The sequence below is a fragment of the Herbaspirillum sp. alder98 genome (assembly GCF_020179755.1).
GTDB lineage: Bacteria > Pseudomonadota > Gammaproteobacteria > Burkholderiales > Burkholderiaceae_D > Herbaspirillum.
On record NZ_JAIUCY010000002.1, the window covers coordinates 287,122 to 517,807 of the forward strand.

Here is a 230,686-nt window from a genome sequence, read left to right on the forward strand (position 1 = left end):
TGATCGTCTCCAAGGTCAGCGCGCTGGTGATCGCCCCGGCCGATTCCAAGGCCCTGGTGCCAGTGGTCAAGAAGGCCATCGACGCCGGCATCATCGTGGTCAACATCGACAACAAGCTGGATGACGCCGCGCTCAAGGAAAAGGGCATCGCCGTGCCCTTCGTCGGCCCCGATAATCGCAAGGGCGCCAAGCTGGCCGGCGACTACCTGGGCAAGCAATTGAAGAAGGGCGACAAGGTCGCCATCATCGAAGGCGTGTCGACCACCGTCAATGCGCAGCAGCGCACGCTGGGCTTCCAGGATGCGATGAAGGAAGCCGGCGCCAACGTGGTCAGCGTGCAGTCGGGCCAATGGGAAATCGACCAGGGCAACAAGGTGGCCGCGGCCATCCTGAACGCCCATCCTGATGTCAAGGCGCTGCTGGCCGGCAACGACAACATGGCGCTGGGCGCGGTGGCGGCGATTCGCGCCTCGGGCAAGGCGGGCAAGGTGCTGCTGGTCGGCTATGACAACATCAATGCCATCAAGCCGATGCTCAAGGATGGCCGCGTCTTGGCCACGGTCGACCAGTTTGCGTCGCAGCAGGCGGTGTTCGGCATCGAGACCGCACTCAAGGCCGTGACCGAGAAGAAGCCGCAGAGCGCCCTGGGCGGCACGGTCGAAACCAAGGTGTCGCTGATCACCAAGTAATTGACGCAGGCGGCCCGGTGATCTGTCCGGGCCCGCTCCGCCTTCGGCCGTTCTCAGTCCCTGATTCCATGTCTGCTCAACTCGAAACCCCACCATTGCTGACCCTGTCGGGCATAGGCAAGCGCTATGCCGGACCGGTGCTCGACAGCATCGACCTGCAATTGCGCGCCGGCCAGGTGCTGGCGCTGACCGGCGAAAACGGCGCCGGCAAGAGCACGTTGTCGAAGATCGTCTGCGGCCTGGTCGAGGCCAGCGCCGGCCAGATGCTGCTCGACGGCCAGCCTTACCAGCCCGGTACGCGCCAGCAGGCCGAAGCGCTCGGCATCCGCATGGTGATGCAGGAACTCAACCTGATTCCGACGTTGAGCATCGCCGAAAACCTGTTCCTCGAAAAACTCCCGCAGCGCTTCGGCTGGATCGATCGCAACAAGCTGTTTGCCGCCGCCCAGGCGCAGATGGCGGTGGTCGGCCTGGACGAACTCGACCCCTGGACGCCGGTCGGCGAACTGGGGCTGGGCCACCAGCAGATGGTGGAGATCGCGCGCAACCTGATCGGCAGCTGCCGCTGCCTGGTGCTGGACGAGCCGACCGCCATGCTGACCAGCCGCGAGGTGGAGTTGCTGTTCTCGCGCATCGAAAAGCTGCGCGCCGAGGGCGTATCAATCATCTACATCTCGCACCGGCTGGAAGAACTCAAGCGCATCGCTGACCGCATTGTGGTCCTGCGCGACGGCAAGCTGGTCTGCGACGAAGACATCCGCCGTCACAGCACCGAACAACTGGTGCAACTGATGGCGGGCGAACTGACCCAGGTCGATCTGGACGGCGAGCATCGCCGCATCGGTGCGCCGCTGCTCAGGGTGCGTGAGCTGGGTCGTGCCGGTGTGGTGCAACCGACCAGTTTCGACTTGCACGCCGGCGAGATCCTGGGCGTGGCCGGGCTGATCGGTTCCGGTCGCACCGAATTGCTGCGGCTGGTGTTTGGCGCCGACCGCGCCGACAGCGGTGAAGTCTTCATCGGCGACGCCACGCGCGCTGCCAACCTGCGCAGCCCGTCGCATGCGGTCAAGGCCGGTATCGCCATGGTCACCGAAGATCGCAAGGGGCAGGGCCTGTTGCTGCCGCAGGCCATCAGCATCAATACCTCGCTGGCCAATCTGGGGCAGGTCAGCCGCGCCGGCGTGCTCGATCACGGGGCCGAAGAGGAGGTTGCCCGCAGCTTCGTCGACAAGCTCAAGATTCGCTCCAGTCACGTCGGCCAGGCCGCCGGCGAGCTATCCGGCGGCAACCAGCAAAAGGTGGTGATTGCGCGCTGGTTGTATCGCGATTGCCCGGTGATGCTGTTCGACGAACCGACCCGTGGCATCGACATCGGCGCCAAGGCCGATATCTATAAGTTGTTTGCCGAACTGGCCGCGCAAGGCCGGGGCCTGCTGGTGGTCTCGAGCGACCTGCGCGAACTGATGCAGGTGTGCGACCGCATCGCGGTCATGAGCGCCGGGCGCATCGTCGACACCTTCGCCCGCGCCGACTGGTCGCAGGAACGTATTCTCGCGGCCGCCTTCAGCGGTTATGTCGGCGCCGCCCAACAGACTAATGATGAAACCCATGCTTAATTCGTCTTCCTCCCGCCAGTCCGCGCTGGCCGGCTTCAAGAACTACACCGGGCTGGTCGCCGCGTTGCTGGCCATGTGCGTCATGTTCGCCTTCCTGAGCGAGAATTTTCTCTCGACCGCGACCTTCATCACGCTCTCCAACGACATCCCGCCGCTGGTGGTGATGGCGGTCGGCATGACCTTCATCCTGATCATCGGCGGCATCGACCTGTCGGTCGGCTCGGTGATGGCGCTGGCGGCCTCGATGCTATCGATGGCCATGGTGCGCTGGGGCTGGCCGCTGTATGCCGCCGCCCTGCTGGGCATGGTGGTGGCGGCCGCCTGCGGCACCCTGACCGGAATGATCTCGGTGCACTGGCGCATCCCGTCCTTCATCGTCTCGCTGGGGGTGCTTGAGATCGCCCGCGGGCTGGCCTACCAGGTCACCAATTCGCGCACCGAATACATCGGCAGCGCCGTCGACGTGGTCAGCTCTCCCATCCTGTTGGGCATGTCGCCGGCATTCCTGGCGGCCATCGCCATCGTGGTGGTGGCGCATCTGGTGCTCACCCGCACCGTGCTGGGGCGTTACTGGATCGGCATCGGCACTAACCAGGAGGCGGTGCGGCTGTCGGGCGTGAACCCCAATCCCCCCAAGGTGCTGGCCTTTGCATTGATGGGCGCGTTTGCCGGCATCGCGGCGCTGTTTCAGGTGTCGCGCCTGGAGGCGGCGGACCCCAACGGCGGCGTCGGCATGGAATTGCAGGTGATTGCGGCCGTGGTGATCGGCGGCACCAGCCTGATGGGCGGGCGCGGCTCGATCATCAGCACCTTCATTGGTGTGTTGATCATCTCGGTGCTGGAGGCCGGGCTGGCGCAGATCGGCGTGAGCGAACCGATGAAGCGGATCATCACCGGCGCCGTGATCGTGGCGGCCGTGATCCTGGACACCTATCGTCGTCGCGGCGAGCGGCGCGCCGGCTGAGTCAGACTGCATGGCCACCATCAAGGATGTCGCCAAGCTGGCCGGGGTGTCTTTCACCACCGTGTCGCATGTGCTCAACGACACCCGTCCGGTCAGCCCCGAGGCCCGGCAGCGGGTGCTGGACGCGGTCGGCGAGCTGGCCTACGTGCCCAGTGCGCTGGCGCGTTCGCTCAAGAGCAAGGCCACCGGCAGTATCGGGCTGATCATCCCCAACAACACCAATCCGTATTTCTCGGAGCTGGCGCGCGGCATCGAGGATTTCTGCTACGGCGCCGGCTACAGCGTCATCCTGTGCAACTCCGACGACGACCCTGACAAGCAGAACGATTACCTGCAAGTGCTGCTGACCAAGCGCTGCGACGGCCTGATCATCGCCACCCTGACCCAGACCGACCATGCGTTGCTGGGGCGCTTGAAGGTACCGACGGTGCTGCTGGACCGCGCGCCGACCCAGCTCGGGATCGACCTCGTCAGCACCGACAATGCGCTCGGCGGCGAACTGGCGGCGCGTCATCTGCTGTCGCTCGGCCATCGTCGCCTGGCCTGCATCGCCGGGCCTGCGGGGCTGGCCCTGTCCGAGCAGCGGGTCGGCGCTTTTCGCCACGCCCTGCAACAGGACGGCATAGCGTTGCCATCGGCTGCCGTGTTGCATGCCGATTTCACCAGCGGCGGCGGCTATCGGGCAGCGCTGCAACTGCTGCAGGCTGACACCCGGCCCGACGCCATCTTCTGTTGCAACGACCTGATGGCCATCGGCGTGCTGCGCGCGGCCGGCGAACTGGGCATTGCCGTGCCCGGCACGTTATCGGTGGTCGGCTTCGACGATATCGAACTGGCCCAGTTCATGCATCCGCCGTTGACCACGGTGGCGCAGAATACCCGCCAGCTGGGCGAACTGACCGCGCAATGCCTGCTGGAACGCATTGCCGAACCAAAACGGGCGATACGGCACGAGACCGTCGCGCCGCAATTACAGATTCGGGGCTCGACCGCCCCCATTTTGAAGACTTAGGAACACATGATCGTCATCATCGGCAGCATCAACATGGATCTGGTCTTGCGCGTGCCGCGCATGCCCATGCCCGGCGAAACCCTGGCCGGCGGCAAGTTCATGACCATCCCCGGCGGCAAGGGCGCCAACCAGGCCGTGGCCTGCGCCCGCCTTTCGCAACCCGGCACCCGGGTCGCCATGGTGGCCTGCCTGGGCGACGACGCCTTTGGCGCCCAGATGCGCGCCTCCATCGTGGCCAACGGTATCGATGACAGCCACATTGCCGACATCGCCAACGAGGCCACCGGGATTGCTTCGATCCTGGTCGACGACCAGGCCCAGAACAGCATCGTGCTGGCGGCCGGCGCCAATGGCCGGCTGGCCATCGAACACCTGGAGCAGGCGCGCGAACTGATCGGCCGGGCGTCGATCGTGCTGTTGCAGCTTGAAGTGCCGATGCCGGTGGTCATCCACGCCATCGAGCTGGCCCACGCGCTGGGCAAGACGGTCGTGCTCAACCCGGCGCCGGCGCAGCCCTTGCCGCCGAGCGTGCTGGCCAAGATCGATTACCTGATCCTCAACGAGATCGAGGCGGCGATGCTGGCCGACAAGGAGTCGGACGACATTGCCCTGCTGGCGACCGAATTGCGTACGCGCGGCGCGCGCAACGTGGTGGTGACGCTGGGCGAGAAGGGCGTCTACGGCGACTTCGCGCAGGCCGGCACGCGCCACCTGCCGGCGCAGAAGGTCAAGGCGGTCGATACCACCGCCGCCGGCGACACCTTCATCGGCGGTTTCATCGCCGCGCTCGATGCCGGTCGCGACGAATTTGCCGCCATCGCCTACGGCCAGGCGGCAGCGGCCATCAGCGTCACGCGCGAGGGCGCGCAGACCTCCATTCCACAGCGCGACGAAGTAGACGTGTCGAATTGACCGACGGAGCCAGACCATGAAGAAGACCACCTTGCTCAATGCCGCCATCTCCCAGGTCATCGCCTCGATGGGGCATGGCGATACCCTTGTCATCGGCGACGTCGGGCTGCCGGTGCCGCCCGGGGTGCCGGTGATCGACCTGGCGCTGACGCGCGGCGTGCCCGGTTTCATGCAGGTGCTCAACGCGGTGTTGAGCGAGTTGCAGGTCGAGCATCATGTGCTGGCCTTTGAGCTGGAGCAGCGCAGCCCGGCGCTGGCAGCGCAGATCGCGCACCTGGCGCTGCCGGGTGTGCGGCAGGTATCGCATGCCGATTTCAAGGACCTGACCCGTCAGGCGCGCGCCGTGATCCGTACCGGCGAGTGCACGCCCTATGCCAATATCATCCTCGGTTCAGGGGTCGTGTTCTGAGCTTGTGACGGGCGGTAAACTGAAAAGAGCAAGCTGCAAGGCTTGCTCTTTTTCGTTGCGGGTCGCCCCCTCAACTAACTGGCGGGCGACAGGCAGGCGCGCAGTTGATCGAATTGCGCGCTCCACTCGGTGCGCCAGCGCTGGCGCAGGTCGTCCTCGATCCAGGCGGCATCGAGGCCATTGAGCATGCAATCGCGCAGGGCATCCACATCGAGCCCGAACTGCATCATCATCAGCCAGGCCGCCGTGGGCGTGACCAGGTGCAAGGTCGGATCGTCGGTGTTGGGATGCACCCGCAGTCCGGCCGCCACCATCTGGCGGATCGGATGGTCCAGCGCCCAGCGTTGCGGCGCCAGCGTGCGCAGGTAATAGGAATTGGTCGGGACCACGGTAAAGATCATGTCGCGCTCGATGCAGCGCTGCAGCAGTGCCGGGTTGTCGACGATGGTGTAGCCGTGATCGACCCGATCCACCTGCAACTGTTCGATGGCGGTGTCGACGTTGTTCCAGGGCATGCCGAATTCGCCGGCATGCGCGGTCAGCTTGAAGCCCGCTTCCCGCGCGAGGCGATAGGCTTGCTCGAACAGCTCGGGCGGACGGTCGTTCTCGCGATAGTCCATGCCGATACCGATGACTTCCGGCAGGCGGTGGTCACACATCCACTGCACCATCGCCAATGCCTCTTCCGGACTGGCTTCGCGGTCGATGCTGGGAATCAGGCGTCCGATCACGTCGAAGTCACGCCCGGCGTCGCGGATAGCGGCCACGATGGCGTCCTGCGCGCGGTCGTAGGCGATGCCCGACACGCGCACGGTGCCGGTCGGGTTCCAGAAGAACTCGGCATACAACACGCCGTGGGCGCGCACATCTTCCAGGTATTCGTAGGTGATGCGATAGAGGTCCTGCGGATTGCGGATCAACTGTGCATCGAGTGCGCGCAGCACGCGCAGCACGCCCACCGGTTTCTCGCCACGGGTATAGAAAGCCTCGATCTCATCGCGTGCGATGGGGTTGCCCGCCGCCTGGCACAGATCGATGAAGGTCTGCTTGCGCACCGTGCCGAACAGATGGCAATGCAGCTCCATCTTGGGCAGGGCATGGACGAACTGTTCCAGCGTCAGGCCTGCAGCCGGCGCCTCTTGAGGTTGGGTCATAAGTTCTTTAGCGGTGATGGGCGGCGGCTCACGAGAGCGTGCCGAGCAGTTCCTGCATCATGCATTGCATGGCGCGCGGGCCGTCGACCGTCATGGCCACCTGCGCATTGGCAACGGCGCGGCGCGGCACGCGGAATTCGCAGACCGTCATGCCGCGCGTGAGGCGGCCCGCCAGTTCGATATCCACGCGCGCCGGCTGGAAGCTGAACAGTTCCGGGCGCTTGAGCCAGATCGCCACGGCCGGGTCATACATCGGCATCGGCACCGAGCCGTCCGGGCTGCGAATGCGCAGATAGGCCTCGAAATAACCGGCCAGCCATTTGGCGCGCAGCGTACCGAGCGCGCGCACCTGCTGCACCTCGGCGGTGGTCACCAGCAACTGCCGGCACAGGTTGAGGCCGAACATGCGCAGGGCAATGCCGGCGTTGAACACGACGTCGGCCGCTTCCGGGTCGGCGTAGATGTTGAATTCGGCGGCGGCGGTGTGATTGCCCTGGTCGGCCGACCCGCCCATGAGGATGATCTCCTTGATCATCGGCGCGATCGCCGGATCGCGTTGCAGCGCCACGGCAATGTTGGTCAGCGGCGCGATGCACATGAGCGTGATCTCGCCGGGATTGGCGCGGATCGCCTCGATCAGCGCATCGACCGCATGCGGCAGCGGATTGCGCTGCTGGCGCGCCTGCTGCTCGGCCTCGATCTGAGCGATATCGACGCCGGGCAAGGCCTCACCGGTGGTGCTCATGCCGCTGGTGCCCAGGATCTCCTGGGCGGTCTCGATCTTGGCCACCAGCGGCTTGTCGCAACCGGCATAGACCGGCACGTCCAGGTGGTAGTGCTTCTTGATGCGCAAGGCATTTTCGTAGGTAGTGGCCAGCGGCGCATTGCCCGCCACCACCGACACGCCCAGCCAGGTGACGTCGAGATTGGCCGACAGCAGCAGCATGGCCAGCCAGTCGTCGAAGCCGGGATCGGTATCAAGCCAGATCTTGTGCATGAGAGTTTTCCTGTTATTTTTGTTAGAGATTCAAGCCGGCAGCAGCAGCGCGCGTTCGAGCGGCAGGCTGAAGGCCGTGGTGTCGCCTTCGCGGGCCACGGCCGCGGCGGCCGCAGCGGTGCCCTTGACCTGGCCGATAGCGGTGTCGAGCAGGTATTCGACCTTGTCGCCCAGGAAACCGCGCGACAGCACCGTGCCGCTGTAGGGACCCTGGCCCACCTCGACCTGTTCCGGACGCCAGGCGGCGCAGGCGGTACCGGCCGGCAGGGCGGCGCAAGGCAAACCATTGTCATTGCCCCGCAGTTGGCCGTCACGGTAGTCGAACAGATTCTCGAAGCCCATGAAATTGGCCACGAAACGCGTGCGCGGCGCGTTGTAGAGCGTCTCGGGCGTATCGAGCTGCTCGATCTTGCCGCCGTTCATGACCACGATCCGGTCCGACATCGCCAGCGCTTCTTCCTGGTCGTGCGTCACATACAGCATGGTGATGCCCAGCTCGCGCTGGATGCGGCGCAACTCGGCCCGCATCTGCACCCGCAGCTTGGCGTCGAGGTTGGACAGCGGTTCGTCCAGCAACAGCAGCTTGGGTTCGATCACGATGGCGCGCGCCAGCGCCACGCGCTGCTGCTGGCCGCCCGACATCTGTGCCGGCAACCGGTCTTCGAAGCCGGTCAGGCCGACCGCGTCGATCACCTTGGCCACGCGGGTCCGCAGTTCGGGCGTTGGCACCCGGCGCAGGCGCAGGCCGAAGGCGACGTTATCGAATACGTTCAAGTGCGGAAACAGCGCATACGACTGGAACACCAGGCCGATATTGCGCTTGTTGGGCGGCACCCGGCTGATGTCGCGACCGTCCAGCGTGATGCTGCCGGCGCGCAGATCGATCAGGCCGGCGATGGCGCGCATGGTGGTGGTCTTGCCGCAGCCGCTCGGGCCCAGCAGCGAGATCAGTTCGCCCTGGCGTACGTCCAGGTCCAGGCCTTCGACGGCGGTCTTGCTGTTGCCGTAGCCCAGCGCCAGTTGCTGCAAAGTCAAATAGTTCATTGGCCGCTCTTGTTACATGTATTTGGAAATGCCCAGCACCTTCTCGGTCAACAGCACGAATGCCATCGTAAAGAGCACCAGCAGCGTCGACAGCGCCGCAATCGATGGGTCGAAGCTGTTTTCCATATGGCCGAGCATCTCGATGGGCAACGTGCTGATGCCAGGCCCGGTCAGGAACAGCGACACCGGCACCTGGTTGAACGAGGTCACGAAGGCCAGGAAGAAGGCCGCGATGACGGCGCTGCGAATATTGGGCAGCACCACCATGAAGAAGGTCTGCGCGCGCGACGCGCCCAGCGTGATGGCGGCTTCTTCGATGTCGACCCGCAGGTTGACCAGGCTCGAATACACCACCCGCACCGCATAGGGCGTGAGCAGCCCGACGTGGCCGACCAGCAAGCCCACGAACACCGGCGCGTCGACCAGCAGCACGAAGTGGCGCAACAGGCCCAGGCCGACCAGCATGGCGGGGATGATCAACGGCGAAGTCAGCACCTGCTTGATCACCGGCATGCCCGGCGGCGGCATGCGCGACATGGCATACGCCACCGGCACGCCCAGCAGCAAGGCGATGACGGTGGCCAGCAGGCCGATTTCCAGGCTGGTCGAGAACGCGCGCTGGAATTCTTCAGTGGCCAGCACCTCGATGATCCAGCGCATCGAATACGACGGCGGCGGGAAGACCAGCGTTTCGCCACCGCTGAAACCGGCCAGGAAGACGATCAGAAAAGGTCCCAGCAGGAACAGCATGACCAGCCACAGCATGGCACGTGAAAACACACCTTGTTTCATTTAGAGCTCCGGGGCGCGGCAATACGTTTCAGTCCGGCATTGACCGCCAGGGTCATCGCCACCAGGATCACGGCAATCACGTTGGCGCTGCCGAAGTCGCTCTCGACACTGACCTTCTGGTAGAGCAGCGTTTCGAGCATCAGCACCTTGGGGCCGCCCAGCAGCGCCGGCGTGACATAGGCGGTGACGCACCCGGTAAAGACCAGCGTGCCGCCGACGATCAGGCCTTCCTGCGTCAACGGCAGCGTGACCCGGCTGAATACCTGCCAGGCATTGGCGCCCAGCGTGGAGGCGGCCAGCGTGATATCGCGCGAGATGTTTTCCATCGAACTGACCAGCGACATCAGCATCAATGGCAGCAGCAGTTGCAGCAGGCCGACGAACACCGCCATCTCGGAAAACAGCAGGCGCTGCGGCTCATCGGCCAGGCCCAGGTGCAGCAGCACCGCATTGACTGCGCCATTGCGCCCGAACAGCACGATCCAGGCATAGGTGCGCGCGATCGGCGACACCATCAGCGGCAGGATCATCATGCCCAGCACCAGTCCGCGCCAGCGCGGCGAGACCTGCACGATGGCTTGCGCCGCCGGATAGGACAGCAGCGCCGCAAACAGCGTCACCAGTATCGCAATGCGCAGGGTGCGCATGAAGACCTGGCGGTTCAGCGGATCGGCAAAGAAGTGATAGAAGCGTTCCAGGCTCCAGTGCAGCGCGGCGCCGTCCAGGCTATCCGGGCCACCGACGCGAAACGCTTCCAGCAACAAGGCCGCCACCGGCAGCAGGAAGCAGACGATGGTAAAGATCAGGGCTGGCGCCACCAGCATGACGCCCAGCCTTTGTTTATGGTTTGCAATCATCTTGATCTAGGCTCTTGCCGGTCAGCCTACTTGCTGATGCCTTTGTTCCATTGTTGCAGCCAGTCCGAGCGGTGCTTGAGCAGGGTCTCGGGCTTGACGAACTTGAGCGAGGCAATGTGTTCGCCGCCGTAGGTGTTGAATTCAGCCTTGTCCTTGGGCAGCACTACCAGGGTGTTGACGGGCGAATCGACCAGTTCCATGGCCAGTGCGGTCTGCACGTCCTTGGACAGCCAGAAATCCATCAACTGGTAGGCCAGGTCGGCATTCTTCGACTTGGCCACGATACCCATCACGTTCATGCCGGCAGCCTGGCCTTCGGCCGGGATGCTCCACTTCAACGGCATGCCGGTCTTCATCAGCTGCGCCCAGGTAAAGCGCGCCACCGGCGCCGCCCAGATCTCGTCCTGGGCAAACAGCGACGACAATTGCGCGCTGTTCTTGGAGAAGGTCACCACATTGTTCTTGATCGCCAGGATCTTCTGCATGCCGGTGGCGAAGTCTTCACCCTTGCCGCCCCAGGCGATATCGGCCATCTGCAACGCCAGCGGACCCTGCGTGGTGCTCACGTCGGGCAGCGCGATGCGGCCCTTCATGTCGGCGCTCCACAGGTCTTTCCAGGAGGTCAGCGACTTGATCTTGTCGGTGCGATAGACCATGCCCACCGAATAGATGGTGTAGCCGACCGCGTAGTTGCCGCCGATAGGGTTGCGCGCAAATGGATATATCTGGCCGTAGTTCTGCAACTTGGCGTAGTCCAGCGGCTGCACCAGGCCCTTGCGGGCGGCTTCCAGCATGCCGAAGTCCGACAGCAGCACCAGGTCGACCACCGGATTGGCGCGACGCGCCTCGAGCTTGGCGATGCGGTCGGCGTTGTTGCCGGTCTCGACCACGATCTCGCAGCCGCACTTTTCCTTGAACGGCGCGTAGACCAGCTTGTTGAACAGCGGCTGGGCAATCGGATAGGCCGACAGCACCAGGGTGCGCTTTTCGGCATGGGCGGGCGCGGCCGACAACGACATCAGGCCAACGCCAAACACGGCGGCCAGGGTGGACAGGGTTGCTTTCTTGAACATGGTGATCCTTGATACGGTCTGAGACGATGGTACAAAACCGTCTATTTTAGGCCTGCTTATCAAAGCAGGCCCGGTCCGGCAATGTCTTAGAACACGTGACGCATGCCCAGCATCAGCACCGCCTGCTTCTTGTCGCTCGACGACGGGAAGCCGAAGATGGTCGCGTTCTGGGCGTCGCCGGCGGCCAGCTGGTAGCTGTAGGTGATGGCCACGTCGGTACGCTTGGACAGGAAGTAATCCGCCTGCAGGTTGATCTGGTGCCACTTCGGCTTGTTGTTGATGGTGTCGTATTTACCGGTGGTATAGAAATACGACGCGCCCAGGTTCAGGGCAGGCGTGAAGTGGTTCACCAGATTGATGTCGAAGTTCTGCAGCGTCAGCTTGGTGTTGTCCAGATACTCATACCGGGTGTTGCTGTACATCGCGCCGAAGTCGGTATTGCCCACGGTGTAGAAGCCACCGGTGCCTGCAATGCGCTGGCGGCGCACGCCGGCCGAGCTGACCTTGCTCTTGTTGAAGATCAGCAGCGAGCTGGCGTAGTCGTTGCCCATGGCGCCGTCGGGGCTGCGGGTGCTGTTGGGCGTATCCATCTGGGTGAAGGCGACGGCCCAGCGGAAGTTGCCGCCCTTGTAGCCCGAACCGATACTCATGACGCGGTTGATGCTGGCGTCGCCGGCGGCTTCGCCAAAACCATACAGCGCGGTCACGTTGAAGTTGTTGAAGGTCGGGCTGATGTACTTGACCGAGTTCTGCGCGCGCAGGTTGTTGTAGCCGTTATCGTTGTCGCCGATGTGCACGCCGTTGCTGGCGATGACGACCGGGCCCAGGTAATCCTTGACGGCTTCGTACTGGCGACCCAGGGTCAGGGTACCCATCGAATTGTTCGACAGGCCGACATAGGACAGGCGACCGAACAGGCGGCCGCTCTGCGATGCCGCGCCGGTCATCATGTTGAAACCGTTTTCCAGGTTCATGATGGCGCGGGTGCCGCCGCCCAGGTCTTCCTGGCCGCGGAAACCGATGCGCGGGTTCTGGTTGGTGCCGGACAGCGCCTCGAAGTTATGCGGACCACCCTGGTTGGTCAGGTAACCGATACCGCCCGAAATCAGGCCATAGATCTCGAACTTGCTTTGCGCATGTGCCTGCGCGCCTGCCAGCATTGCCGGGATCGCCACGGCGCCAATCATCCACTGTTTCATTCCATCCCCCACGATTGCGGCCTTGCGGCCGGCTCAGATTGTTGAAAACTGCTATCGGAGGGGAGAATAGGGCAAGTGTTTAAATAATATAATTTGTTTATATTTATAATTTCATAAATATAATTTATAAACGACGGCCCCGCAAAGCGCCGTGACGCTGCCTCATCATGATCAAGCTCAATCAAAAAGTCACCTTGCGCCACCTGCAGGCGCTGGCCACGCTGGCCGCGACCAACAGTTTCAGTCGCGCCGCCGATGAACTGGCGGTGACCCAGCCGGCGCTGAGTGCCTCCATCAAACAGCTCGAAAACCAGCTTGGCATCAGGCTTTTCGACCGTACCACGCACCAGATCAGCCTCACGACGCAGGGCGCCGTGGTGCTGGAATACGCCCGTCACCTGCTCAATACGGCGGCCAATACCTTTGGCGATATCGAGCACGCCATCGGCACCGGGCGGCATCGCATCCGCATCGGCGCCATCCCGTCGGCGGTGACGCTGACGGCGGCCGTGATCGCCCGTTACAACCGGGAACATGCCGAACATGTGGAGATTTTGCTACAGGACATGCCCAACGACGCGCTGCTGGCCGCGTTGCATTCGGGCAAGCTCGACTTCTGCGTGGGGATCAAGCCGACCGATGTGACCTCACTCGACACGGTGGCCCTGTTCGAGGACGAACTGGTATTGATCGTGCCCAGGAATCATCCCTTATCGGGCGCCAAGGAGGTGCAATGGCGCCAGATGACGGGCGAAGAGATCGTCATGTTCACCCAGGGCAGTATCTGGGAATTTGCCTCGGCGGCGATGATGCAACATGGCCTGGCGGCGTCCCGGCGCTATCAGGTGGTGCATAGCGAGTCGCTGTATGGCGTGGTGCGCGCCGGCATCGCCATCGGCGTCATGCCCAGCCTGTACACCAGCTACCTGCGCGACGACAGCCTGCACGTGGCGCCGTTGCGCCAGCCGACCCTGAAGCGCAAGGTCGTCCTGATGCGGCGCAACGAAGTCAGCCGCAGCCACTGGACCGATCACTGCTTCAAGGAAATGCGCAATGACCTGAAGGAAGCCAATCACTGGTTCTGAACGGTGCAGGCAGTACGTCGACACCTTCATCCTCAATGTCATTTGCTTATAACAATTGGACCTTACTATTGATAACGATTCTTGTTATTATCGTTGTCTGAGAAAATAATAAAACCTCACAGCAAGCCCTTCAGTGGCTTGCGATGCAATACGGCAATCAGTTAGAAGAATAGCAAGATAGCCACGGACCAGGCACGACGTTACCGTCTCCCCAGCCGTCCGCCAGCCAACTCATTAAATCCAGAAGATATCCGCCTTGGGCGGTGTCGCGCTACGCCCATTCGTTACCGGGGGCGTTGGCGGCTTATTGTTAGCTTAACCAGATATCAACAAAAAAAGTAACTGATCCGATGTCGCTCATTGTTCGGGCGATGCCTGCCAGAACAACAAGGTTCAGTACTGTTTGGTGATGTCGACAAGGAGAAAGTGTTGTCAGATCAGCATCCACGGGTTGATTTGTGCAGCGAATTCATCGCCAGCCGAGTTCAGTTGAGAGACGCTGCCACCCGCATACTGGGGTGTCGCCAGCGGGCCGAAGACGTGATCCAGGACGCCTGGTTCAAGATCGCCGAGGTCGCGCCCACATTCGAGATTCGCCAGCCTCTGGCGTTCCTGTTCCAGGTAGTGCGCAACCTGGCCATCGATCGGCATCGACGGCTGGCGATGGAGTCGATCGTCTTTGGCGACGAAGAGGAGGGCGCGCATGTGGTGTCGGGACCGGCCACGCCGGAGAGCGACGTCATCTCGCGCCAGACCCTGTCGTTGATCGCCTCCGATCTGTTGAGCTTGCCGGCGCGCACCCGGCGCGCGTTCGAATTGCATCGCCTCGATGGTTGCACCCAGCGTGAGGTGGCCGAGGAACTTGGCGTATCCACCACGCTGGTCAACTTCATGATTCGCGACGCCATGGATTGTTGTCGCAAACACATGACTTGAAAAAAAGCTGCCGAAAACACTAAATTTGCACCTCCTCGAATCGTCAGGTTAACAAGAGTGATTCGCATTTAAATGCGTTATCTACCGCAACCTGGCGTCCGGCAATTCCATGCCAGTGACGTCCTGAAAACGAAGAGGCAAGGTGATGAGTTTCGATCGCGACGACACTAACTTTCGGGTGCTGGTCAATCACGAGGAGCAGTATTCGCTGTGGCCCGACTACAAGGCCGTGCCGGGTGGATGGCGTGATACCGGCGTGGCCGGCAGTCGCGCCGAATGCCTGCAGCATATCGAAAGCGTGTGGGTCGACATGCGTCCGCGCAGCCTGCGCGATTTCATGCAGGAGCAAGCGGCCAACGCCACCCGCCATTAAGCATTAAGTGCCCGATCCATTCATGGTCACGCTGTTCTGCATCCCTTGCGCCGGTGGCAGCGCCAGCCTGTATTTTTCATGGGCGGCAGCCCTCGGGCCGACGGTCGATGTGCGGCTGCTGGAGTTGCCGGGGCGCGGGCGCCGTATCGGTGAGCCGTTGCTGGAAGACTACGCCGCACTGGCTGACGTGTTGACCCGTGACCTGGCCAGCGCGGTCGCCGCTACCGATATTGCCTATGCCGTCTTCGGTCACAGCATGGGCGGCCTGCTGGCGCAGGGGATAGCACGACGCCTGGCGACGCTGCAAGTGCGGGCGCCCTGCGCATTGCTGGTCTCGGCCTGCGCGGCGCCTTCGGCGCGGCAATGGTCGCCGCCGGACGACTCGGATCAGGCATTGATCGCTTCATTGCGCCGCCAGGGCGGCACCGCCGACGAGGTATTCGATTGTCCTGAATTGCTGGAGTTGGTGCTGCCGGTGTTGCGCGCGGACTATCGCGTGTGTACCTCGTTCCAGGCCCAGCCCGGGTTGCTGGACATGCCGTTGCACGTGTTCGGCGGCATCGACGATGCGATGGCGCCGGCCGGTCTGACTGCCTGGCGGCACGAAAGCACGGCGCCGGTCACGGTCGACTGGTTCGCCGGCGGACATTTCTACCTGCAGCCGCAGCAGGATGCGCTCATGGCCCGCATCGCCGGCTATCTCAAGCACTACCGCCATGGCGACATCAAGGAGCTGATCCCGCATGAGGCGCTTGACAACTCCTGAGTCGGTGCCGCCGCAGATCGCGTTGTGGCAGGTCGATTTCGACTTTGCCCGGTCCGCCGCCACGCTCGATTGGAGCTGCCTCAGCGCGGACGAACTGGCCCATGCCGCACGCTATCGCCAGTGGCCGGATCGCGTGCGCTACGGCGCCATGCGGGTGGCCCTGCGCCAGCTGCTGGCAAGTCGCATGGATTGTCGGCCGGAGACGTTGCGCTTCGCCATCAATGCCTTCGGCAAGCCGCGCCTGGCAACCCCTGGCGGGCCCGCATTCAACCAGTCGCATGCGGCCCGAGCGGGCTTGGTCGCGCTGGCCGATGGTCTTGACGTCGGCGTCGATATCGAATGCGACGAGTTGTCCATCGCGCCCGACGAACTCGACGGCATGACGCAACTGATGCTGGGCCCGCGCGAGCGAGAACGGGCGGGCCGGCTTGATATGGATGGCTTCCTGCGGCGCTGGGTCGGCAAGGAAGCCGCGCTCAAGGCGCTCGGCGTAGGCATTGCAGAGCATCTGCACACGCTGGAAGTCTGTCCGCACGACGATGGCCGCTACACCGTGTCGCATGGCCGGCCTGACTGGCCGCAAGTGCATGCACGCCGGCTTGAACACCTTCCGGGTTACGCCGCAGCGCTGGCCTGGAGTCAACCGTGATCACGGAGATGTCGAATTGACGACCGATACTTTATTGCAGCATCCCGCAACGCCCGCGCGCATCCCTGGCGCCGGCGCCGCCTCGCCGGCGCTCCCGGTGCTGCTGCACGCGCCGCACGACGGTCTGTCGCTGGCCGAGGCCAGGGCCGCATTGGCGCCCCGGATAGAGCAACACCTGAGCACCACCGGCGGCGTCTTGCTGCGCGGTTACGTGGTGCCGACGGTGGCCGACTTCCAGCAGTTCGCGGCGTCATTCGGCGACCCGCTGTTGCGCTACGAATTCGCCTCCACGCCGCGCTCGGCGGTGGCCGGCGGCGTCTATACCTCGACCGAATACCCGGCGCACCAGCATATCCCGCTGCATAACGAGCAGGCCTACACGCGCGAATGGCCGATGCGGATCTGGTTTCACTGCGTGACCGCCTCGCCGGTGGGCGGCGAGACCCCGATTGCCGACAGCCGGGCCATCTACCGGCGCATGCCGGCAGCCATTCGTGATCGCTTCGCGCAAGGGCTGCAATACGTGCGCAACTACAGCGCCGATTTCGACCTGCCATGGCAGGAGGTGTTTGGCGTCGACAGCCGTGACGAGGTCGAAGCTTTCTGCCGCCGCAACCATATCGAATGGCAATGGCTGGACGACGACGGCTTGCGCACCCGCCAGCGCTGCCAGGGCGTGGAGCGGCATCCGGTGAGCGGCGAGATGGTGTGGTTCAACCAGGCGCATCTGTTTCATGCGTCCAACCTGGCGCCCGAAGTCAGGGCTTCGCTGATCGAACTGGTGGGCGAAGAGAACCTGCCGCGCAATGTCTGCTGGGCCGACGGCAGTGTCATCGACGACGCCACGCTGGATCAGGTGCGCGCCGTGCTGGCGCAGGAGACGGTGATCTTCCCCTGGCAGGCGGGCGATGTGCTGATGCTCGACAACATGCTGGTGGCGCACGCCCGCACGCCTTTCTCGGGCGCGCGCAAGGTGGTGGTGGCGATGGCCCGCTCGCACACCAACCTGTCATGAATTTCCAACCTGATCGGACCCCAATGACGACTTTCGCCGCATTCGACAATGATGCAGACAACATCGTGCTGCGCCTTCATCAGCTGGCGCAGTCGCGCCCGCACGACAAGGCGCTCGTCACGGTCGACGCCAGCGGCGAGCAGCATTTCAGCTATGCAGAACTGGCCGCCCGCGTGGCCGCGCTGGCGGCGCACCTGCAGCAGCGCCATGCGCCGGGCGAGCGGGTGTTGCTGCTGCTGGACAATGACATCCACTACGTGGTCGGCTTCTTCGCCTGCCTGTCGGTGGGCCTGATCGCGGTGCCGCTGCATCGGCCCGAGTCGGTTCGTGGCCAGCACCTGCAGCGCCTGACCGGCATCGCCGAGGACGCCGGCGCCGCTTGCTGGCTGGTCACGCAAGCCACGCTGGCCGCGCTGCAGGCCGACAATACGCCGCTGGCCGGCAATGCGGCGCTGGTGGCGGTCGATGCCGCCTATCCGGTAGCCACGCCGGTGCCACATCACATTGCGACAGCCGACGTGGCGTTCCTGCAATACACCTCGGGCTCGACCTCGGCGCCCAAGGGCGTGATGGTTACGCATGCCAACCTGATGGCCAACGAGGCCGCCATCGCCGAGCGCCTGGGCGTGCGCAGCGACGACACCTTCGTCAGCTGGCTGCCGCTGTATCACGACATGGGCCTGATCGGCGGCCTGTTGCAGCCGCTCTATCGGGGCATTCCGGTGGTGTTGATGTCGCCGGCGTTCTTCCTCGAACGCCCGGTGCGCTGGCTGGAAGCCTTGTCGCGTCATCGCGGCACCATCAGCGGCGGACCGGACTTCGCCTACCGCCTGTGCGTCGACCGCATTCGCGGCGAGCGTAGCGCCGGGCTCGACCTGTCGCACTGGCGGGTGGCATTTTCCGGCGCCGAACCGGTGCGCTACGATACCCTCAATGACTTCATCGACCGCTTCGGCGAAGTCGGTTTTTCGCGCGACGCCGTCTATCCCTGCTACGGCCTGGCCGAATCGACACTACTGGTGACGGGCGGCCAACGGGGCGCCGGCATGCATGTGGCAGCCTTCGACGGCGACGGCTTGCGACGCGGCGAAGCGGCGTGTGCCAGCGACCAGTACAGCGATCCGGTGAAGCTGGTGGCCTGCGGTGTATCTCCCGGCCAGCACGCGCTGCGGATTGCCGACCCGGCAACCGGCGCTGCGCTGCCAGCGGGGAGGGTGGGCGAGATCTGGGCTGCCGGCCCCAGCATTGCGGCCGGCTACTGGCGTCGCGAACAAGAGAGCGCGGCTACCTTTGTCGAGCGTGACGGCCAGCGCTGGCTGCGCACCGGCGACCTCGGTTTCATCGACGGCGGCCAGCTGTTCGTCACCGGCCGCAGCAAGGACATGATCATCGTGCGCGGGCAGAATCTCTATCCGCAAGACATCGAACGCGCCATCGAAAGTGAAGTCGAGCTGGTCCGCAAGGGACGGGTGGCGGCCTTTTCGGTGCCGCGCGAGCACCATCCGCAGGGGATCGAAGGCATCGGCGTGGCACTGGAGATCTCGCGCAGCGTGCAGAAGATGGTGTCGCCGCAGGTGCTGATCGAGAGCCTGCAGGAAAGCATCGCCCAAAGCTGCGCCGAAGCGGCCAGTGTGATCATCCTGCTGAACCCGGGCGCGCTGCCCAAGACCTCCAGCGGCAAGCTGCAGCGCAGCGCCTGCCGCAGCGGCTGGCTGGCGGCCACGCTGGACGCCTATGCCATCCATGCTTTCGGCGCCTTGACCACCAGCGCCGCCGCGCCCGCGACAGCCGCGGCCACGCCAGCCGTCGATGCAGTGGAGACCGAATTGCGAGCCATCTGGCAAGGTGTCATGCAGATTGCGCCCGCCAATGGCGACGCGCATTTCTTTCGCCACGGCGGCAATTCGCTGAAGGCGGTGCAGTTGGCGGCGGCCATCGGCGCGCATTGGCGCATCGACTTTCCGGTGCGCCAGTTGTTCGAGCAGCCGCAGTTGTGGCAAGTGGCGCAAACGGTACGTGATGCGCTGGCAGGAAGCGCCTTGCCTGCGACGGACCGGCACGACATACCCGCACTCAGCCCCGTGCAGCGCCAGACCCCGTTGCCGCTGTCGCCGGCGCAACATTCCCTCTGGACCACCTGGCAGCTCGATCCGGACAGCCCAGCCTACAACATGCCGGGCGTGCTGCATCTGGACGGCGCGCTCGATGTCGCCGCGCTGGCACAGGCGATCGATGACCTGGTGGCGCGCCATGCGATCCTGCGCACAATCTATCTGCAGCAGCCCGATGGCGAACCGCGCCAGCTGGCGCTGGGGATGGCGACCGGCGTGCTGGGCGAATTGATCGACGTGGCCGGCGACGAAGCGCAGGCGAGGCAGTTGCTGCAGCGCTTCTCCCGGGCGCCGTTTGCGCTGGCGCGCGAGATCCCGTTGCGGGCCATGCTGGTGCGCTGCTCGGCGCAGCGCCATCTGCTGGGATTGTCGCTGCACCACATCGCCGGCGACGGCTGGTCCCTGCCGATCCTGATGGATGAATTGACGGTGCTCTACACCGCGCGCAGCCAGGGCGCCGAGCCGACCCTGGCCGCGCCGGCCCTGCAGTTTGCCGACTATGCGGTATGGCAACGCGCGCGCCTGAGCCAGGACCAACAACAACGCCAGCTCGACTTCTGGCGCGCCCGCCTGGGCGACGAACATGCGCCGTTGCCACTGCCGCATGGCCGTCGCCAGGCCGCCGCCGACGATGCCATGCCGGAAGCCCGGCATGGTTTCAGCTTGCCGGCGCCTATCGCCCAGGCTTTCAAGGACCTGTGCGCCGCGCACGGGGTGTCGCTCTACATGGGCATGCTGGCCTTGCTCAACGTGCTGCTCTATCGCAGCACCGGCAGCGCCGACCTGCGGATCGGCTCGCCCATGGCCGATCGGGGCCAGCCGCAGACGCAAGCGATGATCGGCTACCTGATCAACCTGCAGGTGCTTCGTACCCGCCTGGACAGCCGCGCCGGCTTCGACGCCCTGTTGCTGCAGGTGCGCGACACGGTGCTGGCGGCGCAGCAGCACCAGGATGTGTCGTTCGACATGGTGGTCAAGGCCTTACAACCGGAACGCATGCCGCACGTGCACCCGCTGTGCCAGGTCAAATGCACCGAGCGCGCGCCGCTGCCGCAATGGCAGGGCGGCGGGATCGCCATGCGATTGGAAGAGCTGTCCGGCGGCCACGCCCACTTCGATCTGAGCCTGGATTTCACGGCCACCGCCGACGGCATCGACTGCCTGCTGGTCTATGCCGCCACACGCTTTCATGAGGATGAGGTCCAGGCCCTGGCGACGGCCTTGGTAACGCTGGCGCAGCAAGCCGCGGCCCGGCCGCAGCAGCCGCTGGCGCAATGGCAGTGGCCGGCAGCGCTGGCGCCGGTGCAGGCCGAGGCGCTGGCGTGGGCGCACGGCGACGTGATATCGGCCTGGCGCCAGCAGGTGGCCGCCAATCCGCAGGCGCTGGCCGTGGTCGACGAACACCATGCCTTGAGTGCGGCCGAGTTGCAGGCGCAGGTCGAGCACCTGGCTGGGCAACTGCGCCAACAGGGCGTTGGTGTCGAATCGCGGGTCGGTATCGCCAGCAGTCGGCAGGTCGAATTCGTGATCGGGGTGCTGGCCACGCTGCGCGCCGGCGGCTGCTATGTGCCGCTCGACCCGCAGTTGCCGGATGAGAGACTGGCCTACCAGATGGGCGACAGCGGCATCGATTTGCTGCTGGCCACGCCCGAGGGCGAACGCCTGCGCAGTCTGCCGGGCGCGCCGGCGGCGTGGTTGCCGCTGGCACTGGCGCGGCAGCCGCTGCCTGCCGACGGCGCGGATTTCAGCGCGCCGCATCCGCAGCAGGCGGCCTACCTGATCTATACCTCGGGCTCGACCGGTCGTCCCAAGGGCGTGGTGGTGACCCATGGCGGTCTGGCCAATTACATGCAAGGCGTGCTGAGCCGGCTGGACCTGCCGCCGACCGTGCGCAGCATGGGCATGGTGTCGACCGTGGCGGCCGACCTGGGCCACACCAGTTTCTTCGGTGCCTTGTGTTCGGGGCGCAGCCTGCATCTGCTGTCGGCCCAGGCCGCTTTCGATCCGGCGCTGTTTGCCGCCACCATGCAGGCCCATGCCATCGATGTGCTCAAGATCGTGCCCAGCCACCTGCAGGCATTGCTGCAAGGACCGGAGGCAGCGCAGGTGCTGCCACGACATACCCTGATCGTGGGCGGCGAAAGCACCAGCGCCAGCTTGCTGCAGCAGATCCACGCATTGCGCCCGGCTTGCCGTGTGCTCAATCACTACGGCCCCACGGAAACCACCGTCGGCGTGCTCACGCAGCCGCTGGCGGCAGACCAGGCGGTAGCGTTGGGGCTGCCGCTGCCCAACCTGCGCATGCTGGTGCTGGACGCCGATCTGAACCCGGTGCCGCCGGGTGCGGCCGGCGAACTCTACATGGGGGGCGTGGCGCTGGCGCGCGGTTACCAGGGCCGCCCGGCGGCCACCGCCGAGCGCTTCATCGCCGACCCCTCGGGGTCCGGCGAGCGGCTGTATCGCAGCGGCGACAGGGTCCGGATCGATACGCAAGGCCGGCTGGTATTTTTGGGACGTCAGGATGACCAGGTCAAGATTCGCGGCTATCGGGTCGAGCCGCAGGAAGTCGCCAGCGTGCTGTGTGCGCAACCCGGCGTGGCGGCAGCCGAAGTGCTGGCCAGCCAGGCCGAGGATGGACGCCTGCAGCTATGCGCCTATGTAGTGGGCCAGGCCGATGCCGGCAGCCTGCGCGCGCAACTGGCCGCGTTGCTGCCCGACTACATGGTGCCGGCGTATTTCGTGATGCTGGCCAGCTTGCCGCTCAACGCCAACGGCAAGATCGATCGCCGGGCCTTGCCATTGCCGGCCTCGCAGTCCGAGGCCGAGGTGACGCCACTGGCGTCGCAAGCGGTGCCGCAGGGGGCGGCCGAGACGGCAATTGCCCAGGTCTGGCAGGAAGTGCTGGGTGTGGCGCAGGTCAGTCGCCACGACAACTTCTTCGCGCTGGGAGGCGATTCCATTCTGACCCTCAAGATCGTCGCCCGCCTGAAAAAGGCTGGCTGGCGCATCACGCCGCGCCAGCTGATGCAATCGCAAGACCTGGCGTCGCTGGCGACGGTGGCCGTGGCCATCGACGGCCAGGGCGCAGCGCCAGTGGCCGTAGTGGCCCCGGCGCAGCAGGCCTTGCCGCTGACGCCGGTGCAGCAATGGTTCTTCTCGCACCATGCTGTCGCGCCCGCGCACTGGAACCAGAGCGTCTTGCTGGAAGGCCCGGCGAATACGCCGGTGGCCGCGTTGCGTGCCGCCGTGATGGCGTTGTCGGCGCAGCATGAAGCACTGCGCCTGCGCTTTTCGCCAGGCGCGGACGGGGTCTGGCATCAAACCGTCAAGGCCCACGCCGAGGACTGTTTCGAGGCCATCGAGGTACACACCGCTGCAGATCGCCAGGCCGCCATCGACCGCGCGCAGCGCAGCCTGGACCTGACGAACGGGCCGCTGTGGCGGGTGCTGTGGCTGACCGCAGCGCAGCGCTCGTCGAGCACCGCCACGCTGGTGCTGGTGGCGCATCACCTGGTGATCGACGGCGTCTCGTGGCGCATCCTGCTGGAAGACCTGCAGAGCTTGCTGGCCGGTGGCGCGCCGCCGATGCCGGGCGCCGGCTTCAGCCAGTGGGCGTTGGCGGTGGCAAAGGCAACGCCACAGTTGCCGGCGGCCGAACGCAGTTACTGGCAGCGCATTGCCGCCATCGACGAGCCCGACTTGCCCTGCACGCCAGCCACTACGGTGGGGCGGCGCGACGACAACACGGTGGGCAACGCCGCGCGCGAGCAGATCGAATTCGATAGCGTCACGACCGGCTTCCTGCTGGGCGATGCGCATGGCGCCTATCGCACCCGCATCAACGACCTGCTGCTGAGTGCGACCGCGCAGACGCTGTGCGAATGGGCATCGCGCGAACGTATCCTGATCGAAGTCGAAGGCCACGGTCGCGAAGAGCTGCCCGGCGATGCCCAGGAGCCGCTTGACCTGAGCCGCACGGTGGGCTGGTTCACCGCGCTGTATCCGGTGCAACTGGTGGTGACCAGCGGCGCCCCGGGCGACCTGATCAAGAGCATCAAGGAACAATTGCGCCAGGTGCCGCGCAACGGCCTGGGCTACGGCCTGTGGCGCAGCTTGCAGCCGGGCCAGCCGGTCGCGCAGCCGCAGGTGACCTTCAATTACCTGGGGCGCTTCGAGGCGCTGTCGGCCGATGCGCAATGGCGGCTGCTGCCACGCGACAACGCCCTGGCCGATCTGGAGCGCGACCCTGCCAGCCCGCGCCGCAGCCTGCTGGAACTGAATGCGATGGTGGTCGATGGCCGGCTGCAGGTGCAATGCGTGTATTGCCGCACCCTGCACCAAAGCGCCAGCATTGCCGCGCTGCTGCAGGACTTCGCGCGCAACCTGCGCTCGCTCCTGGCGCATTGCGCCGATGTTTCCGGCGGTGCCACGCCATCGGACTTCCCGTTGGCAGGCCTGACGCAAGGCCAGCTTGACGCAGTGCTCGATAGCTTGCCGGCGGCCCGGGTCATGGACCTCTACCCGCTGTCGCCGATGCAGTCGGGCATGTTCTTCCATGCCTTGATGGCGCCCCAGGCAAGCGCCTATCTGAACCAGTTGCGGGTCAACCTGCATCGGCTGGATGCGGCGCGCTTCCAGGCCGCCTGGCAGCAGGTGGCCGCGCGCCACGATATCCTGCGCAGCGGTTTTATCGAACATGCCGAGCGCCCGCTGCAATGGGTGGCCAAGGAGTGCGCGCTGTCGCTGCACCAGCTCGACTGGCGCGGTCGCAGCGATCTCGATTCGGCGCTGGAGGCGCTGGCCGCGACCGAACATGCACGCGGCGTGGAGTTGATGTATCCGCCATTGATGCGCCTGACGCTGGTGCGCGTGAGCGAGCAGCAGCATCACCTGATCTGGACCCGCCACCACCTGCTGCTCGACGGCTGGAGCACGCAGCAGCTGATCGGCGAAGTGTTGCGGGTCTATCGCGGCGCGGCGCTGGCCACCCCCGGCTTGCGCTATCGCGACTATATCGGCTGGCTGCAGCAGCAGGACCGGGGCGCCGCCGAGGCATTCTGGCGGGCCCAGCTGCAGCCGCTGGCCGAGCCGGTGAGCCTGGTCAACAGCCTGCCGCCGGTACGCCGGCCAGCGACTGGCCAGCAGTGCTGCGCGGCCACGCTGGATTTGCTGGCGACGGCGCAGTTGCAGGCCTTTGCGCGCGATCGCCATTGCACCGTCAATACGCTGGTGCAAGCCGCATGGAGCCTGGTGCTGCAACGCTATAGCCGACAATCGACGGTGGTGTTCGGCGCCACCGTGGCCGGCCGCTCGAGCGAGCTGGAGGGGGCCGACGAATTGCTGGGCCTGTTCATCAACACCGTGCCCATCGTGGCGCAACTGCACCCGGCCATGACGGTGCAGCAGTTGCTGGATGCATTGCAGGCGACCAACCTGGCCGTGCGCGAATTCGACGCCACGCCGCTCTACGAGATCCAGTCCTGGGGCGGGCAGGGCGGCCAGGCGCTGTTCGATAGCATCCTGGTATTCGAAAACTATCCGCTCGATCTGGCGGTGCAGGCCGAGCAGGACCGGGGCCTGCGCATGGAGGTGGTCAACAATCGGGAAGAGACGCACTACCCGATGACGGTCGTGGCCACGCTCACGGAAACACTGCGCCTGGAGTGGCGGGTCGATACATTGGTGATCGAGCCGGCCAGCGCCGAGGCCATCCTGCAGCACATGCAGATGGTGCTCCAGCAATTGGTCGGCAACCCGGACACCAGCCTGGGCAAGCTCATGTTGCTGCCGCCGGAGCAGCAGGCGCGCATGACCGCCCTGAGCATCAACGCCGAGACCCATGGCACCGGCAATGTGCTGGCGCTGATCGAGGCGCAGGCAAGCCATTTGCCGGCGCTGCGGGTGCCGCATACCGGGCAGGCGCTCAGCTACGGCCAGCTCAACGAAGCGGCCAATGCGCTGGCGCACTGGCTGATCGCGCAGGGTGCGGGTCCCGACCAGCGCGTCGGCGTCTGCATGGAGCGCTCGCAAGAGATGGTGGTGGCATTGCTGGCGATCATGAAGGCCGGCGCGGCCTATGTGCCGATGGACCCCGACCATCCGCCGCAGCGGCTGCAGTATTTCATCGAAGACAGCCGCACCAGTTTATTGCTCACCCATGCGCCGGTGTTGCCGCATCTGCAAGCCTTGCCGGCAAGCTGCACGCTGGTCGATGTCGGCACGCTGGCGCTGGATGCACAAGCACGCCATAACCCGGGCCTGACGCTGCACCCCGAGCAATTGGCTTATGTCATTTATACCTCGGGTTCTACCGGGCAACCGAAGGGCGCGGCCAATCGTCACGTCAGCCTGTACAACCGACTGGCGTGGATGCAGCAGGCTTACCAGCTGGGTACGAACGATCGTGTGCTGCAAAAGACCCCGTTCGGCTTCGACGTCTCGGTGTGGGAATTCTTCTGGCCGTTGATGACCGGCGCCGAGCTGGTGATGGCGGCCCCGGGTGAACATCGCGATCCGGCGCGTCTGGCCGAATTGATCGACCGCGAAGGCATCACCACGCTGCATTTCGTGCCATCGATGCTGCAAGCCTTCGTCAATGATGGCGACGGCGTGCGCTGCGCCAGCCTGCGGCGGGTGATCTGCAGCGGCGAAGCGTTGCCGATGGAATTGCAGCAGCAGGCGCAGCGCCAGTTGCCACATGCGCAATTGATTAACCTGTACGGCCCGACCGAAGCCGCCATCGATGTCACGCACTGGACTTGTTTGGTCAATGATACGAGCGGCAGTGTGCCGATCGGACGCCCCATCAGCGCCACCCAGGCCTTCGTGCTGGACGAATCGATGCAACTGGTGCCGCCGGGCGTGGCCGGCGAGCTGTATCTGGGCGGCATCAACCTGGCGCGCGGTTACCTGGGCAAGCCCGAACTGACCGCGCAGCGTTTCGTGGCGAATCCGTTTGCCGATGATGGACAGCGTCTGTACCGCACCGGCGATCTGGTGCGTTGGCGCGACGACGGCCAGATCATGTACCTGGGCCGGCTGGACCATCAGGTCAAGATTCGCGGCCTGCGCATCGAACTGGGCGAGATCGAAGCGGCCTTGCTGGCCCAGCCTGGGGTGCGCGAGGCGGTAGTAGTGGCGGCCGACGGCCAGACGCTGGTCGCGTATGTGTCTGGCGCAGGCATCGATGAAGCGACCGTGCGCGAGGCGCTGGGCCAGCGCCTGCCGGATTACATGGTGCCATCGGTGATCATGCAGTTGCCGAACCTGCCCTTGAGCACCAACGGCAAGATCGACCGCAAGGCCTTGCCGGCGGTGGAACGGACTAACGAACAAACCTATGCCGAGCCGCAGGGCGAGATCGAGCAGCAACTGGCCGCGATCTGGCAGGAAGTGCTGGGCATTGCCCGGGTCGGACGGGATGATAATTTCTTTGCGTTGGGCGGTCACTCGCTCCTGGCCACCAGCGTGCTGGCGCGCTGGCGCGCGCTGCATGGCCAATCCGCGTTGAGCCTGCGCATGCTGTTTGCCACCCCCGTATTGCGGACGCTGGCCGCCGAACTGGCCGCTGCGTCGTCGCACGGTGCGCCAGTGCTGGAACTGCAGGCCGCCAGGCGCCAGCCACGCATGCCGCTGTCGCCGATGCAGCAGCGGCTGTGGCTGGTCAACCGGCTGCAGGGTGGTTCAGCGGCGTACAACATGACTACCGCCCTGCAACTGGATGGCCAGTTGTCGGAAGCGGCGCTGCGCCACACCTTGCAGGCCTTGATCGCGCGCCACGAGATCCTGCGCACCGGCTACCACGAAGATGACGAGGGTGAACCGTTTGCCAGCATCGCGGCGGCGGGCGCAGGCGAGCTGCAGGTCATCGACCTGCGGCATCACGACGCGGCGACCCAGCAGGCCGAGCTGGAGCGCGAAAGCCAGCGCCAGGCCAGCCTGCCATTCGATCTGGGCGCGCCGCCGCTGCTGCGCGCGGTGCTGCTGCAACTGGCGCCTGGCGTGAGTGGCCAGCCGCGTCATGTGCTGCTGCTGGCCTTGCATCACATCGTCGCCGATGGCTGGTCGATCGGGCTGCTGGTCAGCGATTTCTCGACCCTCTACCGCGATATCGCCGCTGGCGCCGCCTCGACGCTGCCGCCGCCCGGCCTGCAATACATCGACTATGCCGCCTGGCAGCAGCACGGCCGACAAGCCGCACGCGAGACCGACGAACAGTTCTGGCGCCAGACCCTGGCCGGTGCATCAGGCCAGCCGGCGCTGCCGGCCGATGTGCCACGCGAGGGAGCCTGGTCGAGCGCCGGCGCACGCCTGTCGATGCAGATACCTGCCGAACTCTCTACGCAGCTCAATGCGCTGGCGCAACGTAGTGACAGCACCCTGTTCATGCTGCTGCTGAGCAGCTTCCAGTTGCTGGTGCACCGCCTCAGCGGCCAGGACGACCTGCTGATCGGCACCGACGTGGCCGGACGCGAACACCGGGCGCTGGAACAGATGGTCGGCTTCTTCGTCAACGTGCTGCCGCTGCGCTCGCGGGTAACGCCGGCGGCGGGCTTTGCCGATCTGCTCAAGGCCACCCGCGAATCGGTGCTGGACGCCTTTGCCCATCAGGCGCTGCCGTTCGAGCGCATCGCCGACGTCGCAGGCAGCAAGCGCGACCGCCGCTGGAATCCGCTGGTGCAGTTGCTCTTCGTGCTGCAGAACATGCCCACCCATCAGTTCGACCTGCCGCAACTGCAGGTACAGCGACTGCCGGCCAGGCATGCCCACGCCAAGTTCGACATCGCCCTGTTCGTCACGCCTGAGCAGGGCGCGCTGCAGGTCGAATGGGTCTATGCCTCGGCGTTGTTCCGGCCGGCCACCATGCAGCGCATCGCCCACGCCTGGGCCAGTCTGCTGGCGCAGATCGTGGCGCATCCGGACTGGCCGTTATCGCGATTTGACATCGCTTCCCTGAAAGAACCCCTTGCCATGCAACCTACCGCTACTGTGCCTGCCGCGCCCGCCGTTCAGCCGGGCAAGTTCGACAAACTCAGCAAGCTCAAGGGCTTGTCCGCCGGCGCACCCAAGACGCCGGCGCCGCCGGTGCGCATGTCGCCGTTGCGACCAGGCTCGGCGTTTCCGCTGTTGATCGAAGCCACCAGCGCCGACATCGACACCGCCGCCTGGGCGCGCGACAACCAGCCGCTCATCGCCGAACTGCTGGGGCGTCATGGCGGCGTGCTGTTCCGCCGTTTCGGGCTCAAGACGCCGCAGGACTTCGAACGCTTCGCCGAGGCCATCGAGCCCGAACTCTATGGCAGCTACGGCGACCTGCCCAAGAAGGAGGGCGGCAACAAGACCTACCGCTCCACGCCTTATCCCGAAAAGCAGATGATCCTGTACCACAACGAAAGCGCGCACATCGAACGCTGGCCGCGCAAGCAGTGGTTCTTCTGCGAGCTGCCGTCGCCGGTGGGCGGCGCCACCCCGATCGTCGATTGCCGCGAGATGCTGCAGCGCCTGCCCATCGCGCTGCGCCGGGAGTTCGAGCAGAAGCAACTGCTTTATGTCCGCACCTTCACGCCGCGCCTCGACGTCAGCTGGCAATCGTTCTTCCAGACCGATGACCGCGCCGTGGTCGAGGCGCGCCTGGAAGCGGCCGGCACCGGCTATCGCTGGCTCGACGACGATACCCTGCAGACCAGCACCCGCTGCCCGGCCGTGATCGTCCATCCGCTCACCGGCGCCGAGGTGTTCTTCAACCAGGTGCAGTTGCACCATCCCTATTGCCTGGAGCCGGAAGTCCGGCGTGACCTGCTGTCGATGGTCGGCCCCGAGCGGCTGCCGCGCAATGTGCTGTTCGGCGATGGCAGCGTCATTCCCGACGCCACGATGGAACTGATCGGCCAGCTCTACGAACAATGCGCGGTGCGCTTCGACTGGCAGCAAGGCGACGTGGTGATGCTGGACAACATGCTGGCGGCCCATGCGCGCGACCCCTACGAGGGCCCGCGCAAGATCGTGGTGGCCATGGGGGCGATGGTCGAACGGGCCGAGGTATCGGTGCCGGCGACCGCAATGACTGACACTTCCACCGGAGCGGCATCATGATCCAGAGCAAGCACCTGACAGGCGACACCAGCTTCGCGCTCAGTTCCGAGCAACGCCAGCTATCGGCCGAGGCGTCGGCCCCGGTGCTGCGCCTGATATTGCGTGGCGCGCCGGACCTGCCGCGCCTGCAGCAGGCGTGGCGCGCCGTGGTGCAGCGGCATGCCATCCTGCGTCATGCCTTCGGGCCCGTCAGCGGCTATCGCGGCCTGCGCCAGCAAGTGCAGGCCGAGCCGTCATCGCTGGCGTTGCAATTGCCCCTGCATGACTGGCAGGCCGAGCCCTCGGCGCAGGAAGCCGCCTGGCAGCAGTGGCAGTCGCAATCCCCGGCCCAGGTGCAAGCCTGCCTGGGGCGCAGCGCTGAACACGAATGGCAGATGTGGCTGGCTGCACCCAAGCTGGTGGCCGACGCCCGCAGCCTGCTGCAACTGGCCGCGGATGTCCGGAGCCATTACCTGGGACTCGAACCGGAAGCCGCTTTCGATTATGCCGACTACGTGCAGTGGCGCCAGTCGCTGGATGAAGACGAAGAAGCCATCGCCGGACAAGCCTATTGGGCCAACCAGGCCGAGCATGTGCGGCAGGCATCCGGCGTGCGCTTGAGCTATCGCCGTGAAGCCGTGGAGGAGGGCCGCCAGCGCGGCGTGCAGGCAAGCGTGCTGGGCGCGGCGCTGGCCGAGCGCTTGCAGGCCTGGTGCGGCCAGGCGCAACTGGCGCCGGCCACGGTATTGCACGCGGCCTGGCTGACATTGCTGGGCAAGCTGGGTCAGCAGGGGCAGGTGCGCAGCGCCTGGCAGCACGATTGCCGGGATGATTACGCGCCGATGGCGCAGGCGGTCGGCCTGTACGGCAAGCTGTTTCCGCTGGCGCTGGCGCCGCAGGAAAGTTTCGAGCAGGCGGTGCGCCAGTTGGCCCTGCTCGAAGAGCGCCACATCAGCGCCCAGGAATACATGAACGACGATGTCGCCGCCGCTGCCGTGGCCGAGGCCGCTACCGTCTTCGCGGTCAATACGCTGGCCCGCGCCTGGAACGATCCGGCACTGCAATGGCAGGCGTGGCCGCAGGTGAGCGCGGACCAGCGCTTCGAGCTGGGGCTGCAGGTCGACCTGGCCGACCTGGCGATCCAGCTGCATTACGATGCCCGTCGCTATGACGAGGCGGCCATGGCCGGCCTGTTGCGCCAGTACCAGGCGTGGCTGGAGCAGGTCTTGCAGCAGGCTTCGGCGCCAATGTCGTCGCTGCATTGGGATGACCAGGCCCTGTGGCCGCAACGCCTGCCGGTGCAGGCCGGCCAGGTCGATATCGGCCAGCTCGATCTGCTGTCGCGGATTGCCCGCCACGCCGAGGCTGATCCGCAGGCGATTGCCTTGTCCAGCGCCAGCGAGCGGCTCGATTACGGCACGCTGATGGCCCGTGTGAACCAGCTGGCGCACTGGATGATGGAGCAGGGAGTGGGGCCGCAATCGCTGGTCGGGCTGGCGCTGCGCCGCTCGCCGGACCTGGTGGTGGCGTTGCTGGCGACCTGGCGCGCGGGGGCGGCCTACGTGCCGATCGACGCCAACTGGCCGCGCGCCCGGCGTGACAACCTGCTGGCTGACGCCCGGCCGCGGCTGGTGCTGCACGATGAAGCCGGTAGCGACACCACAGGGCCGGTGCGCCATGTCGGGCTCGACGCATTGCGCTCGACCCTCGGCCAATACCCAAGCCACGCGCCGGCCGCTGCAATCGCCCTGGACGACGTCGCCTACGTGCTCTACACCTCGGGCTCGACCGGCGTGCCCAAGGGGGTGGTCATTGAACACCGGCAACTGCTCAATTACGTGGTGGCTGCCGATCTCGGCCTGCAACTGGCGCAATGCCGCCGCTGGGGGCTGACTAGCACGGTCGCCGCCGACCTGGGCAATACGGCCCTGTTCAGTGCACTGTTGCATGGCGCCGAACTGGCCATCGCCGATGAGACCGACATGCAGGACGGCGTGCATTTTGCGGCCTTCATCGAACGGCACCGGGTCGATGCGCTCAAGATCGTGCCGTCGCACCTGGAGGCGCTGCTCGATGTCGATGAACTGACGCTGCCGCAGACCATCGTGCTGGGCGGGGAGGCGGCTGCGCCTGCCCTGATCCGCAGAATCCGCCAGCGCCGTCCGGATGGCCGGGTATTCAACCACTACGGTCCGACCGAGACGACCGTGGGCGTGATGTGGCACGCCATCGCCGGCGACGAACCCGATGCCGGCGTGCCATTGACCGGGATCATGGCCAACTGCCGGGTGGCGATCCTCGATGCGGCCTTGCAAGCGACGCCGGTGGGCAGCATCGGGCAACTGTATATCGGCGGCGCACAGCGCTGCCGGGGCTACCTCAACCAGAACGGCAACGCAGCCTCGGCCTTCGTCACCGATCCTGCCGTTGCGGGGCGCGACTGGTATCGCAGCGGCGACCTGGCGTGCTATCTGCCGCAGGGCGGATTGCGCATCCTGGGGCGCGCCGACGACCAGGTCAAGATTCGCGGTTTCCGCATCGAGCCGGCCGAGATCGAGGCCGCCTTGCTGCAACAGCCAGGCATACGGCAGGCAGCCGTATTGGCCTCTGGCGAGGCCGCCAGCCTGACGGCCTGGGTGGTGACTGCCGATGGCGCCACGCCGGACCTGCGCGCCGCCTTGCTGGCCAGCTTGCCGGAGCCGATGGTGCCGCAGCGTTTCGTGACCCTGCCGGCCTTGCCACGCCTGGCCAACGGCAAGGTCGATCGCCGCGCGCTGTTGCTGTCGCTGCTCGAGTGGCAAGAGACCGGCGCAGGCCAGGCCCCGGTCGACGACCTGGAGTTCGTGGTGCTCGACGCCATGACGCAATTGCTGCCGGCCAGCACCCAGCCGCTGCGGCGTGATACCGACTTCATCGCCGCCGGCGGCCATTCGCTGCTGGCCATCAAGCTGGTGGCCCGGCTGCGCAAGCTGTTCAGTGTCGACATCGCCCCGGCGCTGGTCTTCGACCACGCCACGCCGGCCGCACTGGCGGCGGCCTTGCGGGCGCAGGCCGCCGAGCCGGCCCAACTCGATGAACTGGCCGCGCTGCGTCGATCCCTGCTCGAGATGCCTGCCGCCGAACGCGAAGCCTTGCTGGAAAAAGCATAGGCCTGGCCACTCGTCCTTTCCCCGAACAAAAGCAACCATGAACGAAAAAAATCATCAACTGCTGGCCCTGTTGCAACGTGACGAACAAGAGCAGGGCGGCGGGGGAGGCGAGTTGTCCGGCTACGCCCTGGATGGCCCCGCGCCCTTGTCGTTTTCCCAGCAGCAGCTCTGGACCCTGCAGCAGATGGAGCCGGCCCAGACCGCCTACAACCTGACCCGCGCCTTCCGCCTGAAGGGGCCGCTGGTGCATGCCGCGTTGCAAGCCGCCTTTGCCGCGCTGGTTGCACGCCACGCCAGCCTGCGTACCCGTTTCATCGAGCAGGACGCCAGCGCCGTGCAGGAAGTGGCGCCCGCCGCGCCCCTGACGCTGGAGGTCATCGATTGCCGCCACCAGCCTGCCGCCGGGCATGAACAGCTGATCGCTGCGCAGATCGACGCGGCCGCAGCGCACGTGTTCGACCTGCAACAAGCGCCGCTGCTGTTCGTGCGGCTGCTGCAACTGGCCGACAACGACCACTTGCTGCTCATCGGCATGCATCACATCGTCTCCGATGCCTGGTCCAACCCGATCGTAGCCAACGACCTCAGGCAGGCCTACCGGCAGGCGCTGGCGGGCCAGGCACCGGTGCTGCCGGCGCTGCCGGTCCAGTACGCCGACTACGCCCGCTGGCAGCGCGCGCGCCTGCAAGGCGCGTGGTTGCAGCAGGAACTGGATCACTGGCAAGACAAGCTGGGGGCCGAGGTGCCGCCGCTGAACCTGCCACTGGACCGGCCCCGCAGCAACACCGGCGGCTTTGCCGGCGCGGCGCATGCATTCGTGCTGGACGCGGCGCTGGCAAACGAGGTACGGCAGTTCTGTCGCGACGAGCGCTGCACGCCGTTCGTGGTGTTGCTGGCCGGCTGGCAGGCGTTGTTGCGTCACTATTGCGGCCAGGACGATTTCACCGTGGGCATCCCCCACGCCGGGCGCCATCGGCCCGAGTTGCAGGAGCTGGTCGGTTTCTTCGTGACGACCCAGGTCATGCGGGCCCGGCTCAAGCCACGCATGAGCGTGCGCGAGTTGTGCCGGCAGGTGCGCGCCGATACCCTCGACGCGCTGTCGCACGGTGAGTTGCCGTTCGAGTTGCTGCTCGAACGTTATCCGGCCGAGCGCGGCCTGGCGCGCCATCCGCTGTTCCAGACCATGTTCGGCTTGCAGGTGATCGACGGCGCGGCCACGCTGGAGCTCGACGGCGTCAGCGCCGCCACGCTCGAGATCGCCACCCGCACCGCCAAGTTCGACCTGGCGCTGGATATCAAGATCATCAACGGCCGCGTCGTGGCCCGTCTGGAATACAGCACCGACGTCTTCGAGCCCGCCACCATCGCGCGCATCGCCCGTCACTACCAGGCGCTGCTGCAGCAGATGGTGGCCGATCCGCAGCAAGCCATCGCCGACCTGCACCCATTGGCGGCGGACGAACGCGATGCCTTGCTGCAATGGAGCGTCAACACTGACACCCATGGCACCGGCAATGTATTGGCGCTGATCGAGGCGCAGGCAAGCCATTTGCCGGCGCTGCGGGTGCCGCATACCGGGCAGGTGCTCAGCTACGGCCAGCTCAACGAAGCGGCCAATGCGCTGGCGCACTGGCTGATCGCGCAGGGTGCGGGTCCCGACCAGCGCGTCGGCGTCTGCATGGAGCGCTCGCAAGAGATGGTGGTGGCGTTGCTGGCGATCATGAAGGCCGGTGCGGCCTATGTGCCGATGGACCCCGACCATCCGCCGCAGCGGCTGCAGTATTTCATCGAAGACAGCCGCACCAGTTTATTGCTCACCCATGCGCCGGTGTTGCCGCATCTGCAAGCCTTGCCGGCCAGCTGCACGCTGGTCGATGTCGGCACGCTGGCGCTGGGCTCGCAGCCACGCCACAACCCCGGCCTGACGCTACACCCCGAGCAATTGGCTTATGTCATCTATACCTCGGGTTCTACCGGGCAACCGAAGGGTGCGGCCAATCGCCACGTCAGCCTGTACAACCGACTGGCGTGGATGCAGCAGGCCTACCAGTTGGGTAGGAACGATCGTGTGCTGCAAAAGACGCCGTTCGGCTTCGACGTCTCGGTGTGGGAATTCTTCTGGCCGCTGATGACCGGCGCCGAGCTGGTGATGGCGGCCCCGGGCGAACACCGCGATCCGGCGCGTCTGGCCGAATTGATCGACCGCGAAGGCATCACCACGCTGCATTTCGTGCCATCGATGCTGCAAGCCTTCGTCAATGATGGCGACGGCGTGCGCTGCGACAGCCTGCGGCGGGTGATCTGCAGCGGCGAAGCGTTGCCGATGGAATTGCAGCAACAGGCGCAGCGCCAGTTGCCGCACGCGCAATTGATTAATCTGTACGGCCCGACCGAAGCGGCCATCGATGTCACGCACTGGACTTGTTTGGTCAATGACACCGGCAGCAGCGTGCCGATCGGTCGTCCCATCAGCGCCACCCAGGCCTTCGTGCTGGACGACTCGATGCAACTGGTGCCGCCGGGCGTGGCCGGCGAGCTGTACCTGGGCGGCATCAACCTGGCGCGCGGTTACCTGGGCAAGCCCGAACTGACCGCGCAGCGTTTCGTGGCGAATCCGTTTGCCGATGACGGGCAGCGTCTGTACCGCACCGGCGATCTGGTGCGCTGGCGCGACGACGGCCAGATCATGTACCTGGGCCGGCTGGACCATCAGGTCAAGATTCGCGGCCTGCGCATCGAACTGGGCGAGATCGAAGCGGCCTTGCTGGCCCAGCCCGGGGTGCGCGAGGCGGTAGTAGTGGCGGCCGACGGCCAGACGCTGGTGGCGTATGTGTCTGGCGCAGGCTTCGACGAAGCGGCCGTGCGCGAGGCGCTGGGCCAGCGCCTGCCGGATTACATGGTGCCATCGGTGATCATGCAGTTGCCGAACCTGCCCTTGAGCACCAATGGCAAGATCGACCGCAAGGCCTTGCCGGCGGTGGAACGGACTAACGAACAAACCTATGCCGAGCCGCAGGGCGAGATCGAGCAGCAACTGGCTGCGATCTGGCAAGAGGTGCTGGGTATTGCCCGGGTCGGACGGGATGACAATTTCTTTGCGCTGGGCGGCGACTCTATCCTCAGCTTGCAGATCATTGCCCGCATGCGGCGTGCCGGCTGGAAGATCACGCCCAGGCAGGTATTCGACAAGCAGACGGTGGCCCAACTGGCGACCGTCGCCAGCGTGATCGAAGTGCCGGCCCCGGCAGTGGCGAGCGTTCAGCAGGCCGAAGGGCCGGACCTGTCGCTGCTGGCGCAGCCGTTGACGCCACAACAACTGGCGCTGTTGCCGGTCGGGCTGGAGCAGGTCGAGGCGATCTATCCGCTCTCGCCGATGCAGACCGGCATGCTGTTCCATAGTGTCTATGAAGCCGGCAGTGCGGCCTATGTGAACCAGTTGCGCATCGAGATCGATGGCGAACTCGACCCGCAGCGGTTCCGCGCGGCGTGGCAGGCGATGCAGCAGCGGCATGGCGTGTTGCGCACCGGTTTCCTGGCCGACAGCACGCCACCTTTGCAGTGGGTAGCGCCCGCTGTGGCGTTGCCGCTGCAGCAACTTGACGTGCGTGCAGTGGACGATAGCGTCGCAGCGCTGGACGGTATCGCCGAAGCCGAGCTGGCGCGGGGCTTCGACCTGCGCCAGCCATCGTTGCAACGGCTGGTGCTGGTGCGTTCGGGCGAGCGCCGGCATCATTTCATCTGGACCATCCACCACCTGCTGCTGGACGGCTGGAGCACGTCGCAATTGCTGGGCGAGGTAGTGCGCCACTATCACGGCGCCGAGACTGCGGCGCCCACCGGAAATTACCGCGACTACATCGGCTGGTTGCAGCAGCAGGACGGCGAGCAGTCGCGCCTTTACTGGCAGCAATGCCTGGCGCCGCTGACCGCGCCGACCTATCTGCACCAGGCGTTCACTACGCCGCATGGGCATGAAGGCGGATTCGGCGAGCACAAGCTCAACCTCCCGGTGAGTCAATCCGAAGCCCTGAACCTGTTCGCCCGCGAGCACCGGGTCACGCTCAATACGCTGGTCCAGGCCGCCTGGGGCTTGCTGCTGCAACGCTATACCGGACAGCCGGCGGTGTGCTTTGGCGCTACCGTCGCCGGTCGTCCTGACGAGATGGAAGGGGCCCAGCAGTTGCTGGGCCTGTTCATCAATACCTTGCCGGTGATCGTGCCGGCCAGCCACGCGCAGCCGGTGGCCGCCTGGCTGCAGGCGCTGCAGGAACACAACCTGGCCGCGCGCGCGGTGCAGCATACGCCGCTGTACGACATCCAGCGCTGGCATGCGCACCTGGGGCAGGGCCTGTTCGACAGCATCCTGGTGTTCGAGAACTACCCGATCGATTCGGCCTTGCGCCATGGCAGCGCCGCCGACATCAGTTTCAGGCGCACCCACACCCGCGAGCAGACCAATTATCCGATGACGCTCGGCGTGGCGCCGGGCGACGGCGTGAGCGGCGGGCTGCAACTCGGCTGGCGCTATGACCGCAGCCGCTTCAGCGACGCCGCCGTGCTGCAGATTACGCAGCACCTGCTGCATTGCCTGGCGCAGATTATCGAGTCCGGCACGCGCCCGGTAGGCGAATTGTCGATGCTCGATGCGGTGCAACAGCGGGACTTGCTGGCGCTGGGTCGGGTTGACGACATCGAATTCGTCCGCGACCCGGTCCATGTGCTGTTCGCCCGCCAGGCGCAACACGATCCGGCGGCGCAGGCGGTGGTCATGGGCGAGCGCAGCCTGAGCTATGGCGAGGTCGAAGCACGTGCCAACCGGCTCGCCCGGCAATTGCGCGCGCAGGGCGTCGGCAGCGCCCCGGGCGAAACCCGCATCGCTGTCGCATTGCCACGCGCACCGGAAATGATCGTGGTCCTGCTGGGCATTCTCAAGGCCGGCGCGGCTTATGTGCCGATCGATCTCGAGACGCCGCCCGAACGCCTGGCCGTCATGCTGGAGGACGCCGGCGTGAAGCTGATGATCAGCCAGCACGAGCAACTCGCTGCCTGGCCGGCGCTGGCGAGCATGCCCGGGCTGACCCTGCTGGCGCTGAATGCGCTCGATCTGGAGCAGGGCCTGGCCGCGGCGCCGCTGGTCGACATCATCCCCGAGCACCTGGCCTATGTGATCTATACCTCCGGCTCGACTGGCCGGGCCAAGGGCGTGGAGGTCGCGCATGGTCCGCTCTCCATGCATATCCAGGCCACGGCCGAGTTGTACGAGATGGGGCCGCAGTCGCGCGAACTGCATTTCCTGTCGTTTGCCTTCGATGGCGCCCATGAGCGCTGGATGACGGTATTGAGCGTGGGCGGGGCGCTGGTCCTGCGCGACCCCGAGCTGTGGACGCCCGAGCAGACCGCCGCCGCCTTGCACCGCCATCGCATCACCCATGCCGGCTTCCCGCCTGTGTACCTCAAGCAACTGGCCGACTGGGTCGAGCGCACCGGCAATGCGCCGCCGGTGTTCCTGTATTCGTTCGGCGGCGAAGCCATGCCGCAGGACACCTTCGAGCAGGTGCGCCGGGTATTGCGCCCGCAACGGCTGATCAATGGTTATGGCCCGACCGAAACGGTGGTCACGCCCCTGGTCTGGAAGGTCGACGCCGGGCATCCCTGCGATGTGCCCTATGCGCCCATCGGGCGCCCGGTCGGTCAGCGTACCGCGCTGATCCTGGACGACCGCCTGCAATTGCTGCCACATGGCGTGGCAGGCGAACTGTATATCGGCGGCAGCGGCCTGGCGCGCGGTTATCTGGATCGCCCCGGCCTGACCGCCGCCGGTTTCGTGGCCGATCCGTTCGGCGCGCCCGGCGCGCGCATGTACCGCACCGGCGACCTGGCGCGCTGGCGCGACGATGGTCAGATCGCCTACCTGGGCCGCATCGATCACCAGGTCAAGATCAAGGGCTTCCGCATCGAGCTGGGCGAGGTCGAAGCGGCGCTGCTGGCGCAACCGGGCATCCGCCAGGCGGTCGCCGTGGTGCGCAGGATCGCGGGCGTGGATCGCCTGCTGGCCTACATCTCGGCGCAACACGATAGTGCGCCCGACCTGGTCGCGGTGCAGCGGGCGCTGGCGGCCAGCCTGCCGGGTTATATGGTGCCGGGCAAGATCCGCCTGTTGCCGGCGCTGCCACTCAATGCCAACGGCAAGATCGACCGCCGTGCCTTGCCCGACGAAGCGCAGTTCGAGCAGGACGGCGTCGCCCCCGGCGAGCCGCCCGAAGGCGCGCTGGAGACGCTGATTGCACAGGCATGGCAGGCGGTGCTGGGGGGGCAGGCCATCGGCCGCCATGACAATTTCTTCGAACTGGGCGGCGACTCGATCCTGAGCCTGCAGATCATCGCCCGCCTGCGCCAGGACGGCTGGAAACTGACCCCCAAGCAGATCTTCGAGCAGCAGACCATCGCCGCGCTGGCGCAGGTGGCAGAAGCGGCCGAGGCGCTGGTGGCGCGCCAGGCGCGGCAGATCGACGACGCCATCGATGGCGCGGTGCCGCTGCTGCCGATCCAGGCGCAGTTCCTGGCCACCGACATCCCCCAGCGCCAGCACTGGAACCAGGCCATCATGCTGCACAGCCAGGGCGCCATCGTGGTGCCGGCGATGCAGCAGGCGCTGGCCGCCATCGTCGACCAGCACGATGCGCTGCGCATGCAGTATGTGCAGCAGGATGACGGCCAGTGGGTACAGTCGTATGGTCCGCGACCGGCAACGGCTGCGCAGTCATTGCTGTGGCATGAAGCCATCGACTCGCCGCAGCAACTCGACGCCTTCTGCGCCCGGGCGCAACGCAGCCTGGACCTGGAACACGGCCCCTTGCTGCGCGCCGCCACCATGGCGCTGACCGATGGCAGCTGGCGCTTGCTGCTGGTGGTGCACCATCTGGTGGTCGACGGGGTTTCGTGGCGGGTGCTGCTGGAAGACCTGCAGACGGCCTATGCCCAATGCGTGGCCGGGCAGCAGGTGGCCTTGCCGGCCAAGACCGCGTCCTACCGCGAATGGGGCCAGGCCTTGCAGGCCTTTGCTGCCACCGCCGCCGACGAATTGCCGTACTGGCGCACGCTGGCGCAAGTCCCGGCCACACTGCCATGCGACTACCCCGACGCACCGCTACTGGCGGCCGACCAGGCGCGCCAGGCCTGCCGGCTGGATGCCACCACCACCCAGGCCCTGCTCAAGCAGGCGCCAGCGGCCTACCGCACGCAGATCAACGACCTGCTGCTGGCTGCGCTGGGCCGGGCCCTGGGCCAGTGGACCGGACAAGCGCAAATGTTGATCACGCTCGAAGGCCATGGCCGCGAACAACTGGCCGACGATCATGAGGGGCTGGACGTGTCGCGCACGGTGGGCTGGTTCACCGGCATGCTGCCGGTGGCGTTGCCCACGGTGGGCGATTGGCGGGAACAGATCGGCGCGGTCAAGGAAAGCCTGCGCGCGATTCCCCGCAAGGGCATCGGGCATGGATTGCTGCGACAGTGGGGGTCAGCCGAACAGCGCGAAGTGCTGGCGCGCATCGCCGCGCCGTCGCTGGCCTTCAACTACCTGGGGCAGTTCGACAGCAACTTCCGCGAGGGCAGTCAATGGCAGCCGGCGCAGGAATCCCCCGGCGCGTCGCGCGACGCCGCCGCGCCAATGGCCTGCGACCTGTCGATCAACGGCCAGGTGGTCGGCGGCGAGTTGCGCATGGAAGTCACCTATAGTCGCCGGCGCTACCAGGCTAGCACCATCGAAACCCTGGTGCGGCAGCTGGAACTGGCCCTGCAGGAAATGATTGCCCATTGCTGCGCCGGCAACAGCGGCGTGACGCCATCGGATTTCCCGCTGGCGCAACTGACCCAGCCCCAACTGGATGGCCTGGTCGAGCAGATGAGCGGCGGGGCGGCACTGATCGAGGATGTCTATCCGACCACGCCGATGCAGCAGCTTATGTTGCGCCACCTGTCGGATGCGCCCTGGAGCGCTGCCAACGTGGTGCAGCTCGACACCAGCAGCAAGACCATCGACGTCACCCGCTTCGCCCAGGCCTGGCGCACCGTGCTGCAGCGACACCCGATCCTGCGCACCGGCTTTGTCTGGCAGGGGCAAGAGCGTTCGCTGCAGGTGGTGCTGCGCGAGGCCAGCCTGCCGATGACGGTACTGGACTGGCGCGGCAAGTCCGACGCCAATGCCGAAGCCGAATGGCAGGCGCTGTGCCGTTATGAACACCAGCGTGGTTTCGATGCCCGGCGTGCGCCGCTGATGCGCTTCGTGATGGTCCAGCGCGACGACAGCTATCAATTGCTCTGGACCTGGCATCACATCCTGCTCGATGGCTGGAGCATGTCGCAGTTGCTGGGCGAGGTGTTCTCGCTGGTCGAAGATCAACCAGTGGCCGGCCAGGCGCTTGATTTCCGCCATTACATGGCGTGGCTGGGGCAACAGTCCAGCGCCGCAGATGAAGCATTCTGGCGCGCCCAGTTTGCCCAATGCGGCCCGGATGGCCCGGCCGGCCTGCTATGCCGCAGCGCGGCGGTGCATGCCATGGCGGGCGAGATTGCGCCATCCGCCGGCAGTGGCGCGCCTTCGGCCTATGACACCGAGTACCTGCAACTGGACCCGGCGGCGAGTCGCGCCTTGCAAGGCTTTGGCGCGGCCCGCAAGGTGACCTTGAATACGCTGGTTCAGGCTGCCTGGAGCCTGGTGCTGCACGAGATCACCGGCACCCGCGATGTAGTGTTCGGCGTCACCGTCTCGGGGCGCAGCGTCGACTTTCCGGGCGTGGAGCGGGTCATGGGCATGTGCATCAATGCGCTGCCGCTGATCCAGCATCTGGACGGCCAGCAGGAGGTGGCCGCGTGGCTGGCCCAGTTGCAGTCGCATAACCTGGCCCTGCGCCAGCGCGAACACGTGGCGCTGGACGATATCCAGCGCTGGTCAGCAAGCCCGGCGCAGCCCCTGTTCGACACCCTGGTCATCTTCGAGAACTTCCCGATCGACGAATCGCTCAAGAAGGGCGTTGGCCGCTCGCTGGCGTTCGAGACCATCCGCAGCCGCGGCGCCACCGAGCATCCACTGACGCTGGTGGTGTTGCCCGGGGCCGTCTTGCGCTTCCAGTTCGAATATGACGGTGCGCGCCTGCCGCTGCGGCTGGTGCAGCAGTTGTCGCGGCGTTTGGCCGAAGTGCTGGGCACACTGCCTACGCAGACCAGGTTGCAAGGGCTGCTGCAGGGTGCTGGCCAGGTCACGCAGGCGTCACTGCCGGTCGCGCCGGAGTCATCGGTGCTGGTGCACCATGCGGCCAGCCGCCCGCTGACCGGGGATGCGCCGGTGCTGGTCTGCTTCCCGGCGCGCATGTCGAACCAGCACGAATACAGCGCCCTGGCCACTGCCTTGGGGGCACAGCACAGCGTATTGCAACTGCTGTGTCCGGCGCATGAGCAATGGCGCTGGGCCAGCATGGATGTGCCGGCCATGGCGGCCCGATATGCCGCCGCCATCGGCCGCGACCTCCGGGGGCGGCGATGCCGCTTCATCGGGTGGTCGGTAGGGGGCTTGCTGGCGATCGAAACGGCACGGCAGTTGCAGGCGGATAGTGCGGTAGTGATCGACTGGATCGGGCTGGCCGACAGTTCCGACTTCTCGCTGCTGCGGGGCCAGCTGGAACAGATGCCGATCCCGCCGGCGGCCATGCTGGCGCCGCACGAGCAAACGCTGGCGCAATGGTTGCAGCGCTCGTCCTCGGCCCAACTGTGGCATGCCTTGCTGGCGCAGATGACGCCCCGCCAACGCGCTTATTTCCTGCTGGAGATCGTGGCGCGCATGGGCCAGCATCTGCCCATCGATCCGCCCGGCCAGCCAGGCGCCGAGGCGGCATTGTCGGAACGCATCCGTTGCCTGCGGCTGGGTCTGGAAGCACAGGTAACGGTGTCGACGCCATTGCATGTCTGGCAGGCCGGACAGCGCGAAGCGGGCCAGGTGGCGACCGACTGGACGCGCCATGCGACGACGCTGGCTACATTTACCGAGATTGCCGGCGCCGACCACCTGTCGATCCTGGCTGCGCCGCAATGGCATGCTGCCGTGCAGGATTTGCTGGGCAGTGAAGGGGGGTAAAGAAGTCGCTGGGCACCGGCGTTGGCCGGTGCGACGGGAAACTTATCAATCCGTTTCCGTCGCGCTGACGAACGTCAGGGCCCAGCGTCGTTGAAGGGATCAGTGCTTGCGGGGTTGCCGGGCGCGGCGCTTCTTCCACCAGACCACGATCCCGGTGACCGACAGCATGGTAATGACCAGGCCCATGCAGGTGATGAAGATGCGCCAGGGCAGGCCGAACACATGGCCCATGTGCAGGGCGCCGATCCAGTTGCTGAAGCTGTTGCCAGAGAGATCGCCGGTGGGCAGCCAATGCCCCCGCAATTGACCGCTGCGGGCATCGATCAGGATGCCGGTATTGCCGACATTGCTGCGCAGGTCGGCTGAACTGTGCACCATGTAACCGTACAGGCCGCGCCTGCGGTCGAAGCTCAACCGTTCTTCGAAGTCGATGCGAAGACCGCGTTCGGCGGCAAAGGCCTGCATCGCACGGCGCGCGGCGGCGTGGGCCTCGGGCCAGCTCATGGGGGGAGCGGCCAGCGGCTCGCGCAGCGGCGGTTGGGCGCGCCAGCTGTTGTCGAACGGCAGCAGGCGCGTCATCACCGGCTGGTAGATCTGGTCGCGCAGGTTGAACATCACGCTGGACCACGCAAACAGCAGCAGGATCAACCAGCACCACAGGCCGAAGGCCCGATGCAGGTCGAGGTTGACGCGGTACACGCCGGCCTGCCATTTGACCATCCAGGCCGGTTTCCACTTGCTCCAGAACGGTCGTCCGCGCGGCCAGGTCAGGTAGGCCCCGACGAAGCAATCGAGGGTCCACAGGACCGAGACAATGCCCATCAGCAAGGCGCCCGGCACGCGTGGCAAGGCCATCGAATGATGCACGTTGAACATGAACGGCATGAAGTCTTCGGGTCGCAGGCTGATCTTTTCGCGGTCGCGCACGCCTTGCACCGCTCCGGTGTACGGATTGACCAGGATCTCGTTGTAACCCAGCTTGAACGGACGCCCGGTGGCCGGATCGGTGGCCGGGTCGGCCATGAACGACAGCGTGCGTCCCGGTTGCGGATGCAGCATCAACTGGCTGATGCGCACCTTGGGGCCCAGCGCCTGCTCGACCCGTTCCCGCATCGTATAGGGATCGAGCATGGCGTCGGCCGCCTGTCCGGGGGCCGGCTGGGCCACGTGCAGGTGCGGCGCCAGCCAGACCTCGATCTCATCCTCGAAGGCCAGCAGGGTGCCGGTCAGGCTGGCCACGATCAGGAAGAACGCGATCGCCAGACCGGTCCAGCGATGCAGCAGGACAAAGGTCTGGCGGGTCGGGTGCCACAGTTTCCAGGCGCGCCGGGGGCGCGCCTCGGTGGTCGTTACCATCGTGTCGTCAGCGTCACCAGGCCGGTACGGCGCGTGCCGTATTCACACAACTCGGCGCAGTACGCATAGACGCGGTCGGTCACGTTGTTGAGCTTCAGTGCCAGTTCGAAATTACGCCAGTCGTTGGAGAAACGGCCGAGGTCGAAACGGGCGCCGAAGTCGAGCAATGTCACGCTCGGCGTCTCGAAGGTATTGAGCGCATTGCCATAGGCACGACCGATATAGCGCACCCCGGTCGACACCCGGGTGCCGGCCAGTGAGCCTTGCTGGAAGGCATATTCGGCCAGCACGCCGGCGTTATGCTTGGACGCGCCTGGCAGCGCCTTGCCCAGCGTGCTGGAGGCGGCGGTGGTGCCAGACGAGGTGTTGCTGGTGACCTTGGCGTTGGTGTAGCTGTAGCTCGAAGTCAGGTTGATGCCATTGTCCAGCGAGAACTTGCCTTCCAGTTCCACGCCCTTCGAGCGTGCTGCACCGGTTTGCTGGACGAAGTTGGCGCGGGCCAGGTCGGCGGTGGTGACGTTCTGGCGACGCAGGTCGAACACGGCCAGCGTGAAGAGCGCATTGGTGCCCACCGGTACGTACTTGATCCCGGCTTCATATTGCTTGGCGCGCTCGGGCTTGGCCATGCCGGCGCCGAAGACATTGCCGGTGGTCGGCGTAAATGATTCCGAATAGCTGGCGTAGGGCGAGAAGCCGCCGTCGAGTTCATGCACCAGGCCCAGATTGCGGCTGTTGGCGGTGTCGCTGCGCTTGGAGAAGGTATTGGCCGCGTAGTTGGTCACCTTCTGCTGCGACGAATCGCGGCGGATGCCGGCCGATACGATCCAGCGCTGGCCGATCTTGACCTGATCCTGCAGGTAGAAGCCGAGCTGGTCATCCACCGTCTTGGTGTTGTAGTTGTCGGCCACCGCCGGCAGATTGCCGTAGCTGGTGGTGTAGATGTTGGACAACACGTAACCCGCCAGCGTGTTCGGGCTCAGGTAGCCGCTGACGGTGCCGGCGGTATGGTGGTAATCCACGCCGAAGAGCACCTTGTGCTTCAGCAGGCCGGTGTTGAAATCGGCCTGGAACTGGTTGTCGGTGGTGAAGGTATCCGACAGGGTATGCAGCCGCCAGCGTTGCAATGCCGCAGTGGCGGTCTGGGTCGCCGGGAAGAAGGCGGCGAAGCGCAGGTTATTGCGCGAGGCATTGTATTTGGTGTAGCGCAGGTTCTGGCGGAAGGTCAGTACATCGTTGAACTGGTGCGAGAACGCCGAGCTGATCGCCGAGTTTTCGTAGATTTCATTATTGTCCTGGGCGCGGCCCAGCACGGTGCCGGTGGGGAGCTGGCCGTTGGCGTTGGCCGTGACCGTGCCGTTGGGCGGCAACAGGTTGTTGGCCAGGCCTTCGCTGCGCTGGTATTCGAGGCGACCGGTCCACTCGGTGCGGTCCGACGGCCGCCAGGTGATCGACGGCGCGAAGAAGCTCCGATTGTCGACCGTGTCATCAACCTGAGTCTGGGCGTCACGCACCAGACCGGTGACGCGGTAGGACCAGACGCCGGCATCATCGATGGCGCCGCCGAAGTCACCGGCGATCTGCTTGCGGCTGAAGCCGCCGACCTGCACCTGGATTTCTCGCACCGGGGTGGTGGTAGGGCGCTTGGAGACTACGTTGATCAGGCCGCCTGGCGAATTCTGCCCGAACAGCACCGATGCCGGGCCGTGCAGCAGTTCGATGCGTTCCAGGCCATAGGGCTCCGGCGCATAGCGGCTGTAGCTGGCGTTGGACGAGGTCAGCATGCCGTCGCGATAGAACGAACCGCCGTTGTTGAGCGCGAAGCCGCGCAGCAGCGCGCCGGTATCGACGATCGAGAAGGCGCCGGTCGACACCTGCACGCCGCTGGTATAGGCCAATGCTTCGGATACGGTACGGGCCTGCTGGGTCGCGATCTGGTCCGCCGTCACCACCGAGATCGAATTGGGGGTCTCGGTGATCGGGGTATCGGTCTTGGTGGCGGTGGCGCTGCGCTTGGCCACGAAGCCGTGCACCGGACCGTTGGCTTTTTCCTCGCCGGTGGCGGTGACCGTCACTTCAGGCAGGTTCTGGCCCGCGGCGCTGGTTTGCGCATGGCTGCTGGCCGAGATCGACATGCCCAGCAGCGCGCACTGGAGCGAACTGACCAGGATGCGTTGCCGTGAAGGAAAGGGAACATTGATCGCTGTTTTTCTCGTCATGATGTTAAAAGTGCTCTTCGGATTAGTGTTGTTGTTGATTAATTCCGGAAGGCAGCCTGACGCTGCATCTCCCCCGTTTGGTGCTGATGTAAAGCTGAAAAAGCCTGGGTCGGCGCCATGCTTCTGGCCAGCGCGTCCCGGATCTCGTTGGTACGAATGGCGGTGATCGACAGCAAGGTGTCGCTCAGGCCGTGCGAGGCCTCGCAACTGCCCTGCAGGAAGATGGCCGGCCTGAACTGGGGCGTGCTGACCAGGCGGTAATGGCGATCGACCCGCATGTCGGGCAGATAAGGCTTGAGTTCCTTGAGCAGCTCGTGGTGCTGTTGCCGCTGGTAGCCGGTAGCCAGCACCACGGCGTCGTAGGTCAGGTGCTTGACCTGCCCGTTCTCGAGGTCGTTCAGGGCCAGGTGGACACCGGACTGGTCGGCGTGCGCCTCGACCGTATCGTGGCGACGCAGGAAACGATGGCGCTCCACGCCACTGACCTTCTGCCGGTACAGCACCTCGAACATGCGTTCGATCAGCGCCATGTCGGGCGCCGCATAGTTGGTCTGCATGAATTCGTCGAGCAGCGCTGCACGGCTGTCTTCGGCGGTGTTGAACACGTAATCGGTGTAGTCCGGATTGAAGATCTCGTTGACGAAGGGGCTGTCGTCGGAGGGCTTGATGGTGCGCGCGCGGGTAATGAAATCGACCGCGATCCCAGGGTGCCCGTCCAGTTCCAGGAAGATCTCGGTGGCACTCTGGCCGGCGCCGATGATGGCGATGCGGCGCGGCGCCTGCTGTCGGGCGAACGCCGTGCGGAACGTGCTGGAGTGAAATACCCGGGGATCGCCCCGCAGGTGCTTCAGGCCATCGGGGATGTTGGGCACGCCGCCGATGCCGAGCACCAGGTTGCGGGTGAGGCTTTCACGGATGTCGTTATTGCCGTCGCGCGAGCGCACGCGCAGCAGCGACACTTCGCTGCCGCGCTTCTCCGGCAGCACCTCGATCACCTCTTCGGCGTAGTGGCACTGCGCCGCAAAGTGGCTGGCCGCCCAGGCCAGGTAGTCGTTGAATTCGAGCCGGCTCGGATAGAAGGTCTTGAGGTTGATGAAATCGGAAAGGCGCCGTTTCTGGTGCAGGTAATTGATGAAGGTGTAGGGGCTGGCCGGGTTGCGCAGCGTCGCCAGATCCTTCAGGAACGAGATCTGCATGTGCGTGCCGTCGAGCATCATGTCGCCGTGCCAGGCAAAGCCGGGTTGTTTTTCCAGGAACAGGGCGTTGAGCGGTTCGTTGCGAGCGGGTTGCTCCTGCAAGGCGATGGCGAGCGCCAGATTGGACGGGCCGAAGCCGACGCCGATAAGGTCATGGATCTTCAAGACGATCTCCTTTCAGAGGGGAGAAGAGGAAAACGGATTGGCGTAAGCGCCCAGCTCGGTCTGGGGCTGCCACAGGCCCTGGCCGAAATAGCGTTCACGCGAGAGCATCACGAGCATGGCCCGCTTGTGCGGGAAGTCGAACTCCTTGAGCTTGGCGTAGCCGCTCTTGTCGAGATTGCGAATCTGCTTTTCGTGGTCGGCGCGGGGTTCGCCCACCACCACCTGGGTGCGGCAGTCATCGAGCAGCAGGTAGTGCGAAATCGTGGTCAGCCAGGCCACCGCGAACTGCTTGCCGCGGAATGCCTCTTCCCCCACCAGCACATGCCAGCCACGATCGAAGTCGCCACAATCGTAGAACGGCGCGATGCGGTTTTCCTTGGCCCAGTACACCTCGAAATAGGCAAAGGGCTGGTCATCGAAACTGGCGATGAGCGACGTCATGTGCGGGTCGGCGGCGATCGTCTCGAGATACTGGCGGTGCCTGGCGAGGTCGCCGGTCTCGTCCCAGAAGTGAGCCACCACCGGATCGTTCATCCAGCGGTTGAACATCGGCAGGTCTTCTTCCAGGCGCAGGCTGCGCAGCGTCAGGCGCTGCCCCAGCCATGGAATGTAGCGGGTGTAGACCAGGCCTTGCGGCTTGGGTGGACGCAGTGGATGGCGGCGCCCATCGCTCATCACCTGCTGCACCGGAAAAGCCTGTGCGCTGGCCTGCGGCAGCCAGCCGCCAGCGTGCTGCCACACCAGTTCGGCCAGCGCCACGAAGCGCGCGCCTTGCGGCACCAGCAAGCCGTTGCGGGCCATTGCCAAGGCATCCGCTGGCGCCAGATCGACCACGATGCGGCGAACCTGCGGCGCATGCATCAGGATGCTTTGCAGCACCGCCAGCAGGTCTTCATAACTGATATGGTCGCCGGCACGGGGCGCGATGACCCAATCACCGTCGCGTCGCCATTGCCAGCGCGAGCGCTCCTGCCCCTGGGCATCGCTGATGGAAACCTGTTCTGCATGACAGCTTGCAAATAATGCCTCGCCGCGAACGCATAGCGGGATGGCATTGCCAACGGGTAATGGGTGATTCAAGACGACTCCCGCAAATGCATGAAGGATGGACAACATTGCGCCATGCCGGCCTGCAGCTATCGGCGCTCATTCTCTTTAGACGAATGAGAAGTATTTTTATTTAAGTGGGATCGGTAAAATCGCTCGCAAAGTCATACCCAGCAAGGCATTGAGGCGAATCGAACGGTTGTCCGCTATGCGAAGAGGGTTAAATGGCAGGGCCGCTGGATCGTCTGTAAAGAGAACACCTCCTTCGCTTGAACGGGCCACTGCATGCTTAATTATTTGATAAGACAATCCTGGCGCCTGCTGTTGCTGGCGGCCACCGCCAGCGTCACGCGTGGCATTTGCAGCGTGTTGACGGTGATCCAGATCAACGCCGCGTTGACCGCCGATAGCGCCAGCCGGGCGCACGCTGCCTGGTGGTTCGGTGGCACGGTCTTGCTGTTGATGGCCAGTCACATGCTGTCCAATATCTCGTTCGAGCGCCTGAACCAGCGCGCCCAGGCGGATATGCGGCGCTATATTTCGGCCAGGGTGATCGGCGCCGACTATCGGCATATCGAAAAGATCGGCACCGCCCGGATCCAGTCGGCGCTGACCGAACACAGCGCCAAGGTGGCCGAGTTCTTTGTCGGCATGCCGGCCATCCTGACCAATTCGGTCGTGGTGATCGGTTGCCTGATCTATATGGTGCTGCTGTCGTGGCAAGTGTTTCTGGTGGCCATCGCGGTGCTGGCGCTGGGCTCGCTGGGGTATCACCTGGCCCACCTGAAGGCGATTCGCTATCTTGAAAAGGCGGCCAGGGAGCAAGACGTGATGTTCGGCCACTTCCAGGCGATGACGGGCGGCGCCAAGGAATTGCGCCTGCATGCCCGGAAGCGCCAGTTGTTCGAACGCGATCTGCTGCATGTGGCCATCGAGAACGTGCGTCGCCTGCGTACCACGGGCATGTCGATCTTCACCGCCTCGGCCGGCTGGGGCAATTTCCTTATTTTTGCCTTCATCGGCCTGGTGCTGTTCTTCCTGGTCAGCGACGCTCCGGCGCAGCGTCCGGTGATGAGTGGCTTCGCGCTGGTGTTCGTCTATATCGTCACCCCGCTCGAGGTGTTGCTGATGAACATCCCGCGCGCCAACCTGGCGCGGGTAGCCGCCGCACGCATCGATGCCGTGACGCAGGACATGGCCAGCAGCGAGCCAGCCGCGCCGGCCGACCAGCGCAGCCGGCTCGACAGCCTGTCGCTGCAGGGCGTGACGCACCGCTATTACCACGAGCGCAGCGATGGCCTGTTTCTGTTAGGCCCGATCCAGCTCGACTTCAAACCGGGCGAAGTGACTTTCCTGGTGGGCGGCAACGGCAGCGGCAAGACCACGCTGGCCAAATTGCTGGTCGGACTGTATGTGCCGCAGGAGGGCGCAATCGTCTGGAATGGACAGCCGGTGGCGGACGAATCGCGCGATGCCTATCGGCAACTGTTCTCGACCGTCTTCTCGGACTTCCACCTGTTCGACCGCCTGCTCGAAAACGACCGGCCCGACCTCGATGAGCAAGCCAACCGTCTGCTGGAGCGGCTGCAATTGCAGCATGTGGTGCAGGTCAAGGATGGCGCATTCACCACGCGTTCGCTGTCGCAAGGCCAGCGCAAGCGCCTGGCGCTGGTGGTGGCGGCGCTCGAGGATCGGCCTTTCATGGTGTTTGACGAATGGGCGGCCGACCAGGATCCCCTGTTCAAGGATGTGTTCTACCGCGCGATCCTGCCGGAGCTCAAGGCGCAGGGCAAGACGGTGCTGGTGATCTCGCACGATGACCGCTATTTCGATGTGGCCGACGTCCTGCTGTCGCTGGAGAACGGGCAATTGACGACGCGGCGCTCGGGCCTGCCGGCCAACAACGACCAGCGCTACACCAGCGCCGCCGACGAAGTGCCGCTGGCAGCGCAAGTGGTGCATTGACAGCTTCGGTGGTGGGTCCGCACCGGCGATGGATGAGAACGAACGGCATGCGCCGCGCTTCATGAACGGCTGCGCGTGCTCGCCTGGTCGGGTAGGGGGGTGGGGGAATAGATTGTCTGTGTTGCGAATGCGGATGGCGGCTTCCCGGTAGGGAAGCGCCCCAAAGCGGGCCTGGCATTGCCAGGCCCGTTTTACTTTAGCAGCAGGGCAAGGCCCCGCTCAGAAGTCCACCTTGGCGCTCAGGCTGAAGGTGCGCGGGTCGCCCGGCTTGATGTAGTTCTCGTACTGGTATTGCCAATAACGCCTGTCCAGCAGGTTGTTGATCCCCGCCCGGAAGGTGGTGTCGTACTTGCCGATGCGCGTGGCGTAGCTGGCGCCCAGGTTGAACAAGGTAAAGCTCGGCAGCTCGATATTGTTGGCCGCGCCCAGCATCGTGTTGCCGGTGTACTTGGCGTCGGCCATCAGCTTCAGGCCCGACACCTGTGGCACCAGATAGGATACCTGCGCGGTGGCCATGTTCTTGGGGGCGCCAGCCACGCGGTTCCCATTGTAGGCGCCGCCCTTGTCGTACTTGGTGTCCAGCAGCATCAGGCTGGCGCCCAACTGCCACTGCGGGGTCGGCTTGAAGGCCCCGCCCAGTTCCAGGCCTTGGTAGGTCGACTGGCCATCCTGCACCAACGTATTGTTGGCGGTGTACTCGGCAGCACGCTCGATGCGGAACAGCGCTGCGGTGGCACTCCAGCGCTCGCGATCTGTCTTGGCGCCGAATTCATATTGCTTACTCTTGAGTGGTTTCAACTGCTGCCCGTAGTTGGATGTGCCCAGCGCAGGCGTGCCGCCTTGCTCCAGCGACTCCACGTAGCTGCCGTAGATGGTGGTGTTCTGCCACGGCTTGAACATCAGGGCCACCGTCGGGGTCACGGCTGACTTGTCGTAGCGCGACGTCAGGGCGCCGGCGGTGCTGAAGCTGTCTTGCTGGAATGTGTTGTAACGCGCGCCTGCCAACAGCGACCACTGCTCGGTGAACTTCAGCGTATCGCTGGCAAATACCGCCTGCTGGGTGATGATGCCCGAATGATAGGTCTGCAGGTCGGTCGAGCTGTCATGCGAATTGGTGTTTTGCGTGTACAGGTTGCCAGTGCCGATCTGCTGGTAATACTGTGACTTCGAGTAGTCGTTGACCTGCTTCTGCCACGATGCGCCCACCACCAGCTGGTGCTCGACCGGGCCGGTCTTCACGTTGCCTTCCAGCATTGCCTGCCACTGGTCGAATACGTGGCCCTCGCGCGAATCCGAACGCCAGTCGGTATAGTTGCCCAGCGTATCGGTCAGGGTAGCGATACCCTCGTTGCGGAAGCGCTTGGAGGTGCTGTGACTGTAGCTGACGTTGGCCTTCCAGTCCGGGTTGATGCGATAGGTCAGGCCGGTCTGGTAGAGCTGGAAATTGGTGTCCAGGTGCTGGCCGCGGCCGACCAGGTTCTGGTTGCCGCCGCTGATGACCGAGGGCAACCGGTTGCCGGTAAGGCCGCTGGTGACGATGGAAGGCGTCTGGTCCTCGGAATTGCTGTTTTGCCAGAGGGCATTGAAGTCCCACGTCAGGTCGCGCGTCAGGCGCGCGTCCAGCGCCAGCGACACGGCATTGCGGCGGATCTCGCCTTCATTGAAGGTTTCGCCCTGGTCGTGCGTGACGTTGAGGCGATAGCCAAACATCTGGTCGTTGCCGAAGCGCCCGCCCAGGTCGACATGCTCGCTCCAGATGTTATTGCTGGTGTAACCGACGCTGACGCTGCGTACCGGCGTGTCGCTCGGCTTCTTGGTGACGTAGTTGATCAGGCCGCCCGGCGTGCCGAATCCATACATGAATCCCGACGATCCCTTGAGCAGGTCAATGCGTTCGAAATGGTCGTACGGCAGCGTGAGACCATAGCTGAGGAAAGGCTTGCCATCGATGCGAAAGGAATTCTGCCAGTCCGCCGGCAGGCCACGGATGGTGATATACGATGCCCAGGCGCTGTAGCCGCCGCTGTTGTCGCTGACGGAGGCGTCGCCATAGAAGACATCGCCCAGTTTGAGGATCTGTCTGTCGGCCAGTTCATCGGCGCTTACGCTGGTGGCCGAAAACGGCGTGTCCAGCAACGAGCGCGAACCGAGCGCGCCGCTGCTGGACTCGGTCTGCAGATGCTGCTTGCCGTCGGCGGCGCCCGACACCGTGACGGTGGGCAATGCCGAGTCGGCCGACTCTGCATTACCGGCCCTTGTCATATCGGCGGCTTGCGCCATGGCGGCCGTGCTGGCGAGCGCCGGGGTGCCGGCCAGGGTCATGTAGACGAGCGTTTTGCGAATCGCAAGGAACATGGCGCTTGGTCGCGTCAGAAACTGGTTTGCCTTACTCAAGTTCGATCCTCTTTATCAAAATATAAATGTAAATAAATGCAAATGAAAACTATTCGTATTTATATTTTAATGGGTATGCCGAGAAAATAAAATCAGACTTACAAAGACTGTCGAGTGGCAGTGCAAACGATGATGTATCGGCGAGCCTTTCGGTAAGGCGATGGCGGCGACGGCGTTGTCGGCGTCACGCCTGATCCTGCATCTGCCACCAGGCCGGTAGCAGCGCCTGTATCTCGGGCCGGGCAAAGCGATCATCGATCAACCACACGGTGCCGCGATCCTGTTCGGTGCGAATCACCCGACCGGCCGCCTGCACCACCTTCTGCATACCGGGATAAAGATAGGTGTAGTCATAGCCGGCACCGAACATGTCATCCATGCGCTGGCGCAACTGCTCGTTGACGGGATTGAGCTGCGGCAAGCCGAGCGTGGCGACAAAGGCGCCGATGAGGCGCTCGCCCGGCAGGTCGACGCCTTCGCCGAACGAGCCGCCCAGCACGGCAAACCCCACGCCGCGGCCACCGATGCTGAAACGGGCCAGGAAGTCCGCCCGCTCGGATTCGCTCATGCGGCGCGACTGACGCCAGGTAGGGATGTCGGGATGATCGCGCTCGAACTGTTGCAGCGCCTGCTGCAGGTAATCGAAGCTCGAAAAGAACGCCAGGTAGTTGCCGGGCCGCTCACCGAACTGACGCGCCATCAGTGACGAAATCGGGGCCAGCGACGCAGCCCGGCCTTGCCACCGGGTCGAGATGCCGTGCGCCACATGGACCTCGAGCTGGCTGGCGGTGAAGGGTGAGGCGACATCGACCCAGGCGGTCGTCGCCGGCAGCCCCAGCAGGTCGGCGAAGTAATGCCAGGGGCTGAGCGTGGCCGAGAACAGCGTGCTGGAATGGGCAAATTCGAAGCGTGGTCCGAGAAACGGCGCCGGCGCTACATTGCGTATGCACAGCACGGTGTTGCGCAAATCTTCCCGCGTCAGGTCGAACAGCGAATGGGGGCCGAACGACTCGGCCAGACGAGCGAAGGTCATCGCGTCGAAATAGAAATCGCGCAGCGCCGGCTCAAGCGGGACGGCGCTGTCAGTCAGGTGCTCGGTGATGCTGCTGACTGCCGTGGCGAGCGCATCGGTGAATTTTGGCGGCGGCTTTTCCAGCACCTGATAGGGCAGCGGTGCGTCCTTGCCTGCTGCGGTCCAGGCCCGGCCCAGTTTTTCCAGCGCCTTTTTCACCAGCGGCGGCGCCATCGCCTGGGCGGCGCGCAGGTCGGCCCGATCCAGCTCGGCGCTATACATGCTGCGCGCCCGCGACACCAGGTTATGAGCCTCATCGGCCAGCACGCTGACGCGCCAGTCATTGGCCTGGGCCAGGCCGTACAACATGGCGCCGCTGTCGAACCAATAGTTGTAGTCGCCCACTACCACGTCGCTCCAGCGGGTCATCTCGATGCCCAGGTAATAAGGGCAGACGCTGTGCGCCAGTCCGATCGCGCGCAGGGTGGGACGGTCGAGCAACGCTGCATCCAGGCAGGCCGCACGGGCCCCGGGCAAACGGTCGTAGAAACCCTGCGCCAATGGACAGGAGTCGCCTCGGCACATCCGGTCAGGATATTCGCAGGCCTTGTCGCGGGCAGACAATTCCAGCACCCGCAATGCCATGCCGTCATCGGCCTTCAGGGTGGCGGCGGCATCGAGCGCCAGTTGCCGCCCCGGGGTCTTGGCCGCCAGGAAAAACACCTTGTCGATGCCATGCCGGGGCGCCGCCTTGAGCGCCGGGAACAGCGTGCCCAGGGTCTTGCCGATGCCGGTCGGCGCCTGCGCCAGCAAACCGCGCCCGCTGGCATTGGCCCGGAATACCGCTTCGGCCAGTTCCCTTTGTCCGGGTCGAAAGTCGCCATGCGGAAACCGCATCGCATCCAGCGCGGCGTCGCGCGCAGCGCGGTGCGCCAGTTCCTGCTCGGCCCAGGCGTGGAAGCGATCACATTGCTCGGCGAAGAGGGTCGCCAGCTCGGCGCGCGTGCGCAGTTCGGTGAAGGCGGTTTCCTGCTGGTTGCCGATGTTGAAGTAGATCAGGGACAGGTTGACCTGCTCCAGGCCCAGCGCCTGGCACAGCAGATGGCCATACACCCGCAACTGGGCCCAGTGCAGATGGCGGTGGTTGTCAGGGATGCTGGAAAGTTGACCCCGGTAGGTCTTGACCTCTTCGAGCACATTGCCGTCGGGATCATAGCCATCGGCGCGTCCGCGCACGTGCAGCGAACCATGATCGCCTGCCAGCGGCAGCTCGCTGCGGTAGCTTTCGCCGCGCCGGGCCGCCACCACGGCGTGGCCCTGGATGCCTTGCTGGGCAGTAGGCGAAGGGGTGAAGCGCAGGTCGAGGTCGCCCTGGCGGGCGGTGAAATCACATAAGGCACGTACCGCCACCGTGAAGCGACGAGCGGGGGCCAGCGGCGGTTCGATCATGCTGCGGCCCGTTGCCATTGCAGGTAGCACACCGTGACCGGCATGTTGTGCCGGGCGCAATAGTCTATCCAGCGCAACTGGTTGTCCTGCAGGCGGTCGCCCGGGCCCTTGACCTCGATCATGCGGTAGCGTTTTTCCTGCGGCCAGAACTGGATCAGGTCGGGAAAGCCGGAACGGTTCTCGCGCACGTCCTGCAGTATCCGCTGGCACCACAGTTTCAGGTGCGCGGCGGGAATGCAATCAAGCGCCAGTTCGATGAGCTCGTGGCCGACATGGTCCCAGGCCACGAAGGGCGATTGCAGGCCGCTCTTCTGGTGGAAGGTCTGCAGGATGGCTTCACGGTAGCCGTCGTGGTCCAGCAGCGCCAGGCAATCGTCGAATTCGTCGCGGCGGCGGGCGTGGAAGTCTGCGCGGTAGAGATCGGCCGGCCCGCGATGGAATGGATGAAAGAAGGCGCCAGGGATGGCGGCGAACACGGCGCGCCAGCACAGCAGGCCGAACAAGGCATTGGCGAGCGTATTTTCGACGTAGAAGACCGGCGCCTCGTCGCGCCACAGGTGCTCCAGCACCGCGCCTTCGACGCGCAGGCCGGGGCGATCGGGCAAGGCCAGGTCGATCCGCTCGACGGGTGTGGCGCGCCTGCCTGCGATGGCGGGATGCCCCAGCTTGCGCGCCAGGCGCGGGGCGATGCGCAGCAGTTGCTGGCGCTCGGCTTCGCTTTCGGGGGCGGCACGGGCGGTTTCCAGCAGGGTGAAGGCTTGCTCGAACTTCTGGTCTTTTTCCAGCACGCGGATGGCGCGGCCACGCGCGCCCGGATGGCCGCAGGCGGCATAGACGGCGTGGGCCTGATGCCAGTCCTGCTCCTTTTCGAACGCCTGCCCGAGCTGGAACATCAGCCGTTCGCGCCGGCTATCCAGCCACGGATTACCGACGCCGCCGACCGGCATGGCCGTGGCCAGGTCCGGCAGGATAGCGGCGGCGGCCTCGCCGGCGTGGTAACGCTCCTTGCAGGCATGCAGGCGCAGGTAGTGATCGATGTCGGCCCGATGGCGAAACCCCCGTGAATCGGGTGAAAACTCGACCCGCTCATAGCGGAAGGTGCCGAGGTCGGCCAGCACGAATTCGGACCAGTCCTGGTTCAGGTTGCCGAAGAAGATCAGGCGCAGACGGTCACACAGGGGTTGTGCCAGCAGTCGCAGCGCGGTGTCGTTGGTCGCGGGCGCCCATTGCGAGAAAGCACGCGCCTCGGCGTGGGCCGGGTCCAGCCGCAGCGCATCCAGCTGTGCCGACTTGCGGGCCGATTTCAGTGGCGCTGGCAGCTGGAACGCCTGCACCAGCTCCGGTTTGAGCAGCAACGCGGCCAGTTCGTCCAGGCAGAGGGCCGGATCGTGTCCGACCCAGTGCGCGGGCAGGGCGCCGGCCGCCGCCAGCGGACAGCCTATCTCGGGATAGTCGAGCTTGCTGGCACGAAACAGGGTGCCGCGCCGCATCATCATGCGCACGAACAAGGCGCGCGCCGCTTGCGGCAAGGCGGGGAACGTGGCGATGAAGTCGGTTTCTTCGGCAATCAGGAGGTCTGCGTAGCGCTGGCTGATCCAGTCCAGCGCGCGCTGGAAGTTGGTCAGGTAATAAAAAGCGTGGGGTGGTGGTGCGAGCATCGCCAAAGCATCGATAACTGTGTTTTTGTACAGTATATCGATGTTTTACGATTGCCGCCCAAAACGGTTTGGTGGTTACGCCGTCATCACGAATTCAACCGTGACCTGCGGCGCTGGTGTAACGAACAACTGCAGCTCCGACTGCGGCCCCAACGGGCTCACGCGGCACGGCATCTGGTGCTGGCGCAGTCGGTGCAGCAACTGCTGCCACTCGGCGGCGTTGCCGACCCGTAGCGCCAGGTGGTCGATACGGGGCGATGGCCGGTCGCCGGAGCGTTCACTATCGCCTGGCGTATCGGGGCGCTCGATCAGGTGCAGCACCGGACGTTGCTCCAGATACAACCAATGCCCACGCACACCGAAGGCTGGCCGTTCGCCTTCCTGCAGGCCGGAGATGTCGACGAAGAAATTGCGCAGCGACGTGCAGTCGGGGGCCACGATGGTGACGTGATCGAGTCGCATGATGTCCTTATAACAAGCCGCCGCCATCGACATCGACCACGCTGCCGGTCATGAAGCCGTTCTGCATCAGCATCAGGTAGGCCTGCGCCAGGTCGCTGCCCTGGCCGACGCGTCCTACCGGCAGGCCGGGACCGACACGTGCGGCCATGGCGCGCCGATCGGCCTCGCTCATGTCGCCCCACATGCCGCTCTCCACCATGCCCGGACTGATGACGTTCACGCGCAGTGGTGCCAGTTCCTTGGCGAGCGTCTTGGCCATGATTTCGGTGGCGGCATTCATGCTTGCCTTGATCAGGCCGCCCGGCACCGCCTTGCGGGCCAGAAGGCCCGAGGTGAGCGTGATCGATCCGGCACGGTTGATGCTGCCGAGGGCACGCTGGGCCACGCGCATCTGGCCAAAGAACTTGATATTGAAGGCGGCGATGGCGTCGTCGATGTTCAGGTCCGACAGCCTGGCCGATGCAATCACCGGGCCGGCCGTGACCACCAGATGGTCGAACGGGCCGATGCTGTCGAACAGGGCCGCGACCGAGGCATCGTTGCCGATATCGACTTGTGTCGTGGTGATCGATGCCGGGAAGTTGGCCGATGCCTGGCGGCGTCCTGCCGCAATCACCCGCGCACCCGCCGCTGCGGCCTGTTCGGCCACTGCGCGGCCGATGCCGGACAAACCACCGATGACGACGACTGTACTGTTTTTCATGATTGCTCTCCTGTGTGATGGGTTCAGGCTGCCGCTGCTGCCGGCAGCGCGGGATAGTCGGTATAACCGCGTGCGGTGCCGCCGAACAGCGTGCTGCCGTCGAACTCGGCCAGTGGCAGGCCTGCGGTCAGGCGGCGCACGAAGTCGGGATTGGCGACAAAGGGGCGACCGAACGCCACCAGATCGGCATAACCATGTTCGAGCACCCACTCGGCGCGGGCCTTGTTGTAATTTCCGGCGACGATGATGGGGCCGGCGAAACGGGCGCGCAGTTGCTGGCGGAAGGTCTCGGTAATTTCTGGGGCGTCATCCCAGTCGGCTTCCACCAGATGCAGGTAGGCAACACCTCGTTCGTGCAGGAAAGCAGCCGCATCCAGGATGGTCGGCAGGATGTCGGGGCAATCCATGCCGCGTGCCGTCAGGAACGGCGCCAGCCGGATCGCAGTGCGCTGCGCGCCGATTTCACCGGCAACGGCATCGACCACTTCTTTCAGAAAACGTAGCCGGTTCTCGCGGCTGCCGCCGTATTCGTCATCGCGCACATTGGAGGTGGTGCGCAGGAACTGATCGATCAGGTAGCCGTTGGCGCCATGGATCTCGACCCCGTCGAATCCGGCATCCATGGCATTGCGGGCGGCATGTCGGAAGTCATTGACGATGGCGGCAATCTCGCTGCGTTCCAGTGCGCGCGGCGTCGGGCTGTCGACCATCGCGCCGATGCCGGTGGCGGCGTCGACCTTCCAGATCTGACCCTCGAACGGCACCGCGGAGGGGGCCACAGGCAATGCACCGTCGTGGAAGTCGGGATGCGACATGCGGCCTACGTGCCACAGTTGCAGGAAGATGCGGCCATCGGCCTGGTGGACTGCATCGGTGACCAGGCGCCAGCCTTGCACCTGCGCCTGGCTGTAGATGCCGGGCGTAAATGAATAGCCCTTGCCCTGCGGCGAGATCTGCGCGGCTTCGGTGACGATCAGCGCCGCTGATGCGCGCTGGGCGTAGTAGGTGGCGTTAAGAGCATTGGGCACGTCGCCCGGTTGGGTGCTGCGGGCGCGTGTCATCGGCGCCATGACGATCCGGTGTGGCAGCGGGGTGCCGCCGAGGGTCAAGGGGGCCAGCAGGGGTGAGGTCGGTTGCATGGAAGACTCCTTAAATGTGGTTGACTGGAGCCATTATGCGAATGACGCTCTGATTTGATAATTGAGCTAGTATTTGAATCATTATCAAAATAAACAAAATAATGATGATTCAAAATCTTGGAGATATCCGCTTGTTCGTCGAAGCCGCCAGCCTGGGCAGCCTCTCGGCGGCCGGGCGCAAGATGGGGCTGTCACCCGCCGCTGCGAGCGCGCGCCTGGTCAAGCTGGAAGCGCTGCTCAATACGCGGCTGTTCGAGCGCACCACGCGTCGTCTGAGGCTGACCGCCGAAGGCGCCTTGTACCTGGCGCACTGCCAGCAGGCGCTGGACGCGCTGGACGACGCCCACGCCGCTTTACAGGCGGGACGCAGTGCCGTTGGCGGCAAGCTGCGCATCGCCGCCACCTCGGATTTCGGACGCCATGTGTTGCAGGGCTGGCTGGAGGAATTCAACCGCATGCATCCGCAGATCACGCTGGCATTGATCCTGGGCGATGCGGTATCGAACCTGTTGCTGGACGATCTTGATCTGGCGATCCGCTTCGGCGTGCCGCAGAACAGTTCGATGGTGGCGCGACCGCTGGCGTCCAACCGTCGCGTGCTGTGCGCCGCGCCAGCCTACATCGCGGCGCACGGTATGCCGACGCATCCGGCCGAGCTGCCGCGTTTCGCCTGTATCGTGCTATCTAGCGCGTCGGGCATGGCCAATGAATGGCGCTTCGAGAAAGATGGCCAGCGCGAATCGTTCATCGTGCCCCCGGCCGGCGCACGCGAAACCAACGACGGCGCGGTGGCGCGCGAGTGGGCCATCAACGGCCACGGTATTGTCATGAAATCGATATGGGATATCGGCGCCGACTTGCAGGCGGGCCGGCTGCGGGTGCTCATGCCGGATTGGCGCACGCCGGATGCGCCAGTGCACGCGCTCTACCAGCGCACCCGCTACATGGCGCCACGGGTGCGCGCGTTGCTGGATTTCCTGATCGCGCGCTTCGAGCAGGCCGGCGTCGAACTGGAAGCGATCCTGCGCCAGGGTGACGGCGCTTGAATTATCAGTAGCCTGTTGCGGCGGCGAGTGCCGCGCGTGGATCAGGACCCCGTGCCTGCATTGGTCGCCACAAAGGCCAATCCTTCCTCGAACGACGACAGCACCATGTCGACCTGGGCGCTGACAGTGGCCTGGTCCATGATCTCGGCGTCGAACGGGGGGCGGATGGCGACGATCAGCGCTTGCGGCAAGCCGGCGCGCAGCTCGGCCATGACGCTCAGCCAGCGGTCGTAGGCTGTTTTCAGCGGATACACGATGAACACGATCGACACCAGTTCTGACTTGCTGGTGTCGGGCCGGTTGGCGTGATCTTCCAGGTTGATGCTGCGGGCGTCGACGCCAGTGACGCGCAGCGCATGCACCAGCAACTCGCTCAGCAGTTCGTCGCGTTCGTGCGCCAGTCCGGCGCATAGCGCCACCGACCGGCTGGGCACATCTAACGAGCCTTGCCAGCGCCCCAGCCGCGCCGTGCGCAACTGGCGCAGGTGTGCGCCGACGCTGCTGGTGAGCAGTGGCACCGACTGCCGGCGACCGAAGCGACGCGGCGTGCCCGGATCTTGCACCAGCGTTTCGATCAGGTGCAGGATCGTCAGTCGCAGGCGCGCTTCCTGCGCGGCGTCGATTTGCTGGTTGCGCAGGTCAAGCGCGGCCAGCGCCAGGCCGGGCAGCAGGATCTGGTCGCAATACTTGGCAAAATTGCTCTTGCTCAGGGTGACCCGCGCATCGCGGATGATGGCGTCGGATTCGCCTGCCAGCGCACGCTGGTAGAAGCGTTCTGCATGGCTCATGTCGGGCGCCTCGCCGAGCAGGATCGTGATCGGTTCCAGCGCCGCCACGTGACGTCCGGCCACCACCAGGCACAGCGTCAGCGGCGTCGAGAGCAGCAGGCCTACCGGCCCCCACAGGCTGCCCCAGAACAGCGCCGAGACGATCACGGCCAACGGCGACAGGCCGGAACTGTGGCCATACACCCGGGGCTCGATGAAATTGGCCAGCACCACTTCGAGTGCGGCATACACGGCCAGGAACGACAGCGGCAGCCACCAGCCGGAATCGATGGCAGCGATGAACAGGGTGACCGCCAGCCCCGAGGCCAGCGCGCCGAGATAAGGGACGAAACGCATCACCCCGCACAGCGCGCCCCACAGCACCGCATGCGGCACGCCGGCCAGCCACAGGCCGATGCCCATGGTCAGGCCGAACACGGCATTGACCACGAACTGCGAAAAGAAGAAGCGCGACACACCCTCGGCGGCGTCGCCCAGCGCCTTCATGGTGCGGCTCATTTCGGCGCGGCCCGCCAGGCGCACCACGCGCTCGCGCAGCGATTCCTGTTCGAGCAGGATGAACACCAGCAGCACCAGCACGATACCGGCTTGACCGATCGGCCCCCAGGCCAGCGAGAACAGGCGCGCCACCGCAGTGCGCACCGACATCTGCGGCGAAGAAGCCTGGACCGGTACCGGCGCGGCCTGGGCTGCCGCCACATTCTTGGCGATACGTCCCTTCGGCGTCGCCGCCACGGCCGGCGCCGGCGGTGGCGGGATGACTGCGCTCAATTGCTCTTCCAGCCTGGCAAAGGGGCGTTCCGTGAGGGTCCGCACCTGTTCCACTTTTTCCTGGATGGCGGCGCGGTACTGCGGCAGGTCGCTGGTGACGCTGGCCAGCTGGAACGCCAGCACCACCGCCAGCGACACCAGGGCTGCTGCCACCAGCAGCACCGAGACGATGGCGGCCGCCACCCGGTTCAAGCCCAGGCTGGCCAGCTTGCGCACCAGCGGCAGGATCACCAGGCTGAGAATGGTCGCCACCGCCAGCGGCGCGAGCACTTCGCGGCCGAAGTAGAGCATGGCGAGGACGCAACTGGCGCCGACCAGGGTTGCAGGCGTGAGGCGGGTGAGGACAGGATGGGTCGTGTTCATGTGCAGCGGATGAGGTTGGCGCGGCGGCGACGGCGCAGCCGTGCAGTATAACAACGGCCGTGGTCGCAGAAGCGCCTGTCAGTGGCTGCAGGCATGAAAGGTTTAGGGCATTTACACCTTGATATGCGGGAACTCGGTCGCGCCGGCCCGGATCAGTGATGACAAGCCGCCTGCCATGGCGGCCTCTGCAGAGGAGGAATTCAGATGAGTCGAACGAAAGTAAAGAGGGATTTTCCGGTTGAAGAGGTCAGGCGGTTCCTGGAGCCGGGGCCGATCGTGCTGGTCTCGTCACGCTGGCGGGGCCAGACCGACATCATGACGATGGGCTGGCATACCATGATGGAGTTCTCGCCGTCATTGGTGGGCTGCGTGATCTCATCGATCAACCATAGCTTCGATCTGATTCGAGGTAGTGGTGAATGTGTAATCAATCTGCCAACTACCGCATTGACCGATACGGTCGTGCGCATTGGCAATACGACGGGGGCCGAGATCGACAAGTTTGACCGCTTCGGGCTCACCCAACAGCCTGCCGAGCAGGTCGAGGCGCCTCTGATCGCAGAGTGTCACGCCAGTTTCGAATGCCGGATCCACGACGACGCCCTGGTCGAGCGCTATAACTTTTTCATCTTCGAAGTCGTCAAGGCCCATGTTGCGCCGTCGCCGAAGTTTCCGGTGACATTGCACTACACCGGCAATGGCGTCTTCACCACCGCCGGCAAGGCGATCAGCCGCCGCTCGCTATTCACCAAGGTTATTTGAAACCGGATCGCGTTTCCAGATACCCAGGACGACTTTGGTGAAGGAGGGCGCGAGAACCCGGTTGCCATGACCGCTCAAGTGATTTGAATCGAAATAGAGGGGTTTCCCGGAAGCGTCATAGGCAGAACAGGTCGCACCGGGGCACAGCAGTGGAAACGGGTCCCATACGGTCAGATCGGGGTAGTCGCCCTGCAACCCATTCAGCAACCGCATCTGAGGCGCCCGAAGACGCTCTAGCTGGGCGCGCTCCATCGTCAGTCCCGGGGTACAGACCGGGTTCATCTTGTTGAACCAGTCCGAGCAGCGATTCGCCGGCGCCATCAGCAGCGGCTTGGGCGCGTCGATCAGCACGTGCAACTTGGCAGCCTCCAGTCGCGTCAGCATGGCGTCGGCGGACGTTCGGGCCTTTGCCATCTGCGCCGGTGTCAGTTCGGACAACGCCTCGTTAATAACAAAATTCCTGCCCCGACGCCACTCGCTGCCGTCGAGTTCGGGCATCCGAAGAGAGGCCAGGAAGACGATGTCGCCTGGTTTGGCGCGCTGCGCGATATCGTTCAGGTCAGCCTCACGGCGCACGGCGCATCGCTGCGGATCGGGACCGATCAGGCTGACCACGCCGCACCCGCCTTTTTCGTATTCCACGACCTTGATGCCCAGCTTCAGCGATGCCAGATGGAGCATGGTGCGATAGGCGGCCGTATGGGAGTCGCCCATCACGAATATCTGTCGCCCTGCCAATAACGGCTCGTCGAGTTTGGTGATTTCTTCCTTCGGATAATGTTTGTAGGCATACCAGTCATAAGTATTGCTGGTCTGGCTCAGCGACAGGCGCTCGGCATTGTCGGACACCCAAAGCGCACCCCACCAGAGTGCGCCGACGGCGGTAAAGGCCGCAGCGGCATTGATCCAGGCGCTGCGCTGGAAAATTGACCTGCCGTTGCGGATCGGCGTTTCGATCCAATGGTAGGAGCCCGCAGCCAGCGCCACGACAATGATGGGATAAAGGAGTTGAACGCCAAGCAGCTCCAGCCCGGTGGTCCAGCGAAAAAATACGGCAACTGGCCAATGCCAGAGATAAAGAGAAAACGACAGTCTGCCGATATAAGTCGCCAAGGGCGATTGCAGGCAACGTTGCAGCAGGGATGGTGCGATATCACGCGGTATCGCAACCGCGGCAATCATCATCATCGTGCCCAGCACCGTTACCAGCGCCCACGGGAAGGGAAAATGATTACGCTCGGCGAGAAGAAATCCTGCAGCAACAAGTGCAATGCCGCACGGGAGCAACCAGCGCGCAAGCCACGGTGGTAGTGCTGACAAGCGTCCCGCATCAATCAGCTGAAAGAGCAGGGCGCCTGCCGCCAATTCCCAAAACCGGCCTGGCAGCAGGTAGAAGGCCAGGAGTGGATCGGTATGCGTCTGGACCGCGCTGATCACCAGCGACGTCAATGCCAGAACCGGTATGACGGCCCAGACCATCGGCGCTTTTTTCTTCCAGCGAAGCCAGAAAAAGTAAATCGCGGGAAAGATGACGTAAAACTGCTCTTCTACGCCCAGCGACCATGTATGCAGGTAGGGATTGAGGTCAGCCGTCGGCGAAAAGTAGGTGTCCGTGTTCCCGGCCAGCACAAAATTGCTGAGGCCGAAGAAGGCCGCCAGTCCCGTGCGATTGATCAGTTCGCTGAGCCAGAATTGCGGCATGACCATCGCCGACACGACGAAGCTGGTACTGAGCACGACCAGCAGCGCCGGCAGGATGCGCAGGAAACGTCGGCGATAGAAATCCCTCAGGTACTCGAAGAAGACGACATCGCCCCGGTGGGAAAGGGACTGGCTGATGACGTATCCGGAGACCACGAAGAACATGTCGACGCCGGTGAAGCCACCCGGGAGAACCTTCAGAAAGTCGACATGAAAGACAATCACGGCGATAACGGCAATGGCGCGCAGGCCGTCGATCGCTGGGATGTAGGCAGGAAAAGGTTGACGCACTGTTTGTTTTTACCCTGGGTTCGGTTCAGTTGCTGACGGCAGTCACGAGGCAATGCCGAAGAATCTGATGATTGACAGGTGGCATCTGATCCGTCTTGTCGGAACGATGTCATCGGGATTGACGAGCGTTGCTGGTGTTGTCGAAGCGTTGATGCGTTCTGACTGAGAGACTTTCCAGCACAGGGCGAACGCGGCTCTTCGAGATCCGATCTTACCTATCAGCAGAAAAATAGCTTTAGGAATTTTCTGATTTCTTTATTGCTCAATGAAATACTGGCTTTTCCTTGGTGAGTCACGGAGTGCCTGGGGGCCTGGCCGAGAGCAAGGGCGGTGATGTCATCCCCGGGGATAGTTTTCCTTCAAGGCCTGGATTGCATTAATATTTCCATCTCGCCTGTCGGGCGGGGTGCCGATTCTCTTATTCGATGACACAATCCACGCCATGAAATTACTTACGGTTTTGCTGGCCGTCCTGCTGGCCGCCTGTGCCACGGCAAACGCGCAGGTGGTCCTGAACGACCTTTCTTCGCAGCCGGAAGGTCGTATTTACTTCAATAGCCTCAGTCCCAAGAACAAGTTCCAGCTGGTGCACCGCAAGTACGACACAAGACCGACGATGGTCTCGGGCGTGTTGACGATGCCGCCTGGCGCCAAGGGGCGGGTGCCGGCGATGATCATCGCGCACGGCTCTTCCGGCATCACGCCCAAGTTGTTCGAACGCTGGACCAAGCTGTTCAACGACATGGGGATGGCGGCCTTCGTGGTGGACTCCTTTAGCGGTCGTGGCATCGTCAGCACCATGAACGACCAGAACCAGGTCGGTGTATCGGTCCACGAGGCGGATGCCTTGATGGCGTTGCGCCTGCTCGCCACTGACCCGCGCATCGACGCCAGCCGCATCGGGCTGATCGGTTTTTCCCGTGGCGGCAAGGTCGCCATGGAGATGGTGATGGAATCCTTTCGCAAGGGAATCATCGACGACGACCTGAAATTCGCAGCGCTGGTCAGTTTCTACCCCGGCTGCACCCAGGTCTGGTGGGAAAAACCGGCGCCAGCGCTGACCGGCACGCCGCTGATGATGGCCTTGGGCGCCAAGGATGACTACACGCCGGCCAGGCAATGCCAGGATTTCGTGCCCATCATGGAGCGGGATGGGCAATCGGTGGAGTTGCATGTCTACCCGGACTCTTACCATAACTTCGACGACAGCCAGACCCATTTCGGCTACCACGCCGCCGCGACTACCCCGCGCCATTGCACGCCGTCCATGCTGGACATGAAAAACGATGCCTATTACCGTCTCGACACCGGCGAGCGTTATCCGGATTCACGTGTCATCCAGGCAGAGTTCAAGCATTGCCTGGAACGCGGCGTGTCCACCGGCGCCAATCCGTCGCAGGGAAGGCGTGCGGTGGAGGATGTCCGGCGTTTCCTGGCGGCGGCCTTTCATCTGGGTTGATGTTAGGAATTAATCAGGCAAGGTCATGACAGGTTGCGACCAACCGGTGCTATGGGCGTGACCGCATATCGCGATAAACTGTCGAGCTATTCCCGAATTGAAAGCTTTTCCTATGAAATTGCGGTCGCGCCTGGCATTCATGGCTTTGCTCGCCCTGGTTCCGCTCTTGATATTTGCGGCCTTCGCTGCAAAGCGGCTGAGCGACGGCACACGGGAGAATGCGATAAGGGCGATGAAGGAGACCGCCAACGTCACGGCGTCGATCGTTGATCGCGAACTGCAAGGGGCATTGTCGGCGGTCCTCGTCTTGTCGCGCTCGCCGCTGCTCCTCGACGAGAAATTCGAGCAGTTCTACGATCAGGCGCTATCCAGCGCATCCGGCGCCAACGGATGGGTGATCCTGTATTCGCCGGATGGCCGGCAGTGGCTCAACACCCGCTTGCCCTATGGCGCGCCACTGCTGGTGCGCCCCTCGCCGGAGGAGTTGCAGCACATCATCTCTGCCAGCGAAATCCATATCTCCGGGATGGTCTGGTCGCCGGCGCTCAAGAAACATGTCATCTTCATCGATGTCCCGGTCAAGACCCGCAGCGGAAAGAGTTATGTCCTGTCGCAAGCCGTCTATTCGGACCATTTCGGCCTGGCCTTCAAGGAAAGGGATATTCCGGCATCATGGGTAGTCGGGATTTTCGACAAGAACGGGATCACGATCGGGCGCAGCGTCAATGGCGACGAATTTGTCGGGAAGAGGGCGAACCCCGACACGCTGGCGGCGATCAGGTCGCCCTCCGACAGCATGCTCAAGCATACGATTCGCGGCAATATCCACGTCTATGATGTGATTACTCATTCGGATTTATCCGGCTGGGGTGTGGCCGTAGGCGTCCCGGTGGATGAGATCGACCGTCAGGTGAGGGAAGCCGGTTACATCGCCACCGGGGGCCTGTTGCTGGCGGTAATTGCCGCATTGATCGGCGCCGGCGTGGTAGGGCGGCGGCTGGCAAGCTCGATAGAAAACGCTGCGACCGCGGCCGAGATGCTGGGCAAAAGCGAAGCCTTGCCGACGATGCGCCCATCGGGCACCCACGAAATCGATAATTTGCAAGAGGCCATCGTGAGCGCGGCCAGGAAGTTGAAAGACGCAGAGGCAAGAAACATCGAGTTGCTCGAATCGGAGCGGACGGCACGACAGGTGGCAGAGATCGAGAACAAGCGCAAGGACGAATTCCTTGCCATGCTCGGGCATGAGTTGAGAAACCCGTTGTCCGCGATCACCAGCGCGATCTCGTTATTACGATTGCGGGTAGGCGATGATCCAGCCGTGCGGCGTCCGGCCGATGTCATTCACCGCCAGAGCGAACACCTGCGTTCGCTGTTGAACGATCTGCTCGAACTCAGCCGCGTCATCTACGGCAAGGTGCAGCTTGAACTGCAGCCGACCGACCTGGGTGCGCTGGTCACCGCTTCCATCCAGAACATGATGGATACGGCACGGCTCTCCAGGCATACATTTTCGTTTAGTACCGAGTCGGTCTTCGTCAATATCGATCGCACCCGGATGGAGCAGATATTCAGCAACCTGATCGACAATGCCGTCAAATACACGGACGAAGGCGGTTCGATCCGGGTATCGGTAACGATCCAGGATGACCTGGCCGTGTTGCGCGTCGCGGATAAGGGCGTCGGGATCGGTCCTGATCTGTTGCCCTATGTCTTCGATATTTTTGTTCAGGGTGATAACACGCTGGCCCGCACCAAGGGCGGAATGGGCATCGGATTGAGCCTGATCCACAAGCTCGTCTCGCTGCACGGCGGAACAGTCAGCGTTCAGTCCGAGGGCGCTGGCAAGGGAAGCGTGTTCGAGGTGCGGTTGCCTTTGTTAGTCAGCGACGCATTCGCGCCGGCCAGGAATGTGCTCGAACCAGAGTCGCCCCTGCAAGGTTGTAAGGTGCTGCTGGTAGAGGATCAGGACGATCTGCGCGAGATGGGCCACATTCTGCTAACGGAACTGGGCCTGGATATGCGGTCGGCCGCTAATGGCAGGGAGGCGCTCGCGCTGGCAGCGGCGCACCAGCCAGCGGTGGCGATCATCGATATCGGTTTGCCCGACATGAGCGGCTATGAGCTGGCGGCGGCATTAAGAAGTGCGCCACAAACTGCTTCCATGCGCCTGATTGCGTTATCGGGATACGGCCTTGCCGAAGATAAGGCGCGGGCTGCCGCCGCAGGTTTCGATCTTCATCTGACCAAACCATTATCGTTGGACGACCTGACGCAATACCTGGCTTCGTTAAGCGCATAAGTTCCGGCGCGGCGGGCAGAAGTTATTCGTTAGATGGCGTCAGAGCTCGATGCGATGCGCCGGCTGCGCCCAGAAAGCAGGGGGCGGGATGTCGCCCATGCCGGCGCCGACGTTGTCGATCATGTATTGCACCTTGGCGGTGCCGGGAATGGCACACGTCAGCGCAGGGTTGGCCAACACGAACTTCAGCAGGATCTGCGCCCAGCTGGCGGCGCCAATCTCGTTGGCCCAGGGTGGCAGCGGCTGCTTTCGCAATCCGCTGAATAGGCTGCCGCCGCCAAAGGGGCGATTGGCGATGACGGCAATACCGCGGTCGGCGGCAATCGGCAGGATGGCTTTTTCTGCCTCCCGTTCACCCAGCGAATAATTGATCTGCACGAAATCGATGGCTTCGCTCTTCATCACGCGCGCCACTTCGTCATAGGCCGACGAGGTGTAATGCGTAATGCCGATGTAGCGGATCACGCCCCGTTGCTTCAAGTCGCGCAGTGTCGCCAGTTGCGTACGCCAATCCTGCAAGTTATGGATTTGCAGCAGATCGATGGTGGATGACTGCAGCAATGACAAGGACCGGTTGATCTGGGCAATCCCGGCCTGTTTGCCGGTGGTCCAGACCTTGGTGGCGAGGAAGGCCTTGTTGCGCTCGCCGGCGGCGGCTAGCAGTTCGCCTGTCGTCTGTTCGGCCCGGCCGTACATGGGCGAACTGTCGAGCACCGAGCCACCCGCTTCGAACAAGGGCGTCAACACCCCGCCCAGCTCTTGATAGGCAGGGCTGCCGGGCGCCACATCAAATCCGATGTAGGTGCCGCAGCCGATGACCGGCAGCAGTTCTCCGGTCGATGGAATACTGCGTTTTTGCATGGTGGTAGACATGGTTTTGGTTTGTGCGAGGACAGTCGGCGCCATCGTTGGCAACGCCAGGGCCAGGCCGGCCCGAAGAAGCCTTGAGCGCATGGTGTTTGCGGGCAATCCAGACTCTGTCATTTCGAGCTCTTTCGATCACGGGTCAATGGCAGGGATACTACACAGATTTTCCCACCTGGCGTCGCGCCAGCGACCAGCCCGTCCATGCCTGTAAATCTGCCTGGTCGCTTCAGGAATTGCGATGCCAGCAAATGGAAGAGCTGGTGAATCCATATCTGAATCACAGGACCTTGCATTCCATTAGTGCTCGGCTATAGTAAATTTGCCGGTCCTTAACGTAACCGGCACCCTGCACCAAGACTCCCTTGGCGCACCCAAGCCCTCGGTCCTTCCCCCAATGCAGTGGGGGACCGAGGGCGCTCCATTTACAGGTCCGATGATTATCGCAGGGCCCTGATTGGGGGCGACTGGAACAGTGAAAGTGTGAGAAGGTAGGGCGTGCAACACGCCCTTTCAGATTATTGCGACAGCTACTGCCTCTTTGCATCAGGGTCTGATTGCATAGCAGGTCGAGAAGAATCAGGTTCGTCCCGTCTCATTTGACTGGCTACATCACTTCTTTCAACTATCGGAGTTTCCCATGTTGCCTGCAGACACTTCCCCCACGGTTTTTAGCAGCGAAGAGAATGAAAGCCTTTCTGCGCGTTCTGCCGAATATTCGCGGGGCCTTAACGGTGCTGGCGAAGTCAACAGGTTTCATCACGCCAAAGGTCGTGACTTGAACTGGACGCAGTCAGGCTTGCGTGATTTCTTCCTGTACGCCGATCCGGGAATCAGGGAAGCGACGGGCAATCGCCTTGATGTCCATCTGGTTCGTGCCAACGAGGCACCGGAACACGGTACGGGCTGGCATCGCCACCGACTTGGCTTTCATGCCATCTACATGGTGAGCGGTTTTGCCCGGTTCATGTATGAAGGCAAGCAGACGCTGGTCGAAACAGGCGACTTCGTCAACATGCCGCCCGGCATTTCGCACTATCTGTATGACTACAGTCCGGATATGTGTTTTCTGGAGATCGCCATGGCGGGGACGGAGGACGGGATGATTCCGGAAGAAGATGTCGAGCCATTTTGCGACACGCCTGCGCCGGCACCGTGGACGAATGGTGCCAAGCGCCCGGAATGAAGACTCGGCCCTGGTTACTTGATTTCTACCAGCGTGCCTTTGCGTCGCGATGACTTTCCATCGGGCAAAAAGATGTTGGTATAAGCCACGCCGTTTCGGAAATCATCAACGTGCACCACATATTGGCCTGGTCGACGCGACCAGTAGATCATGTAGACATCATTGCCGATGGGTGTAACGTCGATGTCGACGGTCGCCGTGTTCTTGCCATCGGGGGAGGTGAAGACCATTTGCCGCGCCGACTTGAAATCGAGACGGAATTTCTGGTCGCCGAAATCGACGTTATAGGATTTGCCAACCGCTGAAAACTCAGCATCTGTCGCCTGGACGACTGCGTGGGGGTCATTGTCCTGAGCAACTGCTGACAGACTGGTCAAGCCGAGTGTTGCGCCTAACAGTATTGTGGCGAAGCTGGCGGTAAGTGCTTTTTTTCTGTTCATTGATTTGACGGGTGGTAGTGATAGAGGAGTTGACGCCCAGGCAGCGGATATCGGGGTGCTTTTCGTTGATTTCGCCGCTGGATCACCTAGGTTTCCAAAGGAAACTGAGGTAGATTTATACGCCCGTTGGTCCATCAGCAAAAGAACGCACTTTTAGGGAACCAGGTATCCACGACGATACTGACTAGCGACAATGAACACACCGCTTTTTGCCTACAACATCTATGACAGTCGTTGCCCGACGCGCGATCTGCTGGCGCGGCTTGCCGACAAGTGGGTACTACTGGTAATGGATAAACTGGAAAATGGCCCGATGCGTTTCAATACGCTGCGTCGGGAGATCATGGGGATCACACAGAAGATGCTGACCCAGACATTACGCAAGCTGGAGCGCGATGGTTTGATCGAACGTACGGTCTTCCAGACCATGCCGGTGACGGTCGAATACCGGCTGACGGCGCTGGCCACCACGTTGATCGAGACAGTAACTGTTTTGGCCCATTGGGCAGAGTCGAATATGGACGCTGTTGCTGCTGCCCAGACGGCCTATGATAGTGCGAATCCAAGTCTGAATCTGCAGTCGCTCCCATGAAGTGGGGCGCTGCAAACGAATTGGTTCAATTGATGTATTTCCGGACATCGCTGGTGCTGCTGGCGTTGGTGCTGTCTGGCCTGGCACACGCCGACCAGGTTTATGCAGACCTGTCGTCCCAGCCGACTGGCGTGATCCATTTTAATAGTGCCAACCCGAAGAGCAAGTGGGACCTTGTTCACCGGCGATATGGTGCCGAGCGCACCGCCATCTGGGGCACCTTGTCCATGCCGGCCAACGCGCAGGGAAGGGTGCCTGCGATGGTGATTTCTCACGGTTCCAATGGTGTCAGCAAGAAGCTGTTCGAGCGCTGGGCCAAGGTATTCAACGACATGGGAATTGCGGCCTTCGTGGTGGATTCGTTTGCGCCACGGGGCGTCAACGGCACCATGGAAGACCAGACCTCGCTGAGCCCGGCGGTCAACGACGTCGATGCCCTGTTCGCGTTGAAGCTGCTGGCCACCGACCCGCGCATCGATGCCCGGCGCATCGGCATGATCGGTTTTTCACGCGGCGGCACGGTGGCATTGGAAATGGCCATGGAGTCGTTCCGCAGGGGCGTTATCGACGACGACCTCAGGTTTGCGGCATTGATCGCCTTCTATCCCGGATGCTCGCAGATCTGGTGGGAGGTCCCGGCACCGGCGCTGACCGGTGCGCCGCTGATGCTGGCCTTAGGCGAGAAGGACGATTACACGCCGGCCCGGTTATGCCTCAATTTCGTACCGCGCATGCAGCATGCGGGCCAGGCGGTGGAGGTCCATGTCTATCCGGATTCGTATCACGACTTCGACAATACGGAAGCCTATTTCAAGTACCACGCCGGCGCTACGTCGGCCAACAGATGCCCGCAGGTCTTGTTCGACAGCCAGCACGGAACCTATTATCGATTGGCTGGCGGCGAACAGTATCCGTCGCTCAAGTCAGTCCAGGATGAACTCAAGACCTGCCTGATCCGGGGTGTTTCCAGCGGCGCCAACCTGCAACAGGGCGCACGATCGGTCGAGGACGTCAAGGTTTTCCTGGGAAAGGCGTTCCAGCTTCAGTAGCCTGTGCACGGATAGCTCCGGGGGTTCAGGCGTTTGGGGATTTCCTTAGCCGGGCGTCCTTGCATCCAGTATCCGAGTTCTTGGTGATAGCCATAACGTCTGTTGGGATAAAGCATTTGTGTTCTCATTTTGCGCTAACAACGATAAGGGTCGGGAGGCATGAAATTTTTTCCTGACGGGAAATGTGTAATGCCATTTGATTTAGTGGGATTACGTAATCTTGGTAGTTTTTGGAATTCTTGCGCCGCCGTTTTTGCTTTCTTCCAAGTTGGATCAGCGTTTCATGCTTTATGCGCTCCTATGGTATTGCATCAATAAAGAAGAACGTTGCTGCGTAGTTTTTAGGTCGAAGAGCAACGCAGGTATGTGCCGTACTTTCCCCGAACAGCCCAGGAAGATTAACAATTATGTAAGCGCATTTTTTAATTAAAGTTATACTTTTCCCGACCGTCCCATCACCATCAGATCAACAAACTTACTCGAATGGAAGCGATACACAATGCTCGATGACTATCTGAACGATCACGCCCGTATTCTGTTTGACCGTCTTTCGGAAGCGGATCGTCAATGGGCTCAATTAGTCATTGAAGTGCTTCGGCTGCATTATCCGATGGCCGATCATTGGACCACTGGTGGGCCTGAGTTAAATTACATCGATATCAGGGTTGGACAGAAACTGCATGGGAAGAGCAAGGGACGTCCTGTTATGTACCTCAAAGGCGAGGGGCTGGTTTCGCTGATCGTGAATCACCGCTTACTGCCGGCAGGTGCTGACAACAGCCTGGCAAGCGCAGCAGCACCGGAGGCGGAGCAGATTGGAGCATGGCTCGACACCCTCAAGTTGAGTGATGCGGGTCGTAAGCGCCTGGACGGCACAGGTTCGAATCCCATCGACTATAACGAAGCCGATAACGTTCCTGATGAAGATGAGATTGACGACAGGGCAAGCTATCGAAAACAAGCCCCACAGCCTTTGAACCTGATTCTGTACGGGCCGCCCGGAACCGGAAAAACCTACAGGACCATACTCGAGGCCCTGAGGGTCATAGAAGGCAACCCGGATCCGCAAGGTGATTTCATTGCCCAAAAAGCCAGATTCGATGCTTTTCGCAACGAAGGGCGGATTGCCTTCGTCACGTTTCACCAAAGTTTCAGCTATGAAGACTTCATCGAAGGCATCCGGGCCGATACAACCGATGGGCAACTGAGTTACATGCTGCGTGACGGCATTTTCAAACGAATGGCCATCACTGCAATGTACAGGCCAGGTCAGGCTGGAGCAGGAAAAGCTGAACTCGGCTTTGATGAACTTTACGATGCATTCCTGGAAGAGGTCAGGGCCGGCTTGCCGTACGCGTTCAAAGGTATACAGGGTGGCGACATGAAAATTCATTCGGTCAATCCACGCGGCACTTTTGCAGTCGTTCATCCGGGGCGAGCGAAGAAGCACAGCATATCTCGCAAGCGCCTGAAGGCCTTAGTCCAACGCTATCCAGATCTTGCCGAGCTCGAGCGGCAACCTTCATCCAGCGCCGCCATTGTCGATGTCATCGGTGGAGCCAATGTCACCGCTTACTGGGGCGTACTCAAGAGCCTATTGAAATTCAAAGAGAAATCAGGGGCAGAGTTACTTGACGAAGGCGAAGTATTGGCCCCCGACGAAGAGACCGATTACGAACAGATCAAACAACGCGTACTTGGGGGCGACAAGTTGGCCCCCAATGGCAAGCCCTATGTGATCATCATTGACGAGATCAACAGAGCAAACATGTCTCGCGTTTTTGGAGAGCTCATCACATTGATCGAACCCAGCAAGAGGGCGGGACGTGTGGAAACAACGGAGGTTATGCTTCCCTATTCTAATGACAGGTTCAGTGTGCCTTCGAATCTGTACATCATTGGCACCATGAATACGGCTGATCGTTCCCTGGCCGTGGTCGATACCGCCTTGCGGCGCCGCTTCGATTTTATCGAGATGATGCCTGAGCCGGAACTGATAAAAAGGAAGAGCATCGGCGATATCGATCTCGTCAAAATGCTGCGGGTGATCAACCAGCGCATCGAATATCTATACGATCGAGAGCACACGATCGGGCACTCCTTCTTCATGGAGTTGAACGAGGAATCTTCGCTCGATGATCTGGCGCGCATCTTCAGGAACAATGTGCTTCCTCTCCTTGAAGAATACTTTTTCGAAGACTGGGAGAAAATCAGCAAAGTGCTCGGCAATGCCAGGATATATGAGCCGCAGTCATCGAGCGATCTCGGATTTTCTCATGGCGGAAAAGTATATCGGCGCAACCTCGACAAGTTACGCCATACGGCAACTTACCGGGCTATCTATGGCAGCGCCGAAGAGACGTTGACGAAAGCAGCGGACGACCCTGATGCGTGATCTGTATCTGCGCGAATTCGGCCTGCTTGTTCAAGGAAGCATCGAAGGAAACAGCGTCGATGTATGCGGCATTTCCAGTGATGAGGCCTGGTCCTTTCTGGAGGCGCTCGCCTATTCGGATGAAAAGAATGATCGTTTCATCGAAGTAGCCCGATATGGTGGGAGAAAAGCCCTCCGCGTCAAGAACTTCATCGGTGTAATTGCCGCGCCCGATGGTACGCAAATCGAAATTCTCCCCAAGACTTCGGAAGATGCCCAGGATATCGGTGACACCCGCGAGCTGCTGTGGAAGATGCTTGATGCGGTAGAGGACCTCAAGTTGCTGGAAACAACGGATGCCAACCTGATGTTGCGTACCATGCCCCTGACCGAGGCACTTGCGTCGATCTTTCTGAAGCAAGTAGGTGCCTTGGTGCGCAAAGGTATCCGCAGGGACTATGAGCGAGTGCAGGACGAGGAGCAATTTTTGCGGGGACGTCTGCAGGTTATGCGGCAGATCATGCAATCCCCGGGGCGTCAACATTTGTTTCGGATCGAATACGATTTATTTTCGGACAACCGCGCGGAAAACAGGTTGATTCACGCTGCGCTGGTGAAAGTGGCCGCCAGTTGCAACGCGCCGCAGAACCAGAGATGGGCGCGCGAACTGCGTCACGGGTTCGAAAGCGTGCCATTGTCATATGATTATCCATCGGACTTCGCTCAATGGAAAACCGATCGGGCAATGATTCACTATCAAGCCTTGTTGCCTTGGCTGCGTCTGATTCTCAACCAGCAATGCCCTTTCTCGCTCAAGGATTCTCATCGCGGAATATCGTTCCTGTTTCCGATGGAGACCTTATTCGAAAAGTACGTGACAGAGATGCTTGGACGCCAGTTGGCGTCTGGTGATGTCCGGCTCCATAAGCAGGTACGCAGCCGCTACCTGTCAGACGCGCCTCAGGCTTTCCAGCTCAAGCCCGATCTCGCGCTGAAAAAGGATCAACAATGGTTGCGGGTCATGGACACCAAATGGAAACTCATCGACAGCGCCGCTGTGTACGCAGATGGCAAGGAGGACCTCAAGGCCGGCATTTCTCAGGCGGATGTCTACCAGCTATTTGCCTACGGCCACAAGTACATGAACGGCAAGGGAAGGCTGGTGCTGATTTACCCCAGATGGTCCGGATTTTCTGAACCGCTCAAGGAATTCCGGCTTGGCGAGGGATTGTTCCTTGACGTCATTCCATTCGATCTGAAGTCGGACGGCAGTCGCTTTGTCGATCTGCTTCTTACGCCGTCCCTCGATGGCCGGGGTCTTATTGCAGCGGCACCCTTATCTCCAACAGGATCGACGAATACCGCCCCTGGCTGACATTGAGTATCGTCCGATATGCCCGACAGGTACGTTCTCCCTTTTCATCTCCATCGGAACGGTATGAACATTTCCATGGCTCACTCCCTGACCTGCGTCGGCAATTTGTAGCCAGTTAGGCAGTGAGTCGGTTGTCGATCATATTCGATTCCAGCCAGGCTCGACGGGCCATAGCTGGAGGTTGGTACTGATGTGCGCTATGCGGCCTGCGCTCGTTGTAGAACTGACGCCATCTTTCAATCAGCACTTTGGCCTCTGCCCGGCTGCGGAACCACTCCCGGTTAAGCAGTTCGTCACGCAGCTTGCCATTGAAGCTTTCCACGAATCCGTTCTGCCATGGACTGCCTGGCGCAATGAAGGCCGGACCAACTGAGGCATCCCGCAGCCATCGCATGACCTTGGCCGCTGTGAATTCGGCTCCGTTGTCCGACCGAACGTAGGCCGGCTTTCCATGTAACCGCATCAATCGCGATAGCGTCAGGATGACATCCTGGGAGCGCAAACTGGCGGCAACTTCGATGGCCAGGCATTCCCGGGTGTATTCATCGATCACGCACAGCATCTTCAACGAGCGCCCGTCTACCATCTGCTCATGAACAAAGTCGTAGCTCCAGACCGAATTAGGCTTGGTTGCTCCAGGTAGCCGAATATCATTGCCGCATCGACGCCTCCGAGGCCGCTTTCGTGGAATGCCCAGTTTGAGCGCACTCCAGAGCCGTCGCACTCGGGACTCGCCCAAGGCCAGCCAGGCAGGCATACGCCGATAGCCGAATCGAGGGACCTCTTGCGATGCCGCGATGAGCTGCTGCGTCAGGCTCCGATCCTTTTCAGGTTGTAGCAACTGATAACCCGCTACCCGCCGGCTTAGTTCAAGATAACGACATGCCTTGCGTTGCGACAGCCCCCGACGAGTAAGGACTTCCAGCGCTTCGCGCCGGCCCGCGGAGGTCATCATTTTTTCGGCTTAACTCCTTCAAGCCATCAATCACCAGCAGCTGTTCCGCCACCATGCGTTTGAGCTTGTCGTTCTCGGATTCAAGCTCTCTGAGCCGCCGGGCATCCGAGACATCCTTACCGCCCTTTCATGTCGCAAGAATGACAGCGGTGAGAATGTAACGAAGCTTGGTAACGACGATCTGATACAGAAATTTTTAGGTTAGACTTTGCAAGTGTAAAGGGGAACTAACTAAAATTTACTATGAAGAAATCGAATAGGGTGCGGGGGCAACAGCGTCGCGGCAAGCGCGTTGAATTTTCAAACAGCGGCGCGCCTATTGTCTGGCACCGCAGCATGGGGTCTGCGGCGTTGGTCGCATCGATCGGTGCAATGGCCATAGCGGGGCCGGCGTCCGCCGATCAAGGTGTCGTGCAGGTGCAGCGTGGCGCCAACGGGCGCGATGGCGAGTCCGCGTTCTTCTGGTCCAATGCGACCGCGGGTCAGGATGCGGCGGCCTCTATGTGGGTACAAACGTCACCGATTAGCGGCGTCGCGCCAGCCCTTGAAATCGGGTCTGTCGGCGGTGCGGGCGGTTCTGCCTACTCCAAGGGCGTCATTCATAATGTGCCTGGCAAGCCCGGTGGCAGCGGTGGTCTTGTATCGCTCGACATCTTCGGCGGTGCGGACATTTTTGGAACGCTAGGTATCTTTACACAAGCCAAACCACTGATCAGTGTCTATTCATTCGGTGGCACAGGCGGGCTTGGCTATACCTCGTGGACCGACGCAGACGGGGGGATCGCGCGCGGCGGCGACGGTGGGCAGGTAAACCTGAACATCGGATCGATTATCATTGCCGGCAGTGACGCCGGAACGCGCACCGTTGCGCTGCCCGCTATCAAGGCGTTGTCGCAGGGCGGGGCGGCCGGCATCGGTCAGAACGGCAGCCGGTCTCAGGACGGGACATATGCATCCCGTACCGATACGGATCGCGGCGGCTCTGGCGGCATGGTGACGGTCGGCCTCGACCAGTATGCAAGCGTCAGTGTCACTGGAGACCTCGCGCCCGCGGTGTACGCAGGCTCGCTGGGTGGCAACGGCGGCAATGCCAGCAACAGCGGCGGCTATCCGTCCAACGGCGGCGGCGGCGGCAGCGTCAACTTCATCAATCAGGGCACCATCACCACCGACGGCAACAATTCTGCTGCGGTCATCCTGCAAAGTGCAGGCGGCGCCGGCGGCACCGGTGCGGCCGGCGCGTTCACGTCCGGCACTCCGGGCGGCACGGGCGGTGCCGGTGGTGTCGTCACCGGGAACAATGCAGGCATGATCGCCACGCAAGGCGACTACAGCTTCGGCATCATGGCGCAATCCGTGGGCGGTGTCGGCGGCAATGGCGGCGGGGCTGCATTCACTTCCGGCGGTAACGGCGGCGGAGCGGGCCTGGGCGGTGTGGTCTCGGTGACCAACGAAGGCGCTATTTCGACCACCGGCATCGGGGCAACCGCCATCATGGCCCAAAGTATCGGCGGCGGTAGCGCACTGGACGCTTTCTATGCCACGACGCCGGTCATCAGCAGCGGCGGCGGCGGCAGCGGCGGCGGTAGCGGTATCCTGCCGTTTGCCAGCGGCGGCACAGGCGGCCTCGGTGGCGTGGGCGGTAACGTGGCCATCGATCATCTCGGCAGCATCAGCACTGCGGGCGATGCAGCCTACGGCGTGTTGGCACAAAGCATCGGCGGCGGTGGCGGTACCGGTGGTAAAGGATCCAGCTCCCTGGCGTTTCTGGCGGTGGCCCTGGGCGGCACCGGCGGCGGTGGCGGCGACGGTGGCCAGGTCTCCTTCGACAGCGTTGCAGGAAGCAGCATCCAGACCTTGGGCCAGGGCGCTACCGGGGTATTGGCGCAGTCCATCGGCGGCGGCGGCGGCACCGGCGGCTATGCCACCTCGAAATCGGTCAGCCCCGGCCTGTCGGTTTCTTCTGCCACCGGCGGTTCTGGCGGCAAAGGCGGAGCGGGCGGGTTGGTCAGCATCACCAATAACTCCACGATACAGACCGCCGGCGAAACTGCCTTCGGCCTGCAGGCTTCCAGCATTGGCGGCGGCGGTGGTACGGGCGGTGGCGCCAATGCGTTCGCCGTGGCCTTTCCTGTCATCACGCCCTCAGGGCAGACGCTGCCCTCCTTCACGGTGACCAATGCCGTCGGCGGTTCCGGTGGCGATGGCGGTGCGGGCGCGCTGGCGATGGTCAACAACAATGCCGGGATCGAAACCTTCGGCGTGGGGGCAACCGGCATCCTCGCGCAGAGTATCGGCGGTGGCGGCGGCAACGCAGGAAACGCATACGCCTACGGCCTGGCCGTTGCAGCGCCCGGCTCTTCCGCATTCAACGTGACGAACTCGATCGGCGGCAGCGGCGGTGGCGGCGGAACCAGCGTAGGTGCTCGCGTCGTCAACAGCGCCAGCGTCCTCACCAGCGGCGACGGTGCTTTCGGCATCCAGGTGCAGAGCATCGGCGGCGGTGGTGGCAATTCCGGATCGGCTTCTGCGTCGGCAGACGCGCTGAGCTTGTATCGGACGGTGACGTTCGGACAAACCATCGGGGGCACCAACAACGTCGGCGGCGGCTCGGGTGGCCTCGCAACGGTCGACAACGATGGCCTGGTGCAAACACGCGGCACCGGTGCAACAGGCATTCTGTTGCAAAGTATCGGCGGCGGTGGCGGCAACGGCGGCGCGGTCAATGCGGCGTCAGCGTCCGGTCTTTCCTTCGACAAGACGCTCGATAGCCTGGTCAAGCAACTCCCGCTGGCCGATTCGATTTCCATCGTCAACGCCATCGGCGGTAACGGCGGAAACGGTGGCAATGGCGGCATCGTGAATGCGACCCTGACGTCGAACAGCGTCATCCGCACCCTCGGCGCGCAGTCTGACGGCATCCTTGCACAAAGCATCGGCGGTGGTGGCGGCACAGGCGGTGGCGGCTCGGCTGCGGCCAGCGGCAAGCTCTCGTTCAATCTGTCATTCGGAGGCAAGGGCGGTGCAGGCGGCAGCGGTGGGACGGTCGCGGTCAACAACGCCGGCAACATCCAGACCTATGGCGACGCTTCGCACGGTGTCTTTGCGCAATCGATCGGCGGTGGCGGTGGTAACGGCGGCAATCTGGCAGCGGCCGAGGCCGCGCCGGATACCGTCGGCGAACTTTTCGCTGCATTGAAAAAGGCGGTTGGTGTAGAGGCCTACCAGAATTGGGCAAAGGATCAAAACAACGCCGACAAGAAAGCCGAGCTCGACGCGCTGATCAAGGACATCCAGGATTCGAGCACTTACAAGGATCTGTCCGCCGCCTTCAAGAACTCCGACATGTACAAGGAGATGCAGGCGGCCGGGAAGAGCGTTAGCACTTATCTGAAGGCACAGGCCGATGGTTCGGTGAAGCGGCCTGATCTGTCCCTGACACTGTCCTTGGGCGGCAACGGCGGTACCGGCAACGCAGGCGGCCTGATCAACCTGACCAATTCGGGCGGCATCCTGACCACCGGCGACGTGTCCTACGGCATGCTGGGCCAATCAATCGGCGGCGGCGGCGGCCAGGGCGGCGTAGCCTATGCGTCGGGCACCAACAAGACCAACCTGAGCGGCACGCTGGGCGGCACTGGCGGCTTGGGCAACGTCGGCGGCAACGTCAATCTGACCAACCAAGGCGGAATCCAGACCTGGGGTAGCTCCTCGTATGGCTTGTATGCCGAATCGGTGGGCGGCGGCGGCGGTATCGGCGTGGGTGCACTCAGCAGCGGCAACAAGAATCTGGTACTCAATTTCACGATGGGGGGCAGCGGCGGCACTGGCGCCAACGGCGGTGCCATCACGGTGACAAACACCGGTACCATCGACACCCATGGCGACGAAGCTCACGGCATCGTTGCGCAAAGTGTAGGCGGCGGTGGCGGCGCCTTCATGATGAGCACCGTGGGCAAAGCCTCTTCAACTGCACCCACAGCCACGGATGACAACGTCGCCTCGGCCGCTTCCATCAGCGAATTGCTGAAGGCTGTCGGTATCGAGCAGGTCCCGGCGGTTTCACCCGAGGCGAATGGCAAGGAGCCATCTTCCAAGTCAGGCAGCGTTACCCTGGGCGGCGCCGGCGGTGCTTCCGGAGCGGGTGGTGCAGTCAACGTGACGCACAGTGGTGTCGTCACGACTTCCGGTCTGGCGGCGTTTGGCATCTTCGCGCAGTCGATCGGCGGCGGGGGCGGCATCTCCAACGCGGCTGGCAGTCCGGGCGGCGTCAAATATGCCGCCTCGTACGGAGGCAAAGGCGGCTCCTCCGGCAACGGCGGTGCCATCAACGTCAACTTTGCCGATGGCGCCTACATCGGCACCACCGGCGATTATTCCACCGCGGTGTACGCGCAATCCGTTGGCGGCGGAGGCGGCTACGGCGGCGCTTCGGTTCTGCAAGGCTATACGCTGCCGATATTCAGCGGCACCGGTGGCACCAGCGGCACAGGTGGCAACATCTCTATCAGTACCAGCAGCGGCAGCACGATCATCCGGACTGGCGGCGCCCAGGCACATGGAGTGTTCGCCCAGTCGCTGGGCGGCGGTGGCGGCACCGTCAGCCAGGCGCTGAAGACTGACCAGACGGCGCGCGCTGCACTGAAGCAGTCGGCTGATGTGCTGACCGCCATTGTCAGTCAGGTGGGCGGTACGGGGACGATTCTGAACAATATCGACAAGGTGCCGGAGAGTCTGCAGGGTGTTGTTCGCCTGTTCGGCAATGACACGGATACGGTCAACAACGTCCTGACGGCGCTCACCACCGCGTTGAACCAGCGTAGCGCTTCTCTGGGAACAGGTGGCGATATTTCGATGAACCTGAATGGTGATATCAGGACCAGCGGTGCAGGTTCTTACGGCTTGTTCGCGCAGAGTGGCTTCCAGCAAAGCGACGGCTCGCTGGACCCGACACGTCCGGGCGGGAAAATCACGATCTCGTATTCGGGCGTGCTGCAGGGCGGAAGCGGCGCTGGCGCGGCCATCGTCGTCGACGGCGGCAGTAATGAAAACACGATCACCATCAACAAAGGCGCTTACGTCAGCGCGCTATCCGGCCATGCCGTCATCTCCACGTTTGGCCGGGAACTGCTGAGCAACTTTGGCACCTTGGTCGGCGATATCGACCTCGCCAGCGGCGGCACGCAAGAGGGGAACAACGTTCGCAACGAAGCAGGCGGCACCTACGTCTCCGGCGGCAGCGGGATCGTCAACCTTGGCGATGGTCCGGGCCGGTTCTACAACGTCGGCACTTTCGATGTGGGCGGCGTGGGTACTATCGCAACGGCGACGATCAAGGGCGGCGAGTACACTCACCTGGGTGGCACATTGCGCGTAGACGTCAATAGCATCGCCGCCGCAGGCAAGCAGAACGCCGACCTGTTCAAGGCTTCGTACCTCCGTGTAGATGGTGTGGCGATCAAACCGCACGCCGTTCAGGGCCTGCTGCCAGGCACCAGCTTCACGGTGGTATCTGCAGATACATTGGACGTGCGAACGCCAGCAGTCTCAGGCGCCAGCAGTGCCAGCCCGATTTCGTGGGCTGTCACGCGCAACGCCAACGGCCTGATGATTGCGCCTGCCGGCGCAGATTTTGCAGGTAAGGCGCAAGGCAACGCCACCGATACCGAACGTTCGCTGCTAAGCAGCCTGCAGCGTGCCTGGGATGCAGGCGTTAACATTGCGGGCATTTTCGCCGGCATGGCGAACGTCGACTCTGCTCAGAGCTATGAAAATGCACTCAACAGCCTGGCCGTCTCTGAAGACCTCGGCCAGTCGGCCGCGCGCCAGACGCTGGCCGGTCGCAAATCCCTGAACGCCGCGCTGAGCTGCCCCGTGTTTGATGGCGATACGACCATGCTGCGTGAAACGCAGTGCACCTGGGCGCGTATCACGGGCTCACGCCTCACGCAAAGCGACACTTCAGTGGCCGATGGCTCCAAACAGGAAGGCTTAAGCTACCGGGTGGGCGGACAGTGGGAAATCCGCCCGGATTGGTTCTTTGGCGCCACCGCCGCCTATAACACTTCGACCATGCACACTAACGATGGCCTGGTGGCAGTGCGCGGGCAGGGCGGCGACGTATCGTTCTCGCTGAAGCATCAGGCCGGACCATGGCTGCTGGCAGGCGCGGTGCACGCGGGATACGGCAACTACGATTCCGATGCCCTGTTCATAGTCGGTGACGAACAGTGGCGTGCCGAAAATCGCAACGATGTCTGGACGGCCGGCCTGAGAACCCGTGCCGCCTATGAAGTCGCAGGCAATGACTGGTATGTACGCCCTTATGTCGACCTGGATTTTCTGCGCAGCTACATGCCGGGTTACACCCTGAGCGGCGAAGGCGCGACGCTGAGGGCGGCCGCATTGAAGCAATGGACGGTCGTTCTTACGCCGACCATCGAAGCAGGCAGCCGGATTGCCGCTGGTCGTTTCGGCTGGCTGCGCCCGTACCTGTCGGTAGGTGCCTCGTTCCTGAAATCCGGCGGATCCAGTAACAAGGTGTCGCTCTCCGACAGCGGTGGCGGTGAGATCTCGTTCACATCGAAATCGGCGCTGCCGGATCGACTCATCAACCTCGGCGCCGGCGTGCAGCTCTATGCGAAGGACAAGTACGAAGTGCGTGCGGAATACCAGGCACGGAGAGGGCAGAGCATGACGGACCAAGAACTGAGCGTGCGGATGGCGATTGCCTTCTGATTGTGGAAGGCAAATGAAAATGCCGCCTCGAATTGAACTGCCCCCCGTGGCAGCGTGATACGAACGAGAACACCAATGGACTGCTTCGTCAATACGTCCCTAAAGGTACCAGTCTGGCGAGCTACTCGCAAAGCGATCTGAACAAGATCGCCTTACAACTGGATCAACGACCCAGAAAGACGTTGGGTTTCATGACGCCTGCAGATAAACTAAATGCCAGCATAGATGTTGCCGTCACCAGTTGAACTCATCGCCACCTTTTTAAGATATCGCGCTCCTCGGTTGCGCTTGATCTGTGCCTTCAGATGCCGAACTTAGACGTTTGGATTCATTCGCACAGCCCCGGCCCCGGCAGGTCAGACCCCGGTCGACGCTAGCCTGAGTACACGCACGGCCTTTTGATTGAGCTCCGTCATATCATCCGGCGCACAGATTCCAAGATTGTTACTGACCACCCCTGTACATTCGGTCGAATATCGCAGTTCTGGTGTCATCTTTGACCTGGCACCAGTGGTCCGCGATTCCGTGGTCGACCTGACGGTAGGCCAGCAGCTATCGAACTTCGTCACGACACAAACCGGCGTCAACAATTCGCCGACGCTGACTAAGCGCGAAGTCCGAACGTCGCTATCGGTCGCTGACGGCGATATCGTCATCATCGGCGGCCTGGCCGAGAACCGAGAAAGCTCGGGGCGCATTGGCTTCTCTTTCCTGCCTGAGTGGATGCGTTCTGATACCGGCCAGACCAGCAAAAGCGAGATTCTGCTTGTCCTCCAGGTGTCGCGGCTGTGACGGGCCTCGGTCCCTGCCAAACCTGGGACAGTGGCGCTCCAGGTACGGTCCTAACGTCGCATGTAGCGCTCGGGCAAAGCCCGATGGTTTCCGTAGCAGCCGGGTCGGTAGACCTGCGCGTAGCCGGAAAACAAGCATGCGTCGATGTGGAGGAGACTGTGAAGGATGCGTTACGGGGAGCGCGCTTGCTTGGTCGCGCCGCCCGCAGCTTGCGAGGACGGCGCGAGCGAAGCGAGCGCTAGACTTGTATTAAGCATACTTAACGTACAGCACCAGTTCCGCAGGGCCGAAGTAGAGGAAAGAACGAAGCAGGGAAGGGTAGTCCAGAAAAGAAAATGCCCCGACAGGAGTCGCAATCCGGTCGGGGCGTTCATCCAACTAGTTGAAATAGGTGAATGAATGTCTGAAAATTATACGGTCGATGACGACCTGTCAAATGTTTCGTTTGAATCTTGCAACGAGTTGCATCAAGAATTCTTTGGCTGGAATAATGACGGCCATAAAAATACCTGGAACGACCGTTATATGGCCCGTAGAACGGTTTATCCGGATGGACAGATGGAAGTAGTTGTCTGCCGGGAAAAACATTTCATAGGCCCGGCATACACAGGCAAACGCACGAAGCGTGGCGAGTCAGCGAATCGTGAGCGTAATGAGGAAGTCGCCGGTCGTGCTGCCAAAAAGAATGTGCGTGATCGCTGCAAGTCGATTGGCGCTGATCGGATGATTACACTGACCTACCGGGATAACATGACGGACCGTGAAGTCGCGCTCAAACACTGGGATAAATTCCGCCGTCGTGTCGGAAAACATAAGAAATTTCACTATGTTGCGGTCATTGAGGAACAGAAGCGGGGTGCGCTACATTTCCATGTCGCGGTCAATGGTCGCCAGTCCTATCACTTGTTGCGCTCGATCTGGTCCAGCATTGTGGGCGTAGATGAATTTGGTAATTCGATGTCGAATATCGATGTTCGCAATCCCACTAAGTTTGGCTTTGGCAAGAATGGCATCCACAAATTAGCAGAGTACATTGCCAAGTATTGCGGCAAGCAAATGGATGCTCGCGAACTAGATCAGAAACGTTATTTTTCTTCCAGGGGGATTCCGAAGCCGGACGTGCAGAGCTGGCCTATCGCCAGTGTCAATTCGCTGGGGGCCGTTCAAACAGCATTTGCGATAGCCAGCGCTGGATTGCTTGACGGAGCACATTTTTGGTATAGCAAGGCCCTTGACGTGATATGGATTGCTACGGCACCGTCGGCGGGAAGACAAGAATTATGCCCTTTTTGATGTGGTAAATTCTTGTAACCATATTATTCAATTTTTTCCTTCCAGATATGCTGAAAAAAATCTCAATAATTACAATTTCATTGTCTGGATTTGGGCTGTTAATTTCTCAGTCGTCTCAAGCGCAGATGCTCATGCAGGCTGATAGTTCTTCTTACCAGGCACAGATTTCTCGCGATGAAAGTGGCTTTAACGCGTGCGGTATTCGTGCGGTTTCAATAGTTGGCGATCCGAAGACTAATACCGTTTATGACTTTTCCTTGAATGTTCGGCTTCCCGGATTCGGGCTTGTGAAAGTCGGCAAGTCAACTATCAAAACTAGCGATATGCTTGCAAAGAATGGCAAGCAGAAAATTTCGTTGCCTGCGCCCATTCGTTTTTGGATATCTAAGTCAGACAGTGGGAAGGCAGCGACTCCGACTAAATACGTCCCTGCGGAAACTGCCGGATTTGTGCTCGGCGGCATGGATTTCGTCGAGTCGGCTGAGATCATTTATGCCATGGCGTACGGGGAGCAGGTGCAGTTCTCGGTTTCTTACAAAGGAGATAATTTGCAGTCGATTGTAGGGATCTCATCCCAGCTTTCCGATATAGACAAGAAATCACTGAATGCCTGTTTTAAAGGCTTGGCTGATCGCATTCAAGCTGAAGGCGTTGAAGAAAAGAAATAAAAAAGCCCCGATGATTAGGGGCTTTACTTTTTGAAGGCAGGGCGCTTGTTAGTGAAAAAGCTTGAACAGTATTCCAACCACGCCAGCCAGGGTGAAGCCCATCATCCATTTAAGCAGTTCGAATTGACCGCGAGCCTCAGCGAATCGCGTGTTCATTTCAGCGCGTAGCTCGCTAAGTTCAGTGTTCATCGCTTGGGCTAGGGCTGATGCGTGGGCTTCGGCTTGTTCGGTCGAAACGCCTGATGCTTCCAGTTGCTTCACATATGCGTGGGTGTCAAAAAACGTTGTTGCCATGTTGCGTCCTTGAGGAAAGTATAGCACCGGCTTAGCTGGTGGCGGTTTTTGTGTCTGAATGGATGGCAGGTGCCGGTACGGTGACCGGTTCTGGTGTTGTGACCGATCTGGCGGGCGGAAACTCGATAACATCGCCGGCGACGATGCCGAACTTTCGCTTTGGGACCTTGACGCCCATTTGCTGCATCCGGTCGTACCATTCCATATGTTGGAGCCGAAGAATCTCTGGCGCCCACCAAGGGACTTTGCGTTTGCCGGACATCCAGTCATGCACAGACCGTTCAGACCGTTTGAGGCGTTTAGCGATTTCTTTGACCGTACGTCCTTGCATCCAGTATTCAAACTCCTGGTGATATCCATAACGCGTATTGGGATAGCGCATTTTCTGTTCTCATTTTGCGGTAACAAGGATGAGTGTCGGGAGTCCTTAAATTGTTTCCCGACAGGAATTTTGTAATGCTGTTTGATTTGCTTGGATTTCGCATAATTTGTACTTAGGTCATCAGGCAAATTAGTTACTGCGCCACTCGCTGAATTTGACTCCAGCAAGCGTTTGCCATACGCAGTAACGCATCAAAAGATGGCGACAACTTGTCAGCAATTGCCGTCATATCTCTTTTGGTCAGCTTTCGACTCGCTTCGTGGTCCGCAAGCACTTTCAATACTCTTTCCGCAGTAAATCCCGACTCCTTGACCAAAATTATGGTCGTGTGAAAGTCTGGTGTTCGAGTCCCTTTCACGTAGTTATCTAGCGTCTTCTGCGGGATTCCCCATTCTTTTGCCAAGCTGTTGACGCTGCGACCTTTCACAGCCTTGGCTATTAAATCTTCGTAATTCATTTAAAACTCCAATCACTGAATTTGTACGTTTGAGCTAATATCGTCTTCGAGTTAGCTCATTCGTACTTAGTTCGTTTGAGCTATTTCATACGATATCACAAACACAAAAAAGTGCCGCGCTTGGGCGTTCGACTCCCTTCGCGGCGTCTCCTAAATCTCAGCTTAGAGGCTCGAAGAAAATGGCTAAATCAATTATTGAAATTCTGCACGTTGTTTCCCTCTCCGGCGTCGGCAAAAAGACCGGTAACGCCTATGACATGCGCTTTGCTCAGTGCATCGTCCACCACATCAACAAGGATTCCGGCCAAGTGGAACCGCTTGTCGGCGAGTTGCTTCTGCCGAAGCAATACAACGATATCCCTCGTGGCATGTATGAAGTGGACTTTCGCCTGTCGGTCGCTCAGGACAAGCGTATTCAGTCTGTCGTCGACAGCATCACGCCCTACAAGCAAAAGGGTGGTGCAAACGCATCTGGTACGGCAGCGGCCTGATCGCTATCTGTCGAAGTCGGGTGGGAATTGCTCTTGCTCACGTTTGCGCCTTATCCAAAGTAAGCACGTTGCAGCGACTGCTATGCCGACTAGGGCTAGCGCCAGATATAGATATTGCTCGAATACGTCGGCGTATCGATCAAACATGCCGTTTAGGACGTTCATAGGGGGATTCGTGGTTATTGATATTGACGATGCAACTATAAGGCATGCCGCCGCCGTAACGGTTTTTGGCCTGATCGTCTGCGCTTTTATCGGTTCGTTTCTTTCCAATTTTTTGATGTTTGTCCTGGACTGGATCGCTGAACGAAAAGTCCGCAGAGACCGGGAGCGGCAGCGCGTAAATCAGCACGGAGGCAGCAATGGCTAGGTATGTTCCCTGCTGCGAACAAGACACGCCGCCGCGTGTGTTGCCCTACGGCGCGATGACTTGTGATGACGGTCTCGCACAAGTCTGTTTATGGGAAGTTCCCACGGTTGATGTGCCAGATGCGTCTTCGGTCGCGGGAGTCTGGTCGGCCGCATTCTCGCTAGTGTTGGTGTGCTACGTCGTCGGCAAAGGCGTCGGCGTCCTGCTCGACATGATTAAGGAGGGATGAGATGGCTCTGCACCGTCTGACTGGATTGTTGGTCGCTGGCGTGGCCGCATTGTGGGTGATGGCGTTCGTGATGCTGTATCGCGCTTTCGCTTGAAAAGAATTGCCTATGTTGGGCAAACGTTGCCGGACGATTTCCGGTGTTTATAAGGGGTAGAACCATGCAAGTGAACAAGGCAAAGAAGCTGGCCGGAGCGGCTGTTACTGGCGTCGCATTGGCAGTCGGTGCTGCACCGGCTGCGAATGCGGCCACCACCGTCGATCTGACCGCCATCACTGGCGCCATCAGTTCGGCAGACATCGTTACCGGCGTGCTGGCCATCGGTGCAGTGATGGCCGTCGTGTACGTGACCGTCAAGGCAGCAAAAATGGTGATGTCGTTCCTCAAGTCGGCCTAAGCGTCACCAGTCGCAAGTAGGGACGATGTAGCGCTGCATCGTCCTTTTTTTTCGTCTGCGCATAGGGGATGTGCGATGGTCTATTCGAACCTTTGGTACTTGTTTGTTTTTGGCTGGGGCATCGTGTGTGCCTGGGCGACTGTCGCCGGCCTGGAGGGTGCACGATGATTCGCAATATCGTTCTTGCGCTAATCCTCGCTTTGTTCGCTCAGGCTGCATCGGCGCTCCAGGCTCCGGTATCGAAAATGCAGAATGCCGTTTCCGGTGCGGCACAGCAGAAAATGCAGTCGCGTGGCTTCACGCCTTCCGACCCGCGCTACAGCAGCACGCTGATGAATATGGGCGGCTCTATAGCTGGCCTTGCCGCTGGTGCTGCAGTGACAGCCATTGCTGGCGCAACGGCTCCTGCATGGGTAACGCTATTTGCCGCTGGCGTCGTTGGCATTGCCGTTGCTGCCGCAGTTCAGGATGGACTGAACTGGTATTTCAAGGATAGTGGTCAGGTCCAGGTTGGCGATAATCCCCAGTCCATTAACACGCCCGCAGGACTAGCGGCTCCTTCGGAAATGTGGTGTTACGGGACTTTATGCTCCCCCTCTAAAGACGCTACTTGCAGCTTTCGACCTGAAGGCTCCGGCACGTCCCAGGGAAGAACATATATCACCACACACGCTCCTGTAGGCACTGAGTGTCATGCGATTTGGACCTTTACCGACACTGGCTTTCAAGTTGACATTGGCGCTAGTGGCGCGCCATCGCTATATGGACGCAACACAAGAATCTGTCCAGGTATTGGTCTATCGGCGACCAACGGCACTTGCCCGGCTTCAAATTTTCCGGAACCAGCGGGCGCACCAGTTAAAACGCTTGCCGATGCTGTTTCTGCCTTGACTGAAGCGCAGAAGGCTATGCCGCTGAGCCCTCAGATTGTTGCAGACCTCGCAAACGAAGCCTGGAAGGATGCTGCGGCTGCGCCTGGGTATGACGGATTGCCCTATGACGCAACAAATCCAATTACGGCAACGGAGGTAGCGACGTGGCAATCGGCTAACCCCACATCCTGGCCCAGCGTAGGCGATTTCGTTGCGCCTCAGCCAGCCCCGTCGGGTGGCACTGCTGGCACGCCCTTCACAATGCCGACCTCGACCACGCCAGTCCAGGTGATGGACCCAACTGCGCCTAGCACCGGTACGAACCCGTCGACCGAACCGCTCTCAAACCTCGGCCCTGATCCTGGGATCGGCGCGCCTGGCCTGGAGCCTATTCCGACGGCGCAGCAAATCATCGCCCCTCTGACCAATGCCTTTCCCTCGGTGAAGTCGTTTGTCGTTCCCAATATCGATGCGCAATGCCCGACCTGGCAAGTGCCGGTCTTTGGCAAGGACATCGGCTTTACGAATCATTGTGCGCTCCTGGAGCAGACAAGGCCGACCTTGGTTGCCGTCATGGCAGCGATCTACGCGCTCATGGCGCTGTTTATTGTGCTTCGGGCATAGGAGGCTTAGCTCATGTTCGGAATCGTCTTGTCGGCCCTGAATGTCGTCCTGGCATTCGTAGTGCGTTCCATCATCGTGAAGTTTGTCGTGTTCTTCGGTCTCTTTTTCGTTACGACTGAATTCATGGCGGTTATCACGTCCATGCTGCCGAACGCGGATCAATTGGGGGCTGCCTTTGGAGGTATCCCGGCTGGCGTTTGGTACTTCCTGAATCTGTTCAATATCAAGGCTGGCGTGCCGTTGCTGCTCTCGGCCTATGTGACGCGTTTCACCATCCGGCGACTGCCGGTGATCGGCTGATATGGGCATCAACGTCTATACCGGCCTGATGGGCTCCGGTAAGAGTTATGAGGTCGTGTCAGAGGTCATTGTCCCGGCGATCGCACAAGGTCGACGGGTGGTGACGAACGTCGATGGCATCGATGGCGAGAAAATCCGCGACTACATCGAGAAGAATTACAAGGTGGTGCCTGGCACGCTGGGCGAGGTAGTCCATATCACCAATGGCGACGTACCCAAGCAAAAATTCTTTCCGTATTACGACGCGCAGAAGGGCGCTCATACCGACACCACCGTTCAACCAGGTGACCTGGTGTGCATCGATGAGGCGTGGCGCTTCTGGCCTGCGACGGGGGCGACGCTCCTGGAGGAACACAAAAGTTTCTTCCTGGAGCATCGCCATTTCACCAACGCCGATACAGGCGTGGCTTGCGACCTGGTGCTGATGATTCAGGACATGTCGACGCTGAATCGCTTCGTCAAGAACGTGGTCGCTTTCCACATCCGCACTCACAAGAAAATTTCGCTCGGTCTCTCCAACACCTACAGCGTGTCAATTTTCGAGGGAAACAAGCAGACCAAAGCGGTGCGGATCAGCGTCACTTTGCGTAAGTACCGCAAGGATATTTTCCCGCTCTATTCATCGTTCAAAGGCGGTGCCGCAGGGAAGATCGTCAACGTCGACAAGCGGCAAAACATGATGGCCCGGCGCAAGGTGTGGGTGATGGCCGGGGTGATGTTGGTGGCGCTGGCCATCGGTGGCTACAGCATCAAACGCTTCTTCACGCCGAAGGAAGTCGCGCCAATTGCACAGGACGCGAAGCAGGGTGGGGCGGCTACACCTGGTGCGAATTCAAAGGGTGCCAGTCCGGCACCGAAGCCTGGATTTTCAGAGACCTGGCGCATTGCTGGAACGGCCAGGATCGGGAATGCAAGTTACATCGTGATCGCTGACCAGAGCGGTCGTTTGCGTTACGAATCGCCCTCGATGTTCGTGCAGATGGGGCCGCAGACCATCGGCGATATCGACGGTGCCAAAGTCACTCGGTACTCGGGCGCTGTCGTCCAGGCCGGACACGTAGAGGGGAAGAAATGAAACGTCTAATTGCGCTGCTCCTGGTAGTCGTCACATTGGCTAGTAACGCCGCACCGCTGCTACCGTTACCGCCGATGTTGCCACCTGGTGCGCCAGGTATTCCAGATAGCGCATTCGAGCTGTCGCGGGTCCGGATCGCCGATGCGGTCGAAGTGATGTACACGCAAGTCCTCAAGACGCCCTATCTGATCCAGCCTGACGTGGTGAGCGATGAACGCTTGGTGTCATTCCGGTTTGGTACGGCGGCTTCGCCGCGATCAGAGGTATCGCGTTTCATGGCGCTGCTTGGCCTGGCTGTTCGCACCGTAAATGGCGTCGACCTGGTCAGCACGGTAAAGGAGCCTGAACCGGATAAAGAGGCCTTCATCTATCGACCCAAATTTCGCGACGTGACGTACCTGGTCGAACTGCTGCGGGCGCTGTTTCCAAAGGGCGAGTTCACATCGACGCGCACTATCCACGGCGCACCTCAGACCGTATCGGCTGACGCGCCTATCGGTCAGAGCAAAGCGCCAGCGCCCTCTGGATCTGCTGCCTCCCTGGTTGATACTGTCGCTGACGCCCTGGTGTTCAATGGCACCGCCGCAGATATCAAAAAGCTGTCCGGCCTGTTGGCGCAACTGGATACGCGGCTTGGTGAGGTGATGGTGCGCGGCCAGGTGTTTGAGGTGGCGTCCAACGGTGCCGAAGGTTCGGCGTTCTCGCTGGCGTTGAATCTGCTGGGCGGCACCGTGACCGCTGGGCTATCAACGCCGTCGACGCTGGACGGTTTTGTGCGCCTCAAGAACACGTCAATTGATGCGGTGTTTTCCGCTCTGTCGAGTGACAGCCGTTTCAAGACGATATCCGCGCCGTCTCTGCGCGTGCGGTCGGGCGCGTCCGGTCGTTTCTCAGTCGGACAGGATGTGCCGATCCTGGGTGCGGTCAGCTATCCGGGTAACGGAAATGCTCCGGTGCAGTCGGTCGAATATCGAAGCTCGGGCGTCATCTTCGATCTGGCACCAGTGGTCCGCGATTCCGTGGTCGACCTGACGGTAGGCCAGCAGCTATCGAACTTCGTCACGACGCAAACCGGCGTCAACAATTCGCCGACGCTGACCAAGCGCGAAGTCCGCACCTCGCTATCGGTCGCGGACGGCGATATCGTCATCATCGGCGGCCTGGCCGAGAACCGAGAAAGCTCGGGCCGCATTGGCTTCTCTTTCCTGCCTGAGTGGATGCGCTCCGACACCGGCCAGACCAGCAAAAGCGAGATTCTGCTTGTCCTCCAGGTGTCGCGGCTGTGACGTGCCTCGGTTATTGCCAAACCTGGGACAGTAGCGCTCTAGGGGCGGTTCTGACGTCGCATGTAGCGCTCGGGCAAAGCCCGATGGTTTCCGTAGCAGCCGGGTCGGTAGACCTGCGCGTAGCGCACTGCGTAGCCGGAAAACAAGCATGCGGCGATTTGGCGGCCATTGTGATGGGTGCGTTACGGGGAGGGCGCTTGCTTGATCGCGCCGCCCGCAGCTTGCGAGGACGGCGCGAGCGAAGCGAGCGCTAGACTTGTATTAAGCATACTTAACGTACAGCACCAGTTTCGCAGGGCTAAAGCAGAGGAAAGAATGAAGTAGGGAAGGGCAGTCGAGAAAAGAAAATGCCCCGACAGGAATCGCAATCCGGTCGGGGCGTTCATCCAACTAGTTGAGATAGGTGAATGAATGTCTGAAAGTTATATCGTCAATGACGATATGTCAAACATCATGTTTGATGATGTGCGTCCCGAGCAACTCAAACCGGACTGGTGGGATGATGACGGTATCAAAAATACCTGGAATGATCGTTACGTGGCTCGTAAGGTAGTTTTTCCTGACGGTCAGATGGAAATCACTGTCGCTAAGGAAAAACACTTCATAGGGCCAGCTATTACGCCCAAGTCTCGCAAGCCTCGCGGTGAATCAGAGAATCGCGAACGCAATGACCAGACAGCTGGGCGTGCCGCAAAGAAGCGAGTTCGCCAAGCTTGCAAGACAATTGGGGCAGATCGCATGATCACGCTCACTTACCGTCAAAATGTGACTGATCGCGAGAGGGCTCTCAAGGACTGGGATAAATTTCGGCGTCGGGTTGGCAAACATAACCAGTTTTTGTATGTCGCTGTTATTGAAGTGCAAGAACGCGGGGCCATTCATTTTCACGTGGCTGTGCGAGGTCGCCAGTGCTATCACTTGCTGCGTTCAATTTGGTCGGGGATAGTTGGAAAGGATGAGGCTGGGCGCTCTATGTCGAATATTGACGTTCGTAACCCTTCCAAATTTGGCTTTGGCAAGGAGGGCGTTCATAAGCTGGCCGCTTACATCGCGAAGTACTGTTCGAAGGAAATGTCTAGTCGGACACTTGAGCAAAAACGGTATTTCTGCTCTCGCGGTATACCGAAGCCCGATGTCATATCGTGGCCTTTGGTGTGCAATAAATCTATCGACGCGGTACGCACCGCTTTCTTGATCGCTGAAGCGGGTGGGCTTTCGGGAGCGCAATATTGGTACAACAAAGGGCTGGATGTTATCTGGATCGCGACGCCGCCATGCGCTGCGCAGTTTGAGACAGCGCCCTTTTAACTGTTGTAATTTCGATGGATTAAACAACAGGTAAACGTACCTTGCAACTTCGGTAACGTCTGCTATAGTGAAGTCGTTGTGTCTTCGGGCGCGACCTGCTCGGCAAAGTTCTTTTTGCCAGCCACAAACCTCTGATCCTCCCCCCAATGCAAGAGGGGTCAGGGGTTTTTCCTTTTCAGTCCTATGGCGCACGCACTTTTTTGCCATTTGTCTTTTTTGGCAATATTTCGTTGCAACTCTTATGGGGGGAATCTATGGAAACATACCGAAACTACGGCGGGAATTCTGATGTGGCGCGCTTTGAGATTGCGGCGGGAGCGATAATTATAGAGTTCATGTCGGGCACGCATCGACACTATCTCTTTGATGAAGTGCGTCCGGGGCCTGGTCACGTACAGCGGCTGCAAGTGTTAGCGATCACGGGGCGTGGATTGAATAGTTATATCGCGGAGCATTTATCATCGACAACGTCATATTCGAGTAGATGGTGACGACCTCTCACGCATGAAAAAAAGCCCCGAAATGTCGGGGCTTTCTCGTTTTGTGGCAGCGCGCAGGTTAGTGGAAAATCTTGAACAGCACCGCGACGTTCGTGGCCAGCACAAAACCGATCATCCATTTCAGAAGCTCGATGCGACCGGCAGCTTCCGTGAACCGGGTGTTGACCTCGGATCGGAATTCGTTCAAGTCTGCTTTTTTCACCAGTTCGTTATTCATGGCTTGGGCTAGGGCGGTTGCGTGGGCTTCGGCTTGTTCGGTTGAAACGCCTGAGGCTTCCAGTTGCTTCACATATGCGTGGGTATCAAAAAACGTTGTTGCCATGTTGCGTCCTTGAGGAAAGTATAGCACCGGCTTAGCTGGTGGCGGTTTTTGTGTCTGGTTGGGTGGCTGATGCTGCTGTAGGAGTCATCTCGGGCTGTACTGCGGGCCGGGGCTTGGGAAACTCGATAACGTCGGCAGTCACAAAGGCAAAGTTCACCTTTGGCACTTTGATGTTCATTTGCTGCATGCGGTCGTACCATTCCATGCGTTGGAGCCGAAGGATTTCGGGCACCCACCAAGGGACCTTGCGTTTGCCGGTCATCCAGTCATGCACGGATCGCTCTGAACGCTTCAAGCGCTTGGCGACGTCTTTGATCGAGCTTCCTTGCATCCAGTATTCAAGCTCTTGGTGATAGCCATAACGTGTATTGGGATAGCGCATCGTTTTCTCGTTATTGTCTTTGGGAAACATGTGTGGCAGACCACTGGAAAATGGTTCGTTGGCTGGGTCTGCGCTCGTATTTCATTTGCCTGATGACTTCGCATAATTTGTATTATGTAAAATAACATACGCGATTGGCTGTCAAAAATTCAGTTCCTTCCTACCACTACCTGATGCCACCAAGCCAAACACAAAACCCGCTTCTAGCGGGCTTTGTGTAATTCAAGGCTCACAGCTTCTTATGAAACATTTTCTGAGTACTGCATTTCCTACCTTATCTGACCAATAGCAGCCTTGTCTTCGAAACGTTTTTTCCGACTTCAAACCTTAATTTTCCGAATCAACATAGCCCTTACGCAACTTCTCAGCGATTAACTTCTCCATCTCACGCTGCGCTCGCTCCGGCGAGTCGAACTGCTTCAAAATAGTCTGCCCGTTTGATCCCATGCGACCGTAGCTGATGCTCACGTCCGCACCCTTCTGCATGGCCCGCCAGAATTTTCTTGAGCCGCCTTGTTCGAACGAAAGTGAGCGAGTACGCTGAACCTCGGCTGTCTCTTCATGATGACCGGCGACGGTCACATCTCTCGTGGTCGTATTTACCGTGTTAGCAGCCGGCACCAACGCTTCATAGGCGGTTTCCACATCCAGCGCCCGGTCTTTACCGTCGGCTAACATAGCCTCGATGCGCGCCAGTACTGCGTCGCGATCATCAATCCAGTCCTTGCCTGGAATATCCAGCACCTTCCAACCAAAGCTGCCCAAGATGGCGGGCCGGAACACATAGCGCTCAGTCGTGTCTGCGACAGCTTGCGAGGGGCTATCGAGCAATATGGCCAGTTCGTAGGCACCTGTCTTGGCACCTGCAATCGCAAGGTCACAGCGGAACTGAGACCGTCCGACATTGGCGTGTACCAGGTGACCGCGTGCACGCAGTGCATCGGCCAGCGCATCGCGAATACTGTCTGGCGATGCCTGTTGCGCGAAAGCGCTGCGCGCTCCCTGGTTGAGCGCGCCCAGGATCGACTGCGCATGCTCAAAACGACCCGCAGCACTGGATTGTGCAAATTGCAAGAAAGCACGCAATGCAGCCGCGCCATCGTTGTGAATGTTGGTGATGGCTTCCGCCTGAATCGATGACACCACCGCCATACGGTGACGCGCACGACTGAAAATGACGTTCAGACGTTTTTCGCCGCCGCGTTGGTTGATTGGACCGAAGTTCATCAGCATCTTCCCATTGGGGCCGGGTCCGTAGCAGATACTCAACATGATGACGTCGCGTTCATCGCCCTGAACGTTTTCCAGGTTTTTAACAAAAAGTCCGTTGAATTGATCGTCGTCTTCGCGCACATATTCACGCTCCAGCCGCGCGGAAAAATCGATATCTTCTGCAGCCAACGTATCCAGAGCCGCCTCAATGGCGTTTTGCTGTGCTTCAGAAAACGCCACAATGCCCAGGCTGAGTCCTGTCTCACGGCGTAGCATTTCACGTACTGACAAGGCAATGTAACGAGCTTCCGCCAGGTTGGATCGGTCGGAGTAGACACCGTCGGACAGCTGGTGGAAGCTGATCGGGCTGGCCATTAGAATATCGGCGCCTTGTGTGCCGGCGTCAGTCTGATCGGAACGCAAGGCAGGGACGGCCTCAGTTCGAGTCTCCAGCAGGCGGTCCGGAATGGTAACTAGCCTGCCGTCATAAAATGCTGCATTCGAGAAGCTGATCAGTGCTTCGTGTCGGCTCCGGTAATGCCACGCGAGTAAGGTTGCCGGCAGGTTGCGTGCGGCTTGATTCAGCAGGCTGTCAGAGTCAAGATTGATCGCAATGCGTTCTCCGCCCTCTTCCACCAGGATTTCATCTTCATCGCCATTGCTTGCCGCAGTGAAGAAGCTGGTCGGCGGTAACTGCATTTCATCCCCGACCACAATCACTTGTCGAGCCCTGCTTAATGCCGGCACTGCTTCTTCAGTCGGTATCTGGCTGGCCTCGTCAAAGATGACGACATCGAACAGATCCAGCGACAGCGGCAATGTGTCAGAAACCGATAACGGACTCATCAGCCATATTGGTTTGAGATCGTTGATGACGGCACCTGTCTCACCATCTGCGAGGTCGCGGATGGAACGGTAGCGCATACTCTTTCCAAACTCATGTTCCAGTTCGCGGCGGCCTGTTGCGTATCGTTTTTTGAACGATTTACCTTCGGCATCGAGTTGCGTTGCCGAAAGGCTAGCCTTGCGGACGTGATCGATGAAAAGTCGGTGCAGATTAGATTTGATCGCCTGAGCATTGATCGCCAGCAGTTCACGCTGACCATTGGCCACCGCACGTGCGGCTTGCGCCAAAGCGGCGCCACCGGAGCGTGCCAGTACCGGATGTTTTCGCTCCAGTTGGCACAGCGCCTCGTCAGCCACTAGCGCTTCCAGAAACTGCGGCGGCGCGTCTACGCCAAACAGAGCTGCCGCATAGCTGGGATCGGCTGCATGCACTGCCCGCAATGACGGCAACAAGTCCGGTAAATCGTCCAGGGATTCGCGTAGATCTCGCAGCAATTCAGCGATGCTTTCCAGACTTTCCGCGCCATTAGGCGTTAGTCCTTGGGCGAAGATCGCGGCCAGCTTTGTCAATGCATCATAAGCGCCGGCTTGGGCGCGAGCGATCATCATTGGATCGTCCGCTGAACGCAAGCGGTCGATCAACAGGCGTGGCCCGTCGGAGGCTTGCAAGCGAAACTCCAGTTCTGCCAATGCTTGCACGAACGTCTGCATTTTGCTGACACCATATCGACGGCATCCATTTTCATCGACCTTAGATAGCGCGACATCGGCCGAATGCTCTGCCTGCAGTTGCTGCAGCACTTTACTGTAGCTGGGATGCACCGCATGCTTGGAAAAATCGTATCGTCGCTTCAGCTCGCCGCGCAATCGCCACCATGCCGGCTTGAACCATCTGGTAACGGATTGTTCCATTTGCATTACCAGAGTCAACGCTGTTTCAGTATCGTCGGGCCGCAATTTGTCGCGCCAGTTAGCCGTCGCGGATTGCGCCGTCGTCAAGACCTCGGCACATCGTTCCAGCTCGTTGCGTATTTCACTCAAAGCGAGCTGAGCCGGTGAGCCGACATCGAGTAACTCCAGATGTCCTGCCAGTCCATGGTCGACCAGGCGACGACTGTCGGCAGCAATGGCACAGGCATCCTTTAGTCGCGTAGCGTGCGTGATGACGCTTTCCGGACTTTCCAATAAGGGGTCAAGTGTCGCCAGTAAGGCTTCCGCATCCGAGCATAAGCCTTCTATCTTTGCGAACGCCGCCTGCTCATTGACAATAGCGGCGGACAAGCTCGCAAAAGGATGCCGCGCCGGGGAATCCAGGCCGAAACGTTCACGCATGCTGCGATGCAGGCGCTGGGTCAATTCTTGATGCTGATCCCACAGCGAAAGCGTTGGCAATCGCTCTCTTATGGCGGCTCCGGCCTCAGGTGCTGCCGGCAACTGCGCCAGCCGACGCAGCACGCTGCGTACGCTCTCGCCAAGGCTGGCGGGAATATCCGCCATGGCCATTTCGAAGGCATCGATGCGGTGCTGCTGTTCTGCCAGGGCGTTCGCCACGACCGCACGCTGTGTCGACAGGCTGTCGTTCTCGTCCGGACTTGCAATCCATTGTTCATAGCATGACTTGAGATCGGCGATAAACGCCTTTTTGTCTGCCTGTGAATCGTGGATCAGACTGCAAAGTTGCTCCAGTCCGCTCTGCTTCAGGCGATGGAACACCACATCAAGTGCAGCACGCTTTTCGCAAACGAACAGCACTCGCTTTCCACGGCCCGCGTAGTCTGCGATCAAATTGGTGATTGTCTGGGATTTTCCGGTGCCCGGCGGACCTTGAATGATGAAGCTGCGCTGGGTGCGCGCCAGCCCGACCGCCGCGTTCTGGGTGGCATCGGACGCCACCACATTCCACTGCTCCTGCGGCTTGAGCTTGTCCGGAGTACTGGTGTCCAGATCGCGTGGCTCGATCGAGAATACGCGGTCGAAAGCTGGATTGTCCCCGGATTCATCGAGAAGTTGCGCATAGTCTCGCACCAGCGACATCTTCTTGTAGTTGAAATTGGCCAGCGTAACTTGCGTGAGGTCAAGATCCCAGGCATAACGGTGCCCTTCGGACTCCTCCAGCATGAACCCGACGCGTTCGCCCTGCTCTTCCGCCGGCGCCACATCGGCTAACTCCGCCATATGCGGCTGGCGCAAACCGGCTCCGGCTTCGAACCGCTGCGGTAGCTCGCTCGGGCGCACCCAATGTTCAAACAACGCCCGGCCGAGTGGCCTGTAATCTTCACGGGAATAACTATAGGGAGGCAGCCAGCCTTTGGCCGTACTACGCGCTCGCCCTGCTGTCGGTCGTCGTCGTTGATATTGCTGCATACGCTGCATGGCCTTTTGTCTGACCATACGAATCGATGCTTTTTCTATCAACCGCAACTCAACCGCGGGTTCGGAACGATGAATCTTGGCCAGCAAATCGCCATGGATTTGCGTCAGCGAAGTCTTGCCCAGATCGACCGTCTCGGGCAAGTCTATGTCATAGAGTTGCGCCAGATAATGTCGCAGTACCGGATTAAATTCAGCTTCTCCTGACGAACACTGGATGACGTACTGGTCACGCACACCCTTGCGTTTGACCAGCTCCACCGGCAACCATAGCAATGGCGTGACAATACGCTCATCTGGCGCTTCCTTGAGGTTATGCCAACGCAGAAACGCAAGCACCAGTCGCAGATTGCTGAATCCGAACTCGGCCCGGTCGTGGCGGGTTTCCGAAATCAGTTTGTCCAGGGTCGCAGGTAAATAAGGCTGATCGTCGAACCGCAGCCAGTTCTGCAAAGAGACCGTCTTACCAGCAACCAGCTGCTCTGCGAACGGACCACCCCAAGTACAGATATGTTCAGCCTTTACACTTTCGATCTGCAGCATCAGCGGCACGCTGGCAACGGTCAGATTGACATTGGCGCTGGTTGGCCGGAAATACAGCAGACGATTGCGACGCGATAAATCGAACAGACGGTCGCGCAGATGCGTCAGCACGGCAACCCGGCGCGACGTGGCTCCCGACGCACCGGCCAGTGCACGATCAACATCCAATACCGCAGGCTGATCGCGCCAGGTGCGCAGGCGCGTTGCCAGTGCCGAGACGTCGGTAGCTCGCTCGTGGCGATTGATCTCAGTCATTTCGACAATGACGCTGGCGATAATGGGCGACAGTCGCTCGTGCAGGCGGAACAGATTATGGCGGTGGGTAACAAACTCACGCAGATCATCCGGGTCTGAAAAATCCAGCCCACATGCCAAGCCTGCCAATACCATGCCAAGCAGAAAAATATCGCCAATCTCGTCGTGATGCCCGACGCGTAGTTCCCAACTGGCGGGGCCACTGAGATAAACCGGTCGCTCAACCAGAACGCTTTCGTCCTCTAACAACACAAGGTCGCTCTGTGAGCGCATGCCATCGGCGCCGTGTTCGCGTTGCAAGACACCGACAATGTTCAGGCCAGACGAGGAATGCGGTTGCAGGCGATGAATGGTCTCGATGTCCATCGCAGGCGCCTGTCCGTCCGGCTGCCGCAAACACAGTGTGCCGTCCTTGCTCACCAGAATGCTGTCGCAGTCCAGCGAGGCGACTTTACCTTGCGCATGGACAGCAGCGACTTGTTGAAAGAGCGGCAATGCCAGCACCAGCAAGTCGTCATTCGAAAGCAGGTCACCCGCTTGGGCCTTGATTAGCTCGCGCAAGGTGTGAGGTGCCGCACTTGTATTAACAATCTCGCTCATGCCGAGATCTCCTTGGCCAATTGGCGCTTGTAGCGATCCAGCTCGCGCTTGCCAAAACCGGCGTCACGGCGCAGGTTCTGCTGCAGCCGCTCTAGGCTTCCCATCTCTTGAGCGATGCGACCGGCGCGCAGCAGAGCGACATCTTGCTGGTCGGCGTCGGCCAGTGCAAGATCGAGCATGAGAGCATTGAGATAGTCCCTGATGCTGTCATCCGCATGCGCCGCAGAAAATGCCTGCGGTCCGACCGTGGGCTCGTCCGTGCTCCAGTCAGGGAACATCATTCGAATTTGGGCAAGCACGGCGTCGCTGGCCAGCCCCGAGCCTGTCAGATAGTGGGACAAGAAACCCCGCGTCAGCTGCTGCAGGCGGATCTGCCCAGGCAAGTCCAGACTTTCCAGCCTCAATGGGCCATGCAAACGAAGCGCAAGCCAGCGCCCCAGGTCTGCACTACCGTTCCACCATAAGTCCAACGCACGCGCGCGGATAAAGGCTTCCGGATGACTGCGCGCATCGCTGGCTGCGGTCTCATTGGATTCGATTTCTTCGACCTGACGGAGATAAGCTGAAGCATCAACTGTACTGATGCCAGTTGTTACTTTTACCAACGTTGAAATTGCAGGTGCAACGGCACCGCATGCAACGGCCCCGCCTCGATCAGCGAAGAGCTCGGTATACAACCTGTAGCGTCGGTAAGTTTCCGAGAGACTGGCAGCTGAGCCGGGAGCCGCCACTGCGTCTGCCAGAATGCGTTCGGCTACAAGAAAACCGCCGTCATCCCGCGACCAAAGAAGATAGTGCGCCAACTCATGACCGAACACCGCCAGCAATTCATCCTTGGACAATCGCTCCAGCAATGCCCCTTGCGCGATGATGTGAACCTCACCGGGTACGTAATACAGTGTGGCGTTCATCTCTTGCCCGGAGGCCTGGTAGAGGGTGGCCGGCGCATTGATGCCCAGTCGATCCATCGCTGTATTCAATATGGCATGCACATCGCCATGGGCCTGCGGATCGATGCGATATGTGTCGCGTAGCAGCGCGGCGCGCAATGAATCCAGTTGCTCTGACCGGCTGGTGCGTGAGGACGCCCATTGCCAGACTTCCGGTTCATTGTGGCGAAGGTAGTTTGCAACAGTTACGTGATAATCGAGCGGCGTCAGCGCACCGCGATCCTGCCGAGACGGATTCATGCAACCCCAGTATTTTGTATTTTGCCGATGATTCTACAAGGAAAAACATGGGGTAGCAGGACGTGCTGTGGAATGAAGGGGGGAATAACGCTCGCTTCAATGCAACCTATTAATTGCCTTTCAATTGCGGTGATGTGGCTCTCAGCATACTTACTTTACGTTCGCGATCGCCATTGTTAAAACACTTTGGTTCCAAGGGATCTATCGCAATACAAGGACCTTTCTTTCGGACCTTATGTTTAAGTGAAATTAATATTTAAGCATCGGATTTACGTGTATCCGTTTAAACGAAAATTTCACATCGAGGTTCTTTATCTCTCTTTAAATCAATTCCCGCCATCAACGCAACTTCCGGCGCTTCAACCACGCCAGCAAACGCTGCGGCTCATCCGTCTGGATGATGCTCACCCCGCTCTCGATCAGCTTGCCCCACACCTGCTCAGGATGAAGGACCGCCACCGTATCCAGATAAGGCCCGGCCAGGTCCATGGGGTGCCCGCTATCGATATCCAGTGCCATCGTGTTGACCAAAAGCCGTACCGGCCGCTTCGGCAAGAGTGGAGTGACTGCCTCAGGTCGGACGGACAGCCAGTCCGGCGCAATCCGGAGATCTGTTGGCTCAAGGTACGCCCCATGCGCCCCAATCAGGTATCCTTGTCAGTTAGCGACGCATTCGCTCCCCTATTCTTTTCTTGATGATGTTATTGGCAATGACTACACAAAATTTCTTCTCCACGCAGAACGCCGTACAAACTCCTGCCGATATCCGTGCTGCAGCCATGCAGAATCCAGGCTTCGGCAGCGTCTTTTCGGCCAACATGGCGAAGGCGCGCTATACCGCCGCCGACGGCTGGCATGACGGGCAGATCGCGGCGTACGCCCCGCTGTCGATTCCCCCCAGCGCCTTGGTGTTTCATTACGCCCAGGAAATCTTCGAAGGCCTGAAGGTCTACAGCCTGGAGGATGGCGGCATCTCGCTGTTCCGCCCGGAGGCCAATGCAAGCCGCTTCGCAAAATCGGCCGAGCGACTGGCGATGCCGCCGTTGCCGGTCGAGGTCTTCCTCGAATCCGTGCAGAAGCTGGCGTTGACCGACAAGGACTGGATCCCCAAGGAACGCGGCTCGTCGCTCTACCTGCGCCCGGTCATGTTTGCGACCCAGGCCGTGCTGGGCGTGAAGCCGGCCACTGAATATTCCTACTTCGTGCTGGCCTGCCCGGTCGGCGACTATTTCAAGGACAGCAACTCCGGCATCTCGCTGTGGGTTTCCGAGAACTTCTCCCGCGCCGGCATCGGCGGCACCGGCGAAGCCAAGTGCGGCGGCAACTACGCGGCCAGCCTGGCGGCCCAGGCCGAAGCCCAGCGTCAAGGTTGCGATCAGGTGGTCTTCCTCGATAGCCGCGACAAGACCTGGGTCGAAGAACTCGGCGGCATGAATATCTTCTTCGTCTTCAAGGACGGCACCATCCAGACCCCTCCCCTGGGCGGCACCATCCTGCCCGGCGTCACACGCGATTCGCTGCTCAAGCTGGCAGCGAGCCTGGGCATCGAGGCACGCCAGGAGCAGTATTCCATCGAGCAGTGGGAAGCCGATGCCCGCAGCGGCAAGCTGGTTGAGGCGTTCGCTTGCGGCACCGCCGCTGTCATCACGCCGATTCGTCACGTCAAGCGCGCCACGTCGGAGTTTTCGATCGGTGATGCCAAGGCTGGAAAAGTTACTCTTCAATTGAAGAACGCCCTGCTGGACATCCAGCGCGGCGCCGCCGAAGATACCTTTGGCTGGGTCAAGCGACTCGCCTGACATTCGCCATCCTGCCTAGTCGCAGGAAACTGCAGAACAGCCTTGGTTTTCCAAGGCTGTTTTTTTATGTCCGCATTTTTTGCGCAGATCGTGTTGCAGACAGGCATCAAATTGTAAGTAAATGTTAGTGTGCCTGGTTATAATTGACGCACGGAAACTTAATTGAATTGATTACTATCGTCTTGTAACTTCGTCATTAATTCGTTAAAGAATTCGTTTTATAGCGACTGCAGATGTGAGGCCAAAAGTTATTGGCCACGATCAGCCTGTTTCGTGTCAGTCCGTCAACTGCAATAACTTATTTAACACGCAATGAAAAAAACCTCTTCCCTCCTCGTTACGGTTACGGCCTGTATCGTCTTTTTGATTTCGGGTTGCGCGAGCGCACCGAAACAGGTTGAACAAAAAGAAAGAGCTCGCAAAGATATCGAAAAAATAACAGCAGTCGAGATTTTCTATCACCCGACACATTATGTCGTGATGGATCTCGGGGGCTCGTCCGTATCGGGCATAGGCGGGATTTTCGGCGTGTTCGGCGCAATTGCCGGCGCGGCAATCGAAGCCAGCAGCAAGCTGACGTTCAAGGAACGAACAGAGGCGAGATCGAAGGAATTCATGGCGCTGCTCAAGGACGCGAAGACACCTGACCTCAATGCGGCGCAGGCGGAATACCTGGCCACACTGATCCGAAAGTCCGGCCGCGAAGTCATCGTGACAGCCGTCGAACGGCCGACCCAGGAAACCTCACTGATGGATGTCAAGGATGGTGAACCAGGCGTTGCGCGGTTGATCTTGCGGGTGACAAGCGGATATACGGCCGAAACCGCTACAGCGTCCTATAAATCGACCGCAATAACGGAATTCGCGCTGCGCAACCCCACCGGAAAACGCCTGGTATCGATGGAACTGAGCAAGCGTGACAACGGTGAAACCTACAGCACATTCGACAGCTTGAAGGCCGCATCCACCGTGGCGGCAGAATCGCTGGCCAAAGACGCGAACCAGCAAGCCGACAGTATTTTCCGGCAGACGTTTGATTTGCCCCCGCCGGCCCTTGCAGTCAAGTAAGTTCTTCGAGTCGGAACAGCGTGCCATTGACGGACATTTTTTGCGATCAAATGTCTTCCGATCGCTAACAGTTCGTCGACAAGCACACCGGTCCGTCTCGAAATCTGCACGCACTCATCTGGCCGCTGCCACGCAATCGCATCGCCGTGTTACGGTACGTGATATGTGATTGCCACCGGCATCAAGGTGAGAGCGAGCTGCCGCAATTTTAGTTAGTGACAGCCATCTGACCGTTATACAAGGAGGACAGATGGACAACCTGCATATCGAAGGCCATTACGACCCGGCCACCAGCACCGTCAGCTACATCGTGCTCGATGGCGCCACCAGGCAATGCGCGCTGCTGGACAGCGTACTGGACTTCGACCCCAAGTCCGGACGAACCTCTACCCGCAGCGCGGACCTGCTGATCGAACGCGTTCGGGCCCTGGACGCATCGGTGCAGTGGATCCTCGAGACCCATGCCCATGCCGATCACCTCTCTGCTGCGCCCTATCTCAAGCGCAAGCTGGGCGGCCGCGTCGCCATCGGCGAGCATATCCGCCAGGTGCAGGACGTGTTCGGCAAGCTGTTCAATGCCGGCAGCGAGTTTGCCCATGACGGCAGCCAGTTCGATCACCTCTTCGCCGACGGCGATCGGTTCCACATCGGCAACCTTCAGGTGCGCGTGCTGCATACCCCCGGCCATACCCCGGCCTGCATCACCTACATCATCGAAGAAGATGCGCACGTTGCCGCCTTCGTGGGCGACACCTTGTTCATGCCCGACTACGGCACGGCGCGTTGCGATTTTCCGGGTGGCGATGCGCGCGCCCTCTTTCGTTCCATCAACCAGGTCTTGCGTCTGCCGGCCGATGCGCGGCTCTACCTGTGCCACGACTATTGTCCCGGCGGGCGCGAGCTGCAGTTCGTCACGACCGTGGCCGAGGAGCGCCAGAGAAACATCCATGTACGCGACGGCATCAGCGAAGAAGAATTCGTTGCCATGCGCACCGCGCGTGACGCCACGCTGGATATGCCAGTATTAATGTTGCCATCGGTCCAGGTGAACATGCGCGCCGGCCAGCTTCCCCCAGCGGAGGATAACGGCGCCCGTTACCTGAAGATTCCCCTCGACGCCTTCTGATACGGCAAGAATCGGCTCAAGGATCGCCTGGATGGCGATCCTGTTTCAGTCGCCATCCCTGGTGACCGCCGCGCCTTCGATGCGATGGCGCGCCAGCGAAGCTGCCGTTGTCGATCCACATCCTTATTAATGAAATCATGTCATAAGTCCATGCGGGTTTATATGGCTTATCAGGTCAATTGCACGGGCGTAGCATGCAAGGCTCAATCTGGATTCAGGAGCCAAGCATGAAAGACGTCATCGTAGTGATCGGCCCCGGCTCGATCGGCCAGGCTATCGCCCGCCGGGTTAGCGTCGGCAAGAAGGTGTTGCTGGCGGACATCCGCATCGAGAATGCCGAGGCAGCCGCCGAAACGCTGGCCAATGCCGGTTATGAGGTGGAGGCGGCCAGTGTCGATATCTCTTCTCGCGAATCGGTGCGGTTGCTGGTGCAGAAAGCCACGTCGATGGGGCAAGTCTTCGGTGTGGTGCATGCCGCCGGCGTATCGCCATCGCAGGCAACGCCGCAAACCATCCTCAAGGTCGACCTGTTTGGCACCGCACTGGTGCTCGAGGAATTCGGCAACGTCATCACCCGTGGCGGCTCGTGCGTGGTGATCGCCTCGCAATCCGGCCATCGCCTGGGCCCCCTGACGGTCGAGCAAAGTACGGCGCTGGCCATGACGCCGACCGACGAATTGCTGTCCCTGCCATTCCTGGCAGCTGATGTCGTCACCGATTCGCTGCATGCCTATCAACTCTCCAAGCGCGGCAATGCCTTGCGCGTGATGGCTGAAGCGGTCCGCTGGGCCAAGCGCGGTGCCCGAGTCAACACTATCAGCCCAGGCATCATCATCACCCCGCTGGCCAAGGATGAGCTGAGCGGGCCGCGCGGTGCGGGCTACCGCAACATGATCGAACTGAGTCCGGCAGGCCGTGCCGGCACGCCCGACGAAGTCGGTTCGGTGGCAGCCTTGCTGATGGGCACGGATGGCGCCTTCATCACCGGCAGCGACTTTCTCATGGATGGCGGTGTCACCGCTTCTTACTGGTTCGGCGAGCTCGCGCCCAAGCCGGCGCAATAACCCTATCATCAGGAGAAGACCGTGTCGGACAAGATCAAGACGGTGCTGGTGATCGGCGCCACGGGCAGCATTGGCCGCCTGGTCGTTGAAGGCGATCGAAGCGGGTTTTTCGGTGCGCGCGCTGACCCGGGATGCGCGCCGGGCACGTCGCATACTGCCCAGCCAGGCGCAGTTGCTTGAAGGTGACGTGACCAACCCCGACGCCCTTGCCGAGGCGGTCAATGATGTCGAGGCGATTGTCTTTACGCATGGCGCCAGCGGCTCTGGAAAAACCGGCTCGCGCAGCGTCGATTATGGTGCGGTTCGGGCCGCCCTGCTGGCGCTGAACGGGCGGCCCGCCCGCATTGCCCTGATGACAGCCATCGGCGTGACCAACCGCGACGGTCAATACAATCGCGCCACCGAAGCGCACGACTGGAAACGGCGAAGCGAACGCCTGGTGCGCGCCAGTGGCCTGCGCTACACCATCGTGCGCCCCGGCTGGTTCGACTACAACGACGAGGACCAGCACAAGCTGAACCTGCTGCAAGGCGACAGGCGACAGGCTGGCGATCCTTCCGATGGCGTGATCGCGCGCCAGCAGATTGCTGATGTGCTGGTCGCGTCACTGTCGCTCGACGCCGCCATCGGCAAGACATTCGAACTGGTTGCCGAAAAAGGTCCGGCGCAAGAAAATCTGGGCACCCTGCTTGCATCGCTTGCGCCGGACGTTCCAGGCGCGCTCGACGCGGTGCTGGACATGGACAACATGCCGCGTCGTAACGAGCCCAGCCATGTCATCGATGATTTGCAAGCCATCGGAAACATCGCGCCGGGGTGACGATTGAAGCGCCGTCACCGATGAGTCGGCCACCGACAGTTCATTGATGAATCCCGCTCATAAGTCCATGCACAGCCAGGGGATTAATCAAAAGCGAGCGTCCCCTTATAGTAGCGATACGTACCGCGCCTCCAATCCGGCCAGGTTTCTCATCGATGAAGAGACCGCCCGGCCTCCAGCCATCTGCCAACAGGACATTTCATGGATGAACTTAGCGACGTGACGATTTCCCGCCGGAATCTGCTCATCACCGGCGCCTTGACGGCTACCGCCGCCACGCTGCCTGTCACAGCCAACGCCCAGACGTCGACACCTTCGCGCATCGCCACCACCCCCGCGCCTGTCACCGCCGGCGTGTCGCTGCGCATCAATGGCGCACCCCATGCGCTCAATGTCGACACCCGCACGACCCTGCTCGACGCACTGCGCGAAAACCTGCACCTGACCGGCACCAAGAAAGGTTGCGATCATGGCCAGTGCGGCGCCTGCACCGTGATCGTGGATGGCCGGCGCATCAATTCGTGCCTGACGTTGGCCGTGATGCACGACGGCGCTGAGGTGACCACCATCGAAGGCCTGGGCACGCAGGAAAAACTGCATCCGATGCAAGCCGCCTTCATCAAGCATGACGGCTACCAGTGCGGCTACTGCACGCCCGGCCAGATCTGCTCGGCGGTGTCGGTGCTGCGCGAGATCAAGGCCGGCATTCCCAGCCTCGTTACCGACGACCTGGCGACCGCGCCCCAGGTGACCGAGGCCGAGATCCGGGAGCGCATGAGCGGCAACATCTGCCGCTGCGGCGCCTATTCCAACATCGTCGATGCGATCAATGAAGTCGCCAAGGGGGCCGCATGAGGGCATTCACCTACCAGCGCGCCACCTCGCCGGCCCAGGCTGCGGCCATCGTCGCCGGCACGCCGGGCGCCAGGTTCATCGCGGGCGGCACCAATCTGCTCGACCTCATGAAGCTTGAGATCGAGACGCCCACGCACCTGGTCGATGTCAATGGCTTGTCGCTGGACCAGATCGAAGCCACCGCTGACGGCGGACTGCGCATCGGCGCCCTGGTGCGCAATACCGACCTCGCGGCCGACATGCGCGTGCGGCGCGACTATGGCGTGCTGTCTCGGGCCGTACTGGCGGGCGCCTCGACCCAGCTGCGCAACAAGGCCACCACCGCCGGCAACCTGTTGCAGCGTACCCGTTGCCCTTACTTCTACGATACCAACCAGGCTTGCAACAAACGACAACCGGGTAGCGGCTGCTCGGCCACACCCGGTTTTTCGCGCCAGCATGCGGTGATCGGCGCCAGCACCTCCTGCATTGCCACTTATCCCGGCGACATGGCCGTGGCGATGCGGCTGCTCGATGCCAATGTCGAAACCGTGCGTGCCGATGGCCAGGTGCGCAACATTCCGATTGCCGACTTTCATCGCCTGCCGGGCAATACCCCCCATATCGACAATGTGCTGGGTGCGGGCGAGTTGATTACCGCAGTGACCCTGCCCAAGCCGCTGGGCGGCACGCACGTCTATCGCAAGGTGCGCGACCGCACCTCTTACGCGTTCGCGCTGGTCTCGGTGGCGGCGGTGATCCAGCCGGACGGACGCGGCCGGGTCGCCCTGGGCGGCGTGGCCCACAAGCCCTGGCGCGTCGAGGCGGCAGAACAGGCTTTGCCGCAGGGTGCCAACGCAGTCTCTGAGTTGCTGCTGGCAGGCGCCACCCCGACCGCCGAGAATGCATTCAAGATTGCGCTCGCCAAACGAACCCTTGCCGCAGTGCTGGCAGACGCCAGGAAAGGCTGATCATGCGATTCGATACTGCTGCCACCACCAATCCCATCGATCAACTGAAGATCGTCGGCCGTGCGGTCGACCGCGTCGACGGGCGGCTCAAGACCACCGGTTCGGCGCCCTACGCCTACGAACAGCATGAAGCTGCCCCCAATGCCGTCATCGGCTACGTGGTCGGCTCGGCCATTGCCAAAGGCCGCGTGCGCGCGATCAACACGGCCGCGGCCCTGAAAGCGCCCGGCGTGCTGGGCGTGGTCACCGCCGACAACGCCGGCACGCTGGGCAAAGGCAACTGGAATACGGCGCACCTGCTGGGCGGGCCGGAGATCCAGCATTACCATCAGGCCATCGCATTAGTCATCGCCGAAACATTCGAGCAGGCCCGCGCCGCCGCGCAATTGGTCGATGTGAGTTATACCGCCGTCGAGGGCGCTTACGATCTCGACGCGGCCAAGGCATCCGGTGCGGTCACGGGCGGGCCGGCCAGCGACAAGCGCGTCGGCGATTTCGACGGCGCCTATGCCGCCGCGCCGGTCAAGCTCGATGCCACCTATACCACGCCGGACCACTCGCATGCCATGATGGAGCCGCATGCCTCCATCGCTGCGTGGAGCGGCGACCAGCTCACCGTGTGGACCTCCAATCAGATGGTCGACTGGGGCCGCAGCGACCTGGCCAAGACCCTCAACATCCCCAAGAAGAACGTGCGTCTGGTGTCGCCCTATATCGGTGGCGGCTTCGGCGGCAAGTTGTTCTTGCGCGCCGACGCGTTGCTGGCGGCACTGGGTGCGCGCCTGGTCAAGCGACCGGTGAAGGTGGCCCTGCCCCGTCCGTTCATCTTCAATAACACCACCCACCGGCCGGCGACCATCCAGCGCATCCGCATCGGCGCCACCCGCGACGGCAAGATCACCGCCATTGCGCACGAAAGCTGGTCCGGCGACCTGGCCGGCGGCAAGCCCGAAAACGCCATCCAGCAGACCCGCCTGCTATATGCCGGACCCAATCGGCTGGTGGGCACGCGGCTTGCGGTGCTGGACCTGCCCGAGGGCAATGCGATGCGCGCCCCCGGCGAGGCGCCGGGCTTGATGGCGCTGGAGATCGCGATGGATGAAATGGCCGAGAAGCTGAAGATGGATCCGGTCATGTTTCGCATCAAGAACGAAACCCGGGTCGATCCCGAGAACCTCGACCGCCCTTTTTCGCAGCGTCGCCTGATCGAATGCCTGCGCACCGGCGCCGAGCACTTCGGCTGGCACCAGCGCAATCCGGCGCCGGCCTCACGGCGCGAGGGGCGCTGGCTGATCGGAATGGGCGTCGGGGTCGCCTTCCGCAACAACCTGGTCATGCGCTCGGGCGCCCGCATGCGCCTGTCGCCGGCCGGCGTGGTGACGGTCGAGACCGACATGACCGATATCGGCACCGGCAGCTACACCATCATTGCCCAGACCGCGGCGGAAATGATGGGCGTGCCGCTGGACCGGGTGGTGGTCAAGCTGGGCGACTCGGACTTTCCCATCTCGGCCGGTTCGGGTGGCCAGTGGGGCGCCAACAGCGCCACCGCCGGCGTCTACGCCGCCGCCGTCAAGCTGCGCGAGGCGGTAGCGCAGCGCCTGGGCATCGAGGCCGCATCGGCCCAGTTCAGCGACGGCATGGTGCGCCATGCCGGACAATCGTATCGCCTGGGCCAGGCAGCGATGCAGGGCGAGCTGGTGGTGGAAGATACGATGGAATACGGCGACCTGACCAAGCGCTACCAGCAATCGACCTTCGGCGCCCATTTCGTCGAAGTGGGCGTCGACGTCTACACCGGCGAAACCCGCATCCGGCGCATGCTGGCGGTCTGCGCCGCAGGCCGTATCCTCAATCCCAAGTCGGCCCGCAGCCAGGTGATCGGGGCCATGACCATGGGCGTCGGATCGGCCCTGATGGAAGATCTGGTGGTGGACAAGCGGCGCGGTTTCTTCGTCAACCACGACCTGGCTGGCTACGAGGTGCCGGTGCATGCCGACATTCCGCACCAGGAGGTGATCTTCATCGACGAGACCGATCCCCTGTCGTCGCCGATGAAGGCCAAGGGCGTGGGTGAACTGGGCCTGTGCGGGGTCGGCGCGGCCATCGCCAATGCGGTCTATCACGCCACCGGAATCCGCTTGCGCGATTACCCGCTGACCCTGGACAAGCTGATCAAGGACTTGCCCGATGTCGCCTGAGCTCGAAGGCACCGACATCAGCGTGCTGCGGCAATTGCTGGCGTGGCGCTTGTCCGGCCAGCGCGCATTGCTGGCCACCGTCGTCCGGACCTGGGGATCATCGCCGCGCCCGCCCGGGGCGATGATGGCCTTGCGTGAAGATGGCCGTCTGGTCGGCTCGGTGTCCGGCGGTTGCATCGAGGACGACCTGGCCGATCGCTACAGCATGGTCAATGGCCGGGGCCGCATGGCCGGCCCGCTGCCGGAGCTGGTCTGCTACGGCGTCAGCGCCGACGAGGCGCATCGCTTTGGCCTGCCCTGCGGTGGCACGCTGGAATTGCTTATTGAATTCGAGCCCGATATCGGACAACTCCAGGCTTTGCTGCAACTGCTCGACAGCGGCGCGCTGGTGCGGCGCCGGGTAAGCCGGCGCGACGCCAGCATAACGCTCGAGAAAAGCGCTGCGCCGGCGCAAGTCCGGTTTGACGGCGACCACCTGGAGGTCACGCTGGGTCCCAGCTATCGCATGCTGCTCATCGGTGCCGGCGCGCTGGCCCAATACCTGGCCACGATGGCGCTGTTCAATGGATTCGATGTCACCCTCTGCGATCCGCGCCGTGACTATCTCGCGGCCTGGTCGGTGGCCGGCGTCAAGACCACCTGCGACATGCCTGACGATGCCGTGATCGTTTTCCAGGCCGACCGCCGCAGCTGCATCGTGGCGCTCAGCCATGATCCGAAGCTGGACGACCTGGCGCTGCTGGAAGCGCTGCATGGCCCGGCCTTCTACGTGGGAGCGATCGGTTCGCGCCGCAATAGCGCCAGCCGGCGCGAACGACTGGCCACGCACTTCGGCGCATCGCCGGAGTCGCTGGCGCGGTTGCACGGGCCGGTTGGCATCCATATCGGCAGCAAGACGCCGGCCGAGATCGCCGTGAGCATCATGGCCGAGATCCTCGCCACCAAGAACGGCGTCCTGCTGCCGCTCACCCTGCAGGTCGACCACGCCAAGAACAGCCTGCAAGCGGCCTGAAGGCGGCCTGCGCCAGCGCAGTCGGGCGCGGTCGAACTCCTTTAATCTTTTTAGAAAGCACGCCAACACAATGAAGATCATTCGTAATGGGACCAAGCCATCGGTTAAAGGTCCGGCTGAATATTTCACCGGTGCCGTGCGCATCGATAGTTTTTTCCAGGCTGAAGAACCGGCGCGCAGCGGCGGCGCCATCGTCACCTTTGAACCCGGCGCCCGTACCGCGTGGCATACCCACCCGCTGGGTCAGACATTGATTGTCAACTCCGGCGTCGGCTGGACCCAGTGCGAAGGCGGGCCACGCACCGAGATTCGCGCTGGCGACGTGGTGTGGTGTCCGTGCCAGCGGCGCCATTGGCACGGCGCCACCGCCACCACGGCGATGTCGCATGTGGCCATCACCGAGCTGCTCGACGGCAAGAACGTGGAATGGATGGAACACGTGACCGACGAGCAGTACCTCGCCGGCCCGGTCGTCACCGACTAGGCCTCGATGAATCCGGCTGTCCCGGTGGCGGGCCGGTCGTCAACCAGGAGGCAGTTGATGCAAGGTTTTTCCAACATCAGGTCGATCGCGCTGGCGATTGTTTTCGCTTCCGCTGCCGTCACATCGTTTTCTGCGGCGGCCAATGAACCGGGCCAACAGGTGGCGCCGGCAGGCACCCAGCCTGCCGCCAGCGGACCGGCGGATTTCTTCACCGGGCGGGTGCGGGTCGATCCGCTCTACAAGGCCAATGAACAGATCAATGCCTCGGGCGCCTATGTCACCTTCGAGCCGGGCGCCAGGTCGGCCTGGCATACCCATCCTGCAGGGCAATACCTGGTGGTCACTGCAGGCATCGGCTATACCCAGGAATGGGGCAAGTCGGTGCGCCAGTTGCGGGCCGGCGATGTGGTCTGGTGCCCGCCCGATGTCAAACACTGGCACGGTGCCGCGCCGACCACGGCGATGACGCACATGGCCATTACCGGCAACCGCAATGGACGCGCCGTCGACTGGATGGAAAAGGTCAGCGACGAGCACTATCAATCGATCACTTCAGGAGGACTGCAATGAGATCCCTGCTCGCATCCGTGGCCATGTCGACGCTCTTGGTGTCTGCCCCCGGGGTCGGCGCCCAATCTAACGAATTGGCGTCAGCCATCAATGAAGAGAGAAAACTGGATCAGGCCAACGGCGCGATTGCGCCGATAGGTGCCTTCGCCGCCATCGGCGACATGGACAGACTCGCCGCTGCCTTGAACCAAGGACTTAGTGCAGGCCTCAACATCGAGCAATGCAAGGAGATCCTGGTGCAGATCTATGCTTATGCGGGGTTTCCGCGCAGCCTCAATGCGCTGGGCCAGTTGATGAAGGTGCTCGAAGAGCGCCACGGCCGCGGCATCCATGACGACCCGGGCCAGGCGCCTTCAGCGCTGCCGCCGGTCACCGCGATGCTGGAAGAAGGCACGAAGAACCAGACCCGGCTGGTGGGCAGCCCGGTAAAAGGCCCGCTGTTCGATTTCGCCCCGGCGATCGACCAATACCTTAAATCGCATCTGTTCGGCGATATCTTCGCGCGCGACAACCTCGATTGGCAAAGTCGCGAATTGGCGACCGTGGGGGCGTTGTCGGCATTGACTGGCGTCGAAGCGCAGCTTCAATCGCATTTGAAGGTCAGCTTCAATGTCGGCCTGAGCCCGATGCAATTGCGGCAGTTGCCTCAGTTGTTGGCCGATAGCGGGGCCAGGGACGCGTCTGAGCGGCTGCAAAAGGCGCTTGATGTCGTCGTTCCCAGGAACTGAGTCTGCGGCAACCGTCGTCTGGTGTTTGAACAGCGACTAACGACGCTGGGCCCTGACGTTCGTCAGGGCGACGGAGGTTAAGTTGTAAGCAAGCCGTCGTGCCGGCGAATGCCGGTACCCAGCGGCGTCTTCTGTGCCACAAGATGGCTGCGCCAGGAAAGCGACAAGAAGAGATTGTCGATCAACCTGCTGTTAGCGCAACGTGACCGGGGTATGGTCCTGGTCATACCGCAGCGCATCGATCAACACCCTCAATGCACCTGATTGATGCCGGTTCGGGTAATAGAGATGAAACCCCGAGAACGACTGGAACCAGTCTTCCAGCACGAACTGGAGATGCCCCGTCCTGACATGTTCCAGCGCCATGTCATCGGCCAGGCAGGCCAGGCCATGGCCGGCCAGGGCCGCGTCCTGGACCTGATAGATGTTATTGAATGCAAGCTGGCCGTCGACCCTGACCTGCACCGCACGGTCGCCCTTCTTCAACTCCCACGCGTAATATCCGCCGTAGGTCGGCAAGCGCAGGTTGATGCAGTTATGGCGCAGCAGATCCTGTGGTTCCCGGGGGATGCCGGCGCTGGCAAGATAAGCGGGCGACCCGACCACCACCATCCGGATATCGGGGCCGATACGGGTTGCGATCATGTCCTTGGCCACCTGGTCGCCCAGCCGGATACCGGCATCGAAGCGCTCCGCGACGATGTCGACCAGGCCGTAGTCGATGGCTATTTCTACCTTGATGTCTGGATAGGCCGGAAGCAGATCGCGCAGGCATGGTCCCAGGATACGCTTGGCGGCATGATCGCTGGAAGTAATGCGCAGCTTGCCGCCCGGCCTGTCCCGATATTCGGCCAGGCTGGTGACTTCGCTATCGATCTGGTCGAATTGCGGTCCAATGGTCTTGATCAGGCGTTCGCCCATTTCGGTCGGCGCCACGCTACGCGTGGTGCGTGTCAGCAGCCGCACGCCGAGTCTTTCCTCGAGGGCGCGCACGGTGTGGCTCAAGGCAGATTGCGAAATGCCCAGTTGGCCGGCGGCGCGCGTGAAGCTGCGCTCACGGGCCACCACCAGGAAGATGAGAAGATCATTGAGGTTTTCGCGCGCCATGTGCAAGGCCCTGAGATGATTGCCCTCGGCGCGGGCTGGTGCTGCGAACGAAAGACCATCGGCCGCCCGGCATTGAATTGCTTGCTGCCGGCTATGCTAATGCAGGTCCGGTTAGCGATTAAGTGCTTAAAACGGCATAAGCCTATGAGCCAGGCTCATCAATACACTGGACTGCTCGCGACCGCGTCAGGCTTTTCCCGGCCCCTTGTAGCGCAGCGCTTCAACCAGCAGGTTGAACGCTGGCGAAGACTGCCTGCGGCTCGCATAGTAAAGGTGATAGCCGGGAAAGGTCGGGGACCAGCTCTTCATCACGCGCTTGAGCGCGCCTGAGGCCACGTGGGGTTCGACCATGTCTTCCGGCAGATAGCCCAGCCCGAACCCGGCCAGCGCAGCACGCAGGATCGATGCACTGTTGTTGAAGGTCCATTGTCCTTCCACCCGCGCCTTCACCAGATGACCGTCGCGCTCGAACTCCCAGGGCATCAATCCGCCATGGGTAGGCAGCCTGAGGTTGATGCAGTTGTGTTGTGCAAGATCGGCCGGCATCTGTGGCCGCGTCTTGCCCGCCAAATAATCCGGACTGCCCACCACCGCCATGCGCAAGTCCGGGCCGATGCGCGCGGCAATCATGTCCTTCTCTACCTGGTCACCCAGTCGCACACCCGCGTCATAGCGGCCGGCCACTATATCGGTGAGGCCATAGTCGACCGTGATCTCGACATTGATCTCGGGATAGTCCCTGGCCAATCCGATCAGTTTGGGCCAGAGCACGGTATTGGCCGCATGCTCGGCGGCGGTCAAGCGGATGCTGCCTGCCGGCTTATCCTTGAGCAGACTGAGTGCGGCAAGTTCGGCTTCGATCTCTTCGAAGCGGGGACCGATCGTCCCCATCAGCCGCTGACCAGCCTCGGTGGCGGAAACACTGCGTGTGGTGCGGGTGAGCAGGCGCACGCCCAATCGGGATTCGAGCGCGCGGATGGTGTGACTCAGGGCCGATTGCGAAACGCCCAGCTGGGCTGCAGCACGGGTGAAACTGCCTTCCCTGGCGACCGCCACGAAAGCGAGCAAATCATTGTAGTTCTCTCGCGCCATTCATGAGCCCCTCTCATAAGATCATGCGCATTGTAATGACTAATCAAAGCGGCCAACAATAATTATTGTCGGCGCCGGGCAAGGTAAAAATGCACGCCCGGATTGCGCTCGATCCCGCTATTGCGCATTCATGAATGCTGCTCATAAGCACATCCGGATTGCACCCTCTAATCAAATCATTCGAGCCGCCCTAACATGCATCGCATAGGTCGGCGCCATGCCGATGAAGATCGCTAATCAACAGGAGAACGTCATGCAAATGCGCAAACTCGGCAACACTGGACTGGAAGTCTCGGCCATCGGCCTGGGCTGCATGGGCTTGAGCTACGGCTATGGACCGGCGCTCGAGAAATCGGCGGCCATCGGCCTGATCCGCCGCGCCTTCGAATTGGGGGTGACGTTTTTCGACAGCGCCGAGGCCTATGGCCCATTTGCTAATGAAGAGCTGCTGGGCGAGGCAGTCGCGCCGTTTCGCGACCAGGTGGTCATCGCCACCAAGTTCGGATTCAGGAATGGGGACGTCGCCCAAGGCCTCGACAGCACGCCAGCCAATATCCGCGCCATGACCGATGCGGCGCTCAAGCGCCTGGGCACCGACCGGATCGATCTGTTATACCAGCATCGGGTCGACCCTAACGTCCCGATGGAAGATGTCGCCGGTACCGTCAAGGAGCTCATCGAACAGGGCAAGGTCAAGCATTTCGGCATGTCCGAAGCGGGCGAGCAGGCGCTGCGCCGGGCCCATGCGGTGCAGCCGGTGGCGGTCTTGCAGAGCGAATATTCGATGTGGTGGCGCGAGCCGGAGCAACAGATCCTGCCGCTGCTGGAACAACTGGGTATCGGCTTCGTGCCCTTCAGTCCGTTGGGAAAAGGCTTCCTGACCGGCGCCATCGACGACAAGACGGTTTTTGACAAGAGCGACTTCCGCAATGTGGTTCCGCGCTTTGCGGAAGAAAACCGCAAAGCCAATGCTGCGCTGGTGGAGGTACTGGGAACCATCGCCGGCGGCCACGGTGTGTCGCGCGCGCAGATCGCCATCGCCTGGCTGTTGGCGCAAAAGCCATGGATCGCGCCGATTCCCGGCACCACCAAGGTAGCCCGCCTGGAAGAGAATATCGCCGCCGCCAACGTGTCGTTGTCCACCACTGACCTGGCCACGATCGAGGCCGCCCTGGCTCGCATCGATGTCGTCGGCGAGCGTTATCCGGCGCACCTGCAGCAACGCGTGAATCGCTGATCATCGGCGCCACCACAAATCCGCCGCGCGTGCAGCTATTTCTGGATTTTCCTGCCGCCTACTACCGTGACGAGACATCGCAAGACGGGGCTGGTCGGAGAAAACGACGCATATCCTTTTCGCTGCGCACGTCCGCTATCAGTCAGGGGAAACTCGGATCCGCGGCGAGCGCGCGGCTTTGTTCCCACTCCGCCGCGAAAGCGAGGATCTCCCTTGGCGCAATTCGCCAGAAGACTTCCAGAAACTGATCGCTTCGGCTGTCGCCAAGGAAGGCATAATCAAGCCGAGCGGATATCGATTCCTGATAAAGGTCGTATGTCATTCGAGAAATCAACTTGTTATAGAAATGCTGCCCAGGTAGTGCCGAATGATAGATAAAACCATCTTTGTCGCAAAGCTCGGCCGGAATTTGGTAGACGGTAGAAAACTTTGATGTATCCAGGTCGATCAGGCTTGTCAATTCCGTCAGCCTGAAACCCGGCACATTCATCAATCCGGACGTGACGAAGCTCTCGTCATTGGGAATGCGGGTCCCACCGGCGATGCATAGATGATTGAGCAGCCGGCGTTGCGGAAACAGAAACTCCAGGGCTCTACGCGAGATTCTTGTAAATGGGAACGCGCTGGCATAAACCTGCTTGACGAACGGCGCCATTAACGGAGTCCACATCCAACTTGAGTCGGCAGGAGAAATGCCTTGTGCAATGTAATCGGAATTGTCTTTGCCTAGTTCGTTGGCGATGTTCCGGACGGTATTGGCTGTCATGGTCACATCTGACTCCACCATGCAGTAAAAGTCGGCCTGGACTTTCACAGCGAAGGCGTAATAGAACAGGTCGCCGCACAACCAACCCCAATTGTCGGGTACCGCCATGAACTGCCTGGCAGGATTTACCAGTGCGATTTGCGACTCCGGGATGTTGGTCTGGCGATGGCCACGACTATCCACCAGAAAATAAACGTCGGCATGGTTGAACCCGTTCAGTAACAATTCATACAAGTTGATCTCGATTGCCCCAATCGCCGCGCAGCGAATACCGACCACTGTTTTCATGTTGGACTTTTCAAGTGAGTTGCGGCGACCTGATTGCCCGTAACAGCTCTCCAAATGGAAAATCCACCGTTGGAACAGTAATGGGCGTGATCAGGAAGACGTAGTAACTTCGGGCCGAATCTGAAGCGTGGCGTGGAGCGAATGAATGCTGCTCGGCACCAAGGCGAGCAAAGCGTGCAGCCAGAAGGTGGAAAAAGCCGCTGCTCCCCCGAGCAGCGAAGAATTCGCCAGTTAAAACTGAAAAAGTTGCGCTGAAAATAGCTGGCAGTTTCGCCAGGACGTGACCGAGCAGCAAAGACGTCGAGCTTTTCGCTTGCGTACTTTACGAAGACGCGCCGGGCGCTTGCAACGCAAGCCGCCAAGCAAGCGTTGGCGGTGACGCCGTTGCTGGATATGTCTTTCTGAACTTGAAAATGGAACGGGCTGGCAGCCCCAAGATGCCAACCACGCAGAGTCAGTAGATGCTTCGCGCCAAAGGACAGCAAGCCGTCAGGAAAGCCTCCCCGAAAGCCGTGTAAATACGTGGCTCAGCCAAGCGGCCTCACTGAAAATCGAGACGAGCAAAGCACTACGCCACGACAGTAAAGCGAGCGAACAATATGTAGGTCTGCTGGAATTTATTGATTAGTGCGCAGCTTGCAAGGCATTCCCCCGAATGCCATTTCAAACGCTGATTCCGGAGCCTGAGCTTGCACTGGCTCGAGGCCTTCCTTTACCTTTCCCCTGCTGGCAGGTGGCAGATCGTACTTGCCAACTGTCTATCTATTTTAAGACTATTCGCGATTATTTTAGTCCATTCGCAGGCGAATACATACATATTCCATTTTTTAATAACGGCTAACAACAACCAGGATAGTTGTTGTTAGTCGTGGGCAATGACTTGGCCTGGTTTTTTCTGGACTAATGCGTGTGCCTGATTTCACCACTTTCATTGTCAGGGGCATGCCGCACGCGTGTCATGCGGCATCCCGCCAACTGAAGAAAAATAATCTTCCAATGCGGCCAGATCGCCGTCGCTGACGATGGCACCCACGTAGCCATCCGGGCGCACCAGCACCCAAGTGCCCACCGTGGTGTGATACGCGTCGACGAAATGACCGCCATCGTCCAGCACATCGCCGCGCGGGCCGAACACATGAATATGCAAACCCGGCCTGGGCTTTACTGCTTCGCGATGCGTCCCGTAACCGATCAAGGTCCAGTGCCCCCCGGCAAACAGGTCGAACAGACGCTTCGCCTGACCTCCTGCCCCCCTGATCGGCGCATCCGGGGCACGGTCCCCGGCGCGCAAGCCGTCATGGCGTAGCGGACATTCGAGTGCCAGCGACGAATCCGGATAGCCGATGTCAAGCTGCTTCACCTCGCGCCCCCGGCGGATGCCGTTTTGCGCCTGCGTCTGCAGCAACCGGGTCGCCAGGCCGAGCATTTCTGCCGCCACCGGACGACGCTCTTCTTCATAACTATCCAGCAGTGCCGGTGGGGCGCCGCCGGCAACCGCCGCCAGTTTCCAGCCCAGGTTGTAGGCATCCTGCACACTGGTATTGAGGCCTTGGCCGCCCGTGGGCGGATGGATGTGCGCGGCGTCGCCGATCAGGAAGACATGCCCCACCCGGTAGTGATCGGCGAGTCGGGCATTCATCACATAGGCCGATGCCCAGGACACCGACTGTATGGCGATATCCGCACGCCCGGTGCGCTCGGCCACCAGTGCCGTCAGACCGTCGGCGGTCAGATCGATTTCCCCTTCGGCGGGAATCGGCCCCTGCAACTGGAACATGTCGGTGCCGGCCAACGGACAGATGTAGATCTGCTTAGACATATCGTCTGCACCGAAGCGATGCCACGCCTCGCGATCAAGTCCGGTCAGGGTGACGTCAGCGACGATGGCGCGCACGCCCAATGTCTTGCCCGGAAAGCCGATATCGAGCGCGTGTCGAACGAAACTGCGACCGCCGTCGGCGCCGACCAGCCAGCGCGCACGCCATGTTTCTTCTCCCGTGGCTCCCTTCACGCGCGCCGTCACGCCTGACGCATCCTGCACTAATCCAATCAGCTCGACGGAGAAGGAAGGCGCGTGTCCCAGCTCTGCCAGGCGCTCGCGCATGACGCCCTCTGTCAGGAATTGCGGTACCATCAGCGCGCGCTGATAGGGCTCTGCCGGCGTCGGGTCGGTCGGGTCGATGACATCGGCATCCTCAACCGTGCCGTCGTTGCGGTGGAGGCGCTCTTTAGGATAATCACCACCGACTGCCGCGAGGCGATCCAGAAGACCCAGATCGCTGAATATCTCCTGGGTACGAGGCTGGATGCCCTTGCCGCGCGAACCGCGGAACGGGCCATCCATTTTCTCGATCAGGCGAAAAGAAATGCCTCTTCGCGCCAGCTCGAGTGCCAGTGTCAATCCTGCAGCACCAGCGCCGCAGATGAGTACTTCGGTCGTGAGTTGTTTAGTCATATAAACCTTAATATGTGTAATATGCACATATTAGGTCGAGGGGAAACGCGTGTCAACAAACAAAGTGCAAAATACACACAATGTCGCTGTGCTGCGCGACCTGCATAGCTCGCTGGTAGAAATTGTCGGCGTGATGAATCGCCCGCAGCGGGATGAATCCATGATTCGGGCGGCCGGCATCTCGCTGGATCGGGCCCTGTTTCCGTTATTGGTGCTGGTTGAGCGGCTGGGGCCTATCGGGGTGGTTGAACTGGCCGACCGCGTGGGCCGCGACTACACGACGGTCAGTCGTCAGATCGCCAAGATGGAAGCGCAGGGATTGGTCGACCGCACCGAAAGCGCGGCGGATCGGCGCGTGCGCGTAGCCGTCATTACCAAGGCAGGAAAGGCGATGACCGATCGCATCGATGAGGCCCGCAAGAAGATCGGCCAGGCCATCTTCAGCAAATGGGAGCAACAGGACCTGATCGACCTGGCCCGCCTCATGCGCAGGTTTGCCGAAGACATCAAGGACGATCCGACGCCGCAGTGACAGGTGTTTTTCTGTGCCACCGGGCCGCGGCAAAGGATGCCTGCTATTTATTTTTCTTGATCAGCTTGAGGCGCCTGGAGGCCAGCCCGACGACCTCCATCTTCTCGCGTCGCTTCATGCCCTTCCAGTGCTTGATCTCGTCTCTGGTGCGACCGCATCCGGTACAGACCTCGGCTTTCAGCTTGCACTCTGAAATGCATGGACTCTCGATCTCTTTTGCCATGTTCAATTCCTGATGACTGCCATGAATAGCCGAATTGGGGTCGATCGACTCGTTTGCCAAGATGAAGATGGCAAAAAATGATCTGTGCGCCTGATACGGGCACACATGCGCCGGTGTACGCCGAAAAGCAAAAAACCGCTGAGAGCCGAGGCACTCAACGGTTTTAGACAATTTGGTTGCGGGGGCAGGATTTGAACCTACGACCTTCGGGTTATGAGCCCGACGAGCTGCCAGACTGCTCCACCCCGCGTCTGAGAGGGGCGGATTCTACGGTGGGTCACCGGCAATAGCAAGCCTTATTTAACCTTTTATCTGCTGGGCGGGTTAAATGCTGAGCTTGAAGACGCTGACCGTACTGGTCAGGCGCTTCGATTGCTCTTGCAGCGATTGCGCCGCTGCCGCCGCTTCTTCCACCAGTGCCGCATTCTGCTGTGTGACTTCGTCCATCTGGGTCACCGCAAGATTGATCTGTTCGATGCCGTCGCTTTGCTCCACGCTGGCCGCCGAGATCTCGGCGACTACATCGCTCACCCGTTTCACGCTGGCGACCACTTCCTCCATCGTGATACCGGCCTGCTCCACCAGTCGCGTGCCATTATCGACCTTCGCCACCGTCGCATCGATCAAGCCCTTGATTTCCCTGGCGGCGGTCGCGCTGCGCTGGGCCAGGCTGCGCACTTCAGAGGCGACCACGGCAAAGCCGCGCCCTTGCTCGCCGGCCCTGGCCGCTTCCACCGCGGCGTTCAATGCCAGGATGTTGGTCTGGAACGCAATGCCATCGATGACGCTGATGATGTCGACGATACGCTTGGAGGCGTCATTGATCTGGCCCATCGTTTCGACCACCTGTCCGACCACGCCGCCGCCCTCCAGCGCCACGCTGGAGGCGGTTTCCGCCAGCGAATTCGCCTGGCGTGCATTGTCGGCATTCTGCTTGACCGTCGATGTCAGTTCTTCCATCGCTGCCGCCGTCTCTTCCAGCGAACTGGCCTGTTGCTCGGTGCGGGTCGACAGATCCAGGTTGCCGCTGGCGATCTCACCCGAGGCGGTATTGATGGTGTCTGTTCCCAGTCTTACCTCGGAGACGATCCGGTGCAGGTTCTGGTTCATCGTCTTGAGCGCGTCCAGCAAAAGTCCGGTCTCATCCTTCGAGGTGTTATCGATCTGCGCCGTCAGATCGCCGGCGGCGACCGCGCTGGCCACCTCGACGGCCGCGTTGAGCGGGCGCGTGATGGAACGGGTCACCAGCAGGGCGCCCAGCGCCGACAGCAGGATGGCAATGCCTGACAAGGCGCTCATCGCCATTACCGCCGCGCCCGATGCAGCCCGCCCCTTCTCGACGCTGGCGTCCATCATCGATTTCTGCAGCGCCACGAATTCCTTGATCGCCTCGAAATACTTGTCTTGCCTGGGAACGACTTCAGCCAGAAGGTAGGTGGCTGCGGCCTCTTTCTGCTTCTGCCTGATCAACTCTTCGACTTTCCTGCGGACCAGGGTATATTCGGCACGGGCTTCTGTGACCGCTTTGAAATGCTGCACGCCGGATGGCGAGTTGAGCAGCTTTTCGATTTGCGCCAGATCGCGCGTGACTTCACTGCTGTTCTTTTCGATTTTCCCAAGATAGCCCTGCGTCTCTTCATCGGTCTGGGCCAGCATGGCGTTGCGCAGGTTCCTGGCCGTGGTATTGACGCTGTCGCTGATTTGGACCAGCAGCGATATCTTGACGTAGCGGTCATCGATGATTTCACTGGTCGATTCCCCCACCTTCCAGAGACTATTGATGCCTGTGGCCGTGATGATGCACATGACCGCGATCAATGCGGTGAAGCACGCCGCCAGGCGCGTGCTGATCTTCATATTTTTCATGATGGTTTCCCCCCTTACAGTGCCGGCCTTTCGGGCAGATTGCCGGCAGGCACTAAAATGCTCGCAAATCTTGCGATACTCCCCGGGACAATATCCGGCACTTGTTATCGGCTGCACATCAGGCTATTCCTGATAAGCCACGGAATTTTTCGCACGTGTGGCTCGCATTTTGGAGGGGGCGGTGTGCGTCGCAGGAGGGAGGTCGATGAGCCTCGGCGGCCGAACGCCAGGCACCAATGCAAAAAACCGCTACCAGCCAAGGCTGATAGCGGTTTCGACGTATCTGGTTGCGGGGGCAGGATTTGAACCTACGACCTTCGGGTTATGAGCCCGACGAGCTGCCAGACTGCTCCACCCCGCGTCTGAGAGGGGCGAAGTCTACGGTGGACCGCTGGCAATAGCAAGCCTTATTTCAACAGCGACTCGCCACCGGCCTCTCGCTCGACCTGGGCCATCATCCCATGAGGCGCTGCGGGCTCAGTTGCGCGACGTCGACGCCAAAGCGCGCAATATGCGCCGGCAGCGGCTCGCCCAGGATCATCGCCGCATAGGCTTCACCGGCCGCAGGCGCCGACTGGATGCCATAACCGCCCTGCCCGGCAGCCCAGAAAAAACCGGGCGTTTGCGTATCGTAGCCGCCCACGAAGCTGCCATCGGCGACAAACGAACGCAAGCCGGCCCAGACGTGCGCCGGACGACGGATGTCGAGCGTGGTCCAGGTCTGGATGTGATCGATGGCGATGGCAATGTCCAATTCTTCGGCTTGCACATCGTGGGGCGCGACCGGGTCGGCATTGGCCGGCGAACCCAGCAACAAGCCAGCGTCCGGCTTGACGTAGAACGATTCGTCGACCCGCATGAAGGCCGGCCAGTGGGCGCTGCCAGCGGGCGCGGCGAAGGTGAAGGCCGAGCGTCGCTTGGGCACCAGGCCAATCGGCGTGGCGCCGGCCAGCTTGCCGACTTCGTCGGCCCAGGCGCCCGCCGCATTGATGATGACCCTGGCCTGCCATTGGCCCTGGCTGGTGGCCACCTGCCACAGGCACTGGTCTGCGTCGCGTGTGATGGCGGTGACCTCGGCCTCGCACAGCGCTCGCGCGCCAGCGGCACGGGCACCGCGCAAGAAACCTTGATGCAGCGCGTGGACGTCGATGTCCTTGGCGTCTTCTTCATACACCGCGCCGATGATGCCGGCGTCGCGCAGTACCGGCACCATGGCATGGGTCTGCGCCGCATCCAGGCGTTGCACCTGGTCGGACACCGAACGCACCAATGCTTCGTGCGCATCGAGTTCGGCCTGCTGGTCTTCGGTGGCGAAGAACAGCGCGCCACGGGGCGAGAGTAACGGATGATCGGTGAAGCCGGCCGGCGGCTGCTCGAAGAAGGCGCGACTGGCGCAGGTCAGCGCCCGCACCTGCGGCGGGCCGTAGCTTTCCATGTAGAGCGCAGCCGAACGTCCGGTGCTGTGATAGCCGGGTTGCGATTCGCGCTCGAGCATCAGCACGCTGCCGTGCCGCGCCAGCCAGTAGGCGATGGAAGCGCCGGCGATGCCCGCGCCGATGATCAGGTAATCGACGCTGGCCTGTTGGTCCGGATTGCTCATGCCACTGCCGCTACCACGGCCACTTCGACATCCAGGCCCGGCAGCATCAGCAAGGCTTGCACGCAGGCGCGGGCCGGCGCATGTCCGGCGGGGATCCACTGGTCCCAGACGCCATTGAAGGCCGCAAAATGGTCGGGGCTGGACAGCCACACGCTGGCACTGACGATCTGCTCGCGGCCGATGCCCTGGGCCTGCAGTTGCGCATCGACCTTGGCCAGCACTTCGCTGGTCTGCTGTGCGATGGGCGCGTGGGCGTTGTCCGGCACCTGGCCCGACACGAAGGCGAAGCCGTTGGCCACCACCAGTTGGCTCATGCGGGCGTTGGTATTGAAACGTTGGATCTGGGTCATTGCGGGTTGCCTCTGATAAAAATGAATGGAATTGAAGGGGCTGTCACACCGCCGGCCCGCCGGCCGGTGCCTGGCTGCCCTGCCCCGCGCCAGGCGGATTGGTGACGATGGACTTGAGCGGCGCATTGACCGCCTTGAGGCTGGCCAGGTCCGGACGCGGACGGCGTAGCCGCTGGTCGCCGGCGAACGCCTGTTCGAGCGCAGCGGCGCTGGCCAGTAACCGGGCGTCGTCGCGAAAGGCGCCTGTCACCTGCAGGCCGAACGGCATTCCACGATGGTCACTGCCGCAGGGCAGCGAGATCGAGGGGTTGGTGGCCAGGGTGACCACGTAGGTCAGCGCCAGCCAGCGGTAATAGTTTTGCAGCGCCACGCCGTTGACTTCCTTCAGGTACAGCTCGCTCCATGGGAACGGCGAGACCGGCGTAGTCGGCGACAGGATCAGGTCGTAGCGTTCATAGCGCTTCTGGAAGCGCCGGAAGATGCGGGTCTGCTCGCCCTGGGCCCAGGCGCAGTCGGCCAGCGTCATGGCCGCGCCCATCTCGTAGTTGGCGCGGGTGTTGGGGCCGAGCGAGGCCGGATCGCGCCGGTAGGCGGCTTCGAAGCCGGCCACAAAGCTCTCGGCGCGGATCACGTCGAAGCAGCGATGCGCTTCGTCCATCTCGACCTCGACCGGTTCGCACACGGCCACCATGCGGCCGATGACCGCCATCTTGTCGCGGAAGACCTGACGGATGCCATTGTCGACGTCGCATACGCCAAAGTCTTCGGTATAGCCGATGCGCAGTCGCGACAGGTCGACCTCGGGCAAGGTGGCGAACGGCTCCGGACCCAGCGGGTAGCTGAGCGGGTCGGTCATGTGCATGCCGGCCGTGGCGCGCAGTTGCAGCACCGTGTCGGCCACGTCACGCCCCATCGGGCCGACCACCGAGATCGGCGTCCACCCGAGCAGCTTGCGTTCGCTCGGCACCAGCCCGGGCGATGGCCTGAAACCCACCACGCCGCAGATCGACGCCGGAATGCGCAGCGAGCCGCCGGTGTCCGAGCCCGAGCACAGCGGCAGCAGGTCGGTCGCCAGTGCCGCCGCCGAGCCGCCCGACGAGCCACCAGCGTTGAGCAAGGGATTGAAGGGGTTGCCGGTGGCGCCCCATACCGCATTGCGGCTATTGGCGCCGGCCCCCATCTCGGGGACGTTGGTCTTGCCGGCCACGATGGCGCCGGCCGCCCGCAGGCGCGCCACCAGGGCGTTATCGCGCGCCGGGATGTTGTTGCGGTAGATGGCCGACCCGTAGGTGGTCAGCAGGCCTTCGGTTTCTTCCAGGTCCTTGATGCCGATCGGCAGGCCGTGCAGCAGCCCCAGCGGGCCACCGGCAACCACCGCCTGTTCGGCCGCCCGGGCTTCGCTGCGGGCCCGTTCGAAGCAGGTCGCGGTGACCGCATTGATATGCGGATTGATGTCTTCGATACGGGCGATGCAGGCATCCAGCAATTCGACCGGCGACAGTTGCTTGCTACCGATCAGGCGTCGCAGTTCGACCGCGCTCTTTTCTACGATGTGTTGGTCTTGCATAGGATCCTTTAGGTGGAATCAGGCCGGCTGGGGTTGCGGTGCATGTTTTTCGGTGCGGATGAACAGGCTCACCAGCACCGAGAAGAACGCCGCCGCGATCAGGAACCCGAAAGCATAGTCATAGTTGGCGAAGGCGCTGACCAGAAAACCGATCACCAGTGGCGAGATGAAACCGGCCATCTGGCCGCCCAGATTGACCATGCCCACGCCGCTGCCGATCAGGCTGGTCTGCAGTATCTTGGTGGGCAAGGCGATACAGGTGGCCAGCACGAAGGATTTGAAAAAGTAGGCCAGGCACTGGTAGGCGATCACCCCGCCCACGCTTTGCGCGGTGTACATGCAGTAGACGAATACCGCCGTCAGCAACGAGCTGCCGATCAACAGCACCCGCTCGCGGCCATCGAAGAAGCGCACCATGACCCAGCCGCCGATGGCGGTGGAGATGCCGGCCATGATGTAGGGCAAGGGCAGCAGCATGCCGACCGATTTCAGGTTCAGTCCACGCACCGTCATGAGGTAGGTCGGCATCCAGCTATCGAGCCCCTTGTTGATGATGGACAGGCCGAACCAGACCGCCACGATCTGCCACATCAGCGGCATCTTCATCAGCGCGCCGAAGGCCTTGCGGTTGATGGCCGGATTGCCGCTGCCGGCCTTGACCGGGCGCACCAGGAACCAGTATCCCAGCGCAAACACCAGCCCGACCAGGCCCATGTAATGGAATACATTGCGCCAGCCGAACTGCAGGATCAGCGGCGCGATGATCAGCGGCGCCAGCATGCTGCCGATGTAGTTGGACGACATCAGCAACGACGACATCTTGGGCCGCTCGGCCTGGCTGAAGGTTTCTGCCACGCCCTTGACGCTGGCCGCGGGAAAAGCCCCTTCGCCCAGGCCGAAGATAAAGCGGATCACCACCAGGCTGGTGATCGACCAGGCCATGCCGGTGAAGCCGGTGAAGACCGACCACAGCAGGATCGAGATCACGATCACCGGGCGCGAACCGAAGCGATCGGCCAGCCAGCCACCCGGCAGTTGCAGCAGCGAATAGCCCAGGAAGAAACTCGACAGCAGGATGCCCAGGTCGGACGGCTTCAACGCGAATTCGCTGGCGATCTGGAGGGCGGCGAAGGTAATGGCCGCACGGTCGATGTATGAGATACACCAGCCCAGGTAAAGCAGGACCAGCACCAGATACTTATACTTGCCCGTAGGCGACGCAGCGTTCATGACGATTTCCATGCTGAAGGAAAAATGCCGTCGTCATCGATCGTCCAGATTCGATGCGGCGGCCCTGCCCGGCTATCGCCGCCGTGCGCCGGGAAGCTCACGATGCCGCGATATGAAGCGATCCTAAGTCGCTCAGTGGTTTGCTACAAGAATAAGTTTTAGAACAAGTGATTGCCGAATCGGCAAACCATTTCTACAATGCGGTGATGTCCGTCATCCATACCCGCATCCTGCAGGAAACTGCCGTGCGCTACTTCCTTGAGGTAGTGCGCCGAGGCTCGATCACCGAAGCCGCCAGCACCCTGAACGTCGCTTCGTCGGCCATCAGCCGCCAGATCGCGCGCCTCGAGGACGAGCTCGACACGCCCCTGTTCGACCGCGTCTCGCGCGGCATGAAGCCCAACGCCGCCGGCGAATTGCTGGCCGCGCACGCGTTGCGCATGCAACTGGAGGCCGAACACATCGGCAATGAACTGATGGCGCTCAAGGGCTTGCGGCGCGGCGAGGTCAAGCTGGCCTGCACGGAAGGCTTTGCGCTGGAATTCGTGCCGTCGGTGATGGAACATTTCCGGCGCCAGCACGATGGCATCCGCTTTCAGCTGTCGGTCGGCAACGCGGTGCATGTGGCGCAGCGCATTCGCGAAGGCGCGGTCGACCTGGGCCTGACCTTCACCATGGCGCCGGACCCCGACATCAAGGTCGAGTTTGCCCAGAACGCGCCGATCCTGGCCGTGATGCGGCCCGACCATGAGCTGGCCCGCCGCAAGCAGGTGGTGCTGTCCGAACTGGCGGCTTATCCGCTGGCCATGCCGCAGAAGAACATCACCATGCGCCGCCTGATCGACGCCTGCTGCAGCCGCCGCAACATTCTGCTGGAACCGGTGCTGGCGGCGGACTCCATCAGCGCCCTGCTGTGCTTCGTGATGGCGGGCAACGGCATCGGCTTCTCGGCCGGGCTGCCGATTCGCAAGCTGGTGCAGTCGGGCCAGTTGGTGGCGCTGCCGATCAAGGACCGCGACATGAATTCGCTGCAGCTCGAGATCCAGTCGCTGTCGGGGCGCACGCTGCCGCAGGCGGCGCGGGCCTTCCTCAACGCGCTGGTGCAGCGGGCCACCGAGCATGACTGACAGGTCGTAAAACAGTTAGTCATGCTGGTTTTCGACAACTGTGGAATGATGGCGGGCGCTGTACCCGGAAAAAAACCAATACCACTCGCCATCCCACCACCAAGACCATTAAGGAATGATGTCATGACCCGCCTTCCCCGCTGTCTGTTCGCCGCCGCACTGGCCCTGGCTTGCGCCAGTGCTTCCGCCCAGGGTGTCTATAACGATTGGAACAAGGCGCAGCCGCCAGCGCCACCGGCGCTGGTCAAGGCCACGGTCGATCCGGCGACGACGGCGGTGCTGGTGCTGGATATCGCCAAGCAGACCTGCAATGCCGAAAACCGTCCGCGCTGCATCGCCATGCTGCCTGGCGTAGCCAAGCTACTTGGTTTTGCACGCGCCAAGGGCGTGACCGTGATCTATACGCTGGGCGCGGCCAGCAAACCTGCCGATATCTGGCCCGAGGCCGCGATGCAGGCCGGCGAGCCACTGGTCACCGCCGGCCCGGACAAGTTCGTCAATACCAACCTGGAGCAACTGTTGCGCGACAAGGGCATCAAGACCGTGATCGCCATCGGCGCCGCGGCCCATGGCGCAGTGCTGCATACGGCGGCCAGCGCCGCCTTCCGAGGCTTCGATGTGCTGGTGCCGGTGGACCTGATCGCCTCTGAAACCCCGTACGCCGAGCAATACACGGTGTGGCATCTGGTGAATGCGCCGCGCCTGGGCGAACGCGTCAAGCTGACGCGTTCGGACTGGCTGAACTGATGCAGTAGCCGTCTAGCGGTGGCGAGCCCTCAGCTGTCGCCACCGGTCAGTTCTTTCACACGGCGAGCCAGGGCATCAGCCGCAAACGGTTTGGTCAGCACCTGCATGCCGCGCTCGAGGTGACCGTGGTTGAGCACGGCGTTCTCGGCATAGCCGGTGACAAACAGCACCGGCACCTCCGGACGCAGTTGCCGCACCGCGTCGGCCAGTTGCCTGCCATTCATGCCATTGGGCAGGCCGACGTCGGTGACCAGCAGGTCGATCTCGGCATGCAAAGCCAATACCTTCAGCGCCGACGGCGCGTCTTCGGCCTCGACCACGAAGTAACCCAGGTCTTGCAGCACTTCGACCGCGACCATGCGCACCAGCGGTTCGTCATCCACCACCAGGATGGTCTTGCGTCCGGCGGCGCCCGGCGATGGGTAGTCCGACAGGACCGCATCTTCCTCGATGTCGTCGCCGACATGGCGCGGCAGATAGATGCAGATCATCGCGCCTTTGCCCACTTCCGAATAGATCCGTACCGTGCCCTCCGATTGGCCGGCAAAGCCGTAGACCATCGACAGGCCCAGTCCGGTACCCTGGCCGGTCGGCTTGGTGGTGAAGAATGGATCGAAGGCGCGCGCCACCACGTCGGGCGACATGCCGGTGCCGGTGTCGCTCACACACAGCGACACGAATTGCCCGGGCGGCAAGCCGCGCTGGGCGGCGGCGCGCTCGTCCATCCAGCGGTTGGCGGTTTCGATGGTGAGCTTGCCGCCATCCGGCATGGCGTCACGGGCGTTGATGCACAGATTGAGCAGCGCATTCTCCAGCTGGCCGACATCCACGAAGGTGCTCCACAAGCCACCGGCGGCTACCGTTTCGACCGCAATCGCCGGGCCGACGCTGCGCCCGATCAGGTCATGCATGCCCGCCACGATGCGATTGAGATTGGACGGCTTGGGGTCGAGCGTCTGGCGCCGCGAAAACGCCAGCAAGCGCTGCGTCAGCGCAGCGGCCCGCTTGACGGCGGACTGGGCGCCATTGAGGTGCCGCTCGATGTCGGCGATGCGGCCCTGCGCCAGGCGTATCTTCATCAATTCCAGGCTGCCGCCGATGCCGGCCAGGATGTTATTGAAATCGTGCGCCAAGCCACCGGTCAATTGCCCCACCGCTTCCATCTTCTGGGCCTGGCGCAGCGCTTCTTCGGCCTTCAGCAGTGCGGCGGTGCGCTGTTCCACCCGTTGTTCAAGGGACTCGTTGAGTCCGCGCAAGGCGGAGGTGGCGCGATCGCGTTCGGCCTCGACGGCGCGCCGCCCTTCGATATCGATCAGCACGCCGGGGAAGCGGGTGGCGACGCCATCGGCATCGATGTCGACGCGGCCATTGGCTTCCAGCCAGTAATAGCGGCCATCCAGGCGACGGGTGCGGTATTGGTGGGCATAGGCGCCGCCACGGGCGACCGCTTCGTTGATGGCTGCGATCAAGCCTGGCCGGTCGTCCGGGTGGACCGTCTCGACCACCTCGGTCAGGCTGAGCCCTGAGCGGCTGCGCGCCGGATCGAAACCGAATGCGCTGGCGAAGCCTTCGTCGACGCTGAAACGATCGGTTGGCAGGTCCCAGACCCAGGTGCCGATGATGGCGCCTGCGGCCAGGGCCAGTTGCACCCGCTCGACATTCTCGCGCAAGGCCGATTCGGTCTGCTTGCGCGCCGTTACGTCCCGAAACAGCACCGAGACCTGGTGCAGCTCGACCGGCCCGGCGCGCCGGGCCGAGACCTCGATGTGGCGACCGACGGCCACGAACTCCTGTTCGAAGCGCACGGGCTGACCTTCGAATAACACTTTGCGGTAGATCTCGAGCCAGACCTCGGCGTGATCGGGTTCGATCTCGCGCAGACGCTTGCCGACGATGCCGGCAATGCCGGTATGGCGTTCGTAGCCGGAGTTGGCTTCGATATGGACATAATCGCTCAACGGGCCGTGCGGGCCGTCGATGAACTTGATGATGCAAAAGCCGTCATCGATCGCCTCGAACAGCGCCAGCCGCCTGACTTCGCTCATGGCGACTTCGTTTTCGAGCTCGGCGCGGCTCAGCGCGGCCAGTTGGTTGTTCTGCGTCATGCCTGTCGTGGTCGATTGGGAGGTGGAGATAAAGACCCGCGACAGGATACCTGCGTTCCCTGACAATGGCACGAACACCCGTGCGCAGTTCTGGCTCAGGCCCGGATTGTTAGCAAAATGAACATGCGGCCCCATCGACCGGACAGAGAGTAATTTCCATTTAGCAACCATTTAGGTAATCACACCTGAGCTTGCATACTCCCCACCAGTATAAGATAATGCCGCATCCGGCCCGACGTGACACCACGCGCGGCCATCCGGAAGCAGCATCAGCTCTCCCTGTCACCCGTCAATTAAGGACCCCAGCCATGAAATCACGCGCCGCAGTAGCCTTCGCCGCAGGACAGCCCCTGCAGATCGTCGAGATCGACGTCGCGCCGCCGAAAAAGGGTGAAGTGCTGATCAAGATCACCAACACCGGTGTCTGCCATACCGATGCCTTTACCCTGTCGGGCGAAGATCCCGAAGGCCTGTTCCCGGTGGTGCTGGGTCACGAAGGCGCGGGCATCGTGGTGGAAGTGGGCGAAGGCGTCACCAGCGTCAAGCCGGGCGACCATGTCATTCCGCTCTATACCGCCGAATGCGGCGAGTGCGATTTCTGCCGCTCGGGCAAGACCAACCTGTGCGTCGCGGTGCGCGCCACCCAGGGCAAGGGTGTCATGCCGGACGGCACCACCCGTTTTTCGTATAACGGCCAACCGATCTATCACTACATGGGCTGTTCCACCTTCAGCGAATACACGGTGGTCGCCGAGGTATCGCTGGCCAAGATCAACCCGCAAGCCAATCCGGAACACGTCTGCCTGCTGGGCTGTGGCGTGACCACCGGCATCGGCGCGGTGCACAACACGGCCAAGGTGCAGGAAGGCGATTCGGTCGCGGTGTTCGGGCTGGGCGGCATCGGCCTGGCGGTGATCCAGGGCGCGCGCCAGGCCAAGGCTGGCCGCATCATCGCCATCGACACCAATCCGGCCAAGTTCGAGCTGGCACGCCAGTTCGGCGCCACCGATTGCATCAATCCGAAGGACCACGAGAAGCCGATCCAGCAGGTCTTGATCGAGATGACCGGCTGGGGCATCGACCACACCTTCGAATGCATCGGTAACGTCAATGTGATGCGCGCCGCACTGGAATCGGCCCACCGCGGCTGGGGCCAGTCGATCGTCATCGGCGTGGCCGGCGCCGGCCAGGAAATCTCGACCCGTCCGTTCCAGCTGGTCACCGGCCGTGTCTGGAAGGGGTCGGCCTTCGGCGGCGTCAAGGGTCGCAGCCAACTGCCCGGCATGGTCGAAGATGCGATGAGCGGCAAGATCGAACTGGCGCCCTTCGTCACCCACACCATGGGCCTGGACAAGATCAACGAAGCCTTCGACCTGATGCATGAAGGCAAGTCGATCCGCAGCGTGGTGCACTTCGCCTAACGTGCAAGACCGTGGCGCGCCTGGCCGCGCCACGGTTCATTCCTACAACGAGATTGCCGCGCCATGCCCTATTCCGACGAAGATAAAAAAAGCGCAGTCACGCGGCTGCGCCGTATCAAGGGACAGGCCGAAGCGCTCGAGCGCGCGGTGCTGGAAGGCGTCGACTGCAAGTCGCTGTTGCAGCAGATTGCCGCCCTGCGGGGCGCTGCCAACGGCTTGATGGCCGAAGTGCTCGAAAGCCACCTGCACGAACTCTTTGGTGCGCCCATCGAAGGCCGGCCGCCAACCGCTGCGGTCGATCCGGATGCCGAGATCGATACCTTGATGAAGACCTTGCGTTCTTATCTGAAATGACGCCGCGCCGGCTTACTTCTTCGGGATGGTCTTGAACGGTGCCGATTTGGCCCGCCGTTCGCGTCGCTCACGGGCGCGTCGCTCGGCGGCACACACCTCTGAATAAATCTGCCACTGCTTCAGATGCCGGTAATAGGTCGAGCCGCTGTCGACCCTCCTGACGGCGCCTACTGCATCGACCGGCTCGACCGGCCTTACGGGGTTGCGTGCCATGCCATACCTCCCAGGAACACTTCATCAGCAGTCTAAGTCATCGCTGCGCGGCCCTGCTTGCGCAAATTCACTATCTGCAGAGTCACGCCTACCAGTAACATGATCAGCAGCACGGCCTGCGCGCCGAGCAGCAACGCTGACCCCATGTCGGTGACGAACGGATGTCCATCGGGCACGCGGCGCAAGGTTTCGCTGACGGTGGGCACCATCAGCAAGAATACCGTCAGGCTCAGCAGCACGGTTTCGGCATAGCGGGCCAAGGCATGTCGAGGGCGCAGATAAGCCAGCCCGTAACCGCCCAGCAGGAACAGCAGCGTCGCGATCGCGATGCCGTAGCTTATCGGTTGATGCGCCACCAGGAACACCGTCAGCGCACCAATCAGCATGGACAAAAAATAAGCCGCCCCGGCGCCCGAGCGCGCCACGATCCGGCCATGGCGGGCGATCATGTATATCGCCAGGGGAATGGCGGGCAGACTGCCCATGGTGTGCAGCCAGCCAAGCGGGGAGATACCGAACATGACGTTTCCTTATAAAAATAAAACCTACCTATTAGTATGTAGGTAAGCAGACTAAATAAATGGGCGCTTCGAAAAGCGCCCTGCTTCAACGCACCAGTCGTGCCACCAGCGGATCGACGATCTCGCCGAAGATCTTGCCGTCACGGTAGGCGCGGGCCGACAGCATGGCGCCATGAATCGATGCCAGAAATATCTCTGCCTCGACCTTGGGTGGTGACGACAGCTTCAGGCTCTCGTCACGCGCGCCGCGCTCGAATACCGAGGCCAGCCATGCCGAGAGGCCACGAAAATGCGCCCTCACCTCAAGCGCCACCTCTTCCGGCAGCACCGGAATCTCGGCTGCCAGCAAGGCGCAGACGCAGATCGATGAATGGACGTCGGCGATGCAGGCCTTCCAGTAACCGGTGTAGGCGCGCAATTGCGCCACCGGCTCGGTCACGCTGCGTTCGAGCCCGGCGATGCCGGTTTCTGCATCCTTGCGATAACGCGCCACCAGCGTGCGCACCAGATCGGCCTTGGCCGGAAAATGGTGGTGGATGCTGGCGTTGCGAATGCCGACCACCTTGGCAATGTCGGCATAACTGAAGCCGTTATAGCCCCCCGCGACGATCAGCGATTGTGCGCAGGAAAGAATGAGGTCGGCGGTGCCGCTTGCAGATGTCATGCAAGCATCCTACCTTCTAGTAGGTAGCTCGTCAAGCATGGCGCGCAGTTGCGCCACGATGCGTGGCGCTGCCTGGCCGTCACCATAGGGATTCCCGGCCTGTGCCATGGCCGCATAGTGCGCGGGCTGGTCCAGCAGGCGCAGGGTTTGCGCCACGATATTGCCGACATCGGTCCCGACCAGCCTGACCGCGCCGGCATCGACGCCTTCCGGGCGCTCGGTGGTGTCGCGCATCAGCAGGACCGGCTTGCCCAGCGATGGCGCTTCTTCCTGGATGCCGCCGGAATCGGTGAGGATCAGATGGCAGCGCTGCATCAGATGAATGAATGGAATGTAGTCCAGCGGCGCGATCAGGTGCACGCGCGGGCAGTCGCCGAGAATGCGGCGCACCGGCTCCTGCACGTTGGGATTGAGGTGCACCGGATAGACCACGTCGACATCGTCGCGCCCGGCCAGCTCGCGCAGTGCCAGGCAGATGTTTTCAAAGCCCTGGCCGAAGCTCTCGCGGCGATGGCCGGTGACCAGGATCAGCTTGCGGCCGGCATCGAGAAAGGCGAATTGCGCATCCAGGCGCCGGCTGAGCGCGGGGTCCGCGCCGATCCGCTGCACCATCAGCAGCAATGCATCGACCACCGTATTGCCGGTGACGCAGATGGCGTCCGCCGCGACGCCTTCGGCTAACAGGTTGGCGCGGGCAACTGCGGTGGGGGCGAAGTGCTGGGCCGCGATCACGCCGGTCAGGCGGCGATTGATTTCTTCCGGCCAGGGCGAATAGATATTGCCGGTGCGCAGACCGGCTTCGACATGACCCACCGGAATGCGCTGGTAATACGCCGCCAGGCTGGCGGCGAAGGTGGTCGAAGTGTCGCCGTGCACCAGCACCAGATCGGGCTTGACCTGCGCCAGCACCGGCGCGATGCCGTGCATGATCCTGCTCGTGATGTCGGTCAGGCTCTGACCGGGCTGCATGATGTCGAGGTCATGCTCGGGCACGATATCGAACGCCTGCAGCACCTGGTCGAGCATCTGGCGCTGCTGGCCGGTGACGCAGACACTGGCTTGGATGGTCGCATCGGCCTTCAATTGCCTGACTACGGGCGCCATCTTGATGGCTTCCGGGCGGGTTCCAAAAACACTGAGTACTTTCACAGATTTCCCTGTCGTCGAGTGGCAAAGATGGTCATTGACCACCTTCATCGACTCGAACCGGGCCGGCAAGTTCTATGTGCGTGAGCGGGTTGCCACCCAGCACAGCAGCGCGCCGCCGCAGACCATCGCCGCGCCTTGCCAGAATGCGGCGGTCAGCGGCGCCTCCAGCAGCAGCGCCGACAGCGCCGCCGATATCACCGGAATGAAATAGGATGCGCCCGCCAGTACCGTGACATTGCCTTGCAGGATGCCGACGTTCCACGCCGCATAACCCAGGCCCATGGCGGCCGCGGCCAGCACCAGATAGACCAGTGCCGGCCAGGTCACGACGATCGAACCCGGCCCGTCACCGGCGACCAGCACCTTGACCCATAACGCCAGCGCGACCAGCAGGAAGAACAGCGTGACGCCGTTCTTGCCGTTGGCCAGGCGTGCGGTCACGGTGCAGTAGGCAGCCCAGATCAAGGCGCCGGCAAAGGCCAATCCATAACTAAAAGGGTTCTGACGCAGGTTGGCGAGCATGCCGGGCAGATCGATCCCCTGCTCGCCGCCCAGGACCCAGCAGATTCCCAGCATCGACAGGATGAAACCGGGGATCACCAGCGCATTCGACTTCTGCTGGTTGAACAGGATCGCCGCCACCAGCGTGAAGGTCGGCCACAGGTAGTTGACCATGCCCACCTCGATCGCCTGGCGGGCGTTGCTGGCGTAGCCGATGGACAGCGAAAGGCACAGCTCGTAGACCACGAACAGCACGCTGCCCCAGAACAGGTAGGCCCGCGGAAACGCGCGCAACCGGGGAAAACCCAGCGTCGCCAGCAACAGCACCGACGCCAGCGAATAAATCAGGGCCGCGCCGGTCACTGCCCCCCAATGATCGGCTACCGCGCGAATCAGGCCGACGATGAAACTCCATAGCAATACTGCCGTCAGGCCAATCAAGGTGGCCTGGCTTCTACTTCTCATGATCACTCTGCTTTCCTGCCCATCCGGCAATGCTGAAGCTTTACAACACCGGCTTGGCGGCCCTGTCCTTGTTGCGCTTGTCGGCCACGTACGAATGACCATTTTCACCCTTGACGATCTCGAACAGCCCAGTCGCCGCAAACAGCGCCGGGAAGTTCTTCACGCCATAGTTGCGGGGATCGATGGGGGCCTGGCGCTTGGCGGCGCTGCCGGCGGCAGACATCTGCGCCCAGCCGTCTTCGTGGGCGGCCGCCTCGACTGCACCGCGCAATAGCGTCACCAGGGTGGCGTCCTGCGCCAGCGACTTGCCGGCCGGCGCCTTGGTGGCGGTTTTTTCGACCGGCTTTTCGGTCACCGCTTCGGCCGCACGGGCCTTGGCGCCACGCGTGGCACGTCCCTTTGGCTTGACCGGCTCGAGCGCATCGGCCAGTGGCGCCTGGGCGTCGCCCAGGTTGTCCAGGTAAAGGAAGGTGGTACAGGCGTTGACGAAGGGCTTCGGCGTCTTGCGCTCGCCGAAGCCATAGACGTCATGCCCATTGGCCTTGAGCTGCATCACCAGCGGCGTGAAATCGGCGTCGCTGGAGGCCAGGCAGAAGGCGTCGGGCTTCTGGGTGTAGAGCAGTTCCATGGCGTCGATCACCAGCGCGATGTCGGTGGCGTTCTTGCCGCTGGAATAACTGAATTGCTGCACCGGGCGGATCGCGAATTCGTGCAGCTTGTCCTTCCACCCCTTGAGACTGGTGCTGCCCCAGTCGCCGTAGGCGCGGCGGATGTTGGCGCTGCCGTAGCGCGAAAGCTCGCCCAGCATGGCGGCGATCTTGGTGTGCGAGACATTGTCGGCGTCGATCAGCAAGGCGATACGGCGATCCTGGATGCTGCGGCTGCGCGCGTCATGGTCCATGTGCGGTCTTTCTGTTAGTCGAAAACGAGATCGGACCGGCGTTACACCGGTCCGTTCCGACTATGCTACCGCATCTGCGCGCTGCCTTCTCAGGCAAACGCGAGGATCACGCCATTGGCCTGGTCCGGCGTCACCACCAGCTTGTCGCCATGGCGCTTCACGCCAGCCACGGCATTGGCCGCCAGTACTTGCTCGGCCACATTGACCGACTCGACCTTGATGGTCAGCCCGACGGCGCGCTCGATGCCCTGCGGCACCTGGCTGGCGTCGATGCCGTAGTGCGCCGCCACGCCGTCGCGCGTGAGATACCAGATCGCCACCGGACCTGCCTGGAACCGCACGCCCTGCGGGTGACGGCTGATCTCGCCGCGGCCGAAGGCTTGCGCCAGGATGCCTGCTGCGGCGTCCGGATCGAGTGCCAGGTAGACATATTCGGCCAGCCCCTGGGCGCCATTCGGATGGCTTTGCCATTCACGCCGCCATACCAGCTCCGGCGTGCCATGCTCACAGAAGAAGACGCGACCATTGGGAATGCGGTCGGCGGCGATGCGCAGCGTGCGAAAGCGGGCATCGCCCAGGTTCACGCCATCGATCTCGACCGGACGGTGAAACGCCTGCGGCGCTTCGCCTTCCAACGGCACATCGCGCTCACGCAGTTGTTGCCAGGTCTGGTCGGCGTCGGTGGTCTTGAATACCAGCCCTGCCAACCCGGCCGGATGGCCCCAGCGCAGGCTGGCGTTGCGCGGCTCGACGCCCAGCAGTTCGAGATAGTCGTCGCCGAAGATGGCCAGGTGGTTGCTGGTGCCCTTCGAATGGTGGCCGCGCGCGGTGAGCGTAAAGCCCAGCCGGGCATATTGTTCGGCGGCCTGGTCGAGCTGGTCCTCGACGTGGATTACCACGTGGTCGACGCGTTCTGTCATTGTGTGTCTCCTTGAAAAGTACGTTCAGGCCGACTGGCCGGCAAGCGCATGATGCCAGTCACGCCCCGGCACTGCCGACAGCAGCGCCTGGGTATAGGGGTGGCTCGGGCGGGCAAACAGCTCGGCGCTGCTCGCCTGCTCGACCACACGACCGTCTTTCATGACGGCGATGCGGTCGCACACCTGGGCCGCCACCCGCAGGTCATGCGTGATGAACAGGATCGACAGGCCCAGTTGTTCGCGCAGGCGTGCCAGCAACTGCAACACCTGCGCCTGCACCGAGACGTCCAGCGCCGACACCGGCTCGTCGGCCAGCAATATCTGCGGCTGCAACGCCAGCGCGCGCGCCAGCCCGATGCGCTGGCGCTGGCCACCGGAAAACTCGTGCGCGTAGCGATGCAGCGAATTGGGATCGAGCCCGACCAGTTCGAACAGCTCGCGCACCTGCGCCCGCACCTGGCTGCGCGGCACGCCCTGCTCCAGCGGCCCTTGCGCGACGATATCACCTACCGTGTGACGCGGGTTGAGCGAACCGTAGGGGTCCTGGAACACCATCTGGATGGTGCGCGCCCGCTGGCGTCGCTGAGCGCGCCCGGCCGCCAATGGCTGGCCATTGACCAGCAGGCTGCCGCTATCGGGCGCGATCAGTCCCAGCACCAGGCGCGCCAGGGTCGACTTGCCCGAGCCGCTTTCGCCGACCACGCCCAGCGTGGCGCCGGCCGGCAGCACCAGGCTGACGTCGGCCACCGCATGCGTGGTGCGACCGTTGCGAGTGAACCAGCCGCGCGGACGATAGGTCTTGGACAGTCCGTTGATCTCAAGCGCTGCCGGCGCATCGGCCCGCTGCGGGCGCGCCGGCGGCGGCACCATCGACGGCACGGCGGCGATCAGGCTTTGGGTATAGGGATGACGCGGCGCCTGCAGCACGTCGGCGGCGCTGCCGCTTTCGACCAGCTTGCCGCGCTGCATCACCACCACCCGATCGGCAATCTCGGCCACCACGCCGAAGTCGTGGGTGATGAACAGCACCGCCGTGCCGCGCCGCCGCTGCAGGTCATGAATCAATTGCAGGATCTGTGCTTGAGTGGTGACGTCCAGCGCCGTGGTCGGTTCATCGGCGATCAGCAAGGCCGGCTCCAGCGCCAGCGCCATGGCGATCATGACCCGTTGCCGCTGCCCGCCCGACAGCTCGTGCGGATAGGCGCGCAAGGTGCGCTGGGCGTCGGGAATCTGTACCGACACCAGCAGGTCGAGCACCCTGGCGTCGATCTCGGCGCGCCTGAGCCGGGTATGCACCTGGAACACCTCGGCCAACTGGCGACCGATGGTGTGCAGCGGGTTCAAGGCGCTCATCGGTTCCTGGAAGATCATGCCGATGCGGCGCCCGCGCAGGCTGCGCAAGGCCTGCGGTGACAGCGAGAAGATATCTTCGCCGCCCTCCCACAAGGCCTGGCCGCCGCTGCGGTGGACGCCATCCGGCAGCAGGCCCAGCAACGAAGTGGCGGTCAGCGACTTGCCCGAGCCGCTCTCGCCGACCACGCACAGCACTTCGCCAGCGTGCAGGTCGAACGATACATCGTCCAGCGCCAGCGCCCGGTCGGCGCCGCGTGGCAAGGCAATCGAGACGTTGCGCAACGACAGCAAGGGGGCCGGGTGATCGGCGATGGTGGTGTCGATGGCGTTCATGAGCGGTGCAACCTTGGATTGAGGGCGTCGTTGAGGCCCTGGCCGACCAGGGAAATGCCCAGCACCGTCACCAGGATGGCCACCCCGGGAATGGCCGAGACATACCACTGGACCCGGATCACGCCACGGCCGGCGCCGATCAGGTTGCCCCACGATGGCACGTTGGGGTCGGACAGGTTGAGAAAGGCCAGCGCGCTCTCGAGCAGGATCGCCACGGCCATGATGACGCTGGCATAGACGATCACCGGCGGCAACGCATTGGGCAGGATTTCGCGGAAGATCAGCTTGAAGTCGCCCACGCCCAGGCTGCGCGCGGCCTGCACGAACTCGCGCTGGCGCAGCGTCAGGAACTCGGAACGGGTCAGGCGCGCCACCGGCGGCCATGACACCAGGCCGATCGACAGCACCACGGTCTGGATCTCGGAGCCGAATACCGCCACCAGCACCAGCAGCAACAGGAAGTTGGGCAGGATCTGGAAGGCTTCGGTGACGCGCATGAGCACGTCGTCCAGCCAGCCGCCGTAGAAACCGGCCAGCGCGCCGATCACCAGCCCGATGAAGGCGGCGATGGCGGTCGCCACCAGGCCGATGGCCAGCGACACCCGCGCGCCATGCAGGATCTGGGCGGCGATGTCGCGCCCCACCTGGTCGGTGCCGAACAGGAAGCGGGCATTGTCGCCCGGCCACTGGAGCGGACGCCCGGCCAGCGACAGCGGATTGCGCGGAAAGGCGAAGTCGGCGCCGAGGGCGCCCAGAATCACCAGCAGCAGTAGCGCCAATCCGACCACGGCGGCCGGGTTGCGCAGATAGCGTTTGAACAGGTTCATGGAAAACTCAGGAGGAGCGGCACATCAATGCGTGCCGGCAATGCGCGGGTCGAGTCGGGCATACAGCAGGTCGACCAGGAAATTGATGGCAATCACCAGCAGCGCCGAGACGAATACGATGCCCAGCAAGGTATTCAAATCGCGCTGCACCACCGCTTCATAGGCCAGCCGACCCAGTCCGGGCAACGAGAACACGGTCTCCACCACCACCGAGCCACCCAGCATGGTGCCGGCCTGCAGGCCGATCAGCGTAACCATCGGCAGCAAGGCGTTGCGCAGCATGTGGCGCGCCACCACGGCAGTCTCGCCGACGCCCTTGGCGCGCGCGGTGCGCACGAAATCCTGGGTCGAGACTTCCAGCATCGAGGCCCGCATGATGCGCAGGTAGATCGCCAGGAAGATCAGCGACAGCGTAATGGTCGGCAACGTCAGGTGCCAGGCGATGTCAGCCACCCGGGCCAGCCCGTGCAGCGCCACGTCGATCGACTCGAAACCGCCCGAGGGCAGCCAGTTGAGCCAGACCGCAAACACGAAGATACCCATCAGGCCGAACCAGAACGATGGCGTGGCATAGAACACCAGGCCCAGGGTCGAGATCAGGTTGTCGGGCCAGCGATTGACCCGGCGCGCCGCCAGCACGCCCAGCGCCATGCCGAACGCGAAGGCGATTGCCAGCGAGGAACCCATCAGCAGCAGCGTGGCAGGCAGGCGTTCGGCAATCACCAGCGCCACCGGCTTGCCATAGATCGCCGAATGACCGAGGTCGAGGTGGATCAGGCGCCACAGGTAGTCGCCCAGGCGCACCGAGACCGAGTCATTGAGCTGATAGTACTGGCGCAGGTTGGCGATCATGGTGGCGTCGGCCCCGCCCATCTGCGCCACCAGCGCGTCGACGGTGTCGCCGGGCGCCAGCTGCAGCAGCAGGAACAGGCCGGCCAGGATGATCAGCAAGGCCGGCAAGGCCGCCAGCAGGCGGCGTCCGGCCAGGGCGAGAAAACGCATGCCCTGCCCCCTTAGGCGTTGATCCAGGTGTCGTGCCAGCTGCTCGATGGCCAGCGCGCATTGTTATGGCTGTTGTGCACGTTGCGGCTGACGACCGAATAGAACTCGCGCTCGGTGGCCATCCAGATCGGCAACTCGTCGTTGACCGTCTTGACCCACTCGCCGTACAGCGCGCGACGCTTGTTGGCGTCGATCTCGGTGGCGGCGTCGTCGATCAGCTTGTCGACCTTGTCCGACTTCCAGCCGTACTGGTTGGTCCACGGCGCGCCGGCCGGGCTGCCCGAGCGGTACCAGACGGTGGTCGAGACCGCCGGATCGCCGCGATACTGGTGCCAGCCGGTGGCGATGTCGAAGGTGTTGTCCTTGTAGACCGCATTGAGGGCGCCGGCGATATCGTACTGGACGATCTCGACCTTGATGCCCACCTGTTCCAGCGATTGCTGGATGAAGGTGGCCAGCAGCGGCACGTCTTCGCCGTTCTGGATCGGCACCAGCTTCAGGCTGAAACGCACGCCGCCACGGCCTCGCTTGTAGCCGGCTTCGTCCAGCAGCGATTCGGCGCGCTTGGTGTCGAATGGATACGGCGGCTTGCTGCCCTTGGGGAAGAACGACGAAGTCGACGGGATCGGTCCCGACGCCGGCTTGCCCAGGCCGTACAGGAAGTTCTGGATGAAGAAGTCGATATCGATCGCATGCACGATGGCGCGGCGCACGCGCACATCGGCCAGTTCCTTGCGGCGGAAGTTGAATTCGACGGTGTTATTGAAGACGTTGGCTTCGAGCCCCTTGCTGCGCACGTCGAACTTGGGGTTCTTGCGCAGGCGATCGAGGTCGGCCAGCGACAACTGCGAATACGCGCTCAACTGGATCTGCCCGGTTTCGATGGCGGCGGTGGCGGCCGACTTGTCGGTGATGATGCGCCACACCACGCGATCCAGGTACGGCAGGCCTTTACGCCAGTAGTTGGGATTGCGCTCGGCGATGATGTACTGGCCGCGCTGGTATTCGACGAACCTGTAGGGACCGGTGCCGATCGGCGCCGTATTGGCCGGATTCTCCAGCACGTTCTTGCCTTCGAACACATGTCGCGGCACCACGTAGCCGAGGTCGGCCAGCGCGCGCAGCAACAGATCGAGCGGCATCGGGCGCTCGTAGCGGAACACCACCGTATGCGCATCCGGCGTGTCGACCGCGTGCAGGTACAACTGCAGCGCGGTGGCGAAGTTGAGCTGCTTCTTCCACAGTTCGAGCGCGTTGTACTGCACGTCGGACGAAGTGAACGGCTTTCCATCGTGCCACTTCACGCCTTCGCGCAACTTGAAGGTGATCGTCTTGCCGTCGGCCGAGGTAGTCCACGAGGTGGCCAGTTGCGGCACTGGACGGCCATCGGCGTCGAGGTCGACCAGCGATTCGATGATCTTGCTGGTGACGATATAGACCCCGGTCGAGGCCCGCAGTGACGGGTTCAGGATGCGCTGCTCGGAACCCAGGTGCACATTGAGCACCCCGCCGCGACGCGGCTCGGTCTGCGAGTAGACGATGCCTGGCCAGGCCGATGCGACCAGGAGGGCTCCAGATGACAACAAGAACTGCCGGCGATTTGCGCTCATTATTTTCCCGAAATAGTAGTTAGAACTCATTTAATCAATAGACGTGAGTTCTGCAAAACAGAGCGGAGATTACGGGCGGCGTGCTGCTTTGCGGAACGACCGATTTCGCATTAACAAATTCGGTTTGCGGCGCATCGACGGCAACGCCCGCCCAGAGCGCATGTGAGACAGACACTGTCGCGCGTGAAGCTCGGCGTTATTCGGTTTCCAACTTAGAAACCAATTTTTAATTCGTTTGGTTTGCTAAGAGCGGGATTTAAAGTCTCCTCATCGATGCCGTCTATAGCCACCAAAACCGCTGACGGCGCACCCACGCCAAATCAACAGGAGCCACCCACATGTCATCGGCAAACGCGGCCGCCGCGCCCGCATCCACCACCGCCCCCTCCGGCAACATCGAACTGCCTGAAGCCTTGCAGGCGATCCGCGACCAGGCCGCTGCCGCCGGCCTGCCCTTTGCCGGCACGGTCAATCCGCAGACCGCCTGGGAGTTGTTCTCTACCGGTCAGGTCCTGTTAGTCGATGTGCGCACTGCCGAAGAGCGCAAGTTCGTGGGGCAAGTGCCCGATACCCTGCACGTGGCCTGGGCCACCGGCACCGCGATGTCGCGCAACCCGCGCTTTGTGCGTGAGCTGGAAAGCCGTATCGGCGGCAAGCAGGTGCCGGCGCTGTTGCTGTGCCGCAGCGGCAAGCGCTCGGCCGCCGCCGCCGAAGCCGCGACCAAGGCCGGCCTGACCTGTATTTTCAATATCAGCGAAGGCTTCGAGGGCGAGATCGACGCTCACGGGCAGCGCGGCCACGGTGATGGCTGGCGCTTCCACGGTTTGCCCTGGGTCCAGGACTGAACCCGACCTCGCGTCTTCATCACATCAGAGGAATGCATGGCCAGTTTCGATATCTATCAGATCGTGCAGTCGCTGCAGGAGGTGCGCCTGGGCTGGCGTGCCGCGCAGCGCCGCAATAGCGACGCCGGGGCGCGCGAATTTCCGTCGCGCGAGGCCTTGTCGGTCATCGTCGAGCAACTCAAGGGGGTCTTGTTTCCGATGCGCCTGGGGCCGCCGGACCTGCGCCAGGAAAGCGAGAACTTCCACGTCGCTTATTCCCTCGACGCCGCCCTGCACGGCCTGCTCAAGCAGGTGCAGCTCGAACTGCGCTACAGCGCCGGGCTGCAGGACCAGGCCGACAGCGCCGCCGAGGCCGAGCAGCAGGCGCTGCATGTCACGCGCGCCTTCGCCGCCTCGCTGCCCGATATCCGGGCCCTGCTCGACAGCGACGTGCTGGCCGCCTTCCAGGGCGACCCCGCCGCGCGCAGCGTGGACGAAGTGCTGCTCTGCTATCCGGGCGTACTGGCGATGATCCATTACCGCCTGGCGCATCGCCTGTATCACCTGGGCCTGCCGCTGCTGGCGCGCATCATCTCGGAGCTGGCGCACAGCACCACCGGCATCGACATCCATCCGGGGGCGCGTATCGGCGCGGCCTTCTTCATCGACCATGGCACCGGCGTGGTGATCGGCGAGACCGCCGTCATCGGCGAACGGGTACGCATCTACCAGGCTGTCACGCTGGGCGCGAAACGTTTTCCGACCGACGCCGAGGGCAACCTGCAAAAGGGATGGCCGCGCCATCCGGTAGTGCAGGACGATGTGGTGATCTATGCCGGCGCCACCATCCTGGGCCGCATCACGGTGGGCCAGGGTGCGGTGATCGGCGGCAATGTCTGGTTGACCCAGGATGTGCCGCCCGGGGCGCATATCTCGCAGGCCGCTTCGCGCGAAGAGGAGCGTGGTATCGGCGCGCTGCCTCCTACGGCCGCGGCAGCCTGAAAGAAGGCACCCATGACACAGACGGCACAGACGGCAAAAAAGGAAACGCTCGAACCGCTGGCGGCCGGCGACATCGCTGCCAGCCCGCTGGTGCAGAACTTCGGCATCGGGGTGCGCCAGCTGCGACGGGCGCGCGGCTGGTCGCAAGAGCAACTGGCCGAGAATTCCAACCTGAATCGATCCTATATCGGCGAGATCGAGCGCGGCACCGCCATCGCATCGCTGGTGACGGTAGAAAAACTGGCGACCGCGCTGACCTTGACCCCATCGGCCCTGATCACCCGTGGCGAGAGCATCCACCAGCAGAACCTGGTGCGCGGGCTAGAGTTGATGGCTATAGCATGTTGAGCACACCCGGCCCAGCCGCGACACTCTGGGCGTCGCTTCCATAGCGCAAATCCTTCCCCCCAATCTTCTACTACATGGAGTCACGATGTCGGCAACAGTCGGTGGTACCGTCGCACTTGGCGATAATGCAGCACGGCAATTAGCCAATGCGACCAAGACCGCTCCCCAACTCGAAACCATCAGCCCGCGCTGGCTGACGCACCTGCTGCAATGGGTGCCGGTGGAAGCGGGTATCTATCGCTTGAACAAGGTCAAGAACCCGGAGTCGATCAAGGTCACCTGCACCGCTCGCGAAGAAGAAAACCAGCTGCCGCGCACTTTCGTGGACTATGAAGAGCAGCCGCGCGAATTCTTCCTCAATGCGGTCTCGACCGTGCTGGACGTGCATACCCGGATCTCGGACCTGTACAGCAGCCCGCACGACCAGATCAAGGAGCAGTTGCGCCTGACCATCGAGACCATCAAGGAAAACCAGGAAAGCGAACTGATCAATAACCCGGACTACGGCCTGCTGGCGCAGGTGACCGACGAACAGCGGATCTTCCCGCTGACGGGCGCACCGACCCCGGACGACCTGGACGAGCTGCTGACCAAGGTGTGGAAGGAACCGGCCTTCTTCCTGACCCACCCGCTGGCGATTGCCGCCTTCGGTCGCGAAGCCACCCGTCGTGGCACGCCGCCGCCCACGGTCAGCCTGTTCGGTTCGCAATTCATCACCTGGCGCGGCATTCCGCTGATCCCGTCCGACAAGGTGCCGGTGGCCGACGGCAAGAGCAAGATCCTGCTGCTGCGCGTGGGCGACAAGCGCCAGGGCGTGGTCGGGCTGTTCCAGCCGGGCCTGCCGGGCGAACAGAGCCCGGGGCTGTCGGTGCGCTTCATGGGCATCAACAACCATGCGATCTCGTCGTACCTGATCTCGCTCTATTGCTCGCTGGCGGTGCTGACCACGGATGCGCTGGCGGTGCTGGACGATGTCGAGATCAACAAGTACCACGACTATCCCGACACCTATAAATAATAGGCAACCGTGAGCACATCCCCTCTCCCTCCCCCGCAAGAAGTGGTACCGCCGTTTGATCCGGCACTGCTGGCGCGGCTGGCCACGGAGCTGTTCGCCGCGCCGCCTTCGCTGCCGCACGGCTTCCAGCCGCCGGCCAATGTGGCGCCCCCGGCGTCGCCCCTGGCCAGTCCGGTCGGACTCGGCCAGGGCGTGCCCGGCACCGCCATCCCGCAAGGATTGGCGCCGGGCGTGAACCTGATCCCGTCGTCGCCGCACCAGGTGCTGACATTGGGCAACCGCGCGCCGGCACTGGCGCCGGCGGCCCAGGCCGGCAACGGCGTGCCGGACAAGGCGCTGTCGGCGCTGCCAGCCTATGAGCCGCGTCTGGGCGGCGCTGTGCTGGGCGTGCCGCAAGCGCTCGGCAGTGATGCCTTGCCCGGCCCCGCCGGCAACGGCGTCGCCGATGGCGGTTATTACTTCCTCAATGGCAGTCACGGTCATCCGCAAGCGCCAGCGTCGGCCCCCGCCGTGTCGGCGCCGGCAGCGGTGCCAGTGGCGGTGCCGGCACCATCGGCGGCGTCGACTTCGGCGGCTTCATCGCCGCAGTACTACTTCGTGCATTCCGTGCAGCATCCGAACGGCTATGTGACCCCGGCCAAGGCCGCTCCGCATCCGGTGTCGGCGCCCGGTGGCGGCCAGCAGCCGGCTGGCTTTGACGTGCATGCCGTGCGACGTGATTTCCCGATCCTGCAGGAACGCGTCAATGGCCGGCAGCTGGTGTGGCTCGACAATGCCGCCACCACCCACAAGCCGCAGGCGGTGATCGACCGGCTGTCGGAATTCTATCGGCGCGAGAACTCCAACATCCATCGCGCGGCCCACGAACTGGCAGCGCGCGCCACCGATGCCTATGAAGGCGCGCGCGAACGGGTGCGCAGCTTCATCAACGCGACGGACGTGAATGAAGTCATCTTCGTGCGCGGCACCACCGAGGCCATCAACCTGGTGGCCAAGAGCTGGGGCGGCAAGCACGTGGGCGCAGGCGACGAAATCATCGTCTCGCACCTGGAACACCATGCCAACATCGTGCCGTGGCAGCAACTGGCGGCAGAAAAAGGCGCGCGCCTGCGGGTGATTCCGGTGGATGACAGCGGCCAGATACTGCTGGATGAATACGTGAAGTTGCTCAACGAGCGGACCAGGATCGTGGCGGTAACCCAGGTATCGAACGCGCTGGGCACGGTCACCCCGATCCGCCAGATCGTCGACCTGGCCCATGCCGCAGGCGTGCCGGTGCTGGTCGACGGCGCGCAATCGGTGTCGCACATGCGTACCGACGTGCAGGCGCTGGGCGCCGACTTCTTCGTGTTCTCGGGCCACAAGGTATTCGGCCCGACCGGCATTGGCGCCCTGTGGGGCCGGCGCGCGCTGCTCGAAGACATGCCGCCCTGGCAAGGCGGCGGCAACATGATTGCCGACGTCACCTTCGAGAAGACCGTGTACCAGCCCTTGCCCAACACCTTCGAAGCCGGCACCGGCAATATTGCCGATGCGGTCGGACTGGGGGCGGCCATCGACTACGTCAATCGTATCGGCATCGACAACATCGCCGCCTACGAGCATGCGCTGGTCGACTATGGCATGCGCGAACTGGGCGCGATTGCCGGCGTGCGCCTGATCGGCACCGCCGTCAACAAGGCCAGCGTGATGTCGTTCGTGCTGGACGGCTACAGCACTGAGGAAGTCGGCCGCGCGCTGAACCAGGAAGGCATCGCCGTGCGTACCGGCCATCACTGCGCGCAACCGATCCTGCGCCGCTTCGGCGTCGAGACCACGGTGCGCCCGTCGCTGGCGTTCTATAACACTTTCGATGAGATCGACAGCCTGACCACGGTGATTCGTCGCCTGGCAGGACAACGACGCTGATGGTGCTGTTGAGGTAAGCCTGAAGCGGTCCCGGCGTATGCCCGGACCGCTTTTTTTCGTCCGTGCTAACCCAGATCAAGTTTCGTGCATTGCAGGCATTTACCGGCGCCAGGCACCAGCGCATAGTGGGCAGGCAAGGATTTCACCCTCCCATCTCGCGCAAAGGAGTGCATATGACGCAAATAATGAAGGCCGCCGTGGTGCGCCAGTTCGGCCAGCCATTGAGCATCGAAGAAGTGCCGGTACCGACCCCGGGTCCGGGCCAGATCCTGGTCAAGTACGAAGCCACCGGCGTATGCCACACCGATCTGCATGCGGCCCACGGCGACTGGCCGGTCAAGCCAGCGCCGCCGTTCATTCCCGGCCATGAGGGCGTCGGCTTCGTCGCGGCCCTGGGCGCCGGCGTGACCCACGTGAAGGAAGGCGACCGCGTCGGCGTGCCCTGGCTGCACACCGCCTGTGGTTGCTGCACGCCTTGCCGCACCGGTTGGGAAACCCTGTGCGGCGACCAGAAAAATACCGGCTATTCGATCAACGGCACCTTCGCCCAGTATGGCCTGGCCGATCCGGCCTTCGTTGGACGCCTGCCCGATACGCTGGAGTTCGGCCCGGCCGCGCCGATCCTGTGCGCCGGCGTCACGGTCTACAAGGGCCTCAAGGAAACCGAGGTCCGCCCCGGCGAATGGGTCGTCATCTCGGGCATCGGCGGCCTGGGCCACATGGCGGTGCAATACGCCAAGGCGATGGGCATGCATGTGGTGGCGGCCGACATCCACGAAGACAAGCTGGCACTGGCGCGCCAACTGGGCGCTGACCTGGTGATCGATGCCCGCGACCAGAAGGCGGTGGCCGAGGTGCAGCGCATCATCGGTGGCGCCCATGGCGCGCTGGTGACGGCAGTCTCGCCCAAGGCGATGCAACAGGCGTTCGGTTTCCTGCGCCCGCGCGGCACCATGGCGCTGGTCGGGCTGCCTCCGGGCGACATCAGCCTGCCGGTCTTCGAAACGGTGCTCAAGCGCATCACGGTGCGCGGCTCCATCGTGGGCACCCGGCAAGACCTCGAAGAGTCGCTGATGTTCGCCGCCGAAGGCCGTGTGGCGGCGCACTTCAGCTGGGACAAGATCGAGAACATCAATGCCATCTTCGCCCGCATGGAAGAAGGCAAGATCGATGGCCGTATCGTGCTCGACCTGAACTGAGATCGATACCCTGACGCAACGATCACTTCCCCGTCGATACCTGGGTGTCGGCGGGGTTTTACTTTGGAGAACACAGCATGAAAGATAAACCTGGCGGAGAACGCCACACCCATCAGGAATGGAGCGAGAGCCTGGAACAACTGGATCTGGAGATCGTGCGCCTGGCCACGATCTGCCAGGTGCGCATACTGGAGCCGGGCGTGCTCGGGCGCGTGCTCGACAACGATGCCCGCGATTGCGGCAATGACAGCGCGCACGCCTTCGAATCGCTACGGGGGCTGCTGTACCTGCATTTCCAGGTGCAGCAGGAACTGGCCGAAGCCTTCGGCCAGGCCGACACCGCCCGCATCGTGCACCGGGTGTGGGAACACCTCAAACCACGCATCGGCGACCAGTTGGGTGACTGGCCGCCGGCCCGCTGACCCTTACCAGTAACCCAGCAGCTTCCACCATGCGCCGCCGATGACGACAAACACCAGCAGCTCGGCGACGCACATGATGAAGCCCACGCGCCACCATTGCCCCATGCTCACGTAGCCGCTGCCGAAGATGATGGGCGACGTGCCGGTGGCGTAGTGGGTCAGCGTCATCATGATGGCCGAGCCGGCCGTCATCATCAGCATGAACGGCATCAGGTACGCGCCCGGGATCAACTGCGCGCCCACCGTCAGGAACGCCAGCAACATGGCGCTGACATGGGCGGTGGTGCTGGCGAAGAAGTAATGCGACAGCACGAACACCAGCAGCAACACGGTGCCGGCCGCCATCCAGTCCATGCCGCTGGCCACGATCGCAGCCTTCATGCCGCCCGAGAACCAGGCGATCACGCCGGTCTTGTTCAACTGCTCGGCCAGCATCACCAATGCGCCGAACCAGACCAGCGTATCCCAGGCGCTCTTTTCGGAGAGCACGTCGTCCCAGTCGATGGTGCCGGTGATGATCAGCACGAACAGGCCGACGAAGGCCACCACCGTCGGGTCGAGCGTAAAGGCCGGGCCCAGCAGCATGGCCGGCACATTGGCCCATAACAGCAGCAGCAAGGCGAAGGTGCCCAGCATGACCTTCTCGCTGCTGCCCAGCGGCCCCATGCGCGCCAGCTCGCCACGCGCGAAGTCGATGGCGTTGGGGGTGGTCTTGAGTTCGGGCGGCGCCAGCAGGTAGATTGCCAGCGGCATCAGCGCCAGGCACACCAGCCCGGGCAGCAGCATGCACAGGGCCCAGGTGGTCCAGCTCAGTTGCAGCGCGTGGCCGGTGGCCTTGGCCACGTAGTTGACCACCAGCGGATTGGGCGCGGTGGCGGTGAGGAACATGGCCGAGGTGATCGGATTGGCATGGTAGTTCACCAGCGCCAGGTAAGTGCCGACCCGGCCTTGCGTGCCTTTGGCCGGATCCGACTCGAAGGCATTGGCGATCGACTTCATGATGGGATGGACGATGCCGCCGCCGCGCGCCGTATTGCTGGGCGTAAACGGCGCCAGCACCAACTCGCAGATGGTCAGGCCGTAGCCGATGCCGATGGTGCGCCGGCCCAGCAAGGCGATGAACATCAGCCCCACGCGCTGGCCCAGCCCGGTCTTCTTGAGCCCGCGCGAAATCAGGATGGCCACCACGATGAGCCAGATCAGCGGATTCGAAAAGCTGCTGAGCGCGTCGGTGATGGCGCCCTTGGACGAGTCGGAAGTCACCTGCGACAGCGATACGATGACAATGGCCATCATGGCCATCACGCCGATCGGCATGACCTTGAGGATGATGGCCACGATGGTGGTCAGGAAGATCGCCACCAGGCTCCAGGCATGAGGCTGGAGCCCGCTGGGCGTGGGACTGGCCAGCAGCAGCAACAATACTGCCGTGGTGATGAGCGCCGGCACCAGCCGGAACGGCACGGCATCGTTGAAGTACAGGAACATCGCTTTGAGTTTGGCTAACATCGCTTCTTCCGTGGGCATGACAGTGGGATGCTGTCAGTGTAGCCAGCCGGGATCGGCCCCGGGGCAAAGACTGGGGCAAGCTTGATCTGTGACAGGCGCCGATGATTTATCCGTCCGTCGGCGCTTGAAAGTCGCCGGCACGACGGACAGTGATAGCGCCACCTGCGCACTGCATCATTGCCCTGCCGCCCGCTTGCCGCCACAATACGCAAAAATTACCTATCAGAGCCCATGACCGACCCCACCCGCCCCACCCCGCTCGCCGCCGATGACGGCGCCACCGCCGTCATCACCCATCGCATCCGGCCCGGCATGGACGGGCCGTACCAGGCCTGGCTCAACGATATCGCCGCGGCCAGCCGGGTCGCCGAAGGCGTGCTGGACTGGCAGGTGGTGCGCCCCATCGCCGGCCTGACCGACGCCTATACGGTAATCTTGCGGTTCAGCAGCCACGCCCGGCTGCAGCACTGGATGGATTCGCCTGAGCGGGCGGCGCATATCGAACGGGCCAGGCCTTTCCTGGCGGCCGACGACGAATTCTTCATCCGCAGCGGCCTCGACTTCTGGTTCGTGCCGCAAGGCGCCAAGGCCAAGCTGCCGGTGCGCTGGAAGCAGTTCCTGGTGACCTGGTCGGCCATTTTCCCGCTGTCGCTGCTGTCGTCGCAACTGGCCCTGCCGCTGCTGCACGATATCGGCTTGCCGCGTGAGCGCCTGCTCGACACGCTGCTGGGCTCGGGCCTGGTGGTGGCGTTGATGGTGTATCTGGTGATGCCGCGCTACACCCGCCTGGTGCAGCGCTGGTTGTTCGATCACGGCACGCCGTGACCGCATAGGCAGCGGATCTGTAGCTACTTGCGCGCCGCCACCGGAAACCGCACCATCACCACCAGCCCCTGTGGCTGGCCCTGCTCATCGAGGCCATCGGATAACCTGATCTCGCCGCGATGGGCAGAGGCGATGTCGCGCACGATGGACATGCCCAGCCCGGCCCCGTGGGGGTTGGCCAACTGCGCCGAAGGTGCGCGATAGAACGGTGCAAACACGCGTTCGCGGTCCTGGTCGGGAATGCCGGGGCCGCTGTCGGCCACTTCCACCACCGCATGCAGATCGTCGCCGATCAACTGGCCGAATACGCGCAGGGCGATCCTGCCACCGGCCGGCGTGTAGCGAATCGCGTTATCGAGCAGATTGACCACCAGTTCATGCAGCAGCAACGGGCTGCCGTCGATCAGCACGTCCTCGTTGGCCTCGAATGACAGGTCGATCCGCTTGGCCACCGCGTTCTGCGCCAGCTCCAGGGCCACCTGGCGCGCCGCGTCGGCCAACGCCACCGGCCTCATGCCGCCTTCGGCGGCGCCATGTTCTGCCCGCGCCAGCGTCAACAGACGATTGGCCAGGTGCACGGTCGAATCGGTGGTGCCGGCGATGCTGTGGACCAGCTCGCGCAGCGAACGCGGATCGCTCGGGCTGCGGTCGAATTCGCGCAGCGCCAGCTCGGCCTGCGTCTTCAATACCGTCAGGGGCGTGCGCAACTGGTGCGACGCATCGGCGATGAAGCGACGCTGGCCGGTAATCAGGGTCTGCAAGCGCTCCATGTAGCCGTTCATGGCCAGCACCAGGGGCCGCATTTCCTTGTGCACGCGGTCGGGATCGAAATCGGACAGGTCGGTCGGCGCGCGCGACTCGACGTCGCTGCGCAGTTGCATCAGGGGCCGCAGCGCAAACCGCACCGCAAACCACACCAGCAGCGCCGCCACCACCACCAGCACGCCCTGGCGCCAGACGGTATCGAACAGGATCTTGCGCGTCATGCCGCGCCGCGCGTCCATGGTCTCGCCGACCTGGATCAGCGCAATGCCGCGCATGCTGTCGTCATATAACGGCTGGTAGAGCGCGGCGATGCGCACCGGCTGGCCGTGATATTCGGCCTGGTAGAAGCGCACCAGCGCCGGATAGGCTTCGGAGCGCTTGACGTTGGCCGGCAACGGCGGCAAGTCGTCATAGCCCGAGATGAAATCACCGTTGGGCGCAGTGACCTTGTAGTAGATACGCCCCAGCGTATCGGTCTCGAAGCTGTCCAGCGCTACATAGGGCACATCGGCCACCACCTGGCCATTGACCACCGAGACCCGCTCGGCCAGGGCCCGGGTCGACGCCAGTAGTGAACGATCGTAGGCGATGTCAGCCACCTCAAGTGCGTTGTGGTACACCGAGACCGCATCCAGCGCCACCAGAATCACCAGCGGGATGAGCAGCCAGCGCATCAGCTGGCCGCGCAAGCTGCCGAGCCGGACGATGGCGAATTGACGCAGCATCAGACTGCCTGCAGCAGATAACCGAGGCCGCGCAAGGTGGTGATCGACACCCGCCCCTGCTCGACCGCCTCGAGCTTCTTGCGCACCCGATGGATGTAGATCTCGATGGCATCGACGTTGGCGTTGTCGTCCAGGGAAAAGACCTCCTGGAACAGTTTTTCCTTCGGCACGGTGCGCCCGGCGCGGGTGATCAATGCTTCGAGCACGGCATGTTCGCGCGGCGTCAGCGCCAGCATCGCGCCGCCATAGGTGAACATGCGCGAGACGGTATCGAAATGGAGCGCGCCGCAAGTGATGGTGACGGCTTCGTTGCCCTGCGCGCGCCGCAGCAGGGCCTTGACCCGCGCTTCGAGCTCGACCAGCTCGAACGGCTTGGCGAGGTAGTCGTCGGCGCCCAGGTTGAGGCCCTGCACGCGATCGTTGAGACCTCCACGCGCGGTCAGGATCAGCACCGGCGTGCGGCTGCCGCGACCACGCAGGCGCTTGAGCACATCGAGCCCATCCATCTTGGGCAAGGTCAGGTCGAGAATCACGAGCGCATACTCCTGCGTGAGCAGCAGGCTGTCGGCATCGGCGCCATTGTTGGCGCACTCGACGCTCAGATGGGCGTCCTGCAGGGCCTTGGACAGCCAGCGGGACAGCTCGACGTGGTCTTCCACCAATAGAATACGCATGGTCACCATGAAAAAAATGAAAGCAATGCCTGCGAGACAACCGGGAGTCAATCGATGACGCAATTGGACCGCAACAGCCAGGCGCGGGCAGCAATAGCTGCGGATGCTAACAGAACCGGCAGCGTTGCAATAGCTGCCCAGGTGCCCGCGCGACAACACTTTCAGCGCACTGAAAGCCTAATGAAAGATTGGGCGGGTAGCATCCGCTCACAACATCAAATCAATAAAAAACAATTACTGGAGACACAACATGATTTCGCTTCGCCGTTACCGTTCCCTATCGCCCAACGTTTTACATCGCACCTGAACACCGCCATGGTTCCGTCCGTGCGGCGTTCGCTGCTGGCTTGCGTGCTGGCGTTTTGCGCTTTTTCTGCGCAGGCGATGGAATGCATCGTCCCCGCCAAGCCGGGCGGCGGCATGGATGGCGCCTGCAAGGTGATGCGCAAGAGCTTGCCGACCGTCGCAGATACCCCCGCGGCGAACGTGAAGATCAGCTATCTCCCCGGCGGTATCGGCGCGGTGGCCTGGAGCTCGGTGGTGTCGCAGCGACGTGGCGGCCCCGATACGCTGGTGACGTTTTCCGGCGGCTCCCTGCTCAACCTGGCGCAGGGCAAATATGGCAAGGCGGCGGTGTCGGATGTGCGCTGGCTGGCCGGTATCGGGGTCGACTACGGCATGATCGCCGTGCGCAGCGATGCGCCCTATCGCAACCTGAGTGAACTGACCCAGGCCATGCGGCGCGACCCCGGCAAGATCACCATCGGCGTCAGCGGCACCGTCGGCAGCCAGGACTGGCTCAAGGTGGCGATGATTGCAAGGCGCGCCAATGTCGATCCCCGCGACCTGCGCTTCGTCGCGCTGGAAGGCGGCGGCGAGTCGTTTACGGCCTTGCAGGCCGGCCATGTGCAGATGATCTCGGGCGATGCCTCCGAAGCCACCCAATATGCCAGCAACGGCCAGTTCCGCGTGCTGGCGGTGCTGGCCGACCAGCGCCTGCCGGGTGCGCTGGCCGGGGTGCCGACGGCGCGCGAGCAAGGTTTTGACGTGGTGTGGCCGATCATCCGTGGCTTCTACATGAGCGCGCACGTGAGCGAGGCCGACTACCAGCGCTGGGTGACGCTGTTCGACCAGACCATGGCCAGTGACGAATTCAAGCGCCAGCGCGCAGCCAGCGGCTTATACCCGTTCGCCATGACCGGCGCCGCCTTGACCGACTACATCCACAACGTGGTCGAGCAGTATCGCAAGCAGTCGCAGGACCTGGGTCTGGTCAGATGACCGCACCCTTCGTTTCAATAATCAATAACTCAGGAGACTTCACATGTTCGCAAAACGCCGCATCACACTTGCCCTGGCCATGAGCCTGCCCCTGGCAGCCTGGTCCTTAGGCGCATCGGCGCAGGCGCCGGCCGGCTATCCCGCCGATTACGCGAAAGTGGTCGAAGCGGCCAAGAAGGAAGGCAAGGTGGTGGTCTACAGCACCACCGACTCCAAGGCCGCCGAAGCGCTGATCAAGGATTTCAGCGCGCTCTACCCGGCCGTCAAGGTCGAGTACAACGACATGAATTCGACCGAGGTCTACAACCGCTTCATCTCCGAAGCCGCCGCCGGTGGCGCCACGGCCGACGTGATGTGGTCGTCGTCGATGGACTTGCAGATGAAGCTGGCCTCGGAAGGCTACGCGCTGGCCTACAAGTCGCCCGAAGCCGCAGCCGTGCCGGGCTGGGCCAACTGGAAGGATAGCGCCTACGGCACCACCTTCGAGCCGACCGCCATCGTCTACAACAAGCGCCTGGTGCCGGAAGCCGAAGTGCCCACCACCCACGCAGAATTCACCAAGCTGCTGACCACCAAGGCCGACAAGTACAAGAACAAGGTCACCACCTACGACATCGAGAAGTCCGGCGTCGGTTTCAGCCTGATCACCCATGATTTGAAGCTCAATCCGCAATTCTGGGACTTTGCCCGCGCCCTGGGCGGCGTGGCGGTGCGGGTGCAATCCTCCACCGGCACCATGCTCGAACGCATCTCGTCGGGTGAAAACCTGATCGGCTACAACATCCTGGGGCCGTACGCACTGACCCGCGCCAAGAAGGACCCGTCGATCGGCATCGCCTTCACCAAGGATTACAACCTGGTACTGTCGCGCGTGATCTTCGTCAACAAGTCGGCCAAGAACGTCAATGCGGGCAAGCTGTGGCTGGACTACATCCTGTCCAAGCGCGGCCAGACCATCATCGCCAACGATGCGCAACTGTTCGCCATCCGTGCCGATGTCACCGGCGCCACCACCTCGGCTGATCTGAACAAGCAACTGGGCGCGGCATTGAAGCCGATGCCGGTCGACACCGGGTTGCTGGAGTATCTGGACCAGACCAAGCGACTGGCTTTCTTGAAGCAATGGAAAGAAGCCGCCGGCAAGAAGTAATGCACCAAGGCTGTTGTCGTAGACGATCCGGCTGACCGGCCGGATCGAACTTTCAACCTGTTTTTTCTTCCCGTCGGGAAGTCGCCCGCGCGACCTCCCTGGCCGCAGGCTTGTCCGGAATCGACGCGATCGGTGCCGGCGCGGCCAGCGCACACCGTCGTATTTTTGAATGGTAGATCATGCAAACACTTTCATCCCCTGCGCGCAGCGAGGTCCGTTCCAGAGGCCTGCTGGCGCGCCTGAACTGGCCACGCGGCGTGGTCGTCCTGCTGGCGACGCTGGTCATCTTCGTCCCCTTGCTGCTGATTTTCTACCAGAGCTTCCTGTCGGCGCCGTTCTTTGCGCCGGTCAAGACGCTGACGCTGGATTCGTATCGTTTCATCTTCGACGATAGCGATTTCCGGCATGCCTTCGTCAACGGTTTCTACCTCGCCGCCGGACTGGTGGTGATTGCGGTCCCCCTGGGCGGCATGCTGGCCTTCCTGATGGTGCGCACCGACCTGCCCGGGCGCGGCTGGATCGCGCCCATGCTGCTGGTGCCGATCTTCGTCTCGCCCATGGTGATCGGCTTCGGCTACGTCGTCTCGATGGGGCCGGTCGGGTTCTATACCGTCTGGGTGCGCAACCTGTTGTCGGTGTTCGGCTTCGAGGGCGATCCCTGGAATATCTATGCCTTCCCGGTGATCGTCATCATCGCCGGCCTGACCCACGTGCCGCACGTGTACCTGTACGCCTCGGCCGCCCTCAAGAGCCTGGGTTCGGACGTCGAAGAAGCCGCGCGGGTGGCCGGTGCCTCGCCCCTGCAGGTGGCGCTGAACGTGTCGCTGCCGATGATCATGCCAGCGCTGGCCTATTCCGGCGTGCTGGTGTTCTTCCTCGGCTTCGAAGTGTTCGGTCTGGTGCTGGTGCTGGGCGACCCCGAAGGTCACCTGGTGCCTGCCACCTATCTCTACAAGCTGACCAACAAGCTGGGCACGCCCTCGTATCACCTGATGGCTGCCGTGGCGGTGTGCCTGGTGGGCATCACCATGCCACTGGTGATGCTGCAGCGCTGGTTGCTGAAGTCGGCCAACAAGTACGTCTCGATCAAGGGCAAGGGCGCGCGCCAGAAAGCGCTGCCGCTGGGCAAGTGGCGCTGGATCGCCTTTTCGCTGATTGCTGCCTGGCTGTTGTTTACCCTGGTCATTCCACTGTCGGGCATCGCGCTGCGCACCTTCGTGTCGCACTGGGGCGATGGCGTCAGCCTGCTGGAGGTGATGACGCTGCAGAACTTCCGTGACGTCTGGAATCAGCCCTCGCTGGTGCGCGGCATCATCAATACGGTCATGATCGGCGTCATCGGCGGCGCGTTGGCGGTGGTGTGCTACAGCGCCATCGCACTGGCGATGCACCGCAAGAACGACGGCATCACCCGCTTCCTCGACTACAGCGTGCTAGTGCCGCGGGCGGTGCCGGGCTTGCTGGCGGGCCTGTCGTTCCTGTGGGTGTTCCTGTTCGTGCCATCCCTGCTGGAGGGTTTCCTGAAGGGCTTCGACAACGACGTGGCGCGCTGGCTGGTCGACAGTTTCATCCCGCAGTTGCGTTCGCTGCGCTCGACCATCTTCTCGGTCTGGTTGGCGTATTCGGTGGTGTGGCTGGCTTACGGCCTGCGCCTGATCACCACCGCCCTGCTGCAGGTGGGCCCGGAACTGGAAGAAGCCGCCCGTGCGGTCGGCGCCCGCCGCGGCCAGGTCACGCGCGACGTCACGTTGCCACTGGTGAAGTATGGCTTGCTGGGCGCCTGGCTGATGGTGTTCCTGATTTTCGAGCGCGAATACTCGACCGGCGTGTACCTGCTGTCTCCCGGCACCGAAGTGATCGGCTCGATGATCGTCTCGATGTGGGCCGCCGGCGCCGTCGAACTGGTTGCAGCGCTGTCGTTCATCAATATCACCCTGGTGGCCATCGGCCTGGGCATCGCCCTGCGCTTCGGCATCAAGCTCCACGATTAATCAAGGAATCATCATGTCAGAACTGAGCGTCAACGATCTTCATCTCGACTACGGCAGCGGCGCGTCCGCCAATCCGATTCTCAAGGGTGTCTCGATGCAACTGCAGCGAGGCGAAGTGGTAGCCCTGCTGGGCCCCTCGGGCAGCGGCAAGACTACCCTGCTGCGCGCGGTCGCCGGTCTCGAGTCGCCCAAGGCCGGCACCATCGATATCGCCGATCGGCGCGTCTTCGATGGCCAGCGCAAGCTGGAAGTGCCAGCCGAGGAACGCAATTTGGGATTGGTGTTCCAGTCCTACGCGCTGTGGCCGCACAAGACCGTGTTCGACAACGTCGCCTACGGCCTCAAGCTGCGCAAGCTGCCCGGCAGCGAGATCGCCAGCCGCGTCAACGAGGTATTGACGCAACTCGGCCTGGGACACCTGGGCGAGCGCTTTCCGCACCAGTTGTCGGGTGGCCAGCAGCAGCGCGTGGCGATTGCCCGCGCGCTGGTCTACAACCCGCAGGTCATCCTGCTGGACGAGCCGCTGTCGAACCTCGATGCCAAGCTGCGCGAGGAAGCGCGCGCCTTCCTGCGTGAGCTGATCGTGCGACTGGGCCTGTCGGCATTGATGGTGACCCACGACCAGGGCGAGGCGATGGCGATCTCGGACCGTATCCTGCTGCTCAACAACGGCAAGATCGAACAGCAAGGCACGCCGCAGAGCATGTACCAGACGCCGGACACGTTGTTCACGGCCGAATTCATGGGCAGCAACAATCGCCTGCCCGCCAAGGTACTGCAACGCGACGGCCAGCGCGTGACCTTGCAGGTTGAAGGCGGCACCGTGCAAGCCACCGCGCGCGGCACCAATACCGGCCACGAAGCCATCGGCATCATTCGCCTCGAGCAGGTTCGCATCAGCGATCAGCAAACTGATAACGCCATTCGCCTGCCGCTGTCGACCTGCATGTACCTGGGCGACCGCTGGGAATGCCTGTTCAAGCCCGACAACGCCGACAGCACCACCGTGGGCTTGCGCGCCTATGCGCCACAGAAACTGGCGCCGGGCGAATACTGGCTCACTTTGCCTGAACAGGCCTTGTGGGCGTTCTGAACCATAAAAACAATTTTCACCCAGGAGACCAGCAATGCAAAAGAAACACATGGCCGTCGCCCTATTGGCAGCCACCAGCGGGGTCGCAGCCGCCCAGAGCACGGTAACCGTCTACGGCCTGATCGACACCGGCATCGAATACGTCAATCACGCCAGCGCCACCGGCGGCAGCGTCACCCGCCTCAGTTCGGGCGCAATGAATACCTCGCGCATCGGCTTTCGCGGTAGCGAAGACCTGGGCGGCGGCCTGAAAGCGATCTTCCAGCTGGAAAACGGCTTCAAGCTCGATACCGGCGGCCTCGATGGCGACGCCAACCAGTTGTTCAACCGCCAGTCTACGGTCGGCCTGGAGGGCGGCTTCGGGCGCGTGGTGGCGGGACGCTCGTTCAGCACCACCTATGACTTCATCCTGCCGTTCGACCCCATGGGCTATTCCGGCCAGTATTCGTGGGTGACTTCGGCCGGCGCCACCGGTGCCCGCAAGGACGGCATGCCCACCGGCGTGTCGAACCTGGTCAAGTACCAGGGCACCTTCAGCGGCGTGAAAGTCGGCGCCATGTACGGTTTCGGTGAAGTCGCAGGCAGCACCCGGGACACCTCGAAGTACGGTATCGGGTTGGGCTATGACAATGGACCGTTCTCGGTGGCGACCACCTATGATCGCGTCAACGGCACTGCTGCAGTGTCCGGCGGCGCCTTCGACAAGAGCACCTCGGTGCACCTGGCTGCCGGATACCAGGTGATGGAGTCGCTCAAGTTCAGCCTGGGCTATCGTTACTACAAGCGTACCCTGGCATCGGGAGCGACGCCTCTGCGCAGTGATTTCTACTGGGGCGGCGCCACCTACAAGTTCACGCCGGCATTGAGCCTGATCGGCGCCGTCTACTACCAGAACCAGAAAAACCTGGCAGTCGATGCTGATCCGATCATGTATTCGCTGCGCTTGAAGTATGCGTTGTCCAAGCGCACCGACCTGTACGCCAGCGGCGCCTATGCCAAGGCCAAGAACAACCAGTTGGTGGGCGTGTCGCGCGACGACGTCGGCTTCGGCGACAGCCAGGTCGGCGTAACGCTGGGGATGCAGCACCGGTTCTGACGCCATCCAGTTTCACCCACGCTTGCCGCGCCGGCAGGCGTGGCGCTCCTGCCGATGTTCGCGCAACGCGAACGGATCCAGCCTCGGCCATGCCCTCAAAAAACTTGCCACTCTGACATCAGTCGATTCCCTATTCGACGGTCGCGCTTGAAAAGTGCAGGCAAAATCGCATCAGGTGAAAAACATGTCGCCCCACGCCACTCCTAATTCGGGGAAAATTGCGGCGCTGTCATTCACTGGGGCGTGAATGACAATGTCTTAGTCCAAGGAACACCAATGTCAGGTTTTTTCATCGATAGCACCATCGTCGGCAATCAGTTGCAAGGCGTCTACAACGGCGGCCTGGTCGCGCTGTCGCTGCTGGTGGCCATCTTCTCGGCCACCATGGCGTTGCAGACTGCTTCGGTGGCGCGCCAGACCAGCTTGCGCTGGCATCGCCATGTCGCCATCGCGACCGGCGCCCTGGCCCTGGGCGGCGGCATCTGGACCATGCATTTCATCGGCATGCTCTCGTTCGAATTGTGCACCTCGGTCGACTACAGCCTGGGCATGACTGCCCTGTCGTTCCTGCCGGCGGTGGCCGCCTCGTGGATCGCCCTGAACATGCTGTCGAAGATGAAGGTCAGCAATCTCCAGTTGCTGGCTGGCGGCGTGCTGGTCGGCGCCGGCGTGGGCGCCATGCATTACGGGGGCATGGCCGCCATGCGCACCGCCGCCGTGCTGCGCTACGACCCGGCGCTGTTCGCCCTGTCGATCGTGGTGGCCATCGTGCTGGCGACGATTTCGCTAGGCGTGCGCTTCAAGCTGCGCCGCATCCGCATGCACAAGATGACCCGCCTGGTGCTGGCCGGGACCATCATGGGCCTGGCCATCTCGGGCATGCATTACACCGGCATGGCGGCGGCCCGTTTCATCGGCGAGGCCACCGTCCGCCAGGGTTCTTTCTTCATCGACAGCACCTTTGCCTCGCTGGCCTTGTCAATGTTCACCATCACCATTACGGTGCTGGTGACTGCCACCAATGGCCTGGTGCGCTACCGCCAGACCTTCCGCCAGGTGCGCGAGAGCGAATCGCGCATCCGCGCCATCGTCGAGACGGCGGTCGACGGCATCATCACCATCAACGGTCGCGGCATCGTGCAAGAGATGAACCGTTCGGCCGAACGACTGTTCGGCTGGAGCGCGCAGGAAGTGGTGGGCAACAACATCAAGATGCTGATGCCCGAACCCGACAAGTCCTCGCACGACGATTACCTGCGCAATTTTCTCGACACCGGCTTGCCCAAGGTGATCGGCCAGGGGCGTGAAGTCAACGGCTTGCATCGCAGCGGCCGGCTGATTCCAGTGCGTCTGGCGGTGGGCCGGGTCGACCTGCCGGGTTCGCAGCTGTTCGTCGGTTTCGTCACCGACATCAGCGAGCGGCGGGCGCTGGAAGCCTCGTTGCGCGAGACGGCGCACAAGGCCGAACAGGCAGCCGAGGCCAAGACGTCCTTCCTGGCCAACATGAGCCACGAGATCCGCACCCCGATGAATGCCATCATCGGCTTCACCGAATTGCTGCTCAAGAACGAACTGGCGCCGCAGCAGCGCAGCCACCTGTCGATCGTGCACCAGTCGGCGCGCTCGCTGCTGGGGCTGCTCAATGACGTGCTGGACTCGACCAAGCTCGAAAAAGGCGCAGTGGCGCTGGAACAGATCGATTTTTCGCTGCGCGAACTGGCCCAGCAAGTCATCTCATCGCTGCGGTTGAGCGCCGAGAACAAGAACCTGGAGCTTTTTCTGGACTACCGCGAAGGCACGGTGCAGTACTTCAAGGGCGACCCGCTGCGCATCCAGCAGGTACTGACCAATCTGCTGGGCAATGCCATCAAGTTCACCCACAGCGGCCAGGTCAGCCTGTCGATCTTCGTCGATAGCGGCGCGGTCCGGCTGGACGTGGCCGACACCGGCATCGGCATGAACGACGAACAGTTGCAGCGCATCTTCGACCCGTTCTCGCAGGCCGACGCCAGTATCAGCCGTCGCTTCGGCGGCACCGGCCTGGGCACCACCATTGCACGCCAGCTGGTGGAGTTGATGGGCGGCGATATCCGGGTCGAAAGTACGCCCGGCCGCGGCAGCCTGTTCATGGTGTCGATCCCGCTGGAAGCCGGCAGCAAGCCATTGCAGCCGAATGCCTCGATCTCGGGCAGCAGCCTGCCGCCGATGCGGGTGCTGATCGCCGATGATGTTCCGCAGAACCTCGAACTGCTGTCGCACCTGCTCAAGGACGCCGGCCACCAGGTGGTCTGCGCCCATGACGGCGAGGAAGTGGTGACCAAACTGTCCGATGGCAGCCATTACGACCTGGTGCTGATGGATGTCCATATGCCCCGCGTCGACGGCCTCACCGCCGCCCGCCGCATCCGCAGCCTGGAGGCCGCCGCCGGTCGCCGCGCCATCCCCATCATCGCCCTGACCGCGAGTGTCATGGAGTCTGACCGGCGCGCCGCACGCGCGGCCGGCATGGACGGATTTGCCAGCAAGCCGCTCGACCTGCCGCGCCTGCGGGCCGAAATCCGCCGCGTGCTGGGCATCGAGAAACCCGCTGCCGCCATCGAGGCCGCACCGCCCACCCAGGATGCCCAGATCGACTGGCAGGCCGGGGTATCGCTGTGGGGCAGCAAGCGCCGCATGGCGGGCGCCATCCACGGCTTCCTGGCCGATCTGCAGCAGCGTCATCCGCTGCCGCCTTCCGGCGCCGAACTGGCGCAGCTGGACTGGAGCCTGGCGGCGCGCAGCCTGCACGGCATTCGCGGCGCCGCCGGCAACCTGGCCCTGACCCGGGTGGCGTCGCTGAGCGCCCGGCTGGAGTCGGCCGCCAAGCGGCGTGATGCTGACTTCCTGATGGGGCTGGCGCAGTTGCGGTTCGAACTGACGCTGGTACAGGCGGCACTGGCACTGGTCGAGCACGATCCGGTAGAGGCGCCGGCGACGGTTGAGACGAGCCCGCAGCAACGCGACCAGGCCGATCAACTGATCAAGGTGCTCGATGCGCATTTTGCGCGCAGCGAGCTTGACGAAGCCAGCTTCGTCAAGTTGCTGGGGTGGCTCGATAGCTGCGGCCGCGCCGAACTCGGCCAGGCGCTGCAAGGCAGTATCGACATGTTTGAGTTCGAGCGCGCCCGGGGGCTGCTGGCGCAACTCGTGGCCGATCTGGAAGAAGGCAAGGAAGAAGCATGAAATCGTACCGTGAAAACCGTCCCACGCTGCTGCTGGTCGACGACGAACCGACCAACCTGCAAGTGCTCAAGCACACCCTGCAGGACAACTATCGCCTGTTGTTCGCGCGGGACGGCGCCAAGGCGCTCGAACTGGCCGCCAAGGAGAAAATCGACCTGGCGTTGCTGGACGTGATGATGCCGGGCATGTCCGGTTTCGACGTGTGCCAGCAACTCAAGGCCAACCCGGCCACGGCCATGCTGCCGGTGATCTTCATCACGGCGCTGAGCGACACCGCCGACGAACAGCGCGGTTTCGAGATCGGCGCGGTCGACTACATCACCAAGCCGTTCAGCCCGGTCATCGTCAAGGCCCGCGTGCGCAACCACCTGTCGCTGGTGCAATCCGACAGCTTGCGCCAGACCCGGCTGCAGATCGTGCAATGCCTGGGCATGGCGGCCGAATACAAGGATAACGAAACCGGCATGCACGTGGTGCGCATGAGCCACTACACGCGCGTGCTGGCGCTGGCGGCGGGCTATAGCGAAGCCGATGCCGACGAACTGCTCAATGCCGCGCCGATGCACGACGTCGGCAAGATCGGGATTCCCGACGCGGTGCTGCAAAAGCCCGGCAAGCTCGATGCCGACGAATGGGACGTCATGCGCCGCCATACCGAGATCGGGGCCCAGATCATCGGCCACCATGACAGCGGCCTGCTGCAACTGGCCGGCGTGATCGCCATGCAGCACCACGAGAAATGGGACGGCAGCGGCTACCCGCTGGGACTGGCCGGCACCCAGATCGACCTGGCCGCGCGCATCGTCGCCATCGCCGACGTGTTCGACGCCCTCACCAGCGTGCGCCCCTACAAGAAAGCCTGGACGGTCGACGAAGCGGTGCAGCTGCTGCAACGCGACGCCGGGAAACACTTCGATCCCGAGCTGGTGCCGCTGTTCATCTCCTGCCTGCCGGAGATACTGGCGATCAAGGCGCGCTGGGCCGACGAGCCGCAGCCGCCTTCTGCGATCGCCAAGCCGGCAGACGCGCCCCTGCGGGCCCCGGCCGAGGCGATATCGGCAGCGTGATGGCCGCAGCCCGGCCATCCGAAAAAAAGGCCCGCTTGCGCGAGCCTTCAAAGCCTGCAGGCGGTGCCGCTGCCCGACAGGCATCCTTCAGTGGATGCTGATCAATCCATGCTGCTCATTCCTTGTTGCGGGTCACCGCAATCGGCTCGACCACGCTCAACAGCAATATCAGGCACAACGCGGCGGTACCCACCATGTACATGAAGACGGCGCTCCAGTCGTAGTTGTCCAGCAACAGGCCGACCGCCAGCGGCGCGCAGGCGCCACCGATCTGCCCGACCGAATTGACGATGCCGAACGCGGCCGGATAGGTCGACTTGGTGGCCAGCCCCATCGGGTAGGCCGAGTAGCCGGCGAAACCGATGCCCACCATCAGCCCCGCCACCACCAGCAAACCGGCCAGCAAGGCAGCGCTGTCGGGGGCGTCGATCAACAGCAGCAGCATCACCACGCTGCCGGCTGCCCCCAGCATCATCATCGGCTTGCGACGACCGCCCAGCAGCCGGTCCGAGATCACGCCGCCCAGCATGTTGCCGGCCACCGCGCCGATGAACGGCGCCGAGGCCAGGAAACCCATCTTGACCGAGGCAAAGCCCTTGACCGTCACCAGGTAGGTCGGGATCCACGACATGAACACATTGGTGATGCCGATCATGCAGCCATAGCCGATGGCCACGCCCAGGATGTTCCACGAGGTGAATACCTGGCGCAGCGTCTCCAGCCGGGGCACGCGGCGGGTGCGGTTGATGGCGTCCAGCCAGGGCATGGCCGTCACCTGCGCACCCTGCGACGGCTTGCTGCCGGCCAGGCTGGCGACCGCCGGTTCTTCCATGATGTAGCGCCGTTCGGCCTCGTTGCAGAAGCGGCTCTGGCTGGGCGAGTTGGTGACCATGAAGAACCACAGGATGGCCAGGAACACGCCCGGAATGGCGAACACATAGAAAATCTCGCGCCAGCCCCAGAGCTCGATGACCACGATGCAGACCGTCGGCACGATCAACGGCCCCAGCTTGGAGGCGGCGATCCACAGCCCCGTGGCGGTGCCCTTTTCCTCGGCCGGAAACCAGCGGTTGATGATATTGGTGCAGCCGATGCCCAGCGGCCCTTCGGACAAGCCCAGCCCGACCCGATACGCCTGCAGCAGGAACACCGATGAGGTCGTCGCCATCAAGCCGGTAAACAGCGAAGTCAGCAGCATGAATACCGAAAACAGGATGCCGGTGGTCCGTTCGCTGAGCCGCTTGTACATCAGTCCCACCGGGATCTGCACGATGCCGTAGGCGAACGAGAACAGGCTCACGATGAGCCCGGCCTCGGTGTTGCTGATGCCGTACTCTTTCTTCATGTAGGGCAAGGCGATGCCGAAGTTGGCGCGATCGGCGCAGGCGACGGCCCATACGCAGAAGATGAGGCCCATGACCACCCAGCGGTAGCTGGTGCGTTTTTGCTGCGTCGGCACGGCCGCCGCATGAACGATATCTGGCGATGTCAATTGCTTGTCTCCAATTTACTTGGTTCGCCGGGCTTGCTCATGGTCTCGCCATGGTGCCCGGATCGTGTTATCCGGCGGGTCTGGCCCACCGCTGCCAGCGATCATGGCCTGCCGTGCGGCGCGCCGTCCAATCCTTTCTGGGCATTAGCTGATGCACGGATTGAATCGATTGCAACCTCGCCTGCCAGCTGCCTGTTTCGTGAATCAGTTGATATCGAATCGGCATTGGACGCATGGCCTCAAATGCACGCATCATCGGCCCGCACTGTTGAAACGTTCCCTGGGGAGACATGAATTGAAACCGAACATCCTGCAACTGAACCCGATTCTCGTGCCGGCCATCAACGCCCGGCTCGACGCGCTTTATGTCATGCATCGCCTGTTCGAGCAGGCCGACAAGGATGCCTATCTGCGTGCCCACGGGGCCTCGATCAGCGGCGTGATCACCGGCGGCCATACCGGCATTTCAAACGCCATGATCGACAGCCTGCCGGGCTTGAAGGTAATTGCCGTCAACGGCGTGGGCACCGACGCGGTCGACCTGGCCTATGCCCGCAGCAAGGGCTTGCCGGTCACCGCCACCTTCGGCGCCCTGACCGAGGACGTGGCCGACCTGGCGATCGGGCTGATGCTATCGGTATGCCGCGAAATCTGCGCCGGCCACCGCTTCGTCACCAGCGGCGGCTGGCAACGCAATCCGCATCCCGGCGCCCTGCCGCTGTCGCACCGCCTGTCGGGCAAGCGGGTGGGCATCGTGGGCATGGGCAAGGTGGGGCGCGCCATCGCCCAGCGCGCCGCCGCCTTCAATTGTCCGATCGCCTATACCGACCTGCGCGCCATGGACGACCTGCCCTATCGTTTCGTGCCGGAGCTGCTGCAACTGGCGCGCGACAGCGATGTGCTGGTGCTGGCCGCCGCCGCCGACCGTGCCCAGGGCATCATCAATGCGGCGGTGCTTGATGCGCTCGGTCGCGACGGAGTGCTGATCAACATCGCCCGTGGCAAGCTGGTGGTCGAAGACGACCTGGTGCAGGCGCTGCAGCAGGGCCTCATTGCAGGCGCCGGACTGGACGTGTTCGTGGATGAGCCCAACGTGCCGCCGGCCCTGTTCGAGATGGACCGGGTCGTGCTGCAGGCGCATCGCGCCAGCGCCACGGTGGAGTCGCGTACGGCCATGGGCGAGATGGTCCTGGCCAGCCTGGCGCAAGGCCTGGCCGGCCAGCGTCCCGAGGGCAGCCTGACGACCTGACCGGCGGCGGGCATGCGGGCCGGCTTTGCCTATAATGCAAGGTCGGCTTTTTTATTTTCATTCAGGCAAACATGCTCGATCTGGCCCAGGTGCGTTGCTTCGTGGTAGCAGCGACCGAACTCAATTTTCGCCGTGCGGCGGCGCTGCTGAACATGACGCAGCCGCCGTTGAGCCGTCAGATCCATCTGCTCGAGCACAAGCTGGGCGTGCAATTGTTCGATCGGGTCGGTCGCACCGTGCGCCTGACGCCGGAAGGCCGGGTCTTTCTGGCCGATGCGACGCGCCTGCTGGCGCTGTCGGAGCAGGCAGAAAGCGCCGTGCGCCGCGCCAGCCAGGGCAAGACCGGCCGCGTGCGGGTGGCCTTTACCGGCGCGGCCGGCTACGAACTGATTCCCGAACTGCTGGTGGCGGCGCGCCAGGCGCTGCCCGAGATCGACGTGGTGCTGTTCGAGCTGATTTCGGTGGCGCAGATCGAGGCTTTCGAGGCCAATACCATCGACATCGGCTTTCTGCGCCCGCTGCCTTCGCGCCAGCACCTGCAGGTGGAACTGGTCGACCAGGAACCGCTGATACTGGCCCTGCCACGCGGCCACGCATTGGCCGCCCATGATGAGATTGCGTTGCCCCAGTTGCAAGGGCATCCGTTCATCATGCATTCGCCCAACCACGGCAAGTATTTTCACGAACGCATCATGGCCATGCTGGCCGCCGCCGACGTCACCCTGGATATCGCCCAGTACATCGATCAGACGCCCACCATCCTGTCACTGGTACGCGCCGGGCTGGGTATCGGCATCCTGCCGGCCTCGGCCCGCCGCTTCCATTACGACAAGGTCGAATTCAAGCCGCTGGCGGGCGCCACGCCGGCCGCCGAGATGAGCATGGCCTGGCGCGGCGACCAGGACAATCCGGCCGTCACCGCATTTCGCCGCATGGCCAGCGAGCACTTCGCGCGCCGCCGGCCATAGGCCTACATCGCCTTGGTCAGGCCGATGGTGCGTTCGATCAACACCAGCGCACCCACCGCCAGCACGATGAACAGGGCCGAGACCGCGTTGACCACCGGGTCGAAGGTCTGGTCGATGTAGGTGAAAATGCGCACCGGCATGGTCACCGTGCCCGGCGCGGTCAGGAACAGGCTCACCGATACTTCGCCAAACGAGGTCACCGCAGCGAACACGGCGCCGGCCACGATGCCCGGCCGGATCAGCGGCAAGGTCACATGCATGAAGGTGTAGGCCGGCGTCGCCCCCAGGTTCTGCGACGCGGTTTCGAGTCGCCGATCCATGCTGGCCAGGCTGACGCTGACGGTGCGCACCGCATACGGCAGCGCCACCAGCGTATGGCCGATGGCCAGGCCGAGCATCGAGCCGGCCAGTCCGGCCCCGGTCAGCACATACAGCAATGCAATGCCCAATACCACCTGCGGGATGATCAGCGGCGACAGCACGAAGGCCTGCAACAGGTCACGCCCGCGAAACTCCAGCCGCGCCAGCGCATAGGCCGCAGTGGTGCCGAGGATGGTGGTCAGGGGTGTCACCACCAGCAACAGCCAGGCGCTGACCTGCAATGCCCGCAGCCAGGCGCCGTTGTCGATGAAGGCCTGGAACCAGCGCAGCGAGAACGACTTGGGCGGAAACTGCGGATACGCCTCGGGACTGAACGCCGACAGGAAGATCACCAGCACCGGCAGCAGCAGGAACAGGTAGACCAGCCCGCCGGCGACCGTACCCAGCCAGCGCCAGGGGCCGCCGGGTGCGACCGGCATCAATTCACGATCAGTGGCCATAGACGCGACGCTCCCAGTTCTTTTGCACGGCGCTCATGGCGGCCGCCACCGCCGCCGTGACCACCAGCAGGGTCAGCGACAAGGCCGCCGCCAGCGGCAGGTTGGCGATCTGCAGCGCCTGCTGGTAGATATTGATGGGCAACAGCGGCTGCAAGCGTCCGCCGATCAGTAGCGGCGTGACATAACTGCCGGCGGCCAGCGCGAACACGATGATGGCGCCGCTCATCATGCCCGGGATCGTCAGCGGCAGGATCACGTGCATGAAGGTATGGCGGGCGCCCGCGCCCAGGCTGTGCGAGGCGCGCGGCAACGACGCCGGTATCTCGCCCAGCGACGTGGCCAGCGGCAATACCGCAAACGGCAGCATCACCTGCACGTAGGCCACGATGACCGCTTTCATGTTCCACAACAAGGCCAGCGGCGAATCGATCAGCCCCAGCTTGCGCAGCACGTCGTTGATGAGGCCGTTCTGGGCCAGCAACACGATCCAGGCGAAGGTGCGGATCACCACGCTGGTGAGCAACGGCGAAATCAGGATCACGTAGAGCACCGTGCGCCAGGTGCGGCTGCGGGTATTGACCAGCAGCCATGCCGCCGGCCACGCCAGCAGCACGCACAGAATCGCGGTGAGGCCGGCCACCCACAAGGTGGTCAGCAGCGCGTCCAGGTAGCCGGCGCTGGTGAACACCTTGATGTATTGCGAAAAACCGTAGCTGGGCAACATCATGAGCATGCCGTCGACGTCGCGCAGGCTCAGCATCACCAGCAGGATGCCCGGCACCACCAGGAACGCCGCCAGGAACAGCATGCCCGGGGTCAGCAGCAACCACGCAAAGGGGGTGCCGGCGGCCGCAAGCCGGCTCATGCGCCCGCTCCCTCGGCCGGCAGCACCGCCAGATCGCGGGCCTGCCACGACAGGCGCACCCGCACACCCGGCTGCGGCAGTTGGGCGAACAGGCCTTCGGTGGCCGCCACCGACAACACGCCGCCGCCGTCCAGGCCAACCGTCAGGTGCAATTCGGCGCCGGTGTAACTGGCTTCGCGCACCGCGCCCTCGACGCTGTTGGGGCCGCTGACGGCGCCATCGGCCTCGGCCAGCTCGATGCGCTCGGGCCGCAGCAGGAACAGCGGCGACTGGCCGCCCGCGCCATCGCTGGCCAGGCGCAGCGGCACGCCCTCGGCGCTGAAATGCCCGGTCGCCGTGAACACGCCACCGCCCTCGGCACGCGCCGCGATCAGGTTGGCCTGGCCGACGAACTCGCCCACGAAACGGTTGGCCGGTTCGCGGTACAACTGCAGGGGCGTGCCCACTTGCTGCAGGTGACCACTGCCCAGGATACCGATGCGATCCGACAGGCCCAGCGCTTCCTGCTGGTCGTGCGTGACCATCACGGTGGTGATGCCGACATCGCGCTGCAGGCGACGCAACTCGGCCTGCATCTCGCGGCGCAACTTGGCGTCCAGGTTCGACAGCGGCTCGTCCAGCAGCAACACCTGGGGCCGGATCGCTAGCGCCCGCGCAATCGCCACCCGTTGCTGCTGGCCGCCCGACAACTGGTGCGGCATGCGCTGCGCCAGTTCGGACAACCGCACCAGGGCCAGCATCTCCTCGACCCGGGCCGCAATCTCACGGCCCTTCTGACGCCGCACGCGCAAGCCATAGGCCACGTTGTCGAACACATTCAGGTGCGGGAACAGCGCATAGCTCTGGAACACCATGCCGATGTCACGCTGGTGCGGCGGCAGGCGCGTGATGTCGCGCCCGCCGATCACCACGCTGCCGCTGGTGGGTTCGAGAAACCCCGCCACGATATTGAGCAGCGTGGTCTTGCCGCAGCCACTGGGGCCCAGCAGCGAGAAGAACTCGCCCTGGGCGATCGCCAGGTCCACGCCATCCAGCGCCTGCAGGGCGCCGAAGCGCCTGGTTACGCCATGGATGTCGATTGCACTCATTTACCGTTGCCCAGTGCCTGCGCCCAGCGGGTGCTCCAGTCGGCGACCTTGGGGGTAGCAGTCTCGTAGTCGATCCAGATCAGCTTCTTGTAGGCTTCTTCGCCCACTTGCACCTTGCTCTTGAGGTCGTCGTTGTATTGCACGTCCTGGTTGGTCATGCCGTAGAGCGAGCCATCCGAGAACGATTTCTGCACCTTGTCGCTGGACAGGAAATCGACCAGCTTGTAGGCATTGGCCAGGTTAGGCGCGCCCTTGGCGATGACCCAGTTGGCCGCGCCCACTACGGGACCGTCGGTCGGATAGGCAAAGCCGACCTTCAAGCCGCTCTTTTGCAGCGCGAACACGCGACCATCCCAATACGGCACGACCCATGCATCACCCCGTTCGAGCAGTGTCTGGATAGCGCCCGGGCTATCCGGGAAAGCCACTGCCTGGCCCTTGAGCTCGGCCAGCTTGGCGAAGGTCTTGTCGATGTCGGCGTCGTTCTTCAGCTCGCCACCCAGCGCGTGGGTCAGGCCGGCAAAGAATTGCAGGCCGGCGGCATAGGTCGGCGAAGAAATCGCCACGTGGCCCTTGTACTCCGGGTTCCACAGGTCGAGCCAGCTCTTGGGCGGGGTCTTGACCAGGTCGGTGCGATAGGCCAGGCCCAGTTGGCCCAGGCTGAAGGCAGCGGCATAGGTCTTGCCGTCGCGGGTGAACTTGTCCTGCACCGAAGGGTACAGCTTGGCCAGATTGGGGATATTGGCCGCTTCCAGTGGTTGCAGCAGGCCGGCAGCCGCCGCGCGCTGGACCGAATCGGGCTGGAACACCACGATGTCATAGGCCGGATTGTTGCCATTGGCGGCACGCAGCTTGGCCAGCCATTCGGCATCGGCACCGGGCACGATCTCGACGTTGATGTTGTGGTCCTTGGCGTATTGCTCAAGGCCGGCGGCGCGGATGTTCTTTTCCCAGTCGCCGCCGTAGACGCCGATGACCACCTTGTCGGTGGCGGCTGGCGCCGCCGCTGCCGCGCTGGCTTGCGGCGCTTCGGGTTTCTTGTCGCCGCAGGCAGCCAGTACGGCTGCCGCCAGCAGGGTCACTACCAGGGTCGGAATAAGTCGGATCGATTTCACGCGGTTCTCCAGATGTTGTTTGATCGCAATGGGCTCAGGTTTTCTATACATTGGCCGGCACTGCCGGCCCGCTACAGGCTTGCACTTCACGTTCGAAATGGGCCGCAGCCTGCGCCAGCGCGGGCTCACTGGCCAGCGCCTGCGGGAAGCCCTCGGGCAATCCGGCCAGCACCGCGTCGAAGGCGCGGCGGCGCTTGCGGGCTCGCACCGCCGCTGGCTGCGCGAACAAGGCGGCATTGAAGCGGTCCAGCAGCGCTGCCGGAAATACGCGCTCCCAGGCGTCGCGCTCGGCCCCGAAACGACTGGGGGCCGCATGCGGCTGCGCGCGCAAGGCATCGGTGGCGACTGCATCGATGCTCACGCCGCTCTGGCTGGCACGCAGCGCCACGCCATAGTCGCGACGGGCCGCATCGACCGACAGCAAGCCACGCTTGACGTCGGTCAGCACCGCTTCGGGCAGCCGCGCAAACGGGTCGCCCCAGCCGCCGCCGCCAGGGGTCTGGATCAGGATCTCGTCGCCGGCCGAGACCGGCAGCAAGTCGATCTTGCCCAACTCGCGCGGGCTTTCGCCGGGGCGCTGCAAGACCAGCCGGGCCGGCGCGCCGGGGCCGCCGCCTTGCGTACCCCAGGGACGAAAGCGCAGGCGTTCCATGCCACGCGCCAGCACCGCGCTATCGTCCTGCAGGATACGGAAACGGATTTCCTGGCCGCTGCCACCGCGCCATTGACCGGCGCCCGCCGAGTCCGGCCGCAGGCCGTAGCGCACGATCTCGACGCCGGTCTCGGCCTCGACCGTCTCGACCGGGTTGTTGGAGAGGTTCGAAATACTGCTGTCGCGCCCATCGGCGCCGTCGAAGCCACGTCGCGCGCCCGTGCCACCGACCATCGGTTCGACCACCTGCACGTTCTGGCCATGACCGTGGCGTGACGGCTCGGCCACCACCACCGGAATGATGGTGCCGCCGCTGGCGGCCGGCATCAGTTCCGGCAACGCCTGCCCCAGTACCCCGTTGAGCACGTCGTTGACGCGCACGGCGGCGGCATGACGCACGCCCACCGCCGCGCCGGCCAGCGGATTGACCACGCTGCCGGCCGGCGCGATCACGGACACCGGCGCCAGCAGCCCGGCATTGATCGGCACGGTCTTGTCGAGCGTGGCCACCAGCGCCAGGATGCGCAGCGTCAGCCAGGCATGCGGCAAGCCGTGGCTGGGAATATTGATGGCGGCGGCGACCTGCGGATCGCTGCCGGTGAAGTCGAGCGTGATGTCGCCATCGTTGAGGGTGACGGCCAGCGCGATGCGCACCGGCAAGCCGGCGCCGGCTTCGTCATCCAGGTAATCGGTGAAACGATAGGTACCGGCCGGGACTTGCCGCAACACCGCCCGCGCCCGCATGGCCGCGTACTCGACCAGGTCGGACTGCGCATCGAGGAAGGCTGTCGCACCGTGCTGGCCGAGCGTCTGTGCCACGCGCTCGCGGCCGGTGGCCAGCGCCCCGAGCATGGCCTTGAGGTCGCCCATGTTGGCGTCGGGCGTGCGGCTGTTGGCGCGGAACAGCAGCGCCACGTCTTCATTCAGGCGCCCTGCCCGCATGATCTTCAGGGGCGGAATCTGCAGGCCTTCCTGGAAGATCTCGTGGTTGGTCGGCGAGATGCTGCTGGGGACCTTGCCACCGACGTCGGAGGCATGCAGGAAACCCCAGCCGTAACCGACGATGCGCCCCTCGTGAAAATACGGCTCGATCACCTGCAGGTCCGGCAAGTGGGTCGCCAGGCCGCGCGAGCGATACGGATCGTTGGTCAGGATCACGTCGCCCGGGACCAGCTCGCCCACTGCTTCGATGGTGGTGCTGCAATCGAGGCCGACGAAGCCCGACACCCCCAGCGCGCGGGGATAGGCAAAGAATTTTCCATCCAGGCCCACCAGCGCGCAGCAGAAGTCGGCGGTTTCCTTGACGTACAGGGTGCGACCGGTGCGTTGCAGGGTCAGGCACATCTCTTCGGCGATCGCGGTCAGCTTGTTGCCGAGGATCTCGATACTGATCGGGTCGAGTTTCATGCCGCATCTCCCAGGCCATCGACAGGTTTCAGGTGCAGGTTGCCCTGCGGATCGGTGCGTGCCTGCCATCCTGGCAGCAGCACGATCGTGGTGTCTTCCTGCTCGATCACGGCCGGGCCGTCCAGCAGGTCGCCGGCGCCCAGCGCACTGCGATCAAATACGCCGGCATCCTGCCAGCGGTCGCGCAGGTATACCTGACGCCGCCCGCGGGGCGTGGGCCGGCCGCTACCGCTGGCGATGTGGGCACTGCTGGCCTTGGCCAGGCGACCGACGATGGCCAGGCGGATGGTCGACACCTCGACCGGCGCCTGCTGGTCGCGAAAGCCGTACAGGCGTTCGTGTTCACGGTGGAAAGCCTCGCGCAGCACGGCCGCGTCGAGCGGCGTCGGCAGGCTTTCGGGCAAGGTCACGTTCAATTCATACGCCTGGCCGGCATAGCGCATATCGAGCGCATGACGCAGTTGCGGCGCCTGGCTGGCCTCTTGCATGCCTTGCTGCGCCAGCCATTGGGTGGCGTCATCGCCCAGCGCCGACCAGATGCGAACGACCTCCGCTGCGCTGGCGTCATCGATGGCGACCCGCAGGCTGCGCACGAAGTCGCGCCGCAGGTCGGAGGTGGCTGCGCCCAGGGCGCAGAAAGTGCCCGGCTTCTGTGGCACCAGCACATGTTTCAGGCCGGCCTCCTCGGCCAGCCAGTTGGCGTGCGTGGGACCGGCGCCGCCAAACGGCACCAGGGCGAATTCGGCCGGATCGAGGCCGCGTTGGGCCAGGCTCTTGCGCAGTTCGGACGCCATCTGCGCGGTCGCGATGGCCAGCGCACCGGCAGCGGCACGTACTGGCGCGTCGGCTCCGCTCTGGCCCAGCGCCTGGGCCACCTGCGCCAGGACCTGCACGGCGCGCTCCGGATACAGTTGCATGGCGCCGCCGACGAAGGCGTCGGGATCGAGCACGCCGGTGGCGAGATAGCAGTCGGTCACGGTCGCATCGACGCCGCCGCGGCCATAGCAGGCCGGGCCGGGGTCGGCGCCCGCGCTTTCGGGGCCGACCTTCAGCACGCCATGGGCATCGACCCGTATCCGCGAACCACCGCCGGCGCCGATAGCCGACACGCCCACCACCGGCAGCACCAGCGGCAGGCCGCCGATCTCGGTGCGGGTGACCATCTCGGCCTGGCCGTGGCGCGACACCGCGATGTCGCTGCTGGTGCCGCCCATGTCGAAGGTGACGATGCCAGGCGTGTCCGATTCGACCGCCAGTCGCGCTGCCGCCACCACGCCCGAGGCTGGCCCCGACAAGACCGTGTCGATCGGCCGCGCCAATGCGCCGCGCAGCGACAGCGAACCGCCATTGGAGGCCGTCACCAGGATCGGCGCGGTCACGCCCAGCTCGGCGGCGAGCTGTTCGAGGCGCTCGAAATAGCGTTGCATCAACGGCTGTATATAGGCATTGAGCGAGGCCACCACAGTGCGCTCATATTCACGAATCTCGGGCCAGGTCTGGGCCGCCGACAACACCGCCACGCCATTGGAGGCCGCTGGCAGCGCTGCCTGCAAGGCCTGGGCCAGTTCGGCTTCGCGCTCGGGCTGCAGATAGCCGTTGATCAGCATCAGCACCACGGCATCGGCGCCGAGCGTGGCCAACTGGGCGGCGACGCTCGCAATTTCATCGGCTTGCGGCCAGCGGGTCACCGCACCGTGGCGGTCAAAGCGCGCACCGATCTCGATGACTCTCTCACGTGGCAGGAAAGGCTCTTCGCGGGTCGCATGAAAGTCGAACGACGACGGCATGCGCGCGCGCCCGATCTCGAGCACATCGCGAAAACCTTCGCTGGTGACCAGCGCCACCCTGGCGCCACGGCGCTGGATGATGGCGTTCAAGCCGATGGTGGTGCCATGCATCAGCACCGCCACGTCGGCGGGCGCCAGCTCACACTTGGCGATCAGCGCGGCCAGGCCGTCGCGCACCGCCAGCGCCGGGTCGGCGGGCGTGCTGGGCTGCTTGTGGTAGGCGAATTGCTGGCGCTGCGGATGGTACAGGACGAAGTCGGTGAAGGTGCCGCCGACATCGATACCGATGCGCGCGCCTGCCGGGGGGACTGGATTCACTACGATAGCTCCGCAAAAGACCGTCCTGCGCATGAGGCCGGCGCAGGAAAAGGTCACGATTTTAGGATGTGGTGCTGTTTAGAAGAAATACGATTTCCGAATTAGCATATTCGATATTCGGACTTAGGATTCGGTTCATTATTCAATTAATGTCGATCAAAATCGACCCAATTCACCCAATCCACCCCTCTATCACAGGACGAGATCATGCATATCGCCGTTGGCGGCTTCCAGCACGAGACTAACACTTTTAGCCAGGTCGCCGCCGGCTGGGCCGATTTCCTGGCGGCCGACACCTGGCCCGGCCTGCTGCAGGGGGATGCATTGATCAGCCAGATGATGCCGACAGCCGGCACTGCGCCACGCAATATCCCGATTGCCGGCTTTATCGATGCCGCGCGCAATGCCGGCGCCCAGGGTCGGCTGCTGCCACTGGCCTGGAGCGCCGCCGGCCCGGCCGGGCGTGTGACCCGCGAGGCATTCGAGAACATGGCGGCGCTGCTGCTGGAGGGCTTGCGGCGGCAACCGGTCGACGCGGTCTACCTCGACCTGCACGGCGCAATGGCCGCCGAGCATGCCGACGACGCCGACGGCGAGCTGCTGCGCCGGGTGCGCGCGGTGATCGGGCCGCACGTGCCGCTGGTGGCCAGTCTCGACTTGCACGCCAATGTCTCGGCGCAGATGCTTGAGAGTGCCGACCTGCTGCTGGCCTATCGCACCTATCCGCATACCGACATGGCCGCCACCGGAGCCGCCGTCTGGCACTGGCTTGCGCGACACCTGAGCGGTGCACCACGGGCGCATATGGCGTGGCAGCGCGTGCCTTTCCTGATCCCGATGTGCTGGCAGAGTACCGGTGCCGCGCCTGCCGACACCTTATATCGCACGCTGCAGCAGATCGAGACCCGCCACGCCGCGCAATTGTCCTTCGCCATGGGCTTTCCGGCCGCCGACGTGGCCAAGTGTGGACCGACCTTGTGGGCCTATGCCCACGATGACGAAACCGCCCAGCGCGCCGCGCGCGACATGCTCGACGCGGTGCTGGCCGCTGAAGCGCAGTTCGATGGCGAGATCCTCGACCCCGACCAGGCGGTGACACGGGCTCTGCAATTGTTGTGCGACGAAGGAACCGGCCCGGTGCTGATCGCCGACGCCCAGGACAATCCCGGCGCCGGTGGCAGCGCCGATACCACGGGCTTACTCAAGGCCTTGCTGGCGGCCGATGTGCCGCAGGCGGTGCTGGGCTTGCTGGTCGATCCGCAGGCAGCGCAACTGGCGCATGCCGCAGGTGTGGGCGCCAGCGTGTCACTGGCGTTGGGCGGCCGCTCAGGTGCGCCCGGCGACACCCCGTTACATGGTCATTTCATCGTGGAAAAACTGCACCCGGGCGAGGTCGAGGCCAGCGGCAGCGTATTCCGTGGCTATCGGCTGACGCTGGGGCCGAGCGCCTGCCTGCGCATTGCCGGCGTGCGCGTGGTGGTGGTGTCCAAGCCGGTGCAGTTACTGGATCTGGCGTTGCTGCGTTTCATCGGCATCGAACCGGCGCAGCAGCAGATCATCGTGCTCAAGAGTATGGTGCATTTTCGGGCCGACTTCGCGCCTCTGGCGCGGGCCATTCTGGTGTGCGCCGCGCCGGGCTTGCTGGCGCTGGACCCGGCGCTCATGCCCTGGACCAGGCTGCCCGACGGCGTGCGGCGCTCGCCGCGCAAGAGCGTCCCTCACCCCTGAGGGCCTTACGGACGACCACATCTTCGATACCAAGGTAAATTCAAATAACTTCTATAGCAAATAGATGCACCTGCCGCCAGAATCGCCTCTTTTCCCGGTTTCAGGTAATTTTTAAATGCGTTCACCATCGAAATTTTGAGATTCCTCTCGTCAGAAAATAAGAAATATCCTGATAGCCGAAGATATGGACCAAGCATACGATGCATCCATCGAATCAACTTGTTCCTCAAGAGGAAAGCAAATGAACGTCCTTGACACCCTTCTGCAATTCGCCGAAACCACGCTGGTGTTTTATGTCGCCTATGTGGTTCTGGGTTCACTGGCGTTCGGTTTCTTGATCTGGCGTCGCGTGTACGCCACGCCCAAAGCGATCGAACGCCGCCTGCGGCCCCGGTTGCACGACTCCGATTCAAACGGTCGATAAGCCAGGCGACCAGACGCCGCTCCGCATCACCCCGATTTAGCATGGCTGGACTCTTCGGAGTCCGGCTTTTTTTTCGTCTTTACGTTGTCTCAAAACAGCAACTGCTGCGGTGACGTGATGCGGGCGAAACTGTCGTCGACGAAGGCCAGTATGGCGTCGGCCACCGGCGCCAGCTGGCGTTCGAGATAGTGCCCGTAGTCGATGGCCGCCGTGCGCTTTTCCAACGGTTCAGGGCCGGCGGTGGTCATCACGTAATTGATCCACCCACCCTGCTGGTACTGCAATGGCCGGCCGTCGTCGAGATTGACCTGATCGGCCATGCGCGCGGCGCGCACATGCGGCGGCACGTTCTTTTCGTAGTGATCGAGCTGGCGCCGCAGCCGCTTGCGATAGACCAGCTGCGCATCAAGCCGGCCGGCCAGCAAGTCGGCGACATACCCGGTGATGTATTCGCGGTAAGGCTCGCCCCGAAAAATGCGCAGGTAAAGCGCCTGCTGGAACGCCTGGGCCAACGGCGTCCAGTCGGTGCGCACGGTCTCCAGGCCCTTGTAGGTCACCCGGTCGCTGCCGTCTGCAGCACGGACATAACCGGCATAGCGCTTCTTGCTGCCGATCTCGGCACCGCGCACGCTGGGCATCAGAAAGCGCTGGTAATGCACTTCGAACTGCAGCTCGAGCGCGCTCTCGAGCCCATATTGTTGTTGCAGGTGCTGGCGCCACCAGGCGTTGATGGAACGCGTCAGTTCGATGCCGATGGCGCGCGCGGTCTGGTCGTCATGAGCCCGCTTGAGCCAGACGAAGGTCGAGTCGGTATCGCCGTAGATGACTTCATAGCCCTGCGCTTCGATCAACTCGCGGGTCCGGTGCATGATCTCGTGTCCGCGCCGGGTAATCGACGAGGCCAGGCGCGAATCGAAGAAACGGCAGACGGTCGAGCCCAGCACCCCGTAGAACGAGTTCATGATGATCTTCAAGGCCTGCGACAGCGGCTGGTTGCCCTGCCGCTTGGCTTCGTCACGGCCCTGCCAGATCTGCTCGATGATGGCCGGCAGGCTGTGGCTGCGCCGCGAAAAGCGCGCCTCGTTGAAACCCGGCACCGTATCGGCCTCGGGCTCGACCAGCGTGCCTTCGATCAGCCCCACCGGATCGATCAGGAAGCTGCGGATGATGGCCGGATAGAGGCTCTTGTAATCCAGCACCAGTACCGAGTCGTACAGGCCGGGGCGCGATTCCATCACGAAACCGCCCGGGCTGGCGATGGCCTCGGCGTCGCCCAGGTTGGGCGCGACATAGCCCTTGCGATGCATCTGCGGCAGGTACAGATGGGTGAAGGCGGCCACCGAGCCACCGGTGCGATCAACCGCCAGGCCGGTGACGGCGGCGCGTTCCAGCAGGAACGCCAGGATCCCGGTATGGGCGAAGATGCGGGTGACCAGCTCGCAATCCTTCAGGTTATAGATGGCCAGCGCGGCGCGGTCTTCGGCGAACATGCGGTCGATCTCATCCATCCGCTGGTAAGGCGTGGCGATCGCCTTGCCTTCACCCAGCAGCGTGCGGGCGACGTTTTCGAGACTGAACGAGGGAAAGCTCCAGAACGCCGAGCGCAGGCTTTCGATGCCATCGATCATCAGGCGCCCCGGCGCTGTCACCAGCATGTGATTGGCCCTGAAACCATGCTCGCGCCACTCGATCTTTCTGCCGCCCCGTCCCAGCTGCAACGGCACGCCGTACTTGTCGGCCTGCTTTTGCAGCACGTGCAGATCGAACTGGATCAGGTTCCAGCCGATGATGGCGTCCGGATCGTGGCGCGCCATCCATTGGTTCAGGCACCCGATCAGCTCGGCCCGGCTGTCGCAGAAATGCAGGTCGAAGTCGACCGTCGCCATCTCACCGCTGGCCGGCCCGAGGACATAGACCGTGCGCTGGCCGCAGCCTTCCAGCGCAATCGAATACAGCTCGCCCTGCCAGCTGGTTTCGATGTCCAGCGACACCAGCCTGAGCCGGGGGCGATACTCGGGATGGGCCCTGATGCGGGCTTGCTGCAGGCTGCCATCGGCCTCGGGCACCCCCGAAAACAGCAGCGGCGCATTGATGAAGCGCTCCATCAGGTAACGCTCGGGTGGACGGATATCGGCCTCGAAAACGGTGATGCCGGCCTCGATCAGTTGCTTCTCTTTTTTCAGCAGCTGGCGGTACTGGCGGCTGTAAAGGCCCAGCACCGGATGCTGGCTAAAATCCTTCAGCTTCTCGAGCGCTCGCAAGGTGAAACCTGCGGCCTCACCCAGCAATGCCTGCGTGCGTTCGCGGTCCTGCTCGCGCACGAAGGCCACAGCCTGTTGCGGCGGCAGGCACAGCCGCTGCGGACCGTCATCGGTGGCCAGCCATAACTCGATCTCGACCCCGGCCGGCGTGTCGCGCCAATGCCGCGTCAGCAGGAAGCCCGCGCGCTCGTGGCCTGGCGGCGCCTGTTCGGCCGGTTCATCGATTTGCCCACTGTCCTGCATCTGCACTGCGATCCCTGTCATTTTTCAAGTGCGCACAGCGAATGCGCAGGCGCGATTCTACTGCGTTGCCGGGATCGCTGCGGGCGCATTGTAAAGGCGTGCCAACACGCTTTTTCAGCTGCAAAGATTTTTCAAAAAAAACCACTCTTCTTGTCGCTTTGAACGCCAAAAGCCAATGCCATGCTTGTGCCCGATACCTCCCTCGCTTCCTGACCGCAACCGATCCGCACCATGAGCCGACATCATCTTCGCCCTGCCATTGTCATGTTTCTCGTCCTGGCAAGTATGGCTGCCACGTCATCGCTGCCACGGTCGGCATCAGCGGCCAGCTTCGATTGCCGACGAGGGGGTTCGGCCAACGAGAAAACGATCTGCGCCGACCAGGCGTTATCGGCCGCCGACGACCGCCTCGGGCAGGCCTATCGCGCCGCCCGCAAGCAGACCACCGACCGCCGTGCCTTTACGGCTGACTCGGAGCGTCAATGGCGCTGGCGCGAGGACAACTGCCACGACCGCGCCTGCCTGGTGAGCTGGTATCAGCGACGCCAGGCCGAGTTGCAGGCGCAAGCCAGCGGTTCCATGGAAGCCGCAGCGCAATTGCCGGCGTCCGCGCCGGTGCCCTCGCTGGCTGCCGTGACCCCGGCGACGGCGCCAGCGCCAGCGATGCCGCCACCAGGCATGGCGCTCAAGCTGGGGTTGTCGAGCAGCCAGATCGCCGCCATTGCCCCGCCCGGCAGCGCGCCATGGCCGCACTACCTGCGGGTAGAACAAGGGCGCTATTTCTATGAAGACGAGCAACACCGGGGGACCCTGGTGAGCGTGCGCTACTACGGCATCGAAAACGGCCAGCACATCATCGAGACCAGCCGTGGCAATGCCGTGGTGCGGCTGACCTGCAGCGCTGACTGCCGTTATATCGGGCTGCTGGCGTTGCCCGGGGACGTCGAGACCGATACCGTGATCCTGGCCAATGACAGCCGGTCGCTGCCGTCGATCATCGTCAATGACGCGCGCAATGGCCTGTTGGCGGTTCGCTGAGCAAAATCGGGGTTTTTTCCTACAAGATGTTGCGCTGCCGGATGACATTCCTGGCATATCGCTTGCGTTGATAATTCAATTGCCGAACCGGGAATTGCCCGGGGCATTGAGACTCGCAGCGAGAACATCATGAAAAAAATCGAATTCAATGGTTACCTGATCGTCTACCTGACCGACAACCTGTTCGGTCGCTGGCGCGGCTCGTTTGCGGTCCTGAAGAACCGCGCCGAGGTCAGCCGGGGTTCGTTGCCGCTGCAGGCGCGCAGCGCCGAAGACGCCGAGTCCGAACTGCTGGCTGCAGCCAAGCGCTGTATGGCGCATCCGCTGGCCGCTTGATTCCGGCTTTTTGATGGCGGGCAGCCTGGCTGCCTGCATGCCCTGCCTCCCCTTCCCGATAGCGCCTGTCCCGGTGCTCATGCCCCTTGCCGGTTCAACCCGGCGCATTATTTTCGCTGCGGCGGGAATAAACTCACTGCTCGTTCGTTTTACCGGCAACCAGTCACGAACCCATGCGCTGCCCGCATGCCCGAATTGCCATGAGCCAAGATTTTACCGACGACGACTTGCGCGAGCTGATGCCCCGGCTGCGGCGTTTTGCCGCCTCGCTCACGCGCAACGAGGCCAGCGCCGACGATCTAGTCCAGTCGTGCCTCGAACGGGCACTGTCGCGGCGGCGCCAGCACACCGACGGCGATTTGCGGGCGTGGCTGTTCCAGATCATGTATCGGCGCTTCGTCGACAGCCAGCGGCGCACCAAGCGCTATGCCGGGCTGCTGGCGCTGTTGCTGCCCCGCGATGAAGCGCTGGCGCCGTCGACCGAGGACATCGTGCTGTCGCGTGCGGCCCTGGCCGATTTCAACAAGCTGACGCCCGAGCAACGCGCCTTGCTGCTGCTGGTGTCGGTAGAAGGCCTGTCCTACCAGGAGGCCGCCCATGCCCTCGACCTTCCCATCGGCACGGTCATGTCGCGCCTGTCACGCGCGCGGTGCGCCCTGCGCGAACTCAATGACGGCGCACGGCCGGCCTCTCCACTGCGGATCATGAAATGACGAAGCACCTGCCCAACGAAGCCGATCTGCACGCCTACATCGACGGCCAGCTCGACCCGGCCCGGCGCGCCAGTGTCGAACAGACCCTGGCCCTGCATGCCGACGCGGCACGCCAGGTCGAGCAACTCAAGGCCGAGGCGCAACAGCTGCGCACGGCATTCGAAGCGCTGCCGGGTTCGCCGACCCCGGCCCGGCTTGACCCTTTTCGTCTGCGCCGCGAGCTGCAGTCGCGCCGACGCCGGCAATGGGCGGTGGCGGCCTCGCTGGTGCTGAGTCTTTCCCTGGGCGCTGTGGGCGGCTGGCAATGGCGCGACCAGGCCATGCGCCAGACTTACCTGCCCATGGCCGACGCCACGCAAGCCTATCGGATGTTTGCCGGCGGCACTGGGGCCGCCATGGTCGATGTGCGGGCCGATGATCCGGCGCGGCTGCAACGCTGGATCGATCACCATTTCGTACAGGCCGCACCGCTGCCCGACTTCAGCGCCTACGGATTCACCCCGGTGGGTGGGCGCCTGATGGCCAGCGACAAGGGCCCGGCGGCGATGGTGGTGTACCAGAACAGCGGCGGCCAGGCCATCGTCTATTACCTGCGTCCCCCTGGTGAATTGTTCAATTTCGGTAGCGGCAACCGGCGCGATGGCCAATTGCTGACCCAGTACTGGCGCCAGGGCCGTTACTTCTATGCGGTGGTCAGCCCCGATTCGCCCGACACCCGACCACTGCAGCGCGCGGTCGAACCTGAACGACCGCTCTCCTAGCGCGCATTCCGCTGTTTCATCCCGGTCTTGTCCGCCACCGCCCTCAACGGCGCGGTCGGGGCCGTTCGCCCTTTTTTCACCCACCCTTGTTAGGACTCCATCATGATCGAACGCCAATTCCTGAAGAACCTGGTCGCGGCAGCCGGCACTGCGCTTGCACTGAGCGCGGCGCAAGCGGCCCCGCCGGCTATCCACAATGTGGTGCTGGTACACGGCGCCTACGCCGATGGCTCGTGCTGGACCGATGTGATCGAACGCTTGCAGAAAGCCGGCATGCACGTCACTGCGGTACAAAACCCGCTGTCGTCGCTGGCCGACGATGTCGAAGCAACGCGCCGTATCCTGGCGCTGCAGGACGGGCCAACCATCCTGGTCGGCCATTCGTGGGCCGGCACCGTCATCAGCGAAGCCGGCACCGATCCGAAGGTGGCCGGCCTGGTGTATGTGGCCGCCCGCGCCCCGGATGCAGGAGAAGACTATGGCGCACTGGCAGCGCGTTTCCCGACGCCGCCCGCTTCAAGCGGCCTGGTCAAGGCCAACGGCTATGCCCAGCTCAACGAGCAGGCATTCATGCGCGACTTCGCCGGCGACGTGGATCCGGTCAAGGCGCGCGCCCTGTATGCGGTGCAGGGTCGCATCTCGGACACGCTGTTTGCCTCACGCACCACCCAGGCGGCATGGCGCAACAAGCCGAGCTGGTATGCGATCTCGACCAATGACCGCACCACTTCGCCTGAACTGGAGCATTTCCTGGCGCAGCGGATGCAGGCCAAGACCATCGAACTGGCTTCGTCGCATGTGTCGATGCTGTCCCATCCGGATGAAATCGCCACACTGATCTTGGACGCGGCCGAACAGGCGCCACACTAGGCTCGCGAAGTGCTGCCAGGTAGCATGGCACTGGGATCAGACCACCACCTGGCGCTGGCTGCGACGGTGCGTCAGTTCGGCCAGCCGTCGTAGCGCATTGACCAGTTCGAAGCGGCTGCGCGCACGGCCCAGCGAAATGCGGATGTGCGCCTTCATGGGCGGCGCATCAGGATGGGCGAAGGCGTCCTGCGCGACCACCGCCAGGCCCTGATCCCGCGCCTTCTGCACAAAATCGGCAGCCTGCCAGTGTTCGGGCAGCGCCTTCCAGATATGAATGCCCCCGGCATTGGCCAGGGCGCGCTCGCCCAGAGTGCGATGCGCCAGTTCCTGGCGCGCCCAGGCCTCGGCCCGGATCCCCTCCAGCAGTGCCGCCGCAGTGCCGTCGTGGATCCATTGGGTGGTCAGTGCGGTCATCAACGGCGTCGACATCAACACGAACGAGCGCAGCGCACTCAACATTTCTTCCTGTTCGGGCCCCTGTGGCACTACCACGTAGGCGGTGCGCAAACCGGGCAGCAGGCACTTGGCCAGGGTCGACACGTAGAAAGTGTGCTGCGGCGCGTAGTGGGCAATCGGCTGCGGCGCCTGGGCGCTGAACAGCCAGTAGGGATCGTCTTCGATGATGCGCAGGTCGAGCCGGCGCACCACCTCGGCCAGCGCCGCCCGGCGCGCCGGCGGCATGGTATGGGTGGTCGGATTCTGCAAGGTCGGATTCAGGTAGACCAGCCGTGCCCGGTGCACACTCGCCGCCAGCGCCAGGGCCTCGGGCAGCATGCCGTCGCGGTCAACCTCGACCGCCGCAACGCGCCGTCCCAGCTGGCTGGCCGCCGACAGCAAGCCGGGATAAGCCAGCGGCTCGGCCAGGATCACGTCACCCGGCGCGCTCCGGGCCAGGATCAGCGCGGCCAGCGCCGACTGCGCCCCGGGGCATACCACCACCTGCCCGACATCGACCGCCCCCAGCATCGGCTGCAGCCACATGGCGCCGGCCTCACGGTCGGCCATGCTGCCGCCACCCAGGTGGTAGGTCATCAACAGATCGACGTCGCTATGCAACAGCACTTGCGAGACACCTTGACGCAGCAGGTCGTCAAGATCGATCCCGGCCGGCGGCGGGGGAATGTTCATCGACAGATCGACCACCTGGCTCAAATCCACCTGCGGCGCCGCGATGAAAGTGCCTGCCGAACCCCGGGCTTCGAGCAACTGGCGACGGCGCGCCTCGGTGTAGGCGCGGGTGACCGTGGTCAGGTCGACCCCCAGGTGGTCGGCCAGCAACCGCTGCGGCGGCAAGCGGTCGCCAGGACGCAGGCGCTCGTCAGAGATCGCCTGCTCCATGAATTCGACGATCTGGAGGTAGCGCGGGCCGCCGTTGGCGGTGAAGCCGCTCACCCAGTCAAGGGCGTGTTCGCTTCGGGTCATGGCGGTCTCCTGGGATGCTTGGTGCGGAAGTTGTCCGGATTGTTGCTCACACGCAGGACATTAGTATGGATTAACCCAAAACACAAATCCATACATTTCCATCAGCGGAAACAGCTTCAGCTTTGGCGTATTGCAGAGACGCATGGCCGGACCCGTCAACTGCCCCGTACGAACCCGCCCCATACAAATCCATGATGGCGACTCGTTGAAATCGTGGTCTGCCCTGATGCCCCCATGCGTCGGTGACGGCACCATCCGTAGCTCAAGTCACCCCAGTCGCCCCATCCAGCACGATCCGGATCTTGCGCGCCAGTTCGTCATGCCGATACGGCTTGGCGATCACGGCAAATTCGCCGTCGGCATCGTGCCGCTCGATCGATTCGCTGGCGTAGCCGGTGGTCAGCAAGACCTTGATGTCGGGCGCCAGCCGCCGCGCTTCACGCGCCAGCAATACGCCGTTGATGCTGCCCGGCATGATCAAGTCGGTAAACAACAGGTCGACGTGGGTGCCGGCCTGCAGCAGTTGCAAGGCGTCGGCCGGCGAATTGACCATGCTCACGCCGTAGCCCAGGCTTTCCAGCATCGCCTGGGCCAGTTCGGCCACCTCGACCCGGTCGTCCACCACCAGGATATGCTCGCGCCCACCCTGCTCTGGCGCGTGGCGCGCCGCCTCGAATGCATGCCCCACTTCGTCCTGGGTCGACGGGAAGTACAACTTCACGGTGGTGCCGCCGGTCTTGCCCGAATTGATTTCGATGGCGCCACCGGACTGCTTGACGAAGCCGTACACCATCGACAGGCCCAGGCCGGTGCCCTTGCCTTCTTCCTTGGTGGTGAAGAACGGATCCATCACCCGCGGCAGGATGTCCGGCGCAATGCCGGGGCCGTTGTCGACGATGGTGATCGACACGTAATTGCCAGGCTTCACGCCCAGTTGAAAGGCCCGCTCGCCGTCGCCCGGCACCAGCGCTTCGTTGGCGGTCTCGATATGCACCCGGCCCTCGCCGTCCATGGCGTCGCGGGCATTGATCAGGATGTTGAGCAGCGCCACTTCCATCTGGGTCGGATCTAGCCGGCAATTCCACAGTTGCGGCGCCAGTTGGGTACTGAGGTCGATATCACCGCCCAGCGTGCGTCGCACCAGGTCGGTAAAGCTCTCGGTGAGCGAGTTGAGATTGATGGCGCGCCCTTCCAGGCGCTGCTTGCGGGCAAACGCCAGTAACTGCTGGGTCAGCATCGCGGCCTTGCCAGCCGCATTGCGGATGCTCTCGGTGCTGCGGGTGACTCGCGACAGATCAGGCTCGTTGCCGCGCAAGGTCAGGTTGATGATGTCGAGATAGCCGCTGATGACTTGCAGCAGGTTGTTGAAGTCGTGCGCGATACCGCCCGTCAACTGGCCCAGCGCTTCCATCTTGCGCGCCTGGCCCAGCGCCTGCTCGGCGTCGCGGCGGCGGCTGATGTCCAGCTGCGAGCCGAAGAAGTACACCAGTTCGCCATGCCGGTCATACACGGGCGAAACGAACAACGCGTTCCAGAAGGTCGATCCGTTCTTGCGATAGTTGAGGATCTCGGTGGCGATCTCACGCCGCCCGACAACCGCCTGGCCAATCTGCCTGACCACGCTGCGATCGGTCTCGGGCCCTTGCAGGAAGCGGCAATTGCGACCGATCACTTCGTCGCGCGTATAGCCGGTCATGTTGATGAAGGCATTGTTGACGAACACGATCGGGCAATCCGGCTGACGCGGATCGGACACGATCATGGGCATGCGGGTCAGTTCGACGGCGGCGAAGAAGATGTCGTGCGAATCATCGTTGCCCGGGACTCTTTCGGGCGTACTGCGCAGTCCGATCTCGTCGCCGAACTCGCCGGCGGATTGCATCAATGGAAAGGATGAGCTTACTTTTGTCATTGGGCCTCTCTTTCTCTGTCTGTGCCCATCAACGCCTGTAGCGGCGCTTTACGATGAGCTGTTCTACCAGTTGGACAGTGATCGAGTCGGCAGTTCCAGTTGATTTCCGGAAAGCTCAGCCGTAGTAAGAAGTGCTCATCGACTCAGGAAGCCTGGAAAGTCGCGCCAGAACCGAAGTAGACCTGGCGCACCCGTTCATCCCGCCGAATGGTCTCGGGGTCGCCTTCGGCGATGATGCCGCCGCGCGCCAGCACCACCAGGCGGTCGGCGAAGGCAAACACCACATCCATGCTGTGCTCGGTAAACAGCACCGACAGCCCCCGCTCGCTGACCAGGGTGCGCACCAGCGCCATCAGCTCGACGCGCTCGCGGGCGGCCATGCCGGCGGTGGGCTCATCCATCAGCAGCAGTCGCGGCTGGTTCGACAAGGCCATCGCCAGTTCCACCCGTTTGACGTCGCCGTAAGCCAGCACGGCAGCGGTGCGCCCGGCCTGCCCGGCCATGCCGACCTGTTCCAGCAAATGCATGGCCTGCTCGCGATAGAAGCCGGACGCCGGACGCCAGCATTGCCACAGGCGACGGTGATGCGACAGCAGCGCCGCCTGCACATTCTCGAGTACGGTCAATGAATTGAAGGTGGCGGCGATCTGGAACGTTCGCCCCACGCCACGGCGCCAGATCTGGCGCGATGCCAGGCCGCCGATCTCGGTCCCGGCCAGCCGTATGCTGCCGGCGTCCGGGCGGATCTGGCCATTGATGAGATTGAAACAGGTCGATTTACCCGCACCGTTGGGGCCGATCAGCGCCAGCATCTGGCCTGGCGCCACCGCGAACGACACATCGTCGAGCGCCTTGACGCCGCCATAAGCGCGGCTGAGATGGCTGACCTGCAGCAACGCCGGCGACGGGTTCATGAACGCGCCTCTGCCTCTGCCTTGCCGCGCCGCCACAGGCCCGACAGCCCTCCCGGCATCAGCAGCACCAGCGCCAGAATGATCAGGCCCAGCCCGGCGCGCCAATAATCGGTCTCGCGCGCCACCAGGTCTTGCAGCCAGGTCAGCAACGCGGCGCCGGCCAGCGGACCGAAGAGGCTCTGCACGCCACCCAGCAACACCATCACCAGGCCATCGACGGAGCGATTCACGCCGGCCACCTCGGGCGAAATGCTGCCTTTGGAAAACGCAAACAACACGCCGGCCAGGCCGCAGAACAGGCCCGCCACGGCAAACGCCATCCATTGCACGCGCCGCACATCGATGCCGACCGCCTCGGCGCGCACCCCGGCGTCGCGCGCGGCGCGCAATGCCAGCCCGAACGGCGCATGCAACAACCGTTGCAGCAGCCATACGCCGATACCCGCACAGGCCAGCGCCAGGTAGTAATACGCCACCGGTTGCGCCAGCCAGTCGGGCGCACGCAATCCGACCAGGCCATTGCTGCCACCGGTGACGTCATCCCACTGGAAGATCACGGCCCAGACGATCTGCGCGAAGGCCAGCGTGAGCATGGCCAGATAGACGCCCGACAGTCGCACGCAGAACCAGCCGCACACCAACGCGGCCGCCATCGCTGCCAGCGGCCCGGCCACCAGCACCGCCGCCAATGGCCAATGCAGCTTCTGCGCCAGCAGCGCGGCAGCATAGGCGCCCAGCCCGAAATAGGCGGCGTGGCCGAACGATGCCATGCCACCCGGGCCCATGATGAAATGCAGGCTGGCGGCAAACAGCAGCGCCACCAGGATCTCGATCATCAACACCGGCAGATAGGGAAAGGCGGTCGCCGCCAGCGGCATCGCCAACAACAGCAATATCAGCAGCAGGCCGAAGCGGCGTGCCGCTGGCGTGATGACGGGCAGCGGCAGCACGTGAGCGACGCTGCTGCGGGCTGCGGCCAGCGGCTGGCCCAGCAGGCCCCATGGGCGCACCACCAGGATCGCCGCCATCACCAGGAACTCCACCACCAGCGTCAGTCGCGACAGCGAGATCTCGACACCCCACAGCGACACATTACCCAATGCGATGCACAAGGCCTTGATCTCGGCGATCAGCAGGGCTGCGGCGAAGGCGCCGCCAATCGATCCCATCCCGCCGACCACCACCACCACGAAGGCGTTGCCGATGGTGTCCATGTCGAGCGCCAGGTTGGCCGGCAGGCGCGGGCCTTGCAAGGCGCCACCGAGTCCGGCCAGGAAACAACCGAGCGCGAACACGCCGGTAAACAGCCAGGCCTGGTTGACGCCCAGCGCGCCCAGCATCTCGCGGTCCTGGGTGGCGGCGCGCACTAGCGTGCCCCAGCGGGTGCGGTGCTGCAGCAGCCACAGCAAAGCCAGCACCAGCGGCCCGATCGCCATCAGCAACAGGTCGTATTGCGGCAAGCGCCGTCCGAGCACGGTCACCGCGCCGGCCAGGCCGGGAGCGCGCGGACCGAACAGGTCTTCCGGTCCCCACAGCCACAGGGCGGCGTCCTTGATCACCAGCACCAGAGCGAAGGTAGCCAGCAGCTGGAACAGTTCGGGCGCGTGATAGATGCGGCGCAGGATGGTCATCTCGACGACTGCGCCGATGACGGCCACGACCAGCGCCGCCAGCAGCACGGCGCCCCAGTAGCCGCCCAGCGAGTCACCCAGGCGTTCGACCAGCGTATAGGCCAGATACAGGCCCAGCATGTAGAACGAACCGTGTGCGAAGTTGACGATGCGGGTGACGCCGAAGATCAGCGACAAACCGGCCGCGACCAGGAACATGGCCGAGGCGTCGGCCAGTCCGTTGAGCAGCTGTACGGCCAGGCTGGCCAGGGTCATGAGCGCGGCCCGCTCAGTCTGCCGAACGCAGCTTCTTGACCTCGGCGTCAGGCAACTGCAGTGCCGCGCCATCCACATAAGTGAAGCTGGTCATGATGCCGCGACCATCCTTCTGGCCGGTGCGGCCGACGAAGGCGCCCAGCGTCGATTGATGGTCCTGGGGACGATAGGTGATGCGGGCCACCGGCGTGTCCACCTGCAGGCCGGAGAAGGCCGCGGCCAGCTTGTCGGCATCGACCGAACCGGCCTTCTTGATGCCGGCGGCAATCGACATCAGCGCGCTGTAGCCGACCAGCGACCCATTGCGTGGATAATCGTTGAATTTCTTGCGATAGGCATCGACGAACTTCTTGTGCTCGGGGGTATTGATGGCGTACCAGGGATAGCCGGTGACGATCCAGTTGGTCGGCGCTTCGGCCCGCAACGGGTCGAGGTATTCGGGTTCGCCAGTCAGCAGCGACACCACTTCGCGGCCATCGAACAAGCCACGGGTATTGCCTTCGCGCACGAACTTGCCTAGGTCAGCTGCAAACAGGGCATTGAAGATGGCGTCGGGCTTGGCGTCAGCCAGCGCCTGGGTCACGGCACCGGCGTCGATCTTGCCCAGCGGCGGCGCCTGCTCGACCACGAATTCGACATCCGGCTGGGCCTGCTTCATCAGGGTCTTGAAACTGGCGACCGCCGATTGACCGTATTCATAGTTGGGATACACCAGCGCCCAGCGCTTCTTCTTCAGCTTGACCGCTTCGCGCACCACCGACGTCACCAGCATGGAGGTGGATGGGCGCAAGCGATAGGTGTACTTGTTGCCGTTCTGCCAGACGATCTTGTCGGTCAGCGGCTCGGCAGCCAGGAAGAACACCTTGTGCTGCTTGGCATAGTCGGTCAGCGCCAAACCGGTATTGGACAGGAAGCCGCCGAACAACAGCGCCACCCGCTCGCGCGCCATCAACTCTTCGGCCACCCGCACCGAGTCGCCCGGATTGCCGTTGTCGTCCCGCGCGATCACCTCGATCGGCCGGCCCAGCACGCCGCCGGCCGCATTGATCTCTTCCTGCGCCAGCTCCCAGCCACGGCGGTACGGCTCCAGAAAAGCCGGTTGCGCCTTGTAGCTGTTGATCTCGCCGATCTTGATGGTGGCTTGCGCCTGGGCGCTGCCTGACATGGTCAGGGCGCTGGCCGTGGCGGCCAGCAACAGGCCGCGCTGGAACAGTCGAAAAGGTCGATGCGTCACGTGGTTTCCTCTTTATGCAGTCGGATGCACAGAAAATTTTGGCGTAATGATAACCGCTGATCAGGATTCGGGCCGGGCTTACTTGATGCGTTGCTTCTCCAGCTTGCGGGCCAGGGTACGACGGTGCATGCCGAGCCGGCGGGCAGTTTCGGAGATGTTGAAATCGGTCTCGACCAGCACCTCGTGGATGCGCTCCCACTCCAGCGTCTTGATCGAGGTGGCGCGCGCCGGCAACTCGACGTCGGACATGCCGGCGACGTGGCCGAAGGCGGCTTCGATGTCGTCGGTGTTGGAGGGCTTGGCCAGGTATTGGCAGGCGCCCAGCTTGATCGCCTCGACTGCAGTGGTGATGCTGGCAAAGCCGGTCAGCACCACGATCAGCATCGCCTCGTCGTGGGCATGCAGCATCTGCACGCAGGCCAGGCCCGAGGCGTTGCTGCTCAACTTGAGATCGACTACCGCGTAGCCGGGATTGTGCTGCTTCAGGTGTGCGGCGGCTTCATCCTGGTTGCTGGCTTGGAGTACGGTGTAACCACGACGCTCGAAGGAGCGGCTCAGGGTGCGACCAAAGGCGGCATCATCCTCGATGATCAGGAGCAGGCGTTCGGCCGGCATGGGGGAGTTTCCTCTGTGTTTCTACTATCACAACCCGCTATTGTATTGCGGAATCGGATTTTGAGAAGCACACAAAGGTGTGATGCCCGCCTTGACCGGCATCAAGCTGGCATCAAGCCGGCGGCGATGAGGCCTCAGTGGGGCCGGCCGGGTCCGCTGGCGGCGCCAGGCTGATGGCCGACAGCGGCAGCGTCAGCCGCACCACCGCCCCACCCTGCGCCAGATTGCGGGCGCGGATGCTGCCCCCCAGCTTGCGCGCCACATTGACCACGAAGAACAGGCCCAGGCCCCGCCCCGGCTTGCCCTTGGTCGATTGATAGGGCTTGCCGATCTGGTTGATCATCCATTCCGGAAAACCAGGGCCACGGTCGGACACCTCCATGAGCAGCAGATCGCCTTCGCAGCGTACGTCCAGCGCCAGCCATTGCGGCGAGACCTCGAAGGCATTGTCGAGCACGTTGCCCAGCATCTGCTTGATGGCCGAGTCGAAGGCTACCGGCACATCCTGCTCGACCTGGTTGCGGTAGTCGAACTGCTCCACCGGCCGTGATTGCCGCCAGTCTTCGGCGACCGTATCGAGGAAGGTGTTGAGCGTGGTCTTGACCGAGAATTCGCCGCGCGCCTCGCCCGCCGACAGCAGCACGCCGCTGACGATGGCCTTGCAGCGCTGCAACTGCGCTTCCATTTCGGTGATGTCGTCGAGCAATTCGGCGCGCTGGCTGATCTCGGGCATGCGCCGCCAGTCGCCCAGGATCACCGATACGGTCGCCAGCGGCGTGCCCAGCTCATGCGCCGCGCCCGATGCCAGCAGGCCCATGCGCACGATATGGTCTTCTTCGGCGGCGCGCTGGCGCAAGTCGGCCAGCAAGGCGTCACCGGCACGCAGGTTGCTGTTGATGCGGGTAATGAAAAACACCATCAGCCCGGCATTGAGCAGGAAGCAGATCAGCGTGCCTTCGACATACAGGCTGAAGAGGCCGTTGCGATGGTCGGGCGGCAGCGCCAGCGGCTCTGAAAACAGGGCCAGGCCGGCCAGGCACGCCATGGTGATGGCGACGATGGCCCAGCTCGACCAGGGCTTGAGCAGCACCGCACCCAGGATGATCTGCATCAGGTACAGGAAGGCGAACGGATTGGTGATGCCGCCGCTCAGGTACAGCTGCAGCGTGAGCACGCCCACATCCACCATCAGCGCCAGGAACAGCTCGGCGTTGGTGACCAGGCGCCGCTCGTGCCAGCGCAGGTGGCTGGCGATGTTGAAGGCGATCAGGCAGGACAGCACCTCCAGCATGTGCGGCATTGGCAGGTGGATCTCCAGCACCAGCACCACGAAGGCGATGGTCGAGACCTGTCCCAGCACGGCCAGCCAGCGCAGCTGGATGAGCAGCAGCATGTTCTTGTGGCCGGCCGGGTTTTCCTGCACCTGGCGCAGCCGCTGCCAGCGCTCCTTGAGCGTGCGCGAACGTCCTGCGGTCGCTGGCGCACTCTCGCTCATGCCGCTACTTGCCCTCTTGCCTCGCCGCTTGCCCGGGCCCGGCGACGCTCATCGCGCACCACCCAGAAACCGGCTGCGGCGATCATCAGGGCCAGCGCATACCAGGTCAGCGCATAGACCAGGTGGCTGTTGTGGAAGGCGATCACGGTCAGGCCGCCGACCGGCTTCTCGGCATCCGGCGCGCTGGCGGCATTGGCTTGCGCCGAGGCGCGATCGGCATCGACGAAGTACGGCGCCACGGCGCCCAGCCCGCGGGCCGTGGCGATGGCCTGCACATCACGCGAATACCAGCGGTTCTCGGCCGCTGCGTTCTCGCGCAGGAAGCCGCCACCGGTCTCGCTCATGCGCAACAGGCCGGTGACGCTGGAGGGCGTCTGGGCATCCGGCGCGGTGCTGGCGATGAGGCGGATCGGCGCAATCGAGACGAAACCGCGATTGACCAGCACCAGCTCGCCGGCATCGGTCTGCAAGGGCGTCAGCAGCCAGGAGCCGCTGCCCAGCTCGGTGGTGGCCTGCACCGCGACGGTCTTGCTGTACAGGTAACGCCCGGTCAGCGTGACGCGGCGGTACTCGTCGTTGGCCGCGGATATCTGCGGCCATTGCGGGCTGGCCGGCGCCGGTGTCGGCGCGGCGTGGACCCGGGCGTCGACCTTGGCGATCAGATCCAGTTTCCATTGCAGGCGATAGACCTGCCAGGTTCCCAGCGCGGCGAACACGACAAACAAAAATCCCGCACCAAGGGCCAGCAGGATCAGGCTGGTCTTCGAGCGGGATTTCGAGCCCGCTTGCGCGGGCTGTTTGCCTTGCTGCACGCCATTAGTTGGCGTCTGGCTCATTTTGCTGCGGGCGCGGCGCCGTGTTGCATGCCGGGCATGTTCTGCATCTGCTGCTGCATCGATTGCGGAACGGTTTCATTGCCCATGTGTTCAGGCGACATGGTTGGCATCATGTTGTGATTCATGTGATACATGACCCACAGCGAGCCGGCCAGCGTGATGCCGACGATGACCACGGTGAAGATCAGCGCCAGCATGTTCCAGCCGCCTTCGGACTTGCTGTTCATGTGCAGGAAGTACACGATGTGCACCACGATCTGGACTGCCGCAAACGCCAGCAGCACCAGGCCCATCGTCGACGAGCTCTCGATGGCCTTGGTCATCACCAGCCAGAACGGGATGGCGGTCAACAGCACTGCCAGCACGAAGCCGATGACGTAGTCCTTCATCGAGCCATGGGCGGTGTGATCTTCGTGGCCGTGATGATCTTCATCATGGTGGCCCATCGGGCGGGCCGGGTGTTCTTGGTGGCCGCGACTCATGGCAGGACTCCCATCAGATAAACAAAGGTGAAGACACCGATCCAGACCACGTCCAGGAAGTGCCAGAACATCGACAGGCACATCAGGCGACGGCCGTTTTCAGGCGTCAGGCCATGCTTGTTGATCTGGAACAGCAGCACGACCAGCCAGATGATGCCGAACGAGACGTGCAGGCCGTGGGTACCGACCAGGGCGAAGAACGAGGTCAGGAAACCGCTACGGGCCGGACCTGCGCCTTCGTGGATCAGGTGCAGGAACTCGTACAGTTCGAAGTAGATGAAGCCGGCGCCCAGCAGGCCGGTGATGGCCAGCCAGACCAGCGTGTTCTGCTTCTTCTTGGCTTGCATCGCCAGCATGGCGAAACCGTAGGTGATCGACGACAGCAGCAGCAGCGCGGTGTTGAGCGCGACCAGCGGCAAGTCGAACAGTTCGGCGCCGGTCGGGCCGCCGGCGTAGTTGCGGCCCAGTACGGCGTAGGTCGCAAACAGGCAGGCGAAGATCAGGCAATCGCTCATCAGGTAGATCCAGAAGCCCAGCAGGGTGCCGTTCTCCGGATGATGATGGCGGGTGAAAAAGCGCGAGCTTGGCGTCGCGCCGGCCGTGGTGTTAATGGCTTCAGACATGGCTGCTCAACAGGCGAGTGCGTTCTGCTTCCACACGGACGACTTCGTCGGCCGGAATGTAGTAGTCGCGGTTGTAATTGAAGGTATGGACGATAGTGACCACGACCAACGCGGCGAAGAACACTGCGGCAGGCAGCCACATGTGCCAGATCAGGGTGAAACCAAGCACTGCTGCCAGGGCTGCAATGATGAAACCGGCGCCCGTGTTCTTGGGCATGTGGATGTCCACGAATTGATCCAGCGGACGCTGATAGCCGTGCTTCTTCATGTCGGTCCAGGCGTCGTTGTCATGCACCACCGGCGTGAAGGCGAAGTTGTAGGCCGGTGGTGGCGACGAAGTCGACCATTCCAGGGTACGCGCATCCCAAGGGTCGCCGGTGACATCGGCCAGCTTCTTGCGGTCGCGAATCGACACGCCGATCTGGATGATGAACGAAGCGATACCCAGTGCGATCAGGCCAGCGCCCAGGGCGGCGGCAACGAACCAGATCTGCAGCGACGGATCGTCGAAGTGGCTCAGGCGACGGGTCACGCCCATCAGGCCCAGCACGTACAGCGGCATGAAGGCCAGGTAGAAACCGACCAGCCAGAACCAGAACGAGCAACGGCCCCAGAAATCGTTGAGCTTGAAGCCGAAGGCCTTCGGGAACCAGAAGTTGATACCGGCAAACATACCGAACACGACGCCGCCGATGATCACGTTGTGGAAGTGAGCAATCAGGAACAGGCTGTTGTGCAGCACGAAGTCGGCTGGCGGCACCGCCAGCAGCACGCCGGTCATGCCACCGATGACGAAGGTGATCATGAAACCGATGGTCCACAGCATCGGGACTTCGAAGCGGATACGACCGCGGTACATGGTGAACAGCCAGTTGAAGATCTTGGCGCCAGTCGGGATCGAGATGATCATCGTGGTGATGCCGAAGAACGAGTTCACACTGGCACCCGAACCCATGGTGAAGAAGTGGTGCAGCCAGACCAGGTACGACAGGATGGTGATGACCACGGTGGCGTAGACCATCGAGGTGTAACCGAACAGGCGCTTGCCGCTGAAGGTCGAGACGATTTCAGAGAAGATACCGAACGCTGGCAGAACCAGGATGTAGACCTCGGGGTGACCCCAGATCCAGATCAGGTTCACGTACATCATGGCGTTGCCGCCCAGGTCGTTGGTGAAGAAGTTGGTGCCGAACACGCGGTCCATCGACAGCATCGCCAGCACGGCGGTCAGCACCGGGAAGGCGGCCACGATCAACACGTTGGTGCACAGCGAGGTCCAGGTGAAGACCGGCATCTTCATCATGTTCATGCCCGGGGCGCGCATCTTGACGATGGTCACCACCAGGTTGATGCCGGAGAGCAAGGTCCCTACCCCGGCCACCTGCAAGGCCCATATATAGTAGTCGACCCCCACATCAGGACTGAACAGGATGCCCGACAGCGGCGGATACGCCAGCCAGCCGGTGCGGGCGAATTCGCCCACGAACAGCGAGGCCATCACCAGCAGCGCGCCGAAGGTGGTCATCCAGAAGCTGAAGTTGTTGAGGAACGGGAAAGCCACGTCGCGCGCGCCGATCTGCAGCGGGATGACGTAGTTCATCAGGCCCGTCACCAGCGGCATGGCCACGAAGAAGATCATGATCACGCCGTGGGCGGTGAAGACCTGGTCGTAGTGATGCGGCGGCAGGAAGCCGGGATTGTCGCCGAAGGCGATCGCTTGCTGGGCACGCATCATCAGCGCATCGGCAAAGCCGCGCAGCAGCATGATGATGGCCAGGATGATGTACATGATACCGATGCGCTTGTGGTCGATACTGGTGAACCAGTCGCGCCAGAGCATGCCCCACAGGCGATATTTGGTCAGCAGGCCCAGCACCACGGCACCGCCGATGGCGACCATGGCGAAGGTTGCTAGCAGGATCGGCTCGTGCAGTGGAATCGCTTCCAGACTGAGACGGCCGAAGATCAGCTTTATCAAGTCAAAATTGTCAGACATCTTTACTTCCCGGGGAAAAAGGAAAATTCGGCGCGGCGGCGTGTTGCCACGCCATTGCCGCCAGTGCGAACGCCAGGTTCACAACACTCACTCATGCTTCTGGCCGGGCTTCACGTTCAAGTCGGTAGACATCTGCTTGTTCAGGCAGACCGTGTTGGGCTCGACGCAGCGATTGACGATGTCGTGGAACAGGCCGGCGTCAACGGTACCGAACAGGCGGGCCGGTTCACGTTCGCTGGGCTTTTCCAGTTGCAGGTAGTCGGCGCGCTTCATGGTGCCGCTCTCTGCCTTGGCCTTCTTGACCCAGTCGTCGAAACCTTGCTGGTCCAGGCCATGGAACTTGAAGCGCATGTGCGAGAAGCCGGCGCCGCTGTAGTTGGCCGAGAAACCTTCGTACTCGCCCGCCTTGTTGATGACGGCGTGCAGCTTGGTTTCCATGCTTGGCATCGCGTAGATCTGTCCTGCCAGCGCCGGGATGAAGAACGAATTCATCACGTTGGAGGCGGTGATCTTGAACTCGATCGGCACATCGACCGGTGCCGCCAGTTCATTGACGGTGGCGATGCCTTGTTCCGGATAGATGAACAGCCACTTCCAGTCCAGTGCCACCACTTCGACCTTCAGGGTCTTGGTCTGCGGCGGGATCGGACGCTCGGCGTCGATGCGCGACAGCGGGCGGTACGGATCCAGCGTGTGGGTCGTGATCCAGGTCAGCAGGCCCAGCGCGATGATGATCAGCAGGGGCGCGCCCCAGATGATCAGTTCGAGCTTGGTCGAGTGATCCCAGTCGGGCTCGTAGGGCGCCGAGGTGTTGCTCTTGCGATAACGCCAGGCAAACAGCACGATCAGCACGAGCACCGGAACGATGATCAGCAACATCAGGATGGTGGAAATGACGATCAGGCGTCCCTGTTGGGAAGCAATATCGCCAGACGGGTTCAACACGACAGTGTTGCACCCTGCCAACAGCAGGGCCGGCAGCAGAAGCAAACCGCGACGCAGTTTTTGAGAAACCATGGAGGAAAAGTCCAGTCGTATGTAGCAGAGCATGCTAATGTAACGGCAATAAAGTGTGTTGGCGATTGGACGTTTTGTCCCACCCTGTCATACAGCCACAGCCAGGATGGGATTTTCGTACTGCGACTAAACCTCTAACAGTGGGAGACAAGCCATGGCAAGCACCAGTATCCGCAACGGTCAAGGTTCCGGCGAATTCAAGCCGCATCCCGACACCCCCCCTTCGAGCCGCGATCATGCGGTCATCGAGCCCGGCGAAATTGCCGTTGGCGTAGTCATCGGACGAGCGTCCGAATATTTCGACTTCTTTGTATATGCGTTAGCGTCGGTAGTAGTGTTCCCGGCCATCTTCTTCCCCTTCGAACAGAAGCTTGAGGGCACGCTTTACGCTTTTGTGATCTTTGCGTTTGCGTTCCTCGCCCGGCCTTTCGGCACGGTGATTTTCATGGCGATACAGCGGGCGTACGGACGTGAGGTGAAGCTGACGCTGGCGCTGTTCCTGCTTGGTCTTTCAACGGCGGGTATTGCCTTGCTGCCAACTTATGATCATATAGGTGTGTGGGCCATCTTGCTGCTGTCGCTGCTGCGCGTCGGCCAGGGTGTCGCTCTGGGCGGCGCCTGGGACGGATTGCCTTCGCTGCTGGCCCTGAACGCCCCCGAAAACAAACGCGGCTGGTATGCCGCACTGGGCCAGCTTGGTGCGCCGATCGGATTTATCATCGCGGCCAGCCTGTTCGCCTACATGCTGGCGAATCTTACCACGGAAGATTTCCTGGATTGGGGCTGGCGTTATCCTTTTTATGTTGCTTTCGCCATCAACGTCGTGGCGCTGTTTGCCCGCCTGCGCCTGGTCTCCACACCCGAGTATGCCAAGCTGCTGGACGAACGCGAACTGGAGCCGGCCAGCATCGGCGAGCTGACCCGCACGCAGGGCCGCAATATCGTCATCGGCGCCCTGGCCGCCCTCGCCAGCTACGCACTGTTCCACCTGGTGACGGTGTTCCCGCTGTCGTGGATCAAGTTGTATTCGCTGCGTGAGCTGGCCGGGTTCCTGACGGTGCAGATTCTCGGCGGCTTCATCATGGCCGTCGGCATCGTGGTGTCAGGTCTGGTGGCCGACCGCTTCGGCCGGCGCACCACGCTGGGCACGCTGGCCCTGCTGATTGCGGTGCTGAGCGCCTTCGTGCCGACCCTGATGAACGGCGGCGAACATGGCCAGAACACCTTCATCCTGCTGGGCTTTGCCTTGCTTGGCCTGTCGTACGGCCAGGCTGCCGGCGCCGTGACGGCCAACTTCCAGCGTCGCTTCCGCTACACCGGTGCGGCGCTGACGCAGGATCTGGCCTGGCTGGTGGGCGCCGGTTTTGCACCCCTGGTCGCACTGGGCCTGTCGGCGCACTTCGGCATGGCCTACGTCAGCTTCTACCTGTTGTCGGGCGCCGTCGGCTCGCTCGCCGCACTGAGTCTGAACCGGGCGCTGGAGGCGCGCGACTGACGCCGGTATCGCAAGTCGGAATGAAAATGCCCGGGGCCTGTGCTCCGGGCATTTTTCTTTGGGAGTGTTGTTTTTAGCGACGCCGATGTGCGTTTTGGTGCCAATTCAGGAGAACCCTGACCCTAAATACGCGCCGACTAGGAGAAACCCTGATTCTTGCCGCCTGACACCGTCCTTACAGTTGAGATGTCGGGGAAAAGTGCTGTCGACGAACAGCGTGGCGTGACGCCACTAGCCCGGCCAGGGGAAACGAAAATGAAAAACAGCAAGTTCAAAGCGATGTGCCTGCCGCTGGCGTTCGTGCTGGCCATGAATACCACCGCACCGGCCACAGCGGCCAATGGCGTGGGCAGCTTAAGCGTCGGATCATCGGTGCTCTCCGTGTGCCTGGTGGTGGGGTCGACCATCGCATTCGGCACCTATAGCAGCACCCAGGTCGACCAGACCGGCAACATCACGGTGATCTGCACCTTCGGCACCAGCTACAACGTGGGCCTGGATGCCGGTAGCGGCACCGGCGCCACCACCGCGGTGCGCAAGCTCACCGGACTCGGTGGCGGGCAGCTCAACTACGCGCTCTACCGCAACGCCGCCCGCACCAGCCTGTGGGGTTCGTCAATCGGCACCGATACCCTGGCCGCCACCGCCACCGGCCTGCTGCAAAACATTACCGTCTATGGCCGCATCGCTGGCGGCCAGGCGCCAGCGGCCGATACCTATACCGATACCGTGACCGTCACCCTCACCTACTGACTGGCCGATTGATCGATCTGTTGGGTCGGCGCCGGCTGCGTGACCACGTTATGCACGAACCGCAGCTTGTCCAGCACCGGCGTCGATAGCGTAAACGGATACGAGTCCGGCATGCCGATGCTGCGATTGAGGCTGTTGAGCACATAGGTCAGCGCAAACCACTCGTGGGCCAGCTCGTCGAATGAGCGGGTTTCCGCCGGTGGCCGGGCGATCTCCAGCCTCTGCTCGGTGCGGTTGCGCGGACGCAGCTGCATGCCGCAGGCAAACGCAGTTTCCAGCGTATCGAACATGTGCAGGTAATGCGCCCAGGTCTCGGCCCAGTCTTCCCAAGGATGGCTGCTGGCGTAGGAGCTGACGAAACGCTCGTTCCATTGCTCAGGCGGCCCCTGGTCGTAGTGGCGCTGCAGGCTGTCGCCATAATCCTGGCGCTCGTCGCCGAACAAGGCGCGAAACGGCTCCAGCCATCCCGTGCCGACCACCAGCCGGTCAAAGTAATAGTGACCGCTCTCGTGACGAAAATGCCCCAGCAACGTGCGATAAGGCTCGGCCATCTGCTCGCGGGCGCGTTCGCGGTATGCCGGATCGGCCTCGGCGATATTGATCGTGATGACGCCATCGGCGTGCCCCGTCAACACCCGCTCGCCGTGCGGCATGTCCTCCAGGAACTCGAAGGCCAGGCCGGTTTCCTGGTCATCGACCTTGGGCACCGGCTGCAGGCGCAGCGTCCACATCGAATGCAGCAGGCGTCGCTTGGCCGTCTCGAGGCGGCCCCACAGCACCCGGTTGCGCTCGTCGTCCAACGACGGGATCACACGCGTCAGGCGGCACGAGGCGCATAGCTCGTTGGGGTCCTGCTCGTCGATCATCCAGTTGCAGATATTCTGGCGCGAGTAATTCGCGCACTGGCGAAACACGCGCCCCTGGTTGACCGCTCGTACGCTGCGCCAGCGCTGCACTGCCGGCGTCGAGCCTGATTGCCCATTATTCTCGTCGAGCGGCAGGTAGCTGTTGATGGCCTGCAGTTCCGGCTGGTAGCCCAGCATCCAGCCGCAGCTGCCGCAGAAGGTATTCTCGAAGAACACCTGGGCGTCACAATTGTCGCAATGGAAGGTTTTCACGGTGGCGGCGGATCAGATGAAATGTTCAGCCACGATACGGGCGGCGTCGGCCACCACGTCGTTGCGCATCGGCGCATTTTCGGCAGTCTGGGTAAAGTAGATCGACAACACCACCGGCGAGGCGTTGTTGCCGGGCCAGATGACGGCCACATCGTTGGTGGTGCCGTAGTCGCCCGAGCCGGTCTTGTCGCCGACCTGCCAGTCGCGCGGCAGCGCCGCCCGGATGCGCGTGCCGCCGGTGGTGTTGCCGCGCATCCAATCGATCAGCATGCGCCGCTGCAGCGTCGGCAGCAACTCGCCCAGCGTCAGCTTCTGCAGGGTCTGCGCCATCGCCAGCGGCGTGGTGGTATCGCGGGCGTCACCGGGAATGGCCGTATTCAGCGCCGTCTCGATGCGATCCAGGCGAAACTCGGTGTCGCCGATGCTGCGCGCATAGTCATTGACGGCGCCGATCCCGCCCAGCTCGGCAATGAGCAGGTTGGCGGCAGTGTTGTCGCTGTATTGCAGCCCCGCCGCGCACAGGCCCGATACCGTCATGCCCGCACCCACGGCCTTTTCGGTCACCGGCGAATACGACACCAGGTCCTTGGCGCTGAAGCGCAGGCGCCGCTGCAGCAGGGTCGAATCTTCCAGGCTGCGGTTGAGCACGGCGCCCGCCAGGACCACCTTGAACGTGCTGCAAAACGGAAAACGCTCGCTTTGCCGGTAACCGACGCGGTTCGATGAAGCGCCGCCGGCGTTGTCGATCGCCATCACGCCCAGCCGTCCGCCGGACTTCTTCTCGAGCTCGGCCAGTTTCTGTGTGATCAGGGCGTTGTTGTCCGGCTTGGGCGCACCCACGGCGCAGGCGTTGAGGAGTGTCGACAGGCCGCCGGCGATGAGCAAGGTACGGCGATTGGATGAAAGCGTCATGATCAGTTTCTATGTCTTTTTAGTATTTGGTATTGGATGAAAGGCCGGGCCGGCAGCAGACCGTATTAGTCGGGGCGACGGGCATTTGGTTCCAGAATGTCATCGAGCTCAGCCGCACGCAGACCGCCGCGCCCGCCTGAAAAACATTCACCCGAGCGCGGCCTCATGGCATGACCGAAACTGAGACAATACGTGTTCTGAATACAAAAACAAGATCAATCGATGTCATCAGGAGACCGCCATGCCTTCGCTCGCCCACGCCGCCCCTCGCCCGCCCGCCGATTCGCCGGCCCGGTTATCCGACTTTGCCCGCTCGGTGCGCCATCCCGGCCCGCCCGAACCTGAACGCGTGGTCAGCCTGGCTGGCCAGGCCAGAGCGCTCGAGTTCACGCTGGAAGCCGGACGCTCGCTGCGCGACGCCATCAGCATCGCGCTGGCGGCGGCCGGCATTGAAGGCGGCACGGTGCGCTTCGAGAACCTTGCGGTGAGCGCGCATCACTTCCTGATGCCGGCGCTGCCGGTGGACGACCAGCATGCCGCGTTCTACAGCGCGCCGCATGCCATCGAAGAAGGAACGGTGATCGAATATGCCTGCGCCACGTATGGCCGGCGCGACGGCGAACCATTCGTGCACTGCCATGCCATCTGGCGTGGCCGCGACGGCCAGCGCCAGGGCGGCCACCTGATGACGGACCAGACCATCATCGGCGCCGCCTGCATCGCCCGTGCATGGGGCGTAGGCAACGCCACCATGGCGACCCGCTACGACCCCGAAACCAATTTCACGCTGTTCTACCCCACCCGCCTGGCGCCTGAAGACGATACGGCCAAGGAGGCCGGTGCAAGGGTAATACTGGCACGCATCCGTCCCGACCAGGACCTGACCACCGCGGTCGAACAGGCCTGCCGCGCGCATGGCATCGAAAACGCCATCGTGCGCGGCAGCGTGGGCAGCATCATCGGCGCCGAATTCGAGGATGGACGGGTGCTGGAGGATCGCGCCACCGAAATCCTGGTGCGCGCCGGCGAGGTGGTGACCAGCGCCGATGGCTTGCGCGCGCGTCTCGATATCGGGCTGGTCAATCCTGAGGGGAAGGTCTGGGAAGGGGTGCTGGCCCGCGGCCGCAATCCGGTGCTGATCTGCTTCGAACTGGTGCTCGAAGAACAGTGAAGACGCCGCTCAGGCCCCGACCAGCTTCTTGAACGTCGGCAACACGGCATCACCCTTGAACGGCTTGACGATCCAGCCCTTGATGCCGGCCGCCTTGCCGCGTTCCTTCATGATGGGCGAGTTCTCGGTGGTGAGCATGATGATGTTGACTGCCGCATTGCCCAGCTCGCTGCGGATCTTCTCGGCCATGGTCAGGCCATCCATATTGGGCATGTTCACGTCCGACACCACCAGCTTGATGCCGGGATCGCCCTTGAGCTTGGCCAGGCCGTCGCGGCCATCGACCGCCAGGATCACGTCGAGGCCGTTCTTTTTCAGGAAGTCACCGACTTCGGTGCGCACCGTGCTCGAATCGTCTACTACCAGGATCTGTGCCATGAGCTTGTCTCTTTCTGCTTGGTGATAAGGAATGGGGCGGCTCGGCTCAGAACAGCTCGAGCTCGCCGGTGTCGACTTCGATTTCCTGCGCCGACACCGTGAAGTCCATGTCGGCATAGGCCGAGATGCACAACGACACGTGAAAACGCCGGGTATCTGGAATATCCACGGCAAAATGCCGCACGTGCGTGGCGTTGAGCGCTTGCAGGTACGCCGCACAGCGGCTGTCGATCACATTCGGCGTCGACATCCCCAGGTGCGGGAAGAAGTTGCCCAGGTCGCGATTGAGCACGCCGCAGCACAGGTTGCCGCACTCGGCGATGGCATCCATGAAGGCCTGCTCGCCCAGTTCGGCCGGAGCGACCTTGTTGAGCCGCGCAAAATGGGCACGAGTGGCCGCATCCGGCGTGAAATGAAACATCACCATCACCCGGAACAGATACGACGACACTGTCAGGACCACCATCTGGCGCTCGTTGATCTCGGCCAGGTCGGACACCACCGTCAACTCGGCCTGTTCATCGGCCGGCACCAGGCTGCCCCGCAAGGCCTGGCCCAGCAGCAGGTCGAAACCGTCCTGCGCGGCCTGGCTAAGGGTAGCCTGAGCCAGCGCGGACTGACCGGGGGAGGCTTGCGTCATGCCGCCTCCGCCAGGCTTTCGCGCGTGCGGCGGTTGATCTGTTCCAGCCCGATGACGGCGCCGACGATCATCTTGCCGCCCGCCTGCAAGTCCTGGAAGGTGGTGGTGGTGATCAGGTCGTTCTGGTAAAGGTTGGCGCGATAGCTCTTCGACAGTTTCTCGGCGCGCTGCGCCAGGTCCCGCACTTCGGATGCCACCACCGCAAAGCCGCGGCCATGGGCGCCGGCGCGGGCCGCCTCGATGGAGGCGTTGAGCGCGACGATGACGACCTGGTTGACGATCAGCGCAAACTCGTCGTTCTTGCGATGCATCTCGCGATTGTGGGCAATCAGTACGTTCATGTCATCGTGCCAGCGCTCGAAGGTACGCATCAGGCCCAGCAGACGGCTGATGGTGTCTTGCGAGGCATCGCAGTTTTCCATCACGCGCGCCAGTTGCTGCGTATTGCTCGCCCCCAGCTGCAGCACGGTGCGCTGCCCTTCCCCCCGGATCTCTTCGAGCCGCTCTTCATGGTGCAGCAGTTGCTGCTCCAGCAGCGCCCGCTGGGCCGCCACTTCCTGCTGCTGTTGTTCAAGCGCGGCCTGAGCCTGACGGCGCCATTGCTCGACCTGCGCGGTGTCGACCATGCCGGCGCTGCGGCGGCGCTGACGGCGCAACAACAGCGCCAGCGGCACGCCGGCCAGCAACATGCCCGACAACACAAGACCCACTTCAATCATCATCATCTGCTCGCTGGTTGTCGCTCAAGCCACCTGGGGCGTTGCATCGGACGGCAATGGCAGCTCATCCATGCCTTCCGGCCCGCCCACCGGGTACGAAACATCGATCCCGTCGACTTCTACCGCCATGCTTTGCGGCAGCATCACCACGATCTGGAAGTTGCGCCATGCCGCGCCCTCGGCGTGATCGGTAAAGCGCAATTCGATACGGCCCTGCTCGCGGGTGACGAAGTCGACCACCGCATCCATGCCCACGCCACGGCCCGACACTTCGCTCACTTCGCTGCGGGTCGAGAATCCGGGTTGCAGGATCAGGCGGGCAATTTCGGCGTCGGTCAGCGCCTGGTCGACCGTGATCAGGTTCTTCTCGATACCGATGCGGCGCACCTGCTGCATCGCCAGGCCGCGGCCATCATCGGACAGCGCCAGATGCAGCATGTCGTCCATCACCCCCATCTCGATGCGGATGGCGCCGGCGTCCGCCTTGCCGGCTGCGGCGCGCTCCTCGGGCTGTTCCAGGCCGTGGTCCACCGCGTTGCGGATCAGGTGCATGAAGACGTTTTGCAGCAGCGGCGCGGCATAGCCGTGCACCACGTAACCGTTGTCTTCGATCTCGACCTGCGGCGCGCTCTTGCCCAGGTCGGCCGCCAGTTGCGGCAGCGAGTCGGTCACCGGCGCCAGCACCTGTTGCATGGTCTCGGTGCCCAGCAGGCGCAAGGTCTGGCGCACTGCATTGCGCACCGCGACCAGTTCATGCAGGTTGGCGGTATTGACGTGCTCCAGGCGCTGCAGGCTTTCCTGGATGTGGCGGCGGTCCACGGTCAGCGTGTGACGCGTGCGGCCTTCCACCGTTTCGGCCACTGCCACGCCGCGCCCCAGGGTGACCTGGTCGATACGGGCGTAGCGCTCGACCAGCTCGCGCACCTGCGCCAACTGGCGCAGCAGGTGCTGCTGGTCCCAGACCGCGCCGGTGTGGGCATGGCGCAGGTCGTCGTAATACTGCTCGGTGTCGTGCACGGCGTTGGCCAGGTGCAGCAAGCCGTAGGTGCGACCGTTGCCCTTGATGGTGTGCATGTTGCGGAACAGCTTGGCAATCGCGAAGGCGGTGGCCTCCGGGTTCTGGTGCACGATCTGCTCGTTGTCGTCCAGGAAGCGGCGGCTGCCGGCGATGAACTCGCCGAACTTGGCGGCCGGCACGGCCAGGATCTCGCCGATCATTTCCAGCTCGCGCTTCTGTTCGTTGGCTTCGGCCGCCAGCTGGCGCAGTTCGGTCACATCGCGCACGCACAGCATGAGGCGGATCACCATGTCGTTCTCATCGGTGATGGGCGACCAGGCCAGGTCCAGCACCTTGCGGCGGCCATCGGCCATGCGCTTTTCGATCTCGCCCACCATCAGGTGTTCGTTGAAGGTGAAGTTCATCACGTCTTCGCCGATGCAGGCGCCGCCCAGCGCGGCGATCTGTGCCATGGCGTCGGCCCCCAGGCTGGAATCGGCAAACACCAGTTCCATGAAGTCGCGGCCGGCCACGTCGCTGGTCTCGAACACGCTTTCCAGGAAGGCCGAATACTCGGGATGCACGCGATTGCCGTCGACGATGGTCAGGATGCCCTGCGGGATGTTCTGCAGCATCGCCTGCATGTCGGCGGTCTTCTGGCGCACCTGTCCCGAAGCCTCTTCGATCTTCTCGACCATGCCGTTGAAGGCCACGATCGACTGCCCGACTTCATCCATGCGCTGCACCGGCAGGCGCCGCGTGAAGTCCTGACTGGTGGCGATCTCGCGCATCATGCCCGCCATGCGGCTGATGGGGCCGGTGATCTGGCGGTACAGCAGCAGGCCGATGGCCGCCAGCAGCAACACCGCCGCGACGGTCACGATGGTGATGGTGGTGGTGGTGCTGGCCAGCCGGTCGTTGAGCGAGGAGATGGCGGCGTCCTTGAAGCGGCTCTTTTCGATGCGCAGCGTGTTGACGATCCCTTCCAGTTCGCTCTGGTACTGCATCACGCCGCCGAAGAACTGCGCCTGGGCGATCTCGTTCTTGCCGGCCAGCTTGAACTTGGCGGTGGCGTCGATGGCGTTGAAGTATTCGTCCAGGCTATCGCTGGCCTGCTGCACCAGGCCGCGCTGGGCCACGCCCTCGGCTTGCTTGGCCTGGCCTTCCAGCGCGCGTTGCAGGATCGCCTTCTTCTCGGCCAGTTTTTCGTTTTCCTGCGCGACCAGCTGGTCGTCGGACTCGGTCACCATCACCATGGCCGCCAGCTGCACATCCTTGAGTTGGCCCATCAGGTCGGACGATGCCAAGACGCTCGGCATGACGCTCTCGGTGACTGATTTGACGGCGGTGGCGCTGGTGCGCGATTGCTGCATCGCGTAGCCACCAATGCCGGCAATGGCCAGGAACGTAAGCAGGACAAGCAAAGTGATGCGCGCGCGGATAGTCATCGGATTTCCCCTGGTGGTCGCTCGAGCGGCTCCCGGTGAACGGAAACCCGGCTCGACGCTGATGCGGGGCGCATTGTTGCACTCCAGTATTACTGCCGCGTGACAACATTTTTACGGCGCGCGACAGCGTCTTCCTACATCAGCTTGGGTCGCTGTCCGATGGGCAGGCATTGCGGGCAGCTTTACAGTCAGGCATGCCTCGCTACACCGTCAACAGGAGCCCGCCATCATGAACAAGAGCCGAAGTCCGCTTGCAGACGAGTATGCAAACGCTACCGAGACCAATCTCGACCACGCCAGGCCTGACGAACTGGAACGCACTTCGCACGCCGAAGTGGAACCCAAGACCAAGCAGGTCAAGCCCGACGACGAACATCCGCTGTCGGTCGGCAAGCCCTGAACCCGAGAATCGCCCCTGCCCGGAGCCGTGATGCCACAAGCCCATCCCCACCAACAGCCGGACGGCCTGCTGCAGGCAGGTCGCAACTGTTGGCGCCTGGAACATGCCGATCGTTTCAAGTTGCTCATCGATGGGGCGGCGTACTTTCGCGCCTTGCGCGAAACCCTGCTCAAGGCGCGCCATAGCGTCTACATCCTCGGCTGGGATATGGATAGCCGGACCACGCTGGTGCCGGAAGGCACGGACGATGGTTTCCCGGCGCAACTGGGCGACTTCCTGCACGCGCTGGCGGCGGCCCGGCCGCAACTGCACATTCACGTCTTGAACTGGGACTACGCCATGCTCTACGCGCTGGAACGCGAGTGGATGCTGGCCAGGAAGCCCGGGCGCGAGCGTAGCGGGCGCCTGCGTTTTCATACCGATTCGCGCCATCCGGTGGGCGCCTCGCACCACCAGAAGGTGGTGGTGGTGGACGACCGGGTGGCCTTCGTGGGCGGGCTCGACCTGACCCGCTGTCGCTGGGACACCCCCGACCACGCCTGTGACAATCCGTTGCGCCGCGACCCCGACGGCAAGAGCTACGCGCCGTTCCACGACGTGCAGGCCATGGTCGACGGCGACTGTGCGCGGGCGCTGGGCGAACTGGCGCGCCGACGCTGGAAACTGGCTGGCTACAGCCCCTCGCGCCAGGCGCCGGCGCCGACGTCGTCCCACCCCGAGTCCGATCCCTGGCCTGACGATCACGCGCCGGACCTGGAGGATATCGCCGTCGGGATATCGCGCACCGAACCAGCCCATGATGGTCGCGCGGGCGTGTTCGAGGTGCGTCAGTTGTACCTGGATGCGATTGCCGGTGCGCGCCAGTTCCTGTTCTTCGAAAACCAGTATTTCACGTCCAATGTGCTGGCCGATGCGCTCGGCGAGCGACTGCGCGAAAGCGACGGTCCGGAGGTCATGGTGGTGTCGCCGCAGACCCAGAGCGGGTGGCTGGAACAGGCGACGATGGGCGCCCTGCGTGCGCGCATTCATCATCGGCTCAAGGATGCACTGGCCGGTCTGGACGAGCGCGCCGATGCCCGCTATCAGATGTATTGCCCGCAGCTGCCGGGACTTGAAGACGGTTGCCTCAACGTCCACAGCAAGGTGTTTGCAATGGATGACCGCCTGTTCTCGGTCGGCTCGGCCAACATGAGCAACCGCTCGATGGCCTTCGACACCGAATGCAATCTCACCATCGAAGCCAGCGGCGCGCCCGAACGGCGCGACCACATCCGGGCCGCCATCGCCTCGATGCGCAACCGCCTGCTGGCCGAACATCTCGGCACCGAGCCGGTAGTGGTGGCCGAGCGCATCGCCGCCTGCGGCAGCCTGCACCAGACGGTCAGCGCGCTGCATCGCGAGGACACCCGCAATATGGTTCCGCTGCAGCCACGCCTGATTCCCGAGCTGGATGCGCTGACCCCCGAAAACGCTGTCTTCGATCCCGAGCGTCCGATCAGCCCCGATGAAGTGGTCGACGCCTATGTGCCGCACAGCGCCCGCAAACCGGTCCCGCGCCGCATGATCGGCCTCGGCATGCTGGCCGTGTTATTGGTCGCATTTGCGCTGGCGTGGCGCTTCACGCCGCTGAGCGACTGGATCAACCTGGGCTCGCTGATTGCACTGGCCCGCAGCGTCGACAAGATGCCGTTCACGCCGGTGATCGTGATTGCCGCCTTCGTGGTGGCGGGCATGCTGATGGTGCCCATCACGGTGCTCATCGCGGTAGCCGGCGTGGTCTTCGGCCCCATGATGGGTGGCCTCTACGCCATCGCAGGCGTGCTGCTGAGTGCAGCGCTGGGCTTCGTCCTGGGCAACTGGCTGGGTCACGACGCCTTGCGCCAGATGCTGGGGCCGCGCATCAACAACCTCAGTCGCCGCTTTGCCCAGCGCGGCATCGCCGCCATGGCGGTGATTCGCCTGTTGCCGATCGCCCCCTTCACCGTGGTCAATGTGGTGGCCGGCGCATCGCATCTGGGTCTGCGTGACTACATGATCGGCACCTTCGCCGGCATGGCGCCCGGCATCGTGCTGACCGTGATGTTCTCGCACAACCTGGCCGAGGCGATTCGCCACCCGAGCCTGCAATCGGTGCTGGTGCTGGTAGCCGTCACCGCAGCGCTGATGCTGACCGCGTTCGGCTTGCAGAAGCTGCTCAAGCCGCGCGCGCAAAAAAAACGCGCGCGCCCTGACAGCGGCGATCACATGCCGTCCGGCCACCATCTGCCCGCCGAGGCCAAATGACCCAAACCAGCCTGATGCCGCCCCGCGACCCGTTCGCGACGTCAGAGTTGGAGCCGGACCTGGCCCGCACGCATGAACCTGCTGCGCTCAACAATCCCTGGCCGCTAACGGTGGCTACTTACAACATCCATAGCGCCGTCGGCACCGATGGCCTATTCGATCCAGCCCGCATCGGCGCCGTGCTCGACGAGATCGACGCCGACGTGATCGCCCTGCAGGAGGTGCCGCTGGGCGGCTCGCAACAGGTGGACGTGCTCGAGCTGCTGCGTCAACACACCGGTTTTCATTCGGTCTCGGGTCCGACCATGGAATGCCCCGAACGCAGTTATGGCAATGCGGTGTTGAGTCGTTATCCGTTGATCGACAGCCATCGCATCGACCTCTCGTTCGGCAGTCGTGAACCGCGTGGCGCGGTCGATGCCGACATCGATTGTCACGGGCATATGCTGCGGGTGGTGGCCACCCACCTGGGATTGAAGCCGGCCGAACGCCGCCATCAGATTCGCCGGCTGCTGCAGGCCTTCGATACCGACCGGGCGCCGGTGATCCTGATGGGCGATGTCAATGAATGGTTCATGTGGGGCCGCACGCTGCGCTGGCTGGTCTCGCATTTCGAGGCAGCACCGGCGCCGCGCACTTTTCCGTCGCGCTGGCCGTTGTTTTCACTGGACCGGATCTGGATCAGTCCGCGCAACCGGCTGCTGCACGTCGAAGTGCATCGCACGCCGCTGGCGCGGGTGGCGTCGGACCACCTGCCGCTCATTGCGCATATCGATGCTTAGGATCCGCCAAGCCGTCGGGGGCCGATATGACGGCCCCACAATTTGAAGGCCAGCGCCCCCCAGATCAACAGCACCAGGGTATTGGCCGGCAGCCAGATCATCTGGGTCCAGAAGTAATCGCTGACCCAGTGCGCCACGGTGGCCCGGCAATCGCAATAATCGTCGCCCACCAGTGCGCCGCCGTCGGGACTGACCAAGCTGTTGTACTGGCTCCAGATGAAGGCCTGGAAAAATGGAATCGTGACGAAACCGACGCCGCACCAGCGCCGGGTCTGGCGACTTCGCCGCTGCAGCGCTGCCGAAGATGGAATCGCGCCTGGAATCGGCGTTGCCTGGCCGCCAGCAACGGCCGCTTCTACCCTGCTCACCTCGCCGTGCATAGAACCCCCTTGCACTCGCATGTTTATCCTTCCCCTGTCTCGCCGCGCGCCCGCTCGAACGGCGCCCTGTGCCGCGTGGCGATAGTCATTCCGCCGCCCGGACGGCGGGCGGCTTTATTCATCAGTTCTGTGAAAGGTAAGGCAACGGGAGGGGAAACCGCGATGGCACAGCGTTGGCGACAATTCGCGCGCGCAAGCAAAAGCCCCAGATCCAATACGATACGTTTCGTCTCGGATTCTAGGGGCATTTACAGCCGCATTCAATAAAATTTACGCTTGTTAGTTTGTCGGGCGGGTCTCTAAAGTTGTGTGAAGGCTGGCTGGTATTGATTCAGAACCAGTTACTGCAATGCCGGCGTGGGCGAGATACTGCCCAGCACCAGGTCGAGCTGCGCCTTGACCTGGCGCTCCTCGAAGTCCGCGCTGCCGGTCAGCAGCCGTTGCAGCAGCGGCGCATAGAGCAGATCGAACACCAGGTTCAGGTCGAGGTCGGAGCGGAATTCCCCGGCCAGCGCACCGCGCTTGAGCACCGCCACCAGTGCTGCCCGTCGGGGGCCCAGGTAGCTGTCGTTGAAGATGCGCATGGTGTCGTCGTCGAACTGGGCCAGGGCGATCATCTCGCGCACCACCCGGCCGCTCTTGCCGCGCAGCAGCTGCGACAGACGGGCGATATGTTCTTCCAGGTCGCCGCGTGCCGAACCGCTGTCGCCGATGGCCGGCATCGGTTCCACCGCGCGCAACAGCGCTTCCATCACCAGCGCGCTCTTGTTGGGCCACCAGCGATAGATGGTGGCCTTGCCCACGCCCGCGCGCGCAGCCACACCTTCCAGCGACAGCTTGTCGAAGCCGATTTCCTCAAGCATCACGTAAGTGGCATCGAGGATGGCGTCGTGGCTGACCGCATTACGGCGGCGACCGGTGGCCGGATCGGAAATGAAGGTGAGAGAAATGATGCGCTCCAGAAAAAGAATACAGACCGTCCCGAGCCTTTAACGGCAAGACCGGAAACAACTTGAGCCCTTTTCTGGTGCATCCTCGATATTTAGCCGAAATTACACTGGTCAATCCACGCAAATCAGCCAGGAGGCAAGCCACCATCCAGCCACTTTCCGGTGCGTTCCAGGCGCGGCAGATAGCCCCGCTCACCATCCAGCGAGAAGGCGATGCGACGGGTGCGCCCCATCAATTCGTCGCGGGCAAAGAAACCGTAATAGCGCGAGTCGGCGCTGTTATCGCGGTTATCGCCCAGCATCAGGTAGTGATCGGGCGGCACCACCACCGGCCCGTAGCTGCTGCGCAAGCCGGGGTTGGCCTGCGCCAGCCGTACCAGGTGCGACATGCCGTCGACCCGCTCGTCGCTGTAGCGCGCGTCGTCGACGCCGTCGCCGCTGGCCGGCGCGACGGCGACCGGGTCGTAGCTGGCCGCATCGCCATTGATGGTGAGTACGTTGTCGCGCAATTCGATGACGTCGCCCGGCAGGCCGATGACCCGCTTGAGCAGCAGTTCGCCGGCCTGGCGCGAATCGACCGTGACGATGTCGCCGCGCCGGGGCTCGCCCAGACGGGCCAGGCGGATATGGGTCAGCGGCAGGCGCAGGTCGAAGGCCATCTTGTCGACCAGGATGCGGTCGCCCGCCAGCACGGTCGGCATCATCGAGCCGCTCGGCACCACGTTGTAGTCGGCGATGGCGCTGCGAAACGCCACCATCAGCAACACGAAGATCAGCCAGGCCTTGAATGATTTCATCGTGGCCTCAATCCAGCCAGGCCGCCGGCGCGCTGCCCAGCGGGCCGGCCGGCAGCGTCCAGTGCAACGGCACGCCGTCGATCTCGAGGGCGTCGCGCAGCCGGCGCGCCGGGCCCCAGGCAGTCGCTTCGATCGCCGGCCCCAGGTCGTCGGCTGTCTCCGGCGCCAGCGCCTCTTTCTGCGCCGCATCCGGCGCCTGTTGCGTCAACAGCAGCGCAGTGCGCGCCAGCGACAGCCGCCAGTCGCTGCCGACGCCATCCTGCCAGCGCAGCGTCAGCCCGCGCAAGGCGGCCGCCGCCATCAGGTAACCCGTTGCGTGATCAAGCGCCTGCACCGGTAACGGCGTGGGGCGGTCGCGTCCGAGCTCACGCATGCCAGCATGGGCAACGCCGGCGCTCATCTGCACCAGGCTGTCGAAGCCCCGGCGGCCGGCCCAGGGACCGCTCCAGCCATAGGCGTCGAGCGCCACGTCGACCAGAGCGGGATTGCACTGGCGGCGCCATTGCTGGCCCAGTCCCAGGCCTTCAAGCGCGCCACCGCGATAGCCATGCACCAGCACATCGGCCTGCGCCAGCAATGCGGCGAACGTGGCGCGCTGACCCGGCGCGCGCAGATCAAGCCGGGCGCAGCGCTTGCCCAGCGTCATCTCGGGCACCACGCCGGGCTCATCCCACCAGTCGGGATCGATCCGCAGCACCTCGGCGCCCAACCCGGCCAGCATGCGCGTGGCAGTAGGCCCGGCCAGCACCCGGGTCAGGTCGAGCACACGCACGCCGGCGAGCGGGCGCGCCGGGTCGGGGCTGCCCTTGGCGCGCCAGCCGGCATCGAACCGGGCCTGCGCCACCAGCGCTTCGCCGGCCACGGCCTGGCCCTGCGGATGTGCCTGCCATTGCGACTGCGAGCGCATCTCGGCGGCGCAGCCGCCATGGGCGACGATTGCCTGTTCCAGTTCGACGCCGCGCCAGCCGGCCACGGCGGCGGCCACCTGTTCTCGCTGCGCCTGCGGATCCAGCTCCAGCACCTCCAGCGCACGGATGCGGTGATGCGGGGCATTGGTATGCAGCCGGATCCAGCCGTCCTGGCAACGATAGTCGCCGGCCACGGCGTCCCACAATGCAGGCGCGGTCCAGCCATCCGGTCGCAGCGAGCTGGCAAACCACATCGATGCCAGACGCCGGTCGCACCTCAGGGCGGGTGTTGCTCCGCCCATGGCCTGGGCCAGTTCGGCCGCCGCCAGCCCGGCTGCCGCCACCGACGCCTGGGCCAGGTCGCTCACGCCAAAGACCGACGGCAGATCGCCATTACCGATGAGGCCGACAGCGGAAAGTTGCGCCGCTGCGCCATCCAGCCCTTGCCAGATCTGGGCCAGCAGCTGCGGCGCCAGCGGCGCGGTGGTGGGATTCGGTGGCGAGGATTCACGCATGATTGTTCCTTATTATGGTCTGGCATCGGGCGCCAGACGCAGCATTATTGCTTGTCCTGAAAAATCGCGTGCGACGCCGGCCAGGCACCCGGCACTTTATTGACATTGCGCTGCCGCACTTGATTGCGAATAAGAATTGTTCCAACTATAATCGTCAACTTGCGCATTGCCGTTCGCGGCAAGACGCAGTCCTGATCCAGCCGCTGCCGCCACGATCATTGTCCGGTCGCCAATCCGTTTGGTTCCGTTTTGCTCTGACCAATTTCCGTCCGACAGTCCGTCATCGTGGCCAACTCCAGCAACCCGCCCTTGGGCGATCCTTTCGAACAGGTCTACAGCAACCATCATGGCTGGCTGCACTCCTGGCTATGGCGCCAGCTCGGCTCGCGCGACGACGCCGCCGAACTGGCGCACGATACCTTCCTGCGCCTGCTGGCCAGCAAGCAGACATCCCAGTTGCAAGAACCGCGCGCCTACCTGCGCACCGTGGCGCACGGCCTGCTGGTGAACCACTGGCGCCGGCTGGAACTGGAGCGGGCCTACCTGGATGCGCTGGCCGCCCGCCCCGAAGCGTTGCAGCCTTCGCCCGAACAGCGCGCGCTGGTGCTGGAAACACTGCAACGCATCGACGCCCTGCTCGACCGCCTGCCGGCCCGCGCCCGCCAGGCTTTTCTGCTGTCGCAACTGGATGGCCGGACCTACCTCGAGATTGCCGGCGAACTGGGCGTGTCGGACCGCATGGTCAAGAAATACATGGCCCAGGCCATGCTGCAATGCATGTTGCTGCTCGAATCCTGAGCTTCCCTCTCCTACTCTTCCTGCTCGCCATCCGCCATGCAAGACCGCCTGCACCTGTCCCGCCCCGCCGATCTGCCGAACACGCCCGAGCCGCCTTCATTCGAACAGCTGCAGCAGGCGGCCGAGTGGTTTGCGGTGTTGCGGGCCGACGATGCCGACGCCACCCAGCAACAGCGCTGGCGCCAGTGGCTGGAGCGCGACGCCCGCCATCGGGCGGCCTGGAAACGGGTGGAAGCGGTCAATGCCGAATTCGGCTTGCTGCCGGCCAGCGTCAACCACCGCGTGCTGTCCCGCGATGGTGCGCGACGCCGCCGCGCCATCAAGACGCTGGCCTGGCTGGCGGCTGGCATCGGGGTGGCGGGCTCGCTGGGCAGTTCGCCCCAGGTGCGCGGCTATGTGGCGGGCCTGAACGCACAGTTTCGTACCGCGCTGGGCCAGACCAGCCAGCAGCAACTGGCCGATGGCACGACGCTCTGGCTCAACACCGCCAGTGCCGCCGACGCCCCCTTCAACGACCAGTTGCGGCGCATTGCGCTGTACCGGGGCGAAATCATGGTCCAAAGCGCACATGACCAACGGCAACCGGCGCGGCCGCTGGTGGTCGATGCGCTGGCAGGTCGGATGGAAGCGCTCGGCACCCGCTTCCTGGTCAGGCTCGACGGCGATCAGGTGTTGCTGACCGTGTTGCAGGGCCGGGTCCGGATTACCCCGGCCAGCGCCGGGCCGGCTGCGGCGCAGGTGATCGAGGCCGGCCACCGGGTGCGTTTTGATCGGCATGGCATCGGCCAGACCAGCGCCGCCGACGACAGCATGGCCGCCTGGAGCCGCCAGTTGCTGATGCCTGACGACATGCGCCTGGATGATTTCCTGGCCGAGCTGGGGCGCTACCGCTCGGGCTACCTGGGTTGCGCCCCGGAAGTGGCCGGCCTGCGACTGGTGGGCGTCTATCCCATCGGCGACACCGACCGCGTGCTCAAGGCGCTGGAGGCGACGCTGCCGGTGCGGGTACGGCGCACTTTGCCGTGGTGGGTCACGGTGGTGCCAGCCGAACGCAGTTGAACCGCGACCGAAAAGAATTTTCCATTTCCGGTTCCCTTTTTTGAGGTTCGCTTGGCAACGAAGATATCAAGCTACCCGACTTCAAGAAAGCAAGCTCACCATGCGCTCCTTCCCGTCTTCCCGCCCTGTCCGCCTGGTCCCCGCACTGCGGCCCTTGACCTTCGCCGTGCACCTGGCCGTATTGACCGTGCCCTGGCTGGGCGCACCCACCGCAGCTGCCCAGAGCAGCGCAGCGCCCGCCAGCACTGCCCGTAGCTACCTGATCGCCGCCGGCCCGCTGGGACAGGCCCTGCGCCAGTTCGCGGCGGACGCCGGGATCCTGCTGTCGGCCGACGCTGCCCTGACCTCAGGCAAGCGAAGCGCCGGCTTCAGCGGCAATGCCAGCATCGAGCAGGCGCTCGAACGGCTGCTGGCCGGCAGCGGCCTGAATGCGGTGCGCCAGCCTGATGGCAGCTTCGTGGTGATCAACGCGCTGGCCACCAGCGCCAGCGCCGATGGCCAGCTGCCGCAGATCGCGGTGCTGGGCGCGGCCAGCGGTGAAGCCGATGGCACCTATCGCGCCGTGCCCAATGCCAGCACCCTGCGGGGCAGCGCCGCGATGCTCGACGTGCCGCAGATCGTCAACCTGGTGCCGGCCCAGGTGCTGCGAGACCAGCGTCCGCGCAACCTCGACGACGCGCTGGCCGGCGTGTCGGGCCTGACCCAGGGCAATACCCTGGCCGGCACCCAGGACACCATCATGAAGCGCGGCTTCGGCGGCAACCGTGACGGCTCCGTCATGCGCAATGGCATGCCGCTGGTGCAGGGACGCGCCTTCAACAGCACCGCCGAAAGCGTGGAAGTGCTCAAGGGACCCGCTTCGCTGCTGTACGGCCTGATGGATCCGGGCGGCGTGGTCAACATCGTGACCAAGAAGCCGCAGCTGACGCAGCGCAGCGAGCTGTCGGTCACCGGCGCCACCTATGGCGACGGCAGGAACGGCGGCCAGCTCACGCTCGACACCACCGGGCCGATCTCCGACAGCGGGCTGGCCTACCGCCTGATCGTCGACCGCACCGACCAGAACTACTGGCGCAACTTCGGCCAGATCCAGGAAACCCTGGTGGCCCCATCGCTGGCCTGGTATGGCCGCGACACGCAGATCGTGTTTTCGATGGAGCAGCGCGACTACCTCTATCCGTCCGACCGCGGCACCGCGATCAACCCGCGCACCGGCCGCGCGCTCGACATCCCCGCCGAACGCCGCCTGGACGAACCCTACAACGTCATGAAAGGCAACAGCGAAACCGCGCAACTGACGGTGGACCACCAGATCAACCCGGACTGGAAGGCCCACCTGGGACTGAGCTACAACCGCGACGTCTATAATGCCAACCAGATGCGCATCACCGCCGTCAACCCGGTCACCGGCACCGTCACGCGCGGCAACGACGGCACCCGCGGCGCGGTCTCGACCGACAGCTACGCCATTGCCTATGCCGAAGGCAAGCTGAACCTGGGCGGCATGCGTCACGACCTGCAACTGGGCGCCGACATCGAATATCGCCGCATCTATCGCAGCGACCTGATCCGCGGCGCGGTGGCCTCGTTCAACTACCTCAACCCGGTCTATGGCAGCATCTCGCCGTCCAGCGCAGTGTCGGCGACCGACAGCGCCCAGACCGACCTGCTGCACAACCAGTCGCTGTTCATGCAGGATGCGCTGCACTTCGGGCAGCGCTGGATCCTGGTGGGCGGCCTGCGCTACCAGGACTACAGCCAATTGGCCGGACGCGGCCGGCCGTTCAATACCAACACCGACCTCTCGGGTAACAAATGGCTGCCGCGCGCCGGCCTGATCTTCAAGCTCGACCCGCAGGTGTCGCTGTACGCCAGCTATACCAAGTCGCTCAAGCCAACCTCCACCATCGCGCCGCTGGCCAGCGGCGCCGTCATCAATTCGGCGATCGCGCCAGAACAGGCGAGCGCCTGGGAAGGCGGCATCAAATATGAAAACCCGACCGGGGTCTCGGCCACGCTGGCCGTTTTCGACATCAAGAAACGCAATGTGCTGGTCTCGCAATTCAACAACAGCACCGGCCTGACCGAATGGCGCACCTCGGGCGCGGCGCGCTCACGCGGGGTCGAGCTGGACGTCACCGGCCAGTTGAGCCGTCGCCTGTCGATCATCGGCAGCTATGCGCAACTCGACGCCCGCACCACCGAAGACCCGCTCTACACCGGCCTGCGCCTGTGGAACGTGGCCCGGCGCACCGCCGCACTGTCGCTGGCCTATGACGTCGGCCCCATCGTCGGCGGCGACAAGCTGCGCATCGGCGGCGGCGCCCACTATGTAGGCGACCGTCCGGGCGACTCCGCCAACAGCTTCAGCCTGCCGTCGTACACCGTGGCCGACGCCTTTGCCACCTACGACACCAGCATCGGCGGGCGCAACGTGAAGTTCCAGTTCAACGTCAAGAACCTGTTCAACAAGACTTACTACACCTCCAGCGCCAACCAGTACTTCGTGTCGCTGGGCGACGCCCGCCAGTTCTCGCTGACCACGTCGCTGGAATTTTGATGCTGCGCACCTGCATTGCGACCGCATTACTGGTGCTGGCCCCGCTGGCGCTGGCGGTCGACGGCGCCCCCCTGTCGGCCATCTCGCTGCGCGCCGACGTGCTGCCCGGCAGCGGCCATAGCTGGGGCACCGGCGCGCTGGATGCGGGCGGCCGGCTGTTCATTGCGCGCCGCGAAAACGGGCTGACGCTATTCGACCCGGCCCGACATCGCGTGCTGGCCAACGTGGCCGGTACCGAAGGCGCCAATGCGGTAGTGGTGGTGACGGCGCTGGATCGCATCTTCGTGGCCAACATGGACGGCACGCTGGGCATCATCCGGCGCTCGGACCTGCGCCCGTTGCGTCGGGTGCAGATCGACGCCGGCAATCTCAACAACCTGGTGTTCGACCGCGCCAGCGGCAAGTTGATCATCACCGGCGGCCGTCGCCAGCAACGCTCGGCGATCTACCAGTTCGACCCGGTCAGCGAACGCGTCACGGCCACCCGTGAATTCGAGGCCCGCAAGTTCGACGCGCCACTGGCGCTGGCCGACGGCAGCATCATCGTGCCGCTGCGCGACGAAGGACGCGTGATGCGCATCGCCGCCGCCACCCTGGCCCCGTTGCCAGGCTGGGAGGGACGCAGCTTTGCCGGCTGCCAGCACCCCAGCGCGGTGGCCGCCGATGAACCCGGCAACCGGCTATTCGTCGCATGTCGCGGCAAGGCGCCGCAAGTGAGCGTGGCGCGGCTCGATGACGGCAGCATGGTGACGACGCTCCCGGCCACGCCCGCCATCAACGCGCTGGCCTGGGACCCGACCCGCCGGCTATTGCTGGTGCCCAGCGGCAACGCCGCCAGCCTGACGCTGGTGCAACGCCAGGATACCGGCGGCGACGAAGCTTATCGCCCCCTGGCCGATATCGGCACCCGGCCGTGGGCGCACAACATGGTGTTCGATGCTGCCCGCGGGCGGGCCTACCTGTTTGCCGTGGACGTGATCCAGCCGGCGCCGGACGCCAGCGGCCAAAAGCAGGACCCGCGCTTCCTGGCAGACAGTTTTACGGTGCTTGAAGTGAACCTGGGCCAGGCCCGGGGACGCTAGGGCCTGCGCTGCCGGCGACAGCGCTTCCTGTCAGAAATGTCATCCAGACGTCAGCCTGACGTCGAGCGCCACCCCTTACATTGAAACCCTGTGCCGGCCATGGCGGTCCACGCGCATTGGGGTGCGTTGCCGCCTGCCGGTCATCGTCACCTTCCATGCGCCCTATGCCCGACCTGTTCCGTCCTGATGCAGCCAGTGCCAGCGTTCGTCATCTCACTCATCCAAAGACCATAACCCCCTTCCGCGCCAGACGGGGGATGACGACGCTGCTGCTGGCGGCATCCCTGGCGGGCTGCGCGGTCGGGCCGGATTACGCCACGCCAGCCATGGAATTGCCGCAAGCCTACAAAGAAGCCGGCCCCTGGAAGCTGGCCACGCCGGGCCAGATCGATCCTGACCAACCCTGGTGGCAAGCCTATGGCGACACCCAGCTCAATGCGCTGATCGAACGCGCCAACGGCGCCAACCAGAGCATCGCCCAGGCCGAAGCCCAATACCGCCAGGCCAGCGCCGCTGCCCAGCTCGCCCGGGCATCGTTGTGGCCGACCGTCGGCGCCAGTCTCGGGACCAGCCGGGCCCAGACCAATACCAATGGCGTGCATCGGCTGAGCGACAGCTACAGCGCCGGTCTCAACGCTTCGTGGGAAGCCGATATCTGGGGCCGCATCCGCCGTTCGGCTGAAGCCGGCGACGCCAGCGCCGAGGCCAGCGCCGCCAGCCTGGCGGCGGCGCGACTGTCGATCCAGGCCACACTGGCGCAGAATTACCTGCAACTGCGCGTGACCGATCTGCAACGCGATCTCTACCGCCGTACCGTCGAGGCCTACACCCGCTCGCTGCAACTGAGTTCGCACCAATACGCGGCCGGCACCGCCTTGCGCTCGGATGTGGCGCAGGCCGAAACCCAGCTGCGCTCGGCCCAGGCGCAACTGATCGACCTCGACGCCACCCGCAACCAGCTCGAACACGCCATCGCGATCCTGACCGGCCAGGCGCCGGCGCTGTTTTCGCTGGCGCCACTGCCGCCGGCCCCGGGCCAGTCCGAACAGCAGGCGATGGACGCCAACGCTGCACGGCTGCAGGCCAGCCTGCCGCAGATCCCGAGCGGCCTGCCGTCGCAACTGCTGGAACGTCGCCCCGACATCGCCGTGGCCGAACGCCAGGCCGCAGCGGCCAACGCCAATATCGGCGTGGCCCGCGCCGCCTACTTCCCGACCCTGACGCTGTCGGCCAGCGGTGGCTATGGCAGCGTCGCCTTCGGCCAGTTGTTCGATACCCCGAGCCGGGTCTGGTCGCTGGGCGCGGCGCTGGCCGAGACCCTGTTCGACGGCGGCGCCCGCACGGCCCGCAATGCCCAGGCCACGGCCGCCTTCGACGCCGCCGTGGCGCAATACAAGCAGACCGTGCTGGGCGGCATGCAGGAAGTCGAGGACAACCTCTCCACCCTGCGCGTGCTGGACCAGGAAAGCGCGGTCCAGGCGCAGGCCGTGCAAGCTGCGCAACTGGCGCAACGGCTGGCGATGAGCCAATACCAGGCCGGTACCGTCACCTACCTGTCAGTGGTGACCACCCAGGCCACCGCCCTGACCAACCAGCGCACGGCGGTGACGCTGCTGGGACGCCAGTTGCTGGCCAGCGTGGCCCTGATCAAGGCGACCGGCGGCGGTTGGCACGCGCCCGCGTCCACTGCTTCCCGCTGACCCTTGCCCCCCACACCCTCACGAGCTCCAGGCATGACACTCTCACCCAAGCTGTTGCAACGTCCTTCTTTCGCCCTGACCATCGGCGCCGTGCTGCTGGCCCTCAGCGCCGGCGCCGGCTGGCTCTATGCGCAACGCGCCAATGCCGCCACCAAGCCCGACGCCAAGGAAGCGCCACCAGTGTCGGTAACGCTGGCCCGCGTGCAGCAGCGTGACCTGCCGCTGTACCTGGCCGGGGTCGGCACAGTGACCGCCAACGCCAGCGTGACGGTCAAGACACGCATCGACGGCCAGCTCGACCGGGTCGGATTCAGCGAAGGCGAAGAAGTCAGGAAAGGCCAGGTGCTGGCCCAGATCGACTCCCGCGCCTTGCAGGCGCAACTGGCGCAGGTCGAGGCCACGCGAGCGCGCGACGCCGCGCAACTGGCCAATGCCCGGCTCGACCTGCAGCGCTACACCACGCTGCGCGCGCAGGACGCGGCCACCCAGCAACAGCTCGACACCCAGAAGGCGCTGGTGACCCAGCTCGACGCCGCGGTCAAGACCGACGAGGCGCAGATCGGCTACGCCCGGGTGCAACTGGGCTACACCACCATCACCGCGCCGATCTCGGGACGGGTCGGCGCGCGCCTGGTCGACCCCGGCAATATCGTGCACGCCAGCGACGCCAACGGCCTGGTGGTGATCAACCAGATCGATCCGATCACGCTGGTCTTCACCCTGCCCGAAGCGGCGGTGCCGGCCATCAACCGCGCCATGCAGCAAGGCGCCGAACCGCTCAAGGTGGGCGCCTATGCGCGCGATTCGCAAGAAGCCCTGGCCACCGGAAAACTGGTGCTGCTGGATAACCAGATCAATACCGGCAACGGCACGGTGCAATTGAAGGCGCGGTTCGCCAATGCCGGCCACAAGCTGTGGCCTGGCCAGTACGTCAACGCCCGGCTGCAGATGGACGCCCATGGCGACGCCCTGACGGTGCCGGCGGCCGCCATCCAGCGCAACCAGCAAGGCACCTACGTGTACCTGATTGACGACCATGACCAGGCCGGCATGCAGCAGGTCAAGGTCGAGCGGATCCAGGACGGCATCGCGGTGCTGGCCGCCAATGGCCCCCTGAGCGCCGGGCAGCGGGTGGTCATCGATGGTCATTACAAGCTGCGCCCCGGGGCCCGCGTGATCGATGCCCTGGCGGCGAAAGGAAGCGCCAAGTGAGTGTTTCCGCCGCCTTCATCAAGCGCCCCATCGGCACCACGCTGCTGGCCATCGCGATCCTGCTGGTGGGGGCGGCGGTATGGCCGCTGCTGCCGGTGGCGCCCCTGCCACAGGTCGACTTCCCGACCATCCAGGTCTCGGCCAGCCTGCCGGGGGGTAATCCCGAAACCATGGCCTCGAACGTGGCGCAGCCGCTGGAACGCCAGTTTTCGCTGATCGCCGGGTTGTCGCAGATGACATCGCAAAGTGCGCTGGGCACCACCCAGATCACGCTGCAGTTCGACCTCAATCGCAATATCGATGCCGCCGCGCTGGACGTGCAGGCGGCCATTAATGCATCCACCGGCCAGTTGCCGGCCAACATGCCGAACCCGCCGACGTTTCGCAAGATCAACCCGGCCGATTCGCCGATCCTGATCATGTCGGTGCAGTCCGAGGCCTTGCCGCTGACGGTGGTGAACGACTATGCCGACAACATCCTGGCGCAGCAGATCTCGCAGATTTCCGGAGTCGGGCTGGTCAACGTCAATGGACAGCAGAAGCCGGCCGTGCGGATCCAGGTCGATCCGGCCAAGATCGCCACGCTGGGCCTGAGCCTGGAAGACATCCGCGCGGTCATCGCCACCACCACCGTGAACCAGCCCAAGGGCACCGTGGACGGCGTGCGCCAGAGCTTTACGGTCTATACCAACGACCAGTTGCTCAAGGCCGAACAGTGGAACGACATGGTGCTGGCCTGGCGCAATGGCGCACCGATACGGGTGCGTGACGTCGGCGTGGCGGTGGACGGCCCGGAAAACAACAAGATCGCCGCCTGGGCCTTTGCCGGCGCCGCCGGGCGCGAAGGTAACACCATCACCAATGGCCGTTCGATCGTGCTGGCAGTGACCAAGCAGCCGGGCGCCAACGTGATCGAGACCGTGGGCCGCATCAATGCCGCCATGCCACGCCTGCGCGCGGCAATCCCGGCGGCGATCCACATCAACACCCTGGTCGACCGTACCCAGACCATCCGCGCCTCGGTCGAAGACGTCGAATTCACGCTGATCCTGACCATCGCCCTGGTGGTGATGGTGATCTTCGTGTTCCTGCGCAACGTCGCCGCTACCCTGATCCCCAGCATTACGGTGCCGCTGGCGATCATGGGCACGGCCGGCGTCATGTATGTGGTGGGCTACAGCCTCGACAACCTGTCGCTGATGGCATTGACCATCGCGGTCGGCTTCGTGGTGGACGATGCCATCGTGATGCTGGAAAACATCTATCGCTACGTAGAAGAAGGCATGGAGCCGATGCAGGCTGCGCTCAAGGGCGCCGGCGAGATCGGCTTCACCATCATCTCGATCTCGGTGTCGCTGGTGGCGGTATTCATCCCGCTGTTGCTGATGGGTGGCATCGTCGGCCGGCTGTTCCGCGAATTCGCGGTGACGGTGACCCTGACCATCGGCGTGTCGGTGATCATCTCGCTGACCCTGACGCCGATGCTGTGCTCGCGCTTCCTGAAGAACCAGCACGGCCAGCAGCATGGCCGCATGTACCAGTGGTTCGAGCGCGGCTTCGACGCCATGCTGGCCGGCTACAAGCGTGGGCTGGACCTGGTCTTCCGGCACCAGTTCCTGACCTTGCTGGGCTTCATCGCCACGGTGGCGGTGACGGTGCTGCTGTTCGTGATCATTCCCAAGGGTTTCTTCCCGCAGCAGGATAACGGCGTCATCGTCGGCTTTGCCGAATCGGCCCAGGACACCTCGTCCTCGGCCATGCACGAACGGCTGCTGAAGGTGGCCGACGTGGTGCGCCAGGACCCGGACGTGCTGGGCTTCGCCATGAGCGCGGGCGCGACCACCTTCAACACCGGCCAGTTCT

At 63.1% G+C, this 230,686-nt stretch carries 178 protein-coding genes, 2 tRNA genes and 2 pseudogenes (2 of these 182 running past the window's edge); 95 read left to right on the top strand and 87 right to left on the bottom strand.

Features of this window, described 5'->3' with window-relative positions; genetic code table 11:
• From LBW87_RS06140 to rbsD, 6 genes are all read left to right on the top strand, one after another.
• Nucleotides 1-689, top strand: the 3' portion of a protein-coding gene (locus LBW87_RS06140; protein WP_225200563.1) for a sugar ABC transporter substrate-binding protein. Its footprint begins 259 nt before the window's first position; 689 of the gene's 948 nt are visible here — the last part of the coding sequence; its start codon lies off the left edge, out of view; its stop codon occupies nt 687-689.
• 68 nt (nt 690-757) lie between these two features.
• Complete coding sequence (locus LBW87_RS06145; protein WP_225200564.1) at nt 758-2,305, top strand: sugar ABC transporter ATP-binding protein; 1,548 nt, start codon at nt 758-760, stop codon at nt 2,303-2,305.
• Entirely contained in the window at nt 2,298-3,269 is a 972-nt protein-coding gene (locus tag LBW87_RS06150; protein ID WP_225200565.1) for an ABC transporter permease, read from the top strand. The genes LBW87_RS06145 and LBW87_RS06150 overlap by 8 nt, the downstream gene beginning before the upstream one ends.
• Before the next feature lie 10 nt (nt 3,270-3,279).
• Nucleotides 3,280-4,281, top strand: a complete 1,002-nt coding sequence (locus LBW87_RS06155; RefSeq protein ID WP_225200566.1) for a LacI family DNA-binding transcriptional regulator — start codon at nt 3,280-3,282, stop codon at nt 4,279-4,281.
• A 6-nt stretch (nt 4,282-4,287) separates the two neighbouring features.
• Nucleotides 4,288-5,193 carry a ribokinase gene (gene rbsK / locus LBW87_RS06160; RefSeq protein WP_225200567.1) on the top strand — a complete coding sequence of 302 codons (906 nt, stop codon included), beginning with the start codon at nt 4,288-4,290 and terminating at the stop codon, nt 5,191-5,193.
• 16 nt (nt 5,194-5,209) lie between these two features.
• Entirely contained in the window at nt 5,210-5,602 is a 393-nt protein-coding gene (gene rbsD / locus LBW87_RS06165) for a D-ribose pyranase (protein ID WP_225200568.1), read from the top strand.
• Nucleotides 5,603-5,676: 74 nt separating this feature from the next.
• On the opposite strand, the gene LBW87_RS06170 is transcribed toward rbsD, so the two are convergent.
• The 7 genes from LBW87_RS06170 to LBW87_RS06200 all read right to left on the bottom strand — a co-directional run bounded on the left by LBW87_RS06170 (nt 5,677) and on the right by LBW87_RS06200 (nt 12,706).
• Entirely contained in the window at nt 5,677-6,756 is a 1,080-nt protein-coding gene (locus LBW87_RS06170; protein ID WP_225200569.1) for an adenosine deaminase family protein, read from the bottom strand.
• Nucleotides 6,757-6,784: 28 nt separating this feature from the next.
• The gene (locus LBW87_RS06175) at nt 6,785-7,753 is read right to left on the bottom strand and encodes a nucleoside hydrolase (protein ID WP_225200570.1); all 969 of its coding nucleotides are present in this window, start codon (nt 7,751-7,753) and stop codon (nt 6,785-6,787) included.
• A 30-nt stretch (nt 7,754-7,783) separates the two neighbouring features.
• On the bottom strand, nt 7,784-8,797 hold the full coding sequence (locus LBW87_RS06180; RefSeq protein WP_225200571.1) for an ABC transporter ATP-binding protein: 1,014 nt from the start codon (nt 8,795-8,797) through the stop codon (nt 7,784-7,786).
• 12 nt (nt 8,798-8,809) lie between these two features.
• Nucleotides 8,810-9,589 carry an ABC transporter permease gene (locus LBW87_RS06185; protein WP_225200572.1) on the bottom strand — a complete coding sequence of 260 codons (780 nt, stop codon included), beginning with the start codon at nt 9,587-9,589 and terminating at the stop codon, nt 8,810-8,812.
• Complete coding sequence (locus tag LBW87_RS06190) at nt 9,586-10,446, bottom strand: ABC transporter permease (protein WP_225200573.1); 861 nt, start codon at nt 10,444-10,446, stop codon at nt 9,586-9,588. The genes LBW87_RS06185 and LBW87_RS06190 overlap by 4 nt, the downstream gene beginning before the upstream one ends.
• A 26-nt stretch (nt 10,447-10,472) precedes the next feature.
• Complete coding sequence (locus LBW87_RS06195) at nt 10,473-11,519, bottom strand: ABC transporter substrate-binding protein (protein WP_225200574.1); 1,047 nt, start codon at nt 11,517-11,519, stop codon at nt 10,473-10,475.
• Nucleotides 11,520-11,605: 86 nt separating this feature from the next.
• Nucleotides 11,606-12,706 carry a porin gene (locus LBW87_RS06200; protein ID WP_320442718.1) on the bottom strand — a complete coding sequence of 367 codons (1,101 nt, stop codon included), beginning with the start codon at nt 12,704-12,706 and terminating at the stop codon, nt 11,606-11,608.
• A gap of 179 nt (nt 12,707-12,885) precedes the next feature.
• Between LBW87_RS06200 and LBW87_RS06205 the strand changes: the two genes are divergently transcribed.
• From LBW87_RS06205 to LBW87_RS06245, 9 genes are all read left to right on the top strand, one after another.
• A complete protein-coding gene (locus LBW87_RS06205) occupies nt 12,886-13,803 on the top strand; it encodes a LysR family transcriptional regulator (protein WP_225200576.1) in 918 nt (305 codons plus the stop codon).
• A gap of 429 nt (nt 13,804-14,232) precedes the next feature.
• Nucleotides 14,233-14,739 carry an RNA polymerase factor sigma-70 gene (locus LBW87_RS06210; RefSeq protein WP_225200577.1) on the top strand — a complete coding sequence of 169 codons (507 nt, stop codon included), beginning with the start codon at nt 14,233-14,235 and terminating at the stop codon, nt 14,737-14,739.
• A gap of 145 nt (nt 14,740-14,884) precedes the next feature.
• On the top strand, nt 14,885-15,112 hold the full coding sequence (locus LBW87_RS06215; protein ID WP_225200578.1) for an MbtH family protein: 228 nt from the start codon (nt 14,885-14,887) through the stop codon (nt 15,110-15,112).
• Between the two features lie 7 nt (nt 15,113-15,119).
• The gene (locus LBW87_RS06220) at nt 15,120-15,878 is read left to right on the top strand and encodes a thioesterase II family protein (protein ID WP_225200579.1); all 759 of its coding nucleotides are present in this window, start codon (nt 15,120-15,122) and stop codon (nt 15,876-15,878) included.
• On the top strand, nt 15,865-16,527 hold the full coding sequence (locus LBW87_RS06225; protein ID WP_225200580.1) for a 4'-phosphopantetheinyl transferase family protein: 663 nt from the start codon (nt 15,865-15,867) through the stop codon (nt 16,525-16,527). The genes LBW87_RS06220 and LBW87_RS06225 overlap by 14 nt, the downstream gene beginning before the upstream one ends.
• A 34-nt stretch (nt 16,528-16,561) precedes the next feature.
• On the top strand, nt 16,562-17,542 hold the full coding sequence (locus LBW87_RS06230) for a TauD/TfdA family dioxygenase (RefSeq protein WP_413927623.1): 981 nt from the start codon (nt 16,562-16,564) through the stop codon (nt 17,540-17,542).
• Between the two features lie 23 nt (nt 17,543-17,565).
• Nucleotides 17,566-29,745, top strand: coding sequence for a non-ribosomal peptide synthetase (locus tag LBW87_RS06235; RefSeq protein WP_225200581.1), 12,180 nt, complete (start codon nt 17,566-17,568; stop codon nt 29,743-29,745).
• Nucleotides 29,742-32,873, top strand: a complete 3,132-nt coding sequence (locus tag LBW87_RS06240; RefSeq protein ID WP_225200582.1) for a non-ribosomal peptide synthetase — start codon at nt 29,742-29,744, stop codon at nt 32,871-32,873. Before LBW87_RS06235 ends, LBW87_RS06240 begins: the two co-directional genes overlap by 4 nt.
• Nucleotides 32,874-32,910: 37 nt before the next feature.
• A complete protein-coding gene (locus LBW87_RS06245; protein ID WP_225200583.1) occupies nt 32,911-43,002 on the top strand; it encodes a non-ribosomal peptide synthetase in 10,092 nt (3,363 codons plus the stop codon).
• Between the two features lie 99 nt (nt 43,003-43,101).
• Here the strand turns inward: LBW87_RS06245 and LBW87_RS06250 are convergent, their stop codons facing one another.
• The 4 genes from LBW87_RS06250 to LBW87_RS06265 are packed head-to-tail and all read right to left on the bottom strand — an operon-like array spanning nt 43,102 to nt 49,015.
• Nucleotides 43,102-44,358 carry a PepSY-associated TM helix domain-containing protein gene (locus LBW87_RS06250; RefSeq protein WP_225200584.1) on the bottom strand — a complete coding sequence of 419 codons (1,257 nt, stop codon included), beginning with the start codon at nt 44,356-44,358 and terminating at the stop codon, nt 43,102-43,104.
• On the bottom strand, nt 44,352-46,574 hold the full coding sequence (locus tag LBW87_RS06255) for a TonB-dependent siderophore receptor (RefSeq protein WP_225200585.1): 2,223 nt from the start codon (nt 46,572-46,574) through the stop codon (nt 44,352-44,354). The genes LBW87_RS06250 and LBW87_RS06255 overlap by 7 nt, the downstream gene beginning before the upstream one ends.
• A 38-nt stretch (nt 46,575-46,612) precedes the next feature.
• A complete protein-coding gene (locus LBW87_RS06260) occupies nt 46,613-47,935 on the bottom strand; it encodes a lysine N(6)-hydroxylase/L-ornithine N(5)-oxygenase family protein (protein ID WP_225200586.1) in 1,323 nt (440 codons plus the stop codon).
• Nucleotides 47,936-47,947: 12 nt separating this feature from the next.
• Nucleotides 47,948-49,015 (bottom strand): GNAT family N-acetyltransferase, encoded by a 1,068-nt coding sequence (locus tag LBW87_RS06265; protein WP_225200587.1) that lies wholly within the window; start codon nt 49,013-49,015, stop codon nt 47,948-47,950.
• 252 nt (nt 49,016-49,267) lie between these two features.
• Here LBW87_RS06265 and LBW87_RS06270 point away from each other — a divergent pair, with 252 nt between their 5' ends.
• Nucleotides 49,268-50,947, top strand: a complete 1,680-nt coding sequence (locus LBW87_RS06270; RefSeq protein WP_225200588.1) for a cyclic peptide export ABC transporter — start codon at nt 49,268-49,270, stop codon at nt 50,945-50,947.
• Nucleotides 50,948-51,166: 219 nt separating this feature from the next.
• Here LBW87_RS06270 and LBW87_RS06275 read toward each other — a convergent pair whose 3' ends face one another.
• The 6 genes from LBW87_RS06275 to LBW87_RS06300 all read right to left on the bottom strand — a co-directional run bounded on the left by LBW87_RS06275 (nt 51,167) and on the right by LBW87_RS06300 (nt 59,764).
• Entirely contained in the window at nt 51,167-53,302 is a 2,136-nt protein-coding gene (locus tag LBW87_RS06275) for a TonB-dependent siderophore receptor (protein WP_413927624.1), read from the bottom strand.
• A 223-nt stretch (nt 53,303-53,525) separates the two neighbouring features.
• Nucleotides 53,526-55,802 (bottom strand): ATP-dependent DNA helicase, encoded by a 2,277-nt coding sequence (locus LBW87_RS06280; RefSeq protein ID WP_225200590.1) that lies wholly within the window; start codon nt 55,800-55,802, stop codon nt 53,526-53,528.
• Nucleotides 55,799-57,460: a VRR-NUC domain-containing protein gene (locus tag LBW87_RS06285; protein WP_225200591.1), complete on the bottom strand. Its 1,662-nt coding sequence runs from the start codon at nt 57,458-57,460 to the stop codon at nt 55,799-55,801. Before LBW87_RS06285 ends, LBW87_RS06280 begins: the two co-directional genes overlap by 4 nt.
• Before the next feature lie 75 nt (nt 57,461-57,535).
• A complete protein-coding gene (locus LBW87_RS06290; protein WP_225200592.1) occupies nt 57,536-57,922 on the bottom strand; it encodes an extradiol dioxygenase in 387 nt (128 codons plus the stop codon).
• Between the two features lie 7 nt (nt 57,923-57,929).
• Nucleotides 57,930-58,625 (bottom strand): SDR family oxidoreductase, encoded by a 696-nt coding sequence (locus tag LBW87_RS06295; protein ID WP_225200593.1) that lies wholly within the window; start codon nt 58,623-58,625, stop codon nt 57,930-57,932.
• 23 nt (nt 58,626-58,648) lie between these two features.
• A complete protein-coding gene (locus LBW87_RS06300) occupies nt 58,649-59,764 on the bottom strand; it encodes an alkene reductase (protein WP_225200594.1) in 1,116 nt (371 codons plus the stop codon).
• Between the two features lie 107 nt (nt 59,765-59,871).
• Here LBW87_RS06300 and LBW87_RS06305 point away from each other — a divergent pair, with 107 nt between their 5' ends.
• On the top strand, nt 59,872-60,810 hold the full coding sequence (locus LBW87_RS06305; RefSeq protein ID WP_225200879.1) for a LysR family transcriptional regulator: 939 nt from the start codon (nt 59,872-59,874) through the stop codon (nt 60,808-60,810).
• Nucleotides 60,811-60,851: 41 nt separating this feature from the next.
• Here LBW87_RS06305 and LBW87_RS06310 read toward each other — a convergent pair whose 3' ends face one another.
• Nucleotides 60,852-62,732, bottom strand: coding sequence for an AI-2E family transporter (locus LBW87_RS06310; protein ID WP_225200595.1), 1,881 nt, complete (start codon nt 62,730-62,732; stop codon nt 60,852-60,854).
• 204 nt (nt 62,733-62,936) lie between these two features.
• Here LBW87_RS06310 and LBW87_RS06315 point away from each other — a divergent pair, with 204 nt between their 5' ends.
• Nucleotides 62,937-63,494, top strand: a complete 558-nt coding sequence (locus LBW87_RS06315) for a flavin reductase family protein (protein WP_225200596.1) — start codon at nt 62,937-62,939, stop codon at nt 63,492-63,494.
• Here the strand turns inward: LBW87_RS06315 and LBW87_RS23980 are convergent.
• Entirely contained in the window at nt 63,474-65,486 is a 2,013-nt protein-coding gene (locus LBW87_RS23980) for an acyltransferase family protein (protein WP_225200597.1), read from the bottom strand. The two genes, LBW87_RS06315 and LBW87_RS23980, sit on opposite strands and share 21 nt — an antisense overlap.
• Nucleotides 65,487-65,928: 442 nt before the next feature.
• On the opposite strand from LBW87_RS23980, the gene LBW87_RS06325 reads away from it, so the two are divergent.
• On the top strand, nt 65,929-66,945 hold the full coding sequence (locus LBW87_RS06325) for a dienelactone hydrolase family protein (RefSeq protein WP_225200598.1): 1,017 nt from the start codon (nt 65,929-65,931) through the stop codon (nt 66,943-66,945).
• A gap of 139 nt (nt 66,946-67,084) precedes the next feature.
• Nucleotides 67,085-69,247 (top strand): hybrid sensor histidine kinase/response regulator, encoded by a 2,163-nt coding sequence (locus tag LBW87_RS06330; protein ID WP_225200599.1) that lies wholly within the window; start codon nt 67,085-67,087, stop codon nt 69,245-69,247.
• A 39-nt stretch (nt 69,248-69,286) separates the two neighbouring features.
• Here LBW87_RS06330 and LBW87_RS06335 read toward each other — a convergent pair whose 3' ends face one another.
• On the bottom strand, nt 69,287-70,231 hold the full coding sequence (locus LBW87_RS06335) for an aldo/keto reductase (protein WP_413927619.1): 945 nt from the start codon (nt 70,229-70,231) through the stop codon (nt 69,287-69,289).
• Between the two features lie 520 nt (nt 70,232-70,751).
• Between LBW87_RS06335 and LBW87_RS06340 the strand changes: the two genes are divergently transcribed.
• Complete coding sequence (locus tag LBW87_RS06340; protein ID WP_225200600.1) at nt 70,752-71,297, top strand: cupin domain-containing protein; 546 nt, start codon at nt 70,752-70,754, stop codon at nt 71,295-71,297.
• 14 nt (nt 71,298-71,311) lie between these two features.
• Here the strand turns inward: LBW87_RS06340 and LBW87_RS06345 are convergent, their stop codons facing one another.
• The gene (locus tag LBW87_RS06345) at nt 71,312-71,737 is read right to left on the bottom strand and encodes a MoaF-related domain-containing protein (RefSeq protein ID WP_225200601.1); all 426 of its coding nucleotides are present in this window, start codon (nt 71,735-71,737) and stop codon (nt 71,312-71,314) included.
• 193 nt (nt 71,738-71,930) lie between these two features.
• Here LBW87_RS06345 and LBW87_RS06350 point away from each other — a divergent pair, with 193 nt between their 5' ends.
• The 4 genes from LBW87_RS06350 (at nt 71,931) to LBW87_RS06365 (ending at nt 77,127) form a co-directional block, all read left to right on the top strand.
• Entirely contained in the window at nt 71,931-72,329 is a 399-nt protein-coding gene (locus LBW87_RS06350; protein WP_225200602.1) for a winged helix-turn-helix transcriptional regulator, read from the top strand.
• On the top strand, nt 72,326-73,378 hold the full coding sequence (locus LBW87_RS06355; protein WP_225200603.1) for a dienelactone hydrolase family protein: 1,053 nt from the start codon (nt 72,326-72,328) through the stop codon (nt 73,376-73,378). Before LBW87_RS06350 ends, LBW87_RS06355 begins: the two co-directional genes overlap by 4 nt.
• A 499-nt stretch (nt 73,379-73,877) precedes the next feature.
• The gene (locus LBW87_RS06360; RefSeq protein ID WP_225200604.1) at nt 73,878-75,773 is read left to right on the top strand and encodes an McrB family protein; all 1,896 of its coding nucleotides are present in this window, start codon (nt 73,878-73,880) and stop codon (nt 75,771-75,773) included.
• Nucleotides 75,766-77,127, top strand: a complete 1,362-nt coding sequence (locus LBW87_RS06365; protein WP_225200605.1) for an McrC family protein — start codon at nt 75,766-75,768, stop codon at nt 77,125-77,127. Before LBW87_RS06360 ends, LBW87_RS06365 begins: the two co-directional genes overlap by 8 nt.
• Before the next feature lie 115 nt (nt 77,128-77,242).
• On the opposite strand, the pseudogene LBW87_RS06370 reads toward LBW87_RS06365, so the two are convergent.
• Nucleotides 77,243-78,206, bottom strand: a pseudogene (locus LBW87_RS06370) (IS3 family transposase); the annotation flags it as partial.
• A gap of 119 nt (nt 78,207-78,325) precedes the next feature.
• On the opposite strand from LBW87_RS06370, the gene LBW87_RS06380 reads away from it, so the two are divergent.
• The 5 genes and pseudogenes from LBW87_RS06380 (at nt 78,326) to LBW87_RS06400 (ending at nt 87,573) form a co-directional block, all read left to right on the top strand.
• Nucleotides 78,326-84,820, top strand: a complete 6,495-nt coding sequence (locus tag LBW87_RS06380) for an autotransporter outer membrane beta-barrel domain-containing protein (protein ID WP_265112878.1) — start codon at nt 78,326-78,328, stop codon at nt 84,818-84,820.
• A 44-nt stretch (nt 84,821-84,864) separates the two neighbouring features.
• Nucleotides 84,865-85,065, top strand: a pseudogene (locus LBW87_RS06385) (transposase); the annotation flags it as partial.
• Between the two features lie 196 nt (nt 85,066-85,261).
• Nucleotides 85,262-85,612 carry a hypothetical protein gene (locus LBW87_RS06390; protein WP_225200607.1) on the top strand — a complete coding sequence of 117 codons (351 nt, stop codon included), beginning with the start codon at nt 85,262-85,264 and terminating at the stop codon, nt 85,610-85,612.
• A gap of 399 nt (nt 85,613-86,011) precedes the next feature.
• Nucleotides 86,012-86,905, top strand: a complete 894-nt coding sequence (locus LBW87_RS06395; protein WP_225200608.1) for a hypothetical protein — start codon at nt 86,012-86,014, stop codon at nt 86,903-86,905.
• 131 nt (nt 86,906-87,036) lie between these two features.
• Complete coding sequence (locus tag LBW87_RS06400) at nt 87,037-87,573, top strand: hypothetical protein (protein WP_225200609.1); 537 nt, start codon at nt 87,037-87,039, stop codon at nt 87,571-87,573.
• 48 nt (nt 87,574-87,621) lie between these two features.
• Here LBW87_RS06400 and LBW87_RS06405 read toward each other — a convergent pair whose 3' ends face one another.
• From LBW87_RS06405 to LBW87_RS06415, 3 genes are all read right to left on the bottom strand, one after another.
• On the bottom strand, nt 87,622-87,867 hold the full coding sequence (locus LBW87_RS06405; protein WP_225200610.1) for a coiled-coil domain-containing protein: 246 nt from the start codon (nt 87,865-87,867) through the stop codon (nt 87,622-87,624).
• A 31-nt stretch (nt 87,868-87,898) separates the two neighbouring features.
• Nucleotides 87,899-88,249 carry a hypothetical protein gene (locus LBW87_RS06410; protein WP_225200611.1) on the bottom strand — a complete coding sequence of 117 codons (351 nt, stop codon included), beginning with the start codon at nt 88,247-88,249 and terminating at the stop codon, nt 87,899-87,901.
• A gap of 133 nt (nt 88,250-88,382) precedes the next feature.
• Complete coding sequence (locus LBW87_RS06415) at nt 88,383-88,706, bottom strand: hypothetical protein (protein ID WP_225200612.1); 324 nt, start codon at nt 88,704-88,706, stop codon at nt 88,383-88,385.
• A gap of 179 nt (nt 88,707-88,885) precedes the next feature.
• Here LBW87_RS06415 and LBW87_RS06420 point away from each other — a divergent pair, with 179 nt between their 5' ends.
• The 8 genes from LBW87_RS06420 to LBW87_RS06455 all read left to right on the top strand — a co-directional run bounded on the left by LBW87_RS06420 (nt 88,886) and on the right by LBW87_RS06455 (nt 95,656).
• Nucleotides 88,886-89,197, top strand: coding sequence for a hypothetical protein (locus LBW87_RS06420; protein WP_225200613.1), 312 nt, complete (start codon nt 88,886-88,888; stop codon nt 89,195-89,197).
• A 175-nt stretch (nt 89,198-89,372) separates the two neighbouring features.
• Complete coding sequence (locus tag LBW87_RS06425) at nt 89,373-89,567, top strand: hypothetical protein (protein WP_225200614.1); 195 nt, start codon at nt 89,373-89,375, stop codon at nt 89,565-89,567.
• A gap of 387 nt (nt 89,568-89,954) precedes the next feature.
• A complete protein-coding gene (locus tag LBW87_RS06430; RefSeq protein ID WP_225200615.1) occupies nt 89,955-90,191 on the top strand; it encodes a major capsid protein in 237 nt (78 codons plus the stop codon).
• Between the two features lie 164 nt (nt 90,192-90,355).
• Entirely contained in the window at nt 90,356-91,687 is a 1,332-nt protein-coding gene (locus tag LBW87_RS06435; protein ID WP_225200616.1) for a hypothetical protein, read from the top strand.
• Nucleotides 91,688-91,699: 12 nt separating this feature from the next.
• The gene (locus tag LBW87_RS06440; protein WP_225200617.1) at nt 91,700-91,987 is read left to right on the top strand and encodes a DUF2523 family protein; all 288 of its coding nucleotides are present in this window, start codon (nt 91,700-91,702) and stop codon (nt 91,985-91,987) included.
• Between the two features lies 1 nt (nt 91,988).
• Nucleotides 91,989-93,062: a zonular occludens toxin family protein gene (locus tag LBW87_RS06445; protein ID WP_225200618.1), complete on the top strand. Its 1,074-nt coding sequence runs from the start codon at nt 91,989-91,991 to the stop codon at nt 93,060-93,062.
• Nucleotides 93,059-94,348, top strand: a complete 1,290-nt coding sequence (locus LBW87_RS06450; protein WP_225200619.1) for a type II secretion system protein GspD — start codon at nt 93,059-93,061, stop codon at nt 94,346-94,348. The genes LBW87_RS06445 and LBW87_RS06450 overlap by 4 nt, the downstream gene beginning before the upstream one ends.
• Nucleotides 94,349-94,759: 411 nt before the next feature.
• Nucleotides 94,760-95,656 carry a hypothetical protein gene (locus tag LBW87_RS06455; protein ID WP_225200620.1) on the top strand — a complete coding sequence of 299 codons (897 nt, stop codon included), beginning with the start codon at nt 94,760-94,762 and terminating at the stop codon, nt 95,654-95,656.
• A gap of 558 nt (nt 95,657-96,214) precedes the next feature.
• Here LBW87_RS06455 and LBW87_RS06460 read toward each other — a convergent pair.
• From LBW87_RS06460 to LBW87_RS06480, 5 genes are all read right to left on the bottom strand, one after another.
• Entirely contained in the window at nt 96,215-96,478 is a 264-nt protein-coding gene (locus LBW87_RS06460) for a CCDC90 family protein (RefSeq protein WP_225200621.1), read from the bottom strand.
• 31 nt (nt 96,479-96,509) lie between these two features.
• Nucleotides 96,510-96,890 (bottom strand): hypothetical protein, encoded by a 381-nt coding sequence (locus LBW87_RS06465; RefSeq protein WP_225200622.1) that lies wholly within the window; start codon nt 96,888-96,890, stop codon nt 96,510-96,512.
• Between the two features lie 297 nt (nt 96,891-97,187).
• The gene (locus LBW87_RS06470) at nt 97,188-102,686 is read right to left on the bottom strand and encodes an AAA domain-containing protein (protein WP_225200623.1); all 5,499 of its coding nucleotides are present in this window, start codon (nt 102,684-102,686) and stop codon (nt 97,188-97,190) included.
• Complete coding sequence (locus tag LBW87_RS06475) at nt 102,683-103,876, bottom strand: M48 family metalloprotease (protein WP_225200624.1); 1,194 nt, start codon at nt 103,874-103,876, stop codon at nt 102,683-102,685. Before LBW87_RS06475 ends, LBW87_RS06470 begins: the two co-directional genes overlap by 4 nt.
• A 339-nt stretch (nt 103,877-104,215) precedes the next feature.
• Entirely contained in the window at nt 104,216-104,431 is a 216-nt protein-coding gene (locus LBW87_RS06480; RefSeq protein ID WP_225200625.1) for a DUF4996 domain-containing protein, read from the bottom strand.
• A 155-nt stretch (nt 104,432-104,586) separates the two neighbouring features.
• Between LBW87_RS06480 and LBW87_RS06485 the strand changes: the two genes are divergently transcribed.
• The 13 genes from LBW87_RS06485 to LBW87_RS06545 all read left to right on the top strand — a co-directional run bounded on the left by LBW87_RS06485 (nt 104,587) and on the right by LBW87_RS06545 (nt 116,553).
• Nucleotides 104,587-105,675, top strand: coding sequence for a branched-chain amino acid aminotransferase (locus tag LBW87_RS06485; protein ID WP_225200626.1), 1,089 nt, complete (start codon nt 104,587-104,589; stop codon nt 105,673-105,675).
• 312 nt (nt 105,676-105,987) lie between these two features.
• Complete coding sequence (locus LBW87_RS06490; RefSeq protein ID WP_225200627.1) at nt 105,988-106,743, top strand: hypothetical protein; 756 nt, start codon at nt 105,988-105,990, stop codon at nt 106,741-106,743.
• 250 nt (nt 106,744-106,993) lie between these two features.
• Nucleotides 106,994-107,869, top strand: coding sequence for an MBL fold metallo-hydrolase (locus LBW87_RS06495; RefSeq protein WP_225200628.1), 876 nt, complete (start codon nt 106,994-106,996; stop codon nt 107,867-107,869).
• Nucleotides 107,870-108,096: 227 nt separating this feature from the next.
• A complete protein-coding gene (locus LBW87_RS06500; RefSeq protein WP_225200629.1) occupies nt 108,097-108,933 on the top strand; it encodes an SDR family oxidoreductase in 837 nt (278 codons plus the stop codon).
• Nucleotides 108,934-108,954: 21 nt separating this feature from the next.
• A complete protein-coding gene (locus LBW87_RS23985; protein WP_225200894.1) occupies nt 108,955-109,113 on the top strand; it encodes a hypothetical protein in 159 nt (52 codons plus the stop codon).
• Entirely contained in the window at nt 109,046-109,753 is a 708-nt protein-coding gene (locus LBW87_RS06510; RefSeq protein WP_225200630.1) for an SDR family oxidoreductase, read from the top strand. Before LBW87_RS23985 ends, LBW87_RS06510 begins: the two co-directional genes overlap by 68 nt.
• Nucleotides 109,754-109,954: 201 nt before the next feature.
• Nucleotides 109,955-110,608: an aldehyde dehydrogenase iron-sulfur subunit PaoA gene (gene paoA, locus LBW87_RS06515; RefSeq protein ID WP_225200631.1), complete on the top strand. Its 654-nt coding sequence runs from the start codon at nt 109,955-109,957 to the stop codon at nt 110,606-110,608.
• Nucleotides 110,605-111,558: an FAD binding domain-containing protein gene (locus LBW87_RS06520; protein ID WP_225200632.1), complete on the top strand. Its 954-nt coding sequence runs from the start codon at nt 110,605-110,607 to the stop codon at nt 111,556-111,558. The genes paoA and LBW87_RS06520 overlap by 4 nt, the downstream gene beginning before the upstream one ends.
• A gap of 2 nt (nt 111,559-111,560) precedes the next feature.
• Nucleotides 111,561-113,759, top strand: a complete 2,199-nt coding sequence (gene paoC / locus LBW87_RS06525) for an aldehyde oxidoreductase molybdenum-binding subunit PaoC (RefSeq protein ID WP_225200633.1) — start codon at nt 111,561-111,563, stop codon at nt 113,757-113,759.
• Nucleotides 113,749-114,771: an XdhC family protein gene (locus LBW87_RS06530; protein WP_225200634.1), complete on the top strand. Its 1,023-nt coding sequence runs from the start codon at nt 113,749-113,751 to the stop codon at nt 114,769-114,771. Before paoC ends, LBW87_RS06530 begins: the two co-directional genes overlap by 11 nt.
• 70 nt (nt 114,772-114,841) lie before the next feature.
• Nucleotides 114,842-115,255 carry a cupin domain-containing protein gene (locus LBW87_RS06535; RefSeq protein WP_225200635.1) on the top strand — a complete coding sequence of 138 codons (414 nt, stop codon included), beginning with the start codon at nt 114,842-114,844 and terminating at the stop codon, nt 115,253-115,255.
• Nucleotides 115,256-115,312: 57 nt separating this feature from the next.
• Nucleotides 115,313-115,825 carry a cupin domain-containing protein gene (locus LBW87_RS06540; RefSeq protein WP_225200636.1) on the top strand — a complete coding sequence of 171 codons (513 nt, stop codon included), beginning with the start codon at nt 115,313-115,315 and terminating at the stop codon, nt 115,823-115,825.
• Nucleotides 115,826-115,848: 23 nt separating this feature from the next.
• Entirely contained in the window at nt 115,849-116,553 is a 705-nt protein-coding gene (locus LBW87_RS06545; protein ID WP_265112894.1) for a carboxymuconolactone decarboxylase family protein, read from the top strand.
• A gap of 192 nt (nt 116,554-116,745) precedes the next feature.
• On the opposite strand, the gene LBW87_RS06550 is transcribed toward LBW87_RS06545, so the two are convergent.
• Nucleotides 116,746-117,660, bottom strand: coding sequence for a LysR family transcriptional regulator (locus tag LBW87_RS06550; protein WP_225200638.1), 915 nt, complete (start codon nt 117,658-117,660; stop codon nt 116,746-116,748).
• A 186-nt stretch (nt 117,661-117,846) separates the two neighbouring features.
• Nucleotides 117,847-118,752 (bottom strand): LysR family transcriptional regulator, encoded by a 906-nt coding sequence (locus tag LBW87_RS06555; protein WP_225200639.1) that lies wholly within the window; start codon nt 118,750-118,752, stop codon nt 117,847-117,849.
• Nucleotides 118,753-119,005: 253 nt separating this feature from the next.
• On the opposite strand from LBW87_RS06555, the gene LBW87_RS06560 reads away from it, so the two are divergent.
• Nucleotides 119,006-119,989 carry an aldo/keto reductase gene (locus LBW87_RS06560; protein WP_225200640.1) on the top strand — a complete coding sequence of 328 codons (984 nt, stop codon included), beginning with the start codon at nt 119,006-119,008 and terminating at the stop codon, nt 119,987-119,989.
• A 142-nt stretch (nt 119,990-120,131) separates the two neighbouring features.
• Here LBW87_RS06560 and LBW87_RS06565 read toward each other — a convergent pair whose 3' ends face one another.
• The gene (locus LBW87_RS06565; RefSeq protein ID WP_225200641.1) at nt 120,132-121,043 is read right to left on the bottom strand and encodes a hypothetical protein; all 912 of its coding nucleotides are present in this window, start codon (nt 121,041-121,043) and stop codon (nt 120,132-120,134) included.
• Between the two features lie 934 nt (nt 121,044-121,977).
• Nucleotides 121,978-123,498: an FAD-dependent oxidoreductase gene (locus tag LBW87_RS06570; RefSeq protein ID WP_225200642.1), complete on the bottom strand. Its 1,521-nt coding sequence runs from the start codon at nt 123,496-123,498 to the stop codon at nt 121,978-121,980.
• 49 nt (nt 123,499-123,547) lie between these two features.
• Here LBW87_RS06570 and LBW87_RS06575 point away from each other — a divergent pair, with 49 nt between their 5' ends.
• Nucleotides 123,548-124,030, top strand: a complete 483-nt coding sequence (locus LBW87_RS06575) for a MarR family winged helix-turn-helix transcriptional regulator (protein ID WP_225200643.1) — start codon at nt 123,548-123,550, stop codon at nt 124,028-124,030.
• Nucleotides 124,031-124,073: 43 nt separating this feature from the next.
• Here the strand turns inward: LBW87_RS06575 and LBW87_RS06580 are convergent, their stop codons facing one another.
• The 8 genes from LBW87_RS06580 to LBW87_RS06615 form a co-directional block, all read right to left on the bottom strand.
• Nucleotides 124,074-124,253 carry a DUF1289 domain-containing protein gene (locus tag LBW87_RS06580; protein ID WP_225200644.1) on the bottom strand — a complete coding sequence of 60 codons (180 nt, stop codon included), beginning with the start codon at nt 124,251-124,253 and terminating at the stop codon, nt 124,074-124,076.
• 173 nt (nt 124,254-124,426) lie between these two features.
• Nucleotides 124,427-124,503 (bottom strand) — tRNA-Met (locus tag LBW87_RS06585).
• Nucleotides 124,504-124,577: 74 nt separating this feature from the next.
• Nucleotides 124,578-126,119 carry a methyl-accepting chemotaxis protein gene (locus LBW87_RS06590; RefSeq protein WP_225200645.1) on the bottom strand — a complete coding sequence of 514 codons (1,542 nt, stop codon included), beginning with the start codon at nt 126,117-126,119 and terminating at the stop codon, nt 124,578-124,580.
• 284 nt (nt 126,120-126,403) lie between these two features.
• Nucleotides 126,404-126,480: transfer RNA gene (locus tag LBW87_RS06595), tRNA-Met, on the bottom strand.
• A 93-nt stretch (nt 126,481-126,573) separates the two neighbouring features.
• On the bottom strand, nt 126,574-127,719 hold the full coding sequence (locus tag LBW87_RS06600) for an NAD(P)/FAD-dependent oxidoreductase (protein ID WP_225200646.1): 1,146 nt from the start codon (nt 127,717-127,719) through the stop codon (nt 126,574-126,576).
• The gene (locus tag LBW87_RS06605) at nt 127,716-128,069 is read right to left on the bottom strand and encodes a RidA family protein (protein ID WP_225200647.1); all 354 of its coding nucleotides are present in this window, start codon (nt 128,067-128,069) and stop codon (nt 127,716-127,718) included. The genes LBW87_RS06600 and LBW87_RS06605 overlap by 4 nt, the downstream gene beginning before the upstream one ends.
• Before the next feature lie 43 nt (nt 128,070-128,112).
• Complete coding sequence (locus tag LBW87_RS06610; protein ID WP_225200648.1) at nt 128,113-129,636, bottom strand: amidase; 1,524 nt, start codon at nt 129,634-129,636, stop codon at nt 128,113-128,115.
• 18 nt (nt 129,637-129,654) lie between these two features.
• Nucleotides 129,655-130,866: an MFS transporter gene (locus LBW87_RS06615; protein ID WP_225200649.1), complete on the bottom strand. Its 1,212-nt coding sequence runs from the start codon at nt 130,864-130,866 to the stop codon at nt 129,655-129,657.
• Nucleotides 130,867-131,072: 206 nt separating this feature from the next.
• Between LBW87_RS06615 and LBW87_RS06620 the strand changes: the two genes are divergently transcribed.
• Entirely contained in the window at nt 131,073-131,993 is a 921-nt protein-coding gene (locus LBW87_RS06620; protein ID WP_225200650.1) for a LysR family transcriptional regulator, read from the top strand.
• Between the two features lie 123 nt (nt 131,994-132,116).
• Nucleotides 132,117-132,740, top strand: a complete 624-nt coding sequence (locus tag LBW87_RS06625) for a cysteine hydrolase family protein (protein ID WP_225200651.1) — start codon at nt 132,117-132,119, stop codon at nt 132,738-132,740.
• Nucleotides 132,741-132,769: 29 nt separating this feature from the next.
• Here the strand turns inward: LBW87_RS06625 and LBW87_RS06630 are convergent, their stop codons facing one another.
• Nucleotides 132,770-134,785 carry a response regulator gene (locus tag LBW87_RS06630; protein WP_225200881.1) on the bottom strand — a complete coding sequence of 672 codons (2,016 nt, stop codon included), beginning with the start codon at nt 134,783-134,785 and terminating at the stop codon, nt 132,770-132,772.
• A gap of 368 nt (nt 134,786-135,153) precedes the next feature.
• On the opposite strand from LBW87_RS06630, the gene LBW87_RS06635 reads away from it, so the two are divergent.
• Both LBW87_RS06635 and LBW87_RS06640 read left to right on the top strand, forming a co-directional pair.
• Nucleotides 135,154-136,266 carry an S-(hydroxymethyl)glutathione dehydrogenase/class III alcohol dehydrogenase gene (locus LBW87_RS06635; protein WP_225200652.1) on the top strand — a complete coding sequence of 371 codons (1,113 nt, stop codon included), beginning with the start codon at nt 135,154-135,156 and terminating at the stop codon, nt 136,264-136,266.
• Between the two features lie 63 nt (nt 136,267-136,329).
• Entirely contained in the window at nt 136,330-136,620 is a 291-nt protein-coding gene (locus LBW87_RS06640; protein ID WP_225200653.1) for a metal/formaldehyde-sensitive transcriptional repressor, read from the top strand.
• A gap of 12 nt (nt 136,621-136,632) precedes the next feature.
• On the opposite strand, the gene LBW87_RS06645 is transcribed toward LBW87_RS06640, so the two are convergent.
• The 11 genes from LBW87_RS06645 to LBW87_RS06695 form a co-directional block, all read right to left on the bottom strand.
• The gene (locus LBW87_RS06645; RefSeq protein ID WP_225200654.1) at nt 136,633-136,833 is read right to left on the bottom strand and encodes a hypothetical protein; all 201 of its coding nucleotides are present in this window, start codon (nt 136,831-136,833) and stop codon (nt 136,633-136,635) included.
• A gap of 32 nt (nt 136,834-136,865) precedes the next feature.
• Complete coding sequence (locus LBW87_RS06650) at nt 136,866-137,354, bottom strand: hypothetical protein (protein ID WP_225200655.1); 489 nt, start codon at nt 137,352-137,354, stop codon at nt 136,866-136,868.
• An 85-nt stretch (nt 137,355-137,439) separates the two neighbouring features.
• The gene (locus LBW87_RS06655) at nt 137,440-138,018 is read right to left on the bottom strand and encodes a TetR/AcrR family transcriptional regulator (RefSeq protein WP_225200656.1); all 579 of its coding nucleotides are present in this window, start codon (nt 138,016-138,018) and stop codon (nt 137,440-137,442) included.
• A gap of 9 nt (nt 138,019-138,027) precedes the next feature.
• Nucleotides 138,028-139,215, bottom strand: a complete 1,188-nt coding sequence (gene wecB / locus LBW87_RS06660; RefSeq protein WP_225200882.1) for a non-hydrolyzing UDP-N-acetylglucosamine 2-epimerase — start codon at nt 139,213-139,215, stop codon at nt 138,028-138,030.
• 24 nt (nt 139,216-139,239) lie between these two features.
• Entirely contained in the window at nt 139,240-140,133 is an 894-nt protein-coding gene (gene yddG, locus LBW87_RS06665; RefSeq protein ID WP_225200657.1) for an aromatic amino acid DMT transporter YddG, read from the bottom strand.
• Between the two features lie 40 nt (nt 140,134-140,173).
• A complete protein-coding gene (locus tag LBW87_RS06670) occupies nt 140,174-141,034 on the bottom strand; it encodes an NYN domain-containing protein (protein ID WP_225200658.1) in 861 nt (286 codons plus the stop codon).
• A gap of 89 nt (nt 141,035-141,123) precedes the next feature.
• Nucleotides 141,124-141,954 (bottom strand): VOC family protein, encoded by an 831-nt coding sequence (locus tag LBW87_RS06675; RefSeq protein WP_225200659.1) that lies wholly within the window; start codon nt 141,952-141,954, stop codon nt 141,124-141,126.
• 24 nt (nt 141,955-141,978) lie between these two features.
• Complete coding sequence (locus LBW87_RS06680; protein WP_225200660.1) at nt 141,979-143,640, bottom strand: ABC transporter ATP-binding protein; 1,662 nt, start codon at nt 143,638-143,640, stop codon at nt 141,979-141,981.
• The gene (locus LBW87_RS06685; protein ID WP_225200661.1) at nt 143,637-144,467 is read right to left on the bottom strand and encodes an ABC transporter permease; all 831 of its coding nucleotides are present in this window, start codon (nt 144,465-144,467) and stop codon (nt 143,637-143,639) included. Before LBW87_RS06685 ends, LBW87_RS06680 begins: the two co-directional genes overlap by 4 nt.
• A gap of 24 nt (nt 144,468-144,491) precedes the next feature.
• On the bottom strand, nt 144,492-145,469 hold the full coding sequence (locus LBW87_RS06690) for an ABC transporter permease (protein ID WP_225200662.1): 978 nt from the start codon (nt 145,467-145,469) through the stop codon (nt 144,492-144,494).
• Nucleotides 145,470-145,480: 11 nt separating this feature from the next.
• A complete protein-coding gene (locus LBW87_RS06695) occupies nt 145,481-147,079 on the bottom strand; it encodes an ABC transporter substrate-binding protein (RefSeq protein ID WP_225200663.1) in 1,599 nt (532 codons plus the stop codon).
• A 338-nt stretch (nt 147,080-147,417) separates the two neighbouring features.
• On the opposite strand from LBW87_RS06695, the gene LBW87_RS06700 reads away from it, so the two are divergent.
• The 7 genes from LBW87_RS06700 to LBW87_RS06730 all read left to right on the top strand — a co-directional run bounded on the left by LBW87_RS06700 (nt 147,418) and on the right by LBW87_RS06730 (nt 153,800).
• Entirely contained in the window at nt 147,418-147,924 is a 507-nt protein-coding gene (locus LBW87_RS06700; protein WP_225200664.1) for a rhodanese-like domain-containing protein, read from the top strand.
• Between the two features lie 36 nt (nt 147,925-147,960).
• Entirely contained in the window at nt 147,961-148,905 is a 945-nt protein-coding gene (gene epsC, locus LBW87_RS06705) for a serine O-acetyltransferase EpsC (RefSeq protein ID WP_225200665.1), read from the top strand.
• Nucleotides 148,906-148,917: 12 nt separating this feature from the next.
• Entirely contained in the window at nt 148,918-149,253 is a 336-nt protein-coding gene (locus tag LBW87_RS06710) for a helix-turn-helix domain-containing protein (RefSeq protein ID WP_225200666.1), read from the top strand.
• Nucleotides 149,254-149,338: 85 nt separating this feature from the next.
• Nucleotides 149,339-150,271, top strand: coding sequence for a family 2A encapsulin nanocompartment shell protein (locus LBW87_RS06715; RefSeq protein ID WP_225200667.1), 933 nt, complete (start codon nt 149,339-149,341; stop codon nt 150,269-150,271).
• A gap of 9 nt (nt 150,272-150,280) precedes the next feature.
• Nucleotides 150,281-152,179 (top strand): family 2A encapsulin nanocompartment cargo protein cysteine desulfurase, encoded by a 1,899-nt coding sequence (locus tag LBW87_RS06720; protein ID WP_225200668.1) that lies wholly within the window; start codon nt 150,281-150,283, stop codon nt 152,177-152,179.
• Between the two features lie 173 nt (nt 152,180-152,352).
• Entirely contained in the window at nt 152,353-153,378 is a 1,026-nt protein-coding gene (gene adhP, locus LBW87_RS06725; protein WP_225200669.1) for an alcohol dehydrogenase AdhP, read from the top strand.
• 77 nt (nt 153,379-153,455) lie between these two features.
• Nucleotides 153,456-153,800 carry a hypothetical protein gene (locus LBW87_RS06730; protein WP_225200670.1) on the top strand — a complete coding sequence of 115 codons (345 nt, stop codon included), beginning with the start codon at nt 153,456-153,458 and terminating at the stop codon, nt 153,798-153,800.
• Nucleotides 153,801-153,803: 3 nt separating this feature from the next.
• On the opposite strand, the gene LBW87_RS06735 is transcribed toward LBW87_RS06730, so the two are convergent.
• Nucleotides 153,804-155,309, bottom strand: coding sequence for a DASS family sodium-coupled anion symporter (locus LBW87_RS06735; RefSeq protein ID WP_225200671.1), 1,506 nt, complete (start codon nt 155,307-155,309; stop codon nt 153,804-153,806).
• A gap of 231 nt (nt 155,310-155,540) precedes the next feature.
• On the opposite strand from LBW87_RS06735, the gene LBW87_RS06740 reads away from it, so the two are divergent.
• Nucleotides 155,541-156,134: an antibiotic biosynthesis monooxygenase gene (locus LBW87_RS06740; RefSeq protein ID WP_225200672.1), complete on the top strand. Its 594-nt coding sequence runs from the start codon at nt 155,541-155,543 to the stop codon at nt 156,132-156,134.
• Nucleotides 156,135-156,157: 23 nt separating this feature from the next.
• Here LBW87_RS06740 and LBW87_RS06745 read toward each other — a convergent pair whose 3' ends face one another.
• Complete coding sequence (locus LBW87_RS06745) at nt 156,158-157,624, bottom strand: sensor histidine kinase (protein ID WP_225200673.1); 1,467 nt, start codon at nt 157,622-157,624, stop codon at nt 156,158-156,160.
• On the bottom strand, nt 157,624-158,298 hold the full coding sequence (locus tag LBW87_RS06750; RefSeq protein ID WP_225200674.1) for a response regulator: 675 nt from the start codon (nt 158,296-158,298) through the stop codon (nt 157,624-157,626). Before LBW87_RS06750 ends, LBW87_RS06745 begins: the two co-directional genes overlap by 1 nt.
• Before the next feature lie 315 nt (nt 158,299-158,613).
• On the opposite strand from LBW87_RS06750, the gene LBW87_RS06755 reads away from it, so the two are divergent.
• From LBW87_RS06755 to LBW87_RS06785, 7 genes are all read left to right on the top strand, one after another.
• Nucleotides 158,614-159,579, top strand: coding sequence for a Bug family tripartite tricarboxylate transporter substrate binding protein (locus tag LBW87_RS06755; RefSeq protein ID WP_225200675.1), 966 nt, complete (start codon nt 158,614-158,616; stop codon nt 159,577-159,579).
• Nucleotides 159,580-159,622: 43 nt separating this feature from the next.
• The gene (locus LBW87_RS06760) at nt 159,623-160,729 is read left to right on the top strand and encodes an ABC transporter substrate-binding protein (RefSeq protein ID WP_225200676.1); all 1,107 of its coding nucleotides are present in this window, start codon (nt 159,623-159,625) and stop codon (nt 160,727-160,729) included.
• A 179-nt stretch (nt 160,730-160,908) separates the two neighbouring features.
• Complete coding sequence (locus LBW87_RS06765) at nt 160,909-162,720, top strand: ABC transporter permease (RefSeq protein ID WP_225200677.1); 1,812 nt, start codon at nt 160,909-160,911, stop codon at nt 162,718-162,720.
• 13 nt (nt 162,721-162,733) lie between these two features.
• Entirely contained in the window at nt 162,734-163,813 is a 1,080-nt protein-coding gene (locus tag LBW87_RS06770) for an ABC transporter ATP-binding protein (protein ID WP_225200678.1), read from the top strand.
• Between the two features lie 34 nt (nt 163,814-163,847).
• On the top strand, nt 163,848-164,909 hold the full coding sequence (locus tag LBW87_RS06775) for a porin (protein WP_225200679.1): 1,062 nt from the start codon (nt 163,848-163,850) through the stop codon (nt 164,907-164,909).
• Between the two features lie 276 nt (nt 164,910-165,185).
• Entirely contained in the window at nt 165,186-168,131 is a 2,946-nt protein-coding gene (locus tag LBW87_RS06780; RefSeq protein ID WP_225200680.1) for an MHYT domain-containing protein, read from the top strand.
• Entirely contained in the window at nt 168,128-169,198 is a 1,071-nt protein-coding gene (locus LBW87_RS06785; RefSeq protein ID WP_225200681.1) for a two-component system response regulator, read from the top strand. The genes LBW87_RS06780 and LBW87_RS06785 overlap by 4 nt, the downstream gene beginning before the upstream one ends.
• 115 nt (nt 169,199-169,313) lie before the next feature.
• On the opposite strand, the gene LBW87_RS06790 is transcribed toward LBW87_RS06785, so the two are convergent.
• A complete protein-coding gene (locus LBW87_RS06790) occupies nt 169,314-170,690 on the bottom strand; it encodes an MFS transporter (RefSeq protein ID WP_225200682.1) in 1,377 nt (458 codons plus the stop codon).
• On the opposite strand from LBW87_RS06790, the gene LBW87_RS06795 reads away from it, so the two are divergent.
• From LBW87_RS06795 to LBW87_RS06805, 3 genes are all read left to right on the top strand, one after another.
• Nucleotides 170,667-170,984, top strand: a complete 318-nt coding sequence (locus tag LBW87_RS06795; protein WP_225200683.1) for a hypothetical protein — start codon at nt 170,667-170,669, stop codon at nt 170,982-170,984. The two genes, LBW87_RS06790 and LBW87_RS06795, sit on opposite strands and share 24 nt — an antisense overlap.
• A gap of 1 nt (nt 170,985) precedes the next feature.
• Nucleotides 170,986-171,939 carry a 2-hydroxyacid dehydrogenase gene (locus LBW87_RS06800; RefSeq protein ID WP_225200684.1) on the top strand — a complete coding sequence of 318 codons (954 nt, stop codon included), beginning with the start codon at nt 170,986-170,988 and terminating at the stop codon, nt 171,937-171,939.
• A 71-nt stretch (nt 171,940-172,010) separates the two neighbouring features.
• Nucleotides 172,011-172,907, top strand: a complete 897-nt coding sequence (locus LBW87_RS06805; RefSeq protein ID WP_225200685.1) for a LysR family transcriptional regulator — start codon at nt 172,011-172,013, stop codon at nt 172,905-172,907.
• Nucleotides 172,908-172,909: 2 nt separating this feature from the next.
• On the opposite strand, the gene LBW87_RS06810 is transcribed toward LBW87_RS06805, so the two are convergent.
• The 6 genes from LBW87_RS06810 to LBW87_RS06835 are packed head-to-tail and all read right to left on the bottom strand — an operon-like array spanning nt 172,910 to nt 180,960.
• Complete coding sequence (locus LBW87_RS06810) at nt 172,910-173,728, bottom strand: ABC transporter permease (RefSeq protein WP_225200686.1); 819 nt, start codon at nt 173,726-173,728, stop codon at nt 172,910-172,912.
• Entirely contained in the window at nt 173,718-174,593 is an 876-nt protein-coding gene (locus LBW87_RS06815) for an ABC transporter permease (RefSeq protein ID WP_225200687.1), read from the bottom strand. Before LBW87_RS06815 ends, LBW87_RS06810 begins: the two co-directional genes overlap by 11 nt.
• On the bottom strand, nt 174,590-175,681 hold the full coding sequence (locus LBW87_RS06820; protein WP_225200688.1) for an ABC transporter ATP-binding protein: 1,092 nt from the start codon (nt 175,679-175,681) through the stop codon (nt 174,590-174,592). Before LBW87_RS06820 ends, LBW87_RS06815 begins: the two co-directional genes overlap by 4 nt.
• Nucleotides 175,678-176,796 carry an ABC transporter substrate-binding protein gene (locus tag LBW87_RS06825; RefSeq protein ID WP_225200689.1) on the bottom strand — a complete coding sequence of 373 codons (1,119 nt, stop codon included), beginning with the start codon at nt 176,794-176,796 and terminating at the stop codon, nt 175,678-175,680. The genes LBW87_RS06820 and LBW87_RS06825 overlap by 4 nt, the downstream gene beginning before the upstream one ends.
• A gap of 43 nt (nt 176,797-176,839) precedes the next feature.
• Nucleotides 176,840-178,855, bottom strand: a complete 2,016-nt coding sequence (locus tag LBW87_RS06830) for a hydantoinase B/oxoprolinase family protein (RefSeq protein ID WP_225200690.1) — start codon at nt 178,853-178,855, stop codon at nt 176,840-176,842.
• Nucleotides 178,852-180,960: a hydantoinase/oxoprolinase family protein gene (locus LBW87_RS06835; RefSeq protein WP_225200691.1), complete on the bottom strand. Its 2,109-nt coding sequence runs from the start codon at nt 180,958-180,960 to the stop codon at nt 178,852-178,854. Before LBW87_RS06835 ends, LBW87_RS06830 begins: the two co-directional genes overlap by 4 nt.
• 207 nt (nt 180,961-181,167) lie before the next feature.
• Here LBW87_RS06835 and LBW87_RS06840 point away from each other — a divergent pair, with 207 nt between their 5' ends.
• The gene (locus LBW87_RS06840; protein ID WP_225200692.1) at nt 181,168-182,688 is read left to right on the top strand and encodes a M81 family metallopeptidase; all 1,521 of its coding nucleotides are present in this window, start codon (nt 181,168-181,170) and stop codon (nt 182,686-182,688) included.
• A 241-nt stretch (nt 182,689-182,929) separates the two neighbouring features.
• The gene (locus tag LBW87_RS06845; RefSeq protein ID WP_225200693.1) at nt 182,930-183,112 is read left to right on the top strand and encodes a hypothetical protein; all 183 of its coding nucleotides are present in this window, start codon (nt 182,930-182,932) and stop codon (nt 183,110-183,112) included.
• Nucleotides 183,113-183,201: 89 nt separating this feature from the next.
• Here LBW87_RS06845 and LBW87_RS06850 read toward each other — a convergent pair whose 3' ends face one another.
• The gene (locus LBW87_RS06850) at nt 183,202-185,637 is read right to left on the bottom strand and encodes a DNA polymerase II (protein WP_413927620.1); all 2,436 of its coding nucleotides are present in this window, start codon (nt 185,635-185,637) and stop codon (nt 183,202-183,204) included.
• A 264-nt stretch (nt 185,638-185,901) separates the two neighbouring features.
• Here LBW87_RS06850 and LBW87_RS06855 point away from each other — a divergent pair, with 264 nt between their 5' ends.
• The 5 genes from LBW87_RS06855 to LBW87_RS06875 all read left to right on the top strand — a co-directional run bounded on the left by LBW87_RS06855 (nt 185,902) and on the right by LBW87_RS06875 (nt 189,334).
• Nucleotides 185,902-186,654, top strand: coding sequence for a lysozyme inhibitor LprI family protein (locus tag LBW87_RS06855; protein ID WP_225200694.1), 753 nt, complete (start codon nt 185,902-185,904; stop codon nt 186,652-186,654).
• Between the two features lie 129 nt (nt 186,655-186,783).
• The gene (locus LBW87_RS06860) at nt 186,784-186,990 is read left to right on the top strand and encodes a hypothetical protein (protein ID WP_008118782.1); all 207 of its coding nucleotides are present in this window, start codon (nt 186,784-186,786) and stop codon (nt 186,988-186,990) included.
• Between the two features lie 200 nt (nt 186,991-187,190).
• A complete protein-coding gene (locus tag LBW87_RS06865; RefSeq protein WP_225200695.1) occupies nt 187,191-187,703 on the top strand; it encodes a sigma-70 family RNA polymerase sigma factor in 513 nt (170 codons plus the stop codon).
• A complete protein-coding gene (locus LBW87_RS06870) occupies nt 187,700-188,464 on the top strand; it encodes an anti-sigma factor family protein (protein WP_225200696.1) in 765 nt (254 codons plus the stop codon). The genes LBW87_RS06865 and LBW87_RS06870 overlap by 4 nt, the downstream gene beginning before the upstream one ends.
• Before the next feature lie 102 nt (nt 188,465-188,566).
• The gene (locus tag LBW87_RS06875; RefSeq protein ID WP_225200697.1) at nt 188,567-189,334 is read left to right on the top strand and encodes an alpha/beta fold hydrolase; all 768 of its coding nucleotides are present in this window, start codon (nt 188,567-188,569) and stop codon (nt 189,332-189,334) included.
• Between the two features lie 36 nt (nt 189,335-189,370).
• Here the strand turns inward: LBW87_RS06875 and LBW87_RS06880 are convergent, their stop codons facing one another.
• The 12 genes from LBW87_RS06880 to cyoA form a co-directional block, all read right to left on the bottom strand.
• Nucleotides 189,371-190,756 carry a PLP-dependent aminotransferase family protein gene (locus LBW87_RS06880; protein ID WP_225200698.1) on the bottom strand — a complete coding sequence of 462 codons (1,386 nt, stop codon included), beginning with the start codon at nt 190,754-190,756 and terminating at the stop codon, nt 189,371-189,373.
• A gap of 262 nt (nt 190,757-191,018) precedes the next feature.
• Nucleotides 191,019-192,668, bottom strand: coding sequence for a histidine kinase famiy protein (locus LBW87_RS06885; protein WP_225200699.1), 1,650 nt, complete (start codon nt 192,666-192,668; stop codon nt 191,019-191,021).
• 143 nt (nt 192,669-192,811) lie between these two features.
• A complete protein-coding gene (locus LBW87_RS06890; RefSeq protein WP_225200700.1) occupies nt 192,812-193,582 on the bottom strand; it encodes an ABC transporter ATP-binding protein in 771 nt (256 codons plus the stop codon).
• Nucleotides 193,579-195,468 (bottom strand): ABC transporter permease, encoded by a 1,890-nt coding sequence (locus tag LBW87_RS06895; protein ID WP_225200701.1) that lies wholly within the window; start codon nt 195,466-195,468, stop codon nt 193,579-193,581. Before LBW87_RS06895 ends, LBW87_RS06890 begins: the two co-directional genes overlap by 4 nt.
• A gap of 13 nt (nt 195,469-195,481) precedes the next feature.
• The gene (locus LBW87_RS06900; RefSeq protein WP_225200884.1) at nt 195,482-196,633 is read right to left on the bottom strand and encodes an ABC transporter substrate-binding protein; all 1,152 of its coding nucleotides are present in this window, start codon (nt 196,631-196,633) and stop codon (nt 195,482-195,484) included.
• 147 nt (nt 196,634-196,780) lie between these two features.
• Nucleotides 196,781-197,317 (bottom strand): response regulator transcription factor, encoded by a 537-nt coding sequence (locus LBW87_RS06905; RefSeq protein ID WP_225200702.1) that lies wholly within the window; start codon nt 197,315-197,317, stop codon nt 196,781-196,783.
• A gap of 112 nt (nt 197,318-197,429) precedes the next feature.
• Nucleotides 197,430-198,812, bottom strand: a complete 1,383-nt coding sequence (locus LBW87_RS06910; protein WP_225200703.1) for an ATP-binding protein — start codon at nt 198,810-198,812, stop codon at nt 197,430-197,432.
• Nucleotides 198,809-199,648 carry an SURF1 family protein gene (locus tag LBW87_RS06915; protein ID WP_225200704.1) on the bottom strand — a complete coding sequence of 280 codons (840 nt, stop codon included), beginning with the start codon at nt 199,646-199,648 and terminating at the stop codon, nt 198,809-198,811. Before LBW87_RS06915 ends, LBW87_RS06910 begins: the two co-directional genes overlap by 4 nt.
• On the bottom strand, nt 199,645-200,130 hold the full coding sequence (cyoD, locus tag LBW87_RS06920) for a cytochrome o ubiquinol oxidase subunit IV (RefSeq protein WP_225200705.1): 486 nt from the start codon (nt 200,128-200,130) through the stop codon (nt 199,645-199,647). Before cyoD ends, LBW87_RS06915 begins: the two co-directional genes overlap by 4 nt.
• Entirely contained in the window at nt 200,127-200,753 is a 627-nt protein-coding gene (gene cyoC / locus LBW87_RS06925; RefSeq protein ID WP_225200706.1) for a cytochrome o ubiquinol oxidase subunit III, read from the bottom strand. Before cyoC ends, cyoD begins: the two co-directional genes overlap by 4 nt.
• A complete protein-coding gene (gene cyoB, locus LBW87_RS06930) occupies nt 200,746-202,749 on the bottom strand; it encodes a cytochrome o ubiquinol oxidase subunit I (protein WP_225200707.1) in 2,004 nt (667 codons plus the stop codon). Before cyoB ends, cyoC begins: the two co-directional genes overlap by 8 nt.
• Before the next feature lie 87 nt (nt 202,750-202,836).
• Nucleotides 202,837-203,766, bottom strand: a complete 930-nt coding sequence (gene cyoA, locus LBW87_RS06935) for a ubiquinol oxidase subunit II (protein WP_225200708.1) — start codon at nt 203,764-203,766, stop codon at nt 202,837-202,839.
• 154 nt (nt 203,767-203,920) lie between these two features.
• Between cyoA and LBW87_RS06940 the strand changes: the two genes are divergently transcribed.
• Together LBW87_RS06940 and LBW87_RS06945 are read left to right on the top strand one after the other, a co-directional pair.
• Entirely contained in the window at nt 203,921-205,261 is a 1,341-nt protein-coding gene (locus tag LBW87_RS06940; RefSeq protein ID WP_225200709.1) for an MFS transporter, read from the top strand.
• A 255-nt stretch (nt 205,262-205,516) separates the two neighbouring features.
• On the top strand, nt 205,517-206,014 hold the full coding sequence (locus LBW87_RS06945) for a spore coat U domain-containing protein (RefSeq protein ID WP_225200710.1): 498 nt from the start codon (nt 205,517-205,519) through the stop codon (nt 206,012-206,014).
• Here LBW87_RS06945 and LBW87_RS06950 read toward each other — a convergent pair.
• Complete coding sequence (locus LBW87_RS06950) at nt 206,008-207,132, bottom strand: putative zinc-binding metallopeptidase (protein ID WP_225200711.1); 1,125 nt, start codon at nt 207,130-207,132, stop codon at nt 206,008-206,010. The two genes, LBW87_RS06945 and LBW87_RS06950, sit on opposite strands and share 7 nt — an antisense overlap.
• Nucleotides 207,133-207,144: 12 nt before the next feature.
• Nucleotides 207,145-208,044 (bottom strand): class A beta-lactamase, encoded by a 900-nt coding sequence (bla, locus tag LBW87_RS06955; RefSeq protein ID WP_225200712.1) that lies wholly within the window; start codon nt 208,042-208,044, stop codon nt 207,145-207,147.
• 241 nt (nt 208,045-208,285) lie between these two features.
• Here bla and LBW87_RS06960 point away from each other — a divergent pair, with 241 nt between their 5' ends.
• Nucleotides 208,286-209,215, top strand: coding sequence for a PCC domain-containing protein (locus tag LBW87_RS06960; RefSeq protein WP_225200713.1), 930 nt, complete (start codon nt 208,286-208,288; stop codon nt 209,213-209,215).
• Between the two features lie 9 nt (nt 209,216-209,224).
• Here the strand turns inward: LBW87_RS06960 and LBW87_RS06965 are convergent, their stop codons facing one another.
• Genes LBW87_RS06965 through LBW87_RS06980 form a run of 4 tightly spaced genes read right to left on the bottom strand, consistent with a single transcriptional unit; the run spans nt 209,225 to nt 213,397 of the window.
• Nucleotides 209,225-209,593, bottom strand: a complete 369-nt coding sequence (locus LBW87_RS06965; protein ID WP_225200714.1) for a response regulator — start codon at nt 209,591-209,593, stop codon at nt 209,225-209,227.
• A gap of 46 nt (nt 209,594-209,639) precedes the next feature.
• On the bottom strand, nt 209,640-210,233 hold the full coding sequence (locus LBW87_RS06970) for a hypothetical protein (protein WP_225200715.1): 594 nt from the start codon (nt 210,231-210,233) through the stop codon (nt 209,640-209,642).
• Nucleotides 210,230-210,952, bottom strand: coding sequence for a methyl-accepting chemotaxis protein (locus tag LBW87_RS23885; RefSeq protein WP_413927625.1), 723 nt, complete (start codon nt 210,950-210,952; stop codon nt 210,230-210,232). Before LBW87_RS23885 ends, LBW87_RS06970 begins: the two co-directional genes overlap by 4 nt.
• A gap of 24 nt (nt 210,953-210,976) precedes the next feature.
• A complete protein-coding gene (locus LBW87_RS06980) occupies nt 210,977-213,397 on the bottom strand; it encodes a HAMP domain-containing protein (protein ID WP_225200716.1) in 2,421 nt (806 codons plus the stop codon).
• A 229-nt stretch (nt 213,398-213,626) separates the two neighbouring features.
• Here LBW87_RS06980 and LBW87_RS06985 point away from each other — a divergent pair, with 229 nt between their 5' ends.
• From LBW87_RS06985 to LBW87_RS06995, 3 genes are read left to right on the top strand one after another with little or no spacing between them, the layout of a single operon-like run.
• Nucleotides 213,627-213,797 (top strand): hypothetical protein, encoded by a 171-nt coding sequence (locus LBW87_RS06985; protein ID WP_225200717.1) that lies wholly within the window; start codon nt 213,627-213,629, stop codon nt 213,795-213,797.
• Between the two features lie 30 nt (nt 213,798-213,827).
• Complete coding sequence (locus LBW87_RS06990) at nt 213,828-216,080, top strand: VTT domain-containing protein (protein WP_225200718.1); 2,253 nt, start codon at nt 213,828-213,830, stop codon at nt 216,078-216,080.
• Entirely contained in the window at nt 216,077-216,862 is a 786-nt protein-coding gene (locus tag LBW87_RS06995; protein ID WP_225200719.1) for an endonuclease/exonuclease/phosphatase family protein, read from the top strand. Before LBW87_RS06990 ends, LBW87_RS06995 begins: the two co-directional genes overlap by 4 nt.
• Here the strand turns inward: LBW87_RS06995 and LBW87_RS07000 are convergent.
• The 4 genes from LBW87_RS07000 to LBW87_RS07015 all read right to left on the bottom strand — a co-directional run bounded on the left by LBW87_RS07000 (nt 216,859) and on the right by LBW87_RS07015 (nt 220,412).
• On the bottom strand, nt 216,859-217,230 hold the full coding sequence (locus LBW87_RS07000; protein WP_225200720.1) for a hypothetical protein: 372 nt from the start codon (nt 217,228-217,230) through the stop codon (nt 216,859-216,861). The two genes, LBW87_RS06995 and LBW87_RS07000, sit on opposite strands and share 4 nt — an antisense overlap.
• 353 nt (nt 217,231-217,583) lie before the next feature.
• Entirely contained in the window at nt 217,584-218,213 is a 630-nt protein-coding gene (locus LBW87_RS07005) for a TetR/AcrR family transcriptional regulator (RefSeq protein ID WP_320442719.1), read from the bottom strand.
• A gap of 104 nt (nt 218,214-218,317) precedes the next feature.
• On the bottom strand, nt 218,318-218,989 hold the full coding sequence (gene lepB / locus LBW87_RS07010; protein ID WP_225200721.1) for a signal peptidase I: 672 nt from the start codon (nt 218,987-218,989) through the stop codon (nt 218,318-218,320).
• Between the two features lie 7 nt (nt 218,990-218,996).
• On the bottom strand, nt 218,997-220,412 hold the full coding sequence (locus LBW87_RS07015; protein WP_225200722.1) for a CoA transferase: 1,416 nt from the start codon (nt 220,410-220,412) through the stop codon (nt 218,997-218,999).
• A 285-nt stretch (nt 220,413-220,697) separates the two neighbouring features.
• On the opposite strand from LBW87_RS07015, the gene LBW87_RS07020 reads away from it, so the two are divergent.
• The 7 genes from LBW87_RS07020 to LBW87_RS07050 form a co-directional block, all read left to right on the top strand.
• Entirely contained in the window at nt 220,698-221,210 is a 513-nt protein-coding gene (locus LBW87_RS07020; protein WP_413927621.1) for a sigma-70 family RNA polymerase sigma factor, read from the top strand.
• 36 nt (nt 221,211-221,246) lie between these two features.
• A complete protein-coding gene (locus LBW87_RS07025) occupies nt 221,247-222,269 on the top strand; it encodes a FecR domain-containing protein (RefSeq protein ID WP_225200724.1) in 1,023 nt (340 codons plus the stop codon).
• Nucleotides 222,270-222,369: 100 nt separating this feature from the next.
• Nucleotides 222,370-224,829: a TonB-dependent siderophore receptor gene (locus LBW87_RS07030; RefSeq protein WP_225200725.1), complete on the top strand. Its 2,460-nt coding sequence runs from the start codon at nt 222,370-222,372 to the stop codon at nt 224,827-224,829.
• The gene (locus LBW87_RS07035; protein WP_225200726.1) at nt 224,829-225,911 is read left to right on the top strand and encodes a YncE family protein; all 1,083 of its coding nucleotides are present in this window, start codon (nt 224,829-224,831) and stop codon (nt 225,909-225,911) included. Before LBW87_RS07030 ends, LBW87_RS07035 begins: the two co-directional genes overlap by 1 nt.
• Before the next feature lie 257 nt (nt 225,912-226,168).
• Nucleotides 226,169-227,611: an efflux transporter outer membrane subunit gene (locus LBW87_RS07040; protein WP_225200727.1), complete on the top strand. Its 1,443-nt coding sequence runs from the start codon at nt 226,169-226,171 to the stop codon at nt 227,609-227,611.
• A 33-nt stretch (nt 227,612-227,644) separates the two neighbouring features.
• Entirely contained in the window at nt 227,645-228,823 is a 1,179-nt protein-coding gene (locus LBW87_RS07045) for an efflux RND transporter periplasmic adaptor subunit (RefSeq protein WP_225200728.1), read from the top strand.
• Nucleotides 228,820-230,686, top strand: partial view of an efflux RND transporter permease subunit gene (locus tag LBW87_RS07050; protein WP_225200729.1) — the 5' portion only. 1,277 nt of this gene lie beyond the right edge of the window; 1,867 of the gene's 3,144 nt are visible here — the first part of the coding sequence; it begins with the start codon at nt 228,820-228,822; its stop codon lies off the right edge, out of view. The genes LBW87_RS07045 and LBW87_RS07050 overlap by 4 nt, the downstream gene beginning before the upstream one ends.

Excerpts from the sequence above, each read along its gene's own strand:
- rbsK (WP_225200567.1), top strand. The coding sequence starts at position 4,288 with ATGATCGTCATCATCGGCAGCATCAACATGGATCTGGTCTTGCGCGTG.
- LBW87_RS06600 (WP_225200646.1), bottom strand. The coding sequence starts at position 127,719 with ATGAGCAATCCGGACCAACAGGCCAGCGTCGATTACCTGATCATCGGC.
- LBW87_RS06965 (WP_225200714.1), bottom strand. The coding sequence starts at position 209,593 with ATGGCACAGATCCTGGTAGTAGACGATTCGAGCACGGTGCGCACCGAA.
- cyoD (WP_225200705.1), bottom strand. The coding sequence starts at position 200,130 with ATGAGTCGCGGCCACCAAGAACACCCGGCCCGCCCGATGGGCCACCAT.
- LBW87_RS06715 (WP_225200667.1), top strand. The coding sequence starts at position 149,339 with ATGTCGGCAACAGTCGGTGGTACCGTCGCACTTGGCGATAATGCAGCA.
- adhP (WP_225200669.1), top strand. The coding sequence starts at position 152,353 with ATGACGCAAATAATGAAGGCCGCCGTGGTGCGCCAGTTCGGCCAGCCA.
- LBW87_RS06615 (WP_225200649.1), bottom strand. The coding sequence starts at position 130,866 with ATGAACGCTGCGTCGCCTACGGGCAAGTATAAGTATCTGGTGCTGGTC.
- LBW87_RS06170 (WP_225200569.1), bottom strand. The coding sequence starts at position 6,756 with ATGACCCAACCTCAAGAGGCGCCGGCTGCAGGCCTGACGCTGGAACAG.
- LBW87_RS06845 (WP_225200693.1), top strand. The coding sequence starts at position 182,930 with ATGAACGTCCTTGACACCCTTCTGCAATTCGCCGAAACCACGCTGGTG.
- LBW87_RS06175 (WP_225200570.1), bottom strand. The coding sequence starts at position 7,753 with ATGCACAAGATCTGGCTTGATACCGATCCCGGCTTCGACGACTGGCTG.
- LBW87_RS06355 (WP_225200603.1), top strand. The coding sequence starts at position 72,326 with ATGAAGTGGGGCGCTGCAAACGAATTGGTTCAATTGATGTATTTCCGG.
- yddG (WP_225200657.1), bottom strand. The coding sequence starts at position 140,133 with ATGAGAAGTAGAAGCCAGGCCACCTTGATTGGCCTGACGGCAGTATTG.
- LBW87_RS06685 (WP_225200661.1), bottom strand. The coding sequence starts at position 144,467 with ATGAACCTGTTCAAACGCTATCTGCGCAACCCGGCCGCCGTGGTCGGA.
- LBW87_RS06205 (WP_225200576.1), top strand. The coding sequence starts at position 12,886 with ATGATCAAGCTCAATCAAAAAGTCACCTTGCGCCACCTGCAGGCGCTG.
- LBW87_RS06915 (WP_225200704.1), bottom strand. The coding sequence starts at position 199,648 with ATGAGCCAGACGCCAACTAATGGCGTGCAGCAAGGCAAACAGCCCGCG.
- LBW87_RS06455 (WP_225200620.1), top strand. The coding sequence starts at position 94,760 with ATGTCTGAAAGTTATATCGTCAATGACGATATGTCAAACATCATGTTT.
- LBW87_RS06970 (WP_225200715.1), bottom strand. The coding sequence starts at position 210,233 with ATGACGCAAGCCTCCCCCGGTCAGTCCGCGCTGGCTCAGGCTACCCTT.
- LBW87_RS06295 (WP_225200593.1), bottom strand. The coding sequence starts at position 58,625 with ATGAAAAACAGTACAGTCGTCGTCATCGGTGGTTTGTCCGGCATCGGC.
- LBW87_RS06430 (WP_225200615.1), top strand. The coding sequence starts at position 89,955 with ATGCAAGTGAACAAGGCAAAGAAGCTGGCCGGAGCGGCTGTTACTGGC.
- LBW87_RS06680 (WP_225200660.1), bottom strand. The coding sequence starts at position 143,640 with ATGAACGCCATCGACACCACCATCGCCGATCACCCGGCCCCCTTGCTG.
- LBW87_RS06795 (WP_225200683.1), top strand. The coding sequence starts at position 170,667 with ATGAACGATATCTGGCGATGTCAATTGCTTGTCTCCAATTTACTTGGT.
- LBW87_RS06565 (WP_225200641.1), bottom strand. The coding sequence starts at position 121,043 with ATGAAAACAGTGGTCGGTATTCGCTGCGCGGCGATTGGGGCAATCGAG.
- LBW87_RS06180 (WP_225200571.1), bottom strand. The coding sequence starts at position 8,797 with ATGAACTATTTGACTTTGCAGCAACTGGCGCTGGGCTACGGCAACAGC.
- LBW87_RS06250 (WP_225200584.1), bottom strand. The coding sequence starts at position 44,358 with ATGGTAACGACCACCGAGGCGCGCCCCCGGCGCGCCTGGAAACTGTGG.
- LBW87_RS06345 (WP_225200601.1), bottom strand. The coding sequence starts at position 71,737 with ATGAACAGAAAAAAAGCACTTACCGCCAGCTTCGCCACAATACTGTTA.
- LBW87_RS06235 (WP_225200581.1), top strand. The coding sequence starts at position 17,566 with ATGACGACTTTCGCCGCATTCGACAATGATGCAGACAACATCGTGCTG.
- LBW87_RS07015 (WP_225200722.1), bottom strand. The coding sequence starts at position 220,412 with ATGCGTGAATCCTCGCCACCGAATCCCACCACCGCGCCGCTGGCGCCG.
- LBW87_RS06570 (WP_225200642.1), bottom strand. The coding sequence starts at position 123,498 with ATGACTAAACAACTCACGACCGAAGTACTCATCTGCGGCGCTGGTGCT.
- LBW87_RS06325 (WP_225200598.1), top strand. The coding sequence starts at position 65,929 with ATGAAATTACTTACGGTTTTGCTGGCCGTCCTGCTGGCCGCCTGTGCC.
- LBW87_RS07025 (WP_225200724.1), top strand. The coding sequence starts at position 221,247 with ATGCAAGACCGCCTGCACCTGTCCCGCCCCGCCGATCTGCCGAACACG.
- LBW87_RS06995 (WP_225200719.1), top strand. The coding sequence starts at position 216,077 with ATGACCCAAACCAGCCTGATGCCGCCCCGCGACCCGTTCGCGACGTCA.
- LBW87_RS06780 (WP_225200680.1), top strand. The coding sequence starts at position 165,186 with ATGTCAGGTTTTTTCATCGATAGCACCATCGTCGGCAATCAGTTGCAA.
- LBW87_RS06620 (WP_225200650.1), top strand. The coding sequence starts at position 131,073 with ATGTCCGTCATCCATACCCGCATCCTGCAGGAAACTGCCGTGCGCTAC.
- LBW87_RS06555 (WP_225200639.1), bottom strand. The coding sequence starts at position 118,752 with ATGGCGCGAGAGAACTACAATGATTTGCTCGCTTTCGTGGCGGTCGCC.
- LBW87_RS06855 (WP_225200694.1), top strand. The coding sequence starts at position 185,902 with ATGGCTGCCACGTCATCGCTGCCACGGTCGGCATCAGCGGCCAGCTTC.
- LBW87_RS06215 (WP_225200578.1), top strand. The coding sequence starts at position 14,885 with ATGAGTTTCGATCGCGACGACACTAACTTTCGGGTGCTGGTCAATCAC.
- LBW87_RS06470 (WP_225200623.1), bottom strand. The coding sequence starts at position 102,686 with ATGAGCGAGATTGTTAATACAAGTGCGGCACCTCACACCTTGCGCGAG.
- LBW87_RS06310 (WP_225200595.1), bottom strand. The coding sequence starts at position 62,732 with ATGAACACGACCCATCCTGTCCTCACCCGCCTCACGCCTGCAACCCTG.
- LBW87_RS06290 (WP_225200592.1), bottom strand. The coding sequence starts at position 57,922 with ATGCGACTCGATCACGTCACCATCGTGGCCCCCGACTGCACGTCGCTG.
- LBW87_RS06860 (WP_008118782.1), top strand. The coding sequence starts at position 186,784 with ATGAAAAAAATCGAATTCAATGGTTACCTGATCGTCTACCTGACCGAC.
- epsC (WP_225200665.1), top strand. The coding sequence starts at position 147,961 with ATGGCCAGTTTCGATATCTATCAGATCGTGCAGTCGCTGCAGGAGGTG.
- LBW87_RS06335 (WP_413927619.1), bottom strand. The coding sequence starts at position 70,231 with ATGACAGAGTCTGGATTGCCCGCAAACACCATGCGCTCAAGGCTTCTT.
- LBW87_RS06445 (WP_225200618.1), top strand. The coding sequence starts at position 91,989 with ATGGGCATCAACGTCTATACCGGCCTGATGGGCTCCGGTAAGAGTTAT.
- LBW87_RS06830 (WP_225200690.1), bottom strand. The coding sequence starts at position 178,855 with ATGAAACTCGACCCGATCAGTATCGAGATCCTCGGCAACAAGCTGACC.
- LBW87_RS06405 (WP_225200610.1), bottom strand. The coding sequence starts at position 87,867 with ATGGCAACAACGTTTTTTGACACCCACGCATATGTGAAGCAACTGGAA.
- LBW87_RS06475 (WP_225200624.1), bottom strand. The coding sequence starts at position 103,876 with ATGAATCCGTCTCGGCAGGATCGCGGTGCGCTGACGCCGCTCGATTAT.
- LBW87_RS06285 (WP_225200591.1), bottom strand. The coding sequence starts at position 57,460 with ATGCTCGCACCACCACCCCACGCTTTTTATTACCTGACCAACTTCCAG.
- LBW87_RS07040 (WP_225200727.1), top strand. The coding sequence starts at position 226,169 with ATGACGACGCTGCTGCTGGCGGCATCCCTGGCGGGCTGCGCGGTCGGG.
- LBW87_RS06740 (WP_225200672.1), top strand. The coding sequence starts at position 155,541 with ATGACCGACCCCACCCGCCCCACCCCGCTCGCCGCCGATGACGGCGCC.
- paoC (WP_225200633.1), top strand. The coding sequence starts at position 111,561 with ATGCGATTCGATACTGCTGCCACCACCAATCCCATCGATCAACTGAAG.
- LBW87_RS06675 (WP_225200659.1), bottom strand. The coding sequence starts at position 141,954 with ATGACAGAACGCGTCGACCACGTGGTAATCCACGTCGAGGACCAGCTC.
- LBW87_RS06785 (WP_225200681.1), top strand. The coding sequence starts at position 168,128 with ATGAAATCGTACCGTGAAAACCGTCCCACGCTGCTGCTGGTCGACGAC.
- LBW87_RS06420 (WP_225200613.1), top strand. The coding sequence starts at position 88,886 with ATGGCTAAATCAATTATTGAAATTCTGCACGTTGTTTCCCTCTCCGGC.
- LBW87_RS06280 (WP_225200590.1), bottom strand. The coding sequence starts at position 55,802 with ATGATCGAACCGCCGCTGGCCCCCGCTCGTCGCTTCACGGTGGCGGTA.
- LBW87_RS06865 (WP_225200695.1), top strand. The coding sequence starts at position 187,191 with ATGAGCCAAGATTTTACCGACGACGACTTGCGCGAGCTGATGCCCCGG.
- LBW87_RS06650 (WP_225200655.1), bottom strand. The coding sequence starts at position 137,354 with ATGTTCGGTATCTCCCCGCTTGGCTGGCTGCACACCATGGGCAGTCTG.
- LBW87_RS06730 (WP_225200670.1), top strand. The coding sequence starts at position 153,456 with ATGAAAGATAAACCTGGCGGAGAACGCCACACCCATCAGGAATGGAGC.
- LBW87_RS07030 (WP_225200725.1), top strand. The coding sequence starts at position 222,370 with ATGCGCTCCTTCCCGTCTTCCCGCCCTGTCCGCCTGGTCCCCGCACTG.
- LBW87_RS06340 (WP_225200600.1), top strand. The coding sequence starts at position 70,752 with ATGTTGCCTGCAGACACTTCCCCCACGGTTTTTAGCAGCGAAGAGAAT.
- LBW87_RS06765 (WP_225200677.1), top strand. The coding sequence starts at position 160,909 with ATGCAAACACTTTCATCCCCTGCGCGCAGCGAGGTCCGTTCCAGAGGC.
- paoA (WP_225200631.1), top strand. The coding sequence starts at position 109,955 with ATGGATGAACTTAGCGACGTGACGATTTCCCGCCGGAATCTGCTCATC.
- LBW87_RS06255 (WP_225200585.1), bottom strand. The coding sequence starts at position 46,574 with ATGACGAGAAAAACAGCGATCAATGTTCCCTTTCCTTCACGGCAACGC.
- LBW87_RS06805 (WP_225200685.1), top strand. The coding sequence starts at position 172,011 with ATGCTCGATCTGGCCCAGGTGCGTTGCTTCGTGGTAGCAGCGACCGAA.
- LBW87_RS06745 (WP_225200673.1), bottom strand. The coding sequence starts at position 157,624 with ATGCTGCGTCAATTCGCCATCGTCCGGCTCGGCAGCTTGCGCGGCCAG.
- LBW87_RS06275 (WP_413927624.1), bottom strand. The coding sequence starts at position 53,302 with ATGTTCCTTGCGATTCGCAAAACGCTCGTCTACATGACCCTGGCCGGC.
- LBW87_RS06580 (WP_225200644.1), bottom strand. The coding sequence starts at position 124,253 with ATGGCAAAAGAGATCGAGAGTCCATGCATTTCAGAGTGCAAGCTGAAA.
- LBW87_RS06190 (WP_225200573.1), bottom strand. The coding sequence starts at position 10,446 with ATGATTGCAAACCATAAACAAAGGCTGGGCGTCATGCTGGTGGCGCCA.
- LBW87_RS06460 (WP_225200621.1), bottom strand. The coding sequence starts at position 96,478 with ATGGCAACAACGTTTTTTGATACCCACGCATATGTGAAGCAACTGGAA.
- LBW87_RS06550 (WP_225200638.1), bottom strand. The coding sequence starts at position 117,660 with ATGGCGCGCGAAAACCTCAATGATCTTCTCATCTTCCTGGTGGTGGCC.
- cyoB (WP_225200707.1), bottom strand. The coding sequence starts at position 202,749 with ATGTCTGACAATTTTGACTTGATAAAGCTGATCTTCGGCCGTCTCAGT.
- cyoC (WP_225200706.1), bottom strand. The coding sequence starts at position 200,753 with ATGTCTGAAGCCATTAACACCACGGCCGGCGCGACGCCAAGCTCGCGC.
- LBW87_RS06270 (WP_225200588.1), top strand. The coding sequence starts at position 49,268 with ATGCTTAATTATTTGATAAGACAATCCTGGCGCCTGCTGTTGCTGGCG.
- LBW87_RS06330 (WP_225200599.1), top strand. The coding sequence starts at position 67,085 with ATGGCTTTGCTCGCCCTGGTTCCGCTCTTGATATTTGCGGCCTTCGCT.
- LBW87_RS06495 (WP_225200628.1), top strand. The coding sequence starts at position 106,994 with ATGGACAACCTGCATATCGAAGGCCATTACGACCCGGCCACCAGCACC.
- LBW87_RS06535 (WP_225200635.1), top strand. The coding sequence starts at position 114,842 with ATGAAGATCATTCGTAATGGGACCAAGCCATCGGTTAAAGGTCCGGCT.
- cyoA (WP_225200708.1), bottom strand. The coding sequence starts at position 203,766 with ATGGTTTCTCAAAAACTGCGTCGCGGTTTGCTTCTGCTGCCGGCCCTG.
- LBW87_RS06380 (WP_265112878.1), top strand. The coding sequence starts at position 78,326 with ATGAAGAAATCGAATAGGGTGCGGGGGCAACAGCGTCGCGGCAAGCGC.
- LBW87_RS06885 (WP_225200699.1), bottom strand. The coding sequence starts at position 192,668 with ATGACAAAAGTAAGCTCATCCTTTCCATTGATGCAATCCGCCGGCGAG.
- LBW87_RS06700 (WP_225200664.1), top strand. The coding sequence starts at position 147,418 with ATGTCATCGGCAAACGCGGCCGCCGCGCCCGCATCCACCACCGCCCCC.
- LBW87_RS06300 (WP_225200594.1), bottom strand. The coding sequence starts at position 59,764 with ATGCAACCGACCTCACCCCTGCTGGCCCCCTTGACCCTCGGCGGCACC.
- LBW87_RS06840 (WP_225200692.1), top strand. The coding sequence starts at position 181,168 with ATGCATATCGCCGTTGGCGGCTTCCAGCACGAGACTAACACTTTTAGC.
- LBW87_RS06890 (WP_225200700.1), bottom strand. The coding sequence starts at position 193,582 with ATGAACCCGTCGCCGGCGTTGCTGCAGGTCAGCCATCTCAGCCGCGCT.
- LBW87_RS06905 (WP_225200702.1), bottom strand. The coding sequence starts at position 197,317 with ATGCCGGCCGAACGCCTGCTCCTGATCATCGAGGATGATGCCGCCTTT.
- LBW87_RS06695 (WP_225200663.1), bottom strand. The coding sequence starts at position 147,079 with ATGAGCGCAAATCGCCGGCAGTTCTTGTTGTCATCTGGAGCCCTCCTG.
- LBW87_RS06775 (WP_225200679.1), top strand. The coding sequence starts at position 163,848 with ATGCAAAAGAAACACATGGCCGTCGCCCTATTGGCAGCCACCAGCGGG.
- wecB (WP_225200882.1), bottom strand. The coding sequence starts at position 139,215 with ATGAAGGTGGTCAATGACCATCTTTGCCACTCGACGACAGGGAAATCT.
- LBW87_RS06760 (WP_225200676.1), top strand. The coding sequence starts at position 159,623 with ATGTTCGCAAAACGCCGCATCACACTTGCCCTGGCCATGAGCCTGCCC.
- LBW87_RS06500 (WP_225200629.1), top strand. The coding sequence starts at position 108,097 with ATGAAAGACGTCATCGTAGTGATCGGCCCCGGCTCGATCGGCCAGGCT.
- LBW87_RS06645 (WP_225200654.1), bottom strand. The coding sequence starts at position 136,833 with ATGGCACGCAACCCCGTAAGGCCGGTCGAGCCGGTCGATGCAGTAGGC.
- LBW87_RS06240 (WP_225200582.1), top strand. The coding sequence starts at position 29,742 with ATGATCCAGAGCAAGCACCTGACAGGCGACACCAGCTTCGCGCTCAGT.
- LBW87_RS06245 (WP_225200583.1), top strand. The coding sequence starts at position 32,911 with ATGAACGAAAAAAATCATCAACTGCTGGCCCTGTTGCAACGTGACGAA.
- LBW87_RS06980 (WP_225200716.1), bottom strand. The coding sequence starts at position 213,397 with ATGACTATCCGCGCGCGCATCACTTTGCTTGTCCTGCTTACGTTCCTG.
- LBW87_RS06940 (WP_225200709.1), top strand. The coding sequence starts at position 203,921 with ATGGCAAGCACCAGTATCCGCAACGGTCAAGGTTCCGGCGAATTCAAG.
- LBW87_RS06880 (WP_225200698.1), bottom strand. The coding sequence starts at position 190,756 with ATGACCCGAAGCGAACACGCCCTTGACTGGGTGAGCGGCTTCACCGCC.
- LBW87_RS06315 (WP_225200596.1), top strand. The coding sequence starts at position 62,937 with ATGAGTCGAACGAAAGTAAAGAGGGATTTTCCGGTTGAAGAGGTCAGG.
- LBW87_RS06960 (WP_225200713.1), top strand. The coding sequence starts at position 208,286 with ATGCCTTCGCTCGCCCACGCCGCCCCTCGCCCGCCCGCCGATTCGCCG.
- rbsD (WP_225200568.1), top strand. The coding sequence starts at position 5,210 with ATGAAGAAGACCACCTTGCTCAATGCCGCCATCTCCCAGGTCATCGCC.
- LBW87_RS06540 (WP_225200636.1), top strand. The coding sequence starts at position 115,313 with ATGCAAGGTTTTTCCAACATCAGGTCGATCGCGCTGGCGATTGTTTTC.
- bla (WP_225200712.1), bottom strand. The coding sequence starts at position 208,044 with ATGACGCTTTCATCCAATCGCCGTACCTTGCTCATCGCCGGCGGCCTG.
- LBW87_RS06195 (WP_225200574.1), bottom strand. The coding sequence starts at position 11,519 with ATGTTCAAGAAAGCAACCCTGTCCACCCTGGCCGCCGTGTTTGGCGTT.
- LBW87_RS06440 (WP_225200617.1), top strand. The coding sequence starts at position 91,700 with ATGTTCGGAATCGTCTTGTCGGCCCTGAATGTCGTCCTGGCATTCGTA.
- LBW87_RS06450 (WP_225200619.1), top strand. The coding sequence starts at position 93,059 with ATGAAACGTCTAATTGCGCTGCTCCTGGTAGTCGTCACATTGGCTAGT.
- LBW87_RS06810 (WP_225200686.1), bottom strand. The coding sequence starts at position 173,728 with ATGGCCACTGATCGTGAATTGATGCCGGTCGCACCCGGCGGCCCCTGG.
- LBW87_RS06150 (WP_225200565.1), top strand. The coding sequence starts at position 2,298 with ATGCTTAATTCGTCTTCCTCCCGCCAGTCCGCGCTGGCCGGCTTCAAG.
- LBW87_RS06655 (WP_225200656.1), bottom strand. The coding sequence starts at position 138,018 with ATGACATCTGCAAGCGGCACCGCCGACCTCATTCTTTCCTGCGCACAA.
- LBW87_RS06410 (WP_225200611.1), bottom strand. The coding sequence starts at position 88,249 with ATGCGCTATCCCAATACGCGTTATGGATATCACCAGGAGTTTGAATAC.
- LBW87_RS06415 (WP_225200612.1), bottom strand. The coding sequence starts at position 88,706 with ATGAATTACGAAGATTTAATAGCCAAGGCTGTGAAAGGTCGCAGCGTC.
- LBW87_RS06945 (WP_225200710.1), top strand. The coding sequence starts at position 205,517 with ATGAAAAACAGCAAGTTCAAAGCGATGTGCCTGCCGCTGGCGTTCGTG.
- LBW87_RS06640 (WP_225200653.1), top strand. The coding sequence starts at position 136,330 with ATGCCCTATTCCGACGAAGATAAAAAAAGCGCAGTCACGCGGCTGCGC.
- LBW87_RS06670 (WP_225200658.1), bottom strand. The coding sequence starts at position 141,034 with ATGGACCATGACGCGCGCAGCCGCAGCATCCAGGATCGCCGTATCGCC.
- LBW87_RS06900 (WP_225200884.1), bottom strand. The coding sequence starts at position 196,633 with ATGTCAGGCAGCGCCCAGGCGCAAGCCACCATCAAGATCGGCGAGATC.
- LBW87_RS06560 (WP_225200640.1), top strand. The coding sequence starts at position 119,006 with ATGCAAATGCGCAAACTCGGCAACACTGGACTGGAAGTCTCGGCCATC.
- LBW87_RS06545 (WP_265112894.1), top strand. The coding sequence starts at position 115,849 with ATGTCGACGCTCTTGGTGTCTGCCCCCGGGGTCGGCGCCCAATCTAAC.
- LBW87_RS06710 (WP_225200666.1), top strand. The coding sequence starts at position 148,918 with ATGACACAGACGGCACAGACGGCAAAAAAGGAAACGCTCGAACCGCTG.
- LBW87_RS23885 (WP_413927625.1), bottom strand. The coding sequence starts at position 210,952 with ATGATTGAAGTGGGTCTTGTGTTGTCGGGCATGTTGCTGGCCGGCGTG.
- LBW87_RS06520 (WP_225200632.1), top strand. The coding sequence starts at position 110,605 with ATGAGGGCATTCACCTACCAGCGCGCCACCTCGCCGGCCCAGGCTGCG.
- LBW87_RS06990 (WP_225200718.1), top strand. The coding sequence starts at position 213,828 with ATGCCACAAGCCCATCCCCACCAACAGCCGGACGGCCTGCTGCAGGCA.
- LBW87_RS06185 (WP_225200572.1), bottom strand. The coding sequence starts at position 9,589 with ATGAAACAAGGTGTGTTTTCACGTGCCATGCTGTGGCTGGTCATGCTG.
- LBW87_RS06635 (WP_225200652.1), top strand. The coding sequence starts at position 135,154 with ATGAAATCACGCGCCGCAGTAGCCTTCGCCGCAGGACAGCCCCTGCAG.
- LBW87_RS06485 (WP_225200626.1), top strand. The coding sequence starts at position 104,587 with ATGACTACACAAAATTTCTTCTCCACGCAGAACGCCGTACAAACTCCT.
- LBW87_RS06490 (WP_225200627.1), top strand. The coding sequence starts at position 105,988 with ATGAAAAAAACCTCTTCCCTCCTCGTTACGGTTACGGCCTGTATCGTC.
- LBW87_RS06360 (WP_225200604.1), top strand. The coding sequence starts at position 73,878 with ATGCTCGATGACTATCTGAACGATCACGCCCGTATTCTGTTTGACCGT.
- LBW87_RS06870 (WP_225200696.1), top strand. The coding sequence starts at position 187,700 with ATGACGAAGCACCTGCCCAACGAAGCCGATCTGCACGCCTACATCGAC.
- LBW87_RS06145 (WP_225200564.1), top strand. The coding sequence starts at position 758 with ATGTCTGCTCAACTCGAAACCCCACCATTGCTGACCCTGTCGGGCATA.
- LBW87_RS06630 (WP_225200881.1), bottom strand. The coding sequence starts at position 134,785 with ATGAGCGAAGTCAGGCGGCTGGCGCTGTTCGAGGCGATCGATGACGGC.
- LBW87_RS06875 (WP_225200697.1), top strand. The coding sequence starts at position 188,567 with ATGATCGAACGCCAATTCCTGAAGAACCTGGTCGCGGCAGCCGGCACT.
- LBW87_RS06200 (WP_320442718.1), bottom strand. The coding sequence starts at position 12,706 with ATGATTGGCGCCGTGGCGATCCCGGCAATGCTGGCAGGCGCGCAGGCA.
- LBW87_RS06155 (WP_225200566.1), top strand. The coding sequence starts at position 3,280 with ATGGCCACCATCAAGGATGTCGCCAAGCTGGCCGGGGTGTCTTTCACC.
- LBW87_RS06400 (WP_225200609.1), top strand. The coding sequence starts at position 87,037 with ATGCAGGCTGATAGTTCTTCTTACCAGGCACAGATTTCTCGCGATGAA.
- LBW87_RS06530 (WP_225200634.1), top strand. The coding sequence starts at position 113,749 with ATGTCGCCTGAGCTCGAAGGCACCGACATCAGCGTGCTGCGGCAATTG.
- LBW87_RS06750 (WP_225200674.1), bottom strand. The coding sequence starts at position 158,298 with ATGCGTATTCTATTGGTGGAAGACCACGTCGAGCTGTCCCGCTGGCTG.
- LBW87_RS06820 (WP_225200688.1), bottom strand. The coding sequence starts at position 175,681 with ATGAGTGCAATCGACATCCATGGCGTAACCAGGCGCTTCGGCGCCCTG.
- LBW87_RS06625 (WP_225200651.1), top strand. The coding sequence starts at position 132,117 with ATGACCCGCCTTCCCCGCTGTCTGTTCGCCGCCGCACTGGCCCTGGCT.
- LBW87_RS06590 (WP_225200645.1), bottom strand. The coding sequence starts at position 126,119 with ATGAAAAATATGAAGATCAGCACGCGCCTGGCGGCGTGCTTCACCGCA.
- LBW87_RS06815 (WP_225200687.1), bottom strand. The coding sequence starts at position 174,593 with ATGAGCCGGCTTGCGGCCGCCGGCACCCCCTTTGCGTGGTTGCTGCTG.
- LBW87_RS06895 (WP_225200701.1), bottom strand. The coding sequence starts at position 195,468 with ATGACCCTGGCCAGCCTGGCCGTACAGCTGCTCAACGGACTGGCCGAC.
- lepB (WP_225200721.1), bottom strand. The coding sequence starts at position 218,989 with ATGAAATCATTCAAGGCCTGGCTGATCTTCGTGTTGCTGATGGTGGCG.
- LBW87_RS06365 (WP_225200605.1), top strand. The coding sequence starts at position 75,766 with ATGCGTGATCTGTATCTGCGCGAATTCGGCCTGCTTGTTCAAGGAAGC.
- LBW87_RS07045 (WP_225200728.1), top strand. The coding sequence starts at position 227,645 with ATGACACTCTCACCCAAGCTGTTGCAACGTCCTTCTTTCGCCCTGACC.
- LBW87_RS06770 (WP_225200678.1), top strand. The coding sequence starts at position 162,734 with ATGTCAGAACTGAGCGTCAACGATCTTCATCTCGACTACGGCAGCGGC.
- LBW87_RS06605 (WP_225200647.1), bottom strand. The coding sequence starts at position 128,069 with ATGACCCAGATCCAACGTTTCAATACCAACGCCCGCATGAGCCAACTG.
- LBW87_RS06735 (WP_225200671.1), bottom strand. The coding sequence starts at position 155,309 with ATGTTAGCCAAACTCAAAGCGATGTTCCTGTACTTCAACGATGCCGTG.
- LBW87_RS06850 (WP_413927620.1), bottom strand. The coding sequence starts at position 185,637 with ATGACAGGGATCGCAGTGCAGATGCAGGACAGTGGGCAAATCGATGAA.
- LBW87_RS06610 (WP_225200648.1), bottom strand. The coding sequence starts at position 129,636 with ATGCAAGACCAACACATCGTAGAAAAGAGCGCGGTCGAACTGCGACGC.
- LBW87_RS06465 (WP_225200622.1), bottom strand. The coding sequence starts at position 96,890 with ATGTTTCCCAAAGACAATAACGAGAAAACGATGCGCTATCCCAATACA.
- LBW87_RS06395 (WP_225200608.1), top strand. The coding sequence starts at position 86,012 with ATGTCTGAAAATTATACGGTCGATGACGACCTGTCAAATGTTTCGTTT.
- LBW87_RS06435 (WP_225200616.1), top strand. The coding sequence starts at position 90,356 with ATGATTCGCAATATCGTTCTTGCGCTAATCCTCGCTTTGTTCGCTCAG.
- LBW87_RS06755 (WP_225200675.1), top strand. The coding sequence starts at position 158,614 with ATGGTTCCGTCCGTGCGGCGTTCGCTGCTGGCTTGCGTGCTGGCGTTT.
- LBW87_RS06690 (WP_225200662.1), bottom strand. The coding sequence starts at position 145,469 with ATGCGTTTTCTCGCCCTGGCCGGACGCCGCCTGCTGGCGGCCTTGCCG.
- LBW87_RS06985 (WP_225200717.1), top strand. The coding sequence starts at position 213,627 with ATGAACAAGAGCCGAAGTCCGCTTGCAGACGAGTATGCAAACGCTACC.
- LBW87_RS07035 (WP_225200726.1), top strand. The coding sequence starts at position 224,829 with ATGCTGCGCACCTGCATTGCGACCGCATTACTGGTGCTGGCCCCGCTG.
- LBW87_RS06910 (WP_225200703.1), bottom strand. The coding sequence starts at position 198,812 with ATGAGCGAGAGTGCGCCAGCGACCGCAGGACGTTCGCGCACGCTCAAG.
- LBW87_RS06350 (WP_225200602.1), top strand. The coding sequence starts at position 71,931 with ATGAACACACCGCTTTTTGCCTACAACATCTATGACAGTCGTTGCCCG.